Consider the following 230,686-nt stretch of genomic DNA (forward strand, 5'->3'; position numbering starts at 1 on the left):
GTGGTTTCTTTGATTGGTTGATCGAAGGGGCGGATGATATCCTGCTCGTCAGGGTAGCTGGCGTAAGGTTGCACGTCTTTAAGAGACTCTGCGATGGTCTCGCCGGTCACCGTCAGGCAGTCACCATGAAGCATGCCTCGGTCGAGTAGCATTTTCATCATGGGGCGGATGCCGCCGATACGGACCAGGTGACTCATATTATACTTACCAAATGGTTTTAAATCGGCGAGCAAGGGCACACGCTCGCCGATTTCTTTGAAGTCATCGATGCTGAGTTTGACATCTGCTGAGTGTGCGATGGCAAGCATGTGTAGGATCAGATTGGTTGAGCCGCCAAGAGCCAAGCAGGTGGTGATGGCATTTTCGAAGGCCTTGCGTGTCATGATGTCGCGTGGCTTGATGCCATTTTCGAGTAGCTTAAGCACGGCAGCCCCCGCCATTTCGCAGTCCTTACGCTTGGGCTCGCCGATGGCGACTTGAGCGCTACTGCCGGGAAGGCTCATGCCCAGCGCTTCGATGGCACTGGCCATGGTATTGGCGGTATACATACCACCACAAGAACCCGCTCCCGGGATGGCATACTTCTCGACCTCTTTGAGCTCTTCGTCTGTCAGTTCACCTTTGGCGTGTTTGCCGACTGCCTCGAAAACGGAAACGATATCCATCGGATTACGCTGTTCTTCCTCATCGTGTGGCATCAGACCTGGAAGAATGGTGCCCCCGTAAACAAAGACGGCGGGGCGATTCAGGCGGGCGATCGCGATCATGCAGCCCGGCATGTTTTTATCGCAGCCGCCAATTGCGACCAGGCCGTCGAAGCCTTCTGCGGCGACGACTGTTTCGATCGAGTCGGCGATCACATCCCGCGAGACTAGGCTATAACGCATGCCCTTGGTGCCCATGCTGATGCCGTCAGAAACGGTGATGGTGCTGAAGTTTACGGCTTTACCACCCGCGTTGTCGACGCCCACCGTTGCGTGTTCTGCGAGTTCGCCGAGGTGCATATTGCAAGGCGTCAAGTCGCTGGGGGAACCCGCGATACCAATTTGAGGTTTTTTAAAATCTTCATCCTGAAAGCCGACAGCTCGAAGCATGGAGCGTGCGGGGGCGCGGTCGTTGCCATCGACGACGATGGAGGAGTGCGGGCGGTTTGTTGTGTCAGCCATAATAGATTTCCAAATTAAAAGTGGTTGAAAAGTGTTTCTCGTTGCAGAAAAGCGGAGAATTCAATGAATAGCGGGGCAAACGACAATACCCTTTTTGCTTTTAACCGACGATATTATCGAATCTAGTTGTCGCCATAATATGGATTTTGACCTGAAAAAGACTTTAGAGGCTTTGTTGCTTTCGACTGCTGAACCGATCCTGCTCAAGGATGTGGTTAAGGTATTCGCTCGTTATCATCAAGAGTTGAGTGAGGCGCAGGAGGCAATCAAAGGGGAGGAGGACGAAGATGACATTGCGATAGAGATTCCTAGTCTGGTCACGCAAGCTCAGATACGCGAGGCTTTGGAGCAGCTGACCGAAGAGGCGCAAGCGCAGAATCGTGCCTATCGTGTGGTCGAAGGGCCCAATGGTTACCAAATGGTCACTGCGCCACAATTTGCCGAGTTTGTGCGTCTCTTGCGTGGCGCACCTCGTCCAATGAAATTGAGCCCCGCTGCACTGGAAACGCTGTCGATCGTCGCCTACCGCCAACCAGTGACACGGGCTGAAATGGAAGCCATTCGTGGAGTCTCGGTGGATAGTGCCCTGCATAAGTTAATTGAATTAGAATTGGTCATCGTGACGGGGCGCGCTGAACTGCCTGGTCGACCGATCCAATATGGCACGACCGATAAGTTTTTAGAATTTACCGGAATCAAAGAGCTGGATGAGTTGCCAGCATCGGATGTGTTGAGCAATCATCAGATAGATGAATGGATGCGCCGCAGCGAAGAGGAGCCAGAGGAGATCTCTGACGAGGATGTTGGACTGTCGAAGGAGCCGAAGCCCGATGAGCTGGCACTCGATGAGAAATTTGTCGAAGTCGACTGGCAGCGGGAGAATGTTGAAAGTGATGCCGCTCCCGAACCCGAATCTAATGAGAATACACCTTTATAATGTCTGAAGATATCAACGTGAAACTACTGCGTAATCGCGATGCGATTGATGCTATCGACCGCCAAGTGGTGGAGTTGTTAAATCAGCGTGTGCTGACCGATGGGGGGGCGGATGAGGCGACCGTGCTCGCTAAAGTGGCCAGGTTGAATCCCGGCCCACTGTCGGATGCGACGCTGCAGGCGATCTATCGTGCGATGATGCTTGCTGGTCTGGATCCCGCAGCACAGGCAACAGAACCTGCGCGGGTCGATGCGCTGGATTTGAAGATTGTGGAATTGTTGAGCCAGCGAGTGAAGCATGCGGGAGAGATTGGGAAAATAAAACACGCGAATGGGGCTGATTACTATGACCCCACCCGCGAAGCCCAAGTGATGGCCAAAGTGTGTGCGCTCAATCCCGGGCCGATTCAGAACCAGACTTTGCAATTAATCTATCGCGAGGTGATTTCTGGCTCGATTGCGCTGGAGAAAAGACTGGTGATTGCTTATCTCGGGCCCGAGGCGACGTATACACATCAAGCCGCAATCTGTAATTTTGGTGTGAGCCTAGAGTATCGTCCGATTAAGACCATTCCAGATGTTTTTGCAGAGGTCGAATCCGGCGCGGCTGATTATGGCGTGGTTCCGATTGAGAATTCGACTGAAGGGGCCGTCTTTCACTCGATGGACATGTTGGTTGAGTCCGATCTCCACATTTGCTCGCAGGTATATCTGCCGATTGAGCATTGCTTGATATCGCAATCGCCATTGGAGGCGATACGAGAAGTGCGTTCTAAGGATCAAGCGCTGGGGCAATGTCGAGATTGGTTGCGCCGAAATATCCCGAACGCAGAACTCGTCGATGTCGTCAGTACCGCGGAGGCCGTCTGCACTGCCAAAGCGAGCGAGGGCGTCGCGGCGGTGGCGAGTGCGCTGTCGGCACAGCGCTACGATGTGCCGATCCAGGTGCGCGGCATACAAGACCGCGATGACAATGTCACCCGTTTTCTTGTGGTGGGGAAGACGCGAGCCAAACCTTTAGGAGACGGCCGCGATAAGACCAGTTTGGTGATTTCCTTGCGTGACGAGTGTGGGGCACTGGAGAAAACACTGCGCGCTTTTGCCAGTCGCGGCATTAACTTGAGCAAAATCGAATCGCGCCCGAGTCGTAAGAAGGCTTGGGACTATTACTTCTTTATCGATTTAGTGGGGCACTATGAAGACGCGAATGTGCAAGCCGCGCTGGCCGATTTAGAGGGGCATTGCCCCCTTGTGAAGTGGCTAGGGAGCTACCCAAACGTAACTCCGGCTGCTACGATGTAAATCAGTTCGGAGCTAAAACGAATACTTGAATGACACGGCGACCGCTTGACTATCTAGGTCGTAGCCGCCGTCGATTGTATCCGAAGTTTGATTGCCGGAAACTGTGCGCTCACTGGCGAAGGCCTGTTGGTAGGTGATCTGCCAGCTTATGTGGTCGTAGCTACGACCGACGCCAACGGCTAAGAAGTGGCGATCTGTGTCGGGGACAATTGGTAGGAAGTAAGTGTCGGGCACTGCGTTTTCAACGAAGGTGTAGCCTCCGCTGACATGCCAGCCGTTGTCCAGGTAACGGGTGAATCCTAATTCGCATATGAAGGTGGATTTCCAGTTTAAGGTGTACGTGGGGCTTGGCCCTAAGTTGCCATCGATATCCATGATCAGTTCATCGACATGATCCCAGTTGGTCCAATCTAGGTTGAATTCCAGATTCCAGTGCTCGTTGGGGCGATAGGAATAACCGAATACAATGGATTCTGGGTATACTAAATCGGCTTTTGTATTGGCGCGATTGGTTGCGCCTCCAGTCAGTAAGGTGATTGCGGGTCCGGATGCTTTACCTTGGTAGGTCACATCTGTTTTGGCCTGATAATTGAGACCAAAGCTGTGTTTAACTGAAGGTTGCCACAATATGGAGAGGGAGTAGCCCATAGTTTGATCGTCTCCATCGAATTGAAGGGCGTTTGTTTTGATGTCGACAGTGGTATCGTCGAAAGAGAGCCCGCCGGCAAGCGAGAGACTGTCTGAGATTTGCCATGCGATGACTGCATGGTATTTGATGTATTGTAGGTCTGCTTCGTACGGAACGGTTTGGCCGGCGAGTTGAAATCTCGTATCATCTCCTCCCCAGTCTGTTCCTAGGGCGAAAGGGGCATACATGCCGAAGCCTAGCGCGAAGGGGGCGTCTTTGAATGTATGTGAGATGAATGCGCTGGGGACAGGCTGATAGGTGTCGTCCATATCGTCGCTGCCGGTGGCTCCTGAGTATTCATATCCGAGGGATATGGCAAAGACGTTGCCTTGGATTTGAGTGCCTTCGAGTTGCGTCAGGCCAGCTGCGTTATAAAAAACTGCGGATGGGTTGTCGGCTGTGGCTGTAAACGCGTTGCCGCGTGCAGTGGCAAAGGCGTCGACAAATGCGATTCGAGTCGCTGCGGCTTCGATCGAGCCACAGGCAAGTAAGGATAATCCAATGGGGATGAGTGGATGTTGCAGTTTTTTCATATGTTTATTGGGTCGGGGCTAGTAGTAGTGAGGGAAGTTCGATTTCGATGTCCCAATCGCGTTCTTGCGAGCGACGATTTAGGTGTAAGTAGCCGTTGTGTTCGGTGATAACTTTGTGGGCTACGGATAGACCGAGTCCCACGCCAGTATGGCGTGTAGTGTAGAATGGTTCGGTTGCTTTTGCAATGACGTCTTCGGGCAGTCCGGGGCCTCCGTCGCGTATGCGGATACAGAGTATACCTTCATTGCTGCGGCGAGTTTGCACCTGGATGATTTGCTCGCCGGGTTCGGACTGCATTGAATTTAAGAATATTTCCTCAAACGCATGCGTGAGGGCTTCAGGGGTGGCGTCGATTGAGGTGTTATCTGGTAAGTCGGCGATCTCTAGCTTGGCTTGAGTATTGCCGAGATGGATACGCGCGCGTTCGAAGGCGTTAAGGATGACTTCGCGGAGTTGAAGTTCAGTGCTGCCGGAATTACAGGCTTGCGCCAGATATAGCATTTGCTCGCTGAATCGTTTAATTCTGGCTGTTTCTTTGAGCATTGCCGATTTGAGGGATGCTTGGAATTTTGGTTGGTTGATCTTTTTATCAATCAGCTGGGCGTGAGTGGAGAGTGGTACGAGTGAATTACGAATTTCGTGGGCAAAACGCTCGGCAATTAGACTTATAATTTCAGTTTTAGAGCTTGCCTGAGCCGTCCGTTTGCTGGCTTCGATCTTTGTGAAATCTTCCATTAGCACCATGGTTGGTCTCGGTAGTAGCATGAGCTCGCCCTTTTGAGTAAACGGGAAGATGGAAACTTGATAGACATCGTCTGGCTTTGATCCAGTGATTTTGAAGGGTTCTAGTAGTTCACCTTTTTCAACGGCGCGATGGACAGGCATCGCCAGTTTCGAGGGGAGTTCTGCAAACTCGACGCTGCGGTCGGGGTTCTGATGGCTGATGTTGAGGAAGCGTTTGGCAGCATCGTTGATGTAGAGGATTTCTAGGTTTTCGCTAAAAACAATGGCGCCGCTCGACATTGAATGCATGACATTTTCGATTAATCGCCCATGCTGTGCGAGTTCGCTGTGTAGACGGCTATTGCGAATGGCGAGTCCAAGTTCTTCCATTAGCAAGTATAGCAATTCTAATTCATCTTCGGAGTATTCTCGCCCAGTCACTGGTCCATTTAGCACGGCTAGACCTATTATCTCTTCCCGGTCTGTGATCGGGATTGCCAAATGGCAGCCTAATATTGAGAATTCTTTATTGGTCGTGCTGCTGGCATGTGGAAATTGCGAGCGGGTGGAGCTTTCTTTGTGAAGAATACGAGGGTATTCTGACAGCTCGCGGCCAATGCCGACTGCTCGACTCAGTTGAAAGCAGTCCACTAAGTCGGAGGGCAAGCCTAGCGCGGCGATGCAAGTTAGATGCTTGGACTGCTTGTTTTTGACCAGCGACTGTTTGGCGGAACTTTCCAGGAAAATTCCGATTCGACTAAAGCTGATGTGTTCGCGTAACTTTAAAATGAAGTGTTGGGTGAAGGCTTTATAATCGAGGCTAAAACTTAGTATGTGAGAGAGGTCTCGCAATACATTGAGGGTAGATGTCGTATTACTATTGGCCGTCGATCTTTGAGTGGGGCGGTTATGCCACTCTTGTCCATTAAAGTCGCTCTGTGGATAATTATTCTGCTGATTAACCAGTAAACGATGGAGTGTCTTTGTCGGTATGGGTTCTGCGAAATAAAGATCGGCTCCGTTCTCAAATGCTGCATTTTCGAGACTTAGGTCATAGTCCGGTGTTAGAACCACGATGTATATTTCCGCTACACAATCACGGATTTCACATAATGTGCGTTTAAGCTCTAGTTCCGAAGCTTCGGCGTAAACTAAGACGGCATCAAAGGCACCTCGCGCTAATGATGACTTTGCTTCGAGTGCGGTTTGCCGTAGTATTATTCTGTTTTCTGGAGACGTAAAAACCTCCCGTAAACTATTAGGGATCGAAGGTTCGTTTCTAATGAATAGAAAATGACTCACAGAATGATCAGTAGATTATAGAAAAATACGTCGATTTTTAGGTGCTGTGCAACTAAATTGTCTAGTTTGTATTAGGTGCTATTATTTTACAATCTGCGATTGGGCTTATTTTTTAATTGTATCTGGAGGTTCCTAGGAGTCTGATGTGGATCTAATTTTGAGCTTATTCATTAGATGACTACAAGTGTTACTGATCACTCGACTATTCAAAGTAAAGTCGTCGTTTTTCCATCTCGCAGCGGTAAGAAGATGTTGGGCTTTATTGACGAGTCGACAGTTGTGAGTCCGGATGCACCATTTGTGGTGATGGCTCCGAAATATGGGCAGTCTAAAAAGAATAATCTACAGATGGCCTACGTTTTTGCGCAAAATGGCCTGCGGGTGTTACGTTTTGATCATACCAATCATATAGGTGAAAGTGAAGGCGAGATTGTTGACTATACACTGCCTGGAGCGGTTGCGGACATTCTTGCCGCGATTGATTATTTAGAAACACAATATGGTGCTTCGAAGGTGATTTTACAGGCAAACAGTATGTCGGCTCGCTGTGCGATCCGTGCCGCGAAGTTAGATTCTCGCATCGAGCGCTTGATTTGTTTAGTGGGCATCGTCGATTTTAGGGAAACGATTACGTTGATCTGCCAAAAAGATATCATCGATATCTACATGGATGGGGGCAAACAGGGGGTTGGCGACATCCTCGGGCATGATGTTAATATCGATCAGTTTTTAAAAACCAGTGTGGATGAAGATATGCACGATAGCGTGGGTACACGTGCTGATTTCCTGCATGCCCAGTGTGATATCTATATGTTTGCCGCGGAGAAAGACGCTTGGGTCGATTTTGAGAAATTGAAGCGATTGGCCGCAGGTGCGAATCGGGTGAAGATTCGCGAAGTGAAAGGGGTGATGCATGAGATGATGGAGAACCCGCAGGCAGCCTTGAAGACTATTTCCGCGGCTGTATTTGTTGCAAAACATGGCCGTTTTCCTGAAGAGAAAGAGCTGGAGGGAATTGCTGAGCCCAATAAGCGCGAAGTTTTCAAACAGAATAAAATTGAGCGTAATCGTTTGCGAGCAGTGGCTCCCAAGCGCGAGTCGGAAGCCGATTTCTGGCACAGCTATCTCGATAAATACAAAATGTTAGAGTCTGTCGGTGCTTATAAGGATTATTTGAAGCTTATAGGTGATTGTTTAGGCAGTCCTCGTGAAGGTGCAGTCTACTTGGATTGTGGCTGTGGTAATGGTATGTTTGGCGCTTGGTGTTTGCGTGATCTGATCGCACAATCTGCGATGAGTTGGAAGATTCCTGCCACGTACTTCGGACTCGATTTGACTGGGAAAGGGCTTTCTGAGGCTGCTAGGAGGCATTCGGCGATTGCCAATGAGGGCGGTGAGCAGGTACTGCGTAATTTGAACATGATGTACTATCGTTTCGATCTTGATCGTATTGATGCCAGTCAGGAGAAACTCTTGCCGCTTGCCGATCAGTCTGTTGATTGTATCTGTTGTAGCTTGTTGATTTCGTATCTGAAAGATCCGGTGTTTTTAGTCAGAGAGTTGTATCGTGTGTTGAAACCGGGAGGACGTATCATTCTCTCCAGCATGAAGCCCTACTGTGATCTCTCACTTATCTACAAGGGCTTTTTGGGGGAGGCGGATAGTGAAGAGGCAGTTGAGTCGGCGCGTAACCTTTTGAGTGCTGCTGGAGTTCTTCAGCTGAAAGAAGACGAGGGACATTATATTTTTTACAGCGAAGATGAGTTGGTCGAAATTATGCGACAGGGTGGATTCCAGAAAGCGCATGTTTTTCGGTCGTTTGGTGAGCAGGCAAATTTGGTGTCATCTATCAAATGATCGCGTACTTAGTCGTTAGTTCGTTTTTGATTTCGTTGTTGTCGCTGTTTTTCTTTGTCGCCGTATTGGCGAAGGGGAACCTTTCGTTTAGCGGGCGAAATTTGGCTTTTTGTTCCTTTAGTTTTTCTATCTTTGTGTGGTCGCTCGGGCACATGCTGTGGTTGTTGTCGAGTGACTATACGACTGCCTTATTTTGGGTGCATGTATTGGTCGCTGGGTCCATTATGGTTCCCTATGCTTATTTTCATTTTGCGGTAAATCTGACAGGACGGAACTCGTTGCAGATGCATGTCGTCGCGGGGTATGTCGTTGGGATTATACTTTTATGTTTTAATTTCTCAGACTTTGTCGTCGTTGGCCTGGAACCACGGGGAGGGTTCGAGTATTGGCCGGTGCCTGGGAGTATGTTTCTTCCATACATTGGTGGCTATACTTTTATGGTGATATTCGGGGCTAGGTTGCTTTTTTCGGAATATTATAGATCTGATATCGATAAGAAGAACCAGTTGCGCTATATCACCATCGGGACGGTGATTGGTTTTCTTGGAGGCACGACTAACTTCTTTCTCTGGTTGAATATACCGATCGCACCTTTTGGACATGCCGCAGTTATTTTTTACATTTTGGGGCTGGGATATTCGATGCTTAAATTCCGGACCTTGGACTTCAGTGAGATGTCGTTTCGGGTGTTTGGTTTAGTCGTGATCGCGATTCTATTTTCCGGAGTCGCTTCGTTTGGATTGGTCACTTTGATGGATTCGATCTACGATGAATTTTATCCTGATAATTTATTATTTTGGTGGGTGATTTTTACCTTATTGTCGATCTTCTTGCTGGCATTGGGCCCCTATGTGAATGATTTGTTTAATAACTTTCTTCATGATCGTTTCTTAGCCAAGCGATTTGCATATCGAGTCGAGTTGAGGGATCTTTCAGATCAAATTCAGTTAGAAGGGGATCTGAGTGAGCAGTTTGCTTATGTCGTGAAACGAGTCTCGGAGGTGCTGTCGATTTCAGATGTCGCGCTTTACACCCGTTCCGTTCATGATTTCGATTTTGTTTGTCGAGGCTCGCAGGGAGAACGTCGCTGGTGTGCGCGTATTGCACCTGAGCGAATTCATTTTTTGTTAGATGCTTTTAATTCGCATAAAAAATCCTTTCATGTAGAAGAGGCTGTTGTGTCATCTGAGCAGTTCCGGGATGCTTATTTTAGTGGGGCGATTGAGCGCAGGATTATTTTTCCTGAGGATATAGTTGTCCCTGTGTTGGGACGTTTGGAGTGTTTTGGTTTCTTAATTCTCGGAAAAGGCAAGCATCGTACGGTGCTTGCTGATGTGGATTGTATCCTGCTTGAAAATATTTGTTCTCAATTGGGATTATCAATTAAGATGCGTGAGATTGAGCGTGGTTCCAATCAAGTCGAGAAGTTGGTTTCATTGGGAACGATGGCTGCTGGACTCTCTCATGAATTGCGTAATCCTTTAGTTTCCATCAAAGTTCTGGCTTCATTGTTAAAAAAGAAATCTGGGTCATTGAGACTTGATGAGGCGTTTAGCGCAACCGTGCAGCGCGATGTGAAACGAGTGATCTCTGTTGTTGAAGGTGTATCGGCTTTTGCCCGAAATACTGACGGTTCATTTAAGGCTGTTGATCTCAGTGATGTATTGAAAGAGTCGTTGTCTATTGTGGAGCCGAGTTTGCGTGTTAGTCGAATCGAGGTGACCTGTCAGCATCATGCTCAGTTGCCTTGTCTGTTGGGGGATCAAGATCAATTGGTACAAGTGTTTAGTAATTTGATCGAGAACTCTATCAACGCAATTTCCGAGTGGGAGGAGCGTGCCGAAGTGGGGCACATTACAATTTCCACCGATATGAAATCTGGGCGAGATAGCGACAATGTGCACCAATGGCTTATCGTAGATGTAAAAGATGATGGCCCTGGAATTCCTCAACATTTACAGAAGTTGATCTTTGAACCATTTGTCACTTCGCGAGATACGGGCGAACGTTCGAAAACCCGGGGGACCGGTTTAGGCTTGGCCATTGTGACTAAAATTATTGAACGGCATGGCGGTGTTATTATTGTCAATTCGGATTTAGGTAAGGGAACCTTATTTACAGTCTCGCTCCCTGTTAAAAAAATATTTAGCAAAGTATGATCGAAAACACTATACAGATTGCCGACTGTCCGCCTGTCTCACCTCAGGGTTTGGTTCCATTTCGCCGATTTGCGGAGGCATTGAGCGAGTTTAATGATTTTGATGGCTTTCGCCAGGCTCTGGCGCGAGTTGTCCAGGAGGATAGTGGTTATGCCGGATTCTTGGATCTTGATGCCGACCTCGCTTCGATGCAGGACTCGGAGGTCGGAGAGCATTTCGAGATGGATAGTTTAGTGGTCCCGCTTAGCGCAGGGCATGATACCGGCTATATTCGGTTTCTGGGGAATGAGCAGGGACGCCCTTTTGATGCAGAAGATCTTATGTGGATGGGAGCCATCAGCGAATTCGTTTCACTCGCCTATGCTAATGCTAAAATGCATCGTGAGAGTCAGGATAAAGCACGCATTTTTCAATATCTGATCAATCAGCTACCTCTTGGTGTTATTTGCTTCAGTGGGCAGGGAGACTTAATCGTTGAAAATAAATTGGCTAGCCGATTGCTGGGAGCTGTCGGGACAGAACTCATGCAGCGTGCACTTGCAGATGAAAGCTTCAAGTCTCAAGGAAACTTACGCCTGCATTTAGAGGTGGAAGGACGACTGGTTTATACGGAGGGGCGACGCCTAGAGGTGGAGGCAGGTTTATCATTTACGGCATTTGTACTTCATGACATGAGCGCTCAGCGCGAGAAGCTAATGTTGCAGATTGAGCGTTCTGTGTTTCGTGCTGAGTCCCGGGGGCAAGCTTTGACAATCGCAGTGCTCGAAGATCGCTCTGAAGCTGGTAAGTTACTACGGATCTTGAAAGCTTCAGCCGGTTCCTTGCAGTTAGATCCTGTGAGTCTAGCTTCCTTGGATGCATACTCCTGTGCCTGCATTTTTGCTGATAAAAGTCTCCGTAGTGTGCGCTATTTATTGAAGAAGGGGCTTGCAGGTCAACTGAAGCAAAGTGCCGTAGTTGGAGCGCTCGTTTCACAGGTCGATCATCTCGACGAGGCGCCAGCTCAGTCTTTAATTCGTGCTGCGCGTGCGGACTTTCAGAGACTAGATCAGCTACTACGTCCGTCTTTGTTGGTTTTTGATCCGTATCCAGCTGTGATTGAAGCTCTGGATTTGATTTCCAGTGAGCTGTGTTCCTTCGAGTCAATCGATGCTGTCAGAGACTGTGTTTCTTTGATCGAGAGGGGGCAATTCGATGGTATCTTTCTAGATGTGGATACCTTTGCTCATGACGGGTTGAAGTGGCTTGAAGAGGCAAGTGCAGTCGCTGGAGCTGGATTTCGAGTATTTTATATATCACATTTGCAGCCTACCATGGTGCGCTCTAAATTTGGTCTGAGCGCGGATTCGATGGTTTTTCAGAAACCATTTGATGCAGATGTGATTCGGGATGCCTTGCTCTTGCAGTTTGATTTTGCTTGAGCTTTTCGCCTCTCTGCGGCGTATTAATACAAATTCAAGACGATTTGATAAACACCATGCTAGCCCCTGTGTCAGAGAATACCATTAAGCGCTTACTGGTCGTTGATGACGAAGAAGGGCCACGTCAGTCTTTGAATATGATTTTTGGGGATGATTATGATGTGACTATCGCGACATCAGGTGAGGAGGCGATCGAGTTTTCGCGTGATCGATCTTTTCATGTAGTGGTTACTGACATACGCATGCGAGGGGTGAGTGGGATTGATGTTCTGCGTGAGGTCAAGCGGATCGATCCGCATACGGAAGTGGTCGTGCTCACGGCTTATGAGACTTTGGAGACTGCGCGTCAGGCGATTAGTCTCGGAGCATCCGAATATTTGAAAAAGCCTTTCGATCTCGATCACATTCAAACAGTGGTAGAAGAGTGTTTTCGAAACTACTTTTTTAAGTCGAAGCAAGAGACTGTGATTCGTGAGGATGTGAATGCGGCTAAGAATAATTTTTTGGAAATAGTCAGTCACGAGCTCAATACGCCCATGCATGGTATTCTCGGCTTCTTGGAGTTACTTGAAGGCACTCAACTGGATGAGGAGCAGAGCGATTATGTAGCTACGATTCGTGCCTGTGGTGTTAAGTATTTTGAGCACGTGCAAGACATCTTGACCTATGCCAAAATGTCGATGACTGAGAGTGATATTTCGCGCGGGGCCTTTAATCCGGCAACTTTGGTGCTGAAGCTGATCGCGGAGTCTGAAGTTCCTGAATCACTGCAGGTCATCTCTAATATTCCCGATGATTTACTAGAGTTGGTCAGCGGTGCCGAGCAAGAGATCCGTATCGTGGTGCGCAAGCTATTATTAAATGCCTTTAAATTTACGACTGAGGGACATGTTGCCGTTTCTGTTCGCTATGATCCGCTGGCAGGGGATCAGGCCAGGTTGACCTTTGTGGTCGCGGACACTGGGGAGGGGATACAGCCAGAACTATTAGAGCATGGAAAAATATTCGATGCCTTTACTCAGGGCGACTCTTCTGTTCGTCGTTCACATGAGGGCTTGGGTCTTGGTTTATCTCTGTGTAAGAGTATCGCGGACCGTTTAGGCGGCACGATTCGTGTCGAAAGTGAGCGGGGGAAAGGCTCCACTTTCACCTTTGATTGCATCGTCGATACTAACTTTACTTAAGATTATATCAAGATAGGTCTGTATTTTGCTGGTTGTGGTCGCAACTGGCTGCGAGTCGATTTCGACTCAAAAAATGAAATTGTAAAGTGTTTGCAAATGTACCAATCTGCGCGGCTTTTTGACATTTCGAGCAATCGCCAACAGATTATATCCATGCAAGTCACGCTATTAAAGTCCAAGCTGCTCCGTGCAGAAGTAACCGACCGCGCCCTTCACTACGAGGGGAGCCTCGCAATTGATTCCGCGCTTATGGAGCAAATCGGCCTGGTTCCTTACGAGAAAATTCTGGTGGCCAATATCGCAAATGGTGAGCGCCTGGAAACTTACGCCATTGAGGCGCCCAAGGGATCGCACACGATTTCCTTAAATGGTGCTGCTGCTCACAAGGGACAATTAGGAGATTTGCTGGTTATTATGTCTTTTGCTCAATTTGAAGAAGCTGAGGCAAAAACGTGGAAGCCTAAAGTGCTCGTGCTCGCCGATGGTAATAAGCGTGTCGTGCGTGCCGATAATGTGCTCGTGGCAGATGGCGTCTACGCGTAGTAGGCGAGTTGGTCGGTGTAAGAGTATTTTTTTTCCGACGCTTCCGGCTGTCGGATTATAGAGAGGGTATGCCAGGGTGTGGGTCGCCCTGTCTTTTGATTGCGATAAGTTGGACTACTGATGATTATTAGTTTTCTGCCTATTTAATTGGTGAGAATCTGTCTCAATACTATTGGAGTCCTGTGTTGTAGGTGGATGGCATGGCCAGTTGAGGGCCCAGGGAGTAGTTTCGACAGTTAATGCATTAAATGAGAATGATTCTCTTTTATCATTATGGCTTGCGTGATTGATTTGAACTGATTTTCAACAGCCGAATGATATTCGAATCTAAGCAATTAACTTTTTTTAGTGCGGCCTTATGTGTCGCAAGTAACATCGTACCGTCGATGCTGAGTGCAGAGGAGGACGTGACTTCACTGGCCGATCCCTTGCCCGCCTATGTTGTCGTCGCCACGCGCACGCCAGTGAGCTTGGATCGTGTCTCACCGTCAGTGAGTTTTATCGGAGAAGATGAGATTGAATTTTGGCAGGATCGTAGCCTGGTCGATTCAATCAGTCGTATTCCAGGGGTTGCGACTTGGTCCAATGGCACTCCAGGTAGTCTCACATCCTTATCTATTCGAGGCTCTGAGAGTAACCATACATCTTTTTTCTTGGATGGCCGGCGTCTCAATCCAGGCTTTGGTAATCAATATGATCTGGAATCACTCGCGGTGCAAAATCTTGCGAGTGTGCAGGTGCAGTCGGGCGCTTCATCCGTGAATTATGGTGCATCTGGTATTGGAGGTGCCGTAGCACTTCAAAGTAAAAGCACCCTTGGTGGGGATGGACTTTCGGGGGATGTGAGTCTGGAGGTAGGAGCCAATGCGTATCGTAATGGATCTGTTTCGGCTCTTTATTCAGAAGATAATTGGGGGTTTAGTATCGGGGCGAGTCAGTTGAAGACTGATAACGAGCGCGAGAACGACGATTTTGAGCGTGAGTCACTTCAAGGGCGTTTTGATTACGAACTATTCGATGATTTCACATTTGAATTGGTTGGCCAGTATAGTGATGCAGAGAAGGGGGCCGCGGGCGTGATCACGAATCCTAAATTAGAGGATCGGCAATGGACGACTAATTGGCTTCTCTCTCCGGGTGTCCGCTATGCGACGGATGTAATCACTATGCATTTGTTTTATTCGCGCAGTGAGAGCCGTATTGATAATGATATCGAAGATTTTTTCGGTAGCATTTATCAGACGGAGAACAAGGTCGGTTCGGACGAAGTGAACCTGCAAGTCGATTATACATTTAGCGATGATGCACTTTTCACCTTCGGAGCTGTGTATAGAAACGATCATGCCGAAAATCCAAATTTGAACTCATATTCAAGCTTTGTGCCCGTGTTGCCCTACGAGAATCGTTTTGAGCAAACCGGGCTCTGGAGCCAAATTCAATGGCAGTTGTCTAGTTCTTTGGAAGTTCGTGCAGGGCTTCGCTACGATCGTTATAGTGATTATGACAGTTCCGTGAATGGAAACGTTGAAGCGATCTATCACTTTACAGAGGACAGTTCTGTATTTGTAAAGGTAGCGACTTCATATTCACCACCGTCCGCGCTGGATCTTGCTTTCGACGAAGACCAAGCGCTAGTCGATGATGGTTTGGGCGGCGAGATGCTCGTTGCTAACACAACCATCCTGAATCCTGAGGAGAGTGTTTCTTACGAACTCGGTTTTGAGCAAGAGTTGCTAGATGATCAGCTGAAGCTAGCTGTAGTTTTCTTTCGCAACGAAATTGATGAGCTCATTACATACGAATCATTGGTGGATGTGAATGATCCATTTGATTTCTTCGATGACGATTATGGTAGCGATACACTCAATGTAGAAGAAGCTACAACCGAAGGCGTCGAACTTAGTATCGATTATGCGGCGACGGATAAAGTGGATTTAGGCCTAAGCTATACCTATTTGACTGCGACCAACGATTCTGAAGACCAGCGTCTCGCTTACCGTCCACGGCATCAGCTACAGCTGTCGGCGACATTCCGTCCTGTCGAAAATCTAAGTTTCGGTCTTTCGGCACTGGGGCAGTTTGATCGTGAAAGAGGGCAATACTTACAGCCAAATCTAGATGTGGAAGACTATTTCGTCGTAAACTTAGTGTCTGAGTGGACGATCAATGAAGAGTGGAGCCTATTTGCGCGCGTCGGGAATTTACTTGATGAAGATTATGCATCTGTGTTTGGCTATCCCGCATTAGGGCGCGCCGGCTACATCGGTGCGCGTTTTGAGTTCTAGTTTTGATTCATACCCGCCAACGTGAAGTTATTTTGGACGTCCTGCGTGAAGCAGGGCGTCCTTTGACACGTGAGGAGATCTTGCGCTTAGGGCGGCAGCAGATCGATCGGCTAGGATCGGCGACAGTGGACCGTGCGATTCGTGATATGACTGCGGAATTTTACATCATAGGCGTGGAGTTCCCCGGGCAGCCCAAGCGCTATGAATTACCGGCAGATGCCGAGCACCCACACTTTATATGTCGCGTTTGTGAGAAGGTCTACGATTTGCCCATTCGTATGCAGTTGCCTAAAGTTCAAGCCCCTCCTGGCTTTGAAATATCTGGTGGCGAGGTGATCTATTCAGGCAAGTGTCCCAATTGTCGCTGAAGGTGGGGGGATGTGGCCGGGGGGCTTTGGCGTGGAGTGAATAGGCCACGGTCTGGAAATAGTTGAAAAAAACTTCCGCCTATCACTTATATCAGCGATATACAAATTCATTTCGATGGTATATGTTACTGCTAACCCTAACTTAACATCCTAATGAACATACTTGAAGTGATACTCTTTATTGGTGCCGTCGTCGGCGTCATTACGATTGGAATATGGAAAAGCCGCGATGAGGATACTTCTGGCGAGCAGGGCGCTTCCGATTATTTTCTCGCAGGGCGCGGGCTGACTTGGTGGTTGGTGGGCTTTTCACTGATTGCGGCCAATATTTCGACGGAGCAATTCGTTGGTATGTCAGGCTCGTCGGCCAATTGGCTGGGGATGGCGATTGCCTCTTATGAGTGGATGGCGGCTGTCACTTTGGTTTTTGTGGCTTTCTGGTTTTTGCCGAAGTTTCTCAAGGCGGGCCTTTATACGATTCCTGAATTTCTTCAATACCGCTTCGATGGTGTGGCACGTTTATCCATGGCGATCCCGGCGATTGTGACTTTGGTGTTTGTCACCACCTCGTCGGTGATTTTCTCAGGTGCCAAATTTGTGTCGGAGTATTACAACACCGTTCCGGTTCTCAATAGTTTGACTGCGATGTGCTGGCTGATTGCCATTTTCGCAGCGGTCTATGTTTTTGTGGGGGGCTTGAAGGCCTGTGCGTGGACGGATCTGGTGTGGGGCTCGGCATTGATTGCTGGGGGTGCGATCGTGATGTATATGGCCTTTTCCGTATTGTCGGAGAAGCCCGCAGATGAGTTGATTCTCACCAAAGTGGCGAACTCGACCGCGACAGTTGCGGATTTGGAAGGTGCCAGTGCCTGGGAGCGCTTTATGTTATTGAATGACGGTGTCGATGGCGAAGCCGTGGCATTAGAAGGACCCAATGGGACTGGCGGCAAGGTGCACATGGTGCGCCCCAAGACCGATTCCGACATTCCATGGACTGCTTTGATGATCGGCCTGTGGATTCCAAACTTTTTCTACTGGGGCTTGAATCAATATATCGTACAGCGAACACTTGGGTCCAAGTCGCTGGCAGAAGGGCAGAAGGGGATTGTTTTTGCCGCGGCTTTGAAGCTTTTAATCCCCTTCCTGGTGGTGATCCCCGGGATACTGGCATATAATTTGTTTAGTGGGGACCTGTTTAATGCGGCCACGGGGGAATACGACTATGATCGTGCCTTTCCGGTGCTGGTGCGTAATTTGATTAAGCCATATCCGTTAATCTCCTGGTTCGTCTTAGCCGCACTCTGTGGGGCGGTGATCAGTTCGCTGGCGTCGATGTTAAACTCGGCATCGACTATCGCGACCATGGATTTATATGCGAAATTTTCCGGTGAAAAGAATCCGGCGAAATTGGTCAAAGTGGGACGTGGTTTTGTGGTGCTCTTCGTGCTGCTCGCTGCACTGGTCGCGCCGGCCCTGGATAACTTCATCAGTATCTTTGCGTATATTCAGGAGTTCCAAGGCTTCATTTCGCCCGGTATCTTGGCCGTGTTTATCTTCGGCTTCTTCTCGCCCCGCACGCCGCGTTATTTCGGTGCTGTCGGCATCGGTTTGAATGTGGTCTCCTATGGTGCCTTTAAATGGTTGGTTGGGCCTTGGCTCGTTTCCAACGGGTGGTGGTATGCGGAGCAGATCGCGTTCCTCGACCGTATGGCGATTTGCTTCTTTATTGTCCTATTGGCCGGGCTCATCTTGACTGCGGTCAAGCCCATGAAAAAGCCTGTCGTCATGCCGGTGAACGATGTGATCGTATTGGAATCGTCCAAGGGCGCGCAGATCTGCGGTGTGCTGGTGGTCGTGGCGACTATCGCTCTTTATGCGATCTTCTGGTAAGCGCGCTACTGGCTTCGATTATGGTGAAACAATTTGCTCCATCCTGCATTCAGCAAACTAGAAAGTTTTTATCTCGTTGTGGGGACAGCGATTAAAAGTTTTTCTCTGAGATCCTAGGGGATTGGATCTCAGTAAAGATTTTGATGTTGTGGGGTGGGGCAGTCTCCATTCATGTAAGTTTTACTAGTAACATTTGGCAGGCGTATCGATCTTATGAGTTATGTGGCGTTTTTTATGGAATAAGCGAAAGCTCGTACTGTGTGGAAGTTTTCTCTGTTCGGGCTTGTCCCTGAGCTTGGCGGATCGCTTACCAGACTTTTCTTGGGATACTGTGCCCCGCTACATGCATATACGTAAGGCGACCGAGTTTACTCCGGAGGAGATCCAATATTTGGCGACTTTTCCGTTGATCACTTTGGAGAAAAGCACGGGCCATAAGGACTTTGGGAGCACCGAGGCAGGCACGCTGAAGGCCGCCACTGCCGTTAAAGCGATCAATCCACGCACTAAGATCTTATACTATCGCAACATCATCGTGCATTATGGTGGCTATGCGGCGAATGCTCAATTGGAGTCGATCCCGAACGCTTTTTTAGAAAGTGCTCAGGGGGATGCGGATCTCGTGCGTGGTAAAGTGCCCGCTTACGATCTTTCGAATCCCGCGGTCGAATCTTGGTGGATGCAGCACGCTAAAGAAATTTGTGAAGCTGCGGTGATTGATGGTATCTTTGTCGATGGTAACATTAAGGTGCTGGAGGACGGCTATTTGCGTCGTGATGTCGGCGCCGAAAAGAAGGCCGCGGTGAAGGCGACTTATCACGAGATGATGGCAGCGCTGCCCCGTGTGATCGGGCACGAAAAGTTAGTGGTGGCCAACATTATTCGAGCTCGCTTTGAAGATGCTGGTTTAGCTGCTTTAGAATACTTTGACGGCTCATATCTGGAAGGCTTTGAGCATGCTGTCGGTGGCATGTCGCGTGAAGATTACGTGGCCAAGGGGATTGCCGCGATGCAGGCGGCGGCTCGTTCGGGCAAAATTATTGCTTTTACCATTGGCATGGGGGCCGCTCAACAGAGTGAGATGGGCATTGATGAAAGTCGCTCGGGAATCGACGATCTCGCTTCGATTCAGGACCGCTTTACCTATGCGCTGGCGCTTTTTTTGATTTGCGCGGAGAAATACAGCTATTTCATGGCGACCGACGGCTACAGTGCCAACCGTGGGGGAAGCAAGTTGTGGATGCAGGACATCCCCGAATATCACCGGCCGCTGGGAAAACCACTGGGCCCTGCCCGGAATCGAGATTATTTGTACATTCGGGAATTCGAGCATGTGCGTGTATGGCTGGACATTGAGCATCAGCGAGCCGAGTTGCTTTGGAAGTAGGGATTACTTTTGACTCTATGAGAATATGTTTGGAGCGTTTTATCTGCTGCCTGCCAGTTATCTACTGATTGCTTTATTGATGGCGACAGATCGATCACGCAGTCACAGTGAAGGGAGATCGGATGCTTGCTGATTGTTGGATTCTCCAGTATCCTGATGTTGCTACCGCGATTGTTTGAACTTTGACACGTAGTCACTATTACTTGTTTATTATGAAACCTGCCTTCTTCCTTTGCTCCCTACTTGTTATTAATTTGCTGACTGGTTGTATGAGTACTCCGAAGTATTCGGAGTTCACCAAGACGATCAATTTTAGTTCACTGGATACGTTTAGCTATAAGCACACACTGGTCACAGGTATGGACTTTCGAAAGTCCGAGGAGTACTTACTTGAGGACCTTTCACAGCAAACTATTGTTGCGGAGCTGGCCGCTCGCGGTTTTGTGGAGAGTGATGCCGATGCCGACTTCTTTGCCGTGGTGAAGTGGAAGAAGTCGGTGAGCAGTCGCGTCAACCCATTTGACCATATCGACCCTTATAACGAAGTGATGGCGCGGCGGGATGATCCGAGCCAAATGTTTGCGCCGCGCTTACATTTGACTCTGGAAATTTACGAAACCAGCACCGGTAATATGTTTTGGCGTAAAGATTTGCCAAATATTTTTGAGGCGATTCAGCTGACAGAACAGCGCGTAGCGGATTCGCTTAGGCGCTCGATCGAGAATTTCCCGCAGCATATCGAGAAAGACCCAAATCTTCCCAATATTGAATAGTTCTAACTCTCTTCTACCTTACTATCCTATCCATTCTATCTATGACTCAGAGCTCCTTGTCTTTTAAGCGTCCAGAAGAGGATTTGTCCTCTCTTGAATTATTATCTGCAGAATTCACCAATACAGATGCGGCCATTGCGGAGATTGCCCGCTTGTCTGCGGTGCAGACACTTCCTCGTGGGGCGATTCACATGATTAGTGATATTCACGGTGAAGATAAAAAACTCCGTCACGTCATTAATAATGCCTCCGGTACACTACGGCCTTTGGTTGAGCAAATGTTTGGAGATCAGATGTCGGCTGAGGAGTTGAAGGACTTTCTTAAAATCACATTCTATCCTGCTGAGGTCACAGAGACGCTGGAAAACACATTAACCGATGCGGAGGAGCTCAAGCAATATGCGCGCAGGATTTTGAATCCACAATTTGAGTTGCTGCGTCATTTAATGTCGAATTATAGCCTGAAGTTGGCGACGGAGATTCTGCCCGCCGATTTTCAAAATTTGTTATTGGAGATCCTACATGCGCCGACCCGCGAGAGTGGACATCAGTTCGTCGAGGCGATCATCGACGAATTGCAACGGCAAGGGCGCTTATTGCACCTGATTCATATTGTCGGTCGTTTGATTCGTAATTTGGCAGTTGATGAGCTGATTATCGGGGGAGACTGTTGGGATCGTGGACCGCGGGGAGATCGTGTGGTCGACTACTTGCGTTTACAGCCCAATGTTTCATTTATATGGGGGAATCATGACGCGCTTTGGTTAGGAGCCGCGTTGGGGAATGAGGCATTGATTTGTACGGTTTTACGAGTTTCGCTGCGCTACCGTCGTATCAGTCAGCTAGATGAGGGCTACAGTGTGCCCTTGACGCCCTTAGAGCATTTAGCACGTGAGGTGTATGCCGAGGATCCAGCAGAGTTTTTTATGCCCAAGGGCGAAGGAATGCGACCTAAAGAACTCGTCGCTCGTATGCAGAAAGCCATTGCAGTGATGCAATTTAAATTAGATGGGCAATTGCTGGAGCGCAATCCAGCCTGGAAACTGGAGCATCGCCGTTTGATGCACCGGATTGATCTGGCGGCCGGTACCATTGAGATCGACGGCGTTGTTTATGAGTTGCGTGATAAAAACCTGCCTACAGTCGATCCCGAGAATCCTTACGCGCTGACTGAGGCGGAGCAGGATTGCCTCGATCGCTTAAAGGAGTCTTTTCTCAGCAGCCAAAAGTTGAGAGAGCAAATGAAGTTTATGGTCGGTCACGGCTCGATGTATTTGCAACGTGGGGATTGTCTCATCTTCCATGGTTGCGTGCCTGTGGATACGGCAGGTAATTTCCTCTCTCTTGAGATCGACGGACAGGAATATGCAGGTCGAGCGTTGTTTGAGGAGATTGAGGTGGTGGTGCGACGTGCACTTGAAAAGAGGAAAACAGCGGACCTCGATTTTCTTTGGTACCTCTGGTGCGGTCCACTCTCACCGCTGTTCGGGAAAGATCGTATTGCTACTTTAGAACGTGATTTGATTGCGGATAAGGCACCGCATCGTGAAAACAAAGATCCATACTTTGATTTGATTCATGAGGTGGATTTTTGTGACAAGGTGTTGCAAGAGTTTGGAGCCGATCCTCAGCACGGCTTGATCGTTAATGGGCATGTTCCCGTCAAGTTACAGCAGGGAGAGTCGCCGATTAAGCGAAGTGGGAAAGCGATTACTATCGATGGAGCGTTTTCAGAAGCGTATGGAGATCATGGATACACGCTCGTGCTGGAGCCCAGCCGAATTGTTTTGGCGGAGCACCATCATTTCGAATCCATGGAGTCTGCGATCAAAGATGGAGTCGATATCGTACCTAAAACGCAGGATATACGTGTCTTTGATCACCCTCAGTGTACACGGGAGACTGAACGAGGGCAACGAATCAACTATCGCATGAAAGAGTTAAAGCGACTGATCAAAGCCTATCGCAGCAATCGCTTGTATGAGCGTTGAAACTGTTATCAGGCAGATCGCTGTAATACTTATTTATTTACCACTGAGGGTTTCTAAGAGGCCTTGTTTGAAGCCGTAGCGTGGTTCCCAGCCCGTAGCGGCTAGTTTTTCTGCGCTGGCTCGGGAGTGTTTTACATCGCCCGCACGTGTACTCGCATGCTGAATCTTGGATTCTGATTCGGTTAGTGCGACAATCTTGCGCGCTAATGAATTGATGGTGGTGCTGCCTCCATAGCCGATGTTATACGCGCCGCTTACCGATTCTGTTTCGGCGGCATAGGCGAGTCCTGCTGCGATGTCCTTTACATAGATGAAGTCGCGGGTTTGTTCGCCATCTCCAAAGATGGTGATGGTTTCATTTTTCCGAGCCTTATCGATAAAGATTGGCACAGCTGCGGCATATGCGCTGTTCGGATCCTGGCGTGGCCCAAATACATTGAAGAAGCGCAGACTGGCAGTTTGTAGCAGGCCTTCGCTCGTCCATAAGTCGCAGTGGTACTCGCCGTCAAGTTTTGTTATGGCATAGGGACTCATTGGCTCCGGAACATCGTTTCCACTTTGGGCACGCTTGGGTTGTTGCCGTAAATGGCTGCGGAGCTGGCTAATACGAGCTTCTTGACCTTCGCGGTGGCTGCGGCTTCGAGCACATTCAGCAGACCGTTGACATTGAGGTCGACGCATTCGTGGGGCTTCTCCATCGATTCAGGAACGCTGATCAGTGCGGCCAGATGAAACACGTAGTCGACGCCTTCCATCGCTTTAGCGAGTGCTGCGCTATCCAGAATGCTGGCTTCGATGAATTCGCAATCCAGACCATCGAGATTGTGGCGATAGCCCGTGCGTAGGTTGTCCAGCACGCGGATTTCAGCTTTGCCTTGATAGTGTTCGACGACGTGACTGCCGATGAATCCGGCTCCTCCAGTGATTAAGATACGCATGATAGTTGGGCCTCCTTGGCTGCTTTGAAGACGACTGCATTCATCGCCTCTTGTTGTTCTTCGATTGATTTGACCAGTGCTATTTGAGTTCTGCAACGGTCAAGATTGTGTCCTTCGCGATGAGTTTTGAAATATTGATCGCCTTCCAGATAATCGGTGAGGAAGCGAATGCCTGTTTCCATGGTGATTAGTTTGCCGGCAAAAGAAAGTTCCTCCAGTTCGGTGGTGCAGAGCATCGAACCGGACCCTGCGATATAGCCTTTGGCCAGTGCTTCGAACATTGGCATTTGCATGATTACTTTGCTGGTGTCGGGTTCATCTTCGAGGGCAGGGCTGGTCGCTGTGCGCACCATGTCTCCGAAGTCGTAGAGCGCTAGGCCAGGCATGGCGGTGTCGAGGTCGATGACGCAAATGCCTTCGCCGGTTTCGTCGTCGATCATGACATTATTGAGCTTGCAGTCATTGTGCGTGATGCGCTCGGGCAGTTGCCCCGCTTCCAGCATTTTCAGCAGGCGGCCTGCGTCGTTTTCACGCGCGGTCAGGAAGTTTATCTCATCGCGAACGGAAGCGGCTCGATTGCAGACGTCCGCTTCGATGGCGCGGATCATATTTTGGTAGCGCGCGACTGTATTGTGAAAATTTGGAATCGTTTCATGCAAACGCTCACCGCCCAGATTAGAGAGTAATTGCTGGAAGGCGCCAAAGGCTTTGGCAGCTTGATAGGCTTGAGCTTCGCTTTCAATTTGGTCGTAGGTTTTGGCCTTTTCGATGAAGATGTAGCAGCGCCAGCAGTAGCCCGTGTCGTCGTGCACGTAGGGCTTGCCATCGCGCGCGGGCACAATGTTGAGGGCGCGGCGGGAGCAGTCTTCGGCTCCTGTCTGCTGGCAACTCTGTAAATTATGCTGGCAGACGCGTGCGATATTTTCCATCAGCTGGACGGGATTGGTAAAGATGCCGTGGTTGATGCGCTGAAAAATGTAGCGCATCGTAGCGCCGCCTTGGTTGAGGGTGACCGCAAAGGTGTCGTTGATGTGTCCGGAGCCGTAGGGCGCACCCTCTACGAAATCGCCATATAGCTGGAACATCGATGCGACCGACTTTAGGTGGTCGAGAGAAACGGGTGTGCGTTCGTATTTCATATTGTCGGTTGTGTGTGAAGGTTGGACGGGTAGATCGCTTGTGAAATGAGGTTTTGAATGAAGGCCTGCACGGCTGGCTTGTCTTCCCTATAAGTGACACCAGTCCATTGACTGTCGGTTTCCAGGACTTTAACTTGTGCTCGCTTGGCGCGGATCTCTTCATCGATGACGAAGGGGATATAGAATTCAGATTTCATCTCCTGGCCCTTTTCGGATAGGAATGTGCGAAATTGGTTTTCCAGGGCTGTAAACACACTGGGTTGAAATCCCCATAAGTTCATTGAGACGAGCTCATCACCTGTGAAGTTTCGGTCTTCCGCCTTGGCTCCGCTGCCGTCTTTGGCAATGGCAGTGACCTCTTCGACGCTTAATAGCTGGCCTAGTTCGTTGGTTTGGCAGACCCCACGTGAAACGGTTCCGTGTTCGCTCAGTGTGTTACGAAGCTTATAGGCCACCATTGTATGTGTGTGCGGCTCCTCTGACTTCATTAAGAAGGTGGCGAGCTGCTCGTAGGCGTTTCGACCGTAGAAATCGTCGGCATTGATGACTCCAAAAGGTTCCTGAATGACTTCTTGAGCCATTAAGATCGCATGGCCGGTGCCCCAGGGCTTACTACGCTCAGCGGGGGCGGCGAAGCCATCGGGGAGGGTGGTCAGTTCCTGAAAGACATACTCCACCGTGATCAACTTTTCATAGCGCGCGCCCACTATTTGTTTAAACTCTTCTTCAAAGTCCCGTCGTATGACGAAGACCACTTTGCCAAAGCCAGCGGCCATGGCATCGTATATCGAGTAATCCAAAATGGTTTCGCCTGAGGGCCCTACGGGATCCAGTTGCTTGAGGCCGCCGTAGCGACTACCCATTCCCGCGGCCAAGATGAGGAGAGTTGGCTTCTTTGTGTTCATAATGTTATTAATTCCATAAATATAACAAAAGTGGCAATCATAAAAGTAGGGGGATGTGAAAATTTAACAGTATCGATTGTTGGCTTAGTCCGTGTTGTGACCGACCTTTTGGCTGTAAGCCTTTGGGGGGATTCCGTAGGTGTTCTTGAAGGCTCGTGAGAATGCGAACAAGGAGTCGAAGCCGGTTCTTTGGGAAACTTCGGTGACGTTTAAGTTTGTTTCTTTGAGTAGCTTGGCTGCTTCGGAGAGACGCGACTCTCGGATGTAGCGTCCGAGGCTGACGCCCAGACGATCTCTAAAGACTGCGCGCAAGTGACTGACGGAGTATCCGAGAGCTTCGGCCAAATCTGCGATGGTGGGGGATTCTGTCAGGTGTGCTCGAACATAGCGATTGATCCGCTCAAGTATGATATCGCGCGAGTCATCCGTGGCATTGATATTGCACCGTTCCGGGGGGATTGTGGGCAGGCTGTGCATGTGGCTCAGAAAGCGCGATAGATGGAAGGCGATTTCGATTACGTTTTCGGTTTCTGCCCCACCTGTCAGGTAGGGCAGAAGTGTGTTCTGTAGCAAAAGAATGCTCTCTGCATCCAACTGACGTGGGCTGTTAAACAAGGGCTGAAGGCAGTCGGAATGCGCCATTTCAAATGTGATGAACAGCCAATTCAGTGATGGAGCTTCAACGTCCATATAATGATGGAATTGATTGGGGGGGATCAGCCCACAGTCACCCGGTTCGAATTGATAGGTATGGTCTCCGATGCGAACGGGGCCACCTCCATCAATGGCGCAGACGAGTTCAAAGCGATGGTGAAAATTGTTGCTCACACCCTCTGGGCGAAATGCGGCGGTATCCGTGCGTTGAAACAGAATGATATTATCAGGGGTAGCGGCTTTGGAAAGTAATAGACCCTCGAATAAGCTATTGGGAGAGTCCATTTGTCCCATCATGCGGCTAAGTGGTTGAAGTAGTGATTGGACTTTCGCAGATTTATTTGCCAAGGGTACCTGCTGGGGGCTGTTTTTCGATGTCTTCGTGCGTTTATCCATTCGGATGAATTTATATGTGAATTTGCCTTTGTCGATAATGCTTTGTTGGCATCTAGCTTGTGGGAGGCAGTAGATACTGGTTTGCTTTCCAGGCCTTGGCGTTTTCGTCGTAATAGATGGGGCAAATGATGCGTTGCTTGGGGTCGATTAGCATTCGACGATTGATAATTAGCTTCCATTGATCATCGATCCATCCCGCGAAGCTGATTTTGAGCCGATATGAATCCAGGTCTCGGGTGGAAATGAGAATGCTTTCTTTAGGGCGAAGTGGTTGAGGTTTGCCATTGGCTTGCTTCATGATGAGTGGCTCCTCGCTATTGTTAAAGATGAGTAGGCTGCCGGTGGGGACTTGATGCGGACTAATGTCAAGTGCTTGGGTGCGCCAGATTGATTCTTGTTCTGTTGATTCGGAATCGATTAAGACGAGCATTTGAGTGGACTCTTGAGGGAGCGTGAATTTGACACGTGGTAGCCAAGAGGCTTCTCCGTTCGCATTGATTGGCCCTTGCTCGTAGCAGGCAAAGTCTGCTGGTCCTTTATACTGTATGCCTTGGGATATATGGTCGGTTTTGAGCTGAATGGGCTCGCTGCTCTGCGGAGGGCTTGGGTAGAGCTCGGGAAAGCTGCTGCGTATTTGATAGAAGGTTTCAGCTTCTTCGTCGTAATGTGATTTGAGCATTTGCCGGCAAGGGAGCAGGAAAATGTCGCAATCGACCGCAAGCGTATCTTGTTGTGCTTTTAGCGGGGCGATACCTAAGCTAATTGCCAATGCGATGGTAGCGAGTGTCGATGTTTTGCTACGGATCAAGCTTAGGTTCCGTATTGTAGTTCTAATCGCCATGTTGAAGTGATATATTTGTTAACGATGTCAGGGCGGACTAGAGCTCGTCTTGCCCGATCCATTTTATGGATACAATTTCGTATTTGCGGCCGAAGCGTTTGTTGGCAGCAGAGGTGAGTGCATCTGGCGCTATGTAAGCTGCATCTGCCGAATCGACATATTCTATTCTTCGCTGAACGACCATTTCGCAGATTGCAGTGGCGGATTCTTCAGTGACTGGATTTATGGTATCGCCATAGGCTCGAATCTTGAAGCGGTCCGAGCGGGCCGTGATCGCATCGCCAATTTGCATTAAGACATCAGATTGCGCGAGATCGCCGGGGTAGTGGGCCGTGCTTTCGCCGTATACGCTGACGGGATCGACCGAATTTAAGACGCCCGCGCCTTGATAATCGTCGCTTGAATCTAAAGTCATTTTTCCTTGGTCGGCGCCAAAATGCTCCTTGTTTATATTTGTTTGAGCAATTGCCGCCGCGATAGCTCCTTTATAGTGGGGGGAGATTTCAGGAGTGCTACTTGCCTTTGCCGCGATTCCATAATTGAGCTCTTCTGTTGAGCTATATTCATCACTGTCGACCGAACGATTGACAAAGTGGGCGAGTGAGCGGAACGGACCACGTTTCTTGACTTCTTTGACGAGGGCTTCCGCGAGATCTTGGATCTCTGTATCTGATAGAATTCTAAAGCCGTTGTAGTAGCTTTGGTCGGTGTAGTCCGTTGTATTGTTTACAGTCGTTCCGCTGGGCGTTGCCATGCGACTGTAGGCTGCGTGCGTACCATCGTTGAAGGACTGATTATTGTTGTAGATGAAGTCGATGCCGCGCAAGCCGGAGAGAAAGGCCTTCCAGGATTCGATGGATGTTGAGTTAATATTAAAGGCTCCATTGACAATAAATTCGCTGGCAGATTGGCTGTAATTATTGAGTGCGGTGGGCGGCGTGCTGCTGTTCCAGTCGCTGCGGGGGCGAATGCGTGGGTTGAGTGCTTCGCTCACGCCTGAATCTTCATTGTATCCGGTAAATAAATACGAATCCCAGAGCACGTCGTTTAGTAAATAGGACCAGTCGGAGTGAACCAATTCCGGAGCTTCCATTACTCCATTCCGGTTGACCCATCCTTTGCGATAGAGCGAATCTACCGGGATGTATGGGTCGGCGAGAGAGTTTCCGATACTGTAGCTGGGATGGGTGGAGGTCTGGTGCGTGCTCCGTAGTTCAGAGTTGTAATCGCTGGTGCTCCATTTTTTTATATCAACCCATTTGCGTTGGCTGGTGCCGGTTGTCGACAGGTTGGCATGGGTTAGGCTGCCGACGGAACTGAAGTAGTTTTTCGCGCGTGGTAGGTCAAAGAGTGAGAAAGTTTTATTGCTGTTTGTATATCTGGAATCTTTGTCGGCCATCGGGATTGCACCAGTGCTATCGGCTTCGATTTCATCCAAAAAATTACGAATGTTGTGAGAACTTACAGATGAGCGTGATTGGAGAAAGAGTTGATTGTCACTGGGGCCACCACCGTTCCAGCCAGCAGGATGGGCTGTGCTGTGGAATGCTCGTGGGTTTTGGTGAGCCAGTAGATTTGTGGGCATTTTTTGTTCAGCTGAATTTGTATCAATCGCCATGAAGTTATCAGATAGGCGTAGATGATTGTACATGTAATTACTGGGGAAAAGGTCGCTGAGTAATACACTTGGTGGGAGTATTTCCGTTCCAGGTGTAAGAAAATCCGATGCTTGATATTGGGGAGAGCTTGAATCGTTTCCCAGCGGGTAGGTTGTTTGGAACATTCCTTGGCGTTGAAGAACGCTTGAAATGGAGTGATCATTCCCAGAGTCTGTATAGCCATTCATTCCTAGGGTGATAGACAAGCGTCCTCCATTGGTGTCGCTTAGGGGATAAATGTTATAGGGGGCCTTATCGGCTGGCAGCTCAAAGGTGTATGGAACGTCCTGATACAGGTAGGTGTCTCTTTGGAGGCCAGGTGATAAGAGATTGGTCTGGGCGGAGGTCGGGGCGTCTGTGGCGGGAGCAGCCAAAGGCATGGTTGAATTGGGAGTTACGATGATGGCTTGTCCCGGCTTAAAGGCGGTGGTGAAGGTGAAGCGCAGCGGTCGGTTCTTGACTGGACTTTGTGTGCGGGACACGGCTCCGCGACTGCTTTCGTAAAAGTGTCCGTCGGCTGCGTCGCCGAGGTCTTCGCCGTTGATGTTTTGGCCAGATTCTATGTGGTAAAAGGACAAGTCCCAGTTAGTTCGGCTTTCGATTTGCAGTTGGTACTCAGTTGTTTCGATCGCAATATTATAGGGGTTCCAGAGCACAAATGCGGGAAAAAGGCAAAGTCGTGGGCGAACCGTGTAAGTCGCTGGATCAGTGTCGTCTTCAGCGCTTGGAGTCTCGTCGTAGAGCGCTAGGTAAACTAGAATTTGTGAGTGGCTGATGATGGGGTAAATGCCGGATTGAGTTTCAGTCTGAGGGCGGGGGGGATGCTTGTTGCCGTGGTGCTTAAATTGAAAAAGGACTTAAACTGGTCCCAAGTGGGACCGCCAGCGTCTCTTGGATTGTCATATCCATAGCTGTAGGCACTAGAGCCAGTTCCTGCGGTGAATGGGTCGAATGCGGTGGTATCGTCGTAGTTATTTACAGTCTTTTCGGCGGGGCCGAAGAGCAGGACGCCGTTTTGATTAATGAAATTATTAAATTGAGCATTGTCGGCAAAAGCGATCGATAGATCCTGCTTCAGTCCGCCATCGCGGACGTTGGTTGGCAGCGCTTGATGGTTGAGTGTTAGGTCGTGGAAAAATAGTCGTGGCACCTGACTGGCTTTGATCGTGGGGTAGGCTGCGGATTCGAGTAGATTTTCTAATTGTGGAAGACTGGAGAGGCGTGCGTAATCACTCTGCGCATCGAGTGAGGCTAGATCGATTGCCTCTGTCGTATTCGCGATCACTTCGGGGGCCATTCGATAGGAGGCAAGTGAATACCTTTGATCCGAGTCGAGAGAGAGCGATGCCTCACTCGGGCGAACACTCGCTTTGACGCCTTCGTCACTGATCCACCAGGCGAAGTGTCCTGTGTCGCTTTCTGTGTCAGCCTTGATGGGGCTGGGGATGATGCGCAGGTCGTCGGCTGTAGTGCTTGAATTGTTACCGTTGAATAGACTGACGGCATTCGTTCCCGGTACATAATTGAGAGGGTAGTCCTCGCGATCACTATTGTTGAGAGTTGTCGGAAGGTCGCTAATCAGCCAAGTGAGAACAGGCTGGTTCTTTATCGGAGCCTCTTTACGGCCGGGGAGGGAGAAAGTCTCCGGTTCGCCAGTGGCTAGTGAAGATGGATCCGGGGCCTCGCTGCTCCATACACCGGTCCAGTATCGATTGGTCGCCAATTCATTGCTTGTAGTGGCGTTCGGACTGGTTAATTCGTTGCTTCGGTCCAGTATTTCTGCCCGCGCAGTGATCCTTTGGTCCGGCCCCGTGTGTTTTTGTAATTCCCCAAGAGCGAGCATTGCAGAGAGGTAGGCGTTTTGCTTCGCTCTTAATTGAACCATCTTTATATCAGATGCTCTGGATTCCACGCGGACGAAAGTACTCAATATGAGTAATAGCACTAGGGTGAATCCCATGAGTGCGAGTGCAATCACGATCGCGAAGCCTTGCTTGCGTTGTGTGCGGTGTATTAATTGTATCATTGGTTCTCGCTGCTTTCGAAATTAACTTGCTGTGTGTGGGGCGCGTATTTGTTTGCGCAAGGCTAGCAGGCACTATTCCATTTTTGTCGAATTTACAAATAAAGTAATAAATATCGCAAAAGTGATACTTTTTATTGGGGCAGGGTTTTCCTTAAGCTATGTAGAATTTGATGGAAATCTACATAAATAATTTTGGGATAGAGTTACGTAAAGTCTGTCTCAAGATTACCTGAATTTCTGTTCTTAAATCTACTCTAGGTGCTCTGTTCGAAAAAAAAATCCCCAGCACTGATGGGTGCTGGGGATGTGGATGCATGACTTTAATTGGATTTAGTGATTTGGGCTAGCGACGGCGTAGCATTGCGAGGCCGAGTGCGCAGAATCCTGCCAGTAATGCAAATGTTTGAGGTTCGGGGATCTGCGTCAGGCGAACTTCGCTAAGGCCCACTCGGTTGCCGTTCCAGTTGCTTGCCAGTGTAATGGTGAAGGATTGGATGCCGCTGTAAGTTGCGTCGAATGTGAATTGCTCAGCGGCTACGGATGTGGCTGCACCATCTCGTAGCGCCATTTGACCGGACTCAACGATGCCTACCTGATTGCTGGCGCCTGTATCACTGAAAAATGTGATCGTAAAGTCCTTGGTGAGGTTGGCTTCGTTGTCGTGAGAATAATTCCAGAGAATGACTGAATCAATGTTATCATAGACTTGATCCAGAGTGAAGGTTAGGATGGGGGGTGTGCCTGAATCGAAATAATTTGTATTACTGCCAGTTGTGGGCGTGACATAGCTTCCGTCGATAGAATCGAGGGCATGGCTTGTCGCGAGTGCTATGCTGGCATCTGTGCCTGTCGCGAGTGTGGTTGAACTACTGTCAAAGGTGAGGCTACTGCCGCCGTCGTCTGCTGTGCCGCCTACGAGGAAGTTGAGGCTGGATCCTGCATTGGCTGCGATATTGGATGTGGGAGTGTTCGGGTTTATGATAGTCGATGCATTGGCGAGCATTGCGCTCGCGAAGAATGCCAGGCTGTATAGGATGGTGTGTGTGTCGCTTCTTTTCATATTTCTTGGACTAGTGTTGTTCTTGGTGATGTGGTGAAAAAGTGAAGGGGACCTTGGGATGCAATTTGATCGTGGTTCCGATTCTTTCAAGGTTGTGATCGGCCTAGGAAAAGTTATGTAATCTTATCGGTCGGTGCTCGTTGTTGCATCATGAGTAGTTGGGGCGTGCTTCCTGTGTATGCCGATTCTGGTGAGTTACATAACCTTATGCTGGTGCATTTGGATGTCGCCTTAGATCTATTGTAGAGGCAATGTCTGGGGGCCTGCTTGCAGCCAGGAATCTTCGTGCAGTTGATCTATGTATTTGATTTTAGGATACATTATGTAGTGGAGTTTTATTTATGCGCGCAGGCATCGACTTCTTCTGATATCAACCACCTTCTATTTAATATGCATAAACTATTCAGCACATCCTCAGTTACTAGATGGACACAATCTTCTGAGCGCCCGCGGCGAACCGCGGGGCGTTTCTCCTTTGATTTTAAAGGGCAGATGCGAAATGCAGCATTATGCCTATTGATGACGACATCGGTAACACTTGCGGCGAAGGTTTCTGTGGAAAAACCAGATGCGTGGTGGAGCAGTGCGGATCCAGATGCTTTGAGTGATTGGCAGGATAAGCGCTTCGGCATGTTTATCCACTGGGGGCCTGTGGCGATTAGTGGAGAGCGTATTAGTTGGTCGCGTGGGGATCCCACACCTGTCGAAGTATATGATAATCTTTATAAGCAATTCGATGCGGTGAATTTCGACCCTGATGCGTGGGTGACACTTGCTAAGGAAACTGGAATGAAATACATCGTGCTGACGACTAAGCACCACGATGGTTTCTGCCTTTGGGACTCTCAATATACGGAGTATGATGTTATGAATACACCGTTGAAGCGCGATGTGGTTAAGGAATTAGCAGAAGCGTGTAAAAAGCAAGGCATGCCCTTTGGTACTTACTACTCTGTATGTGATTGGCATCATGAAGACTTCCCGCGCACAGGTGTGGGAGGTTCTGAAGTTCGCGAAGGTGCGGATTTTGAGGTATATAAAAAATACTTGAGAAACCAAGTTACGGAGTTGGTTAAGAATTATGGTCCCCTGATTTGCATGTGGTATGACGTGCCACAAGGCGTGAGTATTGAGGAAGGTTGGGAGAATGTACGTTTTGTTCGCGAACTGCAGCCGGATATTTTGGTGAATGACCGCTCTGGGGGGCATAAGGGCTTGGGACTTGGCGATTTTACCACACCAGAACGTCACGTGGGCGATTTTGATATCGAGCGCCCATGGGAAAGCTGCATGCCTCTGGGGCGTAGTTGGTCATGGAAGCCGAACGAAGTGCTTAAGCCGCTGAGTGAATGCATTCAATCACTAGCAAGCACTGCCGGCGGGGGAGGCAATTTATTGCTGAATGTCGGGCCTACGCCGGATGGCGTCATTGAGCCTGAACAGGTCGAAAGGCTTCGTGAGATCGGAGATTGGATGGAGCAATATGGGCATACGATTTACTCTACCCGTGGGGGGCCTTATATGACGACTCGTCACATGGCGACCACGCGAAAGGACAATAAGGTATACGTGCATATCCTTAATTGGCCGGATAATGTTCTGTTTCTGCCGAAGCTTCCGGCAAACATCGTTTCGCATCGCCTGTTAACCGGTGGCACGGCGCGGCTCGAAGCAGTCGATGATGGCTACATCATCAACATTGACGAGGCGGACCGCTCTGCGCTCGATACGATTCTAGAGCTCGAACTGGATCGCTCCGCGATGGATCTCGCTCCTGTTGCGGTTGCTGAAGTCAATCGCCCGGTCACTGAAGGTCGCTCTGCAGTTGCTAATGAAGTTCGTAATATTCGCGGGAATGTCAGGCGCTATGCTGCTGGCAATGCGGTGGATGGTGATTTTCATAAGCGCTGGTCAGTCGAAATGGAAACTCGCGAGTCATGGTTGGAAGTTGATTTGGGGGGCATGAAAACTTTCGAGCGTGGTTACATTCTTGAATTCGGACAGAATATTCAGGAATTCGAGTTGTTGGCTAAAGTGGGGGACTCATGGAAGGTCTTCCACCGTGGCACCAGAATCGGTAAGGACTATGAATTTAACTTTGAACCAGTGACTGCTCAATTTGTGCGCTTGAACATTTTAAAGGCGACGGGATCTCCTTCGATTGCAGAGATGCAATTGTATGCTCCTTTTCAGACTCGAGAAAAGTAAGGAGCTGAGTCGGCAGGATGCGGGCCGAGCGATCGGCTTCTGCTTTTGCTGAAGCTTAGGTATCTAGATCTTACAGCCGATTATAAGGAAGGCTTCTTTATAATCGGCTGTTTTGTGTCTAGAGTTTGATGGAGCGTGGCTCTCTGGATTGAACCCTTAGATGTCGATTTGTTCGATTATTTCCAGATCGTAGCCGTCAATGCCGACGACTTTGCGCTGAGTGCTGGACATGAGGCGAATTTGCTTGAGGCCTAGTTCGACCAGAATTTGGGCACCGATACCGTAGTCACGAAAGTCCATCTTTGTGGGCCCCACATCTTTGATGGCGGTTTTGTCGCTGCTTTCGATGACACGAATACCGCCTTGTGGTTGTTCGATGTAGAGAAGCACGCCGTGGCCTTCGTGTGCGATGCGTTCCATTGCGGCATTAAGTGAGTTGTAGCCGCCGAGCGTTTTGGAGCGAAAGATATCACCGAGCAGGTTCTCACTCTGAACGCGCACCAGGGTGGGCGCTTCGCTGAGCTCGCCCATGCTGAGTGCGAGGTGTTGGCGGTTGTCCAGGATGCTGCGGAAAATGTGTAGATCAAAAGTGCCGAATTCGGACTCGAATGGCTTGGTGAGCACGTGTTCGATGAGTTTGTCGCGAGTGTGACGATACTCAATGAGATCTGCGATGCAGATGAGCTTTAAGTTATGCTTCTTTTTATACTCGATCAGGTAGGGCAAGCGAGCGGAGGCGCCCTCTTCATTTAAAATTTCGCAAATGACGCCTGCAGGATTCAGACCAGCAAGTTGTACGAGGTCGACCGCGGCCTCGGTGTGGCCAGCGCGTTGCAGGACGCCGCCTGGCTTGGCACGCAGTGGAAACACGTGGCCAGGTTGCACCAGCATGTCCTGGTGGGATTTTGGATCGCCGAGAATGCGGATAGTCTCGGCGCGATCATAGGCGCTGATGCCTGTGGTGATGCCTTCGGCGGCATCGACGGAGATGGTGAAGTCGGTCTGGTGCGACTCGCGGTTTTCCGAGGCCATACGGTTGATCCCGAGGCGGCGCAACTGATGCGAGAGCATGGGCACGCAGATCAATCCGCGAGCGTGCATGATCATTTGATTGACCGCTTGTGGTGTGACTTTTTCGGCAGCCATTACGAGGTCACCCTCGTTTTCGCGGGACTCGTCATCGGTTACGATGACCATTTTACCGGCGGCGATATCGGCGATCGCGGATTCAATGCTATCGAAAGGGCTGTCTAAATTAGGTACTGTGCTCATGGGAAAGTGTCCGGAGTCGGGTTGAATGAAAGGAGAGGAGTATTTTCAGGAAATTGCGTGGCGCAATCGTCTTTTATAGAAAGAGCTGGATTAGATTTGCCAAAGTCAGCAGGGCACAAAATTCTCTGCGATTATGGCAGAAGGAAAAAAGCAAGCGACCTGGGGCGGACGGTTCTCCGAAGGCCCCGCAGAATTGATGCTCCGCATCGGTGAATCCGTATCATTTGATCAACGGCTGGCTCCGTTTGATGTGCAAGGCAGTAAAGCGCAAGCAGCCATGCTGGCGCATGTCGGCATTATTACAGATGAAGAGCGCGACGCGATTCAGGCTGGGCTTGACGCCATTTTGGCCAAAGTCGAGGCCGGAGAGTTTTTCTGGGACCCTGAGCTGGAGGATGTCCACATGAACATCGAGCAAGCGCTAACACAGGAGGTGCCGGCGGCCGCCAAACTACATACGGCACGTAGTCGCAACGACCAAGTGGCGACTGATATGCGGCTGTGGTTTAAGTATGCCTGTGATGAGGTGGACGCCTCTTTGGCTGCAGTGATCGCTTCTTTGGTCGATCTTGCTGAGAGAACACAGACGGTCATTATTCCGGGGTATACTCATTTACAACGTGCGCAACCCGTGTCGATGGCGCATCATCTATTGGCCTATGTGGAAATGTTTGCGCGTGACCGCACTCGCATCGCGGCGGTTAAAGAACAGGCGAATGTCTGCCCACTAGGTTCGGGTGCGATTGCGGGCACCACATTGCCCATCGATCGTGAGTTTGTGGCCAAAGAACTTGGTTTCGTTGACGCACAGGGCCGGCCACAGGTCACCCAGAACAGTATGGATGCCGTGAGCGATCGCGATAGCTTTATTCAATTTGCTTCTGCCTGTGCCTCGATCGGTGTGCATCTTTCACGTCTTGCTGAAGATTTTATCTTGTGGAGTAGCGCGGAGTTCGGATTTGTTAAATTGCCAGATGCATTCACGACCGGTTCTAGCTTGATGCCGCAGAAAAAGAATCCCGATGCCTTTGAGTTGATTCGTGGTAAATCAGCACGTTTGACCGGGAATTTGCAAATGCTGCTGACCATGGTTAAAGGTCTGCCCTTGACCTATAACCGCGACCTGCAAGAGGACAAGCCGCCAGTCTTTGATAGTTTTGATCAAACCGTATTGATCCTCGACTGTGTGGCCGCCTGCTTGCCGGGGGTTCAAGCAGATGCCAAGCGTTGTGCAGCTGCAGTGGCCGACCCTGCATTACTGGCGACCGATGTTGTGGATTATTTAGTCAAAAAGGCGGTGCCATTTCGCGAAGCACATCATGTGGTGGGTGCCTTAGTCGGGCTTTCTGAGCAGTTGGAAACGCCACTGAATGAACTGCCTTACGAAGAGGTAGCGAAGATTCACGCTGCACTCGGTGCGGACTGGGTGGATGCCTTTGATTTAAGTAAAGCACTCGCTGCGCGTGATAAGCCCGGTATGCCGGGGCCCGATCAAGTTGCTGCGCGTATCGCGCATTGGCGGCAGAAGTAGGAATTCTTCGTAGCCGGGTTGGCTCTGCCGCCCGGTCGTGTTTTCGGGCTGGGCGGCGGAGCCAACCAGCTACGTCGGATGTGAGATTAACCGCTTGTCGTTTCGGGCCTTATTTCGGATACTGCTGCTTTCCTCTAATTATGAAGGCTTTCTTTAATCTCTTTTTCGCTGTGCTCCTCTCTACGCTCGGTTGCACTGCTGAGGAACCGCAGCCGCAAAATGCTGATATTGAGCCTTTTGTTCATTGGCTACTCGATGATGGCGGTCGTCTGGAGGATGTCCGTTTTGCGGCGGTCGCGGAAGCGGTGTCTGCTTGTCAGGTGTTGCCAGTCGACGCATCGGATCCTGTTGATGCCGCTATGCTTGCGCATGTGCAGACGACGCTGGATGCGATGTTGCTAGAGTTGGCACAGCCTGATAACTCGATCCACACAGTGGGGCGGGTGAATGAGATCAGTCGTCATGTGGAGGATTTTTTGCTGGCGCATCTAAACGAGGCCGATGGCTACGAGTGCTCGATCCCGCCTAATGCGTCGGGCAAAGAACAACGTTCGGGCTATCCGGATCTGCGTTTGGAGCACTCTGCGAGCGGACGCGTTTTTTACATCGACCCAAAGGTCTATAAGCAGGGGAGCGAAACTAGTAGCTTTCGCACTTTCTACTTCGAGCCCAAGCGCGAGACCAATAAGATTTTAGACGATGCGTCGCATCTGATTGTTGGTATCGCACACGAGGGCAAGGTGGATGGGCTCTGGCAACTGAACGCGTGGAAGTTGGTCGACTTGATCAACTTTCGTGTGCGGCTCAAAGCAGAGTTTCAGTCCAGTAACCGGGAGCTGTATCAGGCAGATGCAGTGCTGTGTGAAAGCGGGACTGAGTGATTATTCGTTGACCAACTCGATGCCGTTTTCTGTGATGAGAATACGGCGCTGTTTATACAGTCTGCCTAGCCCTTGTTTGAAAGCCTTTTTGCTCGTGTCGAAGGTGGCGCGGATGGCTTCGGGAGTGCTCTTGTCGTTGAAAGGCATTGCACCACCGGCAGCTTCAAGCTTTTCGAGGATGATCTGACTGACGCCGTCCACTCGGCCGTAGCCGGAGGGATCGCGACGGAGGTCAATCTTACCGTCGTTGTGAACCTTTTTAATATAGCCAGTGAATTGGTCGCCGGGTTCGAGTTGGTCGGAGGTCTCTTGGTGGTAGAGCAGGCCGCGGTAGCGTTTATCAATGATGGATTTGAAACCGAGCGGCGAGTCGCCGTAAATCAGCACGTGTACGGCATCGCCGACTTCGTAAGGTGGTTTTTCAGCCGGCAGGTGGTTATGCAGGCGAGTGGAGGCGACTACGCGATTAGTATATTCGTCGACATAGACGGCAACAATGGCACCGTCGCCTTCAGTGAAGTGGGTGTTGCCTTGCTCGCGATAGGGGAGCAGGAGGTCTTTGCTCAAACCCCAGTCGAGAAAGGCACCTGCGGTGGGGTGCACGCTGATCACTTCAAGATAGGCAAACTCGCCAGCTTGAGCGTAGGGCTTTTCCGTGGTCGCGACCAAGCGATCTTCCGAATCGTTATAGACGAATACCTCGACTTCGCTGCCGATGCTCATGTCCGGTGTGACGTAGCGTGTGGGCATGAGGATTTTGTCATGCGGTCCGCCGTCGAGGTAGAGGCCGTGGTCGCTTTTCTCGAGCACGGTAAGTGTGTTGTATCTGCCGATGTTTGCCATTGTATGGAGTGAATGCTAATGAATGCGTGTTTCGAGCTCGCGCACGAGTTCAATCAGGAGCTTGTTTTCGCCGCCGAGTTGTTCGAGTGCGGTGATCGCGGCTTCGGTGTGGCGCTTGGCTTCCAGGTGTGCGCCTTCGATGCCGTGAAGTGCCACGTAAGTGGATTTGTCGGCGGCAGCATCGTTACCGACTGGTTTGCCCATGGTTTCCGGGTCGGAGGTGGCGTCGAGGATATCGTCGACGATTTGAAATGCGAGTCCCAGGTGGTAGCCGGCCTCTTGCACTAGTTGGATTTGCGTAGGGGATGGCTCGCAGAAAAAGAGCCCCATCTTGAGCGCGGCGGTGAGCAGGGCGGCGGTCTTGTTTTCGTGAATGTAGCGCAGGGTGTCGGCGTCGAGTGGCTTACCTTCGTTATCGATGTCTTCTTGTTGACCACCGATCAGACGTTCGCTGCCGCTGGCATCGGCCAGTTCGCCAATCAGGCGGGTCGCGAGTGTGGGCTGGTCGCCGTAGGCGCGGGCAAGTAGTTGAAAACTGTAGGTGAGCAGCGCATCGCCGGCTAATACTGCGGTGGCCTCGTCGAACTGTGCGTGGCAACTCGGGCGTCCGCGGCGTAGATCGCTGTTATCGATGGAGGGCAGGTCGTCGTGGATCAGGGTGTAGGTGTGCAAGCACTCGATGGCGACGGCTGCGGCGACGGGGTCGGCCTTTGAGTGGAATAGCTCACTGGCGGCAAAGAGCAGCGCGGGCCGGATGCGCTTGCCGCCGGCTTCCATGGAGTAGCGCATGGCCGCGTGCAGCTTAGCCGGACGGGTGTCGGCAGCAGGTAATAGTTGATCGATGCCGCTTTCTACACGTATACGATACTGATCCAATTTTTCTTTTAATACGGGATTCACTACGATAGCTTAGAGCATACTTTATATGAAGGAAACGCCAATATTCGAAGAAGTTTTCAATCGTCTGCTTAAGTTGCCTGGTTTTTGGGTGAAACTTTTGATTGGCGGCTTGTTGTCATTTGTGCCGATCGTGAACTTGTTTGCCTTTGGCTACCTGTATCGACTTTCGCGTGCGGTGCGAAGGTCTGGAGAGCCGGTATTACCGGCGTGGCAGGACTGGCCGGGGCTGTTTCAAGACGGTTTGCGCTTCGGGGTGGTTTGGCTGGGCTATTGGTTATTGCCGATATTGGTGGCGAGTGGTATTAGTTGGTTGCTGACCTGTGTGGGGCTCAGTGCTTTGACGAACGTTTTCTTACTTTCGGTGGTTTTGCTGGCTACGGTATTATTTACCTCGGCGCTGTATCGCTATAATATGCGTAAAGACTTCAAGGATTTGTTAGATCTGGCTCTGATTGCTCGTATGACGTGGATGGAACTGCCGCGCTTGGTTGTGCCGGCATTTGTTTTTCTGGGGCTGGTGGTCTTACTTTTACCATTTTATGGTTTTGCGATTTTTGCTGCTTTCCTCATGTTGATTACTTACACGAGCTTGCGCTACCGCCGTTTGGAGCAACATCAATCAACAAGCTTTTAGTTTTATTTAAATTTTTTTGAAGATATGTCTATTGCTGCTGATAAAACACCAAGTGCCACTGGAGTCTATTTTTGTGCGGTATTGATGGCCTTGTTGGGGGCGTTGTTGGGCTTTGGCTATATGTTGGCTTTTCCGGCGAAAGCCTTTGGCAGTCAGGCTGAGTACGAAACTTCTTTAGCGGATTCGTCCAAAAAGCCGAGCAAAGCGGCGAAGGCGGATCTTGGTCCCAAGCCTGGGGATGCTTATTATATTGAGGGCGCAGTGCTCAGTTCGCGCAGCTGGGAGGCGAAGCGTGCGTCGTTGAGCATGGAGGGGGCTCAATCTGTGGAGATTTCGACGGGGGAGATCAACGCGTGGATGGCGGCTAAATTCCGGCCGGGGCAATCCGCGAGTGAAAATGATGAAGAGGCGAATTTGCTAATCGTGCCGGGAGTGCCCAATGTCGGGATCGTGGGTGATGGGCAGTTTTATTTAAATGTGCCCACTACTATTACGGCCTTTGGAGCGAGCGATGATTTTACTATTTCTGTGCTGTGCGAATTGAATGCGTCTCAGCCCAAGATCCGCTCTGTCAATGTGAGAAGTGCGAAGGTGCCTATGCCGCAACTGCTGGGGGCCCGACTTCTAGCTGTTTTATCGCAGGGATATGCCGCGACTGAAGAGTATCAAATTATCTCCGAGGCTTTTGCGCGTGCGGATTCGGTGGAAGTCGTGGGGGATCAGTTTGTTTTCAAGCTGCGATAGCCGTTCGGTATGCGTCGACTTTTCTTTATGCAGGTGCTGGTCGCGTGGCTTGTCTTCGCGACGGTTGGCGTACCGTGGGGGCAGGCTGCGCCTAATTTGCGCACGATGCGGAATCATTATTTCGAGGTGGTGGGCTTGGATTTGCGCTCCGTTTCTTATGTGAATGAGTTGAGTGCCTACAGCGTTGAGATTGCGCAGCGGTATCTTGAGCGCGAAGGCTTGGCTTTTCCTCAGCCAATTTTGATTAGTCTGCGTCCCGAGGCACATGTTGACTTTGAAGGCGATTACCGCGTCCGCCTGGCAGAGCGTAATTCAGTGTGCTTGGATCTGCGTTGGGAAGATGACATGACGCTGAAGCGAACTTGCCGGGGGATTGCTGAGGCTTTGCTCCGTCAGTATGCTGTGTTTAATTATGGGACTGGCGCAGCTGCAAATTTACGAGCCTGGCCCGTCGAGGCGTTGGCGGGCGAGATTTACTATGGCTTACGTGCGGCGGAGTTTGTGGAGTCGCTGCAGCGTAGGCGGGGGCTTCCGCCACTTGTATTGACAGAGGTTGTTGAAGCATTGCAATCTGAAGTGTCCATGTCCTCGGACTCGGGGTATTGGCTGCTTTCGGTCATGAAAGCCAGTGGTTTGAAGCGAGACCGAATCATTGGACTTTTCCAGCAGGCAACTGCTGGGATTGATGTGGAAGAGGCCATCACTTCCGCCATACAACCTAATTCGCCGACTGCCGAGCCAGTCAGTGGACAGGTCTGGTTCGCGGAGCAACTGACTGTATTGCTAGCGCAGGAATATGATGTCATTGAGTCGATGGATACATCGCGGACTTGGCTAGCGAAGTTAGCCAGTCTGGAGGAGCCGCTCCAGTTGGAATCCGGAGTCGAGTTGAAGCTTAATTTGCGTTCTTTGTGGACGCATCGAGCGGAGCCGGCGGTGCGTGCGAGGATTCAGGCGCGCTATGAGATTTTACTTTTGCGCATGTCTCGCATTAATCCCGCATACTTTAATCCTGCTCGTTCGCTGGGGGTGCTTTTCGAAGGCATATTACAGGAGGTGCCAGCTCATCAATATCTACACTATCTGGCGATTTATTTGACTGATTGGGAAGATGCCAAGGAAATGCAGGCTGAACTCGAAAGACATCTGTAGTTTTATTTGATCTGTAAGTCGCTGTTTAGCAGTGTGCTGTGTGCATTAGCATTTTTATTGAAATAAAAATGACTGAAGTTTGAACGCGAGCAGGGGGAATGCGTCTATTAAAACATACAGTATTGTAGTTTTTGTTAAGTTTGTTGTTTGTTTAAGCGCCGTCTCTTTCGAGGGACGGCGCTTTGTTATTCACATTGCACATGTGGACTAGACAAAAGCATATCAGCTCTCAATATTGTGTATTTTATGAAAATTTACTTAAATGATCAGTTAGTCGATGCGGACGAGGCCAAGGTTTCAGTTTTTGATCACGGGCTACTCTACGGAGATGGCATCTTTGAGGGCATCCGCCTCTATAATGGCTGTGTTTTCAAGCTAGAAGAGCACTTGGAGCGCTTAGAATACTCGGCTAAGGCGATCATGCTGACGATGCCTTGGACGCGACAGGAAATTTCCGATGCGGTTTGCGAGACCTGTCGCGCGAATGGCCTTAAAGACGGTTACATCCGTTTGGTCATTACACGAGGAGTGGGGAGCCTGGGGCTTTCCATTAAAAACTGTGATAAGCCGCAGCTTATTATTATCGCGGACACCATACAGCTCTATCCTAAGGAGTTTTACGAAAATGGTTTGCCTATTATCACAGTGCCGACCCGGCGTTGCAATCCGGCCGCATTACCGCCGACAGTTAAATCGCTGAATTATTTAAATAATATTCTGGCTAAGATCGAAGCGCAGCATCTGGGCTATCAAGAAGCGATCATGCTCAATGACCAAGGTTATGTGGCCGAGTGCACCGGGGATAATGTCTTTATCATACATAAAGGTGTGCTGATTACTCCATCTGCCAGCGCGGGTGCGCTCAAGGGGATTACTCGCGACACCGCGTTGGAAATTGCGGATGAGCTTGGTATCCCATGGCGTGAGGCGAATGTGACACGTTACGATATCTGGGTTGCTGACGAACTCTTCCTGACGGGCACCGCCGCTGAGATCGTGCCGATCGTGGAAGTGGATGCTCGCAAGATTGGCGACGGCAAGCCGGGGCAAATTACTGCTAGATTCCTCGAAGCTTTCCGACGCCGCGTTTGCGTTGAAGGCACGATGCTCTAGTTTTATCTGTTCGTTTTAAGATTGGCACAATTTATGCAAATTGATGTCAATATTACGTGAACCCGCCGAACTCACGGGATTGTCTAGCCAGAAAATACGCTTTAGCTTTGCGATCCCATTAGGCATTGATATCCTTTCATTATGGCCGAAAACCTGAAGTGCAGTCATTGCAGTAATCCCGCAACAGTCCACCTGACTCAGATCGTCAACAATAAGATTATTAAAGTCGATCTATGCGAGTCCTGTGCGCAAGCCAAAGGGGTGACCGATCCCGAAGGATTTTCCCTGGCGGACCTGCTATCCAAAACAAATCTCACCCCTGAGAAGGGGGAGCCGCAAATCACTTGTCCGGATTGTGGCCTCACTTCTGCGGACTTTCGACGTACGGGGCGCCTGGGGTGTGCAGCTTGTTATCAGCCCTTTAAACCATTGGTACAGCCGGTGTTGGAAGATATGCATGCGGGCACTGTTCATAAGGGGAAGGTGCCCGAGGTTGCCTTCTCGCGGCAAAATAGTGTGATGGAACTTCAAAATTTGGAGAATGCCTTACAACGTGCCATTGAGGAGGAGGCTTATGAAGAGGCCGCCAAGTATCGTGATCAAATCCACGCGATCAAACAGGCTGTCGACGCGGAGGCAGTTGAATCATGATTGAATCGCTGATTAACTCTGACAACGCCGAGCTCACACAAAGCACTAAGAAGGGCTCACCGGTCGTGCTCAGTACGCGTGTGCGGCTCGCCCGAAATATTGTGGGCACACCGTTTCCGGAGCGTGCCACTTCGGCACAGCGGAGTGACGTTATGACCAGGTGTGCGGAACAGATTGCCGATCTGACGCAGATGAAGCATGGTGTCTTCTATGACATTGCGGAACTCTCCGACTTGGAAAAGCAAGTCTTAGTCGAGCGGCATCTGATCAGTCGTGAACTGTGCGAATCCAAGTCAGGCTCTGGCGTCTTTATCAATAAGGATCAGACATGCTCGGTCATGATCAATGAAGAAGACCACCTGCGTATTCAATTTCTGAAGACCGGTTTCAGCCTGCGTTCCGTTTGGAAGCAGATAGATCGATTTGACTCTGGTCTGGAGGCGGGGCTAGACGTCGCCTTTTCGCCGGAGTATGGCTATCTGACCGCATGCCCGACCAATCTCGGAACAGCGATGCGTGCCTCTGTGATGATGCACCTGCCGGGCTTGGTGATCTCGGAGCATATGGAAAAGGTCATCCGAGCGGTCAATCAGCTGGGCATCACGGTGCGCGGTCTCTTTGGCGAGGGCTCGGACGCGACGGGCCATGTCTTTCAGATCTCCAATCAGCAAACGCTTGGCGAGAGCGAAGAGGAGATCATGTCGCGCCTGGGGAGCGTCTTCAAAACAATTATTGATCACGAAATTAACGCCCGCTTCAAATATTTGGAAGAGAACCGTGCCCGTATGTTAGACCAGATCGGTCGTGCATTCGGTGTTTTGCAAAACGCACACGTGCTCAATTCACATGAAGCGATGAACCTGCTATCGTTGATGCGTTTAGCAGTCGATTTTGAAATGTTGCCAGAGGCCAATCGCTCCGATGTGGATCGTCTCTTCATTGAGTGTCAACCTGGGCATATTCAATATTCCGCAGGCGAGGGGATCGCACCCGATGCCCGCGATCTCTGCCGGGCCGATATTTTGCGAGAAAATTTTGCCCGATTACCTTCACTCGATTTTGACAAGGTCAAAGACCTCGGTTAGATACAATTACACGACGCTCTTATGGAACCTATGAATAATTTCACCCCACGCGCACAACAAGTTTTGGCCCTCGCCCGCAAGGAGGCCGATCGCTTTCACCACAATTACGTGGGCACGGAGCACTTGTTGCTTGGTTTAATTAATCTCGGACAGGGCGTCGCGGTCAACGTGCTGCAGAAAATGGGGCTCGACCTGCAAACCGTGCGCTCTGCTGTCGAGAAGCAAGTCGGCACCGGGCCAGATAGCAAGCCCTCTGGTAATATCCCTTATACGCCGCGTGTCAAAAAGGTGTTGGCACTCGCGGGGAAGGAGGCGAAGGCCCTCAATCACTCTTACGTCGGTACGGAGCATATTTTACTTGGCCTACTGCGCGAAGGCGAAGGCGTGGCTGCCCGTGTGCTCAAATCGCTCGACGTTGATATCGAGCGTTGCCGCAATGAAATTCTGGCTGAACTGGATCCTAATTTTTCCGGCGAGACCGAAGAAGCTGCAGCTGCTGGCAAGCCCGGCGGCCCCGAGGATAAAAAAGACAGTAAAACGCCCGCGCTTAAAGCATTCGGTCGCGACCTGACGGAACTGGCCAAGAAGGGCGAGCTCGATCCCGTGATCGGTCGTGCGGATGAGATCCGTCGCGTGGTTCAGATTCTATGCCGTCGCACCAAGAACAATCCGGTCCTGATCGGTGAAGCTGGTGTGGGGAAAACAGCCATTGTCGAGGGCTTGGCACAAGAGATCGCTTCTGGCATTGTGCCCGAGATTCTAGCGGATAAGCGAGTCATCACACTCGATCTTGCGCTTATGGTCGCAGGCACCAAATACCGGGGCCAATTCGAAGAGCGTATTAAGGCGGTGATGGACGAGATTCGTCGCGCCAAAAACGTGATCATCTTTATCGATGAGTTGCATACCATCGTCGGTGCGGGGGCCGCTGAAGGTGCCATGGACGCATCTAATATCTTCAAGCCATCGCTTAGCCGCGGTGAGTTACAGTGCATCGGTGCCACCACATTGGCGGAATATCGCAAATACATCGAGAAGGACAGTGCGCTGGATCGCCGCTTCCAATCGGTCAAAGTCGAAGCCCCCTCTGTTGAAGATACCGTGCTCATTCTCAAGGGCATTCGCGGTAAATACGAAGATCACCACAAAGTTACTTTTACTGACGGTTCACTCGAAGCGGCCGCCAAACTTTCAGAGCGTTATATCACCACTCGCTTCCTTCCGGATAAAGCGATCGACATTCTTGATGAGGCCGGTGCGCGTGCGCGTATCGAGTCGCTCCAGCAGCCGCCTGAAATCGAGGCGATGACTGCGGAGATCGAAGAAGTCTGCGCTAAGAAAGAAGACGCCATCGCGAAGCAGCACTTCGAAGGGGCGGCTAAATACCGTGACGAAGAAAAGCAACTGCGCAAAAAACAGGCGGACTTTATCGAGGAGTGGAAGAAGAACCGCGAAGAAAACCGACTCGTTGTCGACGAAGAGGAAATGCTGCAAGTGGTCGCCGCATGGACTGGTATTCCACTCTCGCGTATGGAAGAGGCCGAAAGTAAGAAATTGCTCAAGCTCGAATCTGAATTACAGCGCGAAGTCATCGGTCAAGGCATTGCGACTGAAGTGATCTCCAAGGCGCTCCGTCGCTCCCGTGCCGATCTGAAGGATCCTAAGCGGCCGATTGGTTCGTTCATGTTCCTCGGGCCCACAGGTGTCGGTAAGACGCTCTTGGCCAAAGTCTTGGCTGAAGAGATGTTCGGGGATAAGGACGCGATTATTCAGATCGACATGTCGGAGTACATGGAAAAATTCGCTGTGTCGCGCCTTGTCGGCTCGCCTCCTGGTTATGTCGGTTACGAAGAGGGGGGACAACTTACCGAAGCAGTTCGTCGCAAGCCTTACTCCGTGGTGCTCTTCGACGAAATTGAAAAAGCGCACCCCGACGTCGTGCAGTTGTTATTGCAAGTGCTCGAAGAGGGGCGTCTGACCGACAGCTTGGGCCGCAAGATTGATTTCCGAAATACGATATTGATTATGACATCCAATGTCGGCGCGGATATCTTACAGCGCAACACATCGATGGGCTTCGGTGTCGAGAGTAACGCCGATAACGAGTATGAGAAGATTCGTGAGAAGATTCTCGATGAGACTAAGCGTGTCTTTAAGCCTGAGTTCCTCAACCGCCTGAATGATTTGGTGATTTTTAAGTCACTTGCCCGTGAGGATATGAAAGCCATCGTTGAGTTGGAGCTGCGCAACGTTTCCAATCGTCTCAAGGAGCGTGAGCTGACATTCGATTTCGACGAAGCATCCAAGAGTTTCTTAATTGATAAGGGCTACGACGAGAAATACGGTGCCCGCCCATTGCGCAGAGCGGTTGAAAAATACCTCGAAGATTCTCTGGCCGAAGCCATTCTCTCAGGCGAGATAAAGCCCGGCGAAGTCATTAAGGTGACGGTGAATGAAGAAGGTAAAGGCCTACTCTTTGAACAGGAGCAGCCTGTTGGCTCGTAAGCTCTGAGATTTGTTGTTTTTCGCGCGCCTCACTCTAATATGAGTGAGGCGCGTTTATTTCTAGCAGGTCTTACGGAGGCGCTACAGGAAATCATTGTAGATTTGTCATAATCTCTTGCCTCATCGGGCCTGCTTTTATTGTGAGTCGCGCAGATTCGATCTGCATGCAATGATGGCTCATGTGTTTACAGTAATCCATTAGATGGATGTGACTTATTGCATTTTTGTGATTGCTGATTGTATGGTTAATTACAGGTAACAGGTAGTGGCTAATTTTTAAGAGTATATGAATCAGAAAGACTTCACATGGGGCGTAGCGACGGCTGCACATCAAATCGAGGGCGCTTGGCTAGCAGATGGCAAGGGGCTGAATATCTGGGATGCGTTTAGCCATACACCTGGTAAGATCACAAATGGAGATACCGCAGATGTGGCCTGCGATCATTACCATCGTTATCAGGAAGATATCGAGTTGATCGAGCAATTAGGCGTGAGTGGCTATCGCTTCTCCATCAGCTGGTCGCGTATCCTACCACAAGGACGTGGTGAGGTGAACCAAGCTGGGATTGATTTCTATAATCGTCTAATTGATGGTCTGTTGGCCAAGGGAATCACTCCATTTGTTACCCTCTATCACTGGGATTTGCCTCTGACGCTTCAGCTGGAGGACGATGGTTGGCTCAATTACTCCACCGCGGAAGCGTTTGCCGAATATGCGCAGGTATGTTTTCGCGCCTTTGGTGACCGTGTCACACAATGGATGACTTTTAACGAGAGCTGGTGCACTGCGGTGCTGGGACACGGAATGGGGGTCTTTGCGCCCGGTCGCTCTTCGGTCACGGAGCCTTATTTAGTCGCACATAACTTGATGTTGGCGCACGGTTTAGCGGCTAAGGCTTTTCGGGAGGGGGGGTATGCCGGCCAAATCGGGATCGCCAATAACTGTGACTTTCGAGAGCCATTAACGGACTCGGCGGAAGACCAAGCGGCGGCTCAAGAAGCGCTAGAGTTCTTTTATGGTTGGTTCACCGATCCATTGGTCTTTGGCGATTATCCAGCCATTATGAGAGAGCGCGTGGGCGATCGTCTACCTAGATTTACTGCGGAGCAAAGTGATCTTTTGAAGGGCTCCGCAGATTTTCTTGGGCTGAATCATTATACCACCCATTATGCCTCACGTAGACCTGTCGATGAGAACGGCGTCGCGGCGGAGAATGGTAATGGAGGTATGGATACCGATCAGTGCGTGCACCTAAGTGCGGATCCAAAGTGGCCGACCACTAGTATGGGCTGGTATGTGGTGCCATGGGGCCTGCGTAAAATGCTTAATTGGATTGAGCAGCGCTATAATGGTTTGCCTGTGTATGTTACGGAGAATGGTTGCTCTGTAGCGGATAACGATCCAGCGTCGGCTGTCGGCGATCATTTTCGTGCAGATTTTATTGAGCGTTATACTGCAGAGCTGAAGCAGGCTCGGGATGAAGATGGCGTGAATGTGAAAGGCTACTTCTGCTGGACTTTGATGGATAATTTTGAATGGACGCGTGGCTACGACATGCGCTTTGGTTTGATATTCTGTGACTTTAATACACAGGAGCGTATTCCAAAGGCATCCTACCATGCATATCAGAAATTGATAGAGCGCGATCTTGCGCAGTAAGGCACTATTACAATTGTCCTACAGCACTCCGGGCCGAGGGAGGGAGTTCGTCGATTGAACCCACAATCGGCGCTTCGGCTTGGATTGGGATTTAGCTTTTATATATTTTTTGTTACCATTATTTGTTTTGACACTAAAGATTATTCAACGTTGTATTAATTTCTTGTTCTTGGATGAGATGCTATGTTTAGTTGCTGGAAAGTTTTACCTTAAACCCAAAAATATAGTAATAGATCGAATGAATCCCCAGGCGTTTCTAGTCGCGAGCAATCGCCCAGGATAAGAAGTCCAGAATTTTTGCAATTGCTGGACAGCTCGCTTCAACTGAGAATGGAATTGATTTACGTAAATTCTTTCAGGGGCCTATTTCAGTCCCACCTGGACGTCGCCTTACGATGCTCACAGTATATAGCCTCGAAGGTATGCGCAGGCATGGTTATAATATTATGAAGAATGCTCAAGGGGAAGAAGAGGTGCGTTATATTGTGGTGAAGTGGCTGGATCAGCCGCAATAGCAGGCTGTCGTCGGCGCTGCATATTGTTGATTGGAGTGCTTGGTATTGGCTTATTTATCCTAGGTAATGTGTTTAGTATTTGTAAAAAATATCCTTGACAATTGTTGCTTATTCGACGTCGTATTTACATCCCTTAGATGAATCTGAAAGCAGGCCGCTTCGATTGCTGCTCGACTGCTTCCATGTGTGCCGATTCGTCTTACTTTCAGCGATGGAAGAATATTAAAAACTACCCCCAGAGATACTATGAAACGACTCCCAAACGATTTATCTAAACTATTGTTAATGGTGGCAGCCTTACCAGTTCATGCCGCAACCGTCACGTGGACGGGGACAACGGATGGCAATTGGAGTGAGGGGACGAATTGGGATTCAGGCGCGCCTTCTCTTATCAATGACGATGATATTCTCTTCCAAGCGTTGACTAGTGGCGATGTTGTCAGCACTGTAGATAGTTCATGGTCAGTCAATAGCGTGACCTTTGAGGCGGATAATTCAGCCCACAGTTATACCTTAGATACGGGGGCCACTACACTGAGTGTGGGAGCTGGAGGAATTACCACGAATCGTCCGAATACCTCCAATGGGCATGTGACCATCTCGGGAAGTTTGGAGGCGACTGCCAATCAAACTTGGCATGTGGAGTCGAGTAGTTGGAACCGCGGGCGCTTGATGATTTCCTCTGACATTTCGGGTTCTGGAGATATTGAAATCACTGGTGCCAAAGGAGGTGCAGTCTTTTTTCAATCAGGAGTGAGCACGGGCTACACGGGTGCCTTTACTTTGAGTGGTGGCGGTATTCGCTTGCTGGGGATTTCACAGTTGTCACGTTTAGGATCGAATGCACTCACTTGGAATACGACTGATTTGGGGGCTCTGAGTATTGGAAATCTTTTTGGTGCGGATCAGGCGCTGAGCTTTGCGACTCCGATTCATTTTGCAGAGACAGGTACGCAGAATAGATCGATACAAATTGAGTCGAATACCACGGGTGACTCATCCATTGCTTTTACGGGTAATTGGACGGGTAATCTCAATCAAAATTTGACGATTTTATCGACTGGAATCGTGACTCGTTTCCTACAGGACGGTTCGACTTTAACTTCGACAAAGGGCAATGCTAATCAGACGAATTCGGCGCTCTTTTTGTCGACTGGTGAATTCTCTGTGGAGAATGCGAATGCATTCGGTGCAGGAAATTCTTTGAGTATATCCTTGGGGGTACAAAACGGCACGTCAGCTAGTCGCACACAAACCAGTTTATGGCTTGCCGATGGTTTATCGATGGCCTCCGATTTATTTGCCAATCGTAATTGGAGTAACAACGTCGATACGGCTCGTTCGGATTTGATTAAAATCGGAACCAATGCAGAGAATGCGGATGTGACATTTACTGGTAATATCCGGTTGGAAACAACTACCTACAATGCTGTTGAGGCGGACTTTAACAAGAACCGTGAAGCGAATGTTCACTTAGTGGCTGGCAGTGGATCAACCGCAACCTTTAGTGGTGATATTTTAGAGTATAATACGAGTTCTGGTGATCACCGTTATGTGCCAGTCATTGTAGAAGGTGGGGGCTCTGTTATTATTTCGGGTGATAACAATACTTATCGAGGTGGCACGAGCGTCATCAATGGAACGACTCTATACGCCAATGGTGGTTCGGGTGCTTCCGGTAGTTCGACGGGGCAGGGCGGCCTCAAAGTCGGATATGATGCGGCTGCTATTACTGGAGATATGACGAGCGGACAGTCGATTATCACGGGTGTCGATACGAGTCATCTCCACGTTGGACAGAGTATCTCAGGGACTGGCATTGTGGAGGGCACTGTCATTACTTATATTCATCCCACGATCGCAGGTCGTATTGAGATTTCGAATAATATCACAACAGATGGCACCGGAGTCTCCATAACAGCGGCCGCGGAAACGGGTGTCCTCGGTGGTTCGGGCGTTATTAAGCCAGACGTCGTCAATGGTGTGGATCAATCGATTTCAGTCGCCAGTGGTTCATCGATTGCACCAGGAAACAGCATCGGCACCTTGACCTTAAACGGTGCCGATACGAGTGCAGCCTTGCTGACCATGGATGCGGGAGCGGCCTTCAATTTCGAGGTGGATGGCTCTGGAGGGGCCTCCGATCAGTTACAGTTTTGGAACTATGTCTCGGGAGATCTTGTGCTGAATAATAATGACCTGAACATTACACTTTCGGGGACTGAGCTTGCGGGAGAATACACCGTCGCTCTATTTGAATTTTATAGCGACAGTGGCAGCACCATCGCTGGAAGCGATTTGACGAGTGGACTGGTTCTTAATCTAGGCGAAGGCCTTGGCGGTGGCACTCTGAATTTCAATGGTGGCACCGGATCGATTGAGCTGACATACACTGTCGTGCCTGAGCCGAGTATGTTTGCTTTGGTGAGCGCCGTGCTCGGGGCAACTGTGATTTTGCGTCGTCGCGGGTAGAGTCATCCTTTTCAGTGTCCCGCCCTATGCCTTGCATGCGGCATAGGGCGGGGCACTGGAGTCACTGGTGAGCTTGCTCACCGCGCAAACAGTTAAGTTGCGCAATGATACTGTGCGAATTGAAGTGTCAAGGAAGTGTAAAGAAAAACTATTGACTCTTCTTACTGTGATAGTCTTTAGTTTATTCGACGACGTATTAACTTACGTGTCATTCTCATACTTGCAACCTACCCCTCTTATTGCTTATGAACAAACCCCTACAATTCTCTAGTGGACTAATTGGTACCTGCCTGGCGATGACTGGTTTGGCCACTGTTGATCTCAAAGCCGATACTGTTACCTGGACGAGTTCTGTCAACGGAAACTGGAGCGATGGCGCCAACTGGGATACGAGCCCGAATCCTCCTGCGACCAGTGGAGACGATATCATCTTTCAGGCTCCAGCAGCAAATTACGTTAGCACGGTGGATGCCACATGGGCGACAGCGGGTGCTGTGAATAGTCTTACTTTTAGTAATGGCACGACTTTAGACAATTACACTCTGGATACGGGTGCGAATACGTTGGGTATCGGTGCGGGGGGGATTACGAATCTTCGCGATGCAAGCAATGGCAGTGTGTATCTCACGGGCGCGATTGAAGCGACTGCGAACCAGACTTGGACCCAGAGCTCAACGAATGGGAATCGTGGTAAGCTTTACATGTCCGCTGATTTAAGTGGTAGCGGCGATATTACGATATCCGGGGTCAACGGTACGGCCTTCTATTTTGATGGAGGGAGTTCGGCCGCTTATGACGGTAATTTTATTTTAGACGGCATTGGTGTGCTCTATCTCCTGGGCAACGATCAAGTCAACCGTTTGGGCACAAACGCCATTCAGTGGCAAAATAATAGTTCGACGGGCGTTTTTTATAACAATCTGTCTGGTGCGGACCAAGCGCTCAGTATGAACACGCCGATCTTCTTTGATTCACAGTCCGGAGGCACTCGGACTATTGAATTTTCGGGCTCTTTGACTGGAAACTCAACGATGGACATCACGGGGGCCTGGACGGGAGAACTCAACGGAGGCTTCCGTATTTTTAATCAGGAAGATGCTCTGCTGGTGCGCTTTAAACAGGATGGCTCAACTTTGACCTCTTCCAAAGGATCCGGGAATCAGACGAACTCTGCGGTTTATTTGACGATGGGCGACTTCTCAATCGAGAATAATAATGCGTTCGGTTCGGGCGAAGATGCGGTGAGTATTTCGTTGGGGAACGGTGGTGCGACCACGCAGGGCCTAGCGGACGCATCCTTTACCGCGATTGATGGCATTACGGTGAACTCTGATCTGTGGGCCAATTCTGTCTGGAACAACACAGAGAATGCGGCGATGTCGAATGTTGTGACGATCGGTGTGCGGGATGCGGATGCTACGGCCACCTTTAACGGGAAGCTGACGGTGCAGCGTGTGAGCTACAATGCAGATGTCGCAACGATGAATAAGCAGCGGAGTCCCAATGTGCACTTGATGGCCGTCGGCGGCTCAACTGCAAGCTTCACGGGTGACATTGTGGATGATCAATATGGAGAAGGTTTTCGTTATGCCCCGGTCATCATCGATGGCGGGGGGGCAGTCATTCTCTCCGGAGCCAATAGTAGTTACCGTGGAGGCACCAGTGTGATCGAAGGCACGACATTCTATGCGAATGGTGGTTCTGGAGCCTCGGGTTCGACAACAGGTTCTGGTAGTCTGCAGGTCGGTTATGATTCAGCTGCGATTACGGGGGATATGAGCTCGGGGCAGTCTTATATCACCGGAGTGGATACCAGCAACTTACACGTCGGGCAGAGCCTCTCTGGTGCTGGCATTGCTGAAGGCACATTTATCACCTACATTCATCCGACGATTGCGGGGCGCATTGAACTATCGGAAGCACTGACCGCAGACGGCACCGGAGTCTCTATAACAGTCGCGGCGGAAACGGGTGTGCTCGGCGGTTCGGGCATGATTAAGCCAGGCGTCGTCAATAGTGTCGATCAATCGATTTCAGTGGCCAGTGGCTCATCGATTGCACCAGGGAACAGCATCGGCACCTTGACCTTAAACGGAGCCGATACGAGTGCAGCCTTGCTGACCATGGATGCCGGAGCGGCCTTCAATTTCGAGGTGGATGGCTCTGGGGGTGCCTCTGATCAATTGCAGTTTTGGAATTATGTTTCAGGGGATCTCGTGCTGAATAATAATGACCTGAACATTACCCTTTCGGGACTGAGCTTGCGGGAGAATACACGGTATCGCTATTTGAGTTCTACAGCGATGATGGCAGCACCATTATTGGAAGCGATTTGACGAGTGGACTGGTTCTTAATTTAGGCGAAGGTATTGGCGGTGGCACTCTGAACTTCAATGACGGCACCGGGTCGATTGAGCTGACATACACTGTCGTGCCTGAGCCAAGTATGTTTGCTTTGGTGAGCATCGTTCTCGGGTCAACTGTGATGCTGCGTCGCCGTCGCGGGTAGTGCCGCCAACAGGGTTTATTTCTTGCGAATCAGTTTGGGGGGGCAGCCAGTCGCCGCCTTAAAGGCCCTCGAAAATGAGGCGGCAGACGAATACTGCAAATCCTCCGCAATGCTTTCTATCGGCAGCGAAGAAGAGCGGAGTAATTCTCTGGCCTTCTCGATGCGACGTGCGGAAATTTCGCTATGGATGCTTCGACCTCGATTGCTATTGAAGCGTCGTTCGAGTGTTCTGCGGTTCGTGCCGACGGCCATCGCGACCTCTGATACAGAGAGTGCTTGATGGCACTTGGAGGTGATATACTCCAAGGCTTTGCGGACGAGTGGATCGTCGCTGTAATCCGCACGGGTCGAGCGTCGTGCAATGATCTCAGAAGCTTCCACTAAGGTGATACTTGGCGTGGCTTCTCCATGGATGCGTTTTTCAAGGAGCATGGCGGCTTGCTGGCCGATGCGTCGACTGGGGATCTGGATACTCGACATGGGGGGCTGAATCAAACTGCAGAGGATTTCATCCTGCCCGACAGTGAGTACGCTGATGCTTTCCGGGATGGCTTTTCCTGCCAATTTGCATGCCTCGATGAGTTTTCTACCGAGCGTGCAGTCGAAGGTGAAAATGGCCGTCGGGGTGGGGAGCGCTTGTAACCAAGGTACGATCGCTTTGGTAGTGCTTGCATTGTCCGTATCCAATACGCGCAGCTCGAGGTCTGCCGCGAGGACTTGTTTCTCAAAGCCGGCTTGCCGGGCGATCGAATGCGGGTTGCTGGTGTTTCCTATAAAGGCAAGAGCGGCTCTAGGATTCAACGACAGGTGCTCAAAAGCTAATCGACCGATCTGGGCTTCATCTGGCACCACGCAAGGGTGTGGGTATTCTGGATGAATCGGGCGTGCGGTTTCTATAATTGGGATCCTTCGGGATTCCGCCCAACGGCTTAAGTTCTGATCGCAACCAAAGGTGATGATGCCATCGATGTTCGTATTCTCGATGGCATGAAGTGATTCGATGCTAGCTGATTGGATGATTTCGACATCCCAACCTCGTTCGATTGCGTATTGGCCCGCACCGACAGTGCGCTGACGCGTGAACTCATATTGATGACTGATACAAATCGCGATTTTTAAGGGCGTGGTCATTTTAGGGGGTAGGTCGAGTATTGTGAGGAAATGTCGCAATTTGCAAAGAAATATTCGCAAAGCGAAATGGTTACTTTCGATGATACAGTATAGAATCGGTGCACAAATTATCTCATGGATTCTCCCAGATCGCCTGACCTGGGAGTGAACGAACCCCAAACTACGTACTTATAGATGTCGCAGTCTGCCCCAAAAAATTTCTTCCCTGTAGGTGCTTCGTATGCGCCGCTCGCCAAAGCGCGTGAAGTCAGTATCGACCAATGGGAGGAGGATATAGCGAATATGCAGGAACTCGGGCTGAATGTTTTTCGGCTCTTCATTTGCTGGGATCGCGTTGAGATCCAACGCGGCCAACGTGATTTTTCGCGGATCGACCATGCTTTTGATCTGGCGGCTAAAAAGGGCGTCAAAGTCTTGGCCAACGTGGGCGGAACTTTCAGTAGCCTGCAGGGGATTTATTCGCCACGCTGGCTAGTCAATGAATGTGGTTGCACGCTTTTAACTCCAACGCAGGGAGCGACTCCTGAACTGAAGGCCAATCGCTTCTACCTGTGCTACGACGATCCGACTTATCAGCGCGAAGCAAAAGCTTTTATTCAAGAAGCGGTGGCCCGCTATCAGAATCATCCCGCGCTGTTGGCATGGTCGGGGTGGAATGAGCCGAGACTTTCTGAGTGTTTCTGTGAGCATTCGATCGCGGCGTTTCGTTCATTTCTGAAAGATAAGTATCACTCATTGGAGGGCTTGATGGAAGCGTGGAGCACCGAGTTTCCTCTCCGCTTCGATAGTTGGGACGAAGTCTACCCACAGGCACAGGCGGGCTTTGAGCATGGAGGCTATGCGCCCTATATTGACTGGAAATCTTTTGTCGCGGGTAATCGTACCAATAAGTTTAATCTAGTTCAGTCATGGATCAAAGAAGTCGATGCGACGACTCCAGTGATTTCACATATCGCAGTGCCGTCGGAGGCAGATATCTTTGGCGAAGAAGACATTCTTGGAGTGAGCATTTACACGGTGCATCGGCAGGGGAAGATCGGTGAGTTTACGCCCTATTACTTTACTTTTGTTCAGAATGCTTGGCGCATACAGGAAGGCTTTCAACCGAATCGGGCCGATCCCGATGGATTCTGGGTGGTGGAGACCGAGGCGGGGCCTGTGTCTTGGGTGCACGGTATGCAGCCCTACACCTATTCACCACGTAAGATGAATGCGCGGGATATGCACTATATTGCCTTTGGTGCCCGCTCGCTCATTCGTTGGCTCTACCGGAGTCGCGTGTCGGATGCCCAGGCAGGTGAGTTCAATCTGGTTGGCTGGGATGGACGCGTTACGCCGAGAGCCGAGGAGTTTGGGCGTTTGGGGCAGTTTCTCAATCAACATGCCGACTTATTTCTCAATCATCATACCGATCATTCAGGGGTGATGATTTTGGACTCCACGGATTGCTCGACCTTGGCGGCGGCCGAGGGGTATTATGGGCGCTATTGGACCAATGTCCCGTATTTATATAATGCCTTTCTGCACATCGGTGTGCGGCCTCAAGTTTGTAACGCACGCCAAATTATGGAGGGTATTTTGGACGGAGTGAAAGTGCTCTACATTCCATTTCGCCCCTATGTGTCCGATGCCATGGCGTCTGTTTTGCGTAGCTTTGTCGAGGCGGGCGGCACGCTGATCGCCGAGTCTCCCTTTGCCATCAAGAATATGGAAGGCGTCCATCATGAAGTGACTCCTGGGAAAATGACCGATGTGTTTGGGGCACAAGTTTATGATCTTGGCCGTATTCAAGAAGCGACTTGTGGCGGTATCCCTGCCGCTGATTTTAAGGCGGAAATCGATGTTCAAACTGCACTGGTTGAAGCGAGTTTTGAAAATGGAGATCCTGCAATTGTTAGTCACCGCTTTGGTCGTGGCACTGCCGTGCTCTATGCATCGCTTTTGAGTAATGCCTATCAACTCAATGAACCTTTTCAAGCTGAAGACCTCAAGCTGCCCACAATTAGCTACGCCGAAGGTGAAGCATTCCGACAAGAGTTACGCCAACGAGTTCAGGCGGCAGGGATTGAGCCCGCGTGGGAATTGAGTGACATCAGTGATGAGAGTCGCATCAATATACAGGTGATTATTCGGCAGTTACCTGATGGGCGCCGGATGATCTTTATTCTTAATATGGATGACAAAGCGAATACATGTACGCTCCGCATTCCTGGGCTGAATGATGTTGAGGAAATTGGAAATTCCGAGACCGAGTGTGCCGTTGTCCTTGAGTCGGATCAGATTCAAGTGCGTTTAAATGAATGGGGTTGGACGGTGTTATGCGGATAGACGAGATTGATTCAAATTTTCGATCTCAACAGATCGGAGATGAAGTCATCCATTTCCTCGATGCGAGGAAAGCTCCCTTCGTTGTCGAAGGATTCCCTTGGTCGCGGACCGATCAAGCGCTGTATCGTTTGCCACCGCATTTTACGAAAAATGAAGTGAATGAAGGGCAACTGCGATTGGCACATCACACCAGTGGGGGAGTCGTCCGTTTTGCGACTGATGCTCGGTATATCGCTCTGCGCGCAAGCCTGCATGAGAACTGCGATATGGACCACATGCCACGCACGGGAAGCATGGGCTTTGACTTGTATCGTGGGCATGGGGCCGATTCGATTCATGTGGCCACTGTAAAGCCGCAGCGCGATCAGATTCAGATCGAGCAAATTATAGTGGGTAATGAGGCAGGCATGCAGGAGTGGTTGCTGCATCTGCCTTTGTATAGCGGTGTCGATTCGCTTGAAATCGGAGTGAGTCCCGACGCAATGATTAAAGAGCCGATGCCGCATCGAATCGAGGCTCCCGTCGCATTCTATGGCTCTTCGATCACCCAAGGCGCTTGCGCTTCGCGTCCCGGAAACGCCTATCCAGCCATGCTCTGCCGAGAGATGGACGTGGAGTTGATCAATCTTGGTTTTGCGGGGGCGGCCCACGGAGAGATGTCACTGGCAGAGGCGATCAGTGAGCTTCAGCTCAGTGCCTTCGTGATGGACTATGATCATAACCCCGCCACGGTGGAGCCCTTGCGAGCGACGCATGAACCCTTTTTTAAAATCATTCGAGAAAGACAGCCTGACTTGCCCATTCTCCTTATTTCACGCTGTGACTTTTGGGATTATAAAAATACCGAAGCCTGTCGCGAGCGACGCGAGGTGATTCGCCGTACGTGGCGTCATGCCAATGCGTGCGGAGACCAGAATGTTTACTTTATCGATGGCGAGCAACTCTTTGGTGATCGGCATCGTCCTTGGTGTACCGTCGATACCTGCCATCCAAATGATTTAGGCTTCTACAAAATCTTCGAGCATGTGCTTCCTATACTCAAGCAAGCGCTTTCAAACCATTCTTACTAAGTCTTTCAATATGTTAAAAAATACCCCCTCTAAAGTAATGTTTCGTGCGGCGACTTTGATCGCTACAATTTTGAGTAGTCAATCGGCCGTCGCCAACGATGCGCTCGGTCAGCTTCCGGATCCGACTCCCTATCTCGAGGCGAGTAGCTATGCCAAGCAAACGCCTGTATTCAATGTGGGCTCTTTCTCTCTGGATGGATCGATGCACCAGCAAGCGTCCTACGCAGTGGGCAATAAAGCTGTGTTTGTCCGTAGAATCGAAGGACGAAACAAGATTGTGAATGATGCCTCGGTCACCATTTACGCAGACGGCAAGCAGGTGGGGCGACTCAGTTTCTGGGGGCAGAATCAATACGGACACGGCACCCCATTTCAAGGTTTAGAGGGGCAACCTGAACAGCTGAGTATCGATGAGACTGCTGAAACGATTCATTACCGAAAGCCTTATCGGACGCAAAGCGGGCGTGTTGCAAGCTTTAGCTATACTCTGAGTGCCTTGGATGATTCATGCATTCAGCTTGCCTATGATCGGGGGATTAGCGAAGAGGAACTGGAAGACGAACCCGCGATCGCTTTGAATTTTTCCTCGCGTGAGAATCATCGGGGTAAGCGTTTTTCCTTTGGTGGCGAAGCGTATGAACAAATGGCAGCTGCGGCACTCATGGAGGTCGGGTTGACTGAGCGCAGACCCGTCTCTGGCGACATTGCCTTTGAAGCTTCGAACCCCGCAGAATCTTACACGATTCAGTTGCCGGCAGGCAGTCAGGGCACCCTACAGGAAAAATTTTTTATAGGCTACGGTAAAGAGATCTTCGATATCTATGCACGTATCGATCTACCCCAGCAGACCCAGGGCAGCTTGATCATCGATTTCGGTGCAGCGGCCGAACTCGAGCAGACGCCGCCCCCCGTCGGTGGCTTGGACTTCTGGAAGATGAATGGCTTTCACGTCCCAGAATCGCCTACTTTGAACCTTTTTCCGAATCCCAGTTTCGAACAAGGGCTTCGCTATTGGTCCTGGGGGGACAGTGGTTGGTATGTGGCAGAATCTCCGCCGCGCTATGACATCGTTGCCGAAGGCTTATTTGGCAAGAGCGCATTGATCCTGCGCACGACCCAGCACAAGGCACCGACGATGAAGTCCTTCCCACTCTCTTTGGATAATGGAAAAACCTATACGCTGAGTTTCTATGCGAAAACACAGACGAGCGCTCGATCGGATTTACGTGTGGCCTTATCAAGCACGGCACAGGGAGGCAAGTTTGTTGGTAAGCGCTGGGGCAATGTTTTTGGCGATGCAGATAACCCAGATGCGAAATTCACGCTGACGGATACATGGCAACGCTATTCACGGACCTTTGTCGCGGATGGTGCTGGTGTGCATGTGCAGTTGTCGGGCTATCAGAGCAATGTCTTGATTGATGGTTTTCAGCTTGAGGTGGGGGATTCGGTGAGTCCCTTTGCCTCGGACCCGATCGATGGATTCTTTACCACCGCTAATCCAGATAATGATTTGGTGTTCGGGGAACCGCTTGAGGCAGCCTTCGAATTTGTTGGTCAGCCGAACACTTCGGGGATGGTGGAAGTGCGTGTTGAAAACGCCTACCGAGAGGTGGTCTATTTGGCTCAGCTTGATATTGTGATGGGTGAATGCGGGGAGCAACGCGTGGCCCTGGATCTCGATCCGAAGCACTTGGGGCAAGGGATTTTCGGTATTCGTGCAGATTATCAAGTCGATGGCTACAAGACCTATACCGATTACTACCGGATGTCGATTATGGCTCCTTTGGATAACACGCATGCGACCAAGGATGTGATGGGGTCGAATGGAGGCTATGTGACGACCTCTCGCGGCGAAGATCTGGCACGGAAGTTTATGGAATGGGGCTTAGGTTCCGCCAGCCATGGCTATATCGTGCGTGAAGGTCGGCCGACCCATATACAAGATTTCCAGAAGAAATATCGGATTGCCAATTACGTGCACACTATGTGCGGGAAAGTTGATGGCTTGGGGCAGGAACTCTTCCATACCAAGGAGGTGCCCCCAGAGTTACTCGAGCGCATTGAGAAAATTTCTTATGAAGAAGCGCTCAAATATGACCCCGAACAAGCTTTTAGTTGGGCATTTCACAATGAAGAAGAAGGTGGCTACCTGATTCGTAATGAAATGTATGATGAGTATTTTAAGATACAGCAGGCCTTTATTAAAGGACTACGGAGGGCCCACCCTGATGTCTTAATTGCGCCGACCCATGGCACCAGTGGCTATTCCAAGTTGCGTGGTTACGATGCGATTGAAGGCTATCTAAAAGCTGCCGATAAACAGGGCTTCAAATATGATGCGATTTCGGTTCACCCATATTGGAATTTGGATAAAGGAACGCTTTCGAGCTATGACCTCGATGAGGAGACCGCTCGCTTGCAGGCGCAGATGGCTCGCTACGGTTATGGAGAAGAGACGGCAATCTATTACCCGGAAGCCTTTAATGTGCCTTGGGTGAACATCCCTCAGTGGGGCGCCGATAAGTGGGGGGATTCCTATCGCACCGGCGGTAGCCCCACCTACGATATCGGAAATCGCGAGTTTATCCATGCCGCAAGTGCGGCCCGCTTATGGATCATGAGCTTGAAACACTGGCCACAATTGAAAACGACCAATGTCTGGATTTCGCGTCCCTTTGTAGATATTTATCTCTCACCCATTCTCATGTGTAAGGCTTCCAATACACTGGGACATCTGATGCCATGGGTGGAATTTCAAGAAGATATTAAGCCATTTCCGGGCGTGCGTGGTTACTCGTTTAAACTGGAAGATGGCTCAGGCATCGCCCCCATTTGGACCACCAATCACGATGTCGAGAATGGACTCAAGCGCGGTGCGAAGCTGCTCGTGAAATTTGATCAGCCGGTCGAATTCTATGATTTAATGGGTAATCAAAGACAGGTCGAAGCCGATTCAGCAGGCTATATAGAAATACCGCTCACGCCCGCACCGCTATTCGTTAAAGCCGCCAATGTCGAGCGACTGACGAAGGCTCTGCAGGAATCCGAAACGACTAATGTCGCCTCGACCGTCGCCGTCTCGATGGTGCCGGAGATCGACGGTTCGGTCGCTGCCAAAGTGAAAAATTTGACCGGACGTCCGCAGTCGGGCGCACTCGAAATCGGAGGGCAAATACTTCCCTATCAAGTGGACGGTGGAGAGGAAGCATTGCTGACCGTTCCTGGCTCCCAAGGAAATACACCGGGTGAGATGTATACGGCGGATCTGACATTTTCCATCATACCCGAGCGTGGCGAAGCCGTTGAAAAAGCGTGGGCGATGGATTACTTCTATGTGCCGAAGACAGACGGCATGCCCGACTGGAGCGAGGTTCCTACATTGGAGCTGAAAAATCGTTATCAGCCCGACTTGTTCACTGGCGACGAGGACCTCAAAGCGACTTATCAATTGGCATGGGATACGAAGCATCTCTACCTGCGCGTGGAGGCCGAAGACGATACATTCATTCTTTCACCAAAAGTGTGGGAGCGTGCTAAGTCGGAGCAAAGTCTCTATGCACACGATGGCTCGCTTGAGGTCTATTTTGATACTGGAGCGAATGGCCGCACCAATCTGGCTAAGACGTATGATGAGGATGATTACCGCTACGATTTCTCCATCTCAAAGAATATGGAGTCGGGGCGTGGGCAAGTCTGGCGCCTGCGTGGCGTGAACTGGCAATTCGCCGGTGGTGTGTCCATGCCGACCAAAGAAGAAGCCGCGGCTCAAGTGGTGAATGACTTCCAAATCACAGAGCAGGGCTATAGCTACACCATCACCTTCAATCGTCGCTTCCTCGAGCCGATCGCTTTGCGTGAGGGAACAGTGGCTGGGTTTGCGCTCTACTTGCATGATAAGGATGCGAACCCCGATGTCGGTGGTTGCCCGAAGGGACTCTCTCTGGGCACAGAAGCGGGGAGTCACTGTGATTACAAACCACACTTGTGGCCGCTGATGATTCTTGCGGACGAACAGTAAGATTGACTATGGATAAAACGATCGAGCAGAGTGAAAAAACGGAGATGGCCGACATTTTTGATGGTTCGGATATGTCGGAGTTTTTTAAATACATCCCAGACGATGACTTGTTTGTAGATGAAGGTTTTGAGCGCAATCCACATCCTGGAGCACAGTGGTTCCCCGGGGTTGGGCTCGGGCTTTTTATTCATTGGGGTATATCCAGCGTGCAAGGTCAGTATGATCTGTCGTGGGGGATGATTAAACGGCCCCCAGGTTATGCAGAGGGTAAACGCCATTACTGTGGCTTGCCGGCAGTGACTCGGCACGTCCCGCCTTCGGTCTATTGGCAGAGTGCGGAGCAGTTTGACGCTAAAAACTACGACCCCGATGAATGGCTTTCGGCAGCAGCGAAAGCAGGCTTTAAATACGCGATTCTGACTACAAAGCATCATGATGGCTTTGCCTTATGGCCGAGCGAGCACGGTGACTTTAATACGAAGAAATACATGGGAGGCCGCGACTTGGTCCAGGAATACGTCGATTCATGTCGACGGCATGGACTGAAAGTGGGGCTCTATTTCTCACCGCCAGATTGGTATCAGTCGCGTGAGTACATGAACTACTCCTGTGACCCCGATCAACCTTGTTTGGATTACAACTGGGAGCCGATCACGGACACGACTTATACGCCTGCCAAACAGGGCAATCCGATACATTCACGATTTGGCCCCGTTGAACTGCGAAAGCAAGTAAGGGAATACAATCGTTTACTACTTGAAGAATTGCTGGGCAACTATGGGCCGATTGATCTCCTTTGGTTTGATGGCCCTGGTGGGGATTGCATGAGTGTGCAACGCATGCGGGAATTGCAGCCACAAATTTTGATTAATCACCGTGGCCGACGTTATGGTGACTTTAACAGCGCGGCAGAGAATGCTTTTCCTGAAGAGAAACATGATCGCGGGTGGTGGGATTATTGCAACGAACTGAGCGATGGTGGTTGGGGCTATCTTAAGCATGAAATCTATAAGCCGACGGCATGGTTTTTGGCTGAATTAGGAAAGACCCGTGCTTGGGGCGGCAACTTTGTGGTGAATGCCGCGCCCAACTGTCATGGTGAAATGCCTCAGGCCTATTATGATCGAATGGAAGAGATCGCCGCATGGATGCAGGACAATGCTGAGTCGGTGTTTGATGTCGAAGGCACTGTTTATTGGCCCGAGCAGTGTAATGTTCCTGTCACCCGTAGTGGCGAAACGCTCTATTTACATGTGCATTGGCTGGTGGATACACCAGTTGTATTTTCGGGCATCGAAGAACCATTGGCAGTCAGTCTCGAGGGGCATGCAATACCTTACCACTATGAAGCCGGTCAGCTGACCGTGGAGGTGCCTCATCCCCTGTCATCGACTTTGCCCAAAGTCATCCAATTGCAGATGCCCATCAATGTAGCCGTGCGGAGATGAGCTGATCGCGCAGATTCTAACCATACTAACATGAATAAAAAACACAATAGACCCATGAAGCCCATACTCATCAAAAAAACAATCCCTCTCATCGCAAGCTCTGCCTTAATGGCGATGTTGCATACTTCTCAGGCCGCCACTGTTTGGACTGGCAGTAGCGATGGCGCCTGGGACACGACCACAGCCAATTGGACCGATGGCACCGGAAACCTCTATACGGCTGGCGATGCTGTGCAGTTTGGCGATAGCAGCGGTGCGAATCTAGACATCAGTTTGTCGGCGGCACAGAGCCCAGCATCCATACTCTTTGCCGACGACGGTGCGGGCACGAATGCCTATTCCTTCAGCACCAACGCCATTAATGGCTCAGGTTCGGTAACTCTTGAAAGTGGGTTCGGGGGATCTGTGCAGTTTAATGTCGCCAACGGCTACTCCGGTGGCACCACCGTTAATGATGGGACATTAATTCTTGGAATTGCGGGGGCGCTCGGTAGTGGCAGTCTAAATCTAGGGGGCGGCAGCATCCAGAGTTCTGGTGTATATGGGAATGCGGTGAATGTGACAGGGACGACTTCAATTGTCGCGACCACAAGTGTCACATTCTTTACCGGCGTCATTACGGGATCGGGCACTTTGAACTTTGGTGGCACCGACAATGGCTCGGTCCTCGGGACTGCTGGAGTCAATAATGTGAATGGGTTTACGGGAACCATCACTCACACCAATGTGGCGAATACCACAGCTTTGAATAACTTGCAGTTCAATGGAACAAACGTGACTTCAGCCAGTTTGGAAACTTATGGCGCCAGTCTCTATTCCAGCTCTGCCACGGCCACGACGACCCAGCGCTATGTGAATCTCAATGGCAATCTTGAGGTCGGTAAGCTTTCAGGGGACGGTGGTGTGATTGGTATTGGCAATACCGAGACACGGACTTTAACCGTGAATCAATCAGATGACACGAGCTACGCTGGCCAATTGGCCTTGGTTAATGCCAGTAGCACGTTGAATCTGCATAAGAAGGGCACCGGCTCGTTGACATTGACCAATGCTAATAGCAACTACACCGGGGCAACAACTGTGAGTGAAGGCCAGTTAAGCGTGAGCTCTACGGGCGTGCTAAGTGGCACGAGCGGGGTGACCATTGGAACGGCGGCGACGGACGCGGCTGCAGAGTTTAGTTATAACAATTCGACGACCGCTCTAACCGCAGCGGTTTCTTTCGCGGCAGGGTCCACGGGAGGTAAATTAAGTGGTATCGGTGCCATCGATTCGGGCATCACCGTCACCTCTGGTAACACAATTGCTCCGGGGAATAGTATCGGCAGCCTCAGCACAGGTGCTCAGGTTTGGAATGGGGGCGGAACGCTGGAGTTTGAGTTTAAGACAGACGGCACAGGCACGGCTGGAGTGGACTGGGATCAATTAGTCATTACCGGTGGTCTGGATCTGACAGCCGCTTCAGCGGGCACTCCGTTCAACATTGAGCTAGTCACGATGAGTGACAGCAGCACGCAAGGTCTATTGGACGCTTGGGACCCGAACGAAAGCTATGTATGGACGAGCATTGTTGCGACTTCGACGGGTGTGACTGGGTTCAGTGCAGACAAGTTTGCCTTTGATACGGCTGGTTTTCAGAATGATTTGAATGGTGTCTTCAGCATCGTTGAAAATGGCAACAACCTGGACTTGGTTTACACCGCAGTTCCCGAGCCTGGCAGCTATGCTTTAATGGCTGGCTGCCTGGCACTTAGTGCAGTGATGTTGCGTCGGCGGGTAGAGTAAGTGCCTCCGTGGAGATTGTATATATCAAGGCGCATCGCTTCGGTGATGCACTTTTTTTATCGAATGTGTCTAAGAGTCGTTATTTTTCGCTTGCAGGAGTTTTTTACGTGCTTTGCTACGGAAGGCACCCGGACGCTGATTTGTGTGTTTTAAATAAGCGTTGGAAAAGGCATAGGCAGTCTGGTAGCCCACTTCGGAAGCGATGGCATCTATGGCTAAATCTGTATGTAACAGCAGTGCCTCTGCGCGTTTCATTCGAAGCCGTAATACCATTTTCATCGGAGAGCATCCAAAGTGTGTTGCGATTAATTTATAGAGGTAGCTGCTACTCACATTCACTCGTTCTGCTAGGCATTCAGTGGTCCATTCATATTCAGGTTTAAATTCGACATCCTTCCATAATGCATTGAGCCGTTGGTGTATCGCGCCGTAAGCGGGCTCGCTGTTGAGTAAAAGCTCACGGCGTAGAGTGAGGGAAATGAGCTCAGCGTAGTGTAGACTCATCGATTCAGAGAGTGGTGTGGAGCTTAGGGATTCCGTCTCAAAGCCCTCCATCAATCGCTTGAGAGTATTCATATCGTTTGCGGGACGTATCGTGGCCTTGGTATTGTGTAGGTGTTTCCATTGTGAAATATCACTGAGGTGGAACCATAAGCCCGCTGCTTGTTTAGAAGCTGTTTCGATATAATGTGGGAGTTGTGCGGGGCAGAGTATGACATCACCAGCCTGCGCAAGGCGCGAGCTCTGACCGTCCTCACAGTGGACGCTTCCTTGAGTGACATACCATACGAGGTGAGTCACCGAGCAGGGGGTGCCAGCTCGAAAATGACCTTGTAGTTGATCTTCGCCAGCGTTGACGACTCCGAGCTCCCGTAAAGGGCGACCGGCCGCATGGTTGATGGGGATGCAGAAAACACGCGAGTTTGATTCGAACTGGATCCAGCGACTAATCGTGGGCTTGAGAGGGCGGTGATGCATAATCAAATGAGGATAGTTTTGAGTATTTATTTGATATGCGCAGACATTGTCTGATGGCGATAATAATGCTACTGTTTTGGGATGTCTACGATGATGCCTGAAACGAATGAATTATCCCTTGAATATCTCTCTCTTGTTCCACAGGACAAGGGGCTCTCGCCGGAGCAAATTGCGAAGCTTATGGAGCGAGGGCATGCTGAAAGTTATACGGGAGATGCGCTCCAGAATATTGGTATGCCGGTAGGCGGGCTGTGCTGTGGCACTGTATATTTAAGTGGAGATGGTCGGCTGTGGCTGTGGGATATTTTTAATAAATCCAAAATTGGAATCGTCCCCGAGGGAGCTACCTGGATGGACAAAAAGCTGATGCCTACGAATGGTTCTGCGTATGTGTGCCCACCGCAAGCGAAGGACTATCGTGAATTTGAGCAACGTTTTGAAATCACAATTAAGACCTCGGAAGGGATCCACCACCGCACGCTTGATTCAGATCCCCAAACGGGCTTCAGTCATGTCGAGTTCTGCGGACAGTACCCCATCGGCACAGTTGAATTCAGTGATCCGAATTGCCCAGTTGCGGTTACATTAAAGGCGTACTCGCCCTTTATCCCGCTCAATGTCGCTGATTCTAGTTTGCCGGCTACGATTCTGCAGTATTCGGTTCGTAATCACAGTGATGTTGCGGTGGAAGTCTCCGTGCATGGATTTCTGGAAAATGCCGTGATGCATGACTCTGCGGAAGGGCTGCTCCAACGTGATCTGAGAACGGCTGTGGAGGAGGGTATGACGTATTTACACTGTACCGGTGAAGTTCGTCAGCCACCGATGTCCACTGGGCGGCCGGATATTTTATTCAGCGATTGGTCGGGCGAGACTTATGAGGAATGTGGTTGGTCCGTCGAGGGGGAGGCCTTCGGTCAGGGCCCGATATACAAAGATCAAGCACCGATTCACCATGGCGATATGGGGGGAGACAGTGATCGGGTATTGAATACTTCGGCGACGTCACCGGGGAGTACGATGCATGAGCACGATTTGGCCAAGGGGAAACTGACTAGCCGTGCATTTCGTATTGAGCGTGCATTCGTGAATACATGGATTTCGGGGGGGAATTACCCCGGGGAGATTGCTGTCAATGTCGTGATCGATAACGAGGTGGTCAGCACGATTACGGGGGTGGACAACAATCGTTTGCTGCCTCGTTCGATGGATGTTTCGGCTTACATGGGGCGAGAGGCGATTTTGGAGGTCGTGGATGATTCGGCCTTAGGGTGGGGCTGGATTGGTTTGGGGCGCATTTGGTTTAGCGATGAGATTGTGCCGTCCGAGCGCATCGATAATCGTCCGGACTACGGTGACATGGGGTTGGCACTTTTAGGAGCTCCTGCTGATTTTATAGCAGAGGACCAGCAGGGACACGCGGATGATCGTTTGATCGGTTCTTTGGGACGTCGGCTGGTACTGCAAGCTGATGAGGAACAAGGTGTCGATTTTGTGGTGTCGTGGTTTTTTCCTAATATTCGTAATATTTTAGAAGGTGGTTTGCGGCACTACGCGAGCCGATTTTCCGATGCCCGCGAGGTTGCTCGCTATGTAGGAGATCACTTTAAGCGACTGTCTAAGGAGACCATGTTGTGGCGTGATACCTGGTATCATTCGACTCTGCCACACTGGTTTCTCAATCGTACCTTTGCCAACACCTCAGTGCTCGCGACGACGACTTGTCATTTGTTTGATGATGACCGTTTCTGGGCTTGGGAGGGCGTCGGTTGCTGCGCGGGAACATGCGCCCACGTATGGCACTACGCTCAGGCACCTGCGCGTCTTTTCCCAGAAATAGAACGCAATCACCGTGAGCATATTGATTTCGATCTGTCGTTGCTGGCGAATGGAGTGCTGCTTAATCGCAGCGAATTTCGCAATGAGCGAGACCATGGGGATGAGTATTTTGTTATCGACGGGCAGGCCGGGCGCATCCTCGGGGTCTATCGAGAGCATCAAATGTCCAAGGATGCAGCTTTTTTGATACGTGTTTGGCCTAATGTGAAACGAGCTATGCGGTATATTATGGAGCGAGACGAGCACCGCGATGGCATACTTAAAGGACCCATGCATAATACACTGGATGCCGACTGGTATGGTGTGGTGCCGTGGTTTTGTGGCCTGTATCATGCCGCTTTACGTGCCTGTGAGGCGATGGCTCACATCGTGGAGGATGAGGCATTTGCCATCGAGTGCCGAGCGATTCTTGACTTGGTTGCGGCCCAGTTGGACGCGAAGTGCTGGAACAATGAGTATGGCTATTATGTGCAGTTGCCTGATCATCAGCATCCCGGGGAGGTGGGCGTATACGATGGTTGCCATATTGATCAGGTATTTGGTGAGAGCTGGGCATGGCAAGTTGGACTACAAGGTGTCATGAGCCGTGATAAGGTAAAGCAGGCGCTGCGCTCGCTTTGGCAGTATAACTTTGTGCCTGATGTGGGTCCCTATCGTGAGATGAATCCGCGTGGGCGTTGGTATGCGGTTGCCGGCGACGGTGGATTGTTGATGGCGACACATCCATATGGAAATAGTTACAAAGTGGCCGAAGGGAAAGACGCTACGGTGGGTTATTTCAACGAATGTATGAGTGGGTTTGAGCATGAAGTGGCCAGTCATATGATTTGGGAGGGGATGGTCGGCGAGGGGCTTGCGATTACCAAAGCCATTCATGATCGATATAGTGGCCATAAACGTAATCCTTATAACGAGATTGAGTGCTCCGATCACTACGCACGCTCTATGGCTAGTTATGGCTCATTTATCGCCGCATGTGGTTTTACGCATAATAATCCAGCAGGTTCGATTGCCTTTGCGCCACGAATTCATCCCGAGAATTTCAAGGCAGCCTTTACCGCGGCAGAAGGTTGGGGCACTTTTACCCAGGTGCTAGAAGCCGATCGTTTGCTTGCTTCAATTAAGCTAGTCTGGGGAAACTTATCCTGTCGCACGCTGGGGCTGACATGGCCCTGCGCTGCTAGCGAACCGATGACACCTAAGCTTCAAGTCGAGGGGTTCACTGGCAAGGTTTCTGTGCGGAAGTCAGGTGCTGAGCTCGTAATTGAATTTTCAGATACTGTGAGCCTGAGTGCGGGAGGTGAGCTCAAGCTGACTATCTATTGAAGTGGTGTTTCGCGCGATTGTTAAGTGCAGCTTGAGTTACTGGTTCGTGTGATGATCACTTCTTTATCGGGAGCGAGGGCTCAATGGCTTTCGCGATGGTTTCGGCAAAGAGTTGTGACGCCTTGGGCCAGTGAACTCCGTCGCCACTACTGAGCTGTGGGTGATCTTCACAGACGGCCCAGAGGTCGATGGTGGGGATGCCTTGATTTTGCATTATGGTATCGGAGAGTTGATTGAAGGTGTCGAGTCGAGTTGATCGCTTATAGTCAATGGTACGTTGCTTATTTGCATCCACGGTAGAGTAGGGCGTGCAACGAACCCAGAAGAACTGAGTGCTTGGAGCCAGCTCTTTGAGGAAATGCACGATCTCCGTCAAATTCTCGGGATAATTCTCAACGGAGCAGGACTGTGGATTATCAGGGTTCCACATGTGCAAGGTCATGGGGTTCCAAGACACTACATCGTAGGGGCCGTTGGCGAGCACCCCACGATAGGCGCGCTTAACCTTAGCGTTCTTGTCTTGGAGGTCAACGGGCTCATACCAGCGTCCTCCGACCCAGTAGTCCACGTAGGCTTTGTCCCTGAAGTAATCGCTAATGTATTCGCGGTAGGCGATTGATATCGAGTCTCCCACCACGAGTATTCGAGGCAGAGAGGGATCTTTGATTTTGGCGCGAAACATCGTGTATTGGTCGCCACTGGTGCTGAGCATGATTTCGGTGCTGCGATCATAGCCTTTCGGGAAAACTGCATCTTGGTAGAGCTTGATATTGCGTAACTGATACGCTTGAGGCGATTTTCCGGTCGTGTATCCACCTCCGAACCGTAAGGGGCGCTCGCTCGGGCGAATGGCGTCCGTTGCGGCGAGCAGTAGCCCATTCTTAAAGATCAGTAATTCTCTGTCTTTGACCAGTAATGTGATGGTATTAAATTGATCATCCAGAAGCTTGGGGAGTATGGCCATTTTCTCTCCGTTGATATACATCCACGCACAGTTGTAGCTGGGGGGGTGGTAGACCAACGCGAGCCCTTGTTGCGCGTTGGTATCAGTGTTGGAGCAAAGCGTAATGGAATGACCGTTGATTGCGCTCGCAGGTCGTTTGACATCGAACTCTATCGTGTAAGTTTCCTGATCCCCCAGCAACTCCACTGGAATTGCAAATGTGTTTTGCGCGTCTACCTCTATCACGCCTTGGACCGGATGTATCTGACCTGTGGAGAGTGTTGGGGCGATCATTTGCTTCCCTAGTTCCCAGACGGGCTGTGGCCTGTGGGCCCATAGGCTTGTGATGATGCAGGCGAGGGGGATTGTAATCAATTTTGTTTTCATGGCTTGTCTCCTGTTTTGCCGCATGTCAGTGGGGGATGCGTAGATTCTGCGTCGAATTAGTCTGTCAATGTTAAAGCATGGACAAGCCAGTTGCGGCGTGAAACATTTGAATATAATTTACGGTGTCTATATAAGTGGCGACCTGGTGGCTTAACTATCACTAAATCATTGACAGGATAATTCGACGTAGAATAAATGAAGGAGTCACTGTCCCTAACTTCTCTAACCCCATTACATGAATACTAGTGAAATATTTGTTTGCTGTGTTCGGTTTATATGCCGTGCATGGATACTGTCGAGCTATGAGTGAATCGTATTGGACGCAGCGAGGTGGTTTAGTGCGGACCGCAAGTAAACTTAGTCGTGGGCGGCGCTTTACGATCGGTTACATCGGTGGATCATTGACGTATGGGGCAGATGCCTCGGACCCGGAAATGTATTCCTGGCGTGCGAAAACGACAGCATGGTTTCGTGAGCGATTTCCTGCGATTCGTTTTGAGGCAGTCAATGCCGCGATTGGTGGTACCGGTTCTGACTTTGGAGTGTATCGAATCGGTGAGGACTTATTGAAGGCAAGTCCTGATCTAGTGTTTGTCGAGTTTTCGGTGAATGATAGTAGCCGTGCCCTGAGTGAGCCCGATCAAGTTTCGGCGAGTATGGAGGGGATTATCCGTCGTATCTATACTGCGAATCCGCATGCAGAGGTCGTCTTTGTATACACTACGATGAAAAGACTAGAGCGGTTTCATGCGAGTGGTGAGCTGCCACCTGCGGTGCAGTTAAGTGAATCCTTAGGAGATTATTATGGTATTCCTTCGGTGAATATTGGTAAAGCTTTTTGGCGCTATTTACAGGCAAATTCTATTAGTTGGGAAACTCTGCTGCCTGACCATGTGCATCCGAAGGATGAAGGCTATGCGGTGTATTCGCAGGCGATCACCACATGGTTGGATCGACTGGATTGGTCGCGTAGCTCTGCAGCGGCCTATGTCATGCCGACAGCCTTAAACGATCATTTGCCTATGCGGGCACAGATGATTCCCGCATCTACGTATGCCAATGATTACTGGACGGTGGTCGAGCAAGCCATCGAGCAATGGCCGAATCATCTCTTTTGTGAGACCGCTGGGCACACGCTTACGATAACGTTTACTGGTAATGCAGTGGGGGTTGCATGGATTTCTGCCTGCGATGCAGGTGTTTTGGAATATTCGATCGATGGAGCTGCGTTTCAACGTCGAACGAGTTGGACGCCACATGGGGGGACGCGTGGTATGCTATACGGCAATTTGTTTCATGATCCGCTTCGTGGGACTGGGCTTGAAAATGGACATCACACGCTGACGATTCGGGTTTCTGCGCAGCCCGACGATAACTCAGTTGCAAATCGTTTAAGGATTGTTGCATTTATCATAAACGGGACCTCGAATTTATATCAAAAGCATTGCGAGGCTTCTTAACCAATACTGCTGTTATAATTACATGAAGGAGTGGGGGACATCTACCAAGTATCAGCTTAATTATGCTAGCAATTATGCTTGTATGAAAGCTCGGTGTGCGGGGAGCGCGGTCATTATTTCACTGCTGTTGATGTCATTCATTTTGTTACTCTGTCTCTCTTTAATGACAGTTGTGACTGTAGAGAGTAAAAGTTCTGGCATACATAAGACCAATATGTTGGCAGAACAGAATGCATTACTTGCGCTTCAGATCAGTTTGGGAGAGCTGCAGCGGGCCATGGGCCCTGATCAGCGTGTGTCGGCCTTGTCAGATATTCTGACTGTGAGGCAGCCACATCGAGATCGCGATGCAGTGGCGATGAAACAGACGAAGTGGGCTGGCGTGTGGAATGCCGCAGGCGGCTTGCGCAATTGGCTAGTCAGCGGTAATGAGGGGACCCTTGAGGCTGTTTCTCCCGTAGCGGATGCGAGCCCTGATTATTCACCTGCGGATGCGGTCGACGGTTTATTGGCGAATCAGTCGCCGAATGATCTGGTGACTGTAAAAGGGGAGCCCGGTGTTGTCATGGTTGCATCCGGGAGCGTCGGCATAGACGATGTGGATTCAATCGTAGTGGCCCCCCGAGTTGATGTGGATGATGTGAGTGCCTATGCCTGGTGGATTGCGGATGAGGGGCAGAAGGCGAGTCTAAACTTGATCGATCGCTATGAGGCGGATAGCGAGAGCCTTGACTCGGCCCGATTTCTTTCATCGCAGCGTAACGCGATTGAGTTGCTCGATGGATGGGCTGAGTTTCCAGTGTCTGGCACCGCAGCTCTGGACTTGGATAAGCTGCATAGCTATTCTGAGGTGGGGTTGTTGGTACCTGCGATGACGGATGCTGATCTTCACGGACATTTTCATGATCTCGCGGTTCACTCGGCTGGTTTACTAACAGACGCACGAATCGGTGGCTTGAAGCGTGACCTAACTTACCTCTTTGAGCTCTCGGATGCCGATTTTGATGTGGCCTTAGATAGCTTGTACGCAGATTCGGGGTACCTATTGAGCGAGGACGCTGAAGGGGCGACGCCGATTGCCCAGACTGGCAGTATCACACCAGATGGCTTTTTTGATACCTATCCACTTCTTGATTCGCAACATTTTCAAGCTTGGGGTGTGGGCGCTCCGAGTTGGGAGCAGCTGCGATCGTTTTACAGGATCAAAGATGATATGACGGGCAATGGGGCTCCCGTTCGTCCACAAATCGCCACCGAACATGGGATATACCCTACGCTGGTGCAAGCGCGTCTATTCGGAGGGATTAGCCGCCGTTTGGTGAGCAATGGAGCTGACAATGCCGTTGATACCGATGATGATGAAATGGAAGTGTATTTGCATACACGCATTATGGCCGTTTTGGCTAATCCCTATTCAGTTGATTTAAATGTCGGTGAAATGTTTGTATCAATTTTTCCGCGTAGCAGCGGCTTCAAGGCGGGGGAACCTGTATCCGGTGATCCAGATGAGAATTCTCCGATACTTGAGTCATTTGGGAGCAATCAAGATATCTATAATAAACTGCAACTGCGCATCTCCAATCAAGTTATACCAGCTGGTAAGGCTTTGGTGTTTACTCTCCGCCCACCGACAGCTTCGGCCAGTAGTGGTGAGGCGGATTTATCAGATATCAATTATCCGGTTTGGTTGCATCAGGATGAAGGAACCTACGAACTAGACAATGACTTTGATACCGCAGTTTCCTTGCGTAAAACATTACCTGGTGGTCCTTACACTCGTGCAGAGACTGATGGTGTCTATCTGTGGGGGCATCAAAACACTAATTTAACCGTAGTGACTTGGGGGAGTAATCCTTCGGATCAAAAAACTGTCCTCCAGTTCTGTAACTCACTCGGTGGTAGCACGACGGGTCGCTACGATCACTCTGCTGGCTTGGGGGAAAATCCACTGGAGCTGGATGGGGATATACTCTGGGGAGGGGGATATCATTATATCTTATTGGATGTCTCCAATACCAGTTACATTTATAATCATGGTTTTACTTCGAGCAACTACGTGCGCGAAGTGAATTGGCGTGCTCCTTATCGCCCCCGCTTTGCGGTTAGCAATACGGGGGGCGATTTGAGAACGCATTTGCCGATTTATCAAAGTTCTTCGACGAATCTCTCTCGATTCGGGGATGGGAATTATGAAATCACTTTCTTGAATTTTAAGGAAATTGCCTGGGGCATGTTAAATGAAAGTTTTGCGGGGGTGGATCCGCTTTACGAGAATCGCTTTTACTATTTACCGACGCAAGACGAGCCAATCAATTCATTGGGCCAATTGCAGCATTTCAATGCTGCGGGCTATCTGCCCGCCCCGGAAAATGGGGGACTTGCCTATAGCTGGGGAGCCAACGCGATCGAATTCGGGGTGTATGGAAATTATAATGCACGGCAATACACTGATTCTAATGCTTTGGACACGAAACAGTTGGATCATGATTTGCCGATTGGTAATGCGGTGGCCTCCCGGCACATTCCTCGTGAGCGCGTATATAATGATAACAGAAAGATCGGCTTGCGCCACGATGCCTCTTGGCTGCTGAATGCTGCGCTTTGGGATCGTTTCTATTTTTCGACGATGCCGCAGACGGGCAATTTTGATATCGCGACGCAGAAGTTACTCAATAACCGCTACCAGCCCATCACTGAGACTACGGTGTCTGCAGATGCATTGCGTGCCTCACCGACAGCATTTGCCGAGAATATGGCGGCGGAGGGAAGTTTTAATGTCAACTCGACCTCAGTGGATGCTTGGAAGGCATTCCTAGCGGGCACCTTGGATGTCGACTATCAAGGGCAAGCGAATGTGAATCAAGCCGTGTTTGCACGGACGCCGCAACAGGCTGCTAATCCACCTTCAGACGGATCCCCAGAGAAGCTTCTCGAAGCCAATGCATGGAAGGGCTACCGAAGCTTAGATAGCGATGATATAGATCGCCTAGCTACGGCGATCGTGGATCAAGTGAAGCTGCGTGGCCCCTTTTTGTCGCTACAACATTTCGTCAACCGCTTACCAGTGGCCGCAACAGACGATGAGGAGGGAGTCGGTATTCGAGGGGCTTTAGAGGCAGCGATCCAAGTGGCCGAGCTCAACGAGCCACCCGTTCCTGAAAGCAGCACGGGGCAAATATCTTATTTCAATACGATGAAGGTGAATTCCGATGTCGTGGATGCAGAACATGGCTTTGCCAATTCCATTGAGGGAGGCCCCGGGACGATCAGTCAGGCCGATTTACTTCAGCCACTTGGACCCTATATTAGTGTGCGTTCCGATACTTTTAAAATACGTTGTTCCGGTATCGCTAAAGATCCGGTGACTGGTCAGCCAGCGGCTCAAGTCTGGTGTGAGGCCGTGGTGCAACGTGTGCCTGAGTTTGTGGATGCGACTCAAAGCCCAGATACCGTGCTCGACTCTGAGGCGACTATACATTTGAATGATATAAATCTGCGCTTCGGTCGCCGCTTTCGATTAGTCTCATTTAGGTGGCTTGATAAAAATGAAATTTAAATTCTCCTATGTTTTGTCGCGGCTTTGTTTGCTGCTGTGCATGATCCTTTCGATCTCTGTGTGTGCGAAAGAGAGGCCCATCTGGGTGCGTGCGTTTGGAGTTGAAAGCAGCATTGAGGGTTTGTTTTTCGAAACGAATGGCGAGTATCGGGAGTTGGCACTTCGTGCTTTTTCGCCATCAAATCCGACCAAGATCCCTATCGACGGCGATTCGTTGTATTTGTATACCAAATACATAGATGCCGAAACCGGGCTGCCCATGTATCAAAGATCGGGCAGTCTGGATGTTCCAAGTGCTTCTAAATTGCTGACTTTGGCAGTGGTGCCGATGCCTGCCATCGATGCTGTGCCTCAATTCAAGCTGATTGGCTTTGATGATAATGATCCTGCATATCAGGAGAATACGATTCGTTTGATTAATTATAGTCCCTATGATGTTGCAGCAATGTTTGGTGACCAACGAGTGCTGGCTAAATCAGGCAAAACAGTCTTTCAGCAGGTTGATGCCGATGAAAAGGGGCGTGTGTTTGGGGTGGCTGGTCGTTTGATTTCCTCAGAAAATGGCTACGACTTAGAAACATTTTACCAAGGACCGATTATAATCATGCCGGGCAGGCGCGTCACTATGTTAGTTTCGTATAGTGTCGAGGCCTTGCGGGCACGCGGTGAAATGTTGATGATGGATGCACAGGGGAATCCGCGTCCCGAGTTCGTAGTGGCTCAATGGATGGAAAGGGCGCCACGTCGTCCTGATTGATGCTGCCTGTTCAGATTGATAGGCCTCTGGTTGACTTCGATGTTATTCATCGTTGAATCTATTGCGATGGTTTAATGTTCCGATCACCCACTGGGGCATTTTATCTGTTGAGACTTTACATGAACCCCATTCACATTTCACCCCTCTCAACTGCTCGAGAAGAGTGTCGTGCCATGACACTCGTGATTGCCATGGCATTCATGTCTTTTGTCGTTTTGCTCATGCTGAGTTTTATAACTCTGGTTCGAGTCGAGGTGGAATTAAGTACGACTCAGGCACAGCGGCTTGAAGCGGAGAGTAATGCATTGCTCGGCTTGCATGTGGCTCTGGGAGAGTTGCAGCAGGCGCTTGGACCCGATCGTCGTGTGTCGGCTACAGCTGATATTTTGACTGAAGCCCAGCCGCACAAAGGACGCACGGAGCCGGTCGCGGTCAAACAGAGTCATTGGACGGGCGTTTGGAATATGGAAGGTGGTTTGAGCCAATGGTTAGTGAGTGGTAATGAATCCACTACAGAGGCGACTCATTTGTATCAGGATTCAAATATTGCTTATGAACCGGATGCGGAGCTGGTGGGTGTGAATGCTGGCCTGGAAGCAAGTGATCCGGTGACAGTGGAGGGGCAGGAGGCTTTAGTGCTAGTGGCCAGCGGTAGCGTGGGTGTAGATGATGTGGGCGCTATGGTGCTGGCTCCAGCGGTCTCGGTTAATGGTTCGGGGGCCTATGCGTGGTGGGTCGGGGATGAAGGTGTGAAAGCCCGCCTTGATTGTGTGGATCAATATGAGACGGATGGCGAGTCCAGCGCAGTGGCACGGCATCTCTCGGCGCAGCGTAATGCGATTGAATTGATGTCGGGCTTTGATAGCTATGCGAACCTCGGTGTGGATGTTTTGGGGAAGCTTTCTTCTACTGATCAGTTTCGTGTTTCCCTGCCCGCGCTCACTGAAGCGGAAGCCCAAGCTCACTTTCACGATCTGACGCTGTGGTCCAAGGGCTTGTTGGTAGATGTTCGTAACGGTGGACTGAGACGCGATTTAACGTATTTGTTTGAACTTAATGAGGATGACTTTCTCGACGAGCTGCCTGATCTATACCTCGACGCCGACGTGGTTTTGCAGCAGGACGACGAAGGCACCACGCCTATCGCTCAAATGGGGGTGACGACTCCGGATTGGTATTTTGATGCGAACCCCAAACTTGATGCGGCGAATTTTCAGCCATGGACATTGATGAATCTTCCCTTCGGTCCGACTTGGGAGCAGTTACGTTCCTTTTATAGGTTGAAGGATGAAGTGGTGGCCAACACTGTGCCCATACGTCCGCAAAGAGAGGATCAGGCGGGGATTTATCCAATACTTTTGCAGGCTCGTGTGTTCACAGGAATTAGTCGAGTGATGACAGGTGCAGGAGCGGATTTGTTACCCCATACGGACGATGACGAAATGGAGGTGTTTGCCCATTTCCGAATAATGTTTCTATTGGCCAATCCATATACGGTGGATCTAGATGTCAGCGATATGCATATCACCTTCTACATGCGGGGAGGCGAACTACCGGTCTCGTTTACTGGTGAGGTATTTGGCCTGTGGACGGAGCTGTTTAATCACCAGCGCTTCCATATTGCATCGGGGACGATTCCTGCGGGCGAGGCTAGGATATATACCTTGGATCGCATTGGAGCTGATACCTCGGCGAATGCTTCCTACCCATTTTATACAATTAGCTCATCAGGTTTTTCGAGTCATAGTCACCAACCAGCATTAGTCACGCATGAGCTGACGAATGATTATGATGAATTGGTTTCGTTGCGTTGTCAGTTGCCAGGTGGACCGTATAGCCGTTTGGAAACAGATGGAGCTTATTTAGAGGCCGGGAGTCCTGGAGGCTCTGACGGAGTCGTGCTCACCTGGTCCGGGAATCCGATGAATTACCGCGATGTGCTGCAATTTTCCGGATCGATTGGAAGTGGCAATATGGATGGAAGTTTTTACGGAGGAAATCGTTTTTCGGACTATATTGATGCGACTACAGCGGATGGACAAGTCGCATGGGGCGGTGGATCGCGCTGGATGATGACGGACGTGAGTAAGGCGCAGAACTTCATTGGTAATCACATACGTGAGGTCACCATCCGGGCTCCCTACCGAAATCCGAATTCCGATCCATATAGCCCTCTGGGGACGGGGCAATTTGTCGGGGGGCAACGTTTTCCTTCGATCACTGCTGGCGTTACGCGTTCTAAGAAGTTTGGAGCTGAAGAGCTTTTGTATGTTGATGACAGTAGTGCGAGTATACAACGGGCTGGTTGGGGGATGCTCTACGCTCCATATGATGGGCAAAACCCTTACTTTTTGAATCGCTGGTTCTATACGCCCTCGTCTGAGATGCCGGTGAATTCGCTCGGTCAATTGCAGCATTTTAATGCGAGTGGCTACATCCCAACTGAGCCAGCTTCGAAGGTTTATAATATGGATTATAGCCATGCGCGTTATTATTATAACGAAGTCTATAATTTAACTACGAGTGGCCTGGGCTATGATGATTTTCCAACACTTGCCTTTAATGCTGAATACGCGATTGGTAATTCGTTTTCCTCACGTTATGTAGAGCGCGATCGCGTCTACCAAGGCGACAGTGTGCTCTTTCCACGTGATGCCTCTTGGTTACTTAATGCCGCGTTGTGGGATCGCTTTTATTTCTCTTCGATGCCCCAGAGTGGTGCATTTGATTTGAGTTCGGAGAAGTTGCTGAACAATCGCTATCAAGCCCTCGTCGAAAGGGGGCGTACCAAGTGTGGAAGCTCTGCGGGGGGCCTCGACTGATTTCGCCCAACACATGGGGATGGCAGGAGGCTTCAATGTTAATTCAACTTCGGAAGAAGCGTGGAAGGCCTTCCTCGCCGGGACATTGGAAGTGAATTATCAAGGGCAAAGCAATACGAATGAAGCCGTATTTGCTCGTACTCCTGAGCAGGCGATCGATTCCACCTTCGGCGGAGACCCCAAGGAGCCCTTGTCGGCCAATGCGTGGCAAGGCTATCGTACACTGACTTTAGATGAGATCGATGCTTTGGTTGAGAAAATTGTAGAGCAGGTGAAGTTGCGTGGGCCATTCTTGAGTTTGGAGCACTTTGTGAACCGACTGCCAGTGCCAGCGATTGATGATAGTCATGGAATCGGAATTAAAGGTGCATTGGAGGCGGCGATCGACGCCGCTGAGTTAAACCCTCTCGCTGCCGTGAGTCTTAGTTCCCCGCTTCGGAAAAAGAACGAGCCCTTGACGGCAGTGGATCTGGCGCATGGATTTAATAGCCTCATCGATGGCGGTCCTGGGCGCATTACTCAAGGCGATATCTTACAACCGATGGGTCCATATATTACTGCACGTTCTGATACCTTTAAGATTCGCAGTACGGGCACGGTCAACCATCCTGTGACGGGGCAGGTGATTTCGCAGGTCTGGTGTGAGGCCATCGTCCAACGTTTACCAGATTTTGTGGATGATTCGCAGCCGCCCCACACCAGTCTATCAGAACTTGAAACTAACCCGGTTAACTTTCGGCTAGGGAGGCGCTTTAAAGTCGTTTCTTTTCGCTGGCTCGATAAAAACGAAATTTAGTCTATGAGATTGTATTGTAATTCACTATTTCTATTCGTCGTTTGCTGTATCAGTGTGTTGGCTTCCGTAGCTCAATCGTCGACTACGAGTAAGCTATGGTTGCGCGCCTTTGCCGTGGGGGCGCCGATCCACGGCTTATACTATGAGGTCGGTTCGAGCTATAGAGAGTTGAAATTGTTACCGTTTGAGCCGGGGCCGATTGTTTCGGTTTCGCACCCAGGTGCCTCGCTACCACTTTATACGCGTATCATTGATCCGGAGACCCAGCAGGAAAGTTATGTCGAGTCCGCTAAAGTGATCATTCCCAAACATTGCAGTCAGTTGACGATTGTGGTGATGCCTAAAGAGAATATTGAGGGAATCCGTCGATTCGATACGATTGTTTTCGATGATTCCGGTGATGATTTTCCTATTAATAGTGTCCGTCTGATTAATTTGAGTCCTTATGAAGTCGCTGCGCATTTCGGTGATAAGACCTTTCAGGCGCAGCCAGGTCAATTTGCGGTGCAAGCCGTAACGGTGGATGACAAATCGAGAGTATTTGCAGTCGCAGGGCAGTTGTTGTCATCAGAGAGTGGCTATGAATTGCAGAAATTCTATCAAGGCCCCGTGACTGTACCTGATGGCAGTCGGTTGACGCTACTGGCTGTCTATAGTCTCGAGGCGATGCGTTCACACGATTATGAAGTGATCCAGAATGCGGCCGGTGAAAATGAAATTCGCTATATAGTTGTTAAATGGCTGGATCGACCGATTTCCCGTTAGGTGTTATGTCTATGACTTGGAGTGTGGACGGAATTGGGGGAGAGAATGCGATGGAGGTCTATTGGGATACCCGTAGTTTGGCTTATCTAAAAAAGTATATTTATGTCTGATATTAATTCTAAAAATGTGGCTACAGTCATCCGTGAACCCATTGAGTGGACACGTTCATGGGTGCCTGATTCTGATAAATCTGAATTGGACGTGCCGCGAGTGTTGCTGGTGGGCGACTCCATCGTCATGGGCTATGGTCCGAAGGCTTCGGAGCATTTGCAGGGGGAAGTGTCGCTCGCATGGGTTGGCACCTCGCGCTTTCCGGTAGACCCCATCTATTTCGAGGAAATCGCTCTAGTGCTGCGTTCGACTTCGTTTGATGCGGTACATTTCAATAACGGACTGCATGGCTTCGGCTATGACGAGTCGGACTATGCTGCATGTTTAAAGCAAGTTGTCACGCGCTTGCGTGTCTTGACGCCGGCAGTGCCTTGGATGCTCGCCAATAGTACGCCGCTGCGTAAGCCGGATGATTTGAAGCAATACACTGAGCGTAATGATCGGGTGCGCTTACGCAATCAAACCATGGCTGCTCTTGCCGCGGAATTCAATCTGTCGATGACCGATTTGTATCAGGCGATGGAGGGACATCCTGAGTATTATAGTCCTGATGGCACTCATTTTAACGAGACTGGTATTGCGGTGCAGGGCGAACTTGTGGCTGAGTCGATTCGACAATTGATTACTCAGTGAGTCTACGGCCTAGATGCAAGTGCCAGTTGTAGGAGGAACGCGAGGAATTCTTATTTCTCTAGAACTCACGTGTGTTTATCCGGTGCGGAGCTTCCGTCCACCCATATGCCTTCGATGAGTATTCGGATGGGGGAGTGGGGGAGGCCTCTTTCATTGCGACGTATGAGGTCGATCAGTTGATTGGCGGCTGCCTTCCCTATGTGTCGGTTGTTTTGATCGATGCTGGCTACGTTCGGGTGTTGACGAAATCGCGATAAAAATGCGATGGAGATATCCTTCGGCACCCGCAGTTTAGCTTTTTTGAGCGCTGGTAATAGATCGCCAGGGCCAGAGGCGATAATGGCGTCTAGCTCTTGCTCCAGGATCCATTGAGTGCAATGGGCTTGAAATGAGTCCTGGTCCGGAGAGTCCACTACGCAGTAGAGAGGAGGGATGTTTTGGCGTGTGCATTCTGAAGTGAAGCCGCCTAAGAAGTGATACTCAGTATTCTCTGCAAATTCTCGTGGCATCACAATTCCGATGCGACGATGTCCTGCTTGGTGAAGCTTTCTTACTGCTAGTGCTGCACTTTGAAATTGATCGTTGGCGATCAAATGACTTGCGGGCTTGCTTTGCCGTGCAACGGCGACAGCAAAGTAGTCTTTCCATTCAAAACTCTGTCTTGTGGGGGCGTTTGAGATGCAACTCAACATCAAGCCTTCTATTCGGCGGGATTTCAGTATCTGTCCCAGTCGAATCCAATCTTTCCCGGTAGACACTTTAAATCGTTCGATGTGGTAGCCTTGTTCGGCTGCACGAGCTTGAGCACCCTCGAAGATGGTATTCAGCCACGGGTCTTCGAGCTCATCAGAACACGAGGCCATCTGTATCCACGCCAGGGTCGCGCGATAAGATGATGGTTTGCCAGATTGGCGGTAGGCATTCAAGGCGGCTAAGGCTGGGTCTGGGCGATAGCCTAATTTGGCTGCTAAGTTTTTTACCCGCTTTCGAGTTTGTTCTGGTATCGAGGGATGATCGCGTAAGGCGAGGGATACTGCTGAATGTGAGAGCCCAAGTTGACGGCCTAGTTCGCGGCAGGTGATGCGTTTCATGTCGAGGACAATAGTTACTCACCAGGTAAAGTAAATGATAACTAGTCAGTTTGAACAATCCTGTATTTATATGACGTAGTTCATTGTTCTCTATTACTCTACCTATGAAAAATATACCTACTAGCCTCCGAACTTCTTCATTACTGTTTACTTGGGTGCCAGCTTTGGCTTTTCAGCTGTGCGCGCCAAGCTTGCATGCCGACACTTTAACCTGGGATGCCGATTCAGGAACCGCTGGCATTCAGGAAGGTTCAGGCACTTGGAACACCACCAACGACAATTGGGATAACTCAGGCTCCAATGTTGCATGGAATAATGGGACTCCCGACAGTGCTATTTTCGCTGGTTCAGGCAGTGGAGGCACTGTCACGATCGATCAGACTGGCGGCATCACCACCAGTGGACTCACTTTCAGTGGCAATGCTTATACCTTACAAGGCACGGGTGTCGATGGCACGCTGACGTTTGCCGATGGTGCAAGCGTCGTGAACAATACCAGCTCAGGCATTACGAGTTTAAGAGGTCCCTTGGCGACTGTGGCGGGCGGAACCGTGTCGTTTTCAGGAACTCGTTTGTGGCTGTACAATTCCTCTTTCAGTGGAGGAGGGACTCTGAACGTGGATACCAGCGCGAAGACTTTGGTTGAGAATGTCGGCGCCTTTGATGGTTTGGAGACCATCAACCTGTCTGGGGCGAGTTCGTTTGATGTGCGCGTCGGAGGTGATCTCGGGACAGGTGTCACGCTCAATATCAAGGCGAGTGGGAGAGGTCTCGACGGTAATTCCTCGAGTGATATCAATTGGGTGGGAGCGGTCGTACTCCATGATGGATCTAATTCTGTTTTTGGAAACGCTAGCGGCTCAGTGATCAAGATTTCTGGCGACATCTCCGAAACAGGCGGATCTGCAGGTTTGAGCTCGGGTGGTAGTTCCACCGTTATTCTGACAGGATCCAATAGCTATACTGGACTCACCAATATTGGGTCAAATCGAGTCGTGCAGGTCGGAGAGGGCGGCACTGAAGGCTCTTTGTCTGGAGCAGGTTCCATCTTCCTCAATGGTTCGAATGCCACCATTAATTTTAATCGCTCTGACGCGATCGCACAGGGCAGTGACTTTGGGGACTCGATCTCCGGCACTGGACGGCTTAACCAGATGGGCTCTGGCACGCTGGTACTGAACAGCTCAAATAATAGCTACTCAGGCAACACCTATGTGAGTGATGGCACTTTGCTGGTGAATAACACCACAGGTTCAGGCACTGGAACTGGCTCGGTGCAAGTCGGTTACGATGCGATTACTGATAAGGCGGGCACGGCGACGTCGGGCAGCCGGGCCATCTCTGTCGCTGACACCACCGGGTTGCTGGTGGGGCAGGAAATCTCTGGTGTTGGTATTGCAGAGGGGGCAGTCATCACTAATATCTCTGGCAACACGGTTTATATGTCGATCGACGCGACGGATGACGTGACCGCCTTCAACCGCGCGGCTGCAACAGGTATACTGGGGGGCACCGGCACGATTAAACCTACGGCAGGCAACTCCATTTCTGTCGCGAGTGGTTCAAGTGTGGCACCGGGAGCAAGTATTGGCACGTTCACCTTGGATGGTGGTTCCACATCGGAGGCCTTGCTGACAATGGATGCGGGTGCATCGTTCACTTTTGAGTTGGATGCCAACAGCGCGAATGCGGATCAGCTTCGCTTTTTTAATTACGTTAGTGGCGACCTCGTGCTGAATGACAATGCGTTGAATGTTTCATTGTCGGGTGAGCCTACATTGGCTGGTGAATATACTGTGAGCCTATTTCAATTCTACAGCGATGAGGGAAGCAGTATTGCCAGCAGCACACTGATTGATGATTTGGAGGCACTGGATGGTCTAGTCTTGGTTCTTGGCGAGGGCGTGGAGACGGGAATACTGAATTACAACAATGCGAACGGCAGTATTGACCTGACTTATACCGTGGTGCCTGAGCCTAGTATGTTTGCTTTGGTCGGCATGGTATTGGTCTCGACTGTTTTGATACGTCGCCGTAGATAAATTTTGTGATACTTATTTCATTTAGGCCCCGTTGGAGAGATCTGGCGGGGCCTTTCTTTCGGGACGTCGCTTGCCGTATTGTATGTTAGGATGGATGATGGGGGAGCCCGGCGGCTGGGGTATATCTTTACTTTGTCGCTTGGCTGAGTGCGTAGGCTTCAGGCACAGTGCCGTTCGAATTTTTAATAATTCATTGACTGATGTGACATGATTCAACATTGAATCAAATCGCATCTAAGATCTGCCTGCGTCTACTTGTTGAACCCCACTATTGCTTATCACATGAAGATATTTGCCGTACATACATTGTATCTACGTTACGCGAGTGTTGTAGCACTTGCGACTTTAACGGCCTTTGTGGACTTGAGCGCCGACACTATTATCTAGTGGCACGTCGCCGCTGAGGTTGAAGCGTTCGTAGCTGGATTGTAGTGTGATAGGCATGACATTAGATCGCTGCCGAGCTGGTTAGATTTTTGAGTCACTCCCTCGGGTGCTTAGTTCTCCGGACTTTTAATATTTATGATGAATTCAATGTGTCGTTTCATTCGTGGCTGGCAGAAAGCCTGCTTCTTAAATCGTGGCGCGCGCGTCTGGGGCTTTAGCTTATTAGGTCTCATGCTGAGCGGGGAGTCTCTGTTGACCGCTCAATCGGTAGAAACCTTGGGGCCAAAGGTCGTTTTTGAGGAACAGCAGACCTTGCCGGCGGGCAGTCAAATGCCAGGAGAGCAATATGTTCTCTTTGGTGCGAACGCTCAACCAGGTGCAGCGGAAGGCGTGGACCCGTCCATGAATTTAATCAAGTTGTCTGACTTCGAGGTCACGGCCCCCGTGCTTGGGCGTCCTCGATTACTGCCAAACGTTCGAAAACCAGACTTGGCAAAGGTCAGGCTTCCGGGCGATTCACAGGAGGTCGTGAGCACAGGACTGCTCAACATCATGGGGAGTCCTGATCGCTACTCGGATGTGGCCAGTTTCCGTATCCGTAACCCTGCAGTGACTTCCTTTACACTTTGGGTGCTACATGGGACCTTGCCGATTGGAAAGACTGATCAGAGCTATTCGCCGCATCTTGCGATTCGAGTCAATGGGGCCGCAGCCACAGCGGAAGTTGCCAGCGTGCTGACCCAGGTCGGGAATACTTTTACCCAGTTTACAATCACGGGAGCGTCACGTTCCGACTCTTTTACCTTGGCTTTGAAGGCGGGCGAAGGCGGCCCATATTTGACGGTCGCAGGCTTGAGCTTTTCAGTGCCGCCGGCTCTCAAATCCGACGAGGAAAGCTTTGTCGAAATCGAGCGAGAGGGATGGTTGGATTTGAACAAGAATGGATCGAAAGATGTGTACGAAGATCCATCTCAAGCGCTCGATCGCCGTGTGAATGATCTGCTGGCTCAAATGACGATGGAAGAGAAATTGGGCCAACTGAATCAACTCGTGATGGTGGGAGGCAACGATGGAAAAGATGCGAATTACTTTCCGAACTTACGTCGTGGGGAAGTGAGCTCATTTATTTGGAGCCGGGATTTGGCTTTGCGTAATCAATTTCAGCGTATTGTGGTCCAGGAGTCTCGCTTGGGCATTCCGATTATATTTGGAATGGATATGATTCACGGCACGCGAACACTCTTTCCGATTGCGCTGGGCTTGTCCTGTTCCTTTGAACCCGAACTGTTTGAGCGCTCGCAGGCGGTCGCGGCGCGGGAAGCACGGGCGGCCGGCATCGACTGGGTCTTTGCACCGATGTGTGATTTGGCGCGTGATCCGCGTTGGGGCCGCGTGGTCGAAACCGCAGGCGAGGACCCCTATCTGTCGGCGCTATGCAATGCGGCCCAGGTGCGTGGCTTTCAAGGTGAGGACCCTTCTGCCTCAGACCGCGTGGCTGCTTGCTTAAAGCACTTTGTGGGCTATAGCGCGGTCACCGGGGGCAGAGATTATAACGATGCCGAGGTCTCCGAATGGACGCTTCGCAATATGCATTTACCAATATTCCACGCGGGGATTGATGCGGGGGCACTCACTGTGATGAGTAGTTTCAATACTTTGGACGGCATTCCCACTGTGGCGAACCGTTATGCGTTGACGGAGATTCTTCGAGACGAATGGGGCTTTGACGGCTTTGTCGTGAGCGATTGGATGGCGGTGCTGGAGCAAGTCAGTTGGGGCTATGCAAAAGATGCAGCCGACGCGGCCGCGCGTGCGATCTCGGCGGGCAACGATATGGACATGAAGTCCGATTCCTACTTCCCCCATTTAGCGAGTGAAGTGAGGGCGGGACGTGTTTCACTGGCCACGGTAGATGAGGCCGTGCGCCGTGTGCTGCGGGTTAAATTTCAAGTTGGTCTATTTGAGCGTCCTTACACCGAGGAGCTCGGTTACCGTACCGATTCGCGACCAGAGGATTTGGCCTTGGCGCGTGAATGTGTGACCAAGTCGGCGGTATTGCTGAAGAACAACGGTATCCTGCCTTTGGATACAGCAGGCAAAAAAGTGGCTTTGATTGGGCCGGTTGGCGAAGATCATCGGGAGATTTTGGGCTGTTGGACCGGGTTTTGTTCCTGGAGCCGTGAAACGCTTGCCAGCGGTTTGAAGGCGGCCCTGCCAGAAGATGCGACTTTGACTGTGGTCAAAGGCTGCTCGATCAATAGCGTGGCTGGCACTAAAACGCTTCAGGATGGTCGCATTGTGCGGGATGAGAGCGAGGCACCGCATGACAAGGACTTGCAGATTGAACAAGCGGTGCAGGCAGCCTTGGAATCGGATGTTGCAATTCTTGCGCTCGGCGAGCCGAAGGGGTGGACCGGTGAGAATGCCTCGCGTATGTCCTTAAGTCTGACCGGACATCAACAGGCTCTGTTCGACGCAGTGGCGGCTACGGGCAAGCCAGTGGTCGCGATTATTTTCAGTGGTCGTCCTTTGGTATTGCCTGAAGTGTGGGAGAAATCGGCAGCTGTATTTTACGCATGGCAGCCTGGCACCGAGGCGGGAAACGGATTGGCTGATCTATTGGTGGGGAAGGCCTCGCCGTCTGCACGGCTCAGTATGTCGATCCCGCAGCACGTGGGGCAGGTGCCCATTTTTTATAATCATTATAATACCGGACGCCCGCGGTCGGGGCAATACCGTGAGCTTGCGGAGCCAGTCGCCGCGTATTGGTTTGGCTATGGCTTGACCTATACCAGTTTTGAGTACAGCCCTGTGCGGATTGTTCCCGCGAGCGAGGGTAAGCCAGCCGTCGCAGCGATCACGCTCACCAATACTGGTGAACGCACGGGTGTTGAGGTGCCACAAATGTATATTCGTCAAATGGTCTGCCATGAGGGCGCGCGTCCGAAGCAGGAATTACGTGGCTTTCAACGTGTTGAATTGGCCCCCGGTGCTAGCACGGAAGTTCGTTTTGAGCTGACCGATGAGGTGCTCGGTTATGTCGACCGCCAGGGCCATGCTCGTGTGGACCCCGGAGAGTATCTCATCTGGATTGCCCCGCAAGCGCATCAAGGCAGTCCGGTGAGCTTTGATTACGAAAATGAACGTAGTCAAAGTTATGATTGAAATAGTGTTAGGTCTAATCATTGCGATGTCGCTGCATAGCACCGTGGTTCATGCCACTGCGTACGTCTTTACGATATTGAGAAGGCGTGCTGGACATACGATTGCGGAATATTCTGGAGAAATAATAGGGGTTTTCCAACCCGACTTGTTTGGCAATTTCCTGGATCGAATGATCGGTAAAGGTGAGCAACTCGCAGGCGACATCGATGCGTTTTTGGATGAGGTAGTTAATGGGGGATTTGCCGATGTCGCGCTTGAAGATATGACGCAAGTGGTCGGCGCTGATGTGTAGGCTGCCAGCCAAATCGTCCATACTAATGGTTTCATGATAGCGTGTATCCAGAATCTCACGGGCTCGTTTCGACTGGTCTTTGGGTTCGCTGGGTGCTTCGCATTGATTGAGTGTGTCGAGTAGGTTGAGCGTGATCCAGCCTGCGAGGATGTCGAGCCGTGCTTGCTTCCTTGGAGTCGAGGCATGAAGCTCGCGCTGGAGTTGTAGAATGGCCTGTGTCGTTTCATGCGAGAGATCCGTATAGATGCCAGTGCTTAGTTGCTCTGCATAGCAGCCGCTGATGCCGAAGCAAAATTGGAGCCCGTCAGTCTCGGGGTGATCGGAGTGTTCGACCTTGGGCGCGTTAACGGATAGGTCACCTGTTTTGTATGCGATCCGGGCGCCATTCTGCAAGAGCTGACCGGAGCCTTGGCTATAATACACGAGCTCCGTGCAGGTATGATTGTGCAGTGGGCAACTCTTGTTCGCTTCAATTGGGATTTCGGCAGCAAAGACGCAACGTGAAGTAGTCATGGGGAGTATCTCGGAAATGTATAAAGACTTTAACCGGAAGGTGCATTGTCTCACGCAGGAGCGATATGCTATGATGTGCGTTTATTCTCAATACCCAATTCGATATGACTACAGAAGTAAATGCCATTGTCTTTGACGCGATCAACAAAGTATCTGTTCAGAGTTTTCCATTCCTTACATGCGGTGCGACAGAGATCGTCTGCGAGACCTTGTATACATTTGTTTCACCAGGCACCGAGCTCCGCGTGCTGGGAGGACACTATTCGAAGGCCGAAGATTTTCCCTTAATTCCCGGTTATTCATCCGTGGGGAGGGTGGTGGAAGTGGGGGCATCGGTCAGAGGCTATCAGTTGGGCGACCTTGTGAGCTGCCGCAACCCCAATCCGCTCGAAGGTGTCAATGCCATGTGGGGCGGTCAAGCGGGACGCCAAGTGCATGCAACTGCCGGTGAGCAACGTCCAGTGCTATTGCCTGCGGGCTGCGATGCCTTGGATTATGTCGTGGCAGAAGTGGCCTCGATCAGCCTTCGGGGCGTGGTGGCGGCCCAAGCGAAGCGCGATGAAACCGCGGTGGTGATTGGTCAGGGAATGATTGGTGCCTTCTCGGCTGCCTGGTTGATGGCAGAAGGATGCCGCGTCATTGTATGCGATGTGGATGAGGCGCGCTTGGAGCAGGCGCGTCAACGTGGTGTGTTTGCGGCGGTCAATCTACGAGATGATAATAGTATGGAACGTTTGAATACACTCTTGCACGACGGTGCCGACATCGTGGTAGAGTCTTCCGGAGTCAGCGCAGGAGTCGAGACTGCCTTTAAGTTAGTACGAAAAAAGCCACAAGCTTATGGAGAGGCCTATAAAATCGAGCCGATCCAATTCTATGGTGGCGACTGGTCGCGCTTGGTCTTGCAGGCCAATTATATTGAGCCCGTCTCGATCAATCCACACGGATTTTTTCCCGGCGAGGGGGTGACGATTCTGACACCGATGGATCGTGGTGTGGAAGAGCGTTATAAGTGTATTGAGTCAATTCGCACCGGTCGTTTGAAAGCGCAGGACTATATTGACCTGGTGATGCCATACCGTGACGCCGCTGAAGGTTATCGTAAGCTGCAATCACATGAACTTAGTTCCGTCGTCTTTGCCTGGCAATAGGTCGGTCGCATCGCTATTTACAGATCACTAAATATAGAATTCAAATAAGATGAGTCAAAAATTTCGTTCCGCAATCATCGGGCTGGGGCCCTGTCCTGAAGGTAAGGGGGGCGCTCACTCCATTTCGTATAGTCATGCGGAAGCCCATCAGAAGACAGCAGGGATTGAATTGGTCGCTGTTTGCAGTCGCCAACAGAAAAATGTTGACGATTTCATTAACGAGTTTCCCGGCTGTCGTGGCTACGTGGACTATCGGGCACTTTTGACGGCCGAGAAGCCTGATTGGGTGGTGGTCTCGGCCTATGCCAGTTCACGTGAAGAGATGGTAATGTGTGCGATTGAGAATGCTGCGAAAGTGGTCTGGATCGAAAAGCCGTTGGCTTTAAGTTTAGGTGCGGCACGTCGCATGATGTCAGCAGCTCAAGCAGCTGGTGTGCGACTGTTTGTGAGTTATCAACGTCGTTATGGACTGCCGTTTGAGTGGTTTCGTGCCGCGGCGGGCAAGATCGGCGAAGTTCAGAGTGTGGATATTGTGCAGCCGATCAGCAATATGTTGGACTTTGGACCGCATCAGGTGGATGCCGCGCTGTCTGTATTTGGGGATGAGGTTGAAATTGCCTCCGTCTTCGGAGCGACAGATTGGACCAAGCCATTACTCTGGCACGGCACGCAACACGAACAGTTCTTACTTGGCTGTGTGCGTCTGAGTAATGGTTGCCGGATTACCATCGAAGCTGGCCCACATGAGCCGAACCGCTTACCCATTTTACGTGTCAATGGCAGTGCTGGATTTGCGGAGCTTCAGTTGAGTCCCCGGGCTGGCGAGGGCAGTGTCTTTCGCCTCTGCGCGGAAGGCGCTAATACGGTGAGTTCTCCGAGCACATCAGAGCATTACCACCACGGAGATGATCCCAATCTGTATATGAATCGAGCGGTGGCAGATGTGTATGATGCGGTCCATTCGGGACGTTCGACTCATTTAGATGTCGAAAAAGCCTACCTGGGATTGAAGATGCTACTCGGTATCTATGCTTCTGCGCAGGCACGACGTTTACTGGGGCCCGAGGCGCTGGAAGCGGATCTCAAGATGCCCGAGCCTTCACGCTGTGATTGAGCCCAAATGGACTTCTTTCCGACTAAAAAGAACGACTACAATTTTTCTATGAAACATCATTATACCTTTCCAAAAGATTTTCTCTGGGGCACGGCCACGGCCGCTTATCAGGTGGAAGGCGCTGCCAATGAAGGCGGGCGCGGCCCCTCGATCTGGGACACCTACTGCCGCATGCCAGGCTGGGTCAAAAATGAGCATAATGGAGATGTCGCGATTGACCATTACCATCGCTTTAAGCAAGACGTGGCGATGATGAAGGAATTGGGCGTTAAGGCGTATCGTTTTTCCGTTTCATGGTCGCGCCTTCTGCCGACCGGACGTGGTGAAGTGAATCAGCAGGGGCTGGATTTCTATAATAAACTAATTGATGAGTTGGTTGCTGCGGATATCCAGCCATGGATGACGCTCTTCCATTGGGACCTGCCTCAAGCTTTGGAAGATGAGATTGGTGGGTGGGCCTCGAAGGAGATCGCCAAGTATTTCGGAGAGTATGCGGCTGTGATCGCGCGTGAATTCTCTGACCGTGTGAAACACTTCATGACATTAAACGAGTTGGGGGCATTTACTGATTGTGGCTATGGCCCTTCGCCGATGAATCCACCTTTGCATATTTTGGATGTAAAGGGACGTAATCAAGTCCGCCATAATGCGATTTTAGCACACGGCACCGCGATCCGCGCGCTGCGTGCGAACGCGCCATCGGATATCAAAATAGGGATTGCGCACAACCCCGGTGCCCGTATCCCAGCCGTTGCGACCGAAGAGAATATTGAGGCGGCGAGGCGGTTCTTTATGTTCCGCGAAGAGTATTACTTAGTCCCCATGATGGAGGGGAAGTATCCCGATCATTATTTAGAAGGGGAAGGGGACAATGCGCCGGACTTTACGGTTGAGGAGATGGACATTATAGGTACTCCGATGGATTTCATTGGTTTCAACGTCTATGGATCTGCGGGGTATTTTGTGCATGATGCGACACGTCCTCTTAATACGCGAAACCTGGAAGCCGCGAAAGCACATCCACACATGTTTGCGGAGTGGATTAAGGTCGACCCCGAGTCGATTTATTGGGTGGCTCGTTTTATTCATGAGCGTTGGAGTGAACCGGATCTCTATGTGACTGAAAATGGTTGCGGTTGTGATGACCGTCTCACGACCCAGGGGGAAATTCACGATACAGATCGTATCACCTACATGCGCAGCTATCTCAAAGAAGTGCATCGTGCCACCGCCGAAGGGATTCCACTCAAAGGATATTTCGCGTGGAGTATGTTTGATAATTTCGAATGGCGCGACGGCTACACCAAGCGTTTTGGTTTGCACTATGTCAATTACGCCACGCAGGAGCGTATTCCGAAATACAGTGCGCACTTTTATCGTGCCAGCATTGCCAGTAACGCGGTGCTCTAGCAGCAAGTTGGTCAATTTACTGGGTATAACTATTTTTACTTAATGCGACGTCGAATTGATCTCTTGACGGCAGTGTTCAAGCTGCGTTTATCTTTTTCTATTGAATGGGCTTTGGGCGAATTGGGCACGTAATCCACGTGTTGGTTACGTTAGAAGCCATTCAAAATCTCGAAGTTTTCCCTTGTTTTGATTCACCCCATTCTTATGCGTAACATTGAATTTACCCGATACTTTTGGTTAACGATCTTATTGTCGTACATCTTGCCAGTTTCGGCTGCCGAAATCGAATTTCACTATGACTCGCCTGAGCAAATCAGTGCGGTCCGCGAATATTATGAAACTCAGCCGGAGCAATGGTTTGAGTCTGAAATCAAAGCAGGCGGTGCGGGTAGTTTTAAAACGGCGGAACGCGGGCGTGGCTTCCATGAAAGGTTTACTGAGGACTGGCCCGAGGGCGTGTTAACGCTGTGGGTGTATGATGACTATTTCGATGTGATTGACAGTTGGAACTGGCACCATGTGAACTTCGACTTGGGGCGTGAAGTCGATGGCGAGATGAAACACTTTCGCTGCGAAATTCGTCGTTATCGCGATGGCTGGCGTGCGGACTTAAATGATCCGTCGACGGATATACGTTTTTATCCTGTGCCCGATGGCCCGAACCATCCTGGCTGGACTCGTTTTGATATTGTGAATCCCAGCGGGGCAGGGGCTCAGCCGTTCACTATCTACATTGATGGGCATAAGGCATTTACCACTGCTGGTGCATTCGACACTATTAAAGCGGTGTCGACTGATTGGCTTCCTTATATCGATGAGTTTTCATATTCTTCGCAAGCGAGTGACTTTCGTCCTAACCCGGTCAGATCGATTCTTCCAGACAATCCTTACGCTTTGGTGTGTTTGGAACCTGGTGAGAATTTGGAAGTGCCCCTAAGCTTGAATCCGCAGGGGGCGAGCGGGCCTGGGGGGCAGCTCCGAGTGCGGCTTGAGGATGGGCGAGGTGAGACCGTCGCTACTAATCAAGTTGCTATCGATTGGAAGCAGTTGACGAAGAATTCTGTGATAGTGGACTTATCCAGTCCGCCGCGTTCGGGCTATTTTTGGCTCGAAACACAGTTTCAAGCGACGGAGGACAGTCCTGTCGAGCTGACTCGACGTAAGATCAATGTGCAATTTTTGGCGCCTGAGTTGAGTGAAGCAGCGAGTGAATCGCTCGATCTGTTTCGTCGGGCATGGGATTTCATGCCTGTCGGTCAGATCGAAGGGAAGAATATGAACGATATTCGTTCAACTGTGCCAGCTGCTGAATTGTTGGTCGCGCCGTCCTCACCACCTCAGGATTGGTCGGACGCGTATTCTTTGGTCGGTCCATGGATCAATACGGTCGATTATTTTAATCTTAGGTTTCCCTGCCATGCGGGCTGGTATCGTCAGGAGGTGGCCGTGCCCGCGGATTGGGAGGGACAACGTATCATGCTGGAAATCGAGGGGCCTGAAAGTCGGGCGACTGTTTTTGTGGATGGACAGCGGGTTGGTGAAATCGAACAACCCGGAGGCTATCTCGATTTGAGTGCAGGCGCTATTCCCGGTCAGACATTTGATTTATCCATCTATGTGGTGGCCGACCCGAACGCGGGGTATTATCGGCTGGGGCGGGAATATTTAGGAGAGGTCGTACAAGTGCCGGCGAGTTTGTATCGACGGGGGCTGAGCGGGGATGTGATCTTGTTTCCCCAGCCTAAAGGGGCGCGCGTGGATGATGTGGCCATTATGACATCGGTTAAGAGTGACACCCTGACAGCGAATTTTGAATTGTCGGGCTTGACCCCTGGGAAAAGCTATCGTTTGAAGGCCGCCGCAACCGATGCAGGAATCGTGGCGCAAGCCTTGCCTGAGACAGACTTTGTCGCGGAGAGTGAGACGCAGACAGTCGTTCTATCTGCGGAATGGAAGGAGCCTATTTTGTGGGACCTTAATAAGCCTTACTTGTATGATTTGAGTGCGGTCTTGCTCGACCTCAAAGGGCAGCCGATCGACTACATGGAGCCCGAGCGTTTTGGATTTCGTGAAATTACAGCCGATGGCCCGGATCTAACTTTGAATGGGCGTCCTATCACTTTGTTTCGTACCGGGGGGCATATCGGTGATGCGCCGGCGCACAGCCAATGGTGTGAGAAATATGGCTTCGACGCGTTCGGTTATGGCTATGGAAATCGCAGCGCCCGCATCTTGGACGAAGCCGGCAAGACATTTACGGGGGAATACCAGCGCAGCCAGATTGCGACATTAGTGGCACTGGACTACGCGAAGAGTGGGCAGACAGATGTGCCGGAATTTTGGCAGGGCGTGCAGAGCATGGTTGAATACCAGATTAAGGGCAGTCGAAATAGCCCAGGTAAATTTTTTCATTATGGACCGCTCGGAGGTGGACGAAATGGAAATGGAGGGATGTATAATCCTCTCTTTCAGAACGGTACCTGGGTGAACGAACGGCGTGGGAATGAGGTGTCGATGCGAGGTTTGGATGCTGGGCGACGGATTAAGGAAATGATCCATCAGATTGATCCGAGTCGACTCGTCACCGCGCAGGATTCCGGTAGTCTCAATGACACCATGCACATCACCGAGTATGCAGGATTCCAGCCCATTCAGGAATTTATCGAGCGGACTGAATACTGGCGTCAATTTGGCACCAAGCCGTTTTTGATCTCAGAGCAAGCGGCCCCGATGTTTCCGAATTGGACCGATGCTCTTGCACAGGGCAAAGGTTGGCGTGGTGTGCCGTGCTTTGCAGAATGGACTTCGATTGCCTATGGAGATCAGGCGTTTGAACGCACGGAACTCGACGAGGAATATCTCAATCTATTGGAGCAGGAGGTCGCGCGTAAGCGTGCTAAGCTGGCAGAAACGACCTCGGACCCACTGGAGTTTGCTATGAAGCTGAAAAAGATCCGGATGGAGATGAATTCGTTCTTCTATATGGATAGAGATGAGGTTTTGCATAACATACTCTGGAAGGATCGTATGCGGGATCAGATCTTTCATTGGCGCCTCAACAATCTGGGAATGCTTGGCTTCTGGTTCAGTAACTTTGGTCCCACCATGGACGATTGTTATTTAGAATTTCAAAGACCAGTGACTGGATTCCTCGCGGGCACCGAGCAACAGCCGACATTGCAAACCCATATCTTTTCGCCGGAGGAGAGCTTGCAACGCAGCGCTGTCTTGCTCAATAATTCGGCCGAGGCTGCGCCGCTTACCTGCAAGTGGAGTGTCGAGCTCAATGGTGTGATAGTCGCGCACGGAGAGCGTGCTGAAACGGTGCCGCCCGGTGGCAAGGTGTTTGTCCCGATTGAGGCTGTGATGCCTGCGTCTACAGTCGATCAGTCAGGTTATATCAGCGTTGATTTTATTGAGAACGGGGAGCTCATTCGCTCTGATCGAACTGCGATCAGTCTGGTGGTGCCGCGAACCTTTACAAATCGTGCGAAGGTGGCCTTGGTCGATCCCGAGGGCGACACTGCGATGGCGTTGCGGTCAGTGGGTGTTGATTTTCAAGTCCTCAATTTTGACGAAGATTTCTTTGCGTTTGATACCATCATCTTCGGGCGTCGTGCGTTTGATTATGAATACGCGCTTTTGCCGGAAGGCTTGGATCTCGGGGCATTGACGCGTCAAGGCAAACGTATTCTAATCATGGAGCAGAGTGAAGATGCGCTGCGTGAGCGTTTCAAATTACGCACCGAATACCTTTCCCCGCGTCACGTTTACGGGCGTATCGGCGGGCATCCTGTGCTAGATGGCTTGTCAGACAGTTTGCTCACCAACTGGCGCGGCGCTGCCAGCTTGACGGATGGTTATGAGGTGTCTCGTCAACGTGGGCGCATCGGTGAGCATGGTGAATTTGGTAATGGTGGTACATGGCTTTACCGTTGGAATGATGGTGAGTTGCACCACCGTCCGATGAAATGGGGCAATACTCATAACGTCGCCACAGTCACGATTATGAAGCCAGACACAGGTGGTTTCCGCAGTTTGATTGATTGCGGATACGGGGCCAATTTTGCAGCCGCCTGGGAATTAGACACTGAGGGCTCTCGCATTGTGTTCAATCAACTCGATGTCAGCGGGCGCACTGAGGCAGATCCGGCTGCGGAACGCTACCTGCAAAATCTAGTCGGCTATGTGGCTGAGATGACGCCACCTGTGTTGAAGCAGGCGGTTTATCTGGGGGGCGACGCTATGGCTGAAGAACTTAGAATGATTGATGTGCCGATGGCACGCATCAGCGCTCCAGCTGATGCCGACCCTGAGAAACATATTTTAATATTGGGGGATGCCTCCATTGAGGAACTACAGGCATGGAAGGACGCCATCGCGCAGTTTGCCGCTGCGGGTGGTTCGATTTTCAGCCTGCCTCGCTCTGAGGCTGACTTTGCCGCCAAGTGGACACCTTTTGAAGTGACTGCTGCCATGCAAACGGTGAATCATACTGTGGTTGGTAAACCAAGCCAGGCAGTTTTAGCCGGGATTGGCAACAGTGACCTTTACTGGAAGGGTAATATCGATGTCGTTAGCATACGTGAGATCCAATCGGATGCGGATCAATGGATACTCGATACAGGAGTGTTGGCAGAGGTCGACTACGGGCAGGGGCGCTATGTATTCTGCCAAATTGTGCCTGGAATGTTTGGAGACATTAGCTTAGATCATTGGTTGAAGCCTTCAAAGTATGGTACGGAGCGCATGTTGCGCACTCTGTTATCCAATACCGGTGTGGCGATGAATGCGCCACGTCTGCTTGAGCAACCAAAGGCGAAAGAAGAGCTGGATCGGAAAATATCCTTGGTCGGTGAATGGATGGTTTGCCCTGCTGGCCTGGACGATACCGTATGTCCAGACGAGCGGGATGCGGATTGGCGCCCGATTGAATTGCCCGGTGATCCGCAGCTCAGCTATCCTGAATGGAAGGGGACTGCAGGCGCATTCTGGTTCCGTCGTGAGCTGAATTTAGAGGCCCCATTGACGAGTGAAGAGACGTTTCGTTTGGAAATCGGTCGTATCAGTGGAGCCGATACAGTTTATATCAACGGCGATCAGGCTGCGTTTACGAACTCCGAAACAAACGTGAACAGTGTCTCGACCATTGCCCGGGATTATCGGATTCCGGCAAAACTATTGAATCAGGGCGTCAATCAGATCGCGATCCATGTTGAGTATGAAAGCAACGCTGCGCTTGGTATGAAGGGCAGCACGGCGGCGATCTATACGCCGATGGAGCTGAAGATCTATCGCACCAAGAGCGAATCGAGCATGCCAGATCCGATCGAGCTCGCTTCTCATAGTGAGTGGTGGGGCCATCCCGTCGACAGTGTGGACGAGCCGTGGAATCATCAAATTCGTCAGCGTGTGGCGGTGCCTGGTATGATCCAGCCCCAGCGAGCAGAATGGAGTCAGCTGACTGGCTATTTCTGGTATTGGTATCAGTTTGAGCTCGATGAGCCGCTGCCGGATAACGCAGAGCCTGTGCTTATGCTGGGTGCGGTGGATGACGAAGACACTACCTATATTAATAATGTAAAAATCGGGCATACTGGCAAGGATACCAATCCGGATGACTACTGGGCTGCACCGCGTGCTTATCCTATTCCTAAAGAGATCCTTAAAGTCGGTAAGAATATCATTCAAATTCAGTTGAATGATTTTAACATAGGAGGTGGCATTTCCAAGGGCCCCGTGCAGATTGTCTTTGAAGATCCCGAAGTGCGTCTACGCCGCCAGTTGGATGAGCGTCCTTACTTGCATCTGGTTGATCGCACCGATGATGCGTATTGGCATCATGGATTTTAGAGTGTATGTCAAAAAAAGCGCTGACTATCCATTGGATAGTCAGCGCCTCGATTAGGAAATATGACTTTGGCTTAGCGTGTGCGGCGGCGGTTTGTCATGAAGAGTGCGATTGCACCGATTACTAGTGCAAAGGAGGATGGCTCTGGGATGATATCTAATGTGATACTGTCGCTGTTGTAGTTGAGTGTATAGCTGTATGCTTCCAAACCTGTTCCAATGACCAATCCTTCAGTTAGATTGCTGGCGATGGTATTATCGCCATTATCGCCGTAGAACTCGAATAGAGTGTATGTGCCTTCTTGCGCGTCGGAGAAGTTGATTATGTTGTCATTGAGGACCAAGTCGCCGTCGCTGTAGTTCCATAGCAGAATTTGATCGGAGGTATTGCCAGGGCCGAGTTCGAACTCAAAGGTGGCTCCTGCCTCCATTGTTAACACGGGACCAGTGGTGTTACCGCCGTCAAGTATAAGACTGCCAATGCTAGCACCCGGTGCGAATGTGGCTCCGCTTTGGGCGGTAATGCCGTTGGCGAGTCCAGCAGCAATGCGACCAGTTCCGCCAAGTGTGGCACCATCCTGCACGATGACTGCGCCTGTTCCTGTTGCGGAGCCGGTGGTGTTATTCGCGAAGAGGGTGGTGTCCGTGGCCACTGTTGTGGTGGCGGTGTAGGTGTTGTCTCCTTCGAATATCACGCTACCGCCGCCTTCAATGTTGATGTGGCTTAGTTTGATCGTATTGGCGTCATCTGCATTGTAGATATTTCCGCTGAAGGTTACGGAGCCTCCAGCGTCGGCTGTCAGGTGCAACGCATTGACGACCCCGCCGGTATCGCGGCTTTGGAGTTCGACGTTGCCTGAGTAGGTTGCTTGACCACTGCCATCGAGTCCTAAGTAGGCTTCGCCACCGCTACCGTTCCAGCTGGACTTGATGCCGATCTTTGCCGTGACATCGTGTCCGTCAGTTGTGAACAGTCCTGATATTTTGTTGGATCCTTGCCCATCGCCGACGACGGTATAGATACTGTTGTTGCTGCCTAGTGCATTGTCGGAGGTCAGCTGAACAAAAGTGCTTTTTACAGTCAACCCACCATAACCATTGGTGCTCGTTTCACTGACTGCCGAGGTGAAACCGGAGTTGTCGCCGGCGATCACCAGACGGAAGTCGTCGATTGGGGTGGAGACACCTGAGAGAGCGAGCGTCTTAGAGTGGCCGCTGACGGAACCAGTCCAATCGCCGTCAAGGATGAGGTTGCCAGCGCTGTTGCTTAAGTGACTCAAGGTGAATCCCGCACTGGTGAGATCATTAAAGTTAATGTCTGTGGACATGTTCATGGAACTGCCACCTAGTGTGATAGGCATGTAAATTGCGCCACTGTCATTTAATACAACGGTTTCTCCGAGTCTGTTTAATTGTGACTCGTTCCACAAGCTGACCGTCGTGCTTGGTGCGATCGTGATTTGCCCCGTGTAACTATCTGAGGAACCAGAGTAGAAACGAGTGCTCCCACTTAGGGTCAGGTTGCCTGTGCCGGATAGATCGGCGTATAAATTGATCGGGCTACCTACGCCCCATTCTTGATCTGCAGTCAGATTATAGCTGCCGTTCAATCGAACGAGTCCGTCTGTTTTGCTGCCGCTGATTCCTCCAGAGCCAATGCTGAGTGAGGTGACGCCATCTCCCTGGTCGATTGTGTACTCGTGCTCGTCTGCACTGAATACGAGTCCGTCTACCGCTCCTGCGGTTGCCCAACTGCTGTCAATAGTGCTGGTTACATCACCAGAGGCTCCGAAAGTGATGGAGTCGCCACTTGTTGCGGGGACGCCTGCGCTCCAGTTACTCGCATTGCTCCAGTCGCCATCGCCGCCAGTCCATGTGGTGTCGGCGAATACGCTGACCGAGGGCGCGAGGAGTGTGGCTGCCATTGCGAGCCTAAGTGAGTGTGCGTTGCGTGTGCTGGGTGGGGTGTTCCTTGGGGGGGGCATGTCTTTTTGTTTCATCTTGGTTGTTTATTATATTTTGGTTAGACGATTATTTTATGAAAAGCAGATAATAATTATCTGTAAAGGAAATATTTATTATTGTATGTGGCTTTGATGGGAGAGGAATAGGTGTTTTCTTTGAATGTTCTATGGGGATTTATTGTAGATGATAATATTGTTGACGGGGTAATATTATTATTAATCAATTGCTCGATAATTATTATGACGACTCCTCGGAAAGTGACTCAAAGTGATGTGGCGCGTGCTGCTAAAGTCTCGCAGGGTGTGGTTTCTTGTGTCTTGTCGGGGCGTTCAAGCGACACGCTTAGTGTGGGGGATGAGACTCGGCGCCGTGTGTTGGCGGTTGCGAATGAGCTTGGATATCGCGTGCGTTCTTCGGTGCGCAGGGAGGATTCTGCTGCGGCTAGTCGCAAGCAGGTTTTACTAGTGACGCCTGCGCCTCATCGAGGGGCGTCTTCAGCAGTTAAGGATTCCGCCGTGAGTGTCAGTTACCGGAGTTTTATGGAGCATTCGGTGACGGAGATCGGAGCGCATCTTAGTGAGCATGGAGTCGGGCTATCGATTCACCAACTGACGAGTGAAAAGGGACTTATGCAGTGGCTGACGGAGAGCGACGTGTGCGCGGTGATTTGGCATACCTCGGTGGGGGATGGCTCGCTGCTGGGGTGGGTCGCAGCACGCTATCCTCTTGTTGTCGTGAATCAGGCGGGGCAGTCGACGCAGCTACTGGACGGTGTCTCCATTAATCAGGCGCTCAATGTTAGGTTGCCAATGGATCACCTTTGGGAATCCGGGCACCGTAAGATTGCTTATTTCGGTCAAGTGCCGGGGAATTTAGTTTTTGAGGAACGTCTTTCAGCTTACCGTGGTTTTGTTTGTGCAAAAAATATTCATAATTATGAGGAATTTCAGGCGATCCCCGATGAGCAATTGCGCCCCGCAGCAGAGAAGGTCCAGATGATTTTGGACACCTGGGAGTCGCTAGGTGAGGGGGCTCCGACTGCGATCGTTTTAGGCGATGTTTTTGCGTTGCTGCTTCTTGGGGCGGCCCAGGCGCGGGGGATTCGGATTCCGGAAGATCTGAGTGTTGTGGGGATCGATAATGTCGATGCTTGTGATTATGTGTCACCGCGTTTGACTTCAGTAGCTCAGTGTTTTCCTGCTTTATGTGAGTCAGTCGTAGAGCGTCTTATGCGTCGTATTCAGAATCCGGATTCACCCACGCAGTTTGTTGCGATTGCTCCGTACCTGGTCGAAAGAGATTCTGTAAGGAAGTTTTCTCAGTCTGAAGTCGAAGCTATTATAGATAACTAACCTTAGAGTTGTAGTCATTGTCTGCTGTCAGGCACCTGTAATTTTATAAATGTCATATTGTTGGCACTCGAAAGTCGTTGCTTTCACATTTTCTGCATTAAGCCCCCCCCATTAACTAAATCTCCTATGTCCCCCTCCCTATTACAACGCTTTAAGTTACACTCATATAGTTATTGCCAACGGTTTTTAGGTTTGGCTTGCGCTGCTGGTTTTAGTGCTAGTGCACTCATGGGGCAAGCTAACGAGCTTTCTCGGACGTTCCAAGATGAGAAGAGTGATTTGAAGCGGGTAATAGATTTGGATAGTTCGGTAACTCGCGGAGCTCCTTTGCCTACGATACCAGCTTTTCAGTTAGGCAGTGCGCTTGCTAGGCAGGATCCAGTTTTTCACCTATCTTCGTTTCCGCAAAAGAATGGGAAGGATGGTGGGATCTCTCTAGTTGCTCAGCCTTACTTTACGGTTGGGAATAAGGCAGTTTACTTGCGGCGCGTCGATGCTCGAAACCGAGAGGATAAGGATGAGTATGTTTCGATCTACATTGATGGTAAAGAGGTCGGACGATTCTTTTTTTGGGGGAGTTACCCAGATAATTCCGGTTACCCCTTTGTGGAAATAGAAAGTGATCCGGAGGAGCTACTGACTGATGAGTCGAAGGAGGCGGTGACCTATCGTCGTCCTTATATTTCGAAAGAAGGAAAAAAGGCTGTGTTTGAATTCTCACTGCGGTCCTTGGGGGATAGCCAATTGGAATTGAATTGGGAGGTCGATTCGACGGATGTCCTCGAAGAACCGCGTGGTGTTTCCCCTTGGTTTACGGTCGGTGGAATTTATCGGGAGAATCAGATCTTGTTTGGAGAGCAGGAGATTGTTGTGCCGACTCGGGAGGAACTTGTGGCTGGAGATGTCGTGACGAAGGTTGAGGGGGATTTTCGCTTTTCACCTGGCGATCCAGCGGGGGCTTATTCGATCCGTTTGGACGGTATTAAGGGGCAGGTGACTCAAGCCCTGACGGAAAGCGGGCGCTATGGATGGATCTTCCGCGGCGAGTATCGAACGGCAGGACGTGTTGTCATTGACCTCGGAGAGGGACAACTGCGAGATGAGGAGACGCCGCCGTCTGTGGCGGGTCATGATTTTTGGGCGCTCGACGGCTTACACGTTCCACTCTCTCCAGTGCGGAACCTTTGGCCGAATCCGAGTTTTGAGCAAGGCTTGCGCTATTGGAACTGGACGGGCGGGGGCGCTAAATACGATCCTGCGCATGGACGACGATTTCACCTTGTAGCAGATGGGCTCTTCGGGCCGAATGCATTAGGCATGCGTAAAGAACAGTCTTCTTCGGCTGGATTGCAATCGTTGCCGATCCCGCTTGAAGCCGGGAAAACGTATACGCTGAGCTTTTACGCGAAATCTGAGAAGCCAACTAAATTAAATCTAGCTTTTGCCAGTGCTGCATCTGGTGGGAAGTTTCGCGGGAAGTATGGTATTGTCTTTGGCGATTCGGGGACACCTGAAGCCACTTATTCGCTCACTGAAGAATGGCAGCGCTACAGTCGCACCTTTGTTGCGGACGGCGCAGGGCTGACTTTGACCATCAGTGGCAAGGAAAATACCTTGATTGACGGGGTGCAGCTTGAGTCTGGAGCCATTGCGACTGCATTTATCACAGATCCACTGGATGGCTATTTCGTGACCAGCGATCCTGATAACTCTCTAGTCAAAGGGGAGGATTTTGGAGCCGCATTCCGAGTGGTTGGTCAGCCGGGGGTGATTGGGGAGGTGGTGCTTTCGATTAAGAACCCCTATCGTGAAGTTCTGTATCAAGAAGTGTTGTCGGTCACGATTCCGGAGAGCGGTGTAGTGACTCAAGCGTTGGGCGTAGATGCGGATACAGTTGGCGAAGGGGTGTTTGTCGTTCGAGCGGACTTTTCGGTGGATGGTTTCGACACGTATACCGACTATTATCGTTTTTCCATACTTGATCCTCTGTCCAATACGCACGCGACCAAAGATCTGTTTGGAACTATGACAAACTCCATGGCTCGTATCGGGCGTGGGGATGATTTGGGAGCTAGGTTTCGTGATTGGGGCTTCGGTTCGACGAGTTGGGGGGTGACCTTGGATCAAGTCGACGACGGAATACTACCTGCAATGGAGAAGCGTTATGGTATCTCGAACTATTTCAATACGACGATTCCGCGCAGAGAGGAATCGGCTAAAGTGCTTTACGGCTATAAGAAATGGGATGCAGTGACGCCTGAGTTGGAAGCTCTAATTGAGGAGACGGCCTATGAGAAGGTGAAACGCTACGATCCAGCGCAATATAATACCTGGCATTTTGGTAATGAGGAGGAGAGCTCATCTCTGCCTGGCAGCGGTCGCTTCGATGAATATTTCAAGGCACAGTCTGCCGCGGCGCGCGGTGTCAAACGAGCGAATCCTGATGCATTATTTGCACCCACAAATGGTACCAGTGGTTATAGTAAGCTGCGCGGCTATGATGCGATGGAAGGTTACCTGAAGGCTTCAGTGAAGCATAATTTCAAATATGATGTCGTGTCGGTGCATCCCTATTGGAATATTGATAAGGGGAGTCTCAGCGACAATGATCTGGATGAAGAGACCGCACGTTTGATCGAACAGATGGGGCGTTATGGCTATGGCGAGGAGACGCCTATATTCTTCACCGAGCTGTTTAATGTGCCTGAGGTCTATTTCCCCGCATGGGGTGCGCTTGGCTGGGCGGACCAATATAAAGCTGGCAAGCTCAGTTACGATTTCGGCAACCGTGAAGTGATCCAAGCTGCCTCGGCGGCACGCTTATGGGTCATATCACTCAAATATTGGCCGCAACTACGCTCAACGAACATTTGGTTGCCCAAGCCATTTGTTGACTATCATTTGAGCCCATTGCTCATCAGTAAAGCGGCCAATACCTTGGGACATCGTTTCTTCGATGTCGATTTCTATGCAGACATTAAGCCGATTGCTGGCATTCGTGGCTACAGTTTCAAGCGTGCTGATGGTCAAGCGATCGCGGCTATTTGGTGTGTGGATACTGATGTTGAAAACGGACTGAAGGAGGGACCCATGATCGAGGTGAATTTCGAGCAAGCAGTTCACTTCTTTGATCTGATGGGCAATCCTCGCCATGCAGAGGCTGATGCAGATGGCGTGGTTCGCATTCCACTGACTCCGATGCCGCTGTTGATTGAAGCTGCGGACGTTTCGAAGTTGACCGCGTCATTGCTCGCGGCGCAAACCTCGGATGCGGCGTCGGCCTTGTCGGTTGCGGTTGCACCGACTCTTGAGGGTGAGGTGCACGTTGAACTCAAGAATCTGACAGGGCGCGAACAAGCTGGTGTCGTGACAGTGGGCGGTACTGCATTGCCCTATGTGCTTCAGGGGGAAGAGACTCAATCGATGCGGGTTCCCGGAGGAAGCAGTTCGGTTGAATTCGGCAAGAAGTATCAGTGGCAAGGACAGATTGAGGTTCAGCCGCAGGACGGTCATGGGCTTCAGCAAGCTTGGGACATGGATTACTTTTATGTGCCCAAAACTGCTGGTATGCCGGATTGGGCAGATGTCCCATCGATTGAGATTGATAATCGTCGGGTGAGTCAGAAATACGAAGGCCTTTTGCCGGAGGGCGATCAAGTTACTCTCTTTCGAATGGCTTGGGATGACGCAAATCTTTATCTGCGTGTCGAAGTGCAGGATGATGTCTTTGTCGTCGATCCCAAAGTCTGGCAACGTCCGACCGCATGGAACGAGCTCTGGCTGAATGATGGTGCTCTAGAGGTCTATTTCGATACGGCCGCTGATGCCCGCAGTAATTCTGAAAAGACCTATGATAATGATGACTATCGTTACGATTTTTCAATCAGTCGGACCGGTGAGTCTGGCCCAGGAGAGGTCAACCGTTTCCGTGCAGTCAACCACCAGTTGGCGCAGGGGCTAGATATGCCGAGCAAGGAAGAGGCATCCGAGAGCATTATATGCGATTTTGAAATTACGGAGACAGGCTATGCCTATACCATTGTCTTCGGGCAGCGCTATCTCGAACCGCTCATGCTGGAGGCGGGGAAGATCGGCGGGATGGGGCTCTACATTCACGATAAAGACAATACTGACAGTATCGGCTGCCCTAAGGGCCAATCCCTGGCGACCGAGCCGGGCGCACACTGCGACTACAATCCGCAACTCTGGCCGCTGATGATTTTGTCTGAATCAAGCGTTAAGTAATCAACACATTTAGAAACTCAAAAGCACTTGCATGAAAAACAAAACTATTACGGATTGGGATTTATCAATCGTTCGCGGCTTGTCCGAAACTGGCTCTGTGAGCTATCGCAGTTCTTCGCAAGTCGGGCAGTCTCGAATTGGCCTCGGCTTTGAAACCTTGGATAGAGAAATGTTTAAGCCTGAAGCTTGCTATGACCTACTGGAGCAATCCGGCATCAAGTGGGCACGCGTGCAGACTGGCTGGTTACGCTGTGAAAAAGAAAAGGGCGTCTATGATTTCACTTGGCTGGACGAGGTGGTGGATAGCCTATCGCAGCGCGGGATCCAGCCCTGGTTTAATGTCAGCTACGGAAATCCGATTTACATGCCGGATGCGCCCCACAAAACAGCTGTCGGCTGTGTGCCCTTATATTTCGGGGAAGAGGCGACCCAAGCGTGGAAGAACTACGTGGCTGCGCTCGCAAAGCACTACAAAGGCAGAGTCGAGATTTATGAAATTTGGAATGAATCCAATCATCCCAGCTTCTGGCATCCGCACCCCGTTTCGTCGGTTGATTACACTGAGTTGGTCCGCGTCTCGCGCGCGGCGATTATTCCGGAAATCCCCGATGCGAAGATCGTCGCCTGCACGGCCTCACCAGATGAGAAATTCATCTACGGTTGCCTCGATGCCGGAGTCGCGGAGCTCGTGCATGCAGTCTCGATCCATCCTTATCATAGTGTGCCGGAGGATGTGCATTCACACCCCGCCTCCGATGAAATTCGTGCGGCCTTCGCGGCCTGCCCGGAGAATATTCACTACGAATCGACGGTTAAGAACCTACGCGCTACTTTTGCTAAGCGCGCCCCACATCTTGAACTCTGGCAAGGGGAGTGCGGTTGCCCCGCAGAGAATCTGGGGCACGCGGATGCCGGCTGGATGCGCGTGTTTAACATGGATGAGCCTAAGCAGGCTAAATGGTTGCTGCGGCGTGTGCTGACTGATCTGGCTTTGGAGATGGATATGATTTCATACTTCCATGCTACGGACCTGATGGAGCAGGCTTACCGTCAAGCTAATGGTAACGCCCAGGTCGGTGGTGTGAAGCTGGGAGTGATCAAGGGGCTCTCTTATGAGCCGAAGTTGTCCTACTCGGCGCTACAAGGCATGTGCGCCTTGTTCGATTCAGAAATGGAACAGCGGCCACTCGTCACGCGCTCGGGCCTCTCACGTATGGGGCGTTGCGAATCCAAGTTGCCGATGATCGCGATGCGTGTGCTCACATTTGAGCGTCGTGGCTATCCGTTTTATATCTATTATTTGCCCGAAGACGTTCAATTGGAGACCAGCGTGCGCAATGACTTTTGGTTTCAGATGCTGCATGAAACCGAGCATCGAATTGAGCAGCCCGTTCTCGTCGACTTGTTGCAAAACAAGGTTTTTGATCTATCTGAATTCCGTAAGGGAGAAGGCGTATGCTACGACTGGATGCTGGAGGGCATTCCGCTGGCCGACTATCCGCTGATCATTACCGATCAAAAAGCGCTATCGGGTATGAGTTGAGTTGATTGCTAGAAGATTTGGCATGCCATTCTCCATTTTTTTGTGATTCAAAGTGATAGTTAGTACTTGTGCTTTATCAAAAAATAATGTGAATATTGCCGATGCTTCATACGACGTTGAATTAGATGGGGGCTTCTCTGCTAGAAATGGTTACTTTTGTGATCAGTATGAATTTGCAACCCAATTCAACTGTAAAGATCACAACTAATTGTCTAAACAAATGAATAATATACCTCAAAATACTGTTAATGTAGTTAATTCTCTTCCGTCCACTGTGAAGGATTCTATGTCCGCTAAAGGTAGTCTCCGGCACTATGCCTTACCTGCGTTTATTATGGCTGTTACTTCTACCTTGGCTCATGCAGAAACAGAAATTGTATCATATGATTTTGATGCATTAAGTAATGGAGCTCTGACTGGCAGCACAACACCAGGCGACGTGTCTAATCAAGATGGATGGTATACGGATGCGAACAATGGTGGCAGTCCGATCATTTGGGATGTCGTCACGACTTCGGGAGGGATTTATGATGGAGACAAGGCAATTCAAAGTTCTGGTCGTGCTATAAAGGCTTACGATAATAGCTTCTTTGAGTCGACGACGGGAAGCGTCGCCTTTGATTTTACCTTTAGCCTTAAGGGGGAATGGCAATCTCTTAAGATGGGATTAGCTGGCGACGGAACTGTTAGTTCTTTGGCATCCTATCAAATTAATACGGATCGTTATTCGCCGATTATAGGAGTGGGTTCTCAGAGTCCTAGTAATGGTATATATTTCTCCTTGGCAGGTATACCGACATATAATTCACCTTGGGCCACTTCAACCGTTCAGGTTACAGGTTTAGACATTACCGACTATTATACAGTGCGACTGGTGGTTGATCCTGATGCGAATGCTGGCAGTGGTAGTGGCACCGTTTATTATCGCAATGAGACGGATGCTGGTGAATGGACCATTGTGGGAGGTACACTAGAGGATTTCGATCTGAACCTTGAAAATAGCGCTTCAGGTAATACCATTTCTGATTGGAATCAGGTCTACTTTAATGGTGGCGATGGAAATAAGCCTACGAAAAGTGAGGTTATCGGTTATTCCATTTCTAGCATTCCTGAGCCTTCTGCAATGAGCTTATTATTAGGCTGTGCGGTCGGATTTCTTGCGTTTGTACGCCGTAAGCGCTCGTAATGGTAGCGCTTCTCGTCGTCATTTTCTAATCAATTGCATTACACTATGCTTTTTTCTCAAATGAAACGAGCTTTCACGTTGATTGAGTTGTTAGCTGTGATTGCAGTGATTGGGGTTTTGATGGCGATCCTCATTCCAGTGATTGCTGGAGTGAGGGCCCGTGCTCACAATGTAGAATGTGTGAGTAATTTGAGGCAAATTGGCACGGCTCTGGGCCTCTACACTGGAGATCATGGCTTTGAACTTGTCTATAATGCGTCTGGTGGGAACGTGACATGGGTGCAGTCCTTGGGGCCTTACGTTGGGGATCTTGAAAAGGAAGATTTGATTGGTTGGAATCCTCGTCCCGATGAACTCGATGTTCGTCCAAAATCAATTTGGGCCTGTCCTGAGAGCTCGCTGTTGACGAAGCAGGGCTCCTACTCGGATTATGCGATCAATACGATGATCAATGAATCGCCGACGACTTTAGTGCCTCCCCCGAGAAAAAACAGTCGACTGCAAACTCTACAAGAACCAGCAAAATTAATTGCTATTGGGGATGCGAAGCCCTCAGAGGATTCTGAATACTGCACACGAGGCTTAGGACCTTGGATCTCTTATAATAACAGTGGCTTAGACGGCAGGCATGATGGTATGGCCAATGTGTTATTCTGGGATTTTCATGTTGAAGCGATTGATCCCACTACTATGCCTGCGAATTCCTACGAAACGCAGCACAATCCGCCTTGGGTGGATGCTCTTTAATTCGTTTTCTGATATGCCAGCAGAATACTTTGATTGTGAATCAATGTTTTTGAACTCTGAGTGGGCTTGCGGTATTGTTCGCGTAGTCTGCTTGAGCCGGACGGCGCAACGCTCCTGTGGTTGAGGCAAATAGAGGGCGCTCGACTGTTTCCACTTCAGTTGATTTCGAATTAAAAAAGCCGTTACCAGTAATCGATTTATTTATAGTATGATGTCTAATTTCTTTATTTCATTTTTCGCTTTTCTGCGTGCTTGGCGCGTTGCCCAGGATAATTGGGAGCTTAAGTTGCTGCCTTATTGCTGCATGTTGGCACTGAGTCTTGCACCGTCTGCACATGCGAATGGAGAAGCGACAGATGTGTATCAGAAGGAAAACTTAATCAAAAATAGTAATTTTGATATGCCGGTTACCGCTGGGCAGCGTTTTCCTTATTGGAAGGCGAATGATGCATGCGTGATACGTGAGTCGGCCGAGGGGCAGAAATACCTTTCCTTGACGAATGACAGTGAGCAGCAGGCGGTTGTCTGTTCTCAAACTATTCAAGTCGACCCAGAGTGGAAGCAGTTGAAGGTGTCGCTTCGTGCGAGAATTAATTCTCTGATACCTGGGAAGGCCGAAAATTGGCATGACTGTAAACTCCACTTCGCCTTTCATGATGCGGATGGAAAGGTGATTCAGTACGCACATCCGTTTATCTGGAAGGAGGCAGCACCCGAATGGAAGCAGTATAGCCGTGTGATTGATATTCCACAAAATGCCAAGACTGCTAATATTGCTTTTGCTTTATTTAATTGTGTTGGAAGTGCTGACTTTCAGGGCTTGGTCGTTGAAAAACTTAACGAGACTGATTCAGGCGTGGAAGTTCTCAAGCATGGTGATGATCATGCGATGAAGGTGCCTGCACTCGGAGGTATCTTACCAGATGAGCGCTTCCGGTGGGGACAAGAGCCTGTTGAACAAGAATCTAGTGTGCGGGCGACAATCTGCCTCAATGGCCAGTGGCGATTTGCCCCGGCAGAGCTTGCTGAGGGCGCTGAGGATTGGGGTTTGATGGCTGTTCCTGGATCTTGGAAAGCATGGGGCTTTGTGCCGAGCATCGTTAAAAGTGCTGAGAGTTGGAAGCGTGTCTCACGCGCGGGATGGGATAGTGCCTGGTATCAACGGAGCATTCAGATCCCTCAGGACTGGGATGGACGTCAAATTGTGTTGGATTTCAAACGCCTTTCTACGGATGGGGTTGTCTTTATTGATGGGGTTCGCGTGGGATCTGTTAAGTTTCCTGGTGGCTTAGTTGATATCACCGATTTCTGTGAAGCAGGGAAAGTGCAGAGTCTTGAGGTGTTGGTGCAAGCGAATGTCTTGGATGAGGAAATTATACGGTATATGGGACCTGAAGCAGAGCAGGTGACCAAGCAAAAGGCGTCCTTGCGCTACAAGGGAATTGTTGGAGATGTGCTCTTGCACTCCATGCCTAAGGATCTGCAGATCGAGGATGTGGTTGTTCAGACATCAACCCGTGAGGAGAGTATTCAGATCGAATTTTCACTTGAGAAAGCTGCGGGTGAAACAGTCGAAATACGCGCATCTATGATCAACGATTCGGGTGCCTTGGAGAAGACTTTTCAGGTGAAGTCAGTGGTCGGATCCGCTGGTGAAGTGAATGCGAAGTGGGATTGGGATGATGCCAAACTTTGGGATATTGATCAGCCGCACCTTTATGATTTGTATTTAACTGTAAAGACCGAGTCGGGGGCTAGAGATGAACGTAGGGTTCAATTTGGATTTCGTGAATTTTGGGTCGAAGGGCGCAATTTTTATTTAAATGGTAGCCAAATTAATTTGCGCCCGTACCGCTATCGAAATGTTGGCGGGAATCTCGAAGCAATTGAGCATTGGGTGAAGAGCTACAAAGAGTTGGGCTTCAATTTTATTGAGTTATCCTGTGCGGACATCTCTCAACGCGGCACTGAAGATTATGATTACCTTTGGGTGGAGATGGCGAATCGATATGGTATGCTTGTTTCTGCACGCACAACAGATGAAGGGACAATTGTCAGTGAACAACTGACGAATCCAGAAATGATTAGTTATTGGAAATCCCAGGTGGAGCGTCGCTTTCAAGGACTTATGAATGAGCCCTCGATCGTTATGTGGAACTTCGGGTTTAATCGTTTTGGTATTGGACAGGATCAGAACCCAGCAATCTTAGGGCAATGGAGTGAGTTTAAGTCAACTTTTCCACAGTGGGTTCAGGCTAAACGTAGCGGTTTCAATGCGGTCAAAGCGATTAAAGAAATAGACCCGACACGTCTGGTTTATTCGCATGCTGGAAGTTTTGTTGGAGATGTCTATACGCTGAATAATTATCTCTGTTTGATTCCGCTTCAGGAGCGGGAGGAGTGGCTGAGCCAATGGGCCGAGCATGGGGATATGCCGCTAATGATGGTCGAATTTGGAATACCGATTTATGCGACTTATCAACGTGGGCGAAAAGGAATTCAGGTTGGAGAAACCTCTGAGGTGCTGGCAACGGAATTTACCAGTGCTTACTTGGGGACACGTGCCTATGAGCTCGAGAATGAAGCCTATAGAGACTGGATTCAGACCAGTTTCTTGGAGGATGAAAAGTATATTAGCACTCACTTTAAATTATGGGGCTATGACACGACGAATGAGGTGGGTGAGCTCTTTGCTCGTAACACCTTTAGAAGCTGGCGCACGGCTGGAATCAGTGGTGGTATGCTGCCTTGGGGGCTCTCGCTCTCCAAGACTTTTGAGACTTGGCAGTGTCAGCCTGATGGCACTGGTTGGCGTTCGAATTTTGAGATGACTCCTCCACAGGTCGAGTGGCAACCCGGGCGCAGAGGCACTTATTCGGATTCCTTAGCCAAACGAAATGTTCGGCTAGACCAAATCGATTCGAAGCCACGCGATTTAATTGCCAGAGAAATTGTAGAAAATAATCATGAGACCTTGGTGTGGATTGCGGGCGGTACCGAGCATTTCACAGATAAGGTGCACCTCTTTAGCCCGAGCGAGACTGTGACGAAGCAGGTCGCTTTGTTGAATGATACGCGTCGTCAACAAAACTATGAATGGCGAGCGAAAGTGTATTATAGGAATCGTTTGATGCAGGAGGTAACAAAGAATGGTTCTTTAGCACCCGGACAAACCTTACTGGATCCGTTGGTATTTGCTTTGGATGATGATTTTTCCATTCAAACTGAAGGTGATATTGTGCTTGAAGCGACGATTGGGCAGGTGTTGCACGAGGACCAGTTTGCTTTTACTGTGATTCCTCATCAAGCGCCCGTGGCCGTATCAGAATCGGCGACGCTTTATGTTGAATCTATAACTCCACAGTTGAAGCAATCATTGATCGATCTTGGCTGGCAAGTGAAGCCGTGGCAGAACGAGGTAGGACTCGTAGTGGTGGGGCGTCAAACATTGGAACAAGTCGAATCAGTTATGCCGCGACTACAGCAGCATTTGAAATCTGGCGGAAAGGCGATCGTGATGTCACAGACACCACAGTGGTTAGAGCAGTCACTCGGCTGGAGAAGCTCGCTATATAGTTCGCGCAGGGTTTTTCCACTTGAATCGGCATCTGAATGGGCGTCGCTCGACCCAGAGCTCTTACGCGATTGGCGTGGTAGCAGTCAGTTGTTACCAGCAGTCGATCCGAAGATCGATAATATTAAGGAACTGACGACTGCACCCAAATTTGGCTGGCGTTGGGGAAATCGAGGCGTGGTGAGTAGTTGTGCGATCGAAAAGCCACATTTTGGTGGCTGGACTCCTTTGCTGGAGTGTGAGTTTGATTTGGCGTATTCGCCCTTAATGGAGTTGAGCTATGGGGCGGGCTTGCTTGTCTATTGTGGGCTGGACTTTGAAGATCATCTTGCGGTGGAACCTGCCGCAGAACACATTTTGGCGCAGCTGTTGAAAAATGTGATGGCAGCGAAGGTGACTCCGAAAAGAGAGACCGTCTTTATCGGGAATGCAGAGGATGGGAGTTCGCTGCGCTTAGCTGGAGTTCAGTTCCGAGTCGGAACGTCTCAGACGCTGCCAGAGGATGGATTGCTCATTCTTTCGGCGGACGCAGATATCTCTAAAGATACTGTGTATGATTATGCTGCAAATGGAGGGCATGTGTTTGTCCTCGGGCAGCAGAGTGAGGGAGCTACAAACTTTGGAGTGACACTCGTGCGCGAGGATGCATTTCACGGTTCGTTAAATGTTCCCGACTGGGATATTTGCCGTGGTCTGAGTCAGTCGGACATTCGAAAACGTGCGGATGGACTGGCTTACTTGATTGCTGATGGCTGTGAGGTCGGTGCGGATGGTTTGCTTGGGCGTAAGCAGTTGGGAGAGGGACAAATCGTGTTTTCTCAAATTACGCCTGCTTTGTTGAATGCAGATCAGTTGAGCTATATGCGCTATACGCGTTGGAGGCAAACGCGAGCCATCTCGCAACTATTGGCTAATCTGGGAGCATCGTTTGTTACGGACGATCAATTTTTCGATGCCATGCCTTTAGAGGACAGTCGCCGTAAAATCAATTTGGCTAGTAAGTGGAAAGCACAGCTAGTGACGCCACTCGAGCCTAATGGTACGGTGGCCTATACCGACCCCGGAATTAGCGATACTGCTCGTTCACTAATAGCCACACATGTGGATGAAAGAGATTTTAAGACCGTTTCACTTCCTGGAGAATTTGAGTATTATGGTCATGATTGGGAGGTCGACGGAGAAGTTGTGTTTCGCAAAGAAATTACGATTCCTCAGGAGTGGAGTGGGCAAGATTTATGTCTGAGCCTCGGTTCAATTGATGACTTTGACCAGACCTACTTTAATGGAATCAAGGTCGGGGAGATGGATGTTAATTCACCGCAGTTTTGGTCGGCAAAACGGATCTACACGATTCCTGGAAGTTTAGTTGAAGCCGGCACTTCAGTTATCTCTGTGCGCGTCTTTGACCATATGGGCGGCGGGGGCTTTACGGGGCATCCTGAAGATATGTATCTCGTTCCCGCCAGCTATAAAGAGCGTGTGGTCGATCATCAGTTTTATCATCCAGATTATCGTAGCGATTTTGTTTATGGTGATGAGCCTTATCGTTATTATCGTTGGTAACATTATAAATTAACTATTTTTGTGTTTATGACCTCCCTGCTGTATCTCTTAGCTGTACTTTGTCTTGTCGGGTTGTCGACTCGCTCGATGGCGCGAGTTCCCTTTGAGGATGGGGACCGCTGGACGATGGTGGGTGATAGTATCACTCATGGCGGCGAATATCATACCTGGGTATATCTCTATTGTTTGACGCGATTCCCTGAGCTTGAACTGAGTGTCGCCAATGCGGGTAACTCGGGCGATGATGCGCATGGAGCACTGGAGCGTTACGATTGGGACATCCAACCGAAGGGCGCGACCGTGGCTTCCGTTATGTTTGGAATGAATGATGTGCGGCGCGAAATCTACGGCGATGTGCCGGACACGCCTCAAGTGCGGGATCAGCGCATTTACATTCTGGAAGGCTATCGCAGTTTTATGAATCAGCTCGTGCAACGTCTGCGGGAAGATGGGGCGCGATTGATTTTGATGACACCTACGATTTATGATGAGACCGCGCAGCACCAAACGGAGGTCTTAACGGGGGTGAATGGTGCGCTTGGAGCCTGCGCGGCCTATGTCACGCAGCTTGCTGCGTCGACTGGTGCGACATTGATTGATTTTTATGGGCCGATGAATGAGATCAATGCACGTATGCAAGCGGTGGACCCAGCCGCTAGTTTGATTAAAAGGGACCGAGTGCATCCTAATTCTGTGGGGCAATTCGTGATGGCGTATCTTTTTCTGAAAGCAGTGGACGCGCCCGGACTGGTCTCTCGGGTGCATGTAGATGTCGAGCAAACTCAATTTATTGCTTCTGACAATGCATCGGTTGGTGACTTGGTGGCCAAGGATGCTACGGTTTCGTTTACAGTGTTGGAGCAGGCCATTCCCTTTCCTGTCGGCAAGGCGCAGCAAGCGGCGCTCGAATGGGTGCCTTTTCAAAATGAGTTAAACCGCCAGACCTTACGCGTGAGTGGCCTGCAGCCGGGAGAGTATGTGCTCACAATCGATGGGCAGCGAGTGCGAGATTTTCAAGCGGAAGCGTTGTCTGCGGGCGTCAATCTCGCTTTGGAAGTAAACACACCACAGGCGAAGCAGGCGGCTGAAGTCTTAAAGCTTATGCAGCTTTGGCACACTAAAGCTTTGGAGTATCGTTCAATTCCTACATTTGAATTTTGGAATTTGGGGCATATGCTTCAGCCGGTATCTGAAGAGGCTGCGTGTGAATATGTAGCGGCTGAGATCGAACAGCTCAAAGAGTTTACCGAAGGCCCCCAGTTGTGGCGTCGTAAGTCCTTGACGCGTTATCTTGAGCGCAAGCCGCGCGAGGCACTGATTGCCGCTGAGATGGAAAACCTGATTTCGCAGGCGCGCGCCGCAGCTCAACCGCAATCACATCACTATCAATTAAAACGTATTGAATAAGGCCTACAAAGTTCGTTGTCTTTACTGACCTAAGAAATATTTATGAAAAGATACCCAAAATTCATTCTGATCCTGTTCATTACGCTTTGTTCAGGCGTGCTGTTGGCCGCTGAAGATCGCATCCAAATATTGGGAGTGGGGAACAGCTTTACCGCGAATTCGATGCGTTTTCTGCCGCAGATCATTGAGTCGAATCCGGATCTTGCCGCAGATGTGGCTTATGCCTATATCGGTGGCTGCCCGCTGGATAGACATGTCACGCTTGCGGAAGCGTATGAAATGGATGCGACGCAAGGGAGGGAATATAGCTATATTTTTAACGGTAAGAGTAAAAAGAAGCAGGCAACGTTACGAGAGATGCTGGAGGATCAGAAGTGGGATTATATTACAATTCAGCAAGTCAGTTCGAAGAGCTATAAAATCGAAACTTTCTATCCCTATGCAGAGCGCCTGATTCGTTATATTCAAAAGTATGCGCCTGAAGCAGAAATTGTTATTCATGAGACATGGGCACACAGCATTGATAGCTATCGGGTGAAGGCATGGGACTTAAGCCCAGACGCGATGTATGCGAAATTGCATGCCGCCTACGGGCAGATCGGCGAAGAGTTTGGCCTGCGCATTATCCCCGTCGGGACCGCGTTTCAAAATGCGAAGAAACGACCTCTTTGGGATTACCAAGCGACAAGGATCGATACTAAGAGTCTGTCCTATCCTGAAGACAAGCAGGGCTTGCCCGATCAAAGCAAGAGCCTTCACTCGATTTTTTCCTGGCGTCAAAGTAAGGATGGTTCTTGGAGCGTTGGCAATGACGGCTTTCATGCGAACCGAAATGGCGAATACCTCGGTGGTCTCGTTTGGTACGAATTCTTCTTTAACGCTGATGCGCGTGAGGTGAGCTACAAGCCCGAACAATTAACTGAAGCTCAAGCCGTCTCCTTGCGAGAGGTCGCGCACGAAACTGTCAGCGCTCTGTAAAACAGCTCTGCGGGCGTCGACGATTCTTTGGCGCTTTATCCATTTTAGAATTGTATTTGATATGCAGGATCGAATATATTCAACGCCGAATTGACTGTTTGTTTAAATCTGTAAAACACCCAATTTTGAGACCTCTACGGCTTCGCTAGTCGTCATGGCTGAGCCATTGTCATTTTTAATATAATAACCCACCCAAACACATGACTGATACCGCAACACGCGAGAAAAGCGCAGCTTCTGATGTTGAAGCGCAACACGCAATTAATGAAATTACCTCGTTTGCCGATGAGAAGGCGAGTTACCAACGCACGAGCCACCCGGATGCGCAGTGGTTTCCCGAAGCCTGTTTAGGCATGTTTATTCACTGGGGGATTTCAAGTGTTGATGGTATCGGCGACCTGTCTTGGGGATGTTACCACACCGTGCCGGGCGCGCAGCAAAAGAATACTGAAGTGCATGGAATCTATGCGGCGCATGCCCAACGGACGCCAGTGAAGTATTGGGAGCAAGCGGAGAAGTTTACCTGTGAGGATTACGACCCGGAGAAATGGTTGTCGGCGGCCCGTGATGCCGGCGTGCGTTATGTCGTGATTACCACCAAGCATCACGATGGTTTTTGCCTGTGGCCGAGCGAGTATGGCGATTTCAGTCCTAAAAACTATTTGAACGGTCGCGATTTACTGGGTGAATTTGTGGCTGCGGCGCGTAAGTATGACGTCAAAATCGGTTTCTACTATTCGCCGCCTGATTGGCGCTTTTATCAGGATTACGTGAACTTCGGCCGTGATTCTAAGAAGCCTTTGGACAAGAATCATGAGCCTTATCCCGGCAACAAAATGCCGGAGCGGAGTCCAGAATTGCTGGAAGCCTATCGTACCCACGTCAACGGACACGTGCGCGAATTGCTGACTCGCTATGGCCAGATCGATGTGTTGTGGTTTGACGGTCGTTTGCCGGATGGCTCGATGACGATCGAGGAAATTCGCGAGATCCAGCCCGGTATTTTGATTAATCCGCGAGGCCATGGCTACGGCGATTTCAATACTCCAGAGTGCAAATTTCCTGAGCGTGAGCGGGTGGAGGGCAGTTGGTGGGAGTATTGTCACGTCTTCTCCGACGGCGCATGGGGCTATATGGAACACGAAACATATAAGCCAATTGGCTGGTTTCTCGAAGAGTTTACCAAAGCCCGTGCATGGGGCGGCAATTGGCTGCCAAATGTGGGGCCCGATGCCAAGGGGCGTTTGCCTGATGCCTTTTTCAAGCGTATGGAGCAGCTTAAAGAATGGATGTCACACAGTGGCGAATCAGTCATTGGCACCACTCCGGGAAATTGGCCCGAAGATTCCAATGTTCCCATTACTCACAAGGGCGATAAAACTTATGCGCACGTCGGGTGGCTTTTTGATTATCCCGTTGAAATCAAGTGCCTGAAGGAAGCACCGAAGTCGGTTCAACTATTGAAGACCGGCGAGGCAATTCCTTACGAGTATGTCGATGGGGTTTTGAGTTTCCATCTTCATAAAAACCATCGTGATTTACGCACTACGGTCATTGTGATCGAGTAGCCGCGCGCCCGCTGTGGCTTTGAATCTTACCCCATTTATATCAGACTGTTCTATATGACTCCATTCCGATTGACTGTCGCCCTTTGTTCATTGCTGAGCATCGGCCTTACGCTGGCCGATGCTCAGCCTGGAGCCCTCAACGGTCCGGATTATGCGCCACCCTTTGAAATTAAGCAAGGCGAGCGGGTTGATGGAGAACTGCGGACAGAGACATTCCTGGATAAGCAGGATGAGAATCGACCTGCTTTGGCGGCTTCTTGGGTCTACGGCAATAAGCGTGTGGCGGCACGGGAGACCAAGCTGAACCTGAAGCAAACGGATCGGGACAATGAGTTCACTTTATATGTAAATGAAGCGCCGATCATGAAGTGCATCTTCGTGGCGAACTATATAAACGCGGATGGGGAGAATGTGCCGATGATGGCGCCCAAACTCTTTGAAACTTCGAATTTGGAGGCTGACCCTGATACGGGAGTCATTCGTGTCAGTAATCGTTACCCGCTGCCGGATGGGACGGAGGCTGAATTTTCCTACAGCCTAAAGTCACTCGGTGATAGCCGCGTCGAAGTCAGTTGGGATATCGGTTGCAGTGCGGAGCAGGTCGAGGCATTTCGTGAGGCAGGGGTGATGCTAAATAATTATGTCATGTATTTTGATATTGAAGGTGACTATCGTGAAAATGGCCTTGAGGTGAATGGCACGAGTATGGAGCCAAAGCCGATCGATGAGTTAAAGGCGCACGAGCAGGATCGCTTAGTCGTTTGGCAGGGAACCGTGCATGAATTGAGCTATGCGCCAAGCAAGCCATTCTACGGCTTTGATATTATTTCAGAGTCTGGTCTGCGTGGGCGCTTGCGCGAAGTGTATCAATACAAGCGTATTGACTTGGGCTTTATGTTTCATGGCTCGCAGCCGCAAGATTCGTTTATCATTGATTTCGGAAAGGTGGCTCCACCTGCAGACGATGCCCCTCCCGCGGTGGAAGGGCATGATCTTTGGGCGCAGGATGCCTTGCATCTGCCACAGTCGCCGACACGTAATCTCTTTCCGAATCCAAGCTTTGAACAAGGAATGCGCTATTGGCGTTGGTGGTTTGGGGGGGCTCGCTACGAGCGTTCGGATCTGCTGCGTTACGGGGTGGACCCAGATGCGGGGCTCTTTGGTTCCAATGCCATGGTGATTCATCCTGTGCAACGGGCGAGCCAAACCTTGCGGAGCTTTTCTATGCCGAGTGCCAAGGGGAAGACCTATACGGTCAGTTATTACGCCAAGGCTGAAATCGAAGGAGCCAGTGCCTTCTTAGCCCCTCTCAGTAGTAAGACGGGCGGCCAATTTACACGTGCGACCGTCTATGCGACGGAGCGCAATGAATTGAGCACAGAGTGGCAGCGTTTCTCTTTCTCATTTGTATCTGATGGCACGCCGATCTCCTTTATTCTCAGTGCGAATGAGAAGGGGGCAGAATTTGGCTCGATGGCTTGCAATATGAAGCGGGGCCTGAGCCGACCGAGTTTGTTTCGGCTCCTTTGGAGGGACTCCTCAAAACGTCTCATTACCAAAATAATGTTGAGGCGGGAGACCCGATTGAGGCGCGTTTTAAAATCAGCGGCGATGCGGCTACGCATGGTCAATTGACGCTGACACTGGAGGACTTTTTTAATCAGCCGATCTGGACCCAGAGCTATGATTGCCTAGGGGGACAAGTGATTGATTTACCCTTCGACGAACTCGATCTGGAACGGGGCAACTTTGTCTTACGGGCTCATTATGAAGGACCTGGAGTGGATGCCTATGACGACTACTATCGCTTCGGCATCATTCAGACCAAGTCCAATGATTTTGCGACTAAAGATCTCTATGGGGCCCTCGTGACAGCGCGGATCAACCGAGCTGAAGAGCGGGTGCAACTCATGCAGCGGATGGGTTTTACGGGCTCTACCAGTTATGGTCCAGGCGCCATTCAGGAGCCGCTACTTTACGAGATTCGCGACAAATATAATCTGACGGATTATACACATAGTTTGTCGAACTTCCCTCATTTGACTTCTGAGCAGGTTAAGACCTTACACCCCGATGTGCAGCTTATGCGTCAGATCAATTTCAGAGTCTGGAAGCGTATGCAAAGCCGAGGCAAGCCCGTTGATCTCGTCGAAAAATATACCGATGAGATGGTTGCTGCAGTAGAAGAAATGAGTGAGCGCGCTGCGCGAGCCTGCCCCTTTGTGCGTGTGTGGTCATTCGGCACCGAAGAAGAGATTTCTATTCCAGCATTATTTAAGAATCATGATTATGAGGAATATGCGAAACTGTTGGTCGCCTTTTATCGTGGTATTAAGAAGGGCAATCCCGATGCGATCGTTTTACCCTCCGGGGGCACCTCTGGTTATGGGCAAACCCGTGGTAAGAAAGACATCGAAGGTTTCCTCCGTTCGACACTCGATACCGTTCGTTGGGACGCTGTCGCGGTGCACCCATACGGTGCGATCGATGGCACCTTGGGAGCAGGTGATTTGGATGAATCGATTCAAATGCTACGCGATAGCATGGCTGAGTTTGGCTACGGAGAAGACACTCCGATTTACCTCAATGAAGGGGGCGGTGGTTCTTCCAACCGCTGGGGGGACGGCCCGACTTATTCCTATAACGGCGGACAGCCCTCTTACGATGTCGGTTTGGAGGAGTTTCTGCATACGGCAAAGATGGTGCGCCAGTATATCATGTGCCTGAAGTATTGGCCGCAGTTGGAGCACTTTAATACCTGGCAGAGTGATACGCGCACGATCGTCGACTATAATCTGACGCCCGATAGCTTTCTCTTCGGCATTTCGTCGCTGACAGATATGTTGCCTGAGCCTACATTTGTAGGAGATGTGCGCCCAGCGCAAGGTGTGCGTGGTTATACCTTCGAAGATGCGACGACGGGCGCGGTTGCGGCCGTCTGGTGCACTGTTGATGATGTGGAGCGTGGATTTATTCGTGGTCCGATCATGCGCGTGAAGTTTAATGGAGCCTTGCCAAAATTGGTCGACATGATGGGGCGTAGCAGCACTCTGAAAGTCGCTGAAGATGGCTGGGTTGATATCCAGTTGACACCCGCACCGCTCTACTTGGTGGGGGACGATGTTGAAGCGATAACAGAGGCTTTGCAAAATGCTGATGTCGTTGGTGCTGGGGCGAATGTTCGTATCACCTTCGAGCCGACCTTAACTGGAGAAGTCATTGCTGAGTTTGAAAATCTGACGAGCCGCCAACAAGTTGGCAGTATTCAGTATGCGGGTGGTGAGCTGAAGTTTGACATCGCAGGGAAGCAAAAGATGCGTGCTGCACTGCTTGGTATCGAAGCTCCTCAAACGGGACAGATCTACGATTGGACGCTCGACTACCAGCTGAAACAGCCCAGACAAGAACCTGTGGCTCAGCAATGGGACATGGACTATTTGTATGCACCTAAGGTCGACGGCACACCCGATTGGGATCAGGTTCCGGCTATTGAAATGACCAATCTGTATCGTCCGGTTAGTTTGCAAAAGCAGACCCCTGGCGGGCATCCGGGTGATATCGAAGCGCAGTTTCAAGTCGCATGGGACGAGGAGAACTTCTATCTACGCGTTGAAGCGGAGGACGATATTTTTAACGTGAATTATGAACCTTTCTGGGCTTCGTCCGTCGCCCAAAAGGGGCACTTGTATCAACTCGACGGTTGCTTGGAAGTTTACTTCGATTGCGCGGCCAACGGACGCGTCAATAATGCAGGACTGGATCTGGATGACTACCGTTACGACTTCAGCGCGAGTCATGCATCTGGAGACAGCGGGCCTGCGTTGGTTTGCCGCTTCCGGGAAGTATTCTTGGAGTATGCCGGCGGCACAGAATTCCCGACCAAGGAAGAAGCCGCACGTGGTATCGAGGCAGAGTTCACACGTATTTCGGAGACACGTTATGCTTATACGATCACTTTCGCTCGTAAGTATATTCTACCGATGAAGCTGGAGGCTGGTTCTCAAGTGGGCTTTGGTATGTATCTGCACGATCGGATGGATGACGGCACTTTTGGTAACAAGGGCTTGAGTCTCGCCACGGAAGAGGGGGCGCATGTGAATGAGAACCCACAACTTTGGCCGATCATGATGCTTGCTGAGTAGATGGTCACGAGTCTGATTCGCGATTCAACGAAACAATGGAGGTCCTTTTAGAAGTATGAAGAACTATCTCTACAGCCTAATTCTTTGCCTATTGGCTCAGATCGTCTCTGCGCAAACTTACCGCTTCGAAATCTATCAGAGTCATGCGGATGGTATTTATCAGGCCGGGGAGCCCATCGTTTTTAAAGTGCGCATGTTGGAAGATGGCGAAGCGATTACGGATAAAGGCTTCCGCTGTATTCTCTATCACAATCGCAAGGAAGTGGCTCGCGAGGATTTTTTCACCGCGGATCTGGTGGAATACACGACTCAGTTGGAGGCGCCTGGATGGTGTCAGCTGACTGTGGTCGGGATCAGTGCCGAAGGTAAACCGCTCTATCACGAGGTCGGCGGTCGCAGGCAGCAAGCGCTCGGGTATTCGGGCGCGGTGGTCGATCCACTGGAGATGAAGCCGGGCTTGGCAGAACCTGATGATTTTGATGCTTTTTGGGCTCAGGAGAAAGCGAAGTTGCAAGCAATCCCGCTGCTGGCCAAGCGAACACTTGTGCCGGATGTGCACGCGAGTTTTCAGATCGAGTATGTCGAAGTTCCCGTGGGCAGCGGATTTCGTCCCGTCAATGCCACACTCAAAATACCAGCCAATGCGCAAGCGAAGTCACTGCCGATTTTTGTCCATGTGCATGGGGCGGGGGTGCATTTGCCAAAGACGAATTTGGCTTGGCAACCACCTGTGCCTAAAGAGTCCTCGGTGAAGGGGCCTGTCATTTTTATGAATTTAAATGCGCATGGCCTTCCCAACGATCAGCCGCAGGAATTCTATACCGCACTGAGAGAGGGAGCGTTGAAAGACTATCCATATCAAAATATTGATGATCCCGACCGCTACTATATGAAGGGCGTGATCCTTCGTTTGATGCGGGCCTTGGAATTTATGAAGACCTTACCTGAGTGGGATGGACAGAATGTCATCGTATCCGGCGGAAGCCAGGGAGGTGCACAAGCGCTCATCGCGGCAGGGCTGGATACTGACGTGAGCTTTATATATGCAGACGTGCCTGCCATGTGTGATTTTGGTGGCCCCGTGGTGGGGCATGCTCCCGGTTGGCCGCGGCCCTATGAGGGGCATGAGGACGGGACTTATCGATTGACACTGGCAAGCCCGAGCCAGGAGCAGACTGTAGGTGTCGAAGACATTGTGCACCTCGGATATTTTGATGCGGCTAATTTTGCCTGTCGTATTCGCGCCCAAGCGGTCTTACGCACAGGAGGTTGGGATGGAGTTTGCCCGCCAACGGGGGTCTTTGCCGCCTACAATAATATTCCGACTGAGAATAAATCAATTCAGTTTGCTCCGCAGGGCGGGCATACGCGTGGCAATTATAAAGCCGATCAGGAACAGGACTTGGCCTTATACATCGGAGATCGCAAGCAGCCTTCGATCAGCGTGGAATAGCCTTACTCGGAGACGCAAAACCTATGTTTACCGTGGGCCCAGCGGCAGCTTGAGCGGATTGCTTGGGGGCGCTTCGCCTCTTCGCTGCAGTTGCGGAGCGTCGCAACGCAAATTATTTTATAAAATATTAGCCTTCACTGTGTCCGTGTTCTCATTCTACTGTTTAGGTTTCTACTTATGCATCGCATCTTATTTTTATGTATGGGCAATATTTGTCGTTCACCAGCAGGGCATTGTGTCTTGCAGCATTTGGTGGACGAGGCTGGCCTAACAGATCATTTCGAAATTGAATCCGCCGGTACCACCGGTTTTCATGTGGGCGCTCCGCCTGATTCACGTATGCAACAGGTTATGCGTGAACGGGGGATTCCAGTCATCGGGCGATCCCGGCAACTGGAAGCTGAGGATCTTGAATATTATGATCTAATTCTAGCGATGGATCAGGACAATTTCGACGGTGCACGTTACTTGGACCGGCGCGGGCAGTATGGGGATAAGATTAAGCTCTTTTGTGAATATTGCACGGAGCATGATGAACGTGAAGTGCCCGACCCATATTATGGTGGTGATCGAGGCTTCGATCATGTCATGGATCTGATTGAGGATGGTTGTCGAAATCTGCTAAAGGAGCTTTCCGCTCTATAGGCTAGAGATCAATCCGGCAAGCAACACATTTAGCAAGCCTGCGAGAATCATGATCAGGCTGGCGACGACGCCTTCTTCCTGTCCTATTTCGCGGGCTTTGGCGACGCCGGCTCCATGGGCTCCCATGCCGAAGAGGGCGCCGCGAGCGAAGCTGGAGCGGATCGGTAAGAAACAGAGTAAGCTTTCTCCAATGGCAGCTCCAAATAATCCCGTGATTGCTGTGAAGATTGCAGTTAATTCCGGTACGCCGCCGATTCGAGAGGATGCTTCCATGGCCAAGGGGGTCGTGACCGAGCGAGGCAGTAGACTTGCTCGGATTTCCGGGGAAAAGTGAAAAAATGCGGCGAGCCCCCAGCAAGTGGCAAATGCAAGAAGACTGCCGACTGCAACGCCTATACACAGGAGTAACCAATGCTTTTGGATTAAGGCTTGTTGCCGATAGATCGGAATCGCAAATGCGACCGTTGCGGGGCCTAGCAGCCAAATCATCCAATTGGTGCCAAGCAAATATTCCCGATAATTGGCATGTAGGGCGAGGATTAGTATGCCGCAGCCTGCCCAAGTCACTAGCATCGGTGAACTCCACCAGCGCCCGTATGTACGATGTAATTTTTGCGAGCTTAGATAGATCGTGAGTGTGCAGGCGCACCAGAAGCTGCCTTGAATGATTTCAATCATTACGTAAACGAAATCCAATTTCCACCACACAAGCGGTTCCGCACATGACTGCGAGCGTGCTTATAAAGACTACTATGAGTAGTTTGACGCCGAGCATGCTGAACAAGTCCGGGCGATTGACTAAGGCCAGCATGGCAGGCACGAAAAAAAGCATCAAGTGCTGGAGTAAATCATTGGCACCATGCTCGACCCAAGTCGCGGGTAACATGCGACGGTTCAATAAAAACCAAAGTAATAATAGCCCAACTAAGCTTCCTGGTATGGGCCAGTTTAGTTTCGCCGTGAATTGCTGTGCAAGCCAACAGAATAGGGCTAGGGCGATCACCTGTATCCCGCGCTGCTGGATGGAGACACTCTGATGTGTGGCTGCGGAAACTGTTTCTATCATCTTCATTGATCTAGCGATTATAACATGCTTATTGCTATTCTATAAATGAATTGATGGAATGATTGTTATTCTTCATTGGAATGATTATGGAACTTCGGCATTTAGAATATTTTGTATCTGTTGTACGTTTGGGAAGCTTCACAGCTGCGGCCAAAGCGTTGGGGACGACTCAGCCCACAGTCAGCAAGGCGTTGTCGATCTTGGAACATGAATGTGGTGCGCGGCTACTGGATCGTTTAAGCGAGGGCGTCAAGGTGACTGATCTGGGCGAGGTCGTGCTACGGCGGGCGACTGCGATGCTTGCTGAGAGAGAATATCTGCAGGCTGAAATTGCGGCGCACAAAGGTTTAGTGACGGGGCACTTGCGTCTGGGGCTGCCTGCATTGGGCAGTAGTGTGTTATTTGCGCCCTTGGTGGCTGCTTATCGCCAGCGATACCCCGGGATCGAGATCGATCTGCATGAGCAGGGCAGCCGTCGACTGGAAGAGATGGTGCGATCAGGCCAAATCGAAATGGGGGCCACTCTGGCTCCGGTGCCGTCTGATTTTGAGTGGCAAGCAGTCGTGGATGAGCCGATGCTGGCATTATTGCCGCGGGGGCATCCATTGGCAGGGCGGCGTGCTGTCAAATTTGATGAGCTGGTTTCGAGTCCATTCATCACATTTGAAGAGGGCTTTGTGCTGAATGTGATATTGGCCAAAGCTTGTCGTGCACGCAACGTTACCTTAAATGTGGCGGCACGTGGAGCGCATGCTGATTTTATCATCGCTTTGGTGGCCGCGGGCTTGGGCGTCTCTTTGCTGCCACGTGTGGAGGTCGAGTCGCGCGGTCAGCTTTCTGTGTTCACTGCACTGATCGACGAACCGGATTTACGTTGGCGCCTTGGTTTGATGTGGCGTCGTTCATTGCCGCTCTCGCCGGCCGCGTCCCGCTGGTTGGATCTTGTCAATGAATCGCCCCTAGCTCGACTATGAGGTTTGGGCATTTTGAGTTTCGTCTCTTTTGCTTGGACTACAGGGCTCATCGGGATGGTCAGAGACTGTGTGTCGATCAACTTGTTGCCTTAGTCTCTATCGTTTCAGTTCTATTGCCAGGCTCAATAATTTAGAGCTCATGCGTATGTTGAGCCTTTCCGCTTGTTTGCAATTTATCTTAAAACGCAGACGGTTATTCGTTGTTACGAACTGGATGAGCCCACCTGATTCCAGAAATCCGGCTTCTTCTCCGATGAGAACGATTTGTTCTTTCTCGGAGAGCTGCACGAGCTCGGGCCACAGCGCTTGCATACCGCGGGGAATAAATAGCAGATCGACTTGTTTGATCGCCTCCTTTTGTTTGAAATCGGTGACGGTGATGGGTTTGCCGTGCTCTTTGTATTTCCTTGCTGTGCAGATTGCATTTATTTTAGCAACTACGCTCGCGGAGTTCATTACGCCAATCCGGTGCCCTTTGCTGTTCGTGTGATCCCACTCAATAAACTCCAGAAAGTTGACCAAGTAACCTGCTTTCAGGTTTTCTTCTTGGACGGTTTGAGCATGTAGACCCCAGGGAAGTATCGCCAAGAGTGCACAAATGCAGAGCTGGAGTTGGAGTGTGCGTATCATTCGTATGAGCGTCTGATCGCTTAGAATAGATAGGTGAGCTCTAGGTAGAATTCACGCTTTTGTTCTGAATTGTCGCCAATATAGTCTAAGAGCACGTTTTCTGCGGTGCTGCTATCCAGTAGGTTACGTCCGACTAGAGAGAGTTCGAGTTGCTCGGTGGGAGTCCAGGTGAGGCGTGCGTCCAATTGTAGGATATTATCTTGCTCGACGTTTATATCGCTGGGGCCGTATGAGCTGGTATAGCGGAGGCCTAAATCGGTGCGCCAATTATCATTGAGCTGACCAGCCAATAAGATTGAGGCGATGTGCTGAGGGGATTGCTCAGACATCAAGCTATACAGTATATAGTTATAAGTCGCTGCAAAGGGATCTATGGAGTCAGTGGTGCTTAGTTGTTGGTAGTCCGTTTGTAGGTAGGCGTAGGCGAGTGTTGCCTGCCAGTGCTTCGAGAGCACGTGTGTGTAATGTAGGTCCAAGCCGTATGTATCTGCGTTGGCGATGTTGTCTGATTGTATCTGTATACGCAGATAGGGATCGGCGGGGGCGTTTTCGATACTGTAGCCGCGGTAGCTTTGTCCGATTAGGCCTCGGTATCGATTGAAGAAAGCGCTGGCGCCGAATTCGTTGCCAGATTCGAAGTTGTGGCGGTAGCCTAGTTCGATTGTTTGGATGTCTTCATTTTCGGGGATATCTTCATTATACCATTGGATTTGCAAATTGCTGACCGCGTGGATCCCGAACGGGTCGATTGCATTTAACCCGTTGTTGAGTGTTTCTCCATAGGCGACCAGCGAATTAAGCGGTCGGCTGGAACGACTGTAGCTGAGCCATATGCGGTCTTGGGAAGAGGGGCGGTAGAGCAGACTGATGGAGGGGGACCATTCGATTGTTTGGCCGAGTGTTTCGTAGCGTACGGAGAGCGCAGTGGTCAGTTCCAGTTTGTCTTCGATTAAGGGCTTGGTCCATTGAACGCCTAAGTGAGCATTGGAGTCGAACGGTACCTCGTCGGAGAATGTGACTGAGTAGCTGTTATTGAAATGAATCTGGCTGGCGGTGATGCCGCCAGTGAGCACAAGCTCGTGCCCATTCGCAAGCTGGCTGCGGCTACTTGCTTCGACGCCCCATACATTTTGATAAAAGGATGCGTAGGCAGCAGAAAAATCAGCGTAGGCGTACCAGGCTTGGATGGAAATGCCCTCGTCGTCGCTAAACTGGCGTATCCATTTGCTCTGCAAATTGAGTCCGAGCTCTTCTTTGTCGTTACTGCGAACGAGCCCTTTGTTGGTGAGCATGTCTTCTTCGCTGGTGGGGTGGGCGCCGCTGTAGCCTAAGTCGGATCCGTGCACATTCGCGGTGAAGCTGAGCAGGTCTTCGGAGGTCCAACGCGTGTCATAGCGCATGCCGGCGCGGAATGTTTGCCAGTCATCACCACCGATTCCTTCGAAATTACTCTCGCTGCGGTCTTGGTATTTCGCATAGACACGGGCGGCCGATTTTTCGTCGATACTCCATCCTGTACGCGTTTCTACTGCGCGATTCTGGGTGCCGATGCGCGCTTGCACGTAGCTCCCTAAAGTTTCGAAGGCGGTTTTCATGACCACGTTGACCGTTCCATTGCCCCCGTTGTTGTTCCAAAGAATGCCTCCCGGGCCATATACGACTTCCACGGAAGCCATGTCTGCAAAGTTCAGGTCATGTTGACTGCCGGATAGCCCAGAAAAAATGGAGGCGTCCACGCTTTGACCATCGACTGTAAAAGGCACGCGACCGAACCAATTTGAATTCATGCCGTGGATGCCGATGCCCCAACTGCCATTGGTCGGGCGCACTACGTGAACGCCGGGTGCATACCGCAGCATTTCCGGGATTGAATCGACCGGGAGGGAATTGATGGCGTCCTCATCGAATACATATGAGTTTACCGGAGCATCAAAGAGTCGGGATGCCTGTTTGGCGGAAACGACGACGGGGGCATTGGCCAGCTCCTCTAGGCTCCATTCGGCGATCTCGCCTGACAAACTATTGAGAAAACATACACTGAATACGATGGCTATGGGCGTGGTAAATGGAATCGGGCTGCTGTTCAAATTACTCCTTTCTAGGGGGCGTCAGTATGATAATATGCGGGAATGCCATTACATGTATTGCCATTCGTTATAGGCCAATCAGGGCATGGTAAATGAATAAGTCGAACTCCTTATTCATTCGCGCGAATTTTACATATTATGGTGTGAAACTCTACTGGTAGGACGGGCTGATGGGAGAGTGTGGTACGAGGTGCATTTGATGCACTGTATGTTTGATTGGATGCGATCTCTGCCTGTTTGTCTAAGAATGTGAGGGAGTGGATTATTAGTGTCGTACTATATTGCGCCCCGTGTCACTTATTCTTGCAATTAAGATGATTTTCGCTACCCAGCTAGGTATTAAACCCTAATTATTGTTTAATGTTTAAGCGCTATTACAGTTAGAACAGCCATGAGACAGTGCATGCAAATTCTATTTCTGTGCCTATTGTTGCCTGTATGGCTCTGTGGGGCGCTGCTGCCTGGGGATTTTGGAGTGGTTCAAATTTCCCAAGACCAAGTTACGATTCTCGCGCTAAAGTCGATTCCGGCAAATGAGCAGATTCAAGTGCGCGATCAGTTCTGGTCTCATGGTAGGTTTACGGGAACTGGGAGTGGTGGCAGTTTTTCGCTGACTCGGCAATTAAAGGCGGGGGACACGTATTCGATCGATTTGTCTGATTTGGGCATTTCATTCGATTGGGGAGAGACGCTGCACTTTTATCAAGACAACACGGCTCCGAACATGCCAAAGCATCGTCACCTGTTTATGGTGGAGGCAAATCAGTCAGGATTGCGTTGGCATGCGACACCACCTGGATTGGAGCTGGACCTCACTCATATCATCATACGGGAGATCAGTGGCTATGATGATGAAATCAATCATGTATATAATAGTGGTTTACTCGATCTCGTTAATTTAAACCTGACGCCATATCGATGGCTGCGTGCATTGGGTAGTTTTCGTTCATGGATTCATGCGGATCAGCTTGTAGATCTGCCCTTGCTCGATTTGTTGCAGCTCAAATTCTTAGTTCTACCAAGCCCGGGGACGATTGAGTTCATGGCGGATGCCTATCACCTCAAGGAGGGAGATGATAAAATATCGATTCCAGTTCGGCGCCTTTATGGCAATTCTGGCAGTGCGAGCGTGCAAATCGAAAGCACTACTATCGTTGAGCCGCTCTATGAATGGGAAAATAAGTCGGTCGATAATTTCTATGCGGATTTAACTGACGCGGCCTATTCGCCGAAATTAGGTTATGCGATTGCAGTGAGTCCAGACAGTGGCAGTCTTTTATTGGGACGTGCCACCGGTTGGCAGGCGGTGGATACCAATGGGGACCCGCAAACAAATTTAGGGCTGAGCAGTATCACATATGATGGCGAGCGCTTTTGGGCATGCTCTCTAAGTGGTCGCATCTATAAATCGGCGAACGGTATCGATTGGACGCTGGAATATATGCCGTCGGGGACTCAAACCAGTTTCTATCGCATTGTTTTCCTAAAAGAGGCTAAAGTGCTGGGGAAGCCGTCAATGATCGCGCTCGGTAGCGAAGGACAGATACTTTATCAAGATCCCAGCGATGGATGGCAACTGTCCTCGACTGACTCCAGTCATGCCAGTCTGTTTTCGGTCGCATTTGATGGGCAGACTTATGTCGCCGTGGGGGGCGGGGGCACGATTCTCTTGAGCCAGGACCTGTCTCGAAAGTGGGAGGCTGTCAGCAGTTCGATCGCACTGGATCTGTATGGTATTTATTATTCCAGCGCTAGCTCGGGAGGCGGATTTTATGCCGTCGGCCAATTCGGTACTATGTTGTATGCGCAAGACTTAGTGGGTGGTTTCAGCGCGATCGAGTCCGGGACGACGCAGACGCTTTTCTCGATGCAAAGCGTTGCCCTGGAGGTCGATTCCGATACCGGACAGACGGCGAATTTTCTGGTGGCCTGCGGTGCCGGAGGTACCGTCACTGCTGCCAAAGATGGCAGTAATTTCGCTCTACGTCGCTCGATCCACCGTGCATCAGCGCTCTACTCGATTATACCCATTGTGTCTGCATCCGCTGTAAAAGCCGACGCACTCATCGCAATCGGTGAGGACGGAGCCATAGTCGAAATGAGCACCAATAGTCATCCTCTTTCTGGTAATCCTGAGCAAATTCTACTCAACGACGCGGCCAGTTCGACCTTAGAGTGGTCAAACCTGGATAATTCTGAAAAATATGTCGAGGTGCAGGCACGCTCCGTAGATAAGTTCCGGCAGCGCACGGATCTGTTGCTACAGCAGCCTATCAATAGCGGTAACTATCGTCTCGGACGGCATCGGACACAGGTTAATTTGATGGATGCGGTCGATTCTCAAGTGCAACTTGCGCCTAACTTCGGCCCGCTTCTGTATATGACAGACATGCGTGTCGAAATTAACAGCGCGGATCAATGGGAGTTCAAATTCATACTCGGGAATACTTCCAATAGGGAGTCGGGGCGTCTATTTTTACGCTTTGAAGATACCAATATGCCGGATTGGGAAATACCTACCTCTCTATTGCCTGGCAATGGCGACGGGATTGCTGCTTTGAGTGTGAGTGGCGACATTGTTAAAGTGCTGTCGCAACCAGTCGAAACTGTCAGCCTTTACGAAGGATTTCGGTCTGGCGAGTCCGTGCTTAAATACAAAATGATCGTTAACAGTTTGTGGGCCTCGCCGGAGTGGTCGCCCAACGATATTTTTCCACGCTCTCTGGGGATTTACTTGCTGGATAATGGTAGCCTGCTGGACCCCGGCATTCCGGGCATTGCAGACATTCTCGATCTTACCGGTGGCATTATCGACGATATCATCGATCTTCCGCTGCCATTTGGTTTATTGACCCAAGATGACAGTTTGAGTCTCGTTTCTCCATCCACTACTGCCCGGTCCTCGATTCTGCCACTCGCTTCGTACTCGATGAACTCGTATTCCTCGGCTAGCACTAGTTCTGGTGGCTCTACGTTTAGCGATGGTGTGCCGACGCCATCGCGCAATGCCCCTGGCGATCCAGAGCTCATTTTAACCGATACCGATACTCAGGGGCCGACAGGTATGGAGTTGCGTGCCTCTTACACCTTCTTCCTAGAGGGCGATTTTTACAATACAGGCACCGGACTGAACGAAGTCTATACGATTAATACTGTGGATTGGTCGCTCAGTGAAGATGCTGAAGCCGCTGAAGGCCTGAGTATCGATGCTGACGGCAGCTTTACTGCGAGTCCCAATCCGTCGTTTTCTTATCCTCGTGAAATTTCGACCGACTCTATGACGACTGAGGGCGCACCGCTCGACGATAAGGGAGAACCGATTGAATTTACGGATAGCCAGATCGTGACTCTCACGCGCGCATCCAGTGATCTCAATTATTCCGATTGGATTGCCGGGATTTCCTCACTTACAGGGGATGAGGCACTGAGCGATGCCGACCCGGATCTGGACGGTCAAACCAATCTACTTGAGTTTGCTCTCGATCGTGATCCTGAGAGTTCGGACCAGAGTGCCGTATTAATATTCACTCACGATGCGACGAGTTCGATTTCGACCTTCGAGTTCACGCTACCCAATGACCGCGCCGAACTGGTCTATACGCTCGAGACGACGACCGATCTGTCTGCAAATCCAGTAGTTTGGACACAGCAGTCATTGACACTCTCTGCAGATCTCGGCAGCTCCGAAACGTGGGAAGCGAGCATACGTAATTCTGGGCAAATCTTCGGCCGACTACGCGTCGAAGAGGACACACCTTAACTTTTCGCAGCTACCACCCGCCGCACGCCTCTCACTCTCATGCTACCACGAATCGCCCGATATTTTGTGCCTCGAAAGCGCAATTGGCAGTGGCTTATTCAGGTTCCGCTTGGTTTCTTGTTCGTCTTTTTCGTCGGCATCGCTTGCACACAGTGGGCACCTGCGAATTATTTTGAGCGTAAAAGTCATGATTTGTTTCACGTGTTTGAATGGTTTGACGAAGGTCACCCCGTTTATCCCTTGGAGGATTTTTTAATCATCTATGTGGATGATCTTTCGCAAAAAGAATTGCAGCAACCCTGGGATCGCCCCTGGGATCGCAAGCTGCATGCGGATCTATTACATAAGATCCGACAAGATGAGCCACAGCTGGTTTTCTATGATATGGTGTTCGATATGCCCAGTTCCGATGCTGAGGCAGATGCAGATTTCGAGGCGGAGATTGCCGCTTGTGGCAAGGTGGTACTGGGAGCGAGTAATCAGCGTTATTATTTCCCCGGCAATGCGGAGCCAGCCGAGCAACTCTTTGTGCCTTATGCGCCGTTTCGTCGCGCCGCCGCCGCATGGGGTGTTGTGCAAAAGCACTATGACTATGCTGACAATGGCCTGCGTTGGATGCACCGCGTGCATGGTGATGATCGTTTTAAGCCGGCTTTTTGGAATGCCGCTCAATTAATCGCGCCTGAGATTGTGGCCACCGCCGGGCCCGTCGAGCAACCACGTTGGGTGCGTTTATTCGGCCCGTCCTCCACGATTCCTAATTTGAGTTTCTACACTGCGCTGCTAGACGAGCAAATCAGCTTCAAAAACAAGCTGGTATTCATTGGTGCACGCCACTCAGTCGCCATGCCCGGAGCGGGGCGCGACGTCTATCGATCACCTTACCTCAGAGATTCCGAAGGGGAGATGACTGGTGTGGAAATGCAGGCCACCATGGTGCGTAACTTACTCACCGAGTCGTGGTTCGACTGGGCCGATCACGGCACATTGTTGGCTATCGTACTAATTAGCACACTGCTGCTCACGCTCATTGTGAACACACTTGGTGCACGGCTCTCTCTCGTCGGCTGTCTTTGTTTTATTCTCTGTAGTGCGATCTTTTCGATCTGGTGGATTCACTCTCAAGGTATTTTCTTTGCGTGGTTGGTGCCTGCTTTTGTGCAAGCGCCGGTGGCCTTCGGTTATTCTGCAATCTGCAATTATTGCTTCTTGGAGCGCAAGCGGAACCGCTTGAAACGTATCTTCGCCTCCTATCTATCGCCAGTCATGGTGGAGCGTATCGCCGATGCTGAAGAAGAGCCGCAACTCGGAGGTGAAGAGGCGAATATCACGCCATTCTTTAGCGATGTGGCCGATTACTCGAAATTCTCCGAGCTGTTGTCTCCGATGGATCTGACTCAGTTGATGAATGAGTATCTCGGAGCGATGACCGATGTCTTGCAGGACGAAGGGGGGACACTTGATAAGTATGTGGGGGATGCGATTGTCGCAATCTTCGGCGCACCGTTACACACCGCCGATCACGCTTATAAAGCATGTCGCTCCGCAGTACGTATGCAGCAAGTGCAAGAGGAATTGCGACAACGATGGTCCCAGGATAAAGGGCGCTGGCCTGAGACTGTCTGCCAGATGCGAACTCGTATTGGACTGAATACTGGTCACGCGGTGGTCGGCAACATGGGATCTACCATCCGTTTCAACTACAGCATGAGTGGTGATTCGGTCAACCTCGCGGCTCGCTGTGAGTCGAGCGCAAAGCACTTTGGCGTTTATACCATGGTGACCCAAGCCACTCGGGACGCCGCCTCTGAAATTGAAAACCACGGCCTAGTCTTTCGGCGGATTAACCGTTGCACTGTGCTTGGCCGCAAAGAGCCTGTTACTTTTTATGAGTTGATGGGCTTCGAAGCAGATATGTCCGACAGGCAACTTCAGTGCCGTGAATATTATGAGCACGCACTGGCTGCTTATCTACGACGAGACTGGGCGCGGGCGGTTGAATATTTGAATCAGTCCATCCCATTAGAGCGCTTTCAGGCTCGGAGTGAACCCCATATAATGCTCAATCCTAGCCTGCTTCTGATGCAAACATGTCAGAATTACATGAACCAAGCTCCCCCGGTTGATTGGGATGGAGTCTATAATCTACCTTCCAAATGAGACGCATCTTCTTTTCCAAAATACTCTTAAGCCTCTTCTTTGGTATTCAATGGGCGAGTGCCGCATTGCAGGCCAGTGAGGCGATTGAGCTGATCAGTGTTGAAAATTTGGTTGAGGTGCAGCGCAGTCATTCCGCGACCTGGACAGCCGTTGAAGCTGGCATATTACTGGCTGATGGAGATCGTGTGCGCACTGGCGAATTCAGCCGAGCGGCCTTGCGCTATCCGTCCGGGAATATTATCCGTTTGAATGAATTTTCTACCATTCGCTTGGCAGCAGCGCGCACGGGCGATGGGCAAAAAGAAACGGCTCTGGAACTGAAGAAAGGTGCCTTGTATTTTTTCAGTCGTCGCCCTGAAAGCGAGTCGGATATTCAAACCGCGGCAGTTAATGCTGCCATTCGTGGCACTGAGTTCGAGCTGCGTGTTCACGCAGACCAAAGCACGGAACTTTCGCTTTTTGATGGTGCAGTTGACCTCAGTAATGCAGCTGGTGCCCTCTCTTTAGTCCAAGGTGAAAGCGCATTGACGCAGGTGGGGCATGCACCGGTGAAAGTCCCTATGATCGATGCCAGTCGCTACATGCAGTGGTATCTTTATTATCCGGGCGTGTTGGATACACGTGAATTGTTGCTCGATGCTAGTTACAGTGCATCTGTCGCCGCTTATCGGGCAGGGGATTTGTTAGCGGCGCTCGCAAGTCTTCCCTCACAGGTCGAACCAACACTGACGGCTGACACACGAGTCTATCGGGCGGCAATTATACTTGCCTCCGGGCAAGTCGATCAAGCTGCGGATTATTTACGAGACCTTGAGCATTCGCAAGCGGCTGCGCTGCTAGAGCTGATCCGCACCGTTCAAGGCAGCCGAGTAGATGTCATGGCGTTATCGGCAGCCCAATCTGCCAGTGATTGGCTGGTGCGCTCGTATACCTTGCAAGCGAATGGAGACCTCGAAGGCGCGCGTGCTGCGGCAGCTCGCGCCACTGAACTATATCCAGAGTTTGGATACGCATGGGCCCGCTTGGCGCGATTGCACTTTGGTTTTGGCGATACGACAGCCATGCGAGCCGCGTTGTCGTATGCAGAGCGTTATAATTCTTCAAACCCCGAGGTGTATACTTTGCAGGGCTTTAGGCTGGCTGCAGATGGACAGGCTTCATTGGCGGAAGCGCAGTTTCTCCACGCGGTTAATTTGGCTCCGAACTATTCTGATGCCTGGTTAGGTTTGGCTTTAGTTCGTTTTAATCAAGGGCAAGAGTTAGCCGCTCTGCAAGACATGTTGGCGGCCGCGGCACTGCAGCCCAATCAGTCCTTGCTGCGCAGCTATCTCGCCAAAGGATTTGCGGAAAGCCATCAAGTCCCACTCCCGCTGTTACGGGCGCAATCAGATGACTTCATTGAAAAGTCCCTCCAGGAACTGGAATTGGCCAAACAACTTGATCCCGGTGATCCGACTCCTTGGCTGTATGCCGCCCTGATTAAGCGCGACACACTGCGTTTCAACGAAGCAGTCCGTGACCTGCAACGCTCTGTCAGTAAGAATCATAACCGTGGCTTATTTCGCTCCAATTCTTTGATCGATGAAGACCTTGCTGTGCGCCGCTCCAATTTGGCTGACATTTATCAACAAGCGGGCCTTCCGACGCAAGCGCTCGCCGAAGCAGGAAAGGCGGTGCAAGCCGACTACACCAACTTCGCGGCACACGATTTTCTGGCGCGCGTTTACCGCGAAGGTTTTGATACCACGCGTATCAACCAGCGCAACGACACCGCGTTGAACAACGAATTCTTCTTGCGTAATGCCTTGGCCCCGGTGGGGGCGGGCATTGCTTCGCAGCGCGTGTCCAATCAAGAATATAGCTCCTTGTTTAATCAACTGGGGCATCAAGGCACCGTCGAGGGCTCATTCGACTCACGCGGACGCTACGCGCTCAGGACCTATCAAGCGTATCAAGGCGGTAACTACGAAATTGCACTCGAATTACAACGCGAAGAATGGGACACAGTCTTTTACAACGACGACTTCGAAAGTCGCTCTGCCTTATTGCACTTCAAATTCGAGCCCACGCTCAAAGACCGCTTTTATAGCGTACTCATTCTGAACGATAGTGAGCAGGGGGACTTGACTGTCGGCCCAGACCCAGATGCGCTCAACAGTGCCGTGCGTCCGTATACGATTGTGGGGGACCATGTGGTATTTACCCCTACTAGCATCGGTGGTTATCCAGTCAATGGGAGCTATGGCAGAGACCCGGATTTCCGTATCGAGCAGTCGCAGGAGCCGCTGCTGTTTAACACCTATGCACGCAAGTGGAATGACCAAAACCTCTCGCTCTTGCTGTATGGTTGGACCGATACTAGCAACGTCGCCTCCGACCCGCTCCTTCCGCTAGGCGTCACCAACCTCAGTGGCATTCCCATTACCCAGAAAATCTACGATATTTCCTATCTAAATGAGCAAGCGTTTGAGTTACACAGCTTTGAAGCGCAGCACATCTGGAAGGGGGACCAGAGCCAGGTAATCGCAGGTGCGCGTTTGCAGTTCGGTGAGTTTGAAGACGACATCACCATGCGGGCGGCGATTAATAGCAATATTCCAGCGTCTCTTTTATCCACTCTTGTGCCTTATGCTGTCGATACCGATGGCACAGGCAAAAGCGCCGAGGACTTCGAGCGCATCGCAGTTTACAGTCAGTTCAGCCATGTGTTTTCCAACTCTTTAACTGTCGTGGCGGGCTTGAAGTATGACAGTATCCTCTATCCGGACGGTCTTCAATCGCTTCCACGCACCGTTCAGAGTCAATCAGAGTCGCAACTTTCCCCGCAGCTAGGCTTCATCTGGCAAGTCAGCCCCGATTGGCTGTTGCGCGGAGCTTATGCGCGTTCGATGAGCGGTTATCGCATCGAAGACCGCATACGCTTGGAACCGTCCAATATTGCAGGCCTCACCACGGCCTACACTTCAATTGCCCCCAGTCAGGTGACTTCGGGCTGGGCAGGGGGCACCATCGATACTCTGACGCTGGCGCTGAACGGCGAGCTCGCGCATGACACTTTTCTGTCCCTTGATTTAAGCTATGGACAATTTGAAGCCCAGCGCACGCTCGGTCGATTCACCGAGACCACGCTGGCGTCTTTTGCCAATTCCCCCGGCGATCTCACTATTGCTGAGATGGACCAACGGCTCGATTACGATGAAATGAGCTTCACTGCCCGTGTCGATCATCTCTTAAGTAGCCGCACCAGCGTGGGCGTCAGCTTTAGCTGGCAATTCGCGCAGATTGATGAGCAGCTGCGAAATGACTTCGGCCTTGATCAGACATCGGCCTATCTCGACGACACCAGTGCCACTTTATATACTGGCAGTCTCTACGCGCGCTACCAGCATACGAATGGATGGTTTGGGGGCGCCGACCTTCAATACTGGGTCCAGCAAAGTCATTCGATCGCTCCAGAGATCGCAGATACCTATGCGCCCAATGTAAACTTTAGTTTCGGCTATCGCTTACAGCAGCAACGCGGTGAAATTACCTTCAGCATTCTAAACCTCACGGACGAAGAATACGAATTGAATCCGGTCAATAACTACAACGAGCCGCCTCACGAGCGCACATTCGTCATTCAAACCCGCTTCAGCTTCTAAAAAAATGAAACAGTAGATCTAATCTCATCTGGTGACTTGCCAGATTCTAGATATGTCTATTGGAAAGCAACTATGTCAAAAATACGCCAGATCGACTACACGACGCCTCGCACACTCGTCTCTTACAGTGGCAAGCGCACTGTTCGTTTGACGGGGGAGGAGAATCGTTACAAGTTTTCCGGTGTCCTGATTGCCGGAGAAGAGGACGAGTTTGCAAAGATTGGCGATGAGCGCAAAGATTGGCAAAAGAGCGCCTTTCCCTTGCCATGGACCGATTCCCCGGATGTGGTAGAGCCGGAATTGTAATATTTATCTTGCTCTGCGCTTGACACTCGCTCTGCAAACACCTTTTTTCCTCGCTTTTCCCAATTTCCGGCCATCTCGCCGATCTCTATCTTTTACACTTTAATATTATGGCACTTAAAATCCGTCTCCAACGTCATGGCGCAAGCCACCGCCCTTTCTACCGCATGGTCGTCACCGAAGCTTTGGCTCGTCGTGATGGTCGTTTTGTCGAAGTTCTCGGCACTTACGAGCCACAGGCTAAGCGCCCTGAGGATGAGCTGAATGTAAAGCTCGACCGCGTTGATTACTGGAAGTCGGTCGGTGCTAAGCCTACTGACACAGCTGCAAGCTTGATCCGCAAGGCTCGTCGCGAAGCACCTGCTGAAGCTGAAACTGCTGAAGCGTAGTTTATTTTTCAACTCGCCCGTCTCGGCGCTGGCAGCGTGCGCACTTGCGACGTTGTCGCAGTCTAGGCCAGCTCTCTGATGCATCTTGAGTTTGACATTTTAACCCTCTTTCCAGAAATGGTAGAGGGTTTTTTTGCGTCCAGTATGCTGGCACGTGGGCAGCGAAATGGCCTGATCGATATCCGCACGCATCAACTTCGCGATTGGACGACCGACAAACATAACAAGACTGACGAGCTTCCATATGGTGGTGGAGCTGGTATGGTGATGAAGCCGGAGCCCATTTTTGCGGCTGTTGAGCAATTGCGCAAACCGCAGACTAAAGTCGTCTACATGGCGCCCGATGGTGTGCCGCTCAGCAGTCAGTTGGCGCGTGAACTGGTGAAGGAAGAGCATCTAATCATATTGAGCGGCCACTACGAAGGGGTGGATCAGCGGGTGCGCGACGAACTCGTCGACCTTGAGGTGAGTATAGGTGATTATGTGCTGACCAATGGCACCTTGGCCGCCGCAGTGGTGATTGACTGCGTGAGTCGATTTATCCCAGGATTTTTAGGTGACGAAAAATCCTTGACGGAGGAATCTTTCATGAGCACTTTGCTCGGCTTTCCTCAATATACGCGTCCGGCGGACTTCCGTGGGATGCGTGTTCCAGAGGTTCTCCTCTCTGGGGATCATGCGGCGATTGCGAAATGGCGGCACGAGCAACAGATAGAAAAAACGCGGCAACTACGCCCCGACCTTTTAGACACATAACTTTTATACAACAAACCGGAGTATTCCCATGAGCCAAGCAATCCTCGAAGACATCACAAAAGATCAACTCACCGACGACCGCGCCGACTTTAAAGTAGGCGATGGCGTTCGCGTTCACCTTAAGGTTAAAGAAGGTGATAAAACACGTATCCAGATTTTTGCTGGTATCGTCATCTCTCGCAAGGGCGGTGGCATCCAAGAGGCATTTACAGTGCGTCGTATTGCATCTGGTGTGGGTGTGGAGAAGGTTTTCCCTGTGCACAGCCCAACAATCGAAAAGATCGAGATCGACCGCGAGTCTGTCACTATGCGCGCACGCATGTATTATATGCGCGACCGTATCGGTAAGGCTGCGAATCTTGTTAAAGAAAAGCGTTTGGTTGAAGCTGGCCGTCGCTAAGCCTTTGGCAGGTCTTGAGTAGACCTTTAATCAGCAGTTCTATCTTATTATTTCTTAGGCCGCCCTTGTCCGGGGCGGCCTTTTTTATGATTGTGCGGCTACTGTGCTTTCGCAGTCTGATTTAAAAACACATATAAGGTGCCCCCACATGCAATCGGACGACGACTTTCAAACGACGCTTTCTAAATGGCCATTCATCCTCGGCGATGTGCTTCTGGTCGCCACTGCTCTGGCGATTGCGATCCTTGGCGATTGGCAACTGACCAATTTGCAAGTCGCTTCGTGCGTGATTGCGGTGGCCTTGGGGTGCAGCTTGTTTGTATTGCCTTATATTGTCGAGTATCAGGTGCGTGTGCGTGAAGAGGCCGAAGATCGTTCGGCGGATCTGAGAATTATGCAGCGGCATATTTTGGCTGCGGATGAGCAGTTGGATGCGCTCGGAGCACATTTCAAATCGTTAGAGCAGAGCGTTGAGCAGTTGGCACAGGACAAGCCTGATTTGACCGCGCCGCTAGAAGCATTGGAAAGTCAATTGCAGCCGTTGCAAAGTCAGCAGGCCTCGCATGCAAATCAACTGGGTGCCTTGGGCGCGCGTATCGATACCGTCGGGGATTTATTGCAAGCCCTTGAAACGCAGCTCGCTCCGCTACAGCAGCAACAAGACACGTTGACGACTCAGCTGGCTTCTTTGACTCCGCAACTAGACTCTGTGGTTCAATCCCAAGCAGCGAAGGCGGATATGGAGATGCTCCAAGCGCTACGCATGGATGTGGAGACACTGCAGGCGCAATCTGTGGTAATTTCGGCGCAGCTCGACGAATTGTCCAAGTCCCCGAGTGATGCCAATTCGATTGTGGAGCCCCCAGTTGAGGCCGAGATGGGGCAGCCTGAAGAATCGAGGCTCAAGAAGGTGCGCTCTTCGCGGACACGTCGCAGTCTAGAGCCCCGTTTATTAAAGCGAGCGATTGAGCTAAAACAGGATAAATCGTCCCAGGCGGTAAGCCGCATTATCGAATCCAAGTCAGGACGACCGTTGGATAGCGTTGATGTCGAATTGGAGGCGCCAGATTCGTCAACGCCGGATTCGCCAGTTGTCGAAACGCCAGTCGATGAGTCGCCCATGTCTGACCCGCCTCAACTTGATGCGTTGGCGACAGACGACGAACCGGTTGAATCAGCAACGGCGGCTGAACTCATTCCAATGGCTGAGGCCGCATCCAAGAGTGAAGCAACGCAAGCCGATGATTTGTTTGGAGAGGCGGCCCTAGCAGAGTCGAGCAAGCGCAAGCGTGCCAAGCGCGGGGATACCGTTGTGATTGCATCTGTATTTATAGGAATTGGAAACAAGCCCTTTGTGCGCGGTAACGGGCCCGGTCTCAGTTGGGAGACTGGAGTCGCGATGGAGTTCGAAGAAATCGGCAAATGGCGCTGGTCGCCTTCCGTGGACTTGGAGCAAGCCATTGAAATTCAAATCTATCGCAACGATGAAGATCCCGATAAAACCGGCAAGTATACCCTAGAGCCTGGCCAAGCATTGGAAGTTGCACCGCAATTTTAGCTGTATTCGCAATGGAATCAGATATTGCCCGTTCTGCTTTTGATGCTTTTAATATTTCTAATTCATGAGTGATCTAAACACAGCTGGCCCCGTTGATTTTAAAGCAATATTCGAAGCCGCTCCAGATGCAGTAGTTGTCCACGACTTAAACAATTGCGTGCTTTTCTGGAATCAAGCCGCTGAAGAGCTCTATGGCTGGAGCGCCGAAGAAATTCATGGGCGTCCAATCACGCGCATTTTGTATTTAGATCGCAACGAGCGCGAAGAGGCCATGACGGTCTTAAAAAATGGAGGCATGTGGCAGCGTGAGCTTCGTCAGCTTGACCGTAACGGTGATGAATATTTAGTGTTAGTACGCCAACATCTGCAGCGCTGTGTGGATGGTCTGCCACAAGCTATCGTATCGTTTAACACGGATGTGACGGAGCAGCGTAAATTGGCCGATGCCCAAGAGCGCGCTCACCATGTGCGGTCTTCCAGCATCTTAGCGGGAGGCGTGGCGCACGAGTTAAACAATGCACTAGCACCGATCATGTTGTCCTCTGCCATGTTGCGACGTTCCGTGGAGGGAGAAAAGGCGCAGAGTATGGTCAGTATGATCGAAAAGTGTGCCACTAAGGGGGCGGCATTGATTGCTGATTTGCTCGCTTTTGAGCGTGGTAAAGGAGGAGGCAACGAAATTATCCGTGTCACTCAGATAAAGCGTGGTATCTTGCGCGCTTGCGAGGAATTGGTGGGTGAGAGCATTAAGTTACAGGTCAACATCAACGAAGACCTCTGGGAGTGTCGTGGAGAGCTGAGTGAAATATGCAGTGTTTTTCAATATGTGATTCAAAATGCCTGTGAGGCCATGCCAGATGGCGGTGAGTTGACCATCGACGTGCAAAATCGTCTCTATGACGAAAACTTCGAGAATCTGGCTCCCGAAGCCAAAGCAGGCGCATACATCAGTTTCGTATTTACCGATACCGGCACAGGCATTGCTCCCGAAGCCTTAGCCCATGTAGCCGAACCCTTTTTCACAACAAAGGCACCGACGCAAGGTTTTGGCTTTGGACTCTCGAATACACAGGCGACAATCAAAGGGCATAAGGGGTTTATGGTGATTGAAAGCCGCTGTGGAGTGGGCACCTCTGTGAGTATATTTCTTCCCGCAGATGCAGATTCGGCATTAAAAGTAGATCACGTAGAGCCATATCGCGATCCCAAGAGTGGGGAGGGAGAGTTGGTGCTCGTGGCCGACGATGAAATGTTTGTCAGAGAGACTATCAAGCGGACGCTAGAAGATCGTGGTTACCAAGTAATCGCGGCGCAGGATGGCACTGAAGCGCTTGCAATTTATTCGAGTCGCCTCCAAGACATCGACATGGTCGTGACCAATATTGAGATGCCTTATATGGATGGTCCTGCGCTCTGTCGTGCCTTAAAAAAGCTGAATCCCGAGGTCAAAATCCTAGTTTCCAGCGGACACAAGCAAGCAGAGCGCGTGCAAGCGATCCAGTCTTGTGGGGTGAAAGAATTTCTAGCCAAGCCCTACACCGCCGATAGTTTAGCGGATCGAGTCTATAGCATACTAGCCGGGGAGTCCTCGCAGCCCGCCTAATCCAGCATCCGATTCAAATATTTACCCAATCATTCGCAGAATCTAAAATTAAAGTAAAATTAAGGGCCTGTCCCTGATTTTAGCGCTTTACAGTGTGTGAGTTTGAGATATGGTCATTTTTATGAGAGCGAAACGCCTGAAAGTTTATGGTATGGATGCGAGTTATCACTGTATGACTCGCACGGTGAATGGGGAGCATCTGCTGGGGGATCGGGAGAAGGAGGTTTTGCGTAAGATGATCTGGCAGGTGGCTGACTTTTGCGGTGTTCAGGTGCTGACGTATTGTGTGATGTCGAATCACTTTCACGTGTTGGTTGAGGTTCCAGAGGTGACTGTGGTGACTGATTCGGAGTTGCTGCGCCGCTATCAGGTGCTTTATCCGAAACCGACGAAATATCAGGAGGCTTCGATTAAAGTGCTGGAAGCTGAGCTGGCCGCTGGAGGGGAGGAGGCGGAAGCTGTTCGGCGACGTCTCTTGGCTCGAATGGGCGATGTCTCGGAGTTTATGAAGACGCTGAAACAGCGCTTTACCATTTGGTTTAACCACTCACATAAGCGCTTTGGTCCTCTCTGGGCAGATCGTTTTAAGTCGGTACTGGTCGAGGGGGAGGGCTATCCTTTGAAAACGATGGCTGCCTATATTGATTTGAATCCTGTGCGGGCAGGCCTGGTGGATGACCCTAAGGATTATCGTTTCTGTGGCTATGCGGAAGCAGTCATTGGTCGGGAGGCTGCGGGGTATGGTTTGTTGCGTATCTGGACGGATCGTATCGGCTCGCAGCAATCTGTCGCGAATGCTTTGCAGGCACACCGCACGCTTATTTTCGGTAAAGGTGGTGATCCGATGCAGGTAAAAGGTCAGGTCATGGATCGTAATCAGGTGAGTCAGGTGATTGAAGAGCAGGATGGGGTGTTGCCTCGGGCTGCGGTGTTGCGGTGCCGAATTCGCTATTTTACTGATGGAGCGATTCTGGGATCTGCCGAATATGTGCGTGGCTTTGTTGACTCCGTGCAAGTGGAACGTAAACGAAGGCACCCTCCTAAAGTGAATCCACTTAGAGGTGCGGCTTGGGGGGATGTGACTGTGCTGCAAAGTTTGAGACGAAGAGTGTTTTCATAATCTTTGCCTCCTGTAGCTTCTGAATTTTCGCTTGATCGTGGGGCTGCTACTCGGCTCCGGCCTCGCGCCAAAGTTGTTCTATTAGAGCGCTGTCGATTCCGTCGGTGGTCACCGCGGTGCCGATCTCTGTCATGGTGACGAAGCGTAAGCGTCCACTGCGGTTTTTCTTATCGCGTTGCATTGCGTCCATTAAGTCGCTGATTTTGAGCGCTTGGTTGAGCCGCGTGGGTAAGTGAAATTGTTGGATTACGCGATCTGCGCGTCGAATGTCGCTGTGAGGCATCTGTCCTAGCACGACAGATAACTGAGTTGCTAGACTGAGGCCGATCCCGACGGCTTCACCGTGTAAATATTGGCCATAGCCGGCTACGTTTTCGATGGCATGAGCAAAGGTGTGCCCAAGGTTTAGTAGTGCACGGCCGCCGGAGGAGGCGGTTTCTTTTTCGTCATCGGCGACGACTTGGGCCTTGATTGCACAACAACGGCGAACAATTGCGGCGAGTTCGGGGGAGTTGGCATCGAGGCCATCCAGTGCCACGAGGTCGTTGAATAGTTCGAGATCGGCTAGCATCCCGTATTTTATGACTTCACCCATGCCCGCAGCGAATTCCCGTGCTGGTAGAGTCTGTAGCAGTGCGGTATCTATATAGACTGCTTTGGGCTGCCAGAATGCGCCGACTAGGTTCTTGCCTTCGGGTAAGTTGATTCCGGTTTTTCCACCCACGGAGCTGTCGACCATGGAGAGTAGGGTGGTGGGGATCTGGTAAAAATCTATTCCGCGTAGATAACTGGCAGCGACATAGCCTGTTAGGTCGCCGATCACGCCACCTCCGAAAGCGAAGAGTGCACAGTCTCGATTGGCTGCGGCATCTGCCAGAAAACTTAGGCTTTGACTGAAAAAATCGATGGATTTTGTCGTCTCCCCCGCTGGTAGAGAAAGGATTTCTGTATCCTCGAAACCGGCTTGTGCTAGATAGCTCGGGTGGGCATGCAATACGCGGGCATCGCTGATCACGCGTACGCTGCGGCCGGCGGCACGCAGGGATTCGATCTCGGCTTTCAGTGCTTCAGGCACCTGGCTGAAGTGAATGGGATAGCTGCGCTCGGCGAGCTGGACTTGGAGTGCTTGCGTCTGCATCGGCGGAATTATTTCAGTTTTGAGGTGGTGTCGCGTTGGCTGTGAATCAAGTGCGTCTAGAGGGGCTTGATGCTGATTTTCTAGACTATCTGTAGTTGGGTTTCCAACTTATTCATCTGTAATCCCAAAGATTGCATTGGAGTAATTTTCTGCGGAGAAGGGCTGTAAGTCATCGGGTTGCTCTCCGAGGCCGACAAAGTAAATCGGTAATTTTAATTCTCGATAGATACCGACGAGTGCGCCGCCACGGCTAGTGCCGTCGAGTTTGGTGATGATTAGACCAGTCAGTGGGAAGCTCTTATGGAAGACGCGTGCTTGTTCGATTGAGTTGGAGCCGAGGCTGCCGTCGACGACTAGCCAGCTGTGATGGGGCGCTGTGGGCTCTTGTTTCTGGATGACGCGGTGCATCTTTTCCAGTTCCTTCATTAAATTCCCCTTTGTGTGCAGACGTCCAGCGGTGTCGAGAATGACGATGTCGCGTGAGCGGCTTTTCGCGGCATCGAGCGCGTCGAAGGCCACGGCTGCGGAGTCTGCACCGTGTTGGCTGGCTACGATATCGATGTTTAGACGATCGGCCCAGTGCTTGATTTGCTCATTGGCGGCCGCACGGAAGGTGTCGCAGGCTCCGAGCAAGATGCTGTACCCCTCATTCTGATAGAGGTGCGCCAGCTTGGCTGAGGTGGTGGTTTTACCAGAGCCATTAACGCCGACTAGACAAATAATTTCTGGCGTATGTTGGCCGACTTGGACTCGGCCCTCGGCGCCTTTGAGTACTCGTGCGAGCACGGTGGCACCGATCTTGGCCGCATCTTCGCCACGCATCTCTTTGTCGGCTTTGTAGGCTGCCTTGATTTCTTCTATTATTTCTTCGACGGTTTCGTGCCCGAAGTCGGCGGTGTAAAGAGCTTCTTCGAGTTGCTCGAGTGCAGCATCGTCCAGCTTGCCGGCAGAAAAAATGCCGTTGAACGCTTTTTGAAAGGTGGGCGTCTGGCGCTTTAGGCCGTCTTTGAACTTTTTAAAGAGTCCGCGCATAATATCTTTTGAACTTAGTCGGCCGCGCTGCGAAGCGGGCGGTCGATCTTGTTTTTCATTTGATCGAGAATGCCGTTGATGAAGCGTTTGGAATCTGGGTTTGAATAGATCTTACCTAGCTCGATGGCTTCATTGATGCTGACAATTGGTGGGATGTCGCGACGCTGTAGCAATTCGTAGATGGCTAGTCGTAGAATGGAGAGATCGACTTTGGCGATTCGGTCGAAGGTCCAGTTGGCAGCATGGACTTTGATGTGCTCATCGACAGACTCGACGTGTTCGATCACGCCATGGATGAGTTCTTCGGCAAAGGCATAATACTCGCGTTCATGATCTTTCGTTTCAAGAAAGATACGGAGCGCGTCATGTAATTGCTCTGGCTTGTTGAGTTCCCATTGATAGAGAAATTGCACCGCACACATGCGGTTTTCGCGGCGCTGTGAGGCGCGTTTGACTGGTTTTACTTCGTCGTCCATTTTTTTGTAAATAATGCCATTTCCAAGGCAGCTTGGGCAAATTCTTTGCCACGGTTGATTTCTTCGCCCGCTCGGGCTTCGGCTTGGGCTAAATTGTTGACCACTAGGATGCCATTCATGACTGGCAGCTGCTGGGCGATACTGATATCAAGCAGGGCGGTGGCTGTGCTGTTACCAATGATCTCGTGATGGTTGGTATCGCCTGCGATGACGACTCCGATGCAAATAATGGCGTCGAAGTGGGAGTGTTGAGCCAGAGTGGATGCGGCAAATGGGAGTTCGGCAGCTCCGGGGACTCGCTCGATGACTGGGCGCTCGGCGCCCGAAGCCTCAATTGTGGCGCAGGCATGCTGCACTAGCGAATCGACCAGCGCTTCATTATAGCGCGAGGCAATGATGGCGATGCGTAGACCGCTACCGTCTATTTCCTGTATACTGGGTGTATCGAGACTCATAAGGAAGTTCACTAAGAACGTCGAACGTCGAACATACAACGCCGAACTTCGAACAATCAGGCACCCCACCGATTTCTAATATTCGATATTGGAAGTTGGAAGTTCGGTGTTCAACGTTCTCCTGTATGTTTACATTGATCAAAGAAGACGGTCAGGCACGGCGCGGAGTTCTCAAGACTCGGCATGGTGATATCCAGACTCCTATTTTCATGCCCGTGGGCACACAAGCTACGGTTAAGGGGATGACGCCCGCCCAGATTGAAGAGGTGGGAGCACAAATTATTTTAGGGAACACGTATCACCTCAATATTCGCCCTGGCTCGGATCTAGTGCATGAGATGGGGGGACTGCATCAATTTATGAATTGGAAGAAGCCGATTCTGACCGATAGTGGCGGTTTTCAGGTTTTCAGCCTTTCGAAGCTTCGTAAAATCACTGAAAAAGGGATTGAATTCCGCTCGCACTTGGATGGTCGTAAGCTTTTTTTGGGGCCGCAAAATTGTTACGAAATTCAGAAGAATCTCGATACGGACATTGCGATGGTGCTCGACGAGTGTCCGCCGTATCCCTGCGAGCGAGACGAGTGTGAGAGCGCCGTTGCACGCACAATCCGCTGGGCCGGGGAGTTTTTAGAACATGCGACCAGGGATGGTTTCATTGAGAGCGGGCACCACGTTTTTGGCATTATCCAAGGCTCGATTTACGATGATCTTCGCCAGCATTGTGGTCAGGCGTTGGCTGAGATGGATTTTCCGGGGTATGCGATAGGGGGCGTGAGTGTTGGTGAGCCGGAAGAAGAAATGATTCGCCAGGTGGCTGCCACGGCACCTGTGATGCCAAAGGGGAAGCCCCGCTACGTAATGGGCGTGGGGACGCCGCCGCAGTTATTAAAAATGGTGGGATTGGGAATGGATATGTTTGATTGTGTGATGCCAACACGGCTAGCGCGTCATGCGTCCGTGTTCACTCCGCATGGAGTGCTGAACCTTAAAAATGAACGTTTTAAGCATGATCCTAATCCTATCATGGAGGCGGATAATTATACCTGCCAAAACTTCAGTCGCGCTTATTTGCGTCACTTGATTATGGCGAAGGAGTTGTTGGCGCACACTTTACTTTCCATACATAATACGCACTTTTTTCTGGATTTAATGGCGCAAGCGCGGGCGCACATCGAGGCAGGTGATTATGCCGCCTGGAGCGCTGCGTGGATCGAGCGCTATAACGCGGGGAATCAGTAGTCCGAAGTCAGTGCCATCATTAACCGCGTCTCCGATCTTTAAAAATGGGTGATCGGGTACTTTATCAGTCACTTGGCTACTAGGAATTGGATTAATTTCGCCTATTAGTTGTGCTAAACTCGCTCGTTCTTGTATTAGATATTCTTTACTATTTGGGGCTCTATCTTTAGGGTTTCTTATCGTGAAAGAAAAAAAGAACCCTTCCTCTGTGAGTATGTTGGATGCGAACGAAGCGGTGGCCTCAGTGGCTTATCGCGCGTCAGAAGTCATTGCGATTTATCCAATTACCCCCTCGACGAGTATGGCTGAAGTCTGTGACGAATGGTCCTCAGCAAAGCGTCCCAATATTTGGTCTGATGTGCCTGAAGTGGTGCAGCTTCAATCTGAAGGTGGCGTCGCTGGCGCTATTCATGGATCGCTGCAGGCGGGTGCGTTGTGCACCACCTTTACTTCTTCGCAGGGATTACTGTTGATGATCCCCAATATGTATAAGATCGCGGGTGAGTTGACACCTTTCTGCATGCACGTCGCTGCGCGGGCCCTAGCCACGCATGGGCTTTCGATTTTTGGAGATCACTCGGATGTGATGGCTTGTCGTCAGACCGGCTTTGCTATGTTGGCCTCGAATACAGTGCAGGAGGCGCAAGACCTTGCGCTGATTTCGCATGCGGCTACTTTAAAATGTCGGGTGCCGTTTATGCATTTCTTCGATGGCTTTCGCACCTCGCATGAAATTAATAAGATCGAGTTGTTGGACGATTCGATTATCGAAGCGATGATTGATACTGCAGCGATCTCGCGCATTCGCGAAAACAGCCTCTCGCCCGATCATCCGACGATTCGTGGCACGGCTCAAAATCCTGATGTTTTCTTTCAAGCCCGCGAGGCGGCTAATCCGTTTTATGATGCCTGTGCCGATGTGGTGGAAGCGGAGATGAATAAATTCGCGGAGTTAACTGGGCGTCAATACTCGCTCTACGAGTATGAAGGGGCTGAGGACGCGGAAGAGTTGATCGTGATCATGGGCTCTGGCGCTGAAACCGCAGCCGAGACGGCCGCATATTTGAACGCGCAAGGTCGCAAGACCGGTGTGCTTAAGATTCGTCTTTACCGGCCGCTTGACTTGAAGCGCTTAGTCGCGGCGATGCCTAAGTCTGTGCGGCACATTGCGGTGCTCGACCGTTGTAAAGAGTCGGGTGCACTCGGTGAGCCATTGTTAGTCGAAATGATGGCATGCATTGAAGAGGCGCGTCAGGTTGGGCTCTTGCCAGATTCGTTCTGTCCGACTGTGATTGGTGGGCGTTATGGTTTGGGCTCGAAGGACTTTACACCGGCGATGGTCAAAGCGATCTTTGATGAGTTGCTGAGTGAGTCCGCTAAGCGTCGTTTCACTGTGGGCATCGTGGATGATGTGACGGGGCTTTCGCTGCAGGTGGATGACGCCTTCGATTTGGAAAAGAGCGAAGTGATACGTGCTGTCTTTTTCGGTCTCGGCTCGGACGGCACGGTGGGTGCCAATAAGAATAGCGTGAAGATCATCGGAGAAGGCACGCCTAATTTCGCGCAAGGTTATTTCGTATACGATTCCAAGAAGTCCGGTGCGGTGACTATATCGCACCTACGTTTTGGTCCTGAAGTGATTCGTGCGCCGTATTTGATCAAGAACGCAAGTTTTGTTGGTTGCCACCAAGCGCAGTTTTTAGATCAGTACGATGTGCTGGAATATGCGGCGCCGAAGGGTGTGTTCTTGCTCAATTCGATTTATCCTGCGGATACCGTGTGGGCACATTTGCCGCGGCCCGTGCAAGAAGCGGTGATCGAAAAGCAGTTACAGTTTTACGTGATCGATGCGTATCAAGTCGCCCGAGCTGCAGGCATGGGAGGGCGCATCAATACGATCATGCAAACTTGTTTCTTTGCGATCTCGGGAGTGCTGCCTAAGGATGAAGCGATTGCTAAAATTAAAGAAGCGATCGAAAAGACTTACGGTAAAAAAGGTCCCGAAATCGTGCAAAAGAATTTTGCGGCGGTGGATCAAACTTTGGCTGCGCTACAACAAGTTTCCGTTCCAGCAACTGTCAGCTCTACCATTGAGTTGCCACCAGTGGTGCCAGCCGAAGCGCCGGATTTTGTGCAACGTGTGACTTCGGTGATGTTGCAAAATAAAGGCGATGCCCTGCCTGTCAGCGTGTTTCGTCCTGATGGGGTGTGGGATGTCGGTACCAGTCAATGGGAGAAACGTAATATTGCACAGGAAATTCCCATTTGGGATCCCTCCGTTTGTATCCAGTGTAATAAGTGTGTGCAGGCCTGTCCGCATGCCGCCATTCGTTCGAATTTCTACGACGCTGATGCGCTCGAAGGCGCGCCTGATTGCTTCCGTTCGACCGACTTCCGCGTGCGTGATTTTGTTGATAAGAAGTTTACCATCCAAGTGGCACCGGAAGATTGCACCGGTTGTTCGCTCTGTGTGGCAGTCTGTCCTGCCAAGAACAAGAGCAATCCCCGTGAGAAGGCGATCAATATGCGGATGCAAAATCCCTTGTTGGAGGACGAGCGTGCGAACTACAAGTTTTTCCTGGATCTGCCTAAGCCGGATCGCACCAGCTTGAAGGAGGACGTGAAATTCACTCAATTCAAGGAACCGCTCTTTGAATTCTCCGGGGCTTGTGCTGGATGTGGTGAAACTCCCTATCTGAAGATGCTGACGCAGATTTGTGGTGACCGTTTATTAATGGCCAATGCCACTGGGTGTTCCTCCATTTATGGGGGCAACCTGCCGACCACTCCTTACACATGTAACGATGATGGCCGTGGCCCCGCATGGGCGAACTCACTGTTCGAGGATAATGCAGAATTTGGTCTGGGTATGCGGGTCGCCGTGGATAAGCAGGTCGTTATTGCGCAAAACTTGCTGCGTGGCTTGAGCTCCAGCTTGGATGTCGAACTGGTCGATGCCATCCTAAGTGCGGATCAATCCACCGAAGCAGGCATTGCCGATCAACGTGCTCGTGTGGCCCAGCTCAAGGTTCAACTCGAATCACTGAATGAGCCTAAGGCCAAGCGCTTGCTGGATGTCGCGGACTACCTGGTTGAAAAATCGGTTTGGATTATTGGTGGTGATGGCTGGGCCTACGATATCGGTTTTGGTGGTGTGGATCATGTGCTCGCTTCCGGGCGCAATGTAAATATCATGGTGCTCGACACTGAGGTCTATTCCAACACCGGTGGCCAAGCCAGTAAGTCCACCCCGATTGGTGCGATTGCAAAATTTGCCGCTTCCGGAAAGGTCACTGGCAAGAAGGATTTGGGATTGATCGCAATGAATTATGGTAACGTGTATGTCGCACGGATTGCCATTGGCGCGAAAGATACCCAAACGGTCAATGCCATCTATGAAGCCATGCGCCATCCCGGGCCTTCGTTGATCATCGCTTACAGTCACTGTATTGCACACGGCTATAATTTGGCCAGTGGCTTCGAGCAGCAAAAACTGGCTGTCGACAGTGGTGCCTGGCCGCTGTACCGTTACGATCCCGCACGTCATGCACAAGGGGAGAATCCGCTCAAGCTCGATTCGCGTAAGCCGAAGCAACCGCTCTATGCATATACAGATAACGAAGCTCGCTTCCGGATGCTGAAAATGAAAGATCCTGCTCGTGCGAAGGAACTGGGGCAAGCGGCTCAAGCCTTCGTTGATGAACGTTTCGAACTCTATGATCGTCTCTCAAAGCCCTTTGAAACGGCTGACGAAGACGCAGAATAATCCCCGCCGAACCCAATCCATAGTTATGAACTTAGACACTAAATATCTTGGCCTCGACCTTAAGCATCCAATTATCGCAGGCGCTTCACCCTTGCCGGACGATTTGGATAAAGTGCGGGCCCTTGAAGACGCTGGCATTGCGGCCATTACGATGTATTCACTCTTTGAAGAGCAGATTACACAAAACATGATCGGCACCGAAGCTCACTTAGGTAGCTACGAAAATTCCTTTTCGGAGGCGGCTTCGTATTTTCCTGAGGTGGATTTGCTCGAACGCGGAGTCGAACATTATCTCGATCAGTTGGCCAAGGTAAAGGCGGCCGTGAGTGTGCCCGTGATTGGTTCGCTCAATGGCACGCGCGAAGGGGAGTGGGTGAATTACGCCACTTTGATTGAAAGTGCCGGGGCCGATGCCTTGGAACTAAATCTATACTTCCTGCCCACGGATATCGACGAGAGCGCTAGTCAGTTGGAAGACCGCTGCATTCGTATTGTGGAGGCGGTTAAGGCCCGCATTACCGTGCCATTAGCCGTTAAATTGTCGCCTTTTTTCACTGCACTGCCACATTTTGCGAAACGTCTCGCAGCTGCAGGTGCTGACAGCCTCGTTTGCTTTAACCGCTTTTATCAGCCCGACATTGATATCGAGAACCTCGACATACGCCCGATGCTGGACCTGTCGCATTCGCATGAGTTGCGTCTGCGTTTACGTTGGCTCGCGTTTTTGAGCGGTCGTATCGATGCCCAACTCGCAGTCTCTGGTGGCGTGCACACGGGGATCGACGCTGTCAAAGCACTGATGGCTGGGGCGGATGCGATTCAAGTGGTTTCCAGTCTGCTGATCAACGGTCCAGAGCAAGTGCAAGAGATGCTGGATGAGGTGAACGCCTGGATGCAGGAAAAAGAGTATGCCTCACTGGAGGAGCTGCGTGGCTGTATGAATTATCTACGCTGTCCGGACCCGGATGCGCTCGAGCGCGCAAATTACATGCGGGTGCTCAAAAGCTGGCGTAGCTAGTCGTAAAAATATATATAGATGTGACGATCCTGAAGTGTGATCGTCACATCTGCGGGCTTAGAAGTCGCTATACGCACTTGCTTCTATGGATCATTGCTATTTTACAAGGAATGATGCGAATACCAATTGAAGATAGCTTTGAAGATGTGCTGCGCAAGGCCGCCGTAGGGCAGCGCTTGGGGCACGGAGCACTCTCGATTCGATCCGGACTGAGTTTAAAAGAAGTGCGTGCACTCTTGGCGGGGGAATTTAACGAAGCACAGCTGCGTAAGTTGGCGCTAGTGCTCAAGTTGGACCCTGAAAAGTTAGTCGCCCTCGCTCGCGGAGACTGGTATCCCGAAGCAGTGGAGCTTGAGGGGCTGAAGTGTATTTGCATGCCTTTTCCAGAGGCCAGTTATCCTGACGCGAGCACCAATTGCTTTGTGGCTTACGACGTATCCAGCGGAGATGCGCTTGTCTTCGATACCGGCACCCGGGCGGAGCCGGTGTTAGATTTTATTCGTGCGCAGAAATTGCATTTACAGGCGGTTTTTCTCACGCACGCGCATCGTGATCATATCGGTGGCTTGAGCGCGTTGGCAGCGGCAGCGCCTGCAGGGCAGGTTTATGCGCCCGCCAATGAGCCGGTAGCGGATACCCGTTTGTTAGAGCCTGAGGCGGAGTTATGCATCGGTAAATTTCAGATTAAGGCGGTGGAAACCAACGGTCATTCACGCGGAGCACTGAGTTATATCGTCAATGGACTCGGCAGACAGGTCGCTTTTGTGGGCGATTCTATATTCTGCCTCTCGATGGGGGGCACCAAGCAGGGCTATCAGTTAGCCCTTAATAATAACCGCAACAAGTTACTTACACTCTCTCCGGATACAGTGCTTTGTCCCGGACACGGTCCCATGACTACAGTCGGCGAAGAGCTGAGTCATAACCCGTTCTTTTGAGTGACATTGTGCCTCGCGAAGCGGGTGAAGTAATCACCGGCTATTGAATAATAATTTGCAGGTGATTTCGGGCCGCGGGGATTGAGAATTCCAACACGCCTGAAGGCAAGGTGCGGTATTCTATGTCTTGACCATCGAGAGTGACTTTGCGCACTTTCTGTTGTGGTGCGAGGGCGACTAGGATCAACGGGGAACTTTGATTGTTGGAGACTAGAGTCGAGACTGTAAATTCGACGGATTGCATCGTGGAGTCCCAAGTCTGTTTATGGATCCATGTGCGTAGTCCTGTGCTGATGCGCCCGGGAGTATGGTAGGCTGCAAAGAGATTTAGAATGGGGGCAGAGAGTCCCCCGAAGTGATGCCAACCTGCGCCGCGTCCACTCTCGATCATGAAGTGCTCGAAGCAGCAATAGCTATCTTCGGTTTCACGACTGTACATACGCACCACTTGATCCGCGAGTGAATGCGCCCATGCGGCTTGACCTGCATCGAGAGCGGCTTTCCAGAAGAAATACTGATAAGGAATCCAGCTGGCGCCATTCCAATAGCCTTGCTGAGAATAATAAGGCGCAGATTGATCGACCGTGGAGAGCCCTACAGCTGTCATAAACTTATTGGGATCGGCGAGTGCCTGCCAGATCGCTTGACTGCGTTCAGGTGCGATGCGAGCGGTCATGGCGGGCATGGCACCATCCAGGCCGCGGTTGAAGCTTTCGCCACTGGCTTGATGGTGTAATAGGCCGATGGCTTGGCCTGTCGGATCGTGCTCCACGTATCCATACAATTGAGAAGCGGGGTCCCAAGCGTAGCGGTCGATGTCGGTGGCGATCTTTTGGCTAAGATTTAGCCATTGTTGCGAGTCTTCGCCGAGTTCTTGTGCGGCCATCGCCATGAGATCGGCTGCTACGGCGACATGGCTAGCCACGACCATCGGTGCGATGTGCGGTCGGCGTTCGATATTCTCCCGTAGCAAATACTGCTGCGGTGGGTAGTCATCCCAGCCCCCGGAATTGTAGAATAAGTCCCATGTGGCGATTAAGTTGTTTCGAAATGAACGTGTGGGCGAGCGCGGATCGAGGCCAGCAAGGTAGCGGAGGCTACGGGCTAGTTTGGGGTAAAAATAGGCGAGCAAGTCGCGATCTTGGGTCTTCTGCCAAAGATCAAAATACAAATAGTGTTGCACGGGCACAGGTGAGCCGTGGTGGATGAAGGCACAATCCGCATCGTCGGTTTCGGTTAGGTAGGTGTTCAGTAATTCCACGGCGCGCCGGGGTGCAATTTCTGCCAAGCCTAGTCCGATACAGCCACAGTCCCAAGTGTAGAGAGAGTCCCACCAACGACCAGGCGGGTAGTGTCGGATCGCATCGCCTTTGATATAGGTCGGGTAGACGATGTTTGTTTGGAGCACCGCTGCGAGGCGATCGACTCCAAAGCGTTTTGCATTGGAGCCTGGCAGGTCTAGGTTGACTGGGGGGGAGTGGGGCGAATGCGAACGGGGCGGGGCTTGTGGCGCATCGGGCTGCTTGAGCCATGTGAGGGTAAAGCGTTGGGTGCGCGAGGCGTGAGTTGGTAGTGTGAGCTTGGGAGTGATCCAGCTGTGGAAATGGCCATTGCCCGGTGCCGAAATCTCGTCGCTGACGTGATCATGCATGCCTAGGAGTAAGGCTTGCTCCAGGTCGCCGCGGTAGCGTCGTGTAGTCAGCGTGGTGTCCTGGGCTTGAATGCGCATTCGCCCTGGGAGTGCCGGCCATTCTAGATCGGCTTGTTGATCCGACTGATTGTGCATTGCGGCAAAGCTAGCCTGGGGCGCTTCTATAAATTGGGGGATTTGAGCCTTGGCCGATTGTACAAAGCCATCCAGTAAAAAGTCTGCCACCGCATTGTGGGCTTCGATACGAAATGATGTGCTCTTTAGAGGCAATTCAATGGGGCCGCTTAAGCCGGGCGTATCGCTGGCGGGGAGCTCTACGATCTGTGTGTGTGAGTCTGTGTGCAAGCGTAGGCTGAAGGCTTGTTTGGATTGGTAGCGTATAAAAAGATAACGATGATGCCGATGGGGAAGGAGGTAAGTGACGTGAGAGCCGAGGCCTTTCTCGGGCCAGTGAAGTCCGATTCCATCATTGAAGCCAGGCACTATGGCTTCGCAGCGGCGTCTACCATCGGCAATTAAGCCTTCGGCAGAGTTGTAAGGCAGGTCGGTGTGCTTATAGCCCAGTGCATCTATCCAATGAGTGTGCTTGTCGGCTTGCAGGGACACGGCCGCGATCGCTTGAGGTTGCCAAGCACCTGTCGCCATCGCTTGCATTCCTAGACATAGGTGTAGACGCACTTCGCGCTGGAGTTCACTCTGATTGCACCATTCAATTTGAATCTGATAAGTATTCTCCTGGATGCGTTGGAAGTGGATGTCGGCAAATAGCTGATCCTTGGGCAGAATTTGCTGACGATATACATAGTGAACGAAGTCACTTTGGGCGTCCCAGGGCAAGTAACCGGAGTCTTGGATGGCGTGCGGTAGCGCGATACGGCGGCGATATAATTCTGGCGCGCAAACCAGATCCAGACGCAGTCCTTTCGGCCCGGGTAAATAGCTTAATCCAAAGTAGCGTTTTCCGTAGGGGCCCCATGGGCCGAGCCCCAGCAAATCGTGTGTGCCTGTGAAGTTTTCGATGGGCCATTGTTGCCATTGAAAAGGATCTTTCTCAGGCGTGGTATAGTTGTAGAAGTCTGCCATGGGGGCGTGCGTTTCGGGGCCTGTAGGAGTTTGTTAATTTTAAGAGATGAGAATTGACATCGCTCTTATCCGTGTAGTTGATTCAACGACGAATTTATTGAAGATCCAGTTTAAAAGTTGGTGAAAATTCATCTTACCCGTGCCCCTAATTGTATTTGTATAGACCATCGTATCACAAGGATTGCGTTACTTGTCGAAACACTACCCTTTAACTATTATCCAGGATGAATGCCTCTCCTTTAACTAAAGAAGATAATTTAGCACGCTTTAAGCATGATCGTTTTGGCATGTTCATTCATTGGGGAGTTTACGCTATGTATGCGACCAATGAGTGGTGTCAGTATTGGAGTAAGCTGTCTGACGAAGAGTATCAAAACATGATCCAGCATTTTGATCCTGATATGTTTGAGCCGAAAGAGTGGGCGCGGATTGCTCGCGAGTGTGGCATGCAGTATGTGGTGTTTACCACCAAGCATCATGACGGCTTCTGTATGTGGGAAACCGAGTTTACCGATTATAAGATCACCAATACACGCATCGGGCGCGATGTGCTGCGTGAGATTGTAGATGCATTTCGGGCCGAGGGCTTAAAGGTAGGCTTGTATTATTCGATTTCGGACTGGCACCACCCAGATTACATAATTGACTCATCGCATAGTAAGAGACACCTGTCGCCGGAGGAGATTCGCGCGTTAAATGAGGGGCGCACTATGGCGCGGTATGCGAAGTATATGCGGGATCAAGTGCGTGAGTTATTGACGAACTACGGCGAGATCGTGGAGTTTTGGTTTGATGTGAGTGGCCAGATTGATCCAGTGGCCTGTGAATCTCAAGCGATGCTGGATATGATTCGATCCTTGCAACCGCATATATTATTAAACAACCGTTTGTCCTTGCCTGGGTCCGAGGATCTATTGACGCCTGAAAATTACCTGCGCGATGCAGATTGCGTCGATGCCGAGGGGCGCAGTGTAACATGGGAGGGATGTCATAATTTATCGGCTTCCTGGTGTTACAATCGCGATGAGAAGTCGTATAGCAAATCAGCATTTCGCTGTTTGGAAATCTTGATCACGCAGACTAGTTTGAACGGTAATAGTCTAATGAATATTGGGCCCACTGCTCGCGGGTATATTAGTTCACATGAACGGAAGATTCTGGATGTATACGCGCACTGGATGAAATATCATTCGCGTGCTATCTATGGTTGTGGTCAGGCTCCTAAAGATATTCCACCTCCACCGAATGATTGTCGCTACACTTATCACGCGGGGCGGAACTGTCTCTATTTACATTTTATGCGTTGGCCCACTCAGGCGAATGTAATTTTGCACGGATTAGAAGGGCGCATTAAGTATGCCCAATTGCTCAGTGATGGTAGTTATATTCAAACGAAAACGCCCCCGCCAGGCACGAACGAAAATATGAATCCTCGTTTCCCGCCGGGCTCGGTTAGTCTGCAATTAATGAGTGAACCCGAAGATGTCACTATCCCTGTAATTGAATTCTTTCTCAACTAAAGCTCTTACTCAGTTTCTCTATTTTATTATGCGTATACCTATCCCTGCTTTGAATTCACTACGACTCATTCTTTTATTGATTGTCGTAGGCATCCACAGTGCGACGCAGGCAAGCTCCCTTCGCCAGGTGATTAATCTTGCTGGCGATGACTGGCAGGAAGCCATCGGTGATACTATAGACCTGGGCGAGATTCCCGCGGGCTTACAGTGGGCTTCTTCAGAGGTTCCAACCACGGGGCTGGCTCGCAAACTGAAGTCGACGGATAATAAGTGGATGTACAATAACGTAGAGCCACACAAGTATTTGGATGCAAATGGGCAGTTTAAGGTGACCGAAGATCGCAGTGCGTGGTTTCGCCGCAGTGTGCAAATTTCGAGTCAGATGCTGGAAGGGCATCGCGTCTATTTGACGGTGGCTGGTATGTCTTATCGTTCGGCGGTCTTTGTCAACGGCGTGCAAGCGGGGGAGTCGATTCAGTCCACAGTGCCGCTTGATTTCGATCTGACCGACTATGTGAAAGCGGGCGAGAATGAACTTGTGCTGGTGGTCACGACACGTGAAGGCCTGATTGATCCAGCTGCAGCGGTATATGTCGCTCCCAGTATGGGAGCACTGGCTGGCGTTCGTGGTCCGATTCGCCTGGAATTTCGCCCAGAGATCTTTGTCGAAGATGTGTTTGTTAAGACCAGTGTTCAGAATAAAAATATCGAATTTGAGCTGAGTATACAGAATGATACCGTGCAAACGGCAGAGCTGACGCCCAAAGTTCGTGTTAAGTCGTTACGTGACCCATTGAATGTAGTGGGGCAGTTTTCCGGCAGCCCAGTGGAACTGGCTGCGGATACGGTGAGCATCACGGATATTAAAGCAGATTGGGTTGCGCCTGTTTTGTGGTCCGCGACTTCGCCTGAAATGTACATTGCAGAGGTTTCTTTATATGACGGCTCACGTTTGGTCGACCAATATGAGCAAACCTTCGGATTTAGAGAGTTTAGCATTCAGGGGAAGGATTTCTTACTCAATGGTGAGCGTGTGGTGTTGCGGCGTAGCACTTCGTTGGCTCCTTTAGGTACGGTGGATTTGACGCCGCATCGGCATGCACAGACGATCGAGGATCTGGCACCGTTGAATAGTATACGCCAGCATCTCGGGGCGAATGATCCAGACTTGATTCACCGCGCAAATATGGAAGGCATTTTAGTCACTCCCGAAGCCGCGTACTCGTGGGTGAAAATATATCCTCATGATGCGGATAAGGTGGCTGCTTGGTTACCGGGCACTTTAGACTATTATAAACGTTGGGCGAAGCAGATGCGTAATGAGCCTTCGGTCGTTATTTATTCATTGGCCAATGAAACTTATTGGGAGCGAAATCTACCCGAAGAAATGGCGGTGGCGGAACAGATCGTCAAGGTCATGCGTGAGATGGATCCAACCCGGCCGTTCCAGGCAGATGGTGACAACGATTGGAATAAGTTGCTCGATATTACTAATATTCACTATCCCGAGGGGACGGCAGGCACCTTGCGTTTGGAGTATCCCAATTCTGGCTTACAAGTGCCCAACGATTTGCAATGGCTCACGCGTGAAGGCGGGCGTGCCTGGCGTGCTAATTTTAAATGGGATCGCCCCCTTGTGATCGGTGAATTTGGCGGTGGCGGTGATTGGAATAGCTGTGCCAGTTACGGTGGGGATGATGTTTTTGATTGGATCAAATGGCAAAAAAATACCCGCGGAGGCATGGATTATGGTGCCTCGGATGCGGAGCGTGATAATTACTATATCGATAATTTACGTCGCATGGTTGATTTCTACCGATACATGGGCGTGGCCGGTATGACGCCCTGGTCTGGCGATAAGGCGGAATTATTAAAGGCGATGAGAGTGGCGCCGATTGATTTTCAAGCGAACGTAGATAGTGGAGGTGTCTTTAAACGTAAGCTTGCTGTCTTTAATGATGAAGTGCGCCCGTTGAACGCCATCGAGTATTATCTTACTGTTGATGGAATTTTAGTCGAAGAGTCGCGGATCGACTTTTACCTGAAACCAGGCGGACTATGGTCGCAAGTGATTGAGCTGCCCGTGCCAGAAGTGGATGCCACGACGGAAGCCGAATTTCTTGTGCGCTTGATTTGGAAACGTGGGGCTAAAGATGTCGAGGTGGATCGTTATGACGAATCGATTTATATTGTGCCTGATTACGATTTGTCCGCGATGGCGCAGAGTATTGTGCTCATTGATCCAGAGGGAAGTTTGGATCACAGCTTGGAACAGTTCGGTTTGACTGGGGTGGACCGATTGCAGGGCACCCAGATTCCCGTTGGAAAGAAGTTGGCAGTGATTGGAACCGGTGGTTTTCGCAAGCAGTTACAGGATTCTCTGGATGCATTTGTGGCAGCCGGCGGGGTGGTTTTGATGTTACCTCAGGATTCATGGCAGCCGTATCGTATCGAGCTGCCAGAGCGTGATATGCGTCATGCGGCGACTCAAGCGTGGGCGCGGATGCCCGAGCATCCTGCCTTGAAAGATATGAATGAAGCGCAGCTCAGCTTCTGGAATGAGAATAATGTGGTTTCTTACGGGACCTTTAAGAAGCCGCAACTTGGGCCAATGCAAGTCATCGCCGATGCGGGCGGGCGTTTTGGTCTGAGTTGGAGTCCATTGCTGGACATCCCGGTTGGTCAAGGAGCTTTCTTGATGACTACCTTCGAGTTGACGACTCCGGAGCCTGCGGCACGTCAATTGTTGGCCAATTTAATCCGCTATGGCGTTGAGCGCCTGCCTCGGACGACGGTTGAATTCTCCGTCTTGTCAGGAGAGAATCAAGCGATGCGTGAAGCTCTGGATTTATCCGGCGCGCTTTATCAGACTGAGCTTGCAGCTACAGGACCTATTCTAGTCGATCAATCTGCTAGCTTTGATGTGGCTGATTTACAGGCTGCCCTGGATGATGGACGTACGCTGTGGTTGCATGGCTTTACTCCAGAGACGCTTGAAAAAGTGGCCTCACTCTTGCCGGAGGGGGCATCGTTGGCCGCTGTGCCGGATGAATATGCTGGCACAATGCCAGTGACTGAAGATCCATTTCTTGCAGGTTTATCTAACTTTGATTTCGCTTGGTATATGCCCAAGATGTATCATGGCGGGCCCATTTTCGAGTTTGCCAACGTGACAGTCGATGCGGGGGATTGGACTCTCGATTTAAACCCATTTGAGAGCGATGTGAAGCACCTGACTCAGCCCGCATATCTGATGAAATTCAATACGGGCGCGGGTACCATTATATTCGATACACTGAACTGGGAGGCCGCGGTGGGCACTTTGACGGAGAAAGCCTTGCGCATTGTTTCCAGTATGTTGACGAATCTCGGAGTCGGTTTCGAGTTTGCCAAACCAGTTGATTACGACTACAGTTTTGTAGATCTGGCTTCCTTTGCGAATATGGGCTACATGGACAGTGTGGCGGATGATGGTGTGGGCGGTTGGTCTGACCAAGGGCAAAACGATATGCGTTTTTTCCTGATCAATCACTCGGGTAAGGGCAATGGTGAAGAAGATGGCATGGATATGCCCGTTCCTGATTTTCCGACCGATGTTGAGTTCGTGAACGTGCCCTATCAATTGGTTGATCCCAAGGCAAACGCCAACAAAGCAGTGCTGAGCTTTGGTAGCGAAAAACATGGGGCAAAGTTAATGCGTTCGACCGATGAGATTCCAGTCAATGCAAAGGCGGACATGATTTGGGCCTTGCATACGCTCAGTTGGGCGGGCGGAGAAAACGGAGATCTGTTGGCCGAGTATACTTTGAGGTATGCGGATGGTTCTGAAGCTACGATTCCAGTGCGTCGCTTCATCGAGGTGGGAGATTGGCATTCGCCCTCGCAGTATCCGAATGGGGCAATCGCTTGGACCGGATATAATTTGGTGAATTCCAATGTGGGTATTCATAGTTCATCGTGGAAGAATCCTCACCCAGAGAAGGAAATCGCATCCATTTCAATTCAGGCCGGGCTGTCAGATTCTCAGTATCTCTTGTTGGCCATTACTTTGGGGCGAGAGATTCAGGAGAAGAGCGTGGTATTGGATCTCAACTTCGAAGAGGCGACTGCAATGCCAGATATGCATTGGAGTGCGTCTGCGCCTGAGCTCGTTGAGGACGGCCTACGCTTTGAGCATGGGCAATACGCTTTGGTTAAAAGAGGGGATTTGGCACCATCTGTAGATCTGTTGCAGCAGCCGTTTAGTATTATGATTGATTTTACGCCTACGGCTAAGCCGGATGGTTATTATGGTGGGTTGATCGAATTGGGGTCTTTCCGTATTATGTTACAGCAGCATAGTATGCGCCTGCATGTCGCGACTTTGGATGCCGAAGGAAAGCGTATGCAGCTACAATCTTCAGATCCACTGACATTAGGTGAACGGGTTCAGTTTGAGTTTCAATCCGATGGACGTAAGGCGGTATTGTTGCGCAATGGGAGAGTTGATGTGGTGAGCGATGCCTCCTTGCCTAATTACTTGCTAGAGCAGATTCGCTTTGGTGTCGCGGGGGGGCAAAACTATTATTTCAACGGGATCATTCATCAGGCACAGGCAGCTCGCATGCAAGTGTTGGAAGATACTATTTAGTGTCTTATATGCTCCATATCAATGCGCTGCATAGCTAGGTTAAAGTCATTTTTATAAATACAAACGATCGATTACACGATATTATGAGTCAAAAGAACCAAGATCAGAACGCGCCAGTAGACGATGTTGCGGTGCAACATGCTAAAGTGCAAATTACGGCGCTGTCCGATGAAACTGCTGCGTATCAACGCACGACGCACCCCGATGCGCAATGGTATCGTGATACATGCTTAGGCATGTTCTTCCACTGGGGCATTTCCAGTGTGAATGGACAGGGCGACTTGTCTTGGGGAATGATGAAGCGTGCACCTGGTTTTGCTGTGGAATCGGCAAAAGCACATGGCATCTATGCCGTGCAGAGCATTTGTTCTCCAAATAAATATTGGGAGCAAGCTGAAGGTTTTAAGTGCGAGAACTATGATCCGGAAAAGTGGTTGATTGCGGCAAAAGAAGTCGGTGTCGAATATGTAGTGATCACTACGAAGCATCATGATGGATTTTGCTTATGGCCTAGTGAGCATGGAGATTTGAGCACTAAGAATTTCCTCGGTGGGCGTGACTTGCTGCAGGAATTTGTCGCTGCCTGCCGCAAACTTGAGATCAAGATTGGCTTTTACTATTCTCCGCCGGATTGGCGTTTGGAGCAGGAACGGATGAGCTTTTTATACGGCAATCAGAACCCTGGGCTGGACCAGAACTTTAAGCAGAAGGAAGTGATCGAGCCGAATCCGGAGGAAGAGGCAGCATTTTTTGCGAAGCACGCAGAGTTGGCTAGTGGGCACGTGCGTGAGTTGCTGACTCGTTATGGGAAGATTGATATCTTATGGTTCGACGGTCGAGTGCCACCCGGTGGTATCACCATGGAGCAAATTCGTGAAATTCAGCCTGGAATTCTGGTGAATTCACGTGGCTATGGATATGGAGATTTCAATACCCCTGAGTGTAAGTTCCCAGAACGACGCTTTGATAAAGGTTGGTGGGAGTATTGTCATGTGTTTGCCGATGGCGCGTGGGGCTATCTCGACCATGAAGTTTACAAGCCACTCGGGTGGTTGCTGGGCGAATTGTCTAAAACCCGTTCGTGGGATGGCACTTTTTTGCCAAATGTAGCGCCTGATGCAAAGGGACAAATGCCCCATAGCTTTTATTTACGTATGCGTCAGTTAAAGGATTGGATGTCGCATAGTGGAGAGTCCATTCATGGAGCCGAGGGGGGCGGTTGGCCCGAGCAGTCGAATGTGCCGCTGACCCATCGAGCGGGGCGCACCTATGCGCACTTGGACTGGCAGTTCGATGCGTCCACTGTGGTTGAGATTTCGTATCTTAAGCAAGCACCTAAATCGGTGTCCTTTTTGAAGACGGGCGAGTCGATTGAGTTTACTTATGAGCAGGGCGTATTGCGCTTTCAAGTTGATGATGATTCTTTGAGCCATCTGACAGATGTGGTACTCATCGAGCAAGCGTCCGCCTAGCTTGCGTGGTATAAATTTTATGACTCGTGATATGATGGAACACGCCCGACAGGATTTTTTATTAAGCGACTATCAACCGGCCGATTTCCCCGGCTTGGTTTCTTATTGGGAGTTTTCCCAGTCGTCCGAAACATTTACGGCGCAGCAAGGTGAGCCTTATGTGCTCCGCTCGCAGGTCGGTCCGTTGGAGGTGGTGGCGGATGCGTCCGCTCCTTTGGGCGCTTCGGCCTTACGCATTGAAACGGGGCAGTGGCTCAATATTGCGCGTTCGGAATGTCCGCTCTTAGACATCCATGGGCCGGAGGGCCAGTTGACTGTGGTTGCGTGGATTAAACGTGAGGATCTGTCCCGGGGCTGTGAATTTATCGCGGGGCAGTGGAACGAGAGTCACCGTGGGCGACAATACGGACTGTTTCTAAACATCGCCACTTGGGGCACCAGTGAGCAGATCTGTGGTCACCTCTCGCATGTGGGGGGGCCGACTCCGGGCTATAAATACTGTATCGATGGTCCCATGGGAGCGAGTCCGGTGCCTTATGACGAGTGGGTGATGGTTGCGATGAGTTATGATGGTTCGAATGGATATGCGTGGTTGAATGGACAGCTCGACGCGCGCCCTGGCCTCAATCCATACTCGCTGGCCGGGGGGCTCTATGATAGTGGCCCCAATGGTTCCGATTTCACCGTAGGGGCGGTCGATCGCAGTGGTGTGATTGGTAATTTCTTTAGCGGTTGGTTGGCTGGACTTGCAGTGTATCGACGTGCACTGACTCCGGCCGAAATCTACGCATTGTCGCAACTGTGATTGTTTCTTAGTTTCTCCGTCTTTCCGTTACCCCTTGAATGATCGTTATATGATGCATCGATTTATACCCCTGCTTTGTTTATTGTCTGTGCTGGTTCACTGTTCTACGGGGGAGCCGGTGTTGAATGGGCCGGACTTTCTTCCACCTTTTGAGAATCAAGAGGGCCAGCGAGTGGATGCGGAACTACGTGTGGTTTCTTTTCTCGACCCCGAGCAGGCGAACCATCCGGTGGAGGCTGCGAGTGTGGTTTTTGGCAACAAGCGTTTGGCAGTTCGTGAACAACAACAGCGGAAGATGGAGACGGGGAGGGACAATGTGGTGACGGTCTTCGTAAACGATCAGCCCTTAACAAAGCTGATTTTAGTCGCGACCTACCGGACTGCGGATGGGCACACCGTTTCGATGACAGATAGCAAACGTCGTGACATGGTGAGCTTAATCACAGATGTAGAAGATTCGAGTGTGCGTTGGAAATCTCGCTATCCATTGCCTGACGGAACGAAAACGGAATTTACGTATCAGTTAAAATCATTAGGAGCGAGTCGCGTGGAACTGTCTTGGGACATCGGTTGCAGTGCGGAGCAGATCGCGCAATTCCGTCAGCAGGGCTACGACATTGGCAATTATCTCGTCTATTTCGATATCGAAGGCGATTATCGCAAAGACGATGTGACGATCGACGGAGTCTCGATCGAGCCGCATCCCATCGAGGTGTTAAAAGCGAATGAAATGAAAGAGATGCCACTTTGGACGGGGCAGTTTCATTCCATCGCGTATGCACCGACGAAGCCCATGCTTGGCTTTGAAATACAATCGGAGCACGGCCTGAACGGCGTGCTACGTGAGACGTACCGTCACGGTCGCGTTCACTTGGGCTTTAAATTGAATGCATCGCGTCCGCAGGATTCACTGATTTTGGATTTGGGTAAAGTCGCGCTTGCTGAGGCGGCAACACCGCCAGCAGTTGAGGGCAATGACCTATGGGCACAGGATGCGCTGCATATACCCTTATTGCCGACGCGTAATCTATTTCCGAATCCGAGCTTCGAGCAAGGCATGCGTTACTGGCGCTGGTGGAGTGGGGGTGCTTTGTATTCTCCCTCAGAGCAACTGCGATGGGAGACCGATTCTGCGCACAGTCGCTTCGGCGAGGCCTCGATGGTGATGCGTCCGGTGCAGCAGGGCAGTCTGCCGCTACGGAGTTTTTCACTGCCCACTGCCAAGGGAAAGACCTATACATTAAGTTGGTATGCCAAGGCGGAAAAGGAGCACGCGACACTAAAGGTGGCTCCCTTTAGCAGTAAAGACGGGGGCCAGTTTAATCGTAACACTGTGAATGGATGGGAGGCGTTTGACTTGAGCACGGATTGGCAGCGTTTTCAGTATTCTTTTCTTTCAGATGGCTCACCTATCAGCTTTATTCTGTTACCATCGAATCGCTCTGGTAATATCTGGATGGATGGCATGCAGTTTGAGGTGGGCGACCGGGCGACCGAGTTTGTTTCCGCTCCTTTGGAAGGTGCTTTTGTCACTTCGCATCCTCAGAATAATCTAGAATATGGCAGCCCCGTGAATGCACGCTACCTGCTACGGGGGGAAGTGGGCACTACAGGTAAACTGAGCCTTTCTCTTGAGAATTTTTACAATGCAACGCTCTGGCAGGAGCAGTTGCATGTGCAAGCGGGGCAGCAATTGGATCTGCCCTTTGACTCGCTTCAACTTGCGACTGGGGTCTACGTTTTACGAGCGCACTTTGAGGTGCCAGGTGTGGATGCATATGATGATTACTATCGTTTCACAGTGATAGATTCACTCGATGGCACGCATGCCACGAAGGACTTGTATGGCGCCTTGGTGAGTGCGCGGACTAATCGCTCGGAGGAGTATTTTGATTTGATGCAGCGAGTGGGGTTTGTTGGTTCCAGTAGTTATGGCCCAGGTAAGGCACGGGCACCGATGATCTATGAGCTGCGCGAGAAGTATCATATTACCGATTACACACATGAGGTGGTTGAATGTCCGCATTTGAACAGTGAGCAGAAGCGTAACAATCATCCTGACTTCATGCTGGCCAAGGCAATCAGTCATCGTCTGTGGCGTAAGCCGGAAGAGCGAAAGGCGCATCCACCAGTGGAACGTTTTTCCGATGAACTCCTCGCGCAGTTCGAAGATCTTTGTGAACGCGTGGCGCGCGAGTGTCCGTATGTGTGCGTCTGGTCTATTGCCACCGAGGAAGAGATTACCATGCCTATCATCAGCAAATACGAGGACTTTGATGAATATGCGAAACTGCAGCGCGCGTTTTATCGTGGTATCAAGCGTGGCAATCCCGATGCCATTGCATTGCCTTCCGGCGGCACCTCCGGTTACGGGAAAATTCGCGGTAAGGATGATATTAATGGCTTCTTGAAAGCAACGCAGGGCGAGATCAAATGGGACGCGGTGGCGATTCATCCTTATGGCTCTATCGACGGGACACTGGGCGCGGGGGATTTGGATGAATCCATTCAAATGCTGAAGGATAATATGGCTCAGTTTGGTTACGGCGATGAAACACCAATCTTGCTGAACGAAGGAGGGGGCGGAAGTTCCAATATTTGGGGAGACGGGCCCAGTTATTCATACTCGGGTGGACAGCCCTCGTATGACATCGGACTACACGAATTTTTACATGCCTCGAAGATGGCGCGTCAGTATATCATGTGTTTGAAATACTGGCCGCAAGTGCCACACTATAACAGCTGGCAAAGTGAAGTGGCGATGTTGGTGGATTATAACCTGACGCCCTCCAGCTTCTTGCTAGGCATGAATACGCTGGGGCAGTATTTGGGGGAGCCGAATTTTGTTGCGGATATACGCCCCGCTCCAGGCGTGCGGGGATACGCGTTTGATGATGCCGAGCATGGAGCCGTCGCGGCTGTGTGGTGCACGATTGATGAGGTTGAGCGTGGTTACACGCGTGGGCCTGTCATGCGCATGCAGTTCTCGGATGAGTTGCCGACTTTGATCGATTTGATGGGGCGGGAAACGGCACTAGTCGTCGACGATGCGGGCTGGGCGAATGTCCAACTCACGCCAGCGCCGTTATTCTTGAAGGGCGGGCAGCCTCAAGCCTTGGCGCGAGTTTTGCAAAATGCGGAAGTGATCGGGGCCGGTTCCAACGTGAGTGTTGTGTATCGACCGACCATGAATGGAAAGATCGAAGCGATCACCCATAATTTGACGGGGCGCGTCCAAACGGGCTCACTGCAAGTCGGTGCCCGCGCGCTTCCATTTGAATTAAAGGCCAACGCCCAGCAGACGATTGAACTGCCGGGCTCCGCTGATACGGCATTGGGTGAGTTGCATACCTTTGACCTCAATTATGTGCTCCAGCAACCAGGATTAGACCCCGTTCGCGCTCATTGGAACATGGATTATTTCTATGTGCCCAAACTCGCGGATGATTTGGATTGGTCGCGTATACCAGAGATCGAAATGACCAATCTGTATCGACCCACGATTAAAATGAAGCAGACGGTGGGCGGTCACCCGGGCGACATTGCTGCACGGTTCAAAATCGCTTGGGATGCGGACAAGCTTTATCTGCGTGTGGAGGCAGAGGATGATCTGCTGATTACCAATGAACCAAAGTTTTGGAGCTCGATCACAGCTCAACGAGAAAGCCTTTATATGTTGGATGGCTGTTTGGAGGTTTATTTCGACTGCGGAGCCAATGGTCGTATAAATAATCAAGGTTTTGATTTGGATGATTATCGCTATGATTTCAGTGTGGACAATCCAGATGGGCAAACGGGTAAAAGCCTAGTTTGTCGCTTTCGCGAGGTATTTAAAGAATATGCGGGCGGTGTGGAGTTTCCGACCAAAGCCGAGGCCGCGGCTGGGATTCAGGCAGAGTTCACCCGAATTTCGGATACCCGTTATGCCTATACCATTGCCTTTGAGCAAAAATACATTGCGCCCTTACGTTTAGAAGCGGGCTCTCAGGCAGGCTTCGCACTTTATCTGCATGACCGAATGGACGATGGCACCTTTGGTGACAAAGGCCTGAGTCTCGCAACCGAAGCAGGCTCACATGTCGATGCACAGCCTCAACTTTGGCCTATTATGGTTCTATCGGACCAAGAACTCTAAAACTTGTTTTATCATGTGTCTTAACTGGAACACTCTTATCGCGACCGCTGCAATGTGCTTGACTACGCTCAATCTCGCCTCTGCTGCAATCGAGCCGATGGGCTTGATCACAGACGGTGCTATTCTACAACGCCAACAGCCGATCCCAGTTTGGGGTTGGGCGGATCCGGGTGAAGCCATTACAGTCACTCTCAACGGGCATAGTGTAAAGGCCGTAAGTGATTCCACGGGCAAGTGGACGTTGCAACTGCCAGCCATGGAAGCCGCGATGGATTTGACTATGGAAATTTCAGGTGAGGGTGCGACCGAATCTATTACAGTGAAGAATGTCGCTATCGGTGAGGTCTGGTTGGCTTCGGGCCAGTCCAATATGGAGTGGTTACTTAAGTGGGTGGACATGAGTGATGTTGCGGATGCGCCAGCGAACCCAATGATCCGTGAAGCGAGAGTCAGCGGTATCGGTAGTTTTCGTGAGCCAAATGAGAAAAGTCGCGGTTCATGGAAGATGGATACGCCCGATCATCGTCCTAATTTCAGTGCGGTGGGATACCGTTTTGCGAGCAAATTGCAGCATGAACTTGGGGTGCCGGTTGGGATCATTAAAGCCGCGGTTGGTGGTACTGCGGTTGAGCCTTGGACACCACGCGAAGTGGTCGATGCGATCCGTCCGATATGGTCGCGGGAATACTGGGCCGCTTACGATGCCTATCCGGCCCAGAAAAAGCAGTATCTGGCAGCAGTTGACGCATGGTTGCTCGAAAATCAACGCGTGGACACACGTGAGCAGTCTGAGCCGAAAGGGAGTTTGAAGCCTGCGGATGATTTAGCCTGGACGACTGTATTGACCAGTCAGGCGCTTCCGGAGTCTTTATACTCCGGCTATGGAGTCATTTGGCTGCGCAAAACGATTGAGGTGCCGGCGGGGCGCTTCGATGACAAAGCTACTTATTTTCGCACCTATACCAAAGACTCGTATTCAGATTTGTATGTCAATGGGCAGTTAATTTACGATACAACCTTTGAAAGTTATCCAGGGCAGGGGACTTGGGTGACCGCTCGCATCAACCCCGGCGTGTTGCAAGCGGGAAGCAATGAAATTGCACTGCGGGTGTATTCTCCTTTCGTGCCGTTTCAAATGGATCGGGCTTATTCGATCGATGATGTCAAAATGGATGCCAGTTGGGAAGCGCAGGTGGAAGTCGATTATGGCGCGCCGAGCGAAGCGGCGCTGGCGAGCATGCCGCAAATGCCTAAAAGCCAAGTGGGCTATGGTCGTTTGCCAGCGGTCCACTTCAACCGATTTATCGCACCGATTGCGGGATATGCGATGCGCGGGGTGATTTGGTATCAGGGAGAGACGAATGCACAGCAGCATGAAGAAGCAGAATATGCGCAGGTCTTTCCCGCGATGATACAATCCTGGCGCACCTTGTGGGGGCAGCCGGATATGCCTTTCTACTACTGCCAGCTCGCAGCTTACGGTAGTAAAAGCCCCGACCCCGCTGCGGTCGGGTGGGCTCCCTTTCGCCGGGCACAAGAAGCCGCCTTGGAGCTGCCAAATACGGGGCAAGCTGTTTTGATCGATGTTGGAGAGTCGGACATCCATCCATACGATAAGCTGTCGGTGGGCGACCGATTGGCTCGTTTAGCATTTGCCAATGATTATAACCTGGACGTCGTCGATTCTGGTCCGGTCATGGAGTCGGTCACGCTCGATGAGCAAGGGGGCGTGACGGTCAGTTTTCGTTCGTTGGCTGGCGGGCTCGTCGCTCAAGCCTTGCCTGAGCGCTATGCCGTGAGCCATAAAAAGGCACAGTATCGTCCCTTCGTTCGCTATGCACCCGACAGCGAGTTGGAAGGCTTCGCCCTGCAAGATGCCGCAGGAAAGTGGCATTGGGCTGAGGCGTCGATTCATGGCGATACTGTCAAAGTGCATTCTGCATCTGCGCCGCAGCCCGTTGCGATTCGTTACAATTGGCAATCCTATCCCAATGGCAATCTCGCGAATTCCGAGGGCTTACCGGCGACTCCTTTCGAAAGTGTACTCTCACACTAATCAGCAACTATTACTCATTTCTATTTTATGACATCGTTCGAATCCACACGTTTTAATGAACTCAAGCACCCATTTGTTTGGACCACTGCCGAGGAGCGTTCCGCAGTATTGGCCAACGTGAATGAGCCAATCTGGCATCGTTTTATCGAAGAGGCGGAGAAGCACTTCGAACAAATCGGCGGATTGCCTTTAGCTAAATTCCCCGTCTTTTGCCACCGTGGTGATTTGGATGAGGTGATGGCAGTCTGTGTATTGGCCACCGTGCGTGACGACGCCAAATTGTGGCATTGGATCGGAGATTGGTTGCGTGGGGCTCTGAGTTATTATCGGTTAAAATTACCACAGTGGCGTGAAAATCGATATGCGATTATGCGTGGTGAACAACCACAGGATCGTCCCGAAGGTGGGGGACAGCCGAAATTTTCGGGCGGTGGAAACCCACGCCAGTTTTTTGAAGGCTTTACTGAAGGCATCACCTATTGGGTGGAGGCAGGATTGACTTCGGTGCTATTTCACTTGTTGGATCAGTTGGAAGCTTATGCGCCCAACGAATTAAATGCAGGCGAGAAGCTGCAGTTGTTGGAGGCGATTGGAGATTATGCGGATCGTTTTGCCTTTCATGAAGAGCGCATGAAATACAATAATCGTGGCATGTGGGCCAATGCAGCAATCATGCTGGCAGGGCTGGCCCGCCTGGATCGCCGGACCGGCGATCTCTTAGCTTTGCAGGCCGCACGTCGTCATGAGGAATATCGTTCTACCTTTTTGGATGATGGGTTTCATATCGAAGGGGCACCTGATTATCACTTGATGTCTTGTGATGGTATGCTGGCATATTTGTTGACGGCAGCGAACCTGGCGCCTGACACGGATGTGTATGCAGGCAATGCTGGCAGTGGGGCTTTTGAGCGTTATCCTTCCTTTCATGAGACGGTCAGAGCGTATTTGCATACTGTGGTGCCAGGGCCTACATTGTGGAATCATTCGCGTGGTTGTTCGATCTCTTCTGCAGTCACTATTCGGCCAGCAGTGGTCAATGCATGGCGTCTTTCACAAGATGAGGAGATCGGGTGGTTATTGGGCGCACGAATGGGAGAAGTGGATACAAATTCCAATAAGACGCCCTTGAAGGTAACGAATACAGCACTGTTAGGCTTGGGGCATTATCAGCCTTTGCTTAATTTTTGGCTGTTTCGACCTGTGCCGGATTGTGCTGCACCCAAGACAAAGTATCATAATATGGATGGTTACGGCACAGTATTTAGCCGTAGCCACTGGGGCCGGGATGCCAGTTGTGTCTCTGTCCGTTACGGATATGAGGGGACTGGGAAAGGCCACCGTGACCACGCGCACGTGGCGCTCTCTGTTGCCGGTGTGAATGTTCTGAAAGATCCATTTCCACGCTATGGTCCCGCTGGTTTAAATACGGCGATGTATCACAATACTGTGGTTATTGATAATCAGGAGCCTTCGGCAGTCGTAGGTTCGGTTCTCTCGGAGCAACATGAGGCGGGTGGCGACGCACTGTTGATCGATAATGTCGGGGGGGGGGAGCCAGATCGTATCTTTTTAGGTGATCCATGTGAAGAAACGAATTATTGGTTTACCAATCATCCGGAGATTCCTGAGTCTGGTTTTTTGCGAGCAGTGATTCACATTCACGATAGTTGTGTGATTTTAGTGGATGAAGTCAGAGCTGAAGGCGCGCAGCATATTGATTGGTTCTTTCATTCGGACTTGAGTACTGTCGGATATGAGCGTGACGCTGAAGAGCGTCAAGATAGCTATCAAGCGCGTCAGCGTATGGTCGTGGTGCCCGCGGGGACTGTAGATATGAGTTTTCGTGGGACGGAGCAGAATTGTGGTGCTGGAGATGTTCAGCGCTTCGAATTTGAGGCGCCTTCACTAGATGCGTCCTTTAGTCAGATACATTCGGATGCTGAGTTTAGCTTTGCACGAGGGCATCATGTGCATGTCGAAAACGCGAGCCTGGGAAGCGGACTATATTCGGGAGAGCAGGACTTTTATATCCGAGCACGTGCGCAGGTGGATCAAGCTCGTGTGTGCTGGGCGAGTTGCTGGGGGGCGGCAATGCCACAGATCGAGGCTCAGCCGACTGCAGAAGGATATCAACTCACAGTGAAGGAGGAATCTGTCGAATGGCATGTGTCTGTTGATTTTACCAATAAACAGGTAGTGCTTTCCTCCGAAACCTCCTTGGCTGAGCGCTGAAGTCGCAGTATCTCTTCATTAATATCGCTATGAGTATTTCAAAAAAACTAAGTTGGTGGACGGAGGCACGTTATGGCATGTCTTTACACTTTGGGTTGTATTCTTTGGCTGGTCGCGGGGAGTGGGTGCGTGCGCAAGAGCAAATGTCGGTCGAGGACTATCAACGGTATTTTGAGCGCTTTGAACCTGCGCCTGATTGGGCGATTCAATGGGCACGGTTGGCAAAAGCTGCCGGGGCGCAATATGGAGTGCTCACGACAAAGCATCATGATGGATTTTGTCTGTTTGATTCCAAGTTAACGGACTATAGCTCCATGTACACGCCTGCCGGACGTGATCTTGTGCGTGAGTGGGTCGATGCGATGCGAGCTGAGGGGCTGAAAGTGGGTTTGTATTATTCATTAGTGGATTGGCATCATCCTGATTATCCAGCTTGGCAAGACCGTCAGCATCCCTTGCGCCATGATTCCGCTAGTGAGCATCGAGATCGTGCTGCCAATTGGGATCGTTACATCGAGTATATGCACGGTCAGTTGATCGAGCTATGCAGCAACTATGGAGTGATTGATAATCTTGTAGTCGATTTTTCTTATTGGCAATACACCGCCGAAAAGTGGGGCGCGACAGAGATTCAGAATAAATTACGTGCCTTGCAACCTGACATGATCTTTAATGATCGCTGGGGTCGGGAAGCGCGCCAACGTTTACCACGTGCAACTTACGCAGGCGATTACGAGCAGACAGAGCAGAACATTCCGCAGCAATGTTTGAAAGATGACCAGGGTGAACGAATTCCATGGGAGGGGTGGTTTACGCTGACTAATTCCTGGTCGTATTCCGCAACGGATGCCCTGTGGAAGTCACCGAGCACAATTATTCGCACATTGATTAATTGCGTGTCTAAGGATGGTAATTTGTTAATTAATGTTTGCCCGGACGGAAAAGGCATCGTGCCAGCCCAAGCTGTGGATATTATGGAGGAAGTCGGAGAATGGATGCGCTCGAACGGGGAGTCTATTTACGGAGCAGGTGCGTCGTCGTATGCTAAGCCAGAGTGGGGGCGTTATACCCAAAAGGGGCGCACTCTATATGCACATCTAACTGATCAGCCCATTGGTAACATCTGTTTGCCGGGATTGCGCGGGCGCGTGAAACGAGGGCGTATCGTCGCTACGGATACCGAGGTGCGAATTTGCGACTATTGGAATCCGGTGGTACAGAGCTTTGATGGGCCGGACGATATTTTCTTTAATTTTGCTTCGCCCACTGCGGCGACCTATCCACTGCCTGATGCACGTGCCACGGTGGTCGCTTTTGAGCTGAATGATGATGTCGCCACTCAACAAGAGCGAGAGCGCCTGGATACTGCGATTCAGGCTGCCATGGTCAGTCGCACTGTCATGTAAGTAAAGGCAACTCATTGCCTTATCGATGCGTGAATAGGCTGCGTGCTCTATGGGTGGATGAGAATATATTAATACTACGTTGAATTAACAGAGGAATTTTGTAAGCTGGTGGAGATAGGATGCTTAAGTTCAATTATTCTAGCCTAGGTCATACCCATTTCTGTATCGCAAACCCCAGGCCCTCGACGGCTCTACCAGACGATTTGTAGAGGGCTCAATGAACGTTAAAGAAAATAACATATGCAAAACTATTTTATCCTGCTATTGGCTCTGCTAACATCCTTACATGCTTCAGCCAGCGAAGTGTCGCTCTCAGACGGCGCGCGCAGCTATGTCAATCTTGCTGGAGAGTGGGGAGTCTTACCGATCAATGGGGTGAGCTTCGATTTTCCGCCTCCTGAGGCTATTTGGCAGACACAGCAAGTGCCCAATCGTCGGGTCCCATCGCTCCAGGCAAGCACCACGCCTTATGCTCCGCATGTTAAAGTGCTACTGAATGAGGATGGAGGTGATGTTCGCCGTAAGACTGGTATCGCTGCTTGGTTTCAACGTCGTTTCACTTTGCCGGAAGCACCGCAAGCGAATCAGCGGGTGTTGCTCCATTTCGGTGGCATGGCATTTAAAAGTGAAGTTTGGTTGAATGGGACGAAGCTGGGGGAACCTTTGCTTGGGCAGTTGCCCATTTCGTTTGATGTCACTGATGTGCTGCGCACGAATGGGAGTAACGAGTTGCTCGTTGGCCTGAGTGATCGCGAGGGGCTGTTAGATGTGGCACATAAAACTTACATTGCGCCCGCGTCGGGGGTTGCGATGGGGATTTGGGGCGATGTGGAATTGCAGCTGGTGCCAAGTGTGCGGATCGATGATGTTTTCGTGAAAACGAGTGTCAAAGAGCGCCGGCTTGATTTGGAAGTCACCTTGGTCAATGCGAGTGCTCAGTCGGCGACCCTGTCGGTGGGGGCGATGATTACAGACGTCAAGCAACAGCCGGAGACGCAGATCGAGTTGAGCCAGGTGACACTGGCTGCCGGCGAATCCAAAACAATCTTACTCAGTAAGGATTGGATCGCGCCGCACTTGTGGTTCGCCATCAGACCCGTCGCTGTATTTCGCGACGGTCACAGTGGAGCAAGGAGACGCGCAAGTAGATGCGTTGGCGACACGATTTGGCTTTCGTGAATTTGAAATACGTGGCCGTGATTTTTATTTGAATGGTACACGTACAGTTCTGCTGCGAAATAGTCATTTGACTTCTTTGACGACCAGTCGTGAGCATATCTTTTCAGAAGTGCGTTCGAGTGCGGGGAATCCCTATAATTGTATCCGCATGCATCTAGGTTTTAATTCGGAGGCACTCTTGGACCTCTGTGATGAACTGGGAGTATTGGCGATTCCTGAATCGGCCTGGCATAATTCTTTGGATAGTAAGACGCCGCTGGCGGAGCGAGCTCTGTGGCTGCCGAATGTGGTGGAGTACACGCGAGGTATGATCCAACTGCACCGTAATCGTCCTTCGGTGATTCTATGGAATTTAACGAATGAGTCCATCTGGGGCAAAACCAGCCCTGATTATATGGAAGTGGCGGATGCATTGGTGGCAGTCGCAAAAGAGATGGACCCGACGCGTCCTTTCGCAGGAGATGGCGAAGTGGATTGGGGGGGGCGCTTACCGGTGACGACAATTCATTATCCCGAGTCGACTATTAAGAATTCACTACGAGAAGCCTATCCGAGTTCAGGCTCTGTTTTGCCTAACGATGCGCATTGGCTGCGGGTGGGCGAAAAAAATGAGAGTTGGCGTGCGGAATTCATTTGGGATAAACCGCTGGTTATAGGTGAGTATTGGTATCCTTCTGGGAATGCTGATCCCTATTCGGCATTCATGGGTGAGTCGGTGTATGACTGGCAAAAATGGCGTCGACAACGTATGGATGGCCGGGACCTCGGGCCGGCTGAGGCGAATGAGTTTGTTAAGAGCCAGCAAATCCTGACCGATGCCTATCGTATGGACGGAGTTGCGGGGGTGAATCCATGGGCCTCTGATGGGAACCGTGCGATGCCGCGCCTAGCGGTGCGCCCGGTCGATTTTTTTCCGAACCTTCAGAGCGGTGCAGTTAATGTGCGCAAGTTTGTGGTCTTCAATGATAGTGGTCGTAGTTATGGACGTATGAACCTGCAATGCCAGCTCCAGGTCGAGGGGGATACTGTGTGGGAGACTGTGATTTCTGCGCCAGTCGGGGCAGGGGAGATGCGAGAGTTTGAAGTGCCGATCGACAGTCCTGTGGTGACGCAACAAGCTGAGGCGGAACTCATGATTCGCTTACGCTGGGAGCGAGCAGGCGGTTGGCATCAACTGGATCGCTATAACGAGACAGTCTTTGTCATGCCATCGGAGGATCTGTCGGACTTGGCCGCGGCTCAGATTTTGCTTTTCGATCCGAGCGGAAAGACGGCGGATTCGCTGCAGGCACTTGGATTAAATGTAGCACCCACTGCGAGTTTAACCGCAGGGGATTTGCAAGGAAAACAGGTTCTACTAGTCGGCGAAGATACGGATGCCACTGAGTTTAAAGATGTGATCGTTGACTTTGTCCATTCCGGTGGGCGGGCGATTGTCTTACGACAAGATCGCTGGGTGCCGATGAGTGGTCAGTTGCCTGATTATGAGAAGACGCATTTGAGCACGCGGGCATGGCGCCGCAGTTTTGATCATCCAATCATTCAGGGGATGGACGATGCTCAGTTTTCCTATTGGCGTCCCAATCATTTGGTTTCGATTAAGACCTTTCGTAAGCCTGCGACTGGTCGCTATGCTGCGATTCTCGACAGTGGTGGTTTGTATGGTTTGAACTGGTCGCCCTTAGTGGAAGTGCCGATGGAGCGTGGCCTCTTTTTGCTGAGTTCATTGGATTTAGTGAATCGAAGCGATGTGGAGCCAGCAGCTGCGCATTTGCTGGGGAATATGTTGCGCTATGCCATGGATTGGCAGCCTGTGCTGAGTCAGCCTTTGCGTTTACTGGATGATAATCATACTGCATTACGTGCGGCCCTGGATGCGGCCGGTGTGGTGTATCAAGAAGGACTGGATGCCGAAGGGCCGATTTTGTTGGACGCCAGCTACACGGTTGAGGCAGAAGAACTTTCAGAGATTCGTGCGCGACTCGAAGCGGGCGCGCATGTCTGGTTGCATGGGTTTACTGAAGTAACGATTGGCTCTGTGGCCCAGCTGTTTCCTTTTGAACCGAAACTACAAGCCTACGATCCGACTGTGCAGTCGGCCGTGCGGCGATCTGAAGATCCGCTGATGAATAATTTGTCTTCGTTTGACTTCTTTTGGACGCAGGTCGATTTGGAAGCACGGTCAGATTATTTTGGCGAGGGGTATCCGACCGCTCAGTTGGGTGGGCCTGAGTTGCAGTTGCCATATTTAGAAGCTGGGGAACGTTTGGTGCATCCTGGTCTTTTGGTAAAGATTCCTGTCGGGGCAGGGACGCTCTTATTCGACAATGTGCTGTGGCCAGAGGCCTTGGGCGCTGAGACGGATAAAGTCACTCGTATCGTGAGTGCTTTGGCTGCGAATCAAGGAGCCGAGGTTAAGACGAATTCCGATGAGACGCTCTATGAATATTCTCCGATCGATCTCTCACAGCATGCGAATATGGGCTATTACGATCGGGTGGCCGACGATGGCGTTGGCGGCTGGACGGACCAGGGAGATAACGACATGCGCTTCTTTTTGATCAATCACGTTGGCAAAAGAGGTGGATTAGAATCCGGAATGGAAATTGAAGCTCAAAATTTCCCTGCAGAAGTGAATCTTGCCGGACGCAAGTTTTGGCTGTTGGACCCGCGTGAAACTTTGGATCACGCAGTCATTAGTTTGCGTGGCGGAGAGCATGGTCATCAACTGCCCGAAAAATGTGAAGGGATTGTTGTTGGGAAAAAGGCAGATACGCTGTGGTTCTTACAAGCGGCCGGCTGGACACCTGAGGAACCGCGAGCCGAAGTCGCGCGGTATATCATTCACTATAGCGATGGTACGCAGGTCGTGTTCCCGATTCGTTACGGCTTGGAGATTTCCGAGTGGTGGAAGCCGCAGCCACTGTCTCAGGCTAAGGTCGCATGGTCTGGGCGCAATCTAGGACAATCACCGATAGGTATTTATTCGACTCCGTGGAGTAATCCACACCCGGAGAAGGAAATCGCTACGATTGATATGATTGGTAATCTCTCGCCAACACAGGTGGTGTTGTTGGCGATTACTGCCGGAGTGAACCTGGATTTACAGCAAGCTGGAGAGGTTCTCGCTGAGTGGCAATTGGGAGATTTTGATGGGGAGTATGTGCCGAGCCGTGTCGATCACGCAGGTCGATTGACTGCCCGCACGCCAGCGCCCACCCGAGTCGAGCAGGACGGAAAGTCGATGTTACATTTTCAAGATGAGCAGTCTTTATCCGGCCGGATCGCAGACTTGCCGCAACAGGGAGGTTTAGGCAGTGGTCAGCCGTTCGCTGTCAAGGTGGTGTTCACCCCCGAAGCCAAGCCAACGGGGTATTTTGCAGGTATCTTTCAGGCAGCTCAATATGGGCAGCGTGGTTTTCGAATGCTATTGGACCAACGTATGAAATTGGTGCTCGAAATCTTCTCAGATTCAGAAGAGGCGAAGCGCTGGGGAATCACCTCCAGTGTGCCGCTGGAGCTGGGGCGCAGCTATACCGCAGAGGTCCGTTTTGATGGCAGTTATGTCAGTCTATTGATTGATGGGCGTGTCGATTCGATGGTTCAGGCAGGTTTGCCCACACCATTCAATGGTGATTTTCTGGTGGGCGATGCCTCAGGGGCGGATTATTACTTTACCGGTTTCATTGAGTCGCTCTGGATACGCTCATTAGCTAAATCTGACTAGGCTATTATGAGTTTGAATCTTTTAAAGTGTTGACATTTTTTTAAGAATTAATTCAAAGTCGAATTAACCATTCGGTTGTATGTTCTTACCCTATTAACCTCATCAATGTCTACTTATGAAACTACCCTCCCAAATTCTGTTTCCAGCGATTTACAGCGCTAGTTTAATTACCTCCGGCTTGTCCTTACAGGCTCAGACTTGGGATGCTGCATCGGGCAGTATCTGGTCCAGTGGTGATTGGAGCACCGCTGCCAACTGGGATCCGGACGGGGTGCCTCTCAACGACGGCACGGCGGATCTGATCTTTGATCTTTCTTCCAATGGTAATACGGGGAGTTTTGTTACGGGCTTAGGTCCTGATTCGTTGTCGATTAATAGCTTAACATTTCTCGGAACAAATGCGGGCAACTACAGTGTGACCTTGGCAGCGGGAACCACGACGGGTTCTGCTGAGGCGAGTACGACCGTGACATTGAACTTGGGTGCAGGCGGTATTGATTTGCAAGGGGCTAAGCTTTCGGGCGCTGGCGATATTTTTTACTTAGGGTCGGTTGCTAACGGTAATCGAGTCCACTTGAACCTCACCGAGAATCAAACTTGGGACATCCAGAAGGCGGCCAACGGTGAGACGAACAACCATGGGACCTTGCGTTTGGCGGGTGACTTGAGTGGTGCAGGTAATTTGACTAAGACTGGTAATGGCCTCCTTCGGATCGAATCGGGCAGTTCGGATGACTACACGGGCACTGTGACTTTGGATGGAGGGCTCATTCAGCTCTATCCTGGGCAGCTAGATCGTTTGGGACCGAATGCATTGCAATGGCATAATACCACAAGGTACTACACTCACTTTGTCTGCCGACGTGGGAGTTGAGTATACTGGAGATATCGTTTTTTCGGATACAGGGAGCGGTAATTATGTATTCAACGGCAGCGGATCTGGAACTGGCTACGAGATTGAGATTTCTGGCAATCTTTCGGGTACTCTTAACGAAACATTGAATTTTGTAGGGAGCAACGGTGCTGGAAAGGAAGATTTCGCTTACAGAATAACTGGGAATAACTCGACTTTGAGTAGGACTCAATCGGGGACGATTTTTGGTAATAATGGTGCCTTTTTACGCACGGGCCATCTGATCTTAGATAATGCCAATGCCTTAGGCCTGGGCAATAACTTCAACTTTGGCCTCGGTCAAAATAACTCGAACTATATTGGCAGCACTGTTGGATTGTATGCAACCGATGGCAATGATGTGAGCGGTGACATATATATCCTCGATAATTCTCGTGCAGCTGGTTCCAGGACTGGGCGGGTGACTGTTGGCTTGGATGGAGCGGGTGAAGTTGAGTTCTCGGGAAATATCGGCTTGGCTGGCATTAGTGACAATAATAGAAATCTGAATAATTTGCACCTGACTGCTGACAGCGGCTCTCGGGTTAATTTCTCGGGGCAGATTTTTGATTCAACTTCTACGACGCCGATGAAGGTGGCGCTCATTATTGAAGGCGGAGGCACCGTAGCCTTTAGTCATGGAGACAACACTTATGGCGGTACGGGAACTTATGATAGCTTTGGTGGCACCAGCATCACTGCGGACACCACTTTACTCGTCAATGGCGGTGAGGACAATCTCACTACCAGTGGCACTGGCACCGGGATGGTGCGTGTGGGGTATAAAGCTGTCAGCACCACAGCTGATACGACTTCTGGCTCCGCGATTGTCACTGTGGCCTCCACGGAAGGTCTACAAGTCGGGCAAGCAGTCTCTGGCACGGGCATTGAGGCCGGCACGACGATTTCTCGCATCAATACAGTCACGACACCCGGAGGTGTGATCAACACAATCCAACTGAGCAAGCAAGCCACCGCGTCTGGCAGCGACATTAGCTTTGATGCCGCAGCGACGACTGGTATTCTCGGTGGCACGGGCCGTATTCGTCCCGGTGATGCGAATTCGATAATCGTTGCGAGTGGTTCCAGCATCGCTGCCGGCGATGGTGGAATTGGTACCTTAACTTTTGATGGCGGCGATACCACCGCGAATCTGTTGACTATGGAATCAGGTTCGATCTTTAGCTTTGACCTCGGCGCGGGCAATGCCAGCGACGAGATTGCATTGTGGAACTACGTCGTTGGTGACTTGGGTTTGAACAATAATATTGTTAACTTTGAAGGTGCTCAAGAGGGGAGCTATACGCTCTTTAGCTTCTATTCGGATAGTGGCAGCACTATGACTGCCAGTGGTATTGCTGATGGTTTGGTGATTGGCACTGGCTTGGATGGCTTTGCCTACACGCTCAACTATAATACTAATAGTATCACTTTGGACGTTGTTCCTGAACCTAGTGTAGCTGGCTTATTAATGGGCACTTGTGTGGGCCTGTTGTGCTTGCGTCGTAAAAAGCGTGCTTAAGTCTAGTTGTGCGGAACTAGTTGGTTCCAACGTGCTCATTCTGAGCCAGGTTTAGATTCTTTAGCCTGAAGGGCTTGCATTTTTTCCGCGTAGCGTTGGCCGAGGGTTAACATGCTGTCATGGTCGAAGTGCCATTGATCCATGGCAGTTAAACCTGCGTTAGACACCACGGCGGTATTGGTCACAAGCCTGGGGAGCTCAAGGATTATTTGGTTGAATAGGTAGTCGCCCGAGGAATTGATCTGGCCTGCGACGACGGGAATATTGGGGGCGCCTAAGTCGTGACGCAGATCAGTTATGAGTTGATTGAGTTTGGGGAGATAATCGGGGTCATTGGCGTCGGTTTCTCCTTGGTGCCAGAGGATACCTTTGAGCTGCCCTGTCTCTAATGCTATTCTTGTGCGAATAATCGCCTCGTGGTAAAATTCTCCACCTTTTTGCCATTGGTTGATACTGGTGCCGCCTTGGGCGTTTACAACTAGTCCGATCGTTTGATCGGGCTGCTTGGCTCGCATTACTTGTCCGAAGCTATAGCCGGGATTCATCTTCTGCATGCTGATCTCTTTACGAATCGTGGAATAGCGATTCATCGGATTGCTCGCCGGTTCCCAATCATTTTCACTGTTGAGCAAATAGACACCAGGTAATGGCCTTGCTTCTTCTTCGGAGTAAGGCGCTCGGCCAGCCATGTTTGATTGGCCTATTAACAGATAAATGTTGAGTGTCTCTGTGGCTACTTTTGCTGCGAGTGGGTGGCTGTTCATCATTATAATAACAAGTAAGCGAAGTATGGATCTCATGACAACACCGTAGACCGAACATCCCGCGAGACAATGATTACTGCAGTTCTTTACGATATTGCATCGGGGATTTGCCGACGAGTTGTTTGAACTGACGACTGAAGAAGTAGATGTCCTTGTAGCCGAGTGCTTCGGCTATTTCGCCAACACGTAGGTGACTGCTTTCTAAATAACGGCGCGCTTCAATCATTTTACAATTGATGAGAAATTGCTTGGGGGCTTGTCCTATCTGTTGAGTGAATTCGCGGTCGAAGTGAGAGCGCGAAACTCCTAGCTGCTGGGCGACCTGAGTGATAGATTCGACGGAGGCGGGGGCTTCACGGAAGATTCTCAATGCTTCGGAGATGCGTTCATTGAGAGCGCCTTCAGCAATGATGCCCGTTTGACCTGTGCATTGGGCTATGAATTCGTGCAGCTTTTGAGCCAGCACTGCATCGTCGTCGCGACGTAATGCGATACGCATGATGACGTCGATTTGACGCTGTGCCAGACTGAGTGAATGGACTTCTCCACCTAACAATGGAAAATCCTTGATATGTGTTATTCTTTGGCCGTTTTGAATCGGGTGGAAGTGTGCTGAGAAGCGCGTGATACGTGCGCCAGAATAGTGAGCAGCTGAGATTTTTTGTTGAGGTGAGAAAATGAAAAAAGCGCCAGGGAAGATTCGAAACGTTTGCGTCTCACAACGTAGATATCCCTCGCCTGAGAGTGCCATCCAGAAGTTGTAATGACCGTCTCCCGAGGTTCTCCATTCCCAGTGTTCTACTTCAGTACAAAGATAAGGGAACCATGGCCGGTCCACGACTTCAATGGAATTGAAAGAGCAGTGGGGGGGCTTTACTTGAGGAGGCATTGTTTTTCGCGGCGAAATATGAATGATGAAATAATGCAAATATATGAGAGAGCAATCCATTTATGTCGAGGTCTGCTTCTGTTAAGATAGCGGCATGTCGAATCCTGAAAATTATCTCAATTCTCTCTTTGGCCTCCAAAATAAGGTGGCGGTCGTTATCGGTGGCACTGGTGAACTCTGCGGAGCGATGGCCGAGGGCCTCGCTGCTGCGGGCGCGGAAACGGTGTTGGTCGGTCGTAGCGAAGAAAAAGCGGCTGCGCGTCTTGCCAAGATTGAAGCGGCAGGCGGCAAGGCTTACTTCGAGCAGGTGGATGTTAATTCGAAGGCGTCCATTCAAGAATTGCTGGATAATGTGCTGAAAAAGTCAGGCTCGGTAGATATCTTAGTCAATGGTGCTGGGATCAATTCGCCGACGCCGATTCTTGAAATTGAAGAGGAGGAATTTGACCGTATTTTGAATACGAATTTGAAAGCGGTGCTCTTCGCCTCGCAGGTCTTTGGTAAATACCTCGTTGAGCGCGGGGAGGGGGGTAGCATCATCAATATTGGCTCCATGAGTGGCATTATTCCGCTCTCGCGCGTCTTTACCTATTCGGCGACCAAGGCGGCGGTGCATAATCTTTCTAAAAACCTGGCACGTGAGTGGGCCGAGCAGCAGGTGCGTGTGAATACCATCGTGCCCGGCTTCTTTCCTGCAGAGCAGAATAAAAAAGTGCTCACTCCAGAGCGGGTCGCTTCCATCATGGGCCACACGCCGGCCAATCGCTTTGGCGAAGCCCACGAATTGATCGGAGCGACGCTGCTGCTGGCCAGCCAGGCCGGTAGCTTTATGAACGGTGCCGAAATCGTCGTTGATGGCGGTTACGCTTCGATGACGATTTAAGGCCTTAAGTGTCAACATTCAAACGATTGCTCATTATGTCTTATCTCCACGAAAACTTCCTACTCCCGAATTCGACCGCGCAGCGCCTTTATCATGAAGTGGCAGCGGATCAGCCGATCATAGATTACCACTGTCACCTTCCGCCTGAGGCGGTGGCTGGCAATGCGCGTTTCCCGGATCTCTCTGAGATTTGGCTGGGGGGCGACCATTACAAATGGCGCGCCATGCGTGCCGCGGGCGAGCCTGAGAGTTTGATCACAGGCAAGGACAGCAGCCCCAAGGAGAAGTTTGACGCCTGGGCACGCACGGTCCCGCAGACAGTGCGGAATCCCTTGCATCATTGGACGCACTTGGAATTGAAGCGTTACTTCGATTGTGACCTGGTGCTGAGTCCGAAAACCGCGGATGCGATCTGGGAACGAGCCAATGCGAAGATCGCGCAAGACAGCTTCAATGTGCAAAATATCTGTAAGCAGTTTGATGTGCGCGCTGTCGGCACGACCGATGATCCGGTGGATTCGCTGGAGCATCACATCGCATTCAATGCCACTTCCGGGCAAACGACCAAGATGTTCCCCACCTTTCGCCCCGACAAGGGGATGATTACCACGAATCTGAGCGCGTGGAACACGTGGACAGATCGACTCGCGCAAGTTTCCGGACAGTCGCTTGACAGTGCAGCCGATTTTATGGCTGCCCTTAAAGGGCGTCATGATTACTTTCATCAGCATGGTTGCCGCTTGACCGATCATGGTCTTGAAGCCTGCCCTTATGCGCCTTGCGATGAGAGTCAGGCTGAGTCTATCTACAAAAAGCTACGTCAAGAACAGGCGCTCTCCGAGACAGAAGCTGAACAATGGATGACGTATCTAATGCAAGCGGTGGCGAGTTGGAATGCGGCTCGTGGTTGGACAATGCAATTACACCTCGGCCCGATCCGTAATAATAATACCAAGATGTTCCAGCAATTGGGACCCGACACTGGCTACGACTCGATGCTCGACGAGCCAGTGGCGCGTAAGACGGTTGCCTTTTTGGACAGTCTGGCGCTTCGGGATGCTTTGCCTAAAACGATCTTTTACCACATCAATCCTTCGTATCTCTATCCTTTTGCCACCTTGATGGGCAGCTACCAGGATGGCTCCGTCCCTGGCAAAATGCAGCTCGGCTCGGGCTGGTGGCATGTGGACACTTTGGATGGTATGCGCACACAGATCGATGTGCTGTCGAGTGTAGGCTTGTTGAGCAAATTCGTTGGTATGTTGACCGACTCACGTAGCTTCCTCAGCTTCCCGCGCCATGAGTATTTCCGCCGTCTACTTTGCGGTGTGATCGGGCAAGATGTGGCTGCTGGCCTGATTCCGGATGACCGCGAGTTGCTGGACACACTCGTCTCTGATATCTGTTATCATAACGCAAAAAACTATTTTAATTTCCCTGGCATCTAACACTGATGCGTATCCCGTTGACCACCAAGCATCCTATACATTCCGTATGAAAATCCTCCTGACGACTACCTCCTATCAAGATTGCCCCGGCGACCACCACGCGCTGTTAGAAAGCACTGGCGCCGAAATCGTTCGCGAACGCGGGCCGCTTTCCGAAGCCCGCATGTTAGAACTCGCAGGCGACTTTGACGCCTTTCTCTGCGGGGACGATGAGATCACCCAGGCGGTGATTGATAAGTCACTGCCGAAGCTGAAGATTATTGCTAAATATGGCATCGGCGTGGATAAGATCGACGTCGCCTATGCGACGGAGAAAAAAATCCCCGTGAGCTTTTGTCCCGGCGTGAATCACACCACTGTGGCGGAGCATGTTTTCATGCTACTGCTGGCGCTGAATAAGAATTTGATGGAGCAAGCTAATACGACCGCAGCCGGTGGTTGGAAGCGTATGACCGGGCATGAGATCATGGGTAAAACCATCGGCATCATCGGTCTCGGACGAATTGGCCGTGAAGTGGCCATCCGCGCCAACGCCTTCGGCATGAAATGTATTGGTTACGATCTTTACTGGCCGGAAGATTTTGCGAAAGAGCAGAATATCGAGCGCGCTGACGGTATCACACAGTTACTTCGTTGCAGCGACATCGTATCGCTGCACACAAACCTGACCGAAGAAACACGGGATATGATTTGTGCTGCGAGCATCAAGAATATGAAAGAGGGCGCGATTCTCATCAACTGTGGTCGCGGGGAACTCACACATACCGGCGATATCGCTGCGGCTCTGGAAAGCGGCCAACTCGGTGGTTACGGTGCCGACGTGCTCGATCAAGAGCCGCCTCCTGCAGACCACCCATTACTGGGTGCTAAGAACTGCATTATTACCCCACACGTGGGCTCGCGCACTTACGAGAGCGTGCAACGTCAAGCAGGCATGGCTACCCAGAACTTAGTCAACTTGCTCAAGGGCGAAAAAGCTCTGGCACAGGTCAACGACGTGCCACCACCAGCTGCGCTTATTTAAGTGCGTTTAAGAACTCTTAAGAGCGTCGAACGTCCAACATCGAACGCTGAATGTTGAAGTTCAAATCTAGAGTGTCCTCATTTCTAATTCCTCAATCCTAATTCTCCTCCTATGTCTGAAAAATTCTATATCGTCCCTCAAGAGCAGCACGATGCGCTCGTCGCTGCAGCGTATCAACACCGCGGATACACTGAAGATGAATCCGCGCAAGCTGCCCGCTTCTCTGCATTCGCTTCCCATCATGGTATCCGCACCCACAACGCCATCAAGGCCTTGCACCTTGATCATCTCTTTGGCAGCGCGACGGGCGGTTGCACCCCAGCGGTGGAGATTGAGAAATTACCTTGCCGTTTCGCAGCCAGCGAAATTTGGAACGCCAATAAGAAGCTCGGACAGGCGACCGCATATGAGGCAATTGATCGCGCTTGTGAATTAGCCGATCAATATGGCATCGGCCAAGTGTCCGTCGACAACGCCTTTCACTATTTGTGGGGCGGTGGCTATGTGATGGAAGCCGCCAAACGCGGCTATATTGCCTATACCAACTGCACGGCGGCACTGGCTGAAGTGGTGCCGTTTATGGGTAAATATCCGACGCTTGGTACCAATCCTCACAGCTGGGGCTTTCCCACCACCGACGCCGTCGGTTTCCCCATCGTCATCGATTGGGCGACCTCTGTCATTGCGATGGGGCGCGTGCAACAGTTTCAGCGTGAAGGCACCGCTTTGCCGCCCAATGCCGCAGTGGATGCCGACGGCAATCCGACGACTGATGCCAATGCAGTCAAAGCGCTCATGCCCTTTGGCGCGCACAAGGGCTACGGTCTGAGTTTGATCAACGAAATCGTAGGTGCTTTTATTGGCGGTAGTCTGCCCACACTGCGTAGCCGCGAGATCCCGGCTGGAGAGAAGCGCACACCGGCATTTTACTTTCAAGTCATCCATCCCGACGCCATCAACGGCGGCGCTTTTGCGCAGGGGCGTGATCAGGCTGCAAATGTAAAAGCGGTGATCGAAGACATCCTAGGGCATGGCAATGAGAATTGCTTGCTGCCCGGGCAACTTGAAGCCCGCTGGGCAGAACGCGTAGTTAAAGCAGGCGGTTTGCTCTTCTCTGAAGCCGAAATACAGGCCTTTAACGAGATTGCGGAAGAATGTGGCGCCGCGACGTGGAGCCTGGATGAGTTTAAGAGCGAGTAGTCCATATGTTCGAAACGAGTTCCGCGTTCCGCTACGGTGTGCTTGGTCGCGGAAGCGGAACCGCTTTCGAATACGGTTTACCACTTGAGCGACGCGGTGACTTCTACGCGACGTGGGAGCTCGGCGAAAATGGAGTCGTTTCCGTAGAGGCCAGTTACGCTGCCCCAATTTTCTTCATCGGTGGCGTTGAGTAGATAGATGGCTAACGCCCAGTGTTCGGTTTCGTAGCGCAGGCCTAGATCGATCGAATACTGCCATGGTATTTCAGCGCTCTTAAGATCGCCGGGGGCTACGGCCTGTTGGTCATCCACCCGGGCGGATGCGGGCACATCGAAGGCGAGGTTCATGGGGGAGGTGACTAAGAAACCGATACTGGCACTCATCGAATCGGTCAATTGATAGGCCGCGAGCCCGTTGATAATGTGTTTGGGGACACCGGGGGTATCGGCATCGTAACCTTCAAATTCTGCGAAGCTTGTATATTGATAGGTGCCCCCGTTGGCAGCTACTGCACTGATCGGAGTCAGCGCTGCGTTGATGCCGTTGCGAGTGATCGATTCCATGTAGCTATAGCCGAAAACCATGTAGAAACGCTCGGTTGGCTGATAGTGAAGTTCTGTTTCGACGCCCCAGACTTCTACTTCTTGATCACTGCCGAGGGATTGTGGCTCTAGCCTGTCTTGCTGAAAGAGGTTGATGCTTGTGTAGAGTGTTCCATCGTAGAAAGTGCCCTTATATCCTAGCTCAAACAGCTGGCTGGCTGCGTCAAAGGCGTCTTGGTCGAGCTGTCCATCTTCGCGTAGGGCGATGCCACCACCCAGGTCGACGGGGATGGATTCGCTGTAGTTAAAGTTCGCATACAGCCGTTGAGAGGCGGTCAATTTATATACGAGTCCTAAGTTGAAGTTGGGCACAAAGTCGCCGTGGCTGTCTTCTGCTTGTTTCACTTCGGAATAGTCTTCGGTGGGATTGAGATTTTCGAGGTATCGAATCATGTCATGAAACATGGGGTCTTTAGATTGTGCGTAGACGTAGTCGATTCGTCCGCCTATCAATAAGTTCAGACGATCTGTGAGCTCGCTGTCGTCTTGCACAAAAATGCCGACGGATGTGGTTTGAGAGTCGTTGCTGTCTTCGTTGCCTTGGACGGTTTCGCCCGTGGAATCGATCTTATAGGTCGAGCTATTGGATCCGGGGCGAGCGCTCAACTTGCCACGTGCGCTTTCTCCACTCATTGGAAATGCGTTGTAGAAAAATGCCGTGTAAAAGACTTCTGTATCGCTCAGTCCGATGTTTGCGGGACTTTGGTTGACTAAGTCCCATGCGTTCGCCGGTTCGTGATAGTAATCGTTGACGGCCCATACATCCTGATAGCTTAGGTCCAGCCCTAGGTTTAGACTGTGGAAGAGCCCCAGCCATTGTCCATTGGTTTGGGCTTCAGTTCGATTTTCGAAGCGAAAGTTGTCGCGCAGTACTTCGGAGTATTGATATGAGCTGTATGTGTCTCGGTCTCGATACTGAAAAAGCGAATTGTTGACGAATGTGGTGTCCGGGCTTGAGCGGATAGTCTGGATCGCCTGAAGTGTGAAGTAGTCGCCATTGGAATCATCGCCTTCGCCGTGCAGGCGTGCGTCTCTTGATATTTTCGTCGTGCCTGTGGTTGTGACATGATCGAGGAATCCGCCCGTAGAGCCGATCCCTGTTATATAGTCGAGATGGTCGATTAAGTCATCGGTGGGGCGATTTATGCCCCAGTTTTCGGTGTAGTTGGCTGTGAAAAATTCTGTAAGAATTTCGAGTTGGTAGGTGTCGTTCGGCTGCCAATCGAGTGCGGCATAGAGGGCTGTGGTTTGTCGCCTATAGTCGTCCCAATAGTAGTCGCTACTGTCCTCGCCAGTAAGACTGATCCGTAGACTGACTGTGTCGGAGACCACTTGATTTTGATCGATTTGCACTTTACGCATACCTTCGCTGTCTAGCGTTAAGTCCAAGCGCCCCTCATTGTAGCCGGTGGGGCGTTTGCTAATGAGGTCGACGTAGCCTCCTACATATTGTGAGGCACCCACCATGACTGAAGGAGGTCCTTTTAGTATATTGACCGATTCTACTGAGTTTGTGTTGAAGGGCATGCCGTTCCCGTTATTACTAAGCCCTTTGCGCATGCCGTTGAGTAAACTGTCTGCTGTTTGGCCTCGGATACTGGGAGTGGTGGGTGCACCAAAATTTGAACTGGTATAACTGGAGGAGGTGAGCTTGCTGAAATCGCGAACGTCTTTCAGGCTGATGGCTTCCAATTGTGTCTTGGAAATGACGGTGACGTTACGTGGTGTATCGAGGATGCCGCTTTCGTAGCCATAGACAGAGCTGAAGGGGTGGTCGTTCGGCAGGACACTCTCGCTTTTTGAGATGGGCGAGAAGACGACGTACTCTTCGAGTTGTGTGTAGCGGTCTGTGGCGCTAATTAGAGGGCTTAGCAGGCATATGTGCGCTGCCAATATCTGGATGAATTGTGAGGGTTTGTATATTCGTTGGATGCGGGTCATGTGTGTGGATGATTGAGCTCGATCAGGGCATCGTTGAGTATTCGACGTAAATGACGGCTACCTGAGATATCAATTCGTTCGGAATATTCTCGAATCAAATGACACAGAGCATCTAGTTGCTCGATGTTTTTAGTCGTATTGATGGCTTGCAGCTTATAGATGATCGATTGAAAACGGGCCGTATCCATTTTAGTGAGGGCAGGCATTAGCTCGTCCTTAATGATACCCAGGAGGGTGTCGAGGGCTTCCTGACCGAGTGTTTCGAGTTTGAACATTTCAATCATCCATGAGGCATTTATTTCGGATGGAAAAGCTTCGTTTGAGTGCTGGGCGGATTCAAACTGTTGCGTGCTGTGAGGGGACGATTTCTCATGGTGACAGATCACTACGCTGGGGAGTTCAATGGTAAAGGTAGAACCGACGCCTTCCTTGCTATCTACTAGGATTCGGCCGTGCATCATCTGTATTAGCCGTAACGAGATCGCCAGGCCCAGCCCGGAGCCTGTTTCATTACGAGTGAAGTCGCGACTGGCTTGTTCAAATGCATGAAAGATACGCTTTTGCATTTTCTGTGGAATACCGATGCCGGTATCATCAATCTGGCAGGAAATATTGGCATGACTTTCGGATGCTTGTCGCAGTTTTAAATTGATCTTTATACCGCCCGTATCTGTGAACTTGATGGCATTACCGACAATGTTTAGCAGCACTTGACGAAAACGGGTGGCATCGATCAGCACTTGTTTCGGAAAGTTCGGGGAGTGTTCGAAGTGAATACTCAGGCCTTTTTGATTCAACTTGGGACTCAGCATTTGCAGAGTTTCGTGACACTCTTTAATCAGGTCTGAGGGGCGCGGGTGCATCGAGAGTTTATTGGCTTCAATCTTTGATAGATCGAGTAGGTCATTAAACATCGCCATGAGCATGGTCGCAGACTTATATACGGTGTTTAGGTAGTCCTTGTGGGTGGGGTCGTTGATCTCGCTGCGTAAAATGTCGGTAAAGCCGATGATTGAGTTCATGGGGGTGCGAATTTCATGACTGATGTTCGCTGTGAATTCGCTTTTTAGACGATTGGCTGACTCTGCGTGCTCTTTGGCCATTAAGAGCTCTTCACTTTGGTGTTTGAGCTCTTGGGTGCGTTGATTGACGAGTGTTTCGAGTCGTTCATTTTGTCGCTGTGATCGCTTTAGTCGCCAGTTATGCGCTAAGTAGGCGACGAGTGCGAAGGCGCTGAAGATTAGAAAGTAAAACCAGACCGTTTGATGGAAGTATGGGTGGATGGTGAAATGAAAGCGGGCCCATTGTACCTCTTTGGGATCGGTGCTAGTATCCGCCATGCAGCTTACCTCGAAGGTATAATCGCCTGGAGGTAGATTTGTGTAGACGGCTTCGCGACGAGAACTTTCATCCCAATCTTCAAAGCCTTTCAGCCGATAACGGAAGATCAGGTCTTCGCCGCCTTGGAATCGGGGTGCGGTGTAGTTGATTCGCATATAGCGCAGCCCCGGAGCGAATTCTTTAGGGGTCTCATTGTTGAGCTCGGTAGTGGGTAAGTTGATACCATTCACCCTGACCTGGTCGATCAATAGTCTGGGCTGAAAGGCTTCGTTCCTCAGTCGTGCTGGATTGAGTTCGACGATGCCGCCACTAAAAGGAATCCATAACGTGTCCTGCTCTGCATACACTTCGGATAGGGCGGTGATATTGTTAGACGGTAAGCCGTCTGTTTTTAAGTAGCTTTGATAAGTAAATGTATGGCTTGAAGTCGTGTGTTCGATGTCTGAAATTTTTACACGGTAGAGCCCCGCATTGGTGGTAAGCCAAAGTCCTTCGTTGGCATCACGCCATACATGAAAGATATTTATGTACGGAAAGCTTTTAGGCATTTCATAGACTTTTAATTGACCGTCTTTGATTTTTAATATGCCGCCGCTATAGCCGCCCCAGAGGTTGCCTTGTGAGTCTTTGGTGATGTGGAAGACGGTGGTGGATTCGAGTTCGGTGCCTTGGCTGGTTGGGATTATTTGCCCATTCCGATAGGCATAAATACCTGCAGAAGCCATGGAAAACCAGAGCGTGTCACCATCCAAATACAGTGAGATGATTAGATTGGAAGGTAGCTGTGTCTCGGCGGGAAGCGGTTCGAACTGCTGTCCATCGAAGAAGACCAAGCCATTATAGGTGCCGAGTGCCAAGCGCCCGTCGGGCATCTTTTGTATTTGGTAAATTGTATCTGCAGGAAGGCCGTCTTCTTGAGTGTAGCGTCGCAGTTCGTTATTCTTGTATTCATAGAGCCCCTGACTGTAACTGGAGAAATAAATATGATCCTGAGATATGATTTCTATGTCAGTAATATCGACATTTTTGAGAGCAGGGAAGAGCACTTCAATGCTCCCACTTTCTTTACTGATACGGCTGACACCAGCGCTGCTGCCGATCAGATATGTGCTGCCATTGGCTTCAGATGTGATACTGCGGACGGCACCATACTGGAAATTGTCGGCGCGTGTGTGCGTTTTAAATACACGTTTCTGTATGAGTTTTAATCCATTGTTAAAAGTGCTGTAAGCGATGTTGCCATCGGGTGTCCGGGCTATGGAGTAGATGTGATCGGCGTCTTGGTAATGATTGCTGGGGAGCTTGTGGATTTGTCCCTCTTGATAGCGAAACATGCCGTTTTGAGTGCCGATCCAGAGGGTGCCGTTCGATTCGCTCAGCATGGCGCGTGTTAGACCACTTTGGCTGAGTGTGGGGTCTTGGTAGAGCTGCCATTGACCGTTTTGGAAGTGGAGCAGATCGTTGTCTGCAGAGATGGCCCAGATTGTTTGATCGATGCCTTGTTCCAATAAGACAATGCGCCCTGACTTTGAGCCCAAGGTTTTCGGGTCAAACCAAGTCACTTGCCCGTCGACGATGTGATGTATGCCTTGGCTTTTGTCCGCGAGCCATAGACTGCCGTCGCTCGCAAACTGTGCGTAGTGAATCGAGAGGCCTTCTGTTCCCGGAATCGAATACCTCGTAAGCATATCGTCTATGACTTTGTAAAAGTGATTTTTACCTAAGAGAACTATTTCACCATGCCAATCAAGGAAGAGATTGTAGTCCAATACGTCCGTCAGGCGATCGGTTTCCCAGTGCTGAATATTACCGTCTTTCAGGCGAAATAGGTATCTATGGTTGGTGTCGAATGCCCAGAGCGCATTGCTGTGGTCAATCGCTAGGTGGAAGGCGCCTCCCCGCAGTTGTGCGTAATCGTGATGGGTGATACTTTTAAAGTCGACGCCATCATAGCGGATGAGGCCTTCGAAGGAAGCGATCCATAAAAAGCCTTCTTGTGATACGCCGATGTAATTGAGCTGATTCATCGGCAGCCCTTCTTCTGTTGTGAGGTTTTTTACTAAATAGTCCGTCAGCGGAGTGACATCCTCGCTGGCATGACTATGGCAGATGGATAAATATCCACAGAGGACGAAAAATAGGCAGTGACGAAACAGATAGTAGGCGAAGGAGGTGTTGAAATTTGAACTCACTGTCAGGGATGCCAGCATACTTACTCGATCGATGAGGTGGGTAATTCGATATAGAATCGATTGCCGTCTCCTTGTTCACGTGCTTCCACTCCAAGTTTGCCGGCGTGCATCTTGACGAGTCTTTGGACGATTGAGAGGCCGACACCGTGCGAGGCTTCTACGGTGTTTTTGGAGTCTCCTTGGGCGAAGGGGCTAAAGAGACCAGCACGTTTTTCTGCTGTGATGGTAGGAGCCTGGTCGATCACTTCGAAACGCATTCCGGATGCGAATAGCTGTGGCGACTTGAGTCGAACTTGTATGTTGGCTCCTTCGCTAGAGTATTTGATCGCGTTGTTGAGCAAATTATCAAACATTTCGACAAGGATGCGTCGACTAATGGCTACTTGGGCAGGGTGGGTGTTGGTAAAATCAATATCGATATCTTTTTCCCTGGCACTCAAGCTGTTGAGTTGAAGTAGGTATTCGATGACCTCGGCCACTTGAATGGTTTCAGTCACTGAGTTTTCGTTTGAGTGTGCGCTCCTGCGTGCCTCATCGAGTATGCCGATCACCAGGTCGGTCATACCATCGGCGGAATCTTGTATCAATTGAGCCATCGAGAGAATTTCTGGCAAATTCTCATGTTGGCAGTGTTTGAGTTCATCGATGATATACTTACTGAGGCCTTTGATGGCACCGGATGGGTTCTTGATGTCGTGTGCCAGCCGTGCAATTAGTTCGGCTTTAGCTTTAGACTCTGCATCCAGTTGCCTTTGTGTCGCGCTTAAGCGTAAGTGTGTGTAGACGCGTGCCAGTAACTCTTCGCGTACAAATGGTTTTTTGATATAATCAACGGCCCCAGCGGTAAAGCCACTCACGACTTCTGCCGGGCTGCTGGCTGCGCTCAGAAAAATAATGGGAATCGATGCTGTATCTGGAGATTTTTTTAGATTCGCGCAAACGGCGAAGCCGTCCATCCTCGGCATCATCACGTCTAACAAAATCAAATCCGGTTTTTCCGTGGCTACTGCATCCAGAGCTTCTTGACCATCCAACGCGAGGATGAATGAAATGTCGGCGCGACGTAGGATTTCGCCCACTAATCTTAGGTTTTGTGGCTCATCATCAACGATTAAGACTTTCGGAGTTATTGAATGCTCTTGTGTTTCCATCGTGATGATACGGTTTTCATATGCAATTTGTAACGTGTTAGAATTAAAATGCCAGCCTGACTTTTGGAGTCAGTCTAAGGTGGGATAGTAGACCTAGTGAGTGGCATTGAAACTGTTAATTTGTGTTAATTTCAGCATAACTGGAGATCACATCTGGCCGCTTATCCGTTTTGTATCGACACATAGCCTTTCAGGTGAATCACACCGTGGTCTCGGTTCTCTGAATTGGGGCGCGGCGGAATTTGGAACGTCCAACGTCGAACGCCCAACATCCACAGTCTAATAATTCCTTGGGTACTGGCCTCTGCCTTCTAACTGCTCATTCTAACCAGCCGTTCGCATGGCTCATCATATTCGAACGCCTGCCCAATGCCTATTGGGCTTTACCCCTTACAGGGCGGCAGTTTTACCGATCCAGCTTTTCAGCGGTTTCTTGTTCCAAACGTTCGATGTATTCGGATACGTTACATGTGAGCATGCGTGTGCTGCCTGGAGAGACTTCCAGCACTTTATTAACTACTCCATCGAGGAAGGCACGGTCGTGGCTGACCAGAATGACAGTGCCTTCGTAGAGGTTGATGGCCTCTTGCAGCACTTCCTTCGATTTGATGTCCAAGTGATTGGTCGGTTCGTCCAAAATCATGCAGTTGGCCGGATGCATAAGCATCTTAGCCAGGGCGACGCGGTTTTTCTCTCCCCCTGAGAGCACCGAAGTCTTTTTCAGCGCTTCGTCCCCGGAAAAGAGCAGTGCGCCCAGTGCGCCACGTGGGTTGGCGTCGTCGTTGCCAATCGCAGCTTTCTCGACTTCTTCCAATACTGTATTGTTGGGATCGAGTTCGTCGGCCTGTGACTGTGCGAAATACCCGAGCACGGTGTTGATACCTTTTTCGACTTCGCCGCTTTGATAGGGCTCCGTGCCCGCCATGATGCGCGCGAGGGTTGATTTACCCGCACCATTGACCCCGACGACAGCGATGCGGTCGCCCTTATCAATGCGTAGGTCGAGTCCGTCAAAGATTACGTTGTCGCCGTAGGCTTTGTGTAGGTTCTTAATTGTAATTACTTTCGCGCTCGCTGGAGGGGATTTGGGGAAGCGGAAGAACATCTTCTTTTCGTCGCGAGGAATCGTGATCAAATCCATTTTCTCCAATGCTTTGATACGGCTTTGCACCATGCTTGCTTTCTTTACATTGGAGCGAAAGCGGTTGATCCAGTCTTTGATCTCTTTGATTTCTTTTTGCTGGTTGGCGTATGCCTTACGTAGAGTTTCCAGGCGCTTTTCGCTTTCGCTTACATAGTAGCTGTAGTTGCCCTTGAAGCTAGTCAAATTACCGAGCTTGAGTTCTAGCGTGCGGTTGGTCACTTCGTCGAGGAAGGCGCGATCGTGAGAAATGACGATCAAGGCACCTTGATAGTGCTTGAGGTATTGCTCGACCCAGTGCTGCGAGACGATGTCCAGGTGATTGGTCGGTTCGTCAAGAATGATGAGTGATGGGTTTTGCAAGAGCAGTTTCGCGAGTGCGATACGCATTTGCCAACCACCGGAAAACTCTCCCGTGTCACGCTCGAAATCGCTCTCCTTAAATCCCATTCCCAGCAGGATACGCTCGATGCGGGATTTCATTTTGGCGGGTTCGTGGTCTTCGAGTTGTTGCTCCCATTCGCCCATGAGGTCGATCAAATCGTAATACTCGTCAGTCGAAGTATCCATTTCGAGCATTTCCTCTTCGGCCTTTTCGAGGTTTTTTTGTAATTCAAGAATGTCACCAAATGCACTTTCGGCCTCTTTGAAGAGTGTTTTACCCGCGACCGCGATGCCGTCTTGAGGCAGGTAACCGACGCTGACGTAGCTTGCCTTGTCGATGTTGCCGCTGTCACAGTCGAGCTCGCCCATGAGCATGCGTAGCAAAGTCGTTTTACCGGAACCGTTCGAACCGACTAGGGCGATGCGGTCATGTGCGTTGATAACACAGTTGATACCGTTGAAGAGAACCTTCTTGCCGAAGTTGTGGGAGACTTGATTAATCGTGATCATTGTCTGGCGGCGCCGTGCTGTGCGCCGAGTGCGTGTGAGAGTGAGTGTAAGAGTGAGATTGTGCTGTGATACCTGCGGTAACATGCCGTAGTGATTTTTCTGCTCACTGCAACTTTTACCGGTATTCCCGCGCAAGCGGGAAAGCGCGGGAATGAAACAAGGCATCGAAGGAAATGCAAAGAAAAAGCCCGAGAGCTTTGAAGCTCTCGGGCTGAGTGGTTAATTATACGCTGACTAAGCGGAAGTTTATTCCTCTTCTTCAGGGCCTCTGGGGCCTTTAGGACCCTTGCCCTTGCGCATGGCTAGCATCTCTTCGCGAGTGATTTCACCATTGCCGTCGGCATCGATCTCATCGAAGTGCTCGAGGAGTCGTTCCATCCCAGCTTCAGTGGCTTCTGCTTTGGAAATGGCTCCATCTTCGTTGCTGTCGGCTTCCTTCAGGTTGGGGCCGCGTCGTTCAGCACCTTGGCCCTTTTCGCCCTTGGGTCCTTTTTCACCCTTGAGACGCTTCTGGTGGGCGATGCGTAATTCCTTTGGAGTGATTTGGCCATCCCCATCCGCGTCAATCTTATCGAAATGCTCGGCCAGTGGGCCTTTAACTTCTTCGAGCGAGAGCGTGCCGTTTTCGTCGCTATCCATACGTTGGAAGATTTCCTGTGGGGAAGGGCGTTTGCCTTTGGCTTCGCCTGGCTCGCCATCGGGCTTTGCTTGAGCGGTGAAGCCCAGCAGAGAGGTTGAGAGGACGAGCAGTAGTAATGATTTTTTATTCATGATCTGTGATATTGTAGTGTTAAGTTCGCAGCGGAATGTGCTGCTTGATCTAAATATCGAGATCAGTTGGCTAAAAGTTTCAGAGAACTTTTTAGCCACGTTTTTAGCCGCGTCTCAGCCTCCGACCTCCGACTGCTGAATTATAGCAGATTGGTGGGCAAACTCTCTTCGATGGGGGGCGTTGGTGCTGTATCAATGAGGCTTGGGCTGTATTCGAGGCCCTCGGCGATCCGCTCTAGGCAATGGCGATCGACGGGTTCTCCGCAGAGCTCGGCTTCCAGCGTTAAGGACAGCAGCCCGCAGGCTTGAGCCCATTGATTGCGTTGGTCGGCTCCTGCTTGTTGACTGAGTCGCTGAGGTAAATCTTGCCAGAGCTGATGCCACTCTTGGGTGAATCGTAGGCACAGTGGGCAGGCCTGGGTGCGACGCCAACGTACGAGTTGATGCGTGCTGGCATCGGATCGAATGTGATGCACCAAGCTGTTGGAGATCTCGCGAAGTAGCGGTAAGGGGGCGCTGATGCCTACGGGTAAGGCGCGCAGTAATTCGTCGACCGTAGGTAGCCATTGACGACTTTCCGCGACGAGTTGTAGCAGTCCGTTAAAATCACCGAAATAACGGTAAATGAGTACTTTATCGGCTCCAGCCAGTTGAGCGACTGCGTTGATTCCGAGGGCACTGCAGCCTTCATCCGCGACAAGTTTCAAAACGGCATTTTGAAACTTCTCTTCGGTTTTTGGGCGTGAACGGGTTCGTGGCATGACCGCCAATATAGAAGTCTTTTTTGGAAGGCGGCAAGCCTCGCGCGCCTCGTAGGTAAAAATATCTCCAGCAGGCCTTGGCAGCGCAGTGACTTATCGCGCGATATCGTCTTGGCCGATTACATTGAGTTGACTGCGGGTGAGGGTGTCCGCGGCCAGTTCATTGTCTTCCAGGCTGATCGCTAAGGCATAGCGTCCGTTGGGACGCATTAGGAAGGGGTAGATGTAGTGGATGTTGATTTCCGCCTGAACCAGCGCACTGGTGACCGTTTTTATTTGCTCTTCACTGTTCAGCTCGACGGCGATCAGTTCGCTCTGCACATAGGAAAACTGATGCTCGATCAGTAGTTTTTGAGCTTCGATCGGGTAATCGACTATCAGGCGTATGATTGAGCTATCCGTGGTGTCGAGTACCGAGAGTGCGATGACGTGCACCTCATGCACGGCAAGAAGCCCAATGATTTCATTGAGTCGTCCGACTTTGTTGTCGGCGTGGATTGAGAATTGAATGACCGGCTGAAAATCGCCCGGCCTGCGCATTACTTCTGCTGGCATACTGTAGGCAGCTTAGAGAGTCTGGGGGAACTTGCACGTATTTTTTTTAAGGTTAAGCTTTCAACTTCGCTCAGATGTCGCTTGCTTAGATGTTTTCACTCCCCTTGATGTGCCGCTGACCCGCTTATGTTCGAAACATTTGAATTTATTAATGAGGATTTTCCATGGTTCTTCGCCACATTGGCCGCTGTTTTTGGAGCGCTGACAGGTAGTTTTCTCAATGTGTGTATTTACCGCATTCCAGCGGGGCGCTCGATTATATTTCCGGGCTCGACCTGTGCCTGTGGGCGACCGATCCCGTTTTATCATAATATTCCGATTTTTACTTGGTTGATTTTGCGCGGGAAGGCGAGTTGTTGTGGAGCGCCTTTTAGTATTCGCTACCCTGCGATCGAGTTGCTCACGTCGATGCTCTTTCTGTGGGTTTGGATGATCTATCCCCCAGTGGTTGCTATGTTGGGGATGTTGTTTGTGGCCTTTTTGATTTGCGCGACCTTTATTGACCTCGACCATATGATCATTCCCGATCGATTCTCGATTGGTGGTATGGTGATGGGTGTGTTGTTGTCTTTTATCTTCCCCGCGCTTCACGGCATCGAGGGCCTGCCAATTGTGTCTCATATTCAGTCGGGAGTGACCGCGATTGTCGGGGCATTGGTCGGCGCGGGCTTGGTTTACTGGATCGCGGTGCTGGGTGAGATCATATTTCGCAAGCCAGCCATGGGAGAGGGCGATGTGAAATTTGTTGGCTTTATCGGCGCTTTTTGCGGCTGGCAGGGCGCAGTATTTGCAATGTTTGGAGGTGCGTTGGTGGGCTCGGTCGTATTGTTGCCCTGCTTATTATTGGCACGTCTCTTCGGCGGCTCAGATCCGACGGAGGAGCGGACCGCGCCGAAGGCACAGGATCGCGCGGAGGCGGAGTCCGCTGAGGGCGAAGAGAGTGAGGACGAAGAGATCGAAGTTCAGTTTGGGGCGCAGGTGCCCTTCGGTCCCATGCTTGCTGTTGCGGCGCTCATATACTTTTTAGGATTCGATGCGTATGTGGATGCGTATTTCGCAGAGTTCGCGAGTTATTTTTTTATGCCCTGAGCTATGGACGTGCTGTTGATCTTGAGTCATAGTGTAGTATGAGAGAATCCGATGCATTTCTTGTAGCGGCGATGGCCTACTGCCTGTCTTGGGAGATTACCGGGGCGCGTGCCAGTCAACATTGGTCGGGCATTCGCGACTATATTAAGCAAAATAGCACACTGACCGAAACCGAGCGCTGGTGCTGCGAGCTCTACGAAGAGTCCAGCCCGACAGCGCAAGAGGAGCGCTCGATTCAATCGCGCATCAATGCACGTATAGATCACCCTCGCATGGTGATCAAACTGCGCCAATCGATTTTGGACATACTGCCCGCGACGATTGTCGAGAGTGCGCGCAAGCATCGGCTGATTCAATCCTTGATCGCCCCAGAGGGGTATGGGCCGCTGCGTACATGGCTTGCAGAGCGCAATATTGCAGGTTTTCGACCGGTGCCGCCAACTTTGGCACCGCTGGCCGCGCGTGAGGCTGAGTTTTATCACTTCCTGGAGTCTCCATGTTTTTTAGAAGGCTATCGCAAATACTGGCATCAGGAGCCCAAGTTGCGAAATAATAAGCAAATGCGAGTTTTGCTTAGCGTGTCGGCTGCGCTTAGTCAGATGTTAACCGTCGATAGTGCGGAGGAATTGCAACACTGGTGCGCCCGGCTGGCTGTGATTGGGAGTTACACCGAACAGACCCAGCTCGATGTCGTGGAGCTGTGTTCAATGATGTCGGCGGAGTCATATGATGCGCACGAGCTCGGCTATCGTTTATTAGTCGATGCTCAAGCTTTGGATCGGCAAAATATCGTCACTTTCTGTGAGCGCTATGCCGACGAATTGACAGGCTTCGCACGCGAACTGGTGCGCGGCATGCAAATCACCGCTTAATCCATTGAGTCTTCGATCGCGTTTTGTTGTCGCGCGATGTCGTGTAGTGTGACGATCCCCAGTAGCTTGCGAGTGTCTTTACGGCTGACGACGGGAGCCTGCATTACATCACGGATCACCAGCGTATTGGCCGCATCACGGATCGAGTCGTCGGGATGGATTTCAATAATGGAGTGTCCTGCCACCCATTCGCCGATGCTCCGGCGGTCTTCCGCTGCTTGAAGCTCTTCCAATTCGTGGTGCGTGATCATGCCCAGCAATTCTTGTCGATTTTCGTTGGAAACGATGGTGTAGGCATGGTGCTTGTGCCCGTCCTGAGCGATCCGCTCCAAATTCGCCTTGGCATCTAGTTCGCCAAAAGCGCTCCGGCAGTCGTGGGTCATAATCGTGCTCACTGGCAGATTACGCCAGTCGCGATCGCCCCGGTAGGCTGGTAGCTTTTTTAGGCTGATGCCATCTTGCAGCAGTAGGGCGTCGTAGATGGGGATGCTGCGCAGCTTGCCCGCTATGATGTAAGCGATTAGATTGCCGATCATCAACGGGAGGATCAGCGAGTAGTTTTGTGTCATTTCAAAGATGATGAGCACTGAGGTCAGTGGACAGCGAATGACTGCTGCGAAAAAAGCCCCTGTGCCTAATAGTGCCGTGGCGGCCGCCACCGATTGGTCCACGCCTAGAAATTTAACCATTAGCACACCGAACAAGCCACCGAGCATGCTACCGATAAATAGCACTGGTGCGAAAATACCGCCACTGGCGCCGGAGGCATAGCAAACCGCAGTCGCCAAAAACTTACCCACTAGCAAGAGCAGCAGCACTTGCCAGATCAGGTGACCGTGGAGTGTGGAGTTTAGATCATCATATCCAATGCTAAACACCCCATTGTGACCGCCGCTGAATTGCCAAACAGTCACCCCAATCAGCCCCACACTCAGGCCACCCAGAGCAGGGCGTGCCCAAGAGGGAATCTTTGTGGCTTGTTTAAACTGTGCCCGTAGTCCCAGTAGCAGCGATACGAACAAGTGTCCCAATAAGCCGGCCGCTGGCCCGATCGCTAAGCAGACCAGCATCCACCAAGACGTTTCAAATACTTCACGCGTGGCATGCAGGGCACTGTGGTCGCCGATCAAGCTGCGTTCCACCACGGCCGCGACCACCACGGCAATCAGAATGCCCCCCAGCGCCTTGCTGCTGAAGTTATTATCAAAGAGCTCCTCAAACACAAAAGTGATCGCTGAGATCGGGGCGTTAAACGCCGCTGAAATGCCCGCACCCATTCCCACGGGCACCATGGATTGGATACGCAGTTTGCCCAAACCGAAGATGCGGCCCAATTTGGATGAGATCGCGCTACAAATATGAACCGTCGGACCTTCGCGCCCCAGACTATTTCCGAAACCAACAGAGATCGTGCCGATAATAAAACGCCAGAAAGCCTCCGGCGTTTTAATGATGCCGAAATTTTGGTAATAAGCCGCCTTCGTTTGTGGAATCCCCGAGCCACTTGCAGTGGGGGAGACGTAGCGGATCATCAAGCCCACCAACAGTCCCGCCAGAGCTGGCGAGAAGATCATCGCTGGAATCGTCCAGAAGCCTAGGCCCTCATACAGGGCGAACATATTCTCAAAAGTAAAGGTGATGGCCAAGTGAAAGCTGACTCCGACCAAGCCACAAAGGACTCCGGCGCAGATACATAGCATCAGGAATCGTTGGCCGTCATTAAAACGACCCCGCATCCAATTAGGAAGATTGTTAAGACTAAATGATTCGCGTGGCATCGGTGTGATTACTGAAAAAGAAAAAGCCGTGCAAGAAGTTCTGCACAGCATGATTTAGGTCTATAAAAGAGTGGTAGAGCTGCGCGAATAAATTTTTAAAAAAAATACTTGGCAAAGTGAAACTTAGTCCTACTGTCCACCACTTCTTCACTTTTGGTGAGATATGCAAGTGGCTAAAGCACGCAGACTGTAAATCTGTTCTCTTTGAGTTCGCTGGTTCGAATCCGGCTCTCACCACCACTGTTAAAGCGGCCTCGCCGCTTTAAGGCCCGATCTACGGATCGGGCCTTTTTTGTGCATATTGCCCTATATTTGCCTATATTTGACTATTTACATGTAATGCTCACAGACTTTAATCTGTGTTGCATGGCTCGGAAAAATTTTAATCTCGATGCGGCTATGCGGGCGGATGCCCGGGAGGCGCTTTCCATTCTTAGTGATGCAGGTTTTGAGGCGGATGCCCCCTTGACGGCCGCGGCGCGCTTGGCGGTTGGTAAGGCTGCAGGCGTTGAGCGAACTTCATTAGAGGCTGCCGTGGGGCTTTTCTTGAAAGATTGTCTGCGTCGCAAGCTACGTGCGCGGACTGTGGATTTCTACGAGTCGAAGCTGACTCTTTTTATGGGCGACTCCAAAGGCGAGAGGGCGCTTGACGATTTTACGCGGCCTGAGCTGCGGGCGTGGCTGCTGGCGGAGCCTGGGGCACGTTCTACGGTGGAAGGCTATTTGCGGGCGATTCGTGCTTTGTTTCGCTGGGCGCGCAGACAGGAGCCGCCGCTGTGCGTTTCGGATCCTACTGAGGGTCTATCTCTGGAAATGGCGATTGAAGAGCACCAGGTGGGCATTCTGCCGGTGGAGTCAGCGGCGCTAGTGATGGAGCTGACGCGAGATTCGAGCTATGGGGCGGCTGCTGCGCTGATGTTGTTCGCGGGGGTGCGGCCCTCTGAGATCAATTCGCGCGAAAAGCCTGCGCTCTTGTGGGGGGCGATTGATTTTAAGGCGCGCACGGTGCGGATCGATGCGGCGATTGCTAAAACGCGGCGGGCTAGAGTGCTGGAGGGGCTTCCTGCTAATCTGTGGGCTTGGTTGCGCCTATACCGTGGAAAGGCCGAAGAGCCGGTGTGTAGAGTTCAGACGCGGTTTTTATCTCGGTTCGTTTGTAGCCGCAAGGAGTGGGCGGGGGAAGCATGGCCGCAAGATGTGTGTCGGCACTCGTTTGCGACTTATCACATTAGCCGGTTTGGGAGCTTGGATAAAACGAGCCTGATTATGGGCCACGAAGGCAAGCCGCGCTTGTTGCACCAAAAGTATAGAGGTCTGTGCTCACTGGGGGATGCAAGGCGTTTTTTTGAGATCATGCCTGATGGGGCGGCATGAGAAAACGCTCCATGGGGCAGGGCGATTCTTTGGGGCGTGCTTAGACGACTAACTTTTATAGAGATTGTCTCTTAGCAGGGCGGTGCCTTTGGGGGTGCTGGTGGGGATTATGCTGTCTGATTTGCAGCTGGGGCAGACTTTGCTGCGGGAGCTGATACGCCAGACGGAATAGAGTAGCCCAGGCAGTAGAAAGCAAAGCCACAGTAGGACCTCTAAGGCTAGGCTGCCTTTAGTGTGGCTTACGGGTTTGTCGGTGGTGCTTCCGCAGTTGGCACAGATGTATTTGGGGAGGTGTTGGGCCATTTTTTTGGGGGAATGTGGCGCGTTTTTTTGAAAGCGTCTTAGTTTATGTGAGAAATCGTTCTCTTTAGCTACGTGTTTTAACTGAAAAATGGCAATACGGAAGGCTATTTTTGATACATGAATGGGTATGATGGACTGCACAAAACGCAGTTTCGGAGCTATAAAGTAAAACCTTTCGTTTCGTTTTATAGCTATGAATAGACATCCAGACACAAGTAACACATCAGCAAACTCATCCGGTCTGATCGGCACGACCGAAGCCATGCGGCTGGTTGGGTATCGCAACAAATCGAGGTTCCTTGATTTAGCAAAGCGCGAAGGTCTGCCACATTATAAAATCGGTTCAGCTTTTAAGTATAAGAAGCCTGAAATCGAATCATGGATTAACTCGCGCAAGGTTGGAGGGCAAAGCCGATAATGCCCACCTCAGCAGACATCATGGCTCGTATGGCGATGGACAGTAACCCGTTCCTCGGTGAGCTCCATAGCAACGTTAAGGAAACCAAAAAGGCTTCTACCAGCATGAGTAAGGAGTTTAAAGCCGTCGCTGGTGCAGCCGGGTTGTCGGTGGCAGGGGTTGGCGCATTGGCGACGGCGGCAATGGAAACGGCAAACGAGATCGAGACCCTTGCCGGCATCGCTGGCACTGGAGTTGAAGATTTCCAGCGGCTTGCTTTTGCCGCGAAGGGCGTGCGAATCGAACAAGAAAAGCTCGCCGACATCTATAAGGACACTCAAGAGAAAATCGGTGAGTTTTTACGCTCTGGTGGTGGGCCTATGAAGGCCTTTTTTGAAGAAATCGCCCCTTTAGTCGGTGTCACCGCCGAGGAATTCCGACACCTGAGCGGCCCCGATGCCCTGCAGCTCTACTACGACTCGATCGAGAAGGCGAACGTGTCGAACTCGGAAATGGTTTCATACATGGAAGAAATCGCCAGCGATGCCACCGCGCTGATTCCACTGCTCGCTAATAGTGGTGCTGAGTTCGAGCGCCTCGGGAAAAAAGCTAAAGTGATGGGTGAAGATACAGTTCAGGCGCTCTCCGAGGCTCGAAAAAGCATTGAGGAGTTCAAAAAGGATATGGTTGTTTTTGCCGGAGAGGGGCTTGGGGCCCTCTATGAATATTACGGTGGCCTCTCTAAGCTTTTCGCGTCTGTCGTGACTGGCAGGAATCTGTTTAGGGAATTTGCCGAGGCCGAGGCGGCATTGGCCGAGGCTGAAGAGGCGCTAGCCGCAAAGAGAGCTAAGCGCACAGAGGAAACAGCTAAGGCCGCAGAGGTCGAGGCAGTGCTAGCTGAAGAAACTCGCGAATACGTCGCGGTCCAGGCTTCTGCAATTGAGATGGCCGAACAGCGCGCCGCCGCCGAAAAGAAGCTGCGTGAAGAATTTGAATCCTCTGTGGCTGAATACATCAAGGCCGCCGAGCTGGAGGCCATGCAGACCCGCGCCGCTGGCGATGCCGCCGCCGCCGATGCTATGGACGCGCGGATTCATAAAATGAAAGAAGCCGCTCGCGTGGCCAAGCGTTACGGTATCAGCCTCGAAGAGGCCGCCAACCTGGTGCAAAAACTCGCCGAGCAAGAGGCCGCCGCCGCCAAGGGCACCGGCACCGGCAGCCCCGGCGCTATTTCTGGTAGTGCTGCTGCGGATGTTGCCGCGCAGGAGGCCGAAGACGACCGCGTGCGCGGCAAGATCCGCCCCGGGCAGATCCAGAATCGCCGCCCTAGCACCATGCGCGCGCGAGAGCTCGCTGCTGGTCTCTACAATACCACCCTAGGCCGCAACGGCGCCGCGCTCGATGGCATGAGCTCCGCTAGCAGCTCCAGCACACCCAGCGCGACCGATCGCGCAGAATCGAATATTCGTGCCGATAACCCAAGTCAGGGCGTTCTAGTCAGCATGGAGCGTTCATTAAAAGTGATCGAATCCGAGATGACCAAGCCCGCGCCAAGAATCTAGATGAGCCCGAAAATTTTCAAACTTTCGCCCCGTGAGGCTTTGATCTTTCAAACGGTCTCTGCCGCAAAAGCTCGCGAGCGGGCTAAGGATGCGATTGCTGCAGCTGCGCGCGCTTTTGAATTGGCCCGCGCGAAGGGGCGATCGGCTTCGCGGGAATGGGATGATTTTATTCAGGCTTGTGAGCGATTCAATGCGCTAAATGAACCTGCAAAACTAGACTTAACACCTAACCAATTGAACTAAATATGATTACGAAACTTACTCGCAAAAGATTAGAGGAAAGCTCTCGGGCTAGATCTCTAAAGAATTCTTCTGGAGGCAGCTCCTTGAAAAAATGGAAAAAATCCAAGCGCAATCTGGATTCTTCATCGGTCGCTAGAAACCCCCGCCCTGTAAATCCATCGGTGTCGGCAGACAAATCTTGCAGGAATACGCATGCTCGCAAGAGCCTTGCAGCTCTTGCGAGCGGGTCTAGTATTCAAACAACAACTACAAGTTCGAAGCTTTCAGTGAATCTGGAGCGGCGATCTGTTCGGAATTCGCATGCTTTAAAATCGCTAACCAAACTAAGAAAATAGCAACCAACCATGGACAAACCCACCAAAATTGAACTAGAGAAAGCACAAGCTGACTTCCTAGCAGCTCGGAAGGTAATTTCTGCGGCCCAAAACGCCGAGCGTAACGAACGACTTCAGGCGGAGCAACAGGCAAAAATCGATGCCAAACTCAGCGCCTATAAAGAGCGCGTAGCTTCGTTTTTTGATCGGCTGCAGCACCGGCTGCAGGAAGCGGAATCTGTTGCTGAACAGAACCTTCCAAGCGCTGCGGGTGATCTAAACACCGATGAGGCCTTTGTCAGTGCCTGCTGGCAGATTGCAGCGTTACGTGTAGCTCTTGAATACAAGGCCGCAGCGTATGCGGAGGCGGGCATCGAAGTTGATGTTTAATTACCAAAAGACTAGGACTAGCAATAAAATGAGTGATACTACTGAAAAATCTAACGGCGCGCCCGCTAAGACAGCGGCTGAATTGGCTATGAATCGTAATTGGCCAGATGTCGAACTAAGCGATGAAAATCGGGATTACTATTACCGAAAGATTCGCAGAGATATTCCTCTTGGATCGAATCTCTCGCCGGAATTTTCGGCGCTCGATGTGGCGGAAGCTGAATTCGAGGAGCACCGCCAACGAATCGAAGAGAAGCGGCGTGAGGTTGCAGAAAAGCAGCTTGCGATTCGTCGTATCGAAATCCAAATTTCTGATAAGAAGCTACAGCTGGAAGGGGTGCAGGATTTAGAAGAGGGCCTGCAGTCAGCTCTTAGTCAAGAAAAGCAATGGATCGATTCGCATCTGCAAGCGAAGCGTGGCTATGGTGACGGGAATCGAGTTAACCAATTTGTAGGCTGTTGCATGCGCAGAGATACGATAATATCTGTTCTCAAGCTTGAAGTGCCAGCGCGCATTAAAGAGGTTGAAGGCGAGCTCGCCGTTTTAGAATCAAATCTGCTGCAAATGACCGGCAAATTTGACGACAGCTCAGGGAAGGTTGCCGATTAGATTTTTTTGAATTTTTTGGAGCATGAGAGCTCTGAAAAAGGGGGTAGTTCCCCGGAATTAGCATACCGGGTGCGGTGCCTGTGTTGCCTCGCTGCTGAGGTTGGTGCCGCACCCATTAATTTATATCATGAGCAAAAATTCAGAAACAGGGTTGAAAGTCGATCCGCCGCGTAAGCGTTGGCGTGAATCTTGGTTTTTGCCTGGTGATTCTTTTTATATTCCGAATAAAAGGGGCGAATGGGTTGTTCTCACTCGGGCGGATATGGTTTTGGAGCTAAAGGCTCAAGGGCTGCGCAACTCGCTGTCTGAGGATGAGGTCAAGAGCGGCAAGCGTCTATCCGAGTGTGAAGCTGCTATTCTGGAAATTAAGAAAAACCAGGTGCTCGACTATTGCGGTCTGCTCGCTGGTTATAAGGCTGGGTTTTATCGTCTCAATGGCCGTAAAGTGCTGGTGACTCATTCGCAAGACATGGGCACTGAATGTGCAGCTGCCGTTTGTTGGAATGAAGATCGTCTTACTGCATTTGCCGATGGTCTCGATTGTGGCGACAGTGCTATTGGCTCGAAATGGGTCGATGATTTGCGAGAGCTAAATATCGAGACGCTAGAGAGCGAGCATAAGGATGCTGCTCGATTCCCGATTCTGTGGCGCTTTTTCAATAACCTTTTTAACCGTGATGATTATGATCAGCGGCACCTAGTTTGGGGGATCATGCAAGATACATACACCGCACTCGTGAGGGGGTGCAGTGAGAATAGCTTACCCAGTCAAGCGCCTGCGTTGTTCATTGCGGGCGAGCCTAGCGCGGGTAAGACTTTGCTATCTGAAATCATGCGCGTAATTTATGGCGGGCGGCGTGGTTTTCCATATGAGTATTTGACCGGCACGACCAACTTTAACGAGGAACTTTTTGAAGCGACCTTGATGTTAATTGATGACGAGGCAGATAAAACAGATATCCGATCGAGGCACAATCTATCGCAGAAGCTCAAGCAATTCACTGTCGGCGCTGGTAATCGGCTGCACGGCAAAGGCGCTAAGGCTCTCGAATCCGCTCCGCTATGGCGTGTGCTGATGCTGTGTAATACGGATGAAGACAGTTTGCGCGTGCTGCCTCCGATTGATATGTGCGGCGATAAGTTCGTGCTGCTCAAAGCACATGGTGAATCCGTGCCATTGACGACTGATTCACCGCTCAAGAAGCGTATGCTCTGGAGTGCGATCGTCGAAGAGCTTCCTTTTTTTAAGCATTGGCTGCGCAATGTTTACGAGCTGCCCAAGGAATGGGGGCCAACGCATAGATTCCCGGTCAAGCCGTGGCACCACCCTGGTATTGTCGATATCATTGAGGACGTAGCGCCTTGGCGTGAGACGTGGGATTTGCTCTGTAATACGCTAATGCGGCATGGCATGATTGAGTTTAATGGGGTTGAACTTCCGGAGCACTGCTATGTTGCGACGTGTCAAGCCATGATTGATGAGTTGCGCGAGCATTACGAAGTGTATAAGCTCACAAGGGCCGAGGCGGAAGCGCTCAAGGTTCGTTCGATTGGCCGCTATCTGAAGCAAGTTGAAGCGCGAAATAGTGGCCATGCGATACAGCGGCGCGACAGCAATGGGACGCGTTATTGGTGGTTGTCACGTGATGGAGTGTTCAAGCGAACATGAGATTTCTTGTCATTATCTCAAAAGCTATAATGTCAGTTTCTGACGTTATAGCTTTTTTTTATCTCGGTGGCGGGCCTGTTCGGGGTGGTGCAGGTGGTCTTCGTCGAAAAAATGACATTATTCAGACATCACTGACGACAAGGTTTTTGATAACGACAAGGCGCGATTGGCTGAATCAATAGGTTTCTGGGCAGTCTATGACATATTGTCGTTATATTTAACATATATACTAAACACACGCGCCTGCGCGGTTGGGCTGTAGCCAGTAACCTGCAAATATAACGACAATATGTCATCTCATATAAATTCATTCGAAGATTCTATTTTGTATTCATGCGGTGCAGATCGCGGTGAGATCCGTGACGCGATTAATTTTTTAGAGGGGGCCGGTATCTCTTGCGATGGTTCGGGCAAGGTTGATGTCGATCTAGCCTTAAGACGCGTGGTGCTAGATTTGATCCATCCACCTGCCTGGTCGAATGCCGCATTCGAGGCCGATATCATCTGTCTAGCTGCTGGGCTGGGGGATCGAGATTTGACCGTTAAATCTGTGGCCAATAAGCATGGCTTCGGTGTGGCTCGGGTTCGGGAGCTGGTCCGCGATCGGGCTGGGCGCTATGATCTACCGGATTTCGCTTGATTCGTGAGGCGGGTTTCACGGATCAAGGCCCCCCACTAAGGAATCTATTGATCCGGGGCTAGCCTCGAAGGTTTGGCGACGTGCGTCGTTTTTCTGCCTGCGCTATGTCGCCGCGTCGTGTCGTTTCGTTTCTGCCTTGAAAGCGTGCGCTTTCGTGTGCTTGCGTAATTTTTGGCCTTTTACTACTGCGCTAAATTAGGGCTTGAACAGTGGCGCGCCTTCTGGCTGGATTGTCAGCGTAATGGCTGACGTGGAAATCAGCCCTACGAATTCAAACGTGAAAAAACAAAGCATCTTTCTATGTAGTGAATACTTTGCGCCCTGCGTGGGCGGTCGGGCTGCTTTGGCCCATTTCCACCCGCTCGCGTTGGGGCGCATCTAGGAAGATTAAAAAATGAAAGACCTGAAATGTAATGCCTTCATTCTCAATGTGCCAGTTTCTAGCCGTGAGTTGCATGAGCTAATTATTGCCGCTAAGGTGGCGGGACAAAGGGAGCGGCTATTCAATCGCGTTGCTGTGGCCAATGGGGCGGCCCGCGCATTAAGTAAGCCATTGCCATACGGGCAAGGCGACAAGCAATGCCCTGGGGCACTGGCGCGGCGTCGTGAAATGATGCCGCTCTTAAGTTCCGATGAATCAGGGGCGGTTCAAGCTGTATCCGTCGTGCTTTCCGGTGATGAATACGCCGATCTGTGCGCGGCTGCAAAATTGCGCGGTCTCACAGTTGAGGCGCTGAGCAAACAAATTATTTGCGGGGAAGCGCAAAGCTGGCTGGAGGCTTCCGCTCAAGACGATGAGTTTTGCAAGTCGATGCAGGTTTCTGATATGGCGGTTGAATACCTACGTGAGCTTAACGCTGGTATTGAAGTGCCTCAATTGTGGGCGATCGGAGTGGGGCAGGATTTAAAGCCAATCTTTCGCGAACGGCTTACTTTACTGGATCGTCCTCACTCACCGGTAGCGCCTGCTAGGGCGTTCAGAGCTGCCCTGGATCGTGGGGCGCGTGGCGTTGTCGTCGTGCGGGTGCATCCTGCTGATTCAATCCCGAATGAAGATGATGCCCGCGAGCTGAAGCGTTTACTTGGGGCAGCCGCAATGCTTGGATCTGAGTTGATAGATTTCATCGTCATGAATCCTATTGGCAACTGCTCGTCTTACTACGTAGACCCAGAGCTTTGGGCCGCTCCGGCTCTCGCACCATCGCTCGATGGCCCTCGCTATAATATCGCGGAATGGCGGAAGCGGGGGCACCTAGTTTAAGGTCGGAATATGCCGAAAAACACCTTTTTTTCAGGAAACTGGCACTTCGGTTTTTGTAACTTGTTGTTTTTCAACTATGAGCCGCAGACTGTAAATCTGTTCTCTTTGAGTTCGCTGGTTCGAATCCGGCTCTCACCACCACTTTAAAGGCCGTCCGTAAGGGCGGCCTTTTTTAGTGGTGAGAACGGATGAAGAACCAGCGCTGGTTCGACGAAAAGAGCGCAGCGACTGGAGATGGGGCCCCCGGAGGGGGATTTCGCAGAGATTTTGCGTCGCAAAACCAATCCGGCTCTCACCACCACTTTAAAGGCCGTCCGCAAGGGCGGCCTTTTTTAGTGGTGAGAACGGATGAAGAACCAGCGCTGGTTCGACGAAAGGAGCGCAGCGACTGGAGATGGGGCCCCCGGAGGGGGATCTCGCAGAGATTTTGCGTCGCAAAACCAATCCGGCTCTCACCACCACTTTAAAGGCCGTCCGTAAGGGCGGCCTTTTTTAGTGGTGCTGAGATTTAGAGCTTTCTTGGGTGGCCTCGGTTCTCAGAACCGGGGAGAGGCTTAGGGGCCCCGCAACTTAGTTTCGATTGCTTCGACATCGCTTGCAAAGCAAAGCAGTAGGCTAGCTTTCGGATGATCTAATAAAATTCTGAGATTACTCGCAAAATTTAAAATGTAACTTGACTATTTCGCATTCTTGCGAAATTAGTGTAGTGCAATGTCAAATTCCACCTCAGATGTGTTCAAAGCTTTAGGCCATCCGGCTAGGGTGCAGTTCGTCAAACTCTTAGGCGAGGGCGAGAAATGTGTCTGTGATTTGGTCGAAAGTGTGGATCTGGGCTGGTCGACTGTATCCCGTCATCTCTCGGTGCTCAAGGAGGCTGGTATTGTGACCGATGAAAAACGCGGCTTGCAGGTTTTTTATAAACTGAGTCTGCCCTGTGTGAGTCAGTTCATCGCTTGCCTGGAGCAGGATGGCGAGACTGTCAATGCGGACTGCACTTGCCACAGCATGGAGACCTGAAACTTTTTTTAATCCTTTATTTCGCTATTTCGCGTAATAGTAATATGAATGCTAAAACTGAATATAAAATCGCCGCCTATTTGGGCGCGATCTTTCTGGTCTTTTACTTTCTTCCGGTGGGCAGTGCTCGCTTTGATCACTCCGTCACGGAAGCCTTGGCCTTGACCAAGTGGTATGCGCGTGAGCATGTCGTACTTTGTCTTTTGCCGGCATTTTGGATTGCGGGCGGCATCGCGGCCTTTGTATCGCAGTCATCAGTGATGCGCTACTTGGGGCCGAAGGCACCCAAACCGCTGGCTTATGGCTTCGGTGCGATTTCGGGCACCATCCTTGCCGTTTGTTCCTGCACGGTGCTTCCCTTGTTTGCGGGGATTTATCGTATGGGCGCGGGGCTGGGTCCAGCTACGGCTTTTCTCTATTCCGGGCCTGCGATCAACGCGCTGGCCATCATCCTCACTGCCAAGGTTTTGGGCGCACAGATTGGATTGGCCCGGGCCATTGGCGCGGTGAGCTTTAGCCTGCTGATCGGCTTATTGATGGCTTTCTTCTTTCGCAAAGAGGAGCAGCAAAAAGCGGCCGCGGCAGTGGCCATGCCGGACGATGAAGCGGCGCGCCCGCTCTGGCAGACGGCTGCCTTCTTTGCCAATATGGTGGCCATATTGGTTTTTGCCAATTGGGGAGGCGCGGACGATGCCGGATTCTTTGGCGCGGTCTATGCGATCAAGTGGTGGTTGAGCTCGGCCTTTGCCTTGCTGTTTATGTGGATGCTTTGGCGTTGGATGCATGTGTCGGGCCTGCGCGTCTGCCTCACCATTGCTGCGGTCGCTCTGGTTGCGATACTCACACAGGGGCATGCGACTTGGGCGGTGTTCACCGGGGTGCTGGGACTGGTTTGGATGACTGCGGGGCAAAAAGGTGAGACGGGGGAATGGTTTGAGCAGACCTGGTCTTATACCAAGCAAATCATGCCGCTCTTACTCGGTGGGGTGCTGGTGGCAGGGCTCTTACTCGGACGGCCAGGCGCGGAGGGATTGATCCCTTCGGAGTGGATCAGCCAGTCGGTCGGGGGCAACTCGCTGGGGGCCAACCTGTTTGCCTCCTTAGCGGGCGCCTTCATGTATTTTGCAACGCTCACTGAAATCCCGATTCTGCAAGGCCTGCTTGGCAACGGTATGGGCAGCGGTCCCGCGCTGGCGCTGCTGCTGGCGGGCCCCGCGCTGAGTCTGCCCAACATGCTGGTGATCAACTCCATCATCGGGCCCAAGAAGACCACCGTCTACGTCAGCTTGGTGGTGACCATGGCCACCCTCAGCGGCTGGATCTACGGCTTTCTTTTTTCTTAGTCATCCGCAACTCAAACAGGACACATTATGAAACAAATACAAATCCTCGGCACGGGATGTGCCAAATGCAATCAACTCACCGCAGCGGCCGAAGCGGCTGCCAGCGAACTCGGTATCGAATATACCATCGAGAAGGTCACCGACATGATGCGCTTTGCTGATTTCGGCGTCATGATCACCCCTGCCATGGTAGTGGACGGCGTGGTCAAAGTCGCAGGCAAGGTTCCGTCTGCGGAAGATTTAAAACAAATGCTCCAATAGTGCTGCCATGAAACGTATTCTACAAAGCCTACTTTTATTGCTGGTTCTCCTGGGCATAGGCGCGGGTATTTACCAAAAATTGCAGCCGGCGCCGTCTGTCAGCCCTGAGCCGACAGTCACGGCCGCCGCGGATGCAGTCGCTTCAGCGCCGGTGCGATCTGAGCGCGTTACGGTCACTTATTTTACCTCCGACGTGCGTTGTATCTCCTGCAAAAAGATCGAAGCCCTCACGCGTGAAACCTTAAACGAGCGCTTCGCCGATGCGCTCGCTGACGGCGCACTGGTGTTTGAAACGCACAACATCGATCGCCCGGAAAACAAGCACTACGTCGAAGACTATGAGCTTTCCTTTAAAACCGTAATCATCGCCAAAGAATCAGCCGACCCAAAACAAGTCCGCTGGCAGCGCATGGACGATGTGTGGACCTACTTAAATGAGCCCGAGAGTTTTAAAGATTATCTCGATGCCGGTATCCGCGAAGTGCTACCGAAAACAATCTAATTCAAGGTTATGGCTTTATTGATATCCAGCTTTACCGCGCTTTGGCTCGGGATCGTGACCTCGGTCAGCCCCTGTCCTTTGGCGACCAATGTGGCCGCCATCTCAATGCTCAGCCGAAAGGTCGGTAATCAAAGATACGCAGTGCTGGGCGCGCTTGCTTATACCCTCGGCAGAATGGTTGTTTATCTGGCTTTGGCGCTCATCCTGTTGGGAGGGCTCAGTTCCATGCCCGGACTGTCGGCGTTTCTGCGCAACGGGATCGGCCCCTTTATCGGTCCCTTACTCATCTTGACGGGGATGGCGATAGTCGGTTGGTTGCCCTTGCCCTTCGAATTGAAGCTCGGCAGTGCTGCCACCACCGAGCGCTTGTCCCGCTGGGGACTGCTGGGCGAATTCATGATCGGTGCCATCTTTGCGCTTTCATTTTGCCCCGTTTCCGCAGCCTTGTTTTTTGGCTCACTCATTCCACTGTCACTGGAATCGTCCCTGCCTCCCGTGCCTGTCTTGCTTTACGGCCTGGGTACGTCGCTCCCGGTCGGGATCATCGCGCTGGTCATCGTCTTCAGCTCCCGCAAGGCCAGCGCACTGCTGGGCGGCTTGCAAGCCGTGCAAAAGAAATTGCTCTGGATCACCGCAGCCTTGTTGATCGGCATTGGTGTCTGGCTGACGCTCGATAGTTTGTATTAAATATTGTTACAGAAATCAGTTGTGTTCATCCCCACGCGAGTGGGGAATGCCCACACGAGCTCGCCCATCACGGATATGCTGGGGGTTCATCCTCACGCGAGTGGGGAATGCTGTGCGTGTTATTGTTGCTGTCGAATCGTCGGCGGTTCATCCCCACGCGAGTGGGGAATGCGGCCACAAGCCAGCCTCCCGCAGCGCATACTCCGGTTCATCCCCACGCGAGTGGGGAATGCACGGAAGAAGCTGCGATACGCGCCTCTACCTGCGGTTCATCCCCACGCGAGTGGGGAATGCCTATGATTTAAGTGATTGCACATCGTCCACGACGGTTCATCCCCACGCGAGTGGGGAATGCTGTGCAGCTTAGGACAGCGAATGTTACGCCGTCGGTTCATCCCCACGCGAGTGGGGAATGCCTACGGCCAGCAGATCGCGGGGGTCCGGGTGGCGGTTCATCCCCACGCGAGTGGGGAATGCTTAGCCAGGAGCACACGCCCACTCACATACTGCGGTTCATCCCCACGCGAGTGGGGAATGCCAAAGAGCAACGAAAAGCGGACTGCAAGAGGACGGTTCATCCCCACGCGAGTGGGGAATGCTTTATATGAAGAATTAACATGGCTCCCGCTGCCGGTTCATCCCCACGCGAGTGGGGAATGCTTTTTCAGGCTGCAACAGTGGCTTTACATTTACGGTTCATCCCCACGCGAGTGGGGAATGCTCCGTAAAGTATGGTATCCACTATGACCCCGCCGGTTCATCCCCACGCGAGTGGGGAATGCTTGCTGTAGGTGGCCTCGCCTGCGTCAGGTATCGGTTCATCCCCACGCGAGTGGGGAATGCATACTAGTCCGAAAAAATGAGTCGCCCCGCAGCGGTTCATCCCCACGCGAGTGGGGAATGCTTGAACAAATACTCTCGCAGTCCGTTTATCTGCGGTTCATCCCCACGCGAGTGGGGAATGCAGGAATGCCCAACGCTACGCCGTCGCAGTGGCCGGTTCATCCCCACGCGAGTGGGGAATGCAAGCTGAGGAGGCTATCATTGCTCAGTTCCAACGGTTCATCCCCACGCGAGTGGGGAATGCTCTGTATTGACATAGCAACTACAGTTCGAGCGCGGTTCATCCCCACGCGAGTGGGGAATGCCGGTTGCGATATGAGCGACCCGACGCACTTCACGGTTCATCCCCACGCGAGTGGGGAATGCAGCAACTCGACCACTCCAGGGTGATGCCATGGCGGTTCATCCCCACGCGAGTGGGGAATGCATACGCTTACGCCGCGCAGTGTCCGACTCCGGCGGTTCATCCCCACGCGAGTGGGGAATGCCCATCACTATTCTTCACCGGCTCAAACTTCAGCGGTTCATCCCCACGCGAGTGGGGAATGCCTTGATTAAGGTATTCATTTGTATTCATCTGTCGGTTCATCCCCACGCGAGTGGGGAATGCGCCCGGCCACGATTGCCAGCTATCGCGCCAGCCGGTTCATCCCCACGCGAGTGGGGAATGCAGTCCGCTTTTTGCTTGTTCTGCGGCGGCTGGCGGTTCATCCCCACGCGAGTGGGGAATGCATAGCCGCTTTAATCGCTCCGTCTGTCGTCGCCGGTTCATCCCCACGCGAGTGGGGAATGCCACTTAGCAAGATTAAAGTTGCTATTTCACTACGGTTCATCCCCACGCGAGTGGGGAATGCCGCACGAATCGAAGGCATACGAGACTCTAAAGCGGTTCATCCCCACGCGAGTGGGGAATGCATATTCCCAATCACGAGAAGACCGGCAGGAAACGGTTCATCCCCACGCGAGTGGGGAATGCCTCCTTTGATTTCGGGTTTTCTGGATTCTATACGGTTCATCCCCACGCGAGTGGGGAATGCAGCTGTTGATGCTCTGCGAAAGTATAAAATACCGGTTCATCCCCACGCGAGTGGGGAATGCTCTCGTATTACGAGTGACTTACAGAACTTGAAATTTGAAAATGATCAAAAGAGCAAGGGTAGATATTATTTTGCGTAACCGAGTCGGCGTAGGTGTTCGTAGGCACTTGCACAGGCGATAACGTCACGGAGGGCATCGTGTTTGGGCCCGTAGTCGTCACCGAGTAGTTGCTGGTGTAGTTCGCCTAAACTTGGGAAGTCTGCCAGCCGCTGCTTCTTTTCTTTGCGTAGATAGGCTTGGCCCATGTAGGCGGTGCAATGGCGTTTATTAGGGAATGCGATGGGATAGCCAATCCGCATGGCTTCGCTTTGGATAATGCCTAAGTCGAAATTTAAGTTGTGCGCTACAATGGTGTCCGCATCCTGCATGACCTTGTTCAGCATTTTTAGCTGTAAGTGGAGATCTTCGCCTTCTTCTTCGGCTTGTGTTTGTGTGATGCCGTGGATGCGCATTGAACTGTACGGAATTTGAAAACCGACGGGGCGAATCAGGGCGCTGTGATCGATTTCTATCGCGCCCTCATCAACGAGACCCCAGGCAATCTGCACCATGCGCGGCCATTGCTTATAGTTACGCTCGGTGACAAAACTGAGTGGCGTGAGTCCAGTGGTTTCGGTGTCAATGATTAGATGCATGCCGACTACTTCGATTTGTTGCTAAGTTCTTCGATCAGCGAAATACCGGAAAGCTCCAGTTCTTGCTGTCCGCTGGCACCTTGAGGGCCGAAGCGTTCCATTTTGTAGCCTTGGCAGTTTGGCCAGGAGGTGATGCTCAAAAAGCCAAAATCGGGTGGGGCGTGTTTAACGATAAACTGCATCACTTTGTCATGAGTGCGCACATTTAAAGTGCCGACAAACACATTGGGCCGTGGTTCAATAAACCATCGTTTCAAGTGTCCGCGTATAAAGGCAGGCACGTCGTTGGCTACGATTACGGTCATGCTTCGGATTTGGGTTGGAGTGGATGCGGCTTCGGCTCTTGCAGCGTGCTCAGATCGTCGAATAAGGCTTTAAGTTCCTTCGGAGCGCGTTGCAACATGCGGCTTTGCTCGACATTTCGCTTTAGGATTTTACGCACGAGTTTACCATCGTCTTTAGGATCGATTGAGATCGCTTCAAACGCGGCGGGCCAGGATGTTTCGTGTTTATATAAATCGGCGGCGTCGTAGATAAAGGGGAGTGTGCCGGCCTTATGGACAAATCCCAATTGTGGGATAAAGCCCATCGAGCAACACACTGCGGCGATCAATGCGTAGTGCGAGGCAGTCGCGGCGGAAAGGGCCCGGTTGATATTGTCCGCCATGTTCCAATTGGACGGCGAATAATTGCGTCCTTTCCAGGTGACGCCATAGTGCTTGCCCAGATCTTCGTAGATTCTTTTGACGCGTTTTCCTTCCATTCCCCGTAGTTGTTCAATCGATACGCCACTGGTCGGCACATCCGGGAAGCGGTGGCGAAACATCCGGCGGGCGACTTCGTTACGCTTTCGCGGGGCTGCCCAGGCTTCGGCGTGGATACGAGCCATCGAATTGTCATGATTCGGAGTGATGCCAAAGGCGTAGAAGCGGAGTCCATCTTCACCCAGCCAGAAAATGGGGCAGTTGCATTGAGCCGCGGCCTTAATGGCCGCATGGGTGACGGTAGTGCCCGGACCGAGGATGAGTGCGGAGACGGTCGCCACGGGAATGGGGCAGGTTTTACCTTTGGAATCGATCCACTTAATTGCCGCGTCATCCACCTCGATACGCCCGTGCTCCAGATAGATGGGCGTCCATCGGTCTTTGGCAGACGTGAGCGTATCGAGGGGAGGGCGTTGGAAGAGGGGCATGGGGAGAGCTGAGGGCTGAGAATTTCAGGAAACGGTGCTTATATAAATGGGTTGATAACTTCGATGTCGTCGTAGAATTGTCCGCTTTGGAGGTCTTCGGAGTAGAGTCGTTGACACTTTGCTTTTTGGGCAGCAGCTAGGATCAAACCATCCCAGTGGCTGACTTGATAACGTTCATGAAAGAGTCGGGCGTCGAGAAAGGTTTCAGCCGTCATGTCTTGAATGGGGAACATTAGCCAACGCTCAATCCAGTCGAGTTCTTCCTGTGCGGTGAGGTTCAACTTTTTGCGGTTGCGTGCGTTGACTATGAATTCGTTGAGCACCTGCACCGATAGATGGAGGCCGCGCTGCAGTAGCAATTTGCGGGCAATCTGCGTCTTACGATTGATCGGTAACGATTCATCTGCTGCATAGACGAGGATATTGGTATCAACGAACGCGTTCTGCATAGATGTCGTCTCGGCTCATGGGTTGAACAGGGGCACGGTCACTTTTCGCGCGTTGATTGGCGATGGAGTAAAGTGCCTCCATCGCCTGAATACGCTTGGTCTCGCGTGCTTCGATTTCGTCCTCATCCCGATTGAGAAATTCCCGCACCATTGCACTCACCGAGGTTCCCGCCTTCGCGGCGCGGATGCGTGCCTTACGGTAGGTTTCATCGTCCACTTTCAATGTAATATTTTTCATAAGGTAGCACAGTAACTGTGCAGCTGTGCGAAGTCAAGGGGGCTAGTGAACAATATAATTAGGGGAGACTGATGTGAAACAAATGCTGAGCGCTCACTCCTACTTTAGTATGTGTTTAAGATAATAGTGGCGGCCCAACGCCGTTTTAAATAATACGCCGTTGGGCATTCGATCTTGGTTCATTATTTATAGAATCCCTCGGAATTGTAGATGAAGTATAATCACCTTATCGTTAGAGTTAAAGGCTGCTCATTTTTTTGTTGGATCGCTTAATCAGTCGCTGGGCGGTGATGCCTGATACCGCGTGCCTGATAGGCCGCTGGCACGGCACCGTGGTGCTGCCCGAAGGCGATGGGTTGGTCGCTTTGATAGAAAGCACCGTCCTGATCTGGATTGGCGTCCAATTCTTCTTGATACTCGAAGCTTTCCAGAGGCGCGCTTGTCATTGCCGGTAAGGCGTCTAGTAACTGATCGAAAGCAGCTTGACGGTCCGCACCCAAGGTGGGCGTCAGTGGGCTTGCAGGCAGGCAGGTTTTTCGCCCAAACCACACGCCCCATACGGGATCGAGTAATGCCGCCTGAACTTGGCTTAAGATCGCAGCATCACCTTCAAGCAAGGCGGCAAAGCGGGCATCCGTGAGATAAGATCGACGTGTGATGACTCCGTCTGGGGTGCCTTTAGTTTTCTTTATTCCGCCGGATGCCTTATGGTTGCACATCATTGCTTGCCAACTAGTCTGATCTCTTTCATTCAGAGGAGTATAACCACCACCGACGGTATGAAAATCCGTGAAGCGTGTGGGGGAGATGGCACGCTGAGTAAGCTGTTTATTCAAGCGCACTACAGTTAATTTCAAGTCGGCGATCGGGCGCAGTAAATTGGCTTCGGAAGATAAATTTTTATCGATGCCGAGCGCGCCTGCTATGAGTCCGATCAAAGCACTCTTGGTCGGAAAGGCATTGGTCTCTCGATATTGAAATTTGGAGGATGCGCCCCAGGATTGTAAGGGCGCATCAATGTAAAAGGCTAAGGCAGGCATGATACTTAGTCTTGTAGGAGGGCGTCGATGAAGGCATCCAAGCCGCCTTCGGTTTGAGTGAGATAGTGCTTGTCGCCCTGTGGGCCCCAGACCTTTTCAATCGAGCTTAAGTGCTCTTTCATTTTTTCCAGCGAAGTGGAAGCGAAGCCCTTGCCAGTGTTCTTGACGGGTTCTTCAAAGGCGTTGATGAGCTGTAGTGGTTGCCCTTTGTCTTTGCGTATGCCCAAGACTTCATGGGGCAGGGTGCCGGCATTCATTGAGTTTTTACGGGCATTCGGCACAGAGGTGAGTGATGATTGAATAAAGGCGCGTAAAATGGCTTTTCGTTCATCGGAGCTGAGCCCGCCAAGGTGACTAGGGGCTTCGAGTAGGTCGAGGTTGATCGCGATGTAGCGGTAGTAGGTGGCTGAATTGAATTCGAGGCTACCGATATGATCAGCTCCAGCATCTTCTGCGTCTTTCCTGTGGTCTCCTACGGCAGAAAAGAAATCGACTTCGTTATTGGTTTTGTGAGTCGAGAGCGCGTGTGAAAACATTCCAGCGCCTTCGACGTTGATTGTTGGATCATTGGCAATCATTCGGCCAAATAAGCAAATATCTGCTGAATCTGAAGGTGATGCTTTTTGTGAAGCCGCCTTAGGTTTTTTTCCTTCTTTTATTAGATTTGCTACGGTTTCAATTTCGTTAGGTGAAATAAATAATGGGGTCTTTATTTTGAATTCATTTTTGGGGTCAATAGTGCCATAGACTTCGCATAATTCCTTCGCTTTATCTTTCGCTTCTTTCTCTGGTAACCCAGCTGCTAGCAATGCTTCAATGAAGCGTTCATTGATGAAACGCGTTCGAATTCCTGTAAATTTAGCCTCAGGCCATGTTGTTTGCGCCAGAACACGGCTGGCACGTTTGAGGCACTGGCTGGAAATACGCGCACGTGGCACGCCGCCGAAGACCGCTGATTTCGGAGAGCCGACGTCGTCACGGTTGAGGCAAGAGACAGGGAAGGACTGGAGGATGTGGAGTTCGATGAGTTTCATAGTTTTTTGTTTGGATGTTTATGAGTTTGAAAAATGTTCTAATTTGCGTATAGATTCGTGTTTATGAGCACTGTGGAAGAAATTGAGAAAGCGATTGGCGATCTGCCGCGTGAGGCGTTTTGGAAACTGACTGACAAGTTAATCGAGCGTCGTGAGGCGGCTTGGGATGCTCAGATTGAGGCGGATGTCGCTTCTGGGAGTTTGGACGCGCTTTGGGCACAAGCGGAGAAAGAGATCGAAGCTGACGAAACCCAAGCGCTTGATGCGTTCCTCGATAACGAAAAGCTTTAGAGCGGATTACGCTCGGCTGCCCCGTTCTGTGCGAACGTTGGCGAGGAAGAATTATCGTCTGTGGCTGCAGGAGCCGCGTCATCCATCGCTGCATTTCAAGCAGATTGGCAACTATTGGTCGGTGCGCGTGGGCCTGGGATATCGTGCTTTGGGACGCGAAAAGGACGGCACCTTGTATTGGTTCTGGATTGGACATCATAAAGTGTATGATCGCATGATCAGTCAGTTGTAAGTGGGACGAGGCAGAGCATGCCGAAGCCGAAGGCTTTGGCGGAACCGATGCCGTGGATGGCCGCCTGTTTGAACGCTGCGTTGTCTATAACTTGCAGCTGGCCGGTGTATTCGGTGACAGTGTGCGTGCCGCTCTTTCCTTTTTTCAGAAATTGCTGACGTGGGCGCGGAATCATTTTTAGAGAATGAGTGTCCACGCTAAAGCCGTGTTGAGCCGCTTTTCGCTCGATCCATTCGATCAAGTCTTCCCGTTTGCTCAGGGCGATGCGTTTGCCGTTTTTCTTTTTCACCCCATCGGCATCGCGCACGACGAGCTTTTTCGTGGGGTTTGCCAGTAAAGAAAACCGGTAGGCTCTGTGTTGGAAGAAAGAGGCTTCGACCGACTTCGAATGCCAATGCTCCGAGGGGCACCAGTCCGGGCGGGTCGGCGGGTCGGCTGATAAGATTAATAGGCGGAATCCGTGCCCGGTATCGTCGAGACGTGTGAGGAAGTTACGTTCCGCTTCAGCTTGTCCGGGGAAGGCTTCCCAGACTCGCTTATGCCAGGCATAGCTGTCGCGAAAACCGCCATCTTTCCATTCCCGGGCGGTGATGTCGTAAGGGATCTGTGCTTGAGTCAGAATCATACCTTGGTGGTCTCCGTTTGGATTTGTTCGACGGGAGCCTGCCAGAAATGCATCGCCCATGCTGTTTTGATGTCTTCAGATTCTTTGGCCCATTTTCTTAAGTCCCACATTAATCTGTTGTAGTTGATGGGGATGCCTGCACGTTCTAAGCGGATTGATATGCGGCGAAGTTGTTGTTTCAATTCGTCGAGTTCCGATGAAGCAAGCAGTCGCAGCATGTGTGGTTCAAAGGTTTCAAATGCTTGAGCTTTGATACTTCCACCCGCTAGCTGCAAGCATGCTTGAGCAAAGCTTTTCCCTGGGTTTTGATGGTTGGGATTTATGGCATAAAGAGATGCTGTAATTGCATCTGGATGTTTGTGATTGGGCACTCTGAGCCGTCCAAGAATTGGGTATGAGTAGTGAGTAGTAGTTGGACTCCAATATTTTCTCAGAGCTGCGGAAGTTCCACGGTCTTTACACATATTGGTGAGCATTCTGATGAATACGTCATCTTTCTTTGGTTCTTCTTTTTTCATGGTGAAGTTGTTTATGTTTTATTAATTAATCGTTAGTTTCAGTTTTCGAAGTCCTGCAGCATAGGCTTGTAATTCTCGTGGAGTGTTACGCGGACAAACTGCATCAAAGGCATCTAGAGCTGCTTTTTGAACGGTTGTTGTCCATGAATCCTTTGCTTCTGGAGTTCCTATTTTAGGCTTGCCGATTCTGTCTTTAGGTTTGCTAGCCAGTTGGATTAACTTGCGATGCTCTTGATCAAGTGAGTGCCAGTAATGACGTTCTGCTTTTCCTTTTCCTGGCGCTGGTTTCTTCGGGTCTGGATCCGTAATTTTTTGCCAATATACTTTCACGCTAGAAGCTAGATTTACTGAAATCTTCTCACAATAATCTATACCTGATGCGTAGATGTGTTGGCCTTCGGCTGTCAGGATGTTGTGGTCAATGCTGTATGTTGATTCACATTGAATTTCGATTTTTGATTCGTTGGTAATTAGTGTTCCACACCAAATCCTGGCTTCTTTGGCTTTAATGGAATCCTCGTGCGCCAGAAGAGTTAAAGGGGCTTCGCTTGAGAACCCAATTTCAGTTGTTATTTGCCTTATATTGGAAAGGGTCTGAAGATCTCTCCAAATAGCTTTCTCGATCTTAGCTTTCAGTAAATATCGTTCGCCTTTTTTATTTATAACTACGCTTACTGAGGGAATTAAAAATCCGTCGTTATATGTCGGGTATTTAAATCCACCATCAGCAGTAATATGGTAGAATCCATCTTGTGCATTTTTGATCCATAGCTTTCGGTGTATGGGCACTAGGCCTGTTAAAAAAGAACTGAGATCTTTAGGAGGTGCAGCTTCCTCCCATATCGGTTTTCCGATTTTCCCATATACTTCATTTATGATGTCTAAGCTTAGGGAGTTTAGTAGGATCGATTTTGCTAGATTTTTGCCTAATAGTATCGTGTGGAGTGGACTGTTCTTGCTGCAGGGGCCTTGTGGTTGACCAGTTTTAAATGGTGGGTAAAAGTTCTGAAACGTTAAAAGGGCAAGAGCTATATCTGCATTCGAAAAATCGCGTGATTTATATTTCCCGTAGTGATCCAGCAAAGTTGGGTTATTGTTTGTCGATAATTCTGGAAATAGTTTTGATGTCGGAACTAGGGGAGCTGATTTCTCTACTTTGGATTGCAAAAAGCGCGGCCCATCGCCGAGTAAATTAAAATGAGGATAAATCTCGTCGCGTTGTAGGTAGGCGGGAATGTCTTCTGCTAGAGTGTCGCCGAAGCCTTCCCATTCATCCTCATCTTCGGGCGCGCCGAGCGCCGCGTGGGTGATGCAGACGAGAAGTCGTGTGAGGGCGATGCGCTCGTGGGGGGCGCAGTCGAGGTCGGCGATTTCAGAGCTACGGCTAAAGGCTTCTTTTAATGAGACCAAGGGGGGCGATTCGTGGTCGCTGGCCGAGCGCCAGCGGACGGGGATCCAGGGGGATTCGATGAGATTGAAGTTTTGCATGATGTGAAATGAGATTAGAACCAGAAGTCTTCCGGATCGCTGAAGTGTGAGATGGATTCGTTCTTTTCGTAGCTAATGCCGAGGTCGTGGCGGTAAGATAGGGTGTGGGTGGCGCTTTCTGAATTGTGAACCAATTGGAGCTCGCTGGAGTCGTCGGCTTGGACGGCGAGCACTCCGGATTCGATGTGCTGTTTCAGCCAGTCGGGGCAGTTGCTTAGCTGTGCTTTGACTAAATAGGCGGGAATGCGGGTGGCATGCGTTTGGAGTGCCTTTGCGAGCGGATAGTTAAACTCCCCAACTCGGTGCGTTTCGGTAGAGCCGTCGGGGAGTTGCCAGATGACGTTGCCACCTTGTTCGACCGGTGCGCTCGGTAGAATGATCAATAGGGCGCTGGGTTTTATGCCGTAGCGTGTTTCGGTGCCCTCGTTGTCATCGATTGCCGAAGCGTTGAAAACATCACGGAGCGCGGCGGTGCCATGCATTGCACTACGTTTGCGAGAGTGCTCGTCATGAAACTGGCAAAGCGCTGATGAGGCCTTTGCTGGCACTTGGCAGGACGCAGCCTGTTCGAGTAAGGGGCGAATGTCTTGGGGAAGTTGTATGGTGGATAATGGGGCGAGTGTTTGAGCGGCTTGCCATAAAGTCAGTGGAGGATAGATCCAGTGGTGCGGGCTGAGCGCGTCTTTGACCGTTTCAGCGTCGCCTTCCCAGTCAGTGCTGGGGTGCAGGATGTAGCAGGTGGCTTGTTCAAAGCCAGCGGGGCGCGGTCGTTGATGGCGGTGGAGACGTCCGATGCGTTGTAGGATCAGTTCCGTGGGAGCGAGATCAGTGATCAGGCAGTCGGCGTCGATATCGACAGATTGTTCGACGATTTGAGTGGAGACCAGTAGGCTACCTTGGGGGCGTTTGGCATCGTCCTTGCCCAGGATTCCCGTCCAATAGTCTTCGTTGGTCTGACGTTCGTTTTGAGGAAAACGGGAATGTAGTAAGCCGATATTTTCGTCTGGAATTCGGCTGGATAGTCTAGCTTTGAGTTGTCGGTAGGTGTTTTGGGCCAGTGCGACGGTATTGCGAATGACGACGACATTGGCTCCAGCCTCGACTTTGTCTGCGATACTTTCCCAGAACTCGTCTTCGATATCAGGATGCATGTGCTGATGTCGTAAATTGACCGTCTGTGGGGCGAGCTGGTAAGGCACTGAAACGTGGGTCGCGTGAGTGGAGCCGGTGGGCACTTTCGTAATCAGCGGGTAGTCCTGGGGTTGGGAGCGTTCGCTGGCTCCGGCCGCTTGCACCAGTTCGGCGCGGCGTTGCGCCGTGAGAGTGGCGGAGAGAATGATGACTGTGGAGCCCGCTTTAATTAAATAACGAATCAAGCGATCAATTAGCGCTGACATGTAGGGGTCGAAGGAGTGAACTTCGTCAATGACCACGACCTTACCCGCAAGTGCGAAATAGCGCAGTGCGGCGAAGCGCGCCGGTAGCACCGCTAGTAATGCTTGGTCGATCGTGCCGGTGCCGAAAGGAGCCATCAATTGCTTGCGAGTCGAGCTATACCATCGCAGCGCTTCATTGATGTCGTTCGCTTCATTCTCGGGCTGGTCCGGGTTCATTTCTTTGAATGCCGGACATATGGTCTGGGACTTCTTGTCGCCTAGCCATGTATTTCCATGGATTAGGGTTTGGGTGCTGTCGTCGTCCAATATGTTTTCAAGAAATGTGGTGATGCGATCGTGTATCTTATTGGAGGTCAACTGAGTTGGGAGAGCGAAATAAAGGCCGCGCTCGTCGCCTTGCGTCCAGCGTTGGTAAGCCGTAGTCAATGCTGCTTCAGTTTTTCCCATTCCCATCGGCGCTTCGACGATATAAAGCCCGGGGCTGTCTGCCGCTTCAAGTAAGGCGCTTTGAATGGGCCGAGGGCTGAAAGTCTCGGGGGCTTGAGGGGTGAATTGATGGCCGAAGCTGCGTTG

At 50.9% G+C, this 230,686-nt stretch carries 158 protein-coding genes, 1 tRNA gene, 1 pseudogene and 1 CRISPR repeat array (2 of these 161 running past the window's edge); of the genes and pseudogenes, 109 read left to right on the forward strand and 51 right to left on the reverse strand.

The features are described from left to right. Window positions 1–1,166, reverse strand: the 5' portion of a protein-coding gene (gene ilvD, locus SH580_RS19010; protein ID WP_319832389.1) for a dihydroxy-acid dehydratase. Its footprint begins 550 nt before the window's first position; 1,166 of the gene's 1,716 nt are visible here — the first part of the coding sequence; its start codon is at window positions 1,164–1,166; the stop codon falls past the left edge of the window. 94 nt (window positions 1,167–1,260) lie between these two features. Here ilvD and scpB point away from each other — a divergent pair, with 94 nt between their 5' ends. Both scpB and pheA read left to right on the forward strand, forming a co-directional pair. Beyond that, entirely contained in the window at window positions 1,261–2,103 is an 843-nt protein-coding gene (gene scpB / locus SH580_RS19015) for an SMC-Scp complex subunit ScpB (RefSeq protein ID WP_319832390.1), read from the forward strand. Beyond that, window positions 2,103–3,404: a prephenate dehydratase gene (gene pheA, locus SH580_RS19020; protein WP_319832391.1), complete on the forward strand. Its 1,302-nt coding sequence runs from the start codon at window positions 2,103–2,105 to the stop codon at window positions 3,402–3,404. Before scpB ends, pheA begins: the two co-directional genes overlap by 1 nt. 12 nt (window positions 3,405–3,416) lie before the next feature. Here the strand turns inward: pheA and SH580_RS19025 are convergent, their stop codons facing one another. Both SH580_RS19025 and SH580_RS19030 read right to left on the reverse strand, forming a co-directional pair. After that, complete coding sequence (locus tag SH580_RS19025) at window positions 3,417–4,625, reverse strand: OmpP1/FadL family transporter (RefSeq protein ID WP_319832392.1); 1,209 nt, start codon at window positions 4,623–4,625, stop codon at window positions 3,417–3,419. Window positions 4,626–4,629: 4 nt separating this feature from the next. Then, entirely contained in the window at window positions 4,630–6,651 is a 2,022-nt protein-coding gene (locus SH580_RS19030) for an ATP-binding protein (RefSeq protein WP_319832393.1), read from the reverse strand. Between the two features lie 174 nt (window positions 6,652–6,825). Between SH580_RS19030 and SH580_RS19035 the strand changes: the two genes are divergently transcribed. The 11 genes from SH580_RS19035 (at window position 6,826) to SH580_RS19085 (ending at window position 22,509) form a co-directional block, all read left to right on the forward strand. Further along, a complete protein-coding gene (locus tag SH580_RS19035; protein ID WP_319832394.1) occupies window positions 6,826–8,508 on the forward strand; it encodes a methyltransferase domain-containing protein in 1,683 nt (560 codons plus the stop codon). Further along, window positions 8,505–10,667 (forward strand): ATP-binding protein, encoded by a 2,163-nt coding sequence (locus SH580_RS19040; RefSeq protein WP_319832395.1) that lies wholly within the window; start codon window positions 8,505–8,507, stop codon window positions 10,665–10,667. Before SH580_RS19035 ends, SH580_RS19040 begins: the two co-directional genes overlap by 4 nt. After that, the gene (locus tag SH580_RS19045) at window positions 10,664–12,088 is read left to right on the forward strand and encodes a hypothetical protein (RefSeq protein WP_319832396.1); all 1,425 of its coding nucleotides are present in this window, start codon (window positions 10,664–10,666) and stop codon (window positions 12,086–12,088) included. The genes SH580_RS19040 and SH580_RS19045 overlap by 4 nt, the downstream gene beginning before the upstream one ends. Before the next feature lie 68 nt (window positions 12,089–12,156). After that, the gene (locus tag SH580_RS19050; protein ID WP_319832397.1) at window positions 12,157–13,272 is read left to right on the forward strand and encodes an ATP-binding response regulator; all 1,116 of its coding nucleotides are present in this window, start codon (window positions 12,157–12,159) and stop codon (window positions 13,270–13,272) included. A 153-nt stretch (window positions 13,273–13,425) separates the two neighbouring features. Beyond that, window positions 13,426–13,815, forward strand: a complete 390-nt coding sequence (gene panD / locus SH580_RS19055; RefSeq protein WP_319832398.1) for an aspartate 1-decarboxylase — start codon at window positions 13,426–13,428, stop codon at window positions 13,813–13,815. A 314-nt stretch (window positions 13,816–14,129) separates the two neighbouring features. After that, window positions 14,130–16,100: a TonB-dependent receptor plug domain-containing protein gene (locus SH580_RS19060; RefSeq protein ID WP_319832399.1), complete on the forward strand. Its 1,971-nt coding sequence runs from the start codon at window positions 14,130–14,132 to the stop codon at window positions 16,098–16,100. A gap of 2 nt (window positions 16,101–16,102) precedes the next feature. Next, window positions 16,103–16,468: a Fur family transcriptional regulator gene (locus tag SH580_RS19065; protein ID WP_319832400.1), complete on the forward strand. Its 366-nt coding sequence runs from the start codon at window positions 16,103–16,105 to the stop codon at window positions 16,466–16,468. A 153-nt stretch (window positions 16,469–16,621) separates the two neighbouring features. Beyond that, window positions 16,622–18,358, forward strand: coding sequence for a sodium:solute symporter family transporter (locus SH580_RS19070; RefSeq protein ID WP_319832401.1), 1,737 nt, complete (start codon window positions 16,622–16,624; stop codon window positions 18,356–18,358). 343 nt (window positions 18,359–18,701) lie between these two features. Then, the gene (locus tag SH580_RS19075) at window positions 18,702–19,745 is read left to right on the forward strand and encodes a putative glycoside hydrolase (RefSeq protein ID WP_319832402.1); all 1,044 of its coding nucleotides are present in this window, start codon (window positions 18,702–18,704) and stop codon (window positions 19,743–19,745) included. A 212-nt stretch (window positions 19,746–19,957) separates the two neighbouring features. Continuing rightward, window positions 19,958–20,518 carry a DUF4136 domain-containing protein gene (locus tag SH580_RS19080; RefSeq protein WP_319832403.1) on the forward strand — a complete coding sequence of 187 codons (561 nt, stop codon included), beginning with the start codon at window positions 19,958–19,960 and terminating at the stop codon, window positions 20,516–20,518. Window positions 20,519–20,559: 41 nt separating this feature from the next. Then, window positions 20,560–22,509 (forward strand): fructose-bisphosphatase class III, encoded by a 1,950-nt coding sequence (locus SH580_RS19085; protein ID WP_319832404.1) that lies wholly within the window; start codon window positions 20,560–20,562, stop codon window positions 22,507–22,509. 33 nt (window positions 22,510–22,542) lie between these two features. On the opposite strand, the pseudogene SH580_RS22250 reads toward SH580_RS19085, so the two are convergent. From SH580_RS22250 to SH580_RS19130, 8 genes and pseudogenes are all read right to left on the reverse strand, one after another. Beyond that, window positions 22,543–23,447, reverse strand: a pseudogene (locus tag SH580_RS22250) (NAD-dependent epimerase/dehydratase family protein). After that, the gene (locus SH580_RS19100; protein ID WP_319832407.1) at window positions 23,435–24,586 is read right to left on the reverse strand and encodes a phosphotransferase enzyme family protein; all 1,152 of its coding nucleotides are present in this window, start codon (window positions 24,584–24,586) and stop codon (window positions 23,435–23,437) included. The pseudogene SH580_RS22250 and the gene SH580_RS19100 overlap by 13 nt, the downstream one beginning before the upstream one ends. Continuing rightward, window positions 24,583–25,491, reverse strand: a complete 909-nt coding sequence (locus tag SH580_RS19105; RefSeq protein ID WP_319832408.1) for a nucleotidyltransferase family protein — start codon at window positions 25,489–25,491, stop codon at window positions 24,583–24,585. Before SH580_RS19105 ends, SH580_RS19100 begins: the two co-directional genes overlap by 4 nt. A gap of 84 nt (window positions 25,492–25,575) precedes the next feature. Then, the gene (locus SH580_RS19110) at window positions 25,576–26,442 is read right to left on the reverse strand and encodes a helix-turn-helix transcriptional regulator (protein WP_319832409.1); all 867 of its coding nucleotides are present in this window, start codon (window positions 26,440–26,442) and stop codon (window positions 25,576–25,578) included. Between the two features lie 151 nt (window positions 26,443–26,593). Continuing rightward, entirely contained in the window at window positions 26,594–27,382 is a 789-nt protein-coding gene (locus tag SH580_RS19115) for a hypothetical protein (protein WP_319832410.1), read from the reverse strand. 37 nt (window positions 27,383–27,419) lie between these two features. Further along, on the reverse strand, window positions 27,420–29,696 hold the full coding sequence (locus SH580_RS19120) for a hypothetical protein (RefSeq protein ID WP_319832411.1): 2,277 nt from the start codon (window positions 29,694–29,696) through the stop codon (window positions 27,420–27,422). A 98-nt stretch (window positions 29,697–29,794) separates the two neighbouring features. Continuing rightward, on the reverse strand, window positions 29,795–31,066 hold the full coding sequence (locus SH580_RS19125; RefSeq protein ID WP_319832412.1) for a hypothetical protein: 1,272 nt from the start codon (window positions 31,064–31,066) through the stop codon (window positions 29,795–29,797). Window positions 31,067–31,409: 343 nt separating this feature from the next. Then, complete coding sequence (locus SH580_RS19130) at window positions 31,410–32,126, reverse strand: hypothetical protein (RefSeq protein WP_319832413.1); 717 nt, start codon at window positions 32,124–32,126, stop codon at window positions 31,410–31,412. 519 nt (window positions 32,127–32,645) lie between these two features. Here SH580_RS19130 and SH580_RS19135 point away from each other — a divergent pair. Further along, window positions 32,646–34,334: an alpha-L-fucosidase gene (locus tag SH580_RS19135; RefSeq protein ID WP_319832414.1), complete on the forward strand. Its 1,689-nt coding sequence runs from the start codon at window positions 32,646–32,648 to the stop codon at window positions 34,332–34,334. A 156-nt stretch (window positions 34,335–34,490) separates the two neighbouring features. On the opposite strand, the gene ribB is transcribed toward SH580_RS19135, so the two are convergent. Next, the gene (ribB, locus tag SH580_RS19140) at window positions 34,491–35,606 is read right to left on the reverse strand and encodes a 3,4-dihydroxy-2-butanone-4-phosphate synthase (RefSeq protein WP_319832415.1); all 1,116 of its coding nucleotides are present in this window, start codon (window positions 35,604–35,606) and stop codon (window positions 34,491–34,493) included. A gap of 133 nt (window positions 35,607–35,739) precedes the next feature. Here ribB and argH point away from each other — a divergent pair, with 133 nt between their 5' ends. Together argH and SH580_RS19150 are read left to right on the forward strand one after the other, a co-directional pair. After that, entirely contained in the window at window positions 35,740–37,137 is a 1,398-nt protein-coding gene (argH, locus tag SH580_RS19145) for an argininosuccinate lyase (protein WP_319832416.1), read from the forward strand. 140 nt (window positions 37,138–37,277) lie between these two features. Next, entirely contained in the window at window positions 37,278–38,018 is a 741-nt protein-coding gene (locus tag SH580_RS19150) for a hypothetical protein (RefSeq protein ID WP_319832417.1), read from the forward strand. On the opposite strand, the gene SH580_RS19155 is transcribed toward SH580_RS19150, so the two are convergent. Beyond that, complete coding sequence (locus SH580_RS19155) at window positions 38,019–38,861, reverse strand: CvfB family protein (protein WP_319832418.1); 843 nt, start codon at window positions 38,859–38,861, stop codon at window positions 38,019–38,021. It abuts the gene before it with no gap. A gap of 15 nt (window positions 38,862–38,876) precedes the next feature. Next, complete coding sequence (locus SH580_RS19160) at window positions 38,877–39,761, reverse strand: polyprenyl synthetase family protein (protein WP_319832419.1); 885 nt, start codon at window positions 39,759–39,761, stop codon at window positions 38,877–38,879. A 25-nt stretch (window positions 39,762–39,786) separates the two neighbouring features. Here SH580_RS19160 and SH580_RS19165 point away from each other — a divergent pair, with 25 nt between their 5' ends. The 11 genes from SH580_RS19165 to SH580_RS22255 all read left to right on the forward strand — a co-directional run bounded on the left by SH580_RS19165 (window position 39,787) and on the right by SH580_RS22255 (window position 54,801). Continuing rightward, on the forward strand, window positions 39,787–40,395 hold the full coding sequence (locus SH580_RS19165) for a DUF4013 domain-containing protein (RefSeq protein ID WP_319832420.1): 609 nt from the start codon (window positions 39,787–39,789) through the stop codon (window positions 40,393–40,395). A gap of 24 nt (window positions 40,396–40,419) precedes the next feature. Beyond that, on the forward strand, window positions 40,420–41,139 hold the full coding sequence (locus SH580_RS19170; RefSeq protein ID WP_319832421.1) for a hypothetical protein: 720 nt from the start codon (window positions 40,420–40,422) through the stop codon (window positions 41,137–41,139). A gap of 9 nt (window positions 41,140–41,148) precedes the next feature. Further along, complete coding sequence (locus SH580_RS19175; RefSeq protein ID WP_319832422.1) at window positions 41,149–42,291, forward strand: hypothetical protein; 1,143 nt, start codon at window positions 41,149–41,151, stop codon at window positions 42,289–42,291. Window positions 42,292–42,537: 246 nt separating this feature from the next. Then, a complete protein-coding gene (ilvE, locus tag SH580_RS19180) occupies window positions 42,538–43,404 on the forward strand; it encodes a branched-chain-amino-acid transaminase (RefSeq protein WP_319832423.1) in 867 nt (288 codons plus the stop codon). A gap of 141 nt (window positions 43,405–43,545) precedes the next feature. Then, window positions 43,546–44,055, forward strand: a complete 510-nt coding sequence (locus SH580_RS19185; RefSeq protein ID WP_319832424.1) for a UvrB/UvrC motif-containing protein — start codon at window positions 43,546–43,548, stop codon at window positions 44,053–44,055. Next, window positions 44,052–45,140, forward strand: a complete 1,089-nt coding sequence (locus SH580_RS19190) for a protein arginine kinase (protein WP_319832425.1) — start codon at window positions 44,052–44,054, stop codon at window positions 45,138–45,140. The genes SH580_RS19185 and SH580_RS19190 overlap by 4 nt, the downstream gene beginning before the upstream one ends. 21 nt (window positions 45,141–45,161) lie before the next feature. Beyond that, window positions 45,162–47,645, forward strand: a complete 2,484-nt coding sequence (locus tag SH580_RS19195) for an ATP-dependent Clp protease ATP-binding subunit (protein WP_345786206.1) — start codon at window positions 45,162–45,164, stop codon at window positions 47,643–47,645. Between the two features lie 286 nt (window positions 47,646–47,931). After that, entirely contained in the window at window positions 47,932–49,305 is a 1,374-nt protein-coding gene (locus SH580_RS19200) for a GH1 family beta-glucosidase (RefSeq protein ID WP_319832427.1), read from the forward strand. Between the two features lie 761 nt (window positions 49,306–50,066). Continuing rightward, window positions 50,067–52,292 carry a beta strand repeat-containing protein gene (locus tag SH580_RS19205; protein WP_319832428.1) on the forward strand — a complete coding sequence of 742 codons (2,226 nt, stop codon included), beginning with the start codon at window positions 50,067–50,069 and terminating at the stop codon, window positions 52,290–52,292. Between the two features lie 245 nt (window positions 52,293–52,537). Then, on the forward strand, window positions 52,538–54,628 hold the full coding sequence (locus SH580_RS19210) for a beta strand repeat-containing protein (protein ID WP_319832429.1): 2,091 nt from the start codon (window positions 52,538–52,540) through the stop codon (window positions 54,626–54,628). Between the two features lie 95 nt (window positions 54,629–54,723). Then, window positions 54,724–54,801: a PEP-CTERM sorting domain-containing protein gene (locus SH580_RS22255; protein ID WP_425607166.1), complete on the forward strand. Its 78-nt coding sequence runs from the start codon at window positions 54,724–54,726 to the stop codon at window positions 54,799–54,801. Between the two features lie 15 nt (window positions 54,802–54,816). Here SH580_RS22255 and SH580_RS19215 read toward each other — a convergent pair whose 3' ends face one another. Beyond that, entirely contained in the window at window positions 54,817–55,932 is a 1,116-nt protein-coding gene (locus SH580_RS19215; RefSeq protein ID WP_319832430.1) for a substrate-binding domain-containing protein, read from the reverse strand. Between the two features lie 174 nt (window positions 55,933–56,106). On the opposite strand from SH580_RS19215, the gene SH580_RS19220 reads away from it, so the two are divergent. Genes SH580_RS19220 through SH580_RS19240 form a run of 5 tightly spaced genes read left to right on the forward strand, consistent with a single transcriptional unit; the run spans window position 56,107 to window position 66,584 of the window. Further along, window positions 56,107–58,260, forward strand: coding sequence for a beta-galactosidase (locus tag SH580_RS19220; protein ID WP_319832431.1), 2,154 nt, complete (start codon window positions 56,107–56,109; stop codon window positions 58,258–58,260). After that, window positions 58,251–59,330: an SGNH/GDSL hydrolase family protein gene (locus SH580_RS19225; protein ID WP_319832432.1), complete on the forward strand. Its 1,080-nt coding sequence runs from the start codon at window positions 58,251–58,253 to the stop codon at window positions 59,328–59,330. Before SH580_RS19220 ends, SH580_RS19225 begins: the two co-directional genes overlap by 10 nt. A 10-nt stretch (window positions 59,331–59,340) precedes the next feature. After that, complete coding sequence (locus SH580_RS19230; protein WP_319832433.1) at window positions 59,341–63,351, forward strand: phage head spike fiber domain-containing protein; 4,011 nt, start codon at window positions 59,341–59,343, stop codon at window positions 63,349–63,351. Window positions 63,352–63,359: 8 nt separating this feature from the next. Next, window positions 63,360–64,799 (forward strand): alpha-L-fucosidase, encoded by a 1,440-nt coding sequence (locus tag SH580_RS19235; protein WP_319832434.1) that lies wholly within the window; start codon window positions 63,360–63,362, stop codon window positions 64,797–64,799. Window positions 64,800–64,853: 54 nt separating this feature from the next. Beyond that, entirely contained in the window at window positions 64,854–66,584 is a 1,731-nt protein-coding gene (locus SH580_RS19240; protein WP_319832435.1) for an autotransporter-associated beta strand repeat-containing protein, read from the forward strand. Window positions 66,585–66,653: 69 nt separating this feature from the next. On the opposite strand, the gene SH580_RS19245 is transcribed toward SH580_RS19240, so the two are convergent. Then, window positions 66,654–67,562 (reverse strand): helix-turn-helix domain-containing protein, encoded by a 909-nt coding sequence (locus tag SH580_RS19245; RefSeq protein ID WP_319832436.1) that lies wholly within the window; start codon window positions 67,560–67,562, stop codon window positions 66,654–66,656. A gap of 90 nt (window positions 67,563–67,652) precedes the next feature. On the opposite strand from SH580_RS19245, the gene SH580_RS19250 reads away from it, so the two are divergent. Continuing rightward, entirely contained in the window at window positions 67,653–70,727 is a 3,075-nt protein-coding gene (locus tag SH580_RS19250; protein ID WP_319832437.1) for a GH116 family glycosyl-hydrolase, read from the forward strand. Window positions 70,728–70,782: 55 nt separating this feature from the next. Here the strand turns inward: SH580_RS19250 and SH580_RS19255 are convergent, their stop codons facing one another. After that, window positions 70,783–72,057, reverse strand: coding sequence for an SGNH/GDSL hydrolase family protein (locus SH580_RS19255; protein ID WP_319832438.1), 1,275 nt, complete (start codon window positions 72,055–72,057; stop codon window positions 70,783–70,785). Between the two features lie 302 nt (window positions 72,058–72,359). Here SH580_RS19255 and SH580_RS19260 point away from each other — a divergent pair, with 302 nt between their 5' ends. The 7 genes from SH580_RS19260 (at window position 72,360) to SH580_RS19290 (ending at window position 82,957) form a co-directional block, all read left to right on the forward strand. Continuing rightward, a complete protein-coding gene (locus SH580_RS19260; RefSeq protein WP_319832439.1) occupies window positions 72,360–73,517 on the forward strand; it encodes an SGNH/GDSL hydrolase family protein in 1,158 nt (385 codons plus the stop codon). A gap of 214 nt (window positions 73,518–73,731) precedes the next feature. Beyond that, window positions 73,732–77,073, forward strand: coding sequence for a hypothetical protein (locus tag SH580_RS19265; RefSeq protein WP_319832440.1), 3,342 nt, complete (start codon window positions 73,732–73,734; stop codon window positions 77,071–77,073). Beyond that, entirely contained in the window at window positions 77,063–77,830 is a 768-nt protein-coding gene (locus tag SH580_RS19270; RefSeq protein WP_319832441.1) for a hypothetical protein, read from the forward strand. Before SH580_RS19265 ends, SH580_RS19270 begins: the two co-directional genes overlap by 11 nt. Window positions 77,831–77,949: 119 nt before the next feature. Beyond that, window positions 77,950–80,652, forward strand: coding sequence for a hypothetical protein (locus SH580_RS19275; protein WP_319832442.1), 2,703 nt, complete (start codon window positions 77,950–77,952; stop codon window positions 80,650–80,652). Beyond that, window positions 80,624–81,448 (forward strand): hypothetical protein, encoded by an 825-nt coding sequence (locus SH580_RS19280; protein ID WP_319832443.1) that lies wholly within the window; start codon window positions 80,624–80,626, stop codon window positions 81,446–81,448. Before SH580_RS19275 ends, SH580_RS19280 begins: the two co-directional genes overlap by 29 nt. A 54-nt stretch (window positions 81,449–81,502) precedes the next feature. Then, the gene (locus tag SH580_RS19285; protein ID WP_319832444.1) at window positions 81,503–82,213 is read left to right on the forward strand and encodes a hypothetical protein; all 711 of its coding nucleotides are present in this window, start codon (window positions 81,503–81,505) and stop codon (window positions 82,211–82,213) included. A gap of 102 nt (window positions 82,214–82,315) precedes the next feature. Beyond that, a complete protein-coding gene (locus SH580_RS19290) occupies window positions 82,316–82,957 on the forward strand; it encodes an SGNH/GDSL hydrolase family protein (protein WP_319832445.1) in 642 nt (213 codons plus the stop codon). 65 nt (window positions 82,958–83,022) lie between these two features. On the opposite strand, the gene SH580_RS19295 is transcribed toward SH580_RS19290, so the two are convergent. Next, window positions 83,023–84,048, reverse strand: coding sequence for a LacI family DNA-binding transcriptional regulator (locus SH580_RS19295; protein WP_319832446.1), 1,026 nt, complete (start codon window positions 84,046–84,048; stop codon window positions 83,023–83,025). A gap of 104 nt (window positions 84,049–84,152) precedes the next feature. On the opposite strand from SH580_RS19295, the gene SH580_RS19300 reads away from it, so the two are divergent. Together SH580_RS19300 and SH580_RS19305 are read left to right on the forward strand one after the other, a co-directional pair. Continuing rightward, on the forward strand, window positions 84,153–86,090 hold the full coding sequence (locus SH580_RS19300) for a beta strand repeat-containing protein (RefSeq protein WP_319832447.1): 1,938 nt from the start codon (window positions 84,153–84,155) through the stop codon (window positions 86,088–86,090). A gap of 522 nt (window positions 86,091–86,612) precedes the next feature. Then, complete coding sequence (locus SH580_RS19305; RefSeq protein ID WP_319832448.1) at window positions 86,613–89,642, forward strand: glycoside hydrolase family 3 N-terminal domain-containing protein; 3,030 nt, start codon at window positions 86,613–86,615, stop codon at window positions 89,640–89,642. Between the two features lie 13 nt (window positions 89,643–89,655). Here the strand turns inward: SH580_RS19305 and SH580_RS19310 are convergent, their stop codons facing one another. Then, entirely contained in the window at window positions 89,656–90,447 is a 792-nt protein-coding gene (locus tag SH580_RS19310; protein ID WP_319832449.1) for a helix-turn-helix domain-containing protein, read from the reverse strand. A 104-nt stretch (window positions 90,448–90,551) separates the two neighbouring features. On the opposite strand from SH580_RS19310, the gene SH580_RS19315 reads away from it, so the two are divergent. The 4 genes from SH580_RS19315 to SH580_RS19330 all read left to right on the forward strand — a co-directional run bounded on the left by SH580_RS19315 (window position 90,552) and on the right by SH580_RS19330 (window position 99,975). Next, window positions 90,552–91,598 (forward strand): zinc-binding dehydrogenase, encoded by a 1,047-nt coding sequence (locus SH580_RS19315; RefSeq protein ID WP_319832450.1) that lies wholly within the window; start codon window positions 90,552–90,554, stop codon window positions 91,596–91,598. Between the two features lie 49 nt (window positions 91,599–91,647). Next, window positions 91,648–92,712: a Gfo/Idh/MocA family oxidoreductase gene (locus SH580_RS19320; RefSeq protein WP_319832451.1), complete on the forward strand. Its 1,065-nt coding sequence runs from the start codon at window positions 91,648–91,650 to the stop codon at window positions 92,710–92,712. A gap of 48 nt (window positions 92,713–92,760) precedes the next feature. Then, window positions 92,761–94,122, forward strand: a complete 1,362-nt coding sequence (locus SH580_RS19325) for a GH1 family beta-glucosidase (protein WP_319832452.1) — start codon at window positions 92,761–92,763, stop codon at window positions 94,120–94,122. Between the two features lie 204 nt (window positions 94,123–94,326). Then, on the forward strand, window positions 94,327–99,975 hold the full coding sequence (locus SH580_RS19330) for a glycoside hydrolase family 2 protein (RefSeq protein ID WP_319832453.1): 5,649 nt from the start codon (window positions 94,327–94,329) through the stop codon (window positions 99,973–99,975). A gap of 71 nt (window positions 99,976–100,046) precedes the next feature. Here the strand turns inward: SH580_RS19330 and SH580_RS19335 are convergent, their stop codons facing one another. After that, complete coding sequence (locus SH580_RS19335) at window positions 100,047–101,897, reverse strand: hypothetical protein (protein WP_319832454.1); 1,851 nt, start codon at window positions 101,895–101,897, stop codon at window positions 100,047–100,049. Window positions 101,898–102,176: 279 nt separating this feature from the next. On the opposite strand from SH580_RS19335, the gene SH580_RS19340 reads away from it, so the two are divergent. From SH580_RS19340 to SH580_RS19400, 13 genes are all read left to right on the forward strand, one after another. Further along, a complete protein-coding gene (locus SH580_RS19340; RefSeq protein ID WP_319832455.1) occupies window positions 102,177–103,289 on the forward strand; it encodes a LacI family DNA-binding transcriptional regulator in 1,113 nt (370 codons plus the stop codon). 327 nt (window positions 103,290–103,616) lie between these two features. After that, a complete protein-coding gene (locus SH580_RS19345) occupies window positions 103,617–107,534 on the forward strand; it encodes a phage head spike fiber domain-containing protein (RefSeq protein WP_319832456.1) in 3,918 nt (1,305 codons plus the stop codon). Window positions 107,535–107,565: 31 nt separating this feature from the next. After that, window positions 107,566–109,077, forward strand: coding sequence for a GH39 family glycosyl hydrolase (locus SH580_RS19350; protein ID WP_319832457.1), 1,512 nt, complete (start codon window positions 107,566–107,568; stop codon window positions 109,075–109,077). Window positions 109,078–109,297: 220 nt separating this feature from the next. Further along, window positions 109,298–110,263, forward strand: coding sequence for a PEP-CTERM sorting domain-containing protein (locus SH580_RS19355; RefSeq protein ID WP_319832458.1), 966 nt, complete (start codon window positions 109,298–109,300; stop codon window positions 110,261–110,263). A 45-nt stretch (window positions 110,264–110,308) separates the two neighbouring features. Beyond that, entirely contained in the window at window positions 110,309–111,010 is a 702-nt protein-coding gene (locus tag SH580_RS19360; RefSeq protein WP_319832459.1) for a prepilin-type N-terminal cleavage/methylation domain-containing protein, read from the forward strand. A 208-nt stretch (window positions 111,011–111,218) separates the two neighbouring features. Continuing rightward, window positions 111,219–116,147 carry a sugar-binding domain-containing protein gene (locus SH580_RS19365; protein WP_319832460.1) on the forward strand — a complete coding sequence of 1,643 codons (4,929 nt, stop codon included), beginning with the start codon at window positions 111,219–111,221 and terminating at the stop codon, window positions 116,145–116,147. A 27-nt stretch (window positions 116,148–116,174) separates the two neighbouring features. Further along, a complete protein-coding gene (locus SH580_RS19370) occupies window positions 116,175–117,554 on the forward strand; it encodes an SGNH/GDSL hydrolase family protein (RefSeq protein WP_319832461.1) in 1,380 nt (459 codons plus the stop codon). Between the two features lie 42 nt (window positions 117,555–117,596). After that, window positions 117,597–118,532 (forward strand): DUF4886 domain-containing protein, encoded by a 936-nt coding sequence (locus SH580_RS19375; protein WP_319832462.1) that lies wholly within the window; start codon window positions 117,597–117,599, stop codon window positions 118,530–118,532. Window positions 118,533–118,732: 200 nt separating this feature from the next. Next, window positions 118,733–120,100, forward strand: coding sequence for an alpha-L-fucosidase (locus SH580_RS19380; protein ID WP_319832463.1), 1,368 nt, complete (start codon window positions 118,733–118,735; stop codon window positions 120,098–120,100). A gap of 54 nt (window positions 120,101–120,154) precedes the next feature. Then, window positions 120,155–121,735, forward strand: coding sequence for a carbohydrate binding domain-containing protein (locus SH580_RS19385; RefSeq protein WP_319832464.1), 1,581 nt, complete (start codon window positions 120,155–120,157; stop codon window positions 121,733–121,735). A 1,859-nt stretch (window positions 121,736–123,594) separates the two neighbouring features. Beyond that, on the forward strand, window positions 123,595–124,242 hold the full coding sequence (locus SH580_RS19390; protein ID WP_319835026.1) for a sugar-binding protein: 648 nt from the start codon (window positions 123,595–123,597) through the stop codon (window positions 124,240–124,242). A 55-nt stretch (window positions 124,243–124,297) separates the two neighbouring features. After that, window positions 124,298–125,695 carry an acetylxylan esterase gene (locus tag SH580_RS19395; RefSeq protein ID WP_319832465.1) on the forward strand — a complete coding sequence of 466 codons (1,398 nt, stop codon included), beginning with the start codon at window positions 124,298–124,300 and terminating at the stop codon, window positions 125,693–125,695. Window positions 125,696–125,872: 177 nt separating this feature from the next. After that, complete coding sequence (locus SH580_RS19400; protein ID WP_319832466.1) at window positions 125,873–126,340, forward strand: low molecular weight protein-tyrosine-phosphatase; 468 nt, start codon at window positions 125,873–125,875, stop codon at window positions 126,338–126,340. On the opposite strand, the gene SH580_RS19405 is transcribed toward SH580_RS19400, so the two are convergent. Both SH580_RS19405 and SH580_RS19410 read right to left on the reverse strand, forming a co-directional pair. Further along, window positions 126,335–127,018: an LrgB family protein gene (locus SH580_RS19405; protein WP_319832467.1), complete on the reverse strand. Its 684-nt coding sequence runs from the start codon at window positions 127,016–127,018 to the stop codon at window positions 126,335–126,337. The two genes, SH580_RS19400 and SH580_RS19405, sit on opposite strands and share 6 nt — an antisense overlap. Next, window positions 127,011–127,406: a CidA/LrgA family protein gene (locus SH580_RS19410; RefSeq protein WP_319832468.1), complete on the reverse strand. Its 396-nt coding sequence runs from the start codon at window positions 127,404–127,406 to the stop codon at window positions 127,011–127,013. Before SH580_RS19410 ends, SH580_RS19405 begins: the two co-directional genes overlap by 8 nt. 86 nt (window positions 127,407–127,492) lie before the next feature. On the opposite strand from SH580_RS19410, the gene SH580_RS19415 reads away from it, so the two are divergent. Next, the gene (locus tag SH580_RS19415) at window positions 127,493–128,380 is read left to right on the forward strand and encodes a LysR family transcriptional regulator (RefSeq protein WP_319832469.1); all 888 of its coding nucleotides are present in this window, start codon (window positions 127,493–127,495) and stop codon (window positions 128,378–128,380) included. 96 nt (window positions 128,381–128,476) lie between these two features. Here SH580_RS19415 and SH580_RS19420 read toward each other — a convergent pair whose 3' ends face one another. After that, complete coding sequence (locus SH580_RS19420; RefSeq protein ID WP_319832470.1) at window positions 128,477–129,010, reverse strand: YfiR family protein; 534 nt, start codon at window positions 129,008–129,010, stop codon at window positions 128,477–128,479. Between the two features lie 20 nt (window positions 129,011–129,030). Next, window positions 129,031–131,097 carry a TonB-dependent receptor plug domain-containing protein gene (locus tag SH580_RS19425; RefSeq protein WP_319832471.1) on the reverse strand — a complete coding sequence of 689 codons (2,067 nt, stop codon included), beginning with the start codon at window positions 131,095–131,097 and terminating at the stop codon, window positions 129,031–129,033. Window positions 131,098–131,500: 403 nt separating this feature from the next. Here SH580_RS19425 and SH580_RS19430 point away from each other — a divergent pair, with 403 nt between their 5' ends. The 10 genes from SH580_RS19430 (at window position 131,501) to SH580_RS19475 (ending at window position 146,790) form a co-directional block, all read left to right on the forward strand. Then, window positions 131,501–134,857 (forward strand): WD40/YVTN/BNR-like repeat-containing protein, encoded by a 3,357-nt coding sequence (locus SH580_RS19430; RefSeq protein WP_319832472.1) that lies wholly within the window; start codon window positions 131,501–131,503, stop codon window positions 134,855–134,857. Window positions 134,858–134,896: 39 nt separating this feature from the next. Continuing rightward, window positions 134,897–137,017 carry a CHASE2 domain-containing protein gene (locus SH580_RS19435; RefSeq protein ID WP_319832473.1) on the forward strand — a complete coding sequence of 707 codons (2,121 nt, stop codon included), beginning with the start codon at window positions 134,897–134,899 and terminating at the stop codon, window positions 137,015–137,017. Then, the gene (locus tag SH580_RS19440) at window positions 137,014–140,661 is read left to right on the forward strand and encodes a TonB-dependent receptor domain-containing protein (RefSeq protein WP_319832474.1); all 3,648 of its coding nucleotides are present in this window, start codon (window positions 137,014–137,016) and stop codon (window positions 140,659–140,661) included. Before SH580_RS19435 ends, SH580_RS19440 begins: the two co-directional genes overlap by 4 nt. A 72-nt stretch (window positions 140,662–140,733) precedes the next feature. Next, complete coding sequence (locus tag SH580_RS19445) at window positions 140,734–140,967, forward strand: hypothetical protein (protein WP_319832475.1); 234 nt, start codon at window positions 140,734–140,736, stop codon at window positions 140,965–140,967. Between the two features lie 107 nt (window positions 140,968–141,074). Further along, window positions 141,075–141,353, forward strand: coding sequence for a 30S ribosomal protein S16 (rpsP, locus tag SH580_RS19450; RefSeq protein WP_319832476.1), 279 nt, complete (start codon window positions 141,075–141,077; stop codon window positions 141,351–141,353). Window positions 141,354–141,431: 78 nt separating this feature from the next. Then, window positions 141,432–142,109 (forward strand): tRNA (guanosine(37)-N1)-methyltransferase TrmD, encoded by a 678-nt coding sequence (gene trmD / locus SH580_RS19455; protein ID WP_319832477.1) that lies wholly within the window; start codon window positions 141,432–141,434, stop codon window positions 142,107–142,109. A 28-nt stretch (window positions 142,110–142,137) separates the two neighbouring features. Beyond that, the gene (gene rplS / locus SH580_RS19460) at window positions 142,138–142,509 is read left to right on the forward strand and encodes a 50S ribosomal protein L19 (RefSeq protein WP_319832478.1); all 372 of its coding nucleotides are present in this window, start codon (window positions 142,138–142,140) and stop codon (window positions 142,507–142,509) included. A 148-nt stretch (window positions 142,510–142,657) separates the two neighbouring features. Continuing rightward, window positions 142,658–144,067 (forward strand): hypothetical protein, encoded by a 1,410-nt coding sequence (locus tag SH580_RS19465; protein ID WP_319832479.1) that lies wholly within the window; start codon window positions 142,658–142,660, stop codon window positions 144,065–144,067. 64 nt (window positions 144,068–144,131) lie between these two features. Beyond that, window positions 144,132–145,670: a hybrid sensor histidine kinase/response regulator gene (locus tag SH580_RS19470; protein ID WP_319832480.1), complete on the forward strand. Its 1,539-nt coding sequence runs from the start codon at window positions 144,132–144,134 to the stop codon at window positions 145,668–145,670. A gap of 121 nt (window positions 145,671–145,791) precedes the next feature. Beyond that, complete coding sequence (locus SH580_RS19475) at window positions 145,792–146,790, forward strand: transposase (RefSeq protein WP_319832481.1); 999 nt, start codon at window positions 145,792–145,794, stop codon at window positions 146,788–146,790. Window positions 146,791–146,836: 46 nt separating this feature from the next. Here the strand turns inward: SH580_RS19475 and aroB are convergent, their stop codons facing one another. The 4 genes from aroB to ribH all read right to left on the reverse strand — a co-directional run bounded on the left by aroB (window position 146,837) and on the right by ribH (window position 149,891). Continuing rightward, complete coding sequence (aroB, locus tag SH580_RS19480; RefSeq protein WP_319832482.1) at window positions 146,837–147,928, reverse strand: 3-dehydroquinate synthase; 1,092 nt, start codon at window positions 147,926–147,928, stop codon at window positions 146,837–146,839. Between the two features lie 108 nt (window positions 147,929–148,036). Beyond that, window positions 148,037–148,960: a signal recognition particle-docking protein FtsY gene (ftsY, locus tag SH580_RS19485; protein ID WP_319832483.1), complete on the reverse strand. Its 924-nt coding sequence runs from the start codon at window positions 148,958–148,960 to the stop codon at window positions 148,037–148,039. 14 nt (window positions 148,961–148,974) lie between these two features. Continuing rightward, window positions 148,975–149,436 carry a transcription antitermination factor NusB gene (gene nusB, locus SH580_RS19490; protein WP_319832484.1) on the reverse strand — a complete coding sequence of 154 codons (462 nt, stop codon included), beginning with the start codon at window positions 149,434–149,436 and terminating at the stop codon, window positions 148,975–148,977. Then, window positions 149,421–149,891, reverse strand: coding sequence for a 6,7-dimethyl-8-ribityllumazine synthase (gene ribH / locus SH580_RS19495; RefSeq protein WP_319832485.1), 471 nt, complete (start codon window positions 149,889–149,891; stop codon window positions 149,421–149,423). Before ribH ends, nusB begins: the two co-directional genes overlap by 16 nt. A 125-nt stretch (window positions 149,892–150,016) precedes the next feature. Here ribH and tgt point away from each other — a divergent pair, with 125 nt between their 5' ends. From tgt to SH580_RS19515, 4 genes are all read left to right on the forward strand, one after another. Then, window positions 150,017–151,132 (forward strand): tRNA guanosine(34) transglycosylase Tgt, encoded by a 1,116-nt coding sequence (gene tgt / locus SH580_RS19500; protein ID WP_319832486.1) that lies wholly within the window; start codon window positions 150,017–150,019, stop codon window positions 151,130–151,132. 214 nt (window positions 151,133–151,346) lie between these two features. Further along, window positions 151,347–154,898: a pyruvate:ferredoxin (flavodoxin) oxidoreductase gene (nifJ, locus tag SH580_RS19505; protein WP_345786231.1), complete on the forward strand. Its 3,552-nt coding sequence runs from the start codon at window positions 151,347–151,349 to the stop codon at window positions 154,896–154,898. A gap of 25 nt (window positions 154,899–154,923) precedes the next feature. Next, complete coding sequence (locus SH580_RS19510) at window positions 154,924–155,916, forward strand: dihydroorotate dehydrogenase-like protein (RefSeq protein WP_319832488.1); 993 nt, start codon at window positions 154,924–154,926, stop codon at window positions 155,914–155,916. A 110-nt stretch (window positions 155,917–156,026) separates the two neighbouring features. Beyond that, on the forward strand, window positions 156,027–156,854 hold the full coding sequence (locus SH580_RS19515; protein ID WP_319832489.1) for an MBL fold metallo-hydrolase: 828 nt from the start codon (window positions 156,027–156,029) through the stop codon (window positions 156,852–156,854). Window positions 156,855–156,894: 40 nt separating this feature from the next. Here the strand turns inward: SH580_RS19515 and SH580_RS19520 are convergent, their stop codons facing one another. Beyond that, entirely contained in the window at window positions 156,895–159,588 is a 2,694-nt protein-coding gene (locus tag SH580_RS19520) for an MGH1-like glycoside hydrolase domain-containing protein (protein ID WP_319832490.1), read from the reverse strand. A gap of 224 nt (window positions 159,589–159,812) precedes the next feature. Between SH580_RS19520 and SH580_RS19525 the strand changes: the two genes are divergently transcribed. The 12 genes from SH580_RS19525 (at window position 159,813) to SH580_RS19580 (ending at window position 185,164) form a co-directional block, all read left to right on the forward strand. Beyond that, a complete protein-coding gene (locus SH580_RS19525; RefSeq protein ID WP_319832491.1) occupies window positions 159,813–161,108 on the forward strand; it encodes an alpha-L-fucosidase in 1,296 nt (431 codons plus the stop codon). Between the two features lie 28 nt (window positions 161,109–161,136). After that, entirely contained in the window at window positions 161,137–165,738 is a 4,602-nt protein-coding gene (locus SH580_RS19530) for a sugar-binding domain-containing protein (RefSeq protein WP_319832492.1), read from the forward strand. 83 nt (window positions 165,739–165,821) lie between these two features. Next, window positions 165,822–167,210, forward strand: a complete 1,389-nt coding sequence (locus SH580_RS19535) for an alpha-L-fucosidase (protein WP_319832493.1) — start codon at window positions 165,822–165,824, stop codon at window positions 167,208–167,210. 31 nt (window positions 167,211–167,241) lie between these two features. Next, window positions 167,242–168,015, forward strand: coding sequence for a LamG-like jellyroll fold domain-containing protein (locus SH580_RS19540; RefSeq protein ID WP_319832494.1), 774 nt, complete (start codon window positions 167,242–167,244; stop codon window positions 168,013–168,015). Window positions 168,016–168,064: 49 nt separating this feature from the next. After that, window positions 168,065–172,150, forward strand: a complete 4,086-nt coding sequence (locus SH580_RS19545; RefSeq protein WP_319832495.1) for a phage head spike fiber domain-containing protein — start codon at window positions 168,065–168,067, stop codon at window positions 172,148–172,150. Between the two features lie 13 nt (window positions 172,151–172,163). Then, the gene (locus SH580_RS19550) at window positions 172,164–174,206 is read left to right on the forward strand and encodes a sialate O-acetylesterase (protein WP_319832496.1); all 2,043 of its coding nucleotides are present in this window, start codon (window positions 172,164–172,166) and stop codon (window positions 174,204–174,206) included. Between the two features lie 27 nt (window positions 174,207–174,233). Beyond that, on the forward strand, window positions 174,234–176,438 hold the full coding sequence (locus tag SH580_RS19555) for a hemerythrin domain-containing protein (protein ID WP_319832497.1): 2,205 nt from the start codon (window positions 174,234–174,236) through the stop codon (window positions 176,436–176,438). A 29-nt stretch (window positions 176,439–176,467) separates the two neighbouring features. After that, a complete protein-coding gene (locus SH580_RS19560; protein WP_319832498.1) occupies window positions 176,468–177,844 on the forward strand; it encodes an alpha-L-fucosidase in 1,377 nt (458 codons plus the stop codon). Between the two features lie 240 nt (window positions 177,845–178,084). Beyond that, entirely contained in the window at window positions 178,085–179,023 is a 939-nt protein-coding gene (locus SH580_RS19565; protein ID WP_319832499.1) for a glycosyl hydrolase 2 galactose-binding domain-containing protein, read from the forward strand. Beyond that, entirely contained in the window at window positions 178,998–182,750 is a 3,753-nt protein-coding gene (locus SH580_RS19570) for a glycoside hydrolase family 2 TIM barrel-domain containing protein (protein WP_319832500.1), read from the forward strand. The genes SH580_RS19565 and SH580_RS19570 overlap by 26 nt, the downstream gene beginning before the upstream one ends. 115 nt (window positions 182,751–182,865) lie before the next feature. Beyond that, on the forward strand, window positions 182,866–183,624 hold the full coding sequence (locus tag SH580_RS19575) for a hypothetical protein (RefSeq protein WP_319832501.1): 759 nt from the start codon (window positions 182,866–182,868) through the stop codon (window positions 183,622–183,624). Continuing rightward, the gene (locus tag SH580_RS19580; RefSeq protein WP_319832502.1) at window positions 183,602–185,164 is read left to right on the forward strand and encodes a beta strand repeat-containing protein; all 1,563 of its coding nucleotides are present in this window, start codon (window positions 183,602–183,604) and stop codon (window positions 185,162–185,164) included. The genes SH580_RS19575 and SH580_RS19580 overlap by 23 nt, the downstream gene beginning before the upstream one ends. Before the next feature lie 35 nt (window positions 185,165–185,199). Here the strand turns inward: SH580_RS19580 and SH580_RS19585 are convergent, their stop codons facing one another. Together SH580_RS19585 and SH580_RS19590 are read right to left on the reverse strand one after the other, a co-directional pair. Then, window positions 185,200–185,931 (reverse strand): sialate O-acetylesterase, encoded by a 732-nt coding sequence (locus SH580_RS19585; protein WP_319832503.1) that lies wholly within the window; start codon window positions 185,929–185,931, stop codon window positions 185,200–185,202. A gap of 70 nt (window positions 185,932–186,001) precedes the next feature. After that, on the reverse strand, window positions 186,002–186,817 hold the full coding sequence (locus SH580_RS19590; RefSeq protein WP_319832504.1) for a helix-turn-helix transcriptional regulator: 816 nt from the start codon (window positions 186,815–186,817) through the stop codon (window positions 186,002–186,004). A 94-nt stretch (window positions 186,818–186,911) separates the two neighbouring features. Here SH580_RS19590 and SH580_RS19595 point away from each other — a divergent pair, with 94 nt between their 5' ends. The 4 genes from SH580_RS19595 to SH580_RS19610 all read left to right on the forward strand — a co-directional run bounded on the left by SH580_RS19595 (window position 186,912) and on the right by SH580_RS19610 (window position 191,372). Continuing rightward, entirely contained in the window at window positions 186,912–187,700 is a 789-nt protein-coding gene (locus tag SH580_RS19595) for an SDR family NAD(P)-dependent oxidoreductase (RefSeq protein WP_319832505.1), read from the forward strand. Window positions 187,701–187,735: 35 nt separating this feature from the next. Continuing rightward, a complete protein-coding gene (gene uxaC, locus SH580_RS19600) occupies window positions 187,736–189,148 on the forward strand; it encodes a glucuronate isomerase (RefSeq protein ID WP_319832506.1) in 1,413 nt (470 codons plus the stop codon). Window positions 189,149–189,194: 46 nt separating this feature from the next. Next, entirely contained in the window at window positions 189,195–190,172 is a 978-nt protein-coding gene (locus tag SH580_RS19605; RefSeq protein ID WP_319832507.1) for a phosphoglycerate dehydrogenase, read from the forward strand. Between the two features lie 111 nt (window positions 190,173–190,283). After that, window positions 190,284–191,372, forward strand: a complete 1,089-nt coding sequence (locus SH580_RS19610) for an Ldh family oxidoreductase (RefSeq protein ID WP_319832508.1) — start codon at window positions 190,284–190,286, stop codon at window positions 191,370–191,372. A 77-nt stretch (window positions 191,373–191,449) separates the two neighbouring features. Here SH580_RS19610 and SH580_RS19615 read toward each other — a convergent pair whose 3' ends face one another. The 7 genes from SH580_RS19615 to SH580_RS19645 form a co-directional block, all read right to left on the reverse strand. Further along, on the reverse strand, window positions 191,450–193,915 hold the full coding sequence (locus tag SH580_RS19615; RefSeq protein WP_319832509.1) for a TonB-dependent receptor: 2,466 nt from the start codon (window positions 193,913–193,915) through the stop codon (window positions 191,450–191,452). After that, window positions 193,912–197,466 (reverse strand): sensor histidine kinase, encoded by a 3,555-nt coding sequence (locus tag SH580_RS19620; RefSeq protein WP_319832510.1) that lies wholly within the window; start codon window positions 197,464–197,466, stop codon window positions 193,912–193,914. The genes SH580_RS19615 and SH580_RS19620 overlap by 4 nt, the downstream gene beginning before the upstream one ends. A 2-nt stretch (window positions 197,467–197,468) precedes the next feature. After that, window positions 197,469–198,599, reverse strand: a complete 1,131-nt coding sequence (locus SH580_RS19625) for a hybrid sensor histidine kinase/response regulator (RefSeq protein ID WP_319832511.1) — start codon at window positions 198,597–198,599, stop codon at window positions 197,469–197,471. A 406-nt stretch (window positions 198,600–199,005) separates the two neighbouring features. Then, window positions 199,006–200,799: an ABC-F family ATP-binding cassette domain-containing protein gene (locus SH580_RS19630; RefSeq protein WP_319832512.1), complete on the reverse strand. Its 1,794-nt coding sequence runs from the start codon at window positions 200,797–200,799 to the stop codon at window positions 199,006–199,008. A gap of 81 nt (window positions 200,800–200,880) precedes the next feature. Continuing rightward, window positions 200,881–201,405 carry an EF-hand domain-containing protein gene (locus SH580_RS19635; RefSeq protein WP_319832513.1) on the reverse strand — a complete coding sequence of 175 codons (525 nt, stop codon included), beginning with the start codon at window positions 201,403–201,405 and terminating at the stop codon, window positions 200,881–200,883. 140 nt (window positions 201,406–201,545) lie between these two features. Continuing rightward, window positions 201,546–202,166 carry a TetR/AcrR family transcriptional regulator gene (locus SH580_RS19640; RefSeq protein WP_319832514.1) on the reverse strand — a complete coding sequence of 207 codons (621 nt, stop codon included), beginning with the start codon at window positions 202,164–202,166 and terminating at the stop codon, window positions 201,546–201,548. A gap of 93 nt (window positions 202,167–202,259) precedes the next feature. After that, window positions 202,260–202,721, reverse strand: coding sequence for an ACT domain-containing protein (locus SH580_RS19645; RefSeq protein ID WP_319832515.1), 462 nt, complete (start codon window positions 202,719–202,721; stop codon window positions 202,260–202,262). Between the two features lie 126 nt (window positions 202,722–202,847). Here SH580_RS19645 and SH580_RS19650 point away from each other — a divergent pair, with 126 nt between their 5' ends. Further along, on the forward strand, window positions 202,848–203,810 hold the full coding sequence (locus SH580_RS19650) for a prepilin peptidase (protein ID WP_319832516.1): 963 nt from the start codon (window positions 202,848–202,850) through the stop codon (window positions 203,808–203,810). Between the two features lie 38 nt (window positions 203,811–203,848). Then, on the forward strand, window positions 203,849–204,682 hold the full coding sequence (locus SH580_RS19655) for a hypothetical protein (protein WP_319832517.1): 834 nt from the start codon (window positions 203,849–203,851) through the stop codon (window positions 204,680–204,682). On the opposite strand, the gene SH580_RS19660 is transcribed toward SH580_RS19655, so the two are convergent. After that, window positions 204,679–206,460: a chloride channel protein gene (locus SH580_RS19660; RefSeq protein WP_319832518.1), complete on the reverse strand. Its 1,782-nt coding sequence runs from the start codon at window positions 206,458–206,460 to the stop codon at window positions 204,679–204,681. The two genes, SH580_RS19655 and SH580_RS19660, sit on opposite strands and share 4 nt — an antisense overlap. Before the next feature lie 155 nt (window positions 206,461–206,615). Between SH580_RS19660 and SH580_RS19665 the strand changes: the two genes are divergently transcribed. Further along, a tRNA-Tyr gene (locus tag SH580_RS19665) sits at window positions 206,616–206,700 on the forward strand. A 126-nt stretch (window positions 206,701–206,826) separates the two neighbouring features. Continuing rightward, entirely contained in the window at window positions 206,827–207,834 is a 1,008-nt protein-coding gene (locus tag SH580_RS19670; RefSeq protein WP_319832519.1) for a tyrosine-type recombinase/integrase, read from the forward strand. A gap of 48 nt (window positions 207,835–207,882) precedes the next feature. Here the strand turns inward: SH580_RS19670 and SH580_RS19675 are convergent, their stop codons facing one another. Then, entirely contained in the window at window positions 207,883–208,137 is a 255-nt protein-coding gene (locus SH580_RS19675) for a hypothetical protein (RefSeq protein ID WP_319832520.1), read from the reverse strand. A gap of 193 nt (window positions 208,138–208,330) precedes the next feature. Here SH580_RS19675 and SH580_RS19680 point away from each other — a divergent pair, with 193 nt between their 5' ends. The 13 genes from SH580_RS19680 (at window position 208,331) to SH580_RS19740 (ending at window position 219,033) form a co-directional block, all read left to right on the forward strand. Then, a complete protein-coding gene (locus SH580_RS19680) occupies window positions 208,331–208,555 on the forward strand; it encodes a helix-turn-helix domain-containing protein (protein ID WP_319832521.1) in 225 nt (74 codons plus the stop codon). Further along, window positions 208,555–210,096 carry a hypothetical protein gene (locus tag SH580_RS19685; RefSeq protein WP_319832522.1) on the forward strand — a complete coding sequence of 514 codons (1,542 nt, stop codon included), beginning with the start codon at window positions 208,555–208,557 and terminating at the stop codon, window positions 210,094–210,096. Before SH580_RS19680 ends, SH580_RS19685 begins: the two co-directional genes overlap by 1 nt. Beyond that, window positions 210,097–210,339: a hypothetical protein gene (locus tag SH580_RS19690; protein ID WP_319832523.1), complete on the forward strand. Its 243-nt coding sequence runs from the start codon at window positions 210,097–210,099 to the stop codon at window positions 210,337–210,339. It abuts the gene before it with no gap. 344 nt (window positions 210,340–210,683) lie between these two features. Continuing rightward, complete coding sequence (locus SH580_RS19695; protein ID WP_319832524.1) at window positions 210,684–211,043, forward strand: hypothetical protein; 360 nt, start codon at window positions 210,684–210,686, stop codon at window positions 211,041–211,043. Then, window positions 211,036–211,653: a hypothetical protein gene (locus SH580_RS19700; RefSeq protein ID WP_319832525.1), complete on the forward strand. Its 618-nt coding sequence runs from the start codon at window positions 211,036–211,038 to the stop codon at window positions 211,651–211,653. Before SH580_RS19695 ends, SH580_RS19700 begins: the two co-directional genes overlap by 8 nt. A 127-nt stretch (window positions 211,654–211,780) precedes the next feature. Next, window positions 211,781–213,322 (forward strand): DUF5906 domain-containing protein, encoded by a 1,542-nt coding sequence (locus SH580_RS19705; protein ID WP_319832526.1) that lies wholly within the window; start codon window positions 211,781–211,783, stop codon window positions 213,320–213,322. 289 nt (window positions 213,323–213,611) lie between these two features. Then, window positions 213,612–213,962, forward strand: coding sequence for a hypothetical protein (locus tag SH580_RS19710; RefSeq protein ID WP_319832527.1), 351 nt, complete (start codon window positions 213,612–213,614; stop codon window positions 213,960–213,962). Window positions 213,963–214,356: 394 nt separating this feature from the next. Continuing rightward, window positions 214,357–215,223 (forward strand): JAB domain-containing protein, encoded by an 867-nt coding sequence (locus tag SH580_RS19715; RefSeq protein ID WP_319832528.1) that lies wholly within the window; start codon window positions 214,357–214,359, stop codon window positions 215,221–215,223. Window positions 215,224–215,934: 711 nt separating this feature from the next. Further along, the gene (locus tag SH580_RS19720) at window positions 215,935–216,240 is read left to right on the forward strand and encodes an ArsR/SmtB family transcription factor (protein WP_319832529.1); all 306 of its coding nucleotides are present in this window, start codon (window positions 215,935–215,937) and stop codon (window positions 216,238–216,240) included. A 44-nt stretch (window positions 216,241–216,284) separates the two neighbouring features. Next, complete coding sequence (locus tag SH580_RS19725) at window positions 216,285–217,583, forward strand: permease (RefSeq protein ID WP_319832530.1); 1,299 nt, start codon at window positions 216,285–216,287, stop codon at window positions 217,581–217,583. 27 nt (window positions 217,584–217,610) lie between these two features. After that, entirely contained in the window at window positions 217,611–217,844 is a 234-nt protein-coding gene (locus tag SH580_RS19730; RefSeq protein WP_308949750.1) for a thioredoxin family protein, read from the forward strand. A 7-nt stretch (window positions 217,845–217,851) separates the two neighbouring features. Then, complete coding sequence (locus SH580_RS19735; RefSeq protein ID WP_319832531.1) at window positions 217,852–218,346, forward strand: nitrophenyl compound nitroreductase subunit ArsF family protein; 495 nt, start codon at window positions 217,852–217,854, stop codon at window positions 218,344–218,346. Between the two features lie 9 nt (window positions 218,347–218,355). After that, window positions 218,356–219,033, forward strand: a complete 678-nt coding sequence (locus SH580_RS19740; protein ID WP_319832532.1) for an aromatic aminobenezylarsenical efflux permease ArsG family transporter — start codon at window positions 218,356–218,358, stop codon at window positions 219,031–219,033. A 21-nt stretch (window positions 219,034–219,054) separates the two neighbouring features. After that, window positions 219,055–220,974: a CRISPR direct-repeat array (repeat unit 29 nt; unit sequence CGGTTCATCCCCACGCGAGTGGGGAATGC). A 65-nt stretch (window positions 220,975–221,039) separates the two neighbouring features. On the opposite strand, the gene SH580_RS19745 is transcribed toward SH580_RS19740, so the two are convergent. The 7 genes from SH580_RS19745 to cas7e all read right to left on the reverse strand — a co-directional run bounded on the left by SH580_RS19745 (window position 221,040) and on the right by cas7e (window position 225,562). Further along, window positions 221,040–221,609 (reverse strand): 3'-5' exonuclease, encoded by a 570-nt coding sequence (locus SH580_RS19745; protein WP_319832533.1) that lies wholly within the window; start codon window positions 221,607–221,609, stop codon window positions 221,040–221,042. A 5-nt stretch (window positions 221,610–221,614) separates the two neighbouring features. Next, window positions 221,615–221,914, reverse strand: coding sequence for a type I-E CRISPR-associated endoribonuclease Cas2e (cas2e, locus tag SH580_RS19750; RefSeq protein ID WP_319832534.1), 300 nt, complete (start codon window positions 221,912–221,914; stop codon window positions 221,615–221,617). Next, on the reverse strand, window positions 221,911–222,801 hold the full coding sequence (cas1e, locus tag SH580_RS19755) for a type I-E CRISPR-associated endonuclease Cas1e (RefSeq protein WP_319832535.1): 891 nt from the start codon (window positions 222,799–222,801) through the stop codon (window positions 221,911–221,913). Before cas1e ends, cas2e begins: the two co-directional genes overlap by 4 nt. A 38-nt stretch (window positions 222,802–222,839) precedes the next feature. Next, window positions 222,840–223,250 (reverse strand): PIN domain-containing protein, encoded by a 411-nt coding sequence (locus SH580_RS19760; RefSeq protein WP_319832536.1) that lies wholly within the window; start codon window positions 223,248–223,250, stop codon window positions 222,840–222,842. After that, complete coding sequence (locus SH580_RS19765; protein WP_319832537.1) at window positions 223,231–223,488, reverse strand: DUF6364 family protein; 258 nt, start codon at window positions 223,486–223,488, stop codon at window positions 223,231–223,233. The genes SH580_RS19760 and SH580_RS19765 overlap by 20 nt, the downstream gene beginning before the upstream one ends. A gap of 269 nt (window positions 223,489–223,757) precedes the next feature. After that, window positions 223,758–224,528, reverse strand: coding sequence for a type I-E CRISPR-associated protein Cas5/CasD (gene cas5e, locus SH580_RS19770; protein WP_319832538.1), 771 nt, complete (start codon window positions 224,526–224,528; stop codon window positions 223,758–223,760). Window positions 224,529–224,533: 5 nt separating this feature from the next. Then, window positions 224,534–225,562, reverse strand: a complete 1,029-nt coding sequence (cas7e, locus tag SH580_RS19775) for a type I-E CRISPR-associated protein Cas7/Cse4/CasC (RefSeq protein WP_319832539.1) — start codon at window positions 225,560–225,562, stop codon at window positions 224,534–224,536. A 63-nt stretch (window positions 225,563–225,625) separates the two neighbouring features. Here cas7e and SH580_RS19780 point away from each other — a divergent pair, with 63 nt between their 5' ends. Beyond that, window positions 225,626–225,853, forward strand: coding sequence for a hypothetical protein (locus SH580_RS19780; RefSeq protein WP_319832540.1), 228 nt, complete (start codon window positions 225,626–225,628; stop codon window positions 225,851–225,853). 37 nt (window positions 225,854–225,890) lie between these two features. Next, the gene (locus tag SH580_RS19785) at window positions 225,891–226,085 is read left to right on the forward strand and encodes a ParE family toxin-like protein (RefSeq protein ID WP_319832541.1); all 195 of its coding nucleotides are present in this window, start codon (window positions 225,891–225,893) and stop codon (window positions 226,083–226,085) included. On the opposite strand, the gene cas6e is transcribed toward SH580_RS19785, so the two are convergent. The 4 genes in view from cas6e to cas3 are tightly spaced (at most 21 nt apart) and all read right to left on the reverse strand, a layout consistent with a single transcriptional unit that may run on beyond the window. Further along, entirely contained in the window at window positions 226,072–226,770 is a 699-nt protein-coding gene (gene cas6e / locus SH580_RS19790) for a type I-E CRISPR-associated protein Cas6/Cse3/CasE (RefSeq protein ID WP_319832542.1), read from the reverse strand. The two genes, SH580_RS19785 and cas6e, sit on opposite strands and share 14 nt — an antisense overlap. Continuing rightward, window positions 226,707–227,228 (reverse strand): type I-E CRISPR-associated protein Cse2/CasB, encoded by a 522-nt coding sequence (casB, locus tag SH580_RS19795; protein WP_319832543.1) that lies wholly within the window; start codon window positions 227,226–227,228, stop codon window positions 226,707–226,709. Before casB ends, cas6e begins: the two co-directional genes overlap by 64 nt. A 21-nt stretch (window positions 227,229–227,249) precedes the next feature. Then, complete coding sequence (gene casA, locus SH580_RS19800; protein ID WP_319832544.1) at window positions 227,250–228,716, reverse strand: type I-E CRISPR-associated protein Cse1/CasA; 1,467 nt, start codon at window positions 228,714–228,716, stop codon at window positions 227,250–227,252. Window positions 228,717–228,730: 14 nt separating this feature from the next. Continuing rightward, window positions 228,731–230,686, reverse strand: the 3' portion of a protein-coding gene (gene cas3, locus SH580_RS19805) for a CRISPR-associated helicase Cas3' (RefSeq protein ID WP_319832545.1). Its footprint extends 687 nt past the window's final position; 1,956 of the gene's 2,643 nt are visible here — the last part of the coding sequence; its start codon lies beyond the right edge, outside the window; it ends in the stop codon at window positions 228,731–228,733.

This window comes from Coraliomargarita algicola (assembly GCF_033878955.1).
GTDB lineage: Bacteria > Verrucomicrobiota > Verrucomicrobiia > Opitutales > Coraliomargaritaceae > Thalassobacterium > Thalassobacterium algicola.

What these genes read in the sequence shown, in the direction of transcription:
- SH580_RS19525 (WP_319832491.1), top strand. Translation starts at nt 159,813, where the DNA reads ATGAATGCCTCTCCTTTAACTAAAGAAGATAATTTAGCACGCTTTAAG.
- SH580_RS19080 (WP_319832403.1), top strand. Translation starts at nt 19,958, where the DNA reads ATGAAACCTGCCTTCTTCCTTTGCTCCCTACTTGTTATTAATTTGCTG.
- SH580_RS19045 (WP_319832396.1), top strand. Translation starts at nt 10,664, where the DNA reads ATGATCGAAAACACTATACAGATTGCCGACTGTCCGCCTGTCTCACCT.
- cas2e (WP_319832534.1), bottom strand. Translation starts at nt 221,914, where the DNA reads ATGACCGTAATCGTAGCCAACGACGTGCCTGCCTTTATACGCGGACAC.
- SH580_RS19170 (WP_319832421.1), top strand. Translation starts at nt 40,420, where the DNA reads ATGTCTATTGCTGCTGATAAAACACCAAGTGCCACTGGAGTCTATTTT.
- SH580_RS19390 (WP_319835026.1), top strand. Translation starts at nt 123,595, where the DNA reads ATGACCAATCTGTATCGTCCGGTTAGTTTGCAAAAGCAGACCCCTGGC.
- SH580_RS19735 (WP_319832531.1), top strand. Translation starts at nt 217,852, where the DNA reads ATGAAACGTATTCTACAAAGCCTACTTTTATTGCTGGTTCTCCTGGGC.
- SH580_RS19740 (WP_319832532.1), top strand. Translation starts at nt 218,356, where the DNA reads ATGGCTTTATTGATATCCAGCTTTACCGCGCTTTGGCTCGGGATCGTG.
- SH580_RS19635 (WP_319832513.1), bottom strand. Translation starts at nt 201,405, where the DNA reads ATGAATAAAAAATCATTACTACTGCTCGTCCTCTCAACCTCTCTGCTG.
- SH580_RS19475 (WP_319832481.1), top strand. Translation starts at nt 145,792, where the DNA reads ATGAGAGCGAAACGCCTGAAAGTTTATGGTATGGATGCGAGTTATCAC.
- SH580_RS19395 (WP_319832465.1), top strand. Translation starts at nt 124,298, where the DNA reads ATGAAGAACTATCTCTACAGCCTAATTCTTTGCCTATTGGCTCAGATC.
- SH580_RS19400 (WP_319832466.1), top strand. Translation starts at nt 125,873, where the DNA reads ATGCATCGCATCTTATTTTTATGTATGGGCAATATTTGTCGTTCACCA.
- SH580_RS19215 (WP_319832430.1), bottom strand. Translation starts at nt 55,932, where the DNA reads ATGACCACGCCCTTAAAAATCGCGATTTGTATCAGTCATCAATATGAG.
- SH580_RS19235 (WP_319832434.1), top strand. Translation starts at nt 63,360, where the DNA reads ATGGATAAAACGATCGAGCAGAGTGAAAAAACGGAGATGGCCGACATT.
- SH580_RS19435 (WP_319832473.1), top strand. Translation starts at nt 134,897, where the DNA reads ATGCTACCACGAATCGCCCGATATTTTGTGCCTCGAAAGCGCAATTGG.
- SH580_RS19680 (WP_319832521.1), top strand. Translation starts at nt 208,331, where the DNA reads ATGAATAGACATCCAGACACAAGTAACACATCAGCAAACTCATCCGGT.
- SH580_RS19265 (WP_319832440.1), top strand. Translation starts at nt 73,732, where the DNA reads ATGTTGGCAGAACAGAATGCATTACTTGCGCTTCAGATCAGTTTGGGA.
- SH580_RS19530 (WP_319832492.1), top strand. Translation starts at nt 161,137, where the DNA reads ATGCGTATACCTATCCCTGCTTTGAATTCACTACGACTCATTCTTTTA.
- SH580_RS19135 (WP_319832414.1), top strand. Translation starts at nt 32,646, where the DNA reads ATGACGACATCGGTAACACTTGCGGCGAAGGTTTCTGTGGAAAAACCA.
- SH580_RS19130 (WP_319832413.1), bottom strand. Translation starts at nt 32,126, where the DNA reads ATGAAAAGAAGCGACACACACACCATCCTATACAGCCTGGCATTCTTC.
- cas7e (WP_319832539.1), bottom strand. Translation starts at nt 225,562, where the DNA reads ATGAAACTCATCGAACTCCACATCCTCCAGTCCTTCCCTGTCTCTTGC.
- SH580_RS19730 (WP_308949750.1), top strand. Translation starts at nt 217,611, where the DNA reads ATGAAACAAATACAAATCCTCGGCACGGGATGTGCCAAATGCAATCAA.
- SH580_RS19585 (WP_319832503.1), bottom strand. Translation starts at nt 185,931, where the DNA reads ATGATGAACAGCCACCCACTCGCAGCAAAAGTAGCCACAGAGACACTC.
- SH580_RS19210 (WP_319832429.1), top strand. Translation starts at nt 52,538, where the DNA reads ATGAACAAACCCCTACAATTCTCTAGTGGACTAATTGGTACCTGCCTG.
- ilvE (WP_319832423.1), top strand. Translation starts at nt 42,538, where the DNA reads ATGAAAATTTACTTAAATGATCAGTTAGTCGATGCGGACGAGGCCAAG.
- SH580_RS19700 (WP_319832525.1), top strand. Translation starts at nt 211,036, where the DNA reads ATGTTTAATTACCAAAAGACTAGGACTAGCAATAAAATGAGTGATACT.
- SH580_RS19225 (WP_319832432.1), top strand. Translation starts at nt 58,251, where the DNA reads ATGCGGATAGACGAGATTGATTCAAATTTTCGATCTCAACAGATCGGA.
- SH580_RS19535 (WP_319832493.1), top strand. Translation starts at nt 165,822, where the DNA reads ATGAGTCAAAAGAACCAAGATCAGAACGCGCCAGTAGACGATGTTGCG.
- SH580_RS19075 (WP_319832402.1), top strand. Translation starts at nt 18,702, where the DNA reads ATGCATATACGTAAGGCGACCGAGTTTACTCCGGAGGAGATCCAATAT.
- SH580_RS19445 (WP_319832475.1), top strand. Translation starts at nt 140,734, where the DNA reads ATGTCAAAAATACGCCAGATCGACTACACGACGCCTCGCACACTCGTC.
- rpsP (WP_319832476.1), top strand. Translation starts at nt 141,075, where the DNA reads ATGGCACTTAAAATCCGTCTCCAACGTCATGGCGCAAGCCACCGCCCT.
- SH580_RS19350 (WP_319832457.1), top strand. Translation starts at nt 107,566, where the DNA reads ATGAAAAACAAAACTATTACGGATTGGGATTTATCAATCGTTCGCGGC.
- SH580_RS19150 (WP_319832417.1), top strand. Translation starts at nt 37,278, where the DNA reads ATGAAGGCTTTCTTTAATCTCTTTTTCGCTGTGCTCCTCTCTACGCTC.
- casB (WP_319832543.1), bottom strand. Translation starts at nt 227,228, where the DNA reads ATGAAAAAAGAAGAACCAAAGAAAGATGACGTATTCATCAGAATGCTC.
- nifJ (WP_345786231.1), top strand. Translation starts at nt 151,347, where the DNA reads ATGTTGGATGCGAACGAAGCGGTGGCCTCAGTGGCTTATCGCGCGTCA.
- SH580_RS19540 (WP_319832494.1), top strand. Translation starts at nt 167,242, where the DNA reads ATGATGGAACACGCCCGACAGGATTTTTTATTAAGCGACTATCAACCG.
- SH580_RS19165 (WP_319832420.1), top strand. Translation starts at nt 39,787, where the DNA reads ATGAAGGAAACGCCAATATTCGAAGAAGTTTTCAATCGTCTGCTTAAG.
- SH580_RS19295 (WP_319832446.1), bottom strand. Translation starts at nt 84,048, where the DNA reads ATGAAACGCATCACCTGCCGCGAACTAGGCCGTCAACTTGGGCTCTCA.
- SH580_RS19510 (WP_319832488.1), top strand. Translation starts at nt 154,924, where the DNA reads ATGAACTTAGACACTAAATATCTTGGCCTCGACCTTAAGCATCCAATT.
- SH580_RS19515 (WP_319832489.1), top strand. Translation starts at nt 156,027, where the DNA reads ATGATGCGAATACCAATTGAAGATAGCTTTGAAGATGTGCTGCGCAAG.
- SH580_RS19710 (WP_319832527.1), top strand. Translation starts at nt 213,612, where the DNA reads ATGTCATCTCATATAAATTCATTCGAAGATTCTATTTTGTATTCATGC.
- SH580_RS19630 (WP_319832512.1), bottom strand. Translation starts at nt 200,799, where the DNA reads ATGCCTTGTTTCATTCCCGCGCTTTCCCGCTTGCGCGGGAATACCGGT.
- SH580_RS19365 (WP_319832460.1), top strand. Translation starts at nt 111,219, where the DNA reads ATGATGTCTAATTTCTTTATTTCATTTTTCGCTTTTCTGCGTGCTTGG.
- SH580_RS19575 (WP_319832501.1), top strand. Translation starts at nt 182,866, where the DNA reads ATGAAACTACCCTCCCAAATTCTGTTTCCAGCGATTTACAGCGCTAGT.
- SH580_RS19660 (WP_319832518.1), bottom strand. Translation starts at nt 206,460, where the DNA reads ATGCCACGCGAATCATTTAGTCTTAACAATCTTCCTAATTGGATGCGG.
- SH580_RS19275 (WP_319832442.1), top strand. Translation starts at nt 77,950, where the DNA reads ATGAACCCCATTCACATTTCACCCCTCTCAACTGCTCGAGAAGAGTGT.
- casA (WP_319832544.1), bottom strand. Translation starts at nt 228,716, where the DNA reads ATGCAAAACTTCAATCTCATCGAATCCCCCTGGATCCCCGTCCGCTGG.
- SH580_RS19565 (WP_319832499.1), top strand. Translation starts at nt 178,085, where the DNA reads ATGCAAAACTATTTTATCCTGCTATTGGCTCTGCTAACATCCTTACAT.
- SH580_RS19100 (WP_319832407.1), bottom strand. Translation starts at nt 24,586, where the DNA reads ATGAAATACGAACGCACACCCGTTTCTCTCGACCACCTAAAGTCGGTC.
- SH580_RS19205 (WP_319832428.1), top strand. Translation starts at nt 50,067, where the DNA reads ATGAAACGACTCCCAAACGATTTATCTAAACTATTGTTAATGGTGGCA.
- ribB (WP_319832415.1), bottom strand. Translation starts at nt 35,606, where the DNA reads ATGAGCACAGTACCTAATTTAGACAGCCCTTTCGATAGCATTGAATCC.
- nusB (WP_319832484.1), bottom strand. Translation starts at nt 149,436, where the DNA reads ATGGACGACGAAGTAAAACCAGTCAAACGCGCCTCACAGCGCCGCGAA.
- SH580_RS19430 (WP_319832472.1), top strand. Translation starts at nt 131,501, where the DNA reads ATGCAAATTCTATTTCTGTGCCTATTGTTGCCTGTATGGCTCTGTGGG.
- SH580_RS19695 (WP_319832524.1), top strand. Translation starts at nt 210,684, where the DNA reads ATGGACAAACCCACCAAAATTGAACTAGAGAAAGCACAAGCTGACTTC.
- SH580_RS19780 (WP_319832540.1), top strand. Translation starts at nt 225,626, where the DNA reads ATGAGCACTGTGGAAGAAATTGAGAAAGCGATTGGCGATCTGCCGCGT.
- SH580_RS19300 (WP_319832447.1), top strand. Translation starts at nt 84,153, where the DNA reads ATGAAAAATATACCTACTAGCCTCCGAACTTCTTCATTACTGTTTACT.
- SH580_RS19110 (WP_319832409.1), bottom strand. Translation starts at nt 26,442, where the DNA reads ATGATGGGACAAATGGACTCTCCCAATAGCTTATTCGAGGGTCTATTA.
- SH580_RS19415 (WP_319832469.1), top strand. Translation starts at nt 127,493, where the DNA reads ATGGAACTTCGGCATTTAGAATATTTTGTATCTGTTGTACGTTTGGGA.
- SH580_RS19765 (WP_319832537.1), bottom strand. Translation starts at nt 223,488, where the DNA reads ATGAAAAATATTACATTGAAAGTGGACGATGAAACCTACCGTAAGGCA.
- SH580_RS19625 (WP_319832511.1), bottom strand. Translation starts at nt 198,599, where the DNA reads ATGGAAACACAAGAGCATTCAATAACTCCGAAAGTCTTAATCGTTGAT.
- SH580_RS19230 (WP_319832433.1), top strand. Translation starts at nt 59,341, where the DNA reads ATGTTAAAAAATACCCCCTCTAAAGTAATGTTTCGTGCGGCGACTTTG.
- SH580_RS19440 (WP_319832474.1), top strand. Translation starts at nt 137,014, where the DNA reads ATGAGACGCATCTTCTTTTCCAAAATACTCTTAAGCCTCTTCTTTGGT.
- SH580_RS19760 (WP_319832536.1), bottom strand. Translation starts at nt 223,250, where the DNA reads ATGCAGAACGCGTTCGTTGATACCAATATCCTCGTCTATGCAGCAGAT.
- SH580_RS19410 (WP_319832468.1), bottom strand. Translation starts at nt 127,406, where the DNA reads ATGATAGAAACAGTTTCCGCAGCCACACATCAGAGTGTCTCCATCCAG.
- SH580_RS19465 (WP_319832479.1), top strand. Translation starts at nt 142,658, where the DNA reads ATGCAATCGGACGACGACTTTCAAACGACGCTTTCTAAATGGCCATTC.
- SH580_RS19605 (WP_319832507.1), top strand. Translation starts at nt 189,195, where the DNA reads ATGAAAATCCTCCTGACGACTACCTCCTATCAAGATTGCCCCGGCGAC.
- SH580_RS19305 (WP_319832448.1), top strand. Translation starts at nt 86,613, where the DNA reads ATGATGAATTCAATGTGTCGTTTCATTCGTGGCTGGCAGAAAGCCTGC.
- SH580_RS19240 (WP_319832435.1), top strand. Translation starts at nt 64,854, where the DNA reads ATGAAGCCCATACTCATCAAAAAAACAATCCCTCTCATCGCAAGCTCT.
- SH580_RS19320 (WP_319832451.1), top strand. Translation starts at nt 91,648, where the DNA reads ATGAGTCAAAAATTTCGTTCCGCAATCATCGGGCTGGGGCCCTGTCCT.
- SH580_RS19610 (WP_319832508.1), top strand. Translation starts at nt 190,284, where the DNA reads ATGTCTGAAAAATTCTATATCGTCCCTCAAGAGCAGCACGATGCGCTC.
- SH580_RS19555 (WP_319832497.1), top strand. Translation starts at nt 174,234, where the DNA reads ATGACATCGTTCGAATCCACACGTTTTAATGAACTCAAGCACCCATTT.
- SH580_RS19185 (WP_319832424.1), top strand. Translation starts at nt 43,546, where the DNA reads ATGGCCGAAAACCTGAAGTGCAGTCATTGCAGTAATCCCGCAACAGTC.
- SH580_RS19380 (WP_319832463.1), top strand. Translation starts at nt 118,733, where the DNA reads ATGACTGATACCGCAACACGCGAGAAAAGCGCAGCTTCTGATGTTGAA.
- SH580_RS19200 (WP_319832427.1), top strand. Translation starts at nt 47,932, where the DNA reads ATGAATCAGAAAGACTTCACATGGGGCGTAGCGACGGCTGCACATCAA.
- SH580_RS19520 (WP_319832490.1), bottom strand. Translation starts at nt 159,588, where the DNA reads ATGGCAGACTTCTACAACTATACCACGCCTGAGAAAGATCCTTTTCAA.
- SH580_RS19270 (WP_319832441.1), top strand. Translation starts at nt 77,063, where the DNA reads ATGAAATTTAAATTCTCCTATGTTTTGTCGCGGCTTTGTTTGCTGCTG.
- cas1e (WP_319832535.1), bottom strand. Translation starts at nt 222,801, where the DNA reads ATGCCCCTCTTCCAACGCCCTCCCCTCGATACGCTCACGTCTGCCAAA.
- uxaC (WP_319832506.1), top strand. Translation starts at nt 187,736, where the DNA reads ATGTCTTATCTCCACGAAAACTTCCTACTCCCGAATTCGACCGCGCAG.
- tgt (WP_319832486.1), top strand. Translation starts at nt 150,017, where the DNA reads ATGTTTACATTGATCAAAGAAGACGGTCAGGCACGGCGCGGAGTTCTC.
- SH580_RS19245 (WP_319832436.1), bottom strand. Translation starts at nt 67,562, where the DNA reads ATGCATCACCGCCCTCTCAAGCCCACGATTAGTCGCTGGATCCAGTTC.
- SH580_RS19040 (WP_319832395.1), top strand. Translation starts at nt 8,505, where the DNA reads ATGATCGCGTACTTAGTCGTTAGTTCGTTTTTGATTTCGTTGTTGTCG.
- SH580_RS19085 (WP_319832404.1), top strand. Translation starts at nt 20,560, where the DNA reads ATGACTCAGAGCTCCTTGTCTTTTAAGCGTCCAGAAGAGGATTTGTCC.
- SH580_RS19325 (WP_319832452.1), top strand. Translation starts at nt 92,761, where the DNA reads ATGAAACATCATTATACCTTTCCAAAAGATTTTCTCTGGGGCACGGCC.
- SH580_RS19470 (WP_319832480.1), top strand. Translation starts at nt 144,132, where the DNA reads ATGAGTGATCTAAACACAGCTGGCCCCGTTGATTTTAAAGCAATATTC.
- SH580_RS19590 (WP_319832504.1), bottom strand. Translation starts at nt 186,817, where the DNA reads ATGCCTCCTCAAGTAAAGCCCCCCCACTGCTCTTTCAATTCCATTGAA.
- SH580_RS19650 (WP_319832516.1), top strand. Translation starts at nt 202,848, where the DNA reads ATGTTCGAAACATTTGAATTTATTAATGAGGATTTTCCATGGTTCTTC.
- SH580_RS19720 (WP_319832529.1), top strand. Translation starts at nt 215,935, where the DNA reads ATGTCAAATTCCACCTCAGATGTGTTCAAAGCTTTAGGCCATCCGGCT.
- SH580_RS19255 (WP_319832438.1), bottom strand. Translation starts at nt 72,057, where the DNA reads ATGAAAACAAAATTGATTACAATCCCCCTCGCCTGCATCATCACAAGC.
- ribH (WP_319832485.1), bottom strand. Translation starts at nt 149,891, where the DNA reads ATGAGTCTCGATACACCCAGTATACAGGAAATAGACGGTAGCGGTCTA.
- SH580_RS19645 (WP_319832515.1), bottom strand. Translation starts at nt 202,721, where the DNA reads ATGCCAGCAGAAGTAATGCGCAGGCCGGGCGATTTTCAGCCGGTCATT.
- SH580_RS19745 (WP_319832533.1), bottom strand. Translation starts at nt 221,609, where the DNA reads ATGCATCTAATCATTGACACCGAAACCACTGGACTCACGCCACTCAGT.
- ftsY (WP_319832483.1), bottom strand. Translation starts at nt 148,960, where the DNA reads ATGCGCGGACTCTTTAAAAAGTTCAAAGACGGCCTAAAGCGCCAGACG.
- SH580_RS19640 (WP_319832514.1), bottom strand. Translation starts at nt 202,166, where the DNA reads ATGCCACGAACCCGTTCACGCCCAAAAACCGAAGAGAAGTTTCAAAAT.
- SH580_RS19725 (WP_319832530.1), top strand. Translation starts at nt 216,285, where the DNA reads ATGAATGCTAAAACTGAATATAAAATCGCCGCCTATTTGGGCGCGATC.
- argH (WP_319832416.1), top strand. Translation starts at nt 35,740, where the DNA reads ATGGCAGAAGGAAAAAAGCAAGCGACCTGGGGCGGACGGTTCTCCGAA.
- SH580_RS19560 (WP_319832498.1), top strand. Translation starts at nt 176,468, where the DNA reads ATGAGTATTTCAAAAAAACTAAGTTGGTGGACGGAGGCACGTTATGGC.
- SH580_RS19290 (WP_319832445.1), top strand. Translation starts at nt 82,316, where the DNA reads ATGTCTGATATTAATTCTAAAAATGTGGCTACAGTCATCCGTGAACCC.
- SH580_RS19035 (WP_319832394.1), top strand. Translation starts at nt 6,826, where the DNA reads ATGACTACAAGTGTTACTGATCACTCGACTATTCAAAGTAAAGTCGTC.
- SH580_RS19545 (WP_319832495.1), top strand. Translation starts at nt 168,065, where the DNA reads ATGATGCATCGATTTATACCCCTGCTTTGTTTATTGTCTGTGCTGGTT.
- SH580_RS19705 (WP_319832526.1), top strand. Translation starts at nt 211,781, where the DNA reads ATGAGCAAAAATTCAGAAACAGGGTTGAAAGTCGATCCGCCGCGTAAG.
- SH580_RS19315 (WP_319832450.1), top strand. Translation starts at nt 90,552, where the DNA reads ATGACTACAGAAGTAAATGCCATTGTCTTTGACGCGATCAACAAAGTA.
- SH580_RS19675 (WP_319832520.1), bottom strand. Translation starts at nt 208,137, where the DNA reads ATGGCCCAACACCTCCCCAAATACATCTGTGCCAACTGCGGAAGCACC.
- SH580_RS19250 (WP_319832437.1), top strand. Translation starts at nt 67,653, where the DNA reads ATGATGCCTGAAACGAATGAATTATCCCTTGAATATCTCTCTCTTGTT.
- SH580_RS19105 (WP_319832408.1), bottom strand. Translation starts at nt 25,491, where the DNA reads ATGAACACAAAGAAGCCAACTCTCCTCATCTTGGCCGCGGGAATGGGT.
- SH580_RS19310 (WP_319832449.1), bottom strand. Translation starts at nt 90,447, where the DNA reads ATGACTACTTCACGTTGCGTCTTTGCTGCCGAAATCCCAATTGAAGCG.
- SH580_RS19355 (WP_319832458.1), top strand. Translation starts at nt 109,298, where the DNA reads ATGAATAATATACCTCAAAATACTGTTAATGTAGTTAATTCTCTTCCG.
- SH580_RS19070 (WP_319832401.1), top strand. Translation starts at nt 16,622, where the DNA reads ATGAACATACTTGAAGTGATACTCTTTATTGGTGCCGTCGTCGGCGTC.
- panD (WP_319832398.1), top strand. Translation starts at nt 13,426, where the DNA reads ATGCAAGTCACGCTATTAAAGTCCAAGCTGCTCCGTGCAGAAGTAACC.
- SH580_RS19550 (WP_319832496.1), top strand. Translation starts at nt 172,164, where the DNA reads ATGTGTCTTAACTGGAACACTCTTATCGCGACCGCTGCAATGTGCTTG.
- SH580_RS19420 (WP_319832470.1), bottom strand. Translation starts at nt 129,010, where the DNA reads ATGATACGCACACTCCAACTCCAGCTCTGCATTTGTGCACTCTTGGCG.
- rplS (WP_319832478.1), top strand. Translation starts at nt 142,138, where the DNA reads ATGAGCCAAGCAATCCTCGAAGACATCACAAAAGATCAACTCACCGAC.
- SH580_RS19125 (WP_319832412.1), bottom strand. Translation starts at nt 31,066, where the DNA reads ATGATACAATTAATACACCGCACACAACGCAAGCAAGGCTTCGCGATC.
- SH580_RS19405 (WP_319832467.1), bottom strand. Translation starts at nt 127,018, where the DNA reads ATGATTGAAATCATTCAAGGCAGCTTCTGGTGCGCCTGCACACTCACG.
- trmD (WP_319832477.1), top strand. Translation starts at nt 141,432, where the DNA reads ATGCATCTTGAGTTTGACATTTTAACCCTCTTTCCAGAAATGGTAGAG.
- SH580_RS19025 (WP_319832392.1), bottom strand. Translation starts at nt 4,625, where the DNA reads ATGAAAAAACTGCAACATCCACTCATCCCCATTGGATTATCCTTACTT.
- SH580_RS19670 (WP_319832519.1), top strand. Translation starts at nt 206,827, where the DNA reads ATGGCTCGGAAAAATTTTAATCTCGATGCGGCTATGCGGGCGGATGCC.
- cas6e (WP_319832542.1), bottom strand. Translation starts at nt 226,770, where the DNA reads ATGGGCGATGCATTTCTGGCAGGCTCCCGTCGAACAAATCCAAACGGA.
- SH580_RS19060 (WP_319832399.1), top strand. Translation starts at nt 14,130, where the DNA reads ATGATATTCGAATCTAAGCAATTAACTTTTTTTAGTGCGGCCTTATGT.
- SH580_RS19715 (WP_319832528.1), top strand. Translation starts at nt 214,357, where the DNA reads ATGAAAGACCTGAAATGTAATGCCTTCATTCTCAATGTGCCAGTTTCT.
- SH580_RS19685 (WP_319832522.1), top strand. Translation starts at nt 208,555, where the DNA reads ATGCCCACCTCAGCAGACATCATGGCTCGTATGGCGATGGACAGTAAC.
- SH580_RS19655 (WP_319832517.1), top strand. Translation starts at nt 203,849, where the DNA reads ATGAGAGAATCCGATGCATTTCTTGTAGCGGCGATGGCCTACTGCCTG.
- aroB (WP_319832482.1), bottom strand. Translation starts at nt 147,928, where the DNA reads ATGCAGACGCAAGCACTCCAAGTCCAGCTCGCCGAGCGCAGCTATCCC.
- SH580_RS19195 (WP_345786206.1), top strand. Translation starts at nt 45,162, where the DNA reads ATGGAACCTATGAATAATTTCACCCCACGCGCACAACAAGTTTTGGCC.
- SH580_RS19375 (WP_319832462.1), top strand. Translation starts at nt 117,597, where the DNA reads ATGAAAAGATACCCAAAATTCATTCTGATCCTGTTCATTACGCTTTGT.
- SH580_RS19155 (WP_319832418.1), bottom strand. Translation starts at nt 38,861, where the DNA reads ATGGCAAACATCGGCAGATACAACACACTTACCGTGCTCGAGAAAAGC.
- SH580_RS19690 (WP_319832523.1), top strand. Translation starts at nt 210,097, where the DNA reads ATGAGCCCGAAAATTTTCAAACTTTCGCCCCGTGAGGCTTTGATCTTT.
- cas5e (WP_319832538.1), bottom strand. Translation starts at nt 224,528, where the DNA reads ATGCCTGCCTTAGCCTTTTACATTGATGCGCCCTTACAATCCTGGGGC.
- SH580_RS19370 (WP_319832461.1), top strand. Translation starts at nt 116,175, where the DNA reads ATGACCTCCCTGCTGTATCTCTTAGCTGTACTTTGTCTTGTCGGGTTG.
- pheA (WP_319832391.1), top strand. Translation starts at nt 2,103, where the DNA reads ATGTCTGAAGATATCAACGTGAAACTACTGCGTAATCGCGATGCGATT.
- SH580_RS19190 (WP_319832425.1), top strand. Translation starts at nt 44,052, where the DNA reads ATGATTGAATCGCTGATTAACTCTGACAACGCCGAGCTCACACAAAGC.
- SH580_RS19615 (WP_319832509.1), bottom strand. Translation starts at nt 193,915, where the DNA reads ATGACCCGCATCCAACGAATATACAAACCCTCACAATTCATCCAGATA.
- SH580_RS19620 (WP_319832510.1), bottom strand. Translation starts at nt 197,466, where the DNA reads ATGCTGGCATCCCTGACAGTGAGTTCAAATTTCAACACCTCCTTCGCC.
- SH580_RS19330 (WP_319832453.1), top strand. Translation starts at nt 94,327, where the DNA reads ATGCGTAACATTGAATTTACCCGATACTTTTGGTTAACGATCTTATTG.
- SH580_RS19335 (WP_319832454.1), bottom strand. Translation starts at nt 101,897, where the DNA reads ATGGCAGCCACACTCCTCGCGCCCTCGGTCAGCGTATTCGCCGACACC.
- SH580_RS19220 (WP_319832431.1), top strand. Translation starts at nt 56,107, where the DNA reads ATGTCGCAGTCTGCCCCAAAAAATTTCTTCCCTGTAGGTGCTTCGTAT.
- SH580_RS19115 (WP_319832410.1), bottom strand. Translation starts at nt 27,382, where the DNA reads ATGGCGATTAGAACTACAATACGGAACCTAAGCTTGATCCGTAGCAAA.
- SH580_RS19175 (WP_319832422.1), top strand. Translation starts at nt 41,149, where the DNA reads ATGCGTCGACTTTTCTTTATGCAGGTGCTGGTCGCGTGGCTTGTCTTC.
- SH580_RS19260 (WP_319832439.1), top strand. Translation starts at nt 72,360, where the DNA reads ATGAGTGAATCGTATTGGACGCAGCGAGGTGGTTTAGTGCGGACCGCA.
- SH580_RS19385 (WP_319832464.1), top strand. Translation starts at nt 120,155, where the DNA reads ATGACTCCATTCCGATTGACTGTCGCCCTTTGTTCATTGCTGAGCATC.
- SH580_RS19595 (WP_319832505.1), top strand. Translation starts at nt 186,912, where the DNA reads ATGTCGAATCCTGAAAATTATCTCAATTCTCTCTTTGGCCTCCAAAAT.
- SH580_RS19360 (WP_319832459.1), top strand. Translation starts at nt 110,309, where the DNA reads ATGCTTTTTTCTCAAATGAAACGAGCTTTCACGTTGATTGAGTTGTTA.
- SH580_RS19340 (WP_319832455.1), top strand. Translation starts at nt 102,177, where the DNA reads ATGACGACTCCTCGGAAAGTGACTCAAAGTGATGTGGCGCGTGCTGCT.